Source organism: Variovorax sp. GW821-FHT10C12, assembly GCF_059415405.1.
On record NZ_JBWKNE010000005.1, the window covers coordinates 166,269 to 371,604 of the forward strand.

Here is a 205,336-nt window from a genome sequence, read left to right on the forward strand (position 1 = left end):
GCTGCCGGTGCGCAGGTTCTTCATCGTTCCCATTCGGTCCGTCTTTCTTTCGATCTCTCTTTTTTCCCGGTGCCCGTTCCATGCCATTCGATACCCTGGGCCTGACCCCCGCGCTCGCGCAAGCGGCCGCCGCGAGCGGCTTTGCCGCGCCGACCGCCATCCAGGCGGCGGCCATCCCTGCCATTTTGCAGGGCCGCGACCTGCGGGGCTCGGCACAGACCGGCTCCGGCAAGACGGCCGCATTTTCCCTGCCGCTGCTGCAGCGCCTGGCCGCCGAACCCGCCTCGTCGGCGTCGCGCCGGCTGCGCGCGCTGGTGCTCGTGCCCACGCGCGAACTCGCGGCCCAGGTCGGCGAGACGCTGGAAGACTTCGCACGGCACCTGCCGGAGCGCCTGAAGATCGTCGTCGCGGTCGGCGGCGTCTCGATCAACCCGCAGATGATGCGGCTGCGCGGCGGCGCCGACATCGTGGTCGCCACGCCCGGCCGGCTGCTCGACCTGGTCGAACACAACGCGCTCGCGCTCGACGCCGTGTCGACGCTCGTGCTCGACGAGGCCGACCGCCTGTTCGACCTGGGCTTTGCCGAGGAGCTGCAGCGCATCCTGGCGCTGCTGCCGGCGCGGCGCCAGAACCTGCTCTTTTCGGCCACCTTCCCGATCGCCATCCAGGCACTGGCCGACGACATGCTGCACGACCCGGCGCTGGTCGACGTGCAGGGCGAGCCCGGCACCCGGCCCGACATCGTGCAGCGCGCCATCGAGGTCGATGCCGCCCGCCGCACCCAGCTGCTGCGCCAGCTGCTGAAGGACAACGAAGGCACCTGGGACCGCGTGCTGGTGTTCGTTGCCACGCAGCACGCCGCGCAGACCGTGGCCGAGAAGCTGTACCGCAACGGCATCTACGCCGTGCCCTTCCACGGCGACATCGCGCAGGGCACGCGCCGCGACATCCTGGCGCAGTTCAAGCAGAGCCGCTGGGACGTGGTGATCGCCACCGACCTGGCGGCGCGTGGCCTCGACATCGCGCAGCTGCCCGTGGTCATCAACTACGACCTGCCGCGTTCGCCGACCGACTACATCCACCGCATCGGCCGCACCGGCCGCGCGGGCGCGAGCGGGCTGGCGATCAGCTTCGTGAGCCCCACCACCGAGGCGCACTTCCGCCTGATCGAGAAGCGCCAGGGCCAGCGCGTGCCGCGCGAGCGCATCGCGGGCTTCGAGCCGACCGAGACGGCACCGGTGGTGGTCGACACCTCGGGCAACGGCGGCATCAAGGGCGCGCGGCCGAGCAAGAAGGACAAGCTGCGCGCGGCGGCGGCGCTGGCCGCACAGACGGGCGGTGGGGAAGACGCGGACTGACGCGCGTCAGGCGTCAGCCGGCATGAAGGGATGCCGGCGGGTGCTTCGAACGGTTTTCCGCTTTCGTGCGTTGCGCGCTACGCGTGCTGCTTGCCGAGAAAGCTCGTGATCAGGTCCACCGGCAGCGGAAACACGATGGTCGTGTTCTTGTCCGCACCGATCACCGTGAGCGTTTCCAGGTAGCGCAACTGGATGGCCTGCGGCTCCTGTGCCAGCACGCGCGCGGCCTGGAACAGCTTCTCGGATGCCTGCAGCTCGCCTTCGGCATGGATCACCTTGGCGCGGCGTTCGCGTTCCGCCTCGGCCTGCCGTGCGATGGCACGAATCATGGATTCGGTGAGGTCGATCTGCTTGATCTCGACGTTCGACACCTTGATGCCCCATGACGCCGTCTGAACGTCCAGCGACTCGCGCACATCCAGGTTGAGCTTCTCGCGCTCGGCCAGCATGTCGTCCAGCTGGTGCTTGCCGAGCACCGAGCGCAGCGTGGTCTGGGCCAGCTGGCTGGTCGCGTTGAAGAAGTCCTTGACCTCGATGATGGCCTTGGCCGCATCGACGATGCGGAAGTAGACGACCGCGCTGACCTTCACCGACACGTTGTCGCGCGAGATCACATCCTGCGTCGGCACTTCGAGCACCACGGTGCGCAGGTCGACGCGCACCACCTGCTGGATGGCCGGGATCACGAACACCAGTCCGGGCCCTGCCACCTTCGAGAAGCGCCCCAGGGTGAACACGATGCCGCGCTCGTACTCCCGGAAAATCCATATCGCCGAAAAGAGCAGCGCCGCCAGCAGGACCAGAACGACGGCGCCGATGCCGTAAGTGAAAGAGAGCATGGTGATCTCCCGCGACTCAGCAAAGGTGCTGAACGGTTGGACACCTGCCGCGCAGCGGCGTTCCGGCCGGGCCGGAATAAAGCTCGGTGCCGCCGCTACACCCACCCCAGCTGCCGCGCCGCCAGCTCCTTCATGATCTCCTCGGCGCCACCACCGATCATCATCACCTTGACCTCGCGGTAGACGCGCTCGCTCACGGTGCCGCGCATGAAGCCCATGCCGCCGAGGATCTGCACCGCCTGGTCGGCGCAGAACTGCATGGTCTGCGTGGCGTGGTTCTTGAGCAGGCAGACCTGCGCCACCCACTCCGGCGCGTTGATGCGGCCCGCGGCCTCGTGCGCGTCGCCCTCGGCGGACACGGCCTCGAGCCAGGCCTCGGTCGAGGCGATGCGCATCTGCATGTCGACCAGCTTGTGGCGCACCGCCTGGTGTTCGATGAGCGCGGCGCCGAAGGTCTTGCGCTCGCGCGACCAGGCCAGCGCTTCGTCGAGGCAGGCCTGCGCGAAGCCCAGCGCACCGGCCGCGAGCCCCACGCGCTCGCCGTTGAAGTTGCCCATGACCATGCGGAACCCGCCGCCTTCTTCGCCGAGCAGGTAGCGCGCGGGCACGCGCACGTCCGCATCGCCCCGCCCTGTCCGGTGGGGAGCGATATGTATCATCCCTCGCAATCAAAAGAGGAGCGAGGATGAGGAATGTCGTGAGCAACGGCGCGGCGAATGTTCGTCGCGTGCGGGGATGGCTTGGCCGCGGATTGGTTTCGAGCGCAGCCGCATTGGTCTTGATCGGCTGCGGTGGCGGTGGAGGCGGCGGGGGCGGCTCGGCGCTGCCTCCGCTCGTCATCGGGGGCGGCAATCCACCCGCCGCGACTTCATATGTGATCGGTGGCGAGGTGGCTGGCCTTTCGGGCGCAGTCGTCCTGCAGAACAACGGGTCCGATGATCTGAACCTGAGCGCCAGCGGCCCCTTCAAATTCGCGAAGCAAGTCCCCGCAGGAAATCCCTATGCAGTGACCGTGGCGCGTCAGCCCGCCGGTCAGACCTGCGCGGTCAATGGCGGCGTCGGCTCTGCTGCGGGACCTGTCGACAGCGTGCGTGTCGTGTGTTCCCACCAGACATTCGAACTCGGCGGCACGGTCTCGGGGCTGACGGGCACGTTGGTACTGCAGAACAATGACGGGGACGACCTGAGCCTGAGCGGAAGCGGGAGTTTCCGGTTTGCGTCCGTTCTTCCGCTGGGCAGTGCCTATCGTGTGACGGTGCGCACACAACCGGCATCGCAGACCTGCACGGTCGCGCAGGGAGAAGGGCGTGTGGAGGGCGCCGTCGGCAGCGTTGCCGTGACCTGCGTGAATGTCGGTCCCCCACCTGTGCCTTCGGTGCCCACGGGCCTGAGCGTCGGCTACGACATCAAGACCTACAAGTTCGCCTGGAACGCCAGTGCAGGGGCCACGCACTACCGGTTGTTCGAGGCGTCCCTGGGCCTGTTCATCACGCCGAAGGTCGACAACATCGGCTCGACGAGCTACGAGTACCAGGACGCACTTCTGTTGTCGAGAGCGGACGTGGTCTTTCCCCCCGTGTTTGGGGTGGCCGCATGCAACGCCTCGGGCTGCAGCGCGGTGTCTTCGCCGCTGCAAGTTGATCTAAGCAAGGCCATCGGCTATTTCAAGGCGCCGGTGTCCAAAATCGGAAGTTCCTTTGGGAACCGGGTCGCGCTCTCCGGAGACGGCAAGGTCATGGCCGCGGCGACGGCCAGGACGGGCGAAGTGCATGTGTTTTCGCGTGCCGGCACCAACAAATGGCGAATGCAAGCGACGCTGACGGCTGCAAATGCCGACATCGACGACGAGTTCGGCGCCTCCTTGAAGCTGTCCAGGGACGGCTCGGTCCTGATTGTTGGCGCACCGAGCGAGGCCAGCGTTTCCGGCGACCCTTCCGACAACAGCCTGGTGGGTGTGGGCGCCGCGTATGTCTTCGAGCGCTCGGGCGACAACTGGACGCAGCAGGCCTACCTGAAGGGGTCAGCGCACCGCGGGAACTTCGGCAGGGATGTGTCCATTTCCGATGATGGGCGCACGGTGGCGGTGGGAGCCCCTCACGACGTGAGTGATGTGAACCACGGATATGCCTATGTCTTCCAGCGCAACGGCGGAGCATGGGCGTTGGAGGCCAGGGTGCAGGCGCACAACCGTGATCTGGGCGACCAGTTTGGCGGCGCGGTGGCCTTGTCCGGAGACGGCAAGGTGCTGGCCGTGGGTGCGATCGGCGAGTCGAGCGGAGCCGTCGGCAATGGTGCAGACAATTCGGCCCTGTTGGCTGGCGCGGTCTATGTGTACGGGGCGTCGAGCGGGACGTGGACGCAATCGGCGTACCTCAAGGCGGGGACACCGCAAGCTTTCGCTTTCTTCGGCAACGCGGTTGCGCTGAACGCCAACGGCAGCCGCTTGGCCGTGGGCTCTACGGGCGAAACGAATGCGGGCAAGAACGTGGGGGGATTCGATCCCTCTTCGCCTGTCGTGCAGTCTGCCGGGGCCGTGTTTACGTTCACCCGCAACGCCGATGCGTGGCCACTCGAAAGCTACGTCAAGGCCTCCAACACACATGCATCAGCCGTTTTCGGTTCGTCCGTGGCCTTGTCGGCGGACGGCTCATTGCTGGCCGTAGGGTCTTCGGGCGACAGCGCGGATTCTTCCGGCATCAATGGCAATCCCACGCCTGGAAACACCTTCCTTTCCGGTGCTGTCCATCTGTACGACAACCGGCACGGCAGCTTCATGCATCAAGCGTTCATCAAGGCACCGAACGTCGAGATGGCGGACATGTTTGGACTCTCCGTGGCCATGTCTGGCGATGGGTCCCTGCTGGCCGTGGGCGCCCCTCGTGAAGATGGTGGAACCACAGGCATCAATGGCAATCAGGCAGACAACAGCGGCCCGGAGTCCGGCGCGGTCTACCTGTACTGAGGCTTGTTGATCGGCGGTTGCGGGTGGGTGGAGGGGAGCCCTGGGCTCCCCGACATCCGATCGGCTACACCCACCCCATCTGCCGTGCCGCCAGCTCCTTCATGATCTCCTCGGCCCCGCCGCCGATCATCATCACCTTGACCTCGCGGTAGACGCGCTCGCTCACGGTGCCGCGCATGAAGCCCATGCCGCCGAGGATCTGCACCGCCTGGTCGGCGCAGAACTGCATGGTCTGCGTGGCGTGGTTCTTGAGCAGGCAGACCTGCGCCACCCACTCGGGCGCGTTGATGCGGCCCGCCGCCTCGTGCGCGTCGCCCTCGGCGGACACGGCCTCGAGCCAGGCCTCGGTCGAGGCGATGCGCATCTGCATGTCGACCAGCTTGTGGCGCACGGCCTGGTGTTCGATGAGCGCGGCGCCGAAGGTCTTGCGTTCGCGCGACCAGGCCAGCGCTTCGTCCAGGCAGGCCTGCGCGAAGCCCAGCGCGCCGGCCGCGAGCCCCACGCGCTCGCCGTTGAAGTTGCCCATGACCATGCGGAACCCGCCGCCTTCTTCGCCGAGAAGGTAGCGCGCGGGCACGCGCACGTTGTCGAAGTGCAGCGTCGCGGTGTCGGAGCACAGCCAGCCCATCTTCGCGAGCCGCGTGCGCGAAAGGCCGGGCGCGTCGCCCGGCACCAGCAGCATCGAGAGCCCGCCCGCGCCGCGGCCTTCGCCGGTGCGCACGGCCACGGTGATCCAGTCGGCGCGCATGCCCGAGGTGATGAAGGTCTTCTCGCCGTTGAGCACGTAGTGGTCGCCATCGCGCTTCGCCGTCGTGCGCACCGCGGCCACGTCGGAGCCGCCGCCGGGTTCGGTGATCGCGAGCGCGGCGATCTTTTCACCGCGCAGCACCGCGGGCACGACCTCGCGGCGCACATCGTCGCTCGCGTGCAGCACCACGGGCGGCAGGCCGATGTTGTGCGAGAACAGGCTCGCGAGCACGCCGCCGCTCTGGCCGTGGCGCGCGAGCGCGACCCACGCGGGCAGCTTCAGCGCATACGAGGCGGGCGTGCCGCCGAGTGCTTCCGGGTAGCCCAGGCCCAGCAGGCCCAGCTCGGCCGCGCGGGCGTACAGCGCGCGCGGGAACTCGCCGGCCTCGTCCCAGGCCTGCACGTTCGGTGCGATCTCGGCCTGGGCGAAGCGGCGCACCGTGTCGGCGAGCGCCGCACGGTCGGCCTGCAGTTCCGCGTCCATGGCGTGCCCGCTCAGCCGCGCGGCGGGCGCTTGGCGATGCCCATGGTCTTGGCGAGGATGCCGAGCATCACTTCGTCGGCGCCGCCGCCGATGGAGCCCAGGCGGCCGTCGCGGTACAGGCGCGCCACGCGGTTCTCCAGCGTGAAGCCCATGCCGCCCCAGAACTGCAGGCAGGTGTCGGCCACCTGGCGCGTGAGGCGGCCGGTCTTGAGCTTGGCCATCGACGCGAGCTCGAGCACGTCCTCGCCCTTCACGTGCAGGTCGCAGGCGCGGTAGGTGAGGGCGCGCAGCGCCTCCACCTCGGTCTTCAGCTCGGCCAGCTTGAACTGCACCCACTGCTGGTCGGCCAGCGTGGCGCCGAACATCTGGCGCTGCTGTGCCCATTCGATGGTCTGCGTGATGCAGTCGTCCATCGGCGCGAGCGAGCTGGCCGCGCACCACAGGCGCTCTTCCTGGAACTGCTGCATCTGGTAGACGAAGCCCTGGCCCTCTTCGCCGATGCGGTAGCGCTGCGGCACGCGCACGTTGTCGAAGTAGATGAGGCCGGTGTCGCTCGAGTCCATGCCGATCTTGCGGATCTTCTTCGCCTTCTCGATGCCGGGCAGGTTCATCGGCACCATCACGAGCGACTTGTTGCGGTGCACCGGGCCTTCGCTGGTGTTGACCAGCATGCACATCCAGTCGGCCTGCAGGCTGTTGGTGATCCACATCTTCTGGCCGGTGATGAGGTAGTCGTCGCCGTCCTTCTTCGCGTAGGTCTTCAGGCCCGCCACGTCGCTGCCCGCGCCGGGCTCGCTCACGCCGATGCAGCCGACCGTGTCGCCGGCGATGGCGGGCACCAGGAACTCGCGGCGCAGTTCGTCGCTGCCGAAGCGCGCGAGCGCGGGCGTGCACATGTCGGTCTGCACGCCAATGGCCATCGGCACGCCGCCGCAGCTGATGTGGCCCAGGCCCTCGGCGAAGGCCATCGCGAACGAGTAGTCGAGCCCGGCGCCGCCGAAGGCCTCGGGCTTGTTCAGGCCCAGCAGGCCGAGGTTGCCGAGCTTCTTGAAGACCTCGTGCGCGGGAAAGATCTCGGCCTCTTCCCATTCGTCGACGCGGGGGTTGATCTCCTCGTCGATGAACCGGCGCAGGGTGTTCTGCATCTCGAGGTGTTCATGGGTGTACTGCATCACTGGTCTCCGTTCGTTCGCTCGTTACTTGTCCTGGAACACGCGCGGTGTCTGCGCGAGGTGAAAGCCGTCGTAGGGCCGCACTGCGGGGCGCTGCTGCGCCTGCGCGTCGGGCAGCGCCATCGGCCAGCCCATGCGCGCCTGCGGGCGCGCGCCGTCCACGCGCAGCACGGTGCCGCTGATGAAGGCGGCGGCCGGGCCCAGCAGGAAGGCGATGGCGGCGGAGGTCTCGGCCTCGTTGCCGAAGCGGCCCGCGGGCACGGTCTTGCGCATGGCGCGCAGCATGTCGCCGGCCTCGGGCGGGTAGTGGTCCATGCCGCTGGAGGCGATGTAGCCCGGCGCCACGGCGTTCACGCGCACGCCGCTCACGGCCCATTCGGCGGCGGCGGTCTCGGTGAAGCTCACCATGCCGGCGCGCGCGGCGCCGCTGTGGCCCATGTTCGGCATCGACCCCCAGATGTCGGCCACGATGTTGACGATGGCGCCGCCGTTCGCCTGCATGCTCTGCAGGTAGCACTCGCGCGCCACCAGGAAGCCGCCCGTGAGGTTGGTGTGGATCACCGCCTCCCAGCCCTTGGCCGAGATGGCGGCCAGCGGCGTGATGTACTGGCCGCCCGCGTTGTTCACCAGCCCGTCGATGCGCCCGTGCGCCGCGACGATGGCCTTCACCGCTTCGCGCACGGCGTCTTCCTGGCGGATGTCGAAGGCCTGCGTTCTGGCGTTGCCGCCGGCGGCTTCAATTTCGGCGCGCACTGCGTCGAGCTTCTCGGGCTTGCGCCCGACCAGCACGACGTGGGCGCCGAGCGAGGCCAACTCGTGCGCGGTGCAGCGGCCGATGCCCGAGCCGCCGCCGGTGACGACGATGCATTGCCCGGCGAACAGGCCGGGCGCGAAGACGGAGCGGTAGTGGGATGCGTTCATTCGACAGGTTCTCGAAAAAGGGGAGGGGCCTTCAGACCTCGGCGATCTCGGCCACGATGTGGCGCGCGGCCACCTGCGTGCCCACGGCCACATGCAGCGCCGCGACGCGGCCCGCGCGCGGTGCGCAGTGCACGTGTTCCATCTTCATGGCTTCGAGCGTGACCAGCGGCTGGCCTGCGGAGACGGTGTCGCCCTCGGCGGCCAGCAGTGCGACCACGCGGCCGTTCATCGACGCGCGCAGCAGGCCGTCGCCGCCGCCCGCGTCGGCGCGCGGAACGGCCACGTGCGTGAGGTCGTCGAGCTGGAAGGCGCGGCCGTCGAAATGGAAGTCCACGCGTTCGGAACGCCGCACGACCCGCGCCTGCGCGGCCACGCCGTCGCAGGCGAAGCGCAGCAGGCCGTCGTCCGACAGCGCCAGCAAGGCGAGCGACACGGGCGCGGCGTCGTCCAGCACGACCTCGAAGTGCGCCGCGCCGCGCGGCGTCACGCGCGCCGTGTGCACGGCGCCGTCGAGCGCGAAGCGCAAGGCGTTGGGCAGCGTGTGCGCCAGCGGCGAGGGCCAGCCGCGTGCGCCGGTCTGCAGCAGCAGGGCCGCGAGCAGGGCGGCACGCGTGTCGCTCGCGGTGTCGGCGGCCAGCAGCGCGTCGAGGTGGTCGCCGATGAAGGCGGTGGTCGCACCGCCGCCCGCGAACACCGGGTGCGCGAGCGCGCGCTGCAGCAATGCCTGGTTGGTCGGCAGGCCCAGTGCGACCGTGTCGCGCAGGCCCGCCAGCAGCCGCTGCCGCGCTTCGTCGCGCGTGCGACCCGAGGCGATGAGCTTGGCGATCATCGAGTCGTAGAAGGGCGGCACTTCGGCGCCGTCGCGCAACGCGTGTTCGGTGCGCAGAGCCGGTGACGTGCGCCATGCGCTCAGCGTGCCGCTTTGCGGCAGGAAGCCCTGCTGCGGGTCTTCGGCGCACAGCCGCACCTCGATCGCATGGCCGGTGATGCGCACGTCCTCCTGCGTGAGCGGCAGCGGCTCGCCGGCGGCCACGCGCAGCTGCAGCTCGACGAGGTCCAGCCCCGTCACCGCTTCGGTCACGGGATGCTCCACCTGCAGCCGCGTGTTCATTTCCATGAACCAGTACTGGCCCTGCGCGTCGAGCAGAAACTCGAGCGTGCCCGCGCCTTCGTAGGCGATGGCCTTGGCGGCGGCCACGGCGGTGGCGCCCATGCGTGCGCGCAGTGCGGCATCGACGGCCGGCGAGGGCGCTTCCTCGATCACCTTCTGGTGGCGCCGCTGCACCGAGCAGTCGCGCTCGCCGAGGTGGATCGCGTGGCCGTGGCGGTCGGCAAACACCTGGATCTCGATGTGGCGCGGTGCGACGATGGCGCGCTCCAGGATCACGGTGGCGTCGCCGAAGGCATGCAGCGCCTCGGACTGCGCGCTCTGCAGTTGCTCGGCGAAGGCGCCGGCCGAGGCCACGAGCCGCATGCCGCGCCCGCCGCCGCCGGCCGTGGCCTTGATCATCACGGGCCAGCCGATGCGCTCGGCTTCGGCTGCCAGCGTATCGGTGCGCTGGTCTTCGCCCTGGTAGCCGGGAATGCACGGCACGCCGGCCGCCTGCATGAGCCGCTTGGCGCCGGCCTTGTCGCCCATCGCGACGATGGCCTCGGGCGATGGCCCGATGAAGACCAGCCCCGCGTCGCGGCAGGCCTGCGCGAAGGCCGCGTTCTCGGCGAGGAAGCCGTAGCCCGGGTGCACCGCGTCGGCGCCGCTGGCGCGGGCCGCGGCAACGATCGATTCGATGTTCAGGTAGCTCTGCGCGGGCAGCGGCTCGCCGATGCACACGGCCTCGTCGGCCTGGCGCACGTGTTCGGCGTCTGCATCGGCGCGCGAGTACACGGCGACCGTGCGGTAGCCCATGGCGCGCGCGGTGCGCATCACGCGCACGGCGATCTCGCCGCGGTTGGCGATCAGGATCTTGTGAAAGGTGCTCATGGCCGTGCCACCGAAAACTGCATGGGTTGCGGGGCGCGAGCCTCGGCGTCGCGGCAGATCGACAGCGCCTCGGCCAGCACGGCGCGCGTGTCGCGCGGGTCGATCACGCCGTCGTCCAGCAGCAGCGCGCTGGTGGTGAAGACGCTCATCTGGCGCTCGAAGCGCTCGACGATCTGGCGTTGCATGGCGTCGATCTTGTCGCGGTCGACGGCGCCCTTGCGGGCCATGCCGGCCTCCATCACGATGGCCATGGTCTGGGCGGCCTGCTCGCCGCCCATCACGGCGGTGCGCGCGTTGGGCCAGCTGAAGCAGAAGCGCGGCGCGAAGCCGCGCCCGCACATGCCGTAGTTGCCCGCGCCGTACGAGGCGCCGCAGTGCAGCGTGATCTGCGGCACGTTGGCGCTGGTCACGGCCTGGATCATCTTGGCGCCGTGCTTGATGATGCCGGCCTCCTCGTGCGCGCGACCCACCATGTAGCCCGTGATGTTCTGCAGGTAGACGATGGGCGTGCGCGACTGGCAGCAGGCCTGGATGAAGTGCGTGGCCTTGGTGGCGCCGTCGGAATCGATGGGGCCGTTGTTGGTGATGATGCCCACCGCGTGGCCCTCAAGGCGGATGTGGCCGCAGACCGTGGCGCTGCCGTAGTGCTCGCTGAAGGCCAGGAACTCCGAGCCGTCGGCGATGCGCGCGATGACCTCGCGCATGTCCACCGGTCGGCGGCCGTCGGCGGGCATGAGGCCCATCAGCTCCTCGGCGTCGTGGCGCGGCGGTGCGAAGGTGCGCGGCGCCTCGTCGCGCGCCCAGTCGATGCCGCCGAGGATGGCGCGCGCGATGCGCAGCGCGTCGCGGTCGTCCTCGGCCAGGTAGTCGCCCAGGCCCGAGATGTGGGTGTGCATGACGGCGCCGCCCAGTTCTTCCTCGGTGGCGATCTCGCCGGTGGCGGCCTTCAGCAGCGGCGGCCCGGCCAGGAAGGCCCGCGTGCGGTCGCGCACCATCACGATGTAGTCCGACAGGCCCGTCTGGTAGGCGCCGCCCGCGGTCGACGAACCGTGCGTCACCGTCACCACCGGCAGGCCCGCGGCCGAGAGGCGCGCGAGGTTGCGGAAGATGTTGCCGCCGCGCACGAAGTCCTGCACGCGGTACTGCATGAGGTTGGCGCCCGCGCTTTCCACCAGCTGGATGAAGGGCAGCTTGTTCTCCAGCGCGATCTCGTGCAGCCGCAGCTGTTTGTCCAGACCCATGGGCTGCAGCGCGCCGGCGTCGATGCCGGAGTCGGAGGCGCTGATCATGCAGCGCACGCCCGCCACGCGCCCGATGCCGGCGATCAGGCCGCCGCCGGGCACGCTCTTGGCGAGGTCGGGGTTGTCCTGGCCCAGGCCCGCCAGCGTGGCCAGCGGCAGGAAGGGCGCGCCGGTGTCGAGCAGCAGGGCGAGGCGTTCGCGCGGCAGCAGCTGGCCGCGCTTGGCGAAGCGCTCGGCCGAGGCGCTGGAGGCGGCCACGGCGCGGGCTTCGTGCGACCGGACCTGGTCCAGCAGCGAGAGCATGCTGGCGCGGTTGGCCTGGTAGGTGTCTGCGGCCGTCTGCAGCCGGGATTCGAGAAAGGGCATGGGGGTCTGTGCGAAGCGCAACGTGTCGTTCGCACAGACTGTAGGAGGCGGGCCCCCGGCCCGCTTGCGCCAACTAGCTGGGGCGTACGCGCTGCTGTGCAGCCGGGGCCGCATCGAGGCTGCTGCCCGTGACCACCCAGTAGATGAAGATCAGCACCGCGCCGGCCGTGCCGAACACCGTGAGGCCCATGTAGCTGCCGCCCAGGGAGAGCGCGTCGATCGGGGCGGCCGCCGTGCAGATCATGCTGGCCGCGTTCATGCCCACGTAGTGCATGGTGCACACCGCCACGCCCATCACGGCGGCGGCGGCCACCTGGTGGGTCAGCTTGCGCAGGTTGAAGGCCAGCCACAGCGCCGCCGCGGCGGCCGTGATGGCGATGACCACCGACAGCGCGACCATGCTGGCGTCGAAGCTCATCGTGGCCCGCATGTTCATCGCGAACATGCCCATGTAGTGCATCACGCACACGCCCAGGCCCGCCAGCAGGCTGCCGGCCAGCCAGCCGGAGCGGCTGAATTTCTTTCGCCCGCCCGCCAGGTACAGCGCAATGCCCGAGATCAGGATGGCCGCCACCAGCGAGACGATGGTCAGCGGCATGTTGTACGAAATGCCGAAGGGCAGCCGGTAGGCCAGCATGCCGATGAAGTGCATCGACCAGATGCCGATGCCGCCCAGCGCCACCGCGGCGCAGGCCACGATGGCCAGGTTGGGCTTGCCGTCGGCACCGACCATGCGCCCGGCACAGATCAGGGCCACCAGCGAGCCGAAGAAGGAAATGACGAACGACAGTGCAACCAGCCCCAGGGAGTATTCGGGCGATAGCACCTGGCCTACGACGAGCGGAGTCATGCGATGTCCCTTCGGAAAGAGCGCTTCGCAGACCTCCGACTGCCCTATGCGATCGGCACGCTGCGAAGCGTCCCGGCCAGTTTGTAATATGTGTTTATAAAAGTAAACAGGAATTTGTACTAATTGTTACCCTGCATAACAGGGCGAATTCGATAGATCGAATTGTTCTTGTCGGCCGACACGTAGACCGTGCCGTCGCGCCCCACGGCCACACCCGTCACCACGTAGGGCGGCGGCAGGCCGGGCCCGGGCGCCAGGCCGATGGGCAGGTTCTCGGCGACGGTGCGGCGGGTGCCGGTGGCCGGATCGATCTCGACCAGCCGGCGCGCCGCGCTCTCGGCCACGATGAAGCTGCCCCACGGCGTCTGGGCCAGGCCCTCGGGCAGCGCCAGCCCGTCGGCCACGGTGCGCAGCGGCGCGCTGGCGTCCAGCGGAATGCGCAGCAGCTTGCCGGCCGCCTCGGTCACGTAGAGTGCGCCGTCCTGGCCGACCACCAGTTGCACCGGGCCGTTCAGGCCGCTAGCCAGCACTGACTTCTCTGCAAACTTCGGCCCACTGGCGCGGGTGATGCTGCCGGTGGCGAGTTCGGCGTAGATCACGCTGCCGTCGGGCATGGGCAGCGCGTCGAACGGGGCCTTCAGGCCGTGGATCGTTTCGACGGTCTTCAGGGTCTGGCGGTCGACCAGTTGCACCGAGCCCGTGAACCACGAGGTCAGCGCGAACAGCTGGGGCGACAGCCCGACCGCGAAGGGGTAGTCGAGATCGGGGTCGCGCTGCATGCGGAACACGTCGCGCACCTCGCCGGTGCGCACGTCGACCTGCCGGAAGCCGAAGACGTCGGCCACCCACAGGTCGTTGCCGTCGATCTTCAGGCCCGCCGGAACCGCCACCTTGCCGCTGGTGAGCGTGCGCAGTTCGCCGGTGGCGGGGTTGAAGGCCTGCACCTCGTTGTTGGCCATGTTCGAGACGTAGATCGTCCCGTCCGGCGCGATGGCCAGGTTGTCGAGCGACGGGCGCAGTTGCTTGGCGACGGTCTTGCGGCCCGAGGCGAGGTCCACCTTCACCAGCTCGCCGCTGCGTGCATCGACGACCCACAGGTTGCCTTTGCCGTCGAGGTTGGCGGCGGCCGGGATCTTGAAGCCGTCGGCGATCACGGTGAGATTGCCGTTCGCCGGGTCGATCTTCACGACCTGGCCCTTGAACCACAGCGGGCCGTAGAGCAGCCCGTCGGGCCCGACCTCGAAGCCGTTGAAGCCGCCCATGTCCTTCTTGATGAGCCGGGGCGGCTGCTTGCCTTCGCGGTCGATCTCCCACAGCGCATCGCCCAGGAACACCTGCGAGGCGTAGAGCTTGCCGTTCTTGCGATCGAAATCGAGCGAGTTCAGGCCGGGCAGGTCCTTGGCGAGCACGCGCAGCGGCGCGCTGTCGTTCTCGCGGTAGCGCAGCATGCCCATGAGGTAGTTGGTCCAGGCCAGCTCGCCCTTCGGGCCGACCGCGATGTCGTCGGCCTGGCCTTCGGGTGCGTCGATCAGCACCTTGGCGGCGCCGGTCTGGCGGTCGACTTCCCACAGCGTGTTGCCGAGCACGGAGCCCGCCAGCAGCCGCCCCTTCGCATCGATGGCCAGGCCGTGCACGCCCGCGAAGGACGACGGGGCCACGAGCACCTCGGGCGCGGCCCACGCGGCGGGGCGCTTGGGCGGTGGCGACAGCGAGCTGCAGGCGGCGAGCAGGGCGAGGGCGGCGGTCAGCGCGGCAGCGCGGATCGAGCGACGGGGCATGGCGATCTCCTCTGGGTTGGCTTTGTGGATGCGGCAGTGCGCCCGCAGTCTAGGAGCCGGAGGAGGCCGCGCAGTCGCTCGGGAGACTGGATGCGGACTTTCGTCCGCTGCGGATAACCCGCAGCACCCGGTGATTGTTCAGCCGCGCAGCAGCTGCGTCGCCGTGTGGATCAGCAGCCCCACGAGCCCGCCCACCAGCGTGCCGTTGATGCGGATGAACTGCAGGTCGCGCCCGATGTGGCGCTCGAGCTCATCGGTCATCTCGTGCGCGTTCCACTCGCCCACGCGCTCCTCGATGTAGCGGCGGATGTCCTCGCGGTAGCGCTCGATGGCCGCCGGCGCGGCGGCTTCGAGCTGCTCGTTGATCCAGGCGCGGATCGCCGCGTCGTTCTGCAGCCGCTGGCCCAGCGCGCCGGCCATGGTGGCGATGCGCTGGCGGATGGTCGAGTCGGAGCGCCCCAGGTCGTCGTGCAGCCAGCCCAGCAGCTCGCCCCACAGGCCGTGCAGGTAGTCGCCCAGCGCCGGGTGCGCGATGAGCTCGGCGCGGATCTGCTCGCCGCGCTGCTGGAACTCGGGGTCCAGCTTCAGGCGCACCACGAAGTCGTCCACGAAATGGTCGAAGCGCTTGCGCATCGGGTGGTCGGGCTCCGCGGCCAGCTCGGCCAGCGTGCGCGCGATGGCGGCCACGATCTTGCGCGTGGCGAGCTTGGCCGCCACCTGGTCCAGGCCCACGTAGCGCAGCGTCTTGATCTCGCGCGCGATGGCTTCGGTGATGTGCGCCTGCACCTCGTCGCCGTCGAGCAGCTCGGCCACCTGCTGCAGCACATCGTCGAGCAGCGCCTGGTGGCGCCCGCCGGCCGTGAGCGCGTCCAGCGCCTGGCCGGTGAGGCGCGAGAGGTCGATCTTGGCCAGGCCGGCCGCGGCGGTGCGGCCCATGAAGTCGCGCACCCGTTCGTCGTCGAAGGCGGCCAGCCCGTAGCGCGTGGCGGCCACGCCCCATTCGCCGAGCCGCTCGCCGCTGGCGGGCCGGGCCAGCCACTCGGCGATGCGCCCCGCCGCATCGAACTGGCGCAGCTTGGCCAGCACCTGGGCGGTGCTCAGGAAGTTGTCGCAGATGAAGCCCGCGAGCTTGGCGCCGATGCGGTCCTTGTTGCTCGGGATGATCGCCGTGTGCGGGATCGGCAGGCCCAGCGGGTGGCGGAACAGCGCCACCACCGCGAACCAGTCGGCAATGGCGCCGACCATCGCGGCCTCGGCGAAGGCCGCCACGTAGCCCCAGGCCGGGTGCTGGCCGTGCAGCGCGCTGGCCAGCGCATACAACGCCGCCGCCGCGCACAGCAGGCCGAGCGCGACGCGTTTCATGCGTTGCAGTGCGCCGCTGCCGTGGTCTTCAGCCAATGGTGTGCGAGGTCGCGAGGCGCTCCATGAACAGCTCGCAGCGCGCGAGCTGCTCAAGGCTCACGAACTCGTCGGGCTGGTGCGCCTGCTCGATGCTGCCGGGGCCGCACACCACGGTGGGGATGCCGGCGTTCTTGAACAGGCCCGCTTCGGTGCCGAAGGCCACCAGCGTGGTGCGGTCTTCGCTGGCCAGGCGCTGCGCGAGCAGCGTGACCGGGTCGCCGGCCGCGCCCAGGAAGCTCGGGATTTCGCAGATCGTTTCAAACTTGAAGCCCGCGTCGGGCGCCACCTTCTTCATGGCGGGCTCGATGCTCGCGGCGTACGCCAGCACGTCGGACTGCATGCGCTTGGCGTCGGCCGTGGGCAGGTCGCGGAATTCGTAGCGGAACTCGGCGTCGCGCGGCACCACGTTGTCGGCGATGCCGCCGTGGAACTGGCCCACGCTGGCGGTGCTGAAGGGCACGTCGAAGCCGTCGTAGCGCGGCTCGCTGCGCTCGAAATCCTCGGCCATGTCGCGCACCTTGCCGATCACGCGCGCGGCCATCTCGATGGCGTTGACCGACTTCGGCGTGAGCGACGAGTGCGCCTCCTTGCCGCGCACGCAGCACTTGTAGCGGTACACGCCCTTGTGGGCGATGGCCGGCACCATGCTGGTGGGCTCGCCCACGATGCAGGCCAGCGGCTTGATGCCGGCGTCGCGCATGTCGGCAATGAGTTCGCGCACGCCGAAGCAGCCGATTTCTTCTTCATACGTGAAGGCGAAGTGCACGGCGGAGGGCGCGTCGCCCTCGAGGAAGCGCTGGGCATTGGCCAGCGCGATCGCGATGTAGCTCTTCATGTCGGCCGAGCCGCGGCCGTACAGGCGCTCGTTCTGAACCACGGCCGACAGCGGGTCGACGCTCCAGGCCTGGCCGTCCCAGGGCACCGTGTCGGTGTGGCCCGAGAGGATCACGCCGGCCGGCTTGCCCTCGCCCAGCGTGGCGAACAGGTTCGCCTTGGTGCGCTCGGCGTTGTAGGTGATGCGGCTCTTCACGCCCAGGGCCGCGAGGTGCGCCTGGGCGAAGTCGATCAGCTCGAGGTTGCTGTTTGCGCTCACCGTGTTCATGCGAACCAAGGTTTGCGCCATCAAGAGGCTCTGGGGAGAAAGCGTGTGCTGCATGCAACAGATTGTCCGGGAAGTTGAACGCCCGCGCAGATGGGTATCGGCGTTGTCACGCGCAGCGGGTAGCCTGCCTCCTCTTTTTTCTTTGTTTGGATGGAGAAGACAACATGCGCATGTCCCTGCAGATCACCCTGACCGCCGCGGCCGCCCTGAGCCTAGCCGCCTGTGGCACCACCGGCCCGGCGGCGAACAAGCTGCTCACGCTGGACGGCAACCCGCCGCTGGTCATCGCCCACCGCGGCGCCTCGGGCTACCTGCCGGAACAGACGCTGGAGGCCTATGCCCGCGCCATCGAGCTGGGCGCCGACGTCATCGAGATGGACCTGGTCTCCACCAAGGACGGCGTGCTCATCGCCCGCCACGACCCCAACCTGGCCATCAGCACCGACGTGGCCAAACACCCCCGCTTCGCCTCGCGCAAGAAGACCATCCAGGTCGACGGCGAGACCCAGACCGGCTGGTTCAGCAACGACTTCACGCTGGCCGAGATCAAGACCCTGGGCGGCATCTCGACCGACGCCGAGCGCCCGCAGGAATTCAACGGCAAGTTCAAGGTCGTGACCTTCCAGGAGATCATCGATTTCGCCAAGGCCAAGACGAAGGAAACCGGCCGCACCATCGCGATCTACCCGGAGACCAAGAACCCGACCTACTTCCGCGACCTGGGCATGCCCATGGAAGACAAGGTCATCGCCGCCATCAACGCCGCCGGCTGGAACAGCAAGACCGCGCCCATCTACGTGCAGTCGTTCGAGCCCGGCAGCCTCAAGTACATGAAGAGCAAGGGCCTGAACACCAAGCTCATCCAGCTGATCGACGGCGACGGCATCGACATGAAGACCGGCGCCATGACCTACGCCGTGCCGGTCGACCGCCCCTACGAGTGGACCAAGGCCGGCGACAAGCGCAACTTCGACGTCATGGTCTCGCCCGCCGGGCTGGCCGAGATCAAGACCTATGCCGACGGCATCGGCCCCTGGAAGCGCTACATCGTGAGCGTCAAGGGCACCGTGGGCGCCGACGGCAAGGTGGTGGACGTCAACAAGGACGGCAAGATCAACGACGCCGACGCCACCTCGATGGCCCCCACCACGCTGATCGCCGACGCCCACAAGGCGGGCCTGTTCGTGCACCCCTTCACGTTCCGTAACGAGTCGCGCCGGCTCGCGTCCGACTACAACAAGGACGGCAAGAACGAATACGCGGTCTATTACAAACTCGGCGTCGATGGCGTGTTCACCGACTTCACCGACACCGCGCTGGCCGCGCGCGCCGAGTACCTGAAGAGCATCGGCCGCTGAGGGTTTGCCCGGCACGGTCTTTGCGGCGCCCAGCGCAAAGCCTAGACTGTGTCTTATGAAACTCATCGACTCGCTCGTCACGCAGGCGGCCGGCATCGCGGCCGTCCGGCGTGACCTTCATGCCCACCCTGAACTCTGTTTCGAAGAAGTCCGCACCGCCGACGTGGTGGCAGGCAAGCTCACCGAATGGGGCATCCCCATCCACCGCGGCCTGGGCACCACCGGCGTGGTCGGCATCGTCAAGAACGGCACCAGCACCCGCGCCGTCGGCCTGCGCGCCGACATGGACGCGCTGCCCGTCACCGAGCTCAACACCTTCGCCCACGCCAGCCAGCACCACGGCAAGATGCACGCCTGCGGCCACGACGGCCACACGGCGATGCTGCTCGCGGCGGCCCAGCACCTGGCCAAGCACCGCAATTTCGACGGCACCGTCTACCTGATCTTCCAGCCGGCCGAAGAGGGCGGCGGCGGTGCGCGCGAGATGATCAAGGAAGGGCTGTTCGAGCAGTTCCCCATGGACGCCGTCTTCGGCATGCACAACTGGCCCGGCATGAAGGCCGGCCAGTTTGCCGTGAGCCCCGGCCCGGTGATGGCCTCGGGCAACAAGTTCCATGTGAACGTGGTCGGCAAGGGCGGCCACGCCGCGCTGCCGCAGACCGGCATCGACCCGGTGCCGATCGCCTGCGAGATCGTGCAGGCCTTCCAGACCATCCTCACGCGCAAGATGAAGCCGACCGACTCGGCGGTGATCTCGGTCACCACCATCCACGCCGGCGAAACCAACAACGTGATCCCCGACAACTGCGAGCTGTCGGGCACCGTGCGCACCTTCTCGCTCGAGGTGCTCGACATGATCGAGGCCAAGATGAAGCAGATCAGCGAGCACATCTGCGCCGCGCACGACGCCACCTGCGAGTTCCGCTTCGAGCGCTACTACCCGCCGACCATCAACACCGAAGCCGAGGCCGACTTCGCGCGCCGCGTGATGGGCGGGATCGTCGGCCCCGAGAACGTGCTCAAGCAGGAGGCCGCCATGACCTCGGAAGACTTCGCCTTCATGCTGCAGGCCAAGCCCGGCGCTTACGCCTTCATCGGCAACGGCGACGGCGCGCACCGCGACGTGCACCACGGCGAAGGCCCGTGCACGCTGCACAACGCCAGCTACGACTTCAACGACGACCTCATTCCGCTGGGCGCGACCTGCTGGGTGCAGATCGCCGAGCAGTTCCTCCAGCCCGGCGGCACCGCCCCATGATCGGCATCGGCGAGGCCTTTTCGTCGCGCTACGCCCAGGCGCGCCAGAAGTTCCTGCAGGGCTGCGTCAGCGCCGGCCTCACGGTCGAGCCGCATGCGCACCCGCTCAAGGGCCGCGACGGCGAAGAGCTGTCGATGGACGTGGCGCTCGACGGCGACGCCAACGCCGAGCGCCTGCTCGTCGTCACCAGTGCCTGCCACGGCGTCGAAGGCCACTGCGGCAGCGGCGTGCAGGTGTTCGCGCTGCACGACGCCGAGTGGCGCGAGAAGGCCAGGGCGCAGGGCGTGGCGGTGCTGTACGTGCATGCGCTGAACCCGCACGGCTTTTCGTACGGCCGCCGCGTGACGCACGAGAACGTCGACCTGAACCGCAACTTCCTCGACTTCTCGAAGCCCGTGCCGGTGAACGAGCCTTACGCCAAGCTGCACCCGCTGCTGCTGCCCGACACCTGGCCGCCGACGCCGGACAACCAGGCCGCGATCGAGAAGTGGATCGAGAAGCACGGTGCCACCGCCTACCAGGCGGCGGTGACGAGCGGCCAGTACCAGTTCGACGACGGCCTCTTCTTCGGCGGCAAGGCGCCGACGTGGAGCAACAAGACCATCCGCAGCGTGCTGCGCCGCCATGCAGGCCACGCGAAGCGCCTCGCCTGGATCGACCTGCACACGGGGCTCGGCCCCAACGGCCTGGGCGAGCGCATCTTTGCCTGCCGCGACGACAAGGTCGCCTACGCCCGCGCCAACGCCTGGTGGGGCACGCCGGCGGCACCCGTCACCTCGATCTACGACGGCTCCTCGACTTCGGCGCTGCTGCGCGGCCTGATGTGGGACGCCGTGTACGAAGAGTGCCCGCAGGCCGAGTACACCGGCATCGCTCTCGAATACGGCACGCTGCCGATGCTCGAGGTGACCGGCGCCCTGCGCGCCGACCACTGGCTGCACAAGCACCCGGACGCACCGGCCGATCTGGCCGATGGCATTCGCGCGCGCATGGTGGAGGCGTTCTACACGGACAGCGACGCCTGGCGCGGCCAGATCGTGAGCCAGGCGCGGCAGGCGATGTTCCAGGCGGTGGACGGCCTTTCGGCCTGACCGCACCCCGAGAAACTAGGTCCGCACTCGCCCGTCCGCCGTCAGCATCGACAGCTCGACAAACTTCGAAGCCACATGGCTCTTCGAAGAGAACGACACCTCGAAGCCGCCGAACTGCTGCCGCTCGATGCTTTCCAGCCCCGCGATCAGCCCGTCGCGCGTGCCCTTGCCGCCCGGTGCGCGGCGCAGCCCCTCGGTCAGCACCTTGGCGGCCAGGTAGCCTTCCATGCTCGAGAAATTGGCGCTCGCGCCGCCGCCCGCCTTGCGCACCGCTTCGGTGAACTCGCGCGCCAGCGCATTCGCCTGGTTGTAGGGCGAGGGCACCACCTGCGTGACCATCACGCCCGCCGCTTCCTTGCCCAGCTCGTCCGCCAGCGCCTGCGTGCCCACGAACGAGAGGTTGAAGAACACGCCGCCGTAGCCCGCCTTGCGCATCTCGCGGATGAACGCCGCGCAGGCCTTGTAGGCACCGACCTGCACCACCGCCGCCGGCTGGCTCGCCATGATCGTCTTCACCGCGGCGGCCACGTCGGCCGAGTTGCGCTCCACCGTGGCCAGCGCCACGGGCTTGAGTTCCTGCTGGGCCAATGCCAGCGTCACGCCGTCCAGGCCGGCCTTGCCGTAGGCGTCGTTCTGGTAGAAGACCGCGATCTTCTTCATGCCCAGGTGGGTGAGCTGTTTCACCATCAATGCCGTCTCGTCGTTGTACGAAGCGCGCAGATGGAACACGTTGCGGTGAAAAGGCTCGCGCAGCGACATCGCGCCCGTGAACGGTGCGATGAACGGCACCTTGTCCTTCACCGCCAGCGGCAGCGCGGCCAGGCTGGTCGGCGTGCCGATGTAGCCGAACAGCGCGAACACGTCCTCGCCGATCAGCTTCTGCGTGTTGGCCGCGCAGCGGTCGGGCTCGTAGCCGTCGTCCAGGTTCTTGATGACCACGTCGCGCTGGCCCGGCTGGGCGTTGTACTGGTCCAGGAACAGCTTGGCGCCCTGGTGGAACTGGATGCCCAGCTGCGCGGCCGGCCCCGTGAACGGCGCCGACTGGCCCAGCACCAGCGGCGTGTCGCCCTGCGCCCGGGCGATGCCGAAGCCGCCCAGCGTGGCGGCGGCCGCCGTGGCGATCGAAAAATGCCTGCGATTCAATTGCATCGTCATGGTGAAATCCTCCCTCTGCCCTGTGTGTTGATACTCAAATTAGACTTGTCCGATGGCCCACGCAACGGATTCCCTCCTCGACACGCCCGACGCCACCGCACCCTCCACGGTGCTGGGCGCCTGCCCGCACGATTGCCCCGACACCTGTGCGCTCGTCACCACCGTCAAGGACGGCGTGGCGGTGAAGCTGCAAGGCAACCCCGCCCACTCGCACACCGGCGGCGTGCTGTGCACCAAGGTGTCCCGGTACATCGAACGCAATGACCATGCCGAGCGGCTCGTGCAGCCCCTGAAACGCGTCGGTCCCAAGGGCAGCGGCCGCTTCGAGCCCGTCTCGTGGGAGACGGCATTGGACGATATCGCCGCGCATCTTCGGGGTTTGCAGGCCGAACCGGAAGCAATTCTCCCCTACAGCTATGCGGGCACCATGGGCCTGGTGCAGGGCGAATCGATGGACCGGCGCTTCTTCCACAAGCTGGGCGCCTCGCTGCTGGACCGCACCATCTGCTCGATGGCGGGCGGCGAGGCCATGGTCTACACGCTGGGCGCCAAGGTCGGCATGCGCATCGAGTTCTTCGCGCAGGCCAAGCTCATCCTCATCTGGGGCAGCAACTCCATCGCCAGCAACCTGCATTTCTGGCGCCACGCCCAGGCCGCCAAGCGCGCCGGCGCACGGCTGGTGTGCATCGACCCGCGCAAGACCGAAACCGCCGACAAGTGCGACGAGCACATCGCGCTGCTGCCCGGCACCGACGCCGCCCTGGCCTTGGCGCTCATGCACGAACTCATCGTGCACGACTGGCTCGACCACGACTACATCGCCAACCACACGCTGGGCTGGGAGCAGCTGCGCGAGCGCGCGCTGCAATGGCCGCCGTCGCGCGCGGCCGAGGTCTGCGGCATTCCCGAGGCACAGATCGTGGCGCTGGCCCAGGCCTACGGCACGACCAAGCCGGCCGCGATCCGCCTGAACTACGGCATGCAGCGCGTGCGTGGCGGCGGCAACGCGGCACGCGCCATTGCCTGCCTGCCGGCGCTGGTCGGCGCCTGGCGCGACCGCGCGGGCGGCCTGCTGCTCAGCAGCTCGGGCCACTACCCGGTCGACCGCGCCGCGCTGCAGCGCCCCGACCTGCTGGCCGGGCGCAAGCCGCGCACCATCAACATGAGCACCATCGGCGATGCGCTGCTCGACACCGCCAGGCCCGTAAAGGCCGTGGTGGTCTACAACAGCAACCCGGTGGCGGTGGCGCCCGAGTCGGCCAAGGTGGTGGCGGGCTTTGCGCGCGAAGACCTCTTCACCGTGGTGCTCGAGCAGTTCCGCACCGACACCGCCGACTACGCCGACTACCTGCTGCCCGCCACCACGCAGCTCGAGCACTGGGACATCCACTGCAGCTACGGCCACACCGACGTGCTGCTGAACCGCCCGGCCGTGGCGCCGCGCGGCGAGGCCCGCAGCAACGCCTGGGTGTTCCGCGAACTGGCGCGCCGCCTGGGCTTCGACGAGCCCTGCTTTTCGGAGAGCGACGAGTCGCTGTGCCGCACCGCCTTCGCCGAAAAGGCGATCGACTTCGAGCAGCTGCGCGCGCAAGGCTTCACCAGCCTGAAGCTGGCCGAGGCGCCGTTCGCCGAAGGCACGTTCCCCACGCCCTCGGGCCGCTGCGAGTTCTTCAGCGAGCGCCTGCAGGCCATGGGCATGGACGGCCTGCCCGACCACGTGCCCAACTGGGAGCCGGCCGGCAGCTCGACCGAATTCCCGCTGGCCATGATCTCGCCGCCGGCGCGCAACTTCCTCAATTCGACCTTCGTCAACGTGACCAGCCTGCGCGCCATCGAGGTCGAGCCGCTGCTCGAGATCCACGCCGACGACGCCGCCGCGCGCGGCATCGAGGACGGCGCCACGGTGCGCGTGTTCAACCAGCGCGGCGAGCACCGCTGCCGCGCCGAGGTGTCGCGCCGCGCGCGCCAGGGCGTGGTGCACGGCATGGGCATCTGGTGGCGCAAGCTCGGCATGGACGGCACCAACGTCAACGAGCTGACCAGCCAGCGCCTGACCGACATTGGCCGCGGCCCGACCTTCTACGACTGCCTGGTGCAGGTCGAAAAGGCGTGATGCGACGGCTGCGCGCGCCCGCGCTGGCACTGGCCGGTGCGCTTTTTCTGACGGGCTGCGCCGACCTTGGCTACTACTGGCAATCGGCCAACGGCCACCTCGACATCCTGCGCGCGGCCAAGCCCGTGCCCGAATGGCTGGCCGACCCGGCCGTGGGCGCGCCGCTCAAGGCCAAGCTCGAGCTTGCCCAGCGCATCCGCCGTTTCGCGTCGAGCGAACTCGGCCTGCCCGACAACGCCAGCTACACCTCGTATGCCGACCTGCACCGCCCCGCCGCCGTGTGGAACGTGGTGGCCGCGCCGCCGTACTCGCTCACGCTCAAGAGCTGGTGCTTCCCGGTCGCGGGCTGCGTGGGGTATCGCGGTTACTACGACGAGGCCGCCGCGAAAACCGAGGCCGAAGCGCAGAAGACCCACGGCCTCGAAGTGGCCGTGTACCCCGTGCCCGCGTACTCCACGCTGGGCTGGATGAACTGGGCCGGCGGCGATCCGCTGTTGTCCACCTTCATCGGCTACCCCGAGGGCGAGCTGGCGCGCCTCGTGTTCCACGAGCTGGCGCACCAGGTGCTCTATGTGCCGGGCGACACGGTGTTCAACGAGTCGTACGCCACGGCCGTGGAGCGCATCGGCGGCGCGATGTGGCTGCAGCGTGAAGCCGGCGAGGCGGCGCGCGCCGAGTACGCGCAGTTCAATGCACAGCGGCAGGACTTCCGTGCGCTGGCGCTCAACACGCGCCGCGCGCTCACGCAGGTGTACGAGTCGCCCGAAGCCAAGGCGAAGGACTGGACGAAGGTCGAGGCGCAGAAGCAGGCCGCCATGGCCGACTTTCGCGAGCGCTATGCCGCGCTGAAGGCGGCGTGGACCGGCCCGCGCCAGAACGCCTACGACGGCTGGGTGGCGCGCGCCAACAACGCGGCCTTCGGTGCGCAGGGCGCGTACGACGACCTCGTGCCGGGCTTCGAGGCCCTGTTCGAACGCGAGGGCCGCGACTGGCCGCGCTTTTACACTGCGGTGCGGCGCATCGCCGCGCTGGCTACGACGGAGGAGCGCCGCAGCGCCCTGCAGGCCGCCACGGGTATCCTGCACACCCATGCGCGCCACGGCCGCACACACGACAACAACGGAGACGACGGTGCCTGACATCCAAATCGAACGCAACCACACGCTGGGCATTGCCGGCGCCCGCGAAGTCGCGCGCCAATGGGTGCATCAGGTCGAGCAGGACTACGGTCTGGAATGCACCTACACCGAGGGCACCGACTGCGACCGGGCCCAGTTCAGCCGCGCGGGCATCGACGGCACGGTGGAGGTCACGGCCGACACCTTCCGGCTCGAGGCGACGCTGGGTTTCCTGTTCAGCAGCTTCAGCGACCAGATCGAGCAGAAGATCTCGCGCAACCTCGACGCGCTGCTCGACGCGCCGCAGGGCGGCACCCGCTTCGCCTGAGGCGGAGGTTTTTCTTCAGGCGATGGTGTAGCCGCCATCGACCGGCAGCGCCACGCCGCTGACCATCGCCGCGCCGTCGGACAGCAGGAACAGGATCGGCGCGACCACTTCCTCGACCTGCGCGAAACGTCCCAACGGAATGCTCTTGAGCGCTGCCGCGCTTTTGGCCGGATCGGACCACGCCTGCTCGGCCATCGGCGTGAGCGTGACGGTCGGGTTCACGCTGTTCACGCGGATGCCGTGCGGCCCGAATTCGAGGCACAGCGCGCGCGTAATGGCGTCCATGGCCGCCTTTGAGGCGCTGTAGCAAAGGTGGGCGTCGAGCGCGACCAGCGAGGCCTGGCTCGACACGTTGACGATGCTGCCGCGCACGCCGGCCGCGATCATGGCCCGGCCGCAGCGCACGGCCACGAGCGCGGCGGCGCGCGCGTTGACGGCCATCACGGCGTCGAAGCTCCCGGCCTGCAGGTCGATGGCGCGCTCGATGCGGGTGGTGCCGGCGCAGTTCACCACGAGGTCGAAGGCGGGCAAGGGGGCGAGCGCCTTTTCCAGTGCGGCGACGTCGGCCACGTCGAGTGCCAAGGGCAGGCAGCCGGACTCGGTCTGCAGTGCTTCCAGCGCGTCGGCGTTGCGGCCCACGGCGGTGACTTGTGCGCCTGAGTGGGCGAGCTGCGCTGCGACTGCACGGCCGATGCCGCTGCTGGCGCCGGTCACGAGGGCGCGCTTGCCTGAGAAGTCGAAAGTGGGTGTCATGTTGGTCGCTCTATTGGGTGTTGTGGGTTCAGGGCGTGTGCACAGGACACCGGGTACTCCCCTCCGCGAATGTCCCCCGCTTCGCTCCTCCTTTATTTCGCTGCGGGGAGCACCCAGTGCCCTGCGCACAAGGGCACGCTCTGCGTTTGCGGCCGATCAACGACCGCACTGAATAACGATCACGCTGGCGGGGTGCCTTGCGCAGCGAAATCAAGGAGGAGGGGCGAAGCCCCGGGGGACATTCGCGGAGCAAGGTGCCCCGTCGGCGTGATCGTGCCCCGGACAGATGCGTCATCCCAACCGATGCATCGCATCACGCAGCGCCGGGTACAGCGACGTGTAAATCTCGAAGCGCTCGCTGTACACCGCCTGCGCCGCAGGCTCGGGCCGCGCGCGTTCCACCAGCGTGACCCAGCCGCGTTCGGCGGTGGCCGCGTCGACCAGCCCGGCACCGAGCGCCGCAAGCATCGCCGCGCCGAGGGCGGCTTCGACCTCCTCCTCGATCGTGAACACGCGGTAGCCCGTGACGTCCGCCACGATCTGCATCCACAGGTCGGAATGCGCGGCGCCGCCGACCACGATCAGGCGGTCGTCCAGCGGCTGGCCGCTGCGCCGGCCGGCCTCGATGTTGTGCTGCAGCGCGAAGCTCACGCCTTCGAGCACGGCGCGGTACAGGTGCGCGCGGCTGTGCGCGAGCGAGAGGCCGAGGAAAGCGCCCTTGGCCTGCGCGTCCCAGATCGGGCTGCGCTCGCCCATCAGGTAGGGCAGGAAGACGAGGCCGTCGGCGCCGGGCGGCACGTCGACCGCGCGGCGTTCGATGAGGGCGTGCGCGTCTTCACCGGTGCGCGCGGCCTCGGCCACCTCGGCCTGGCAGAAGGCCTCGAGGAACCAGGTGACGGCCGCGCCGGCCGTGATCGCGCCGCCGAACACGTAGCTGCGGTCCGCGCCGCGGTAGACGTGCGGCATGGTGATGAGCTGGTGGCGCGCATCCACCGTCGGGCTCACGAAGCCCCAGCACATGCTGGTGCCGATCATCGCGACATGGTCGCCGCTGCCGGTGACGCCCGCGCAGAAGGTGGCCACCGCCGCATCGACGCCGCCGGCCATCAGCGGCATGCCTTCGCGCAGGCCCAGCTGCGCGGCCCACTCGGCGCTCAGGTGGCCCACCACCTCGCTCGATTCGACGAGCCGCGGCGGCATCATGCGCGCCGGGATGCCGAGCATGTCGAGCGCCTGCGCCGACCAGCGCCGCCGCGCCGCGTCGTACACGCCGCCGATGTTGCCGGCCGAGCTGTGGTCGACCGCGAGCTGGCCCGTCAGCCGCCAGTTGATATAGCTGTTGGGCGGCAGGAAGTGGTGCGTCTTCGCCCACACCTCGGGCCGGTGCTCGCGCAGCCACAGCATCTTGGTGAAGCCGTAGTAGCTGTCGACGCCGTTGCCGGTGATGGCCTGCAGCCGCGCCACGTCGACCGTCGCGTTCACCGCATCGACCTCGGCGGTGGCGCGGCGGTCCATCCAGATCAGGCACGGGTGCAGCGGGCGCATGGCCTCGTCGACCGGGATGCCCGCGCCGCCGTAGAGGCTGCTCACGCACAGCGCGGCGATGTCTGTCGCGGCGATGCCGCCTTGCGCCACGCAGGCGCGCACGCTCTCGCACACGGCATCGAACCAGACCTCGCAGTCCTGCTGCGCCCACAGCGGCTTCGGCGTCTCGGGCTGGTAGGCCACGCTGGCCTGCGCGTGCACCTTGCCGTCGATGCCGGCCAGCAGGCACTTGGTGCTCTGCGTGCCGATGTCGACGCCGACGACGTACTTCATGACACTGCGCGGGGCTGCGGCTTGAGCAGCACCTTGATCGAGTCGAGCGAGTTGGCCAGCGCGAAGGCGTGCTCCCATTCGGTCAGCGGAAAGTCGTGCGTCACGATGCCCTTCGAGGTGACGAGCCCGCGCGCCAGCAGGTCGATGGCGACCGGGTAGCAATACGGGCCCAGGTGTGCGCCGCGCACGTCGAGTTCCTTGCGGTCGCCGATGATCGACCAGTCGGCGCTGGTCTCCGAGCCGAACACGCTGAACTCGACGAAGCGGCCGAGCTTGCGGATCATGTCCAGGCCCTGCGTCACGCCGATGGGCGCGCCGGTGGTCTCGATGTACACGTCGCAGCCGTAGCCTTCGGTGAGGCCCTTGACGATGGCGTCGGCGTTCTCGGTCTTCGGGTTGATGACCACGTCGGCGCCGTACTGCTTCGCGAGTGCCAGGCGCTCGGGCACGAGGTCGATCACGATGAGCTTCTTCGGTGTCTTGAGTGCTGCCACCTGCGTCATCATCAGGCCGAGCGGGCCGGCGCCGGCGATCACCACCACGTCGTCGAGCTGGAGTTCGCCGCGGTTCACCGTGTGGATCGCGCAGGCCAGCGGCTCGATGATGGCCGCGTCTTCCAGCGAGATGCCGTCGGGGATCTTGTGCACGCGCGAGGTCGGCGGCAGGCGCATGTAGTCGGCCATGCCGCCGTCGGCCACGACGCGCTGGAAGCCGAAGATGTGGTGCACCTCGCACATCCAGTATTTGCCCGAGGTGCAGAAACGGCATTTGCCACAAGGCACGATCTGCTCGGCGATCACGCGGTCGCCTTTCTCCACGCCGAAGTGCTCCGCCGCGCCTTCGCCCAGCGCCTCGACGTAGCCGAAGAACTCATGGCCGGGAATGACCGGCGCCTTGACCCACGAAGGCTGGCCGTCGCCGCCCCAGAACATCTTCGCGCCCGAGTGGCACTTGCAGTCGGAGGCACAGATGCCGCAGGCCGCGATGGAAATGAGCAGTTCGTTCGGGCCGATGACGGGCATCGCGACGGTTTCGAGGCGGTAGTCCTTGGGGCCGTGGCACACGACGGCCTGCATGGCGGCGAGTTCGCCGATGGCGCCCGTGGCGCCGGGCTGGAGCTTTTGATACGACATGGATTCCTTGAGTCGAGGGAGGTACGAAGAAGCGGAGAAGAGGTCAGCGGCGGGCTTCGCGGCTGATGAAGATCGCAAGGAGGACGATGCCGCCTTTGATGATCAGTTGCAGGTACGGCGACACGCCGATCATGTTGAGACCGTTGTTGAGCACCGCCAGCAGCAGCGCGCCGACCAGCGTGCCCACGATGGCGCCGCGGCCGCCCGCGATGGACGTGCCGCCCATCACCACCGCCGCGATGGCGTCGAGCTCGAAGCCCACGCCCACGCCGGGCTGGCCGCTGGTGACGCGCGCGGCCTGCACGATGCCCGCGATGGCGGCCGTGAGGCCGCTGAGCACATACACCAGCAGCTTGTAGCGCGACACGCGCACGCCCGACAGCCGCGTGGCTTCCTCGTTGCCGCCGATGGCGTACACATAGCGGCCGAAGGGCGCCATGTTGAGCAGCACGTAGGCCACGAGGTAGGTGGCCAGCATGACGAGGATCGGCACCTTCAGGCCCGCGAGCGTGCCGCTGCCCAGGAAGGCGAACGATTCGGGCAGCCCGTCGATCGGGTAGCCGCCGGTGTAGATCAGGGCGATGCCGCGCGCGATGCCCATGGTGGCCAGCGTCACGATGATCGGCGGCATGCGCAGGTAGGCCACGCAGTAGCCGTTGAACAGGCCGATCACCGCGCCCACGCCGAGCCCGAGCGGCACGGCGAGCACGGGTGGCAGGCCAAAGTGCACCATCAGCCCCGAGGCCAGCGTGCCCGACAGCGCCACCACCGCGCCCACCGACAAGTCGATGCCGCCGGTGAGGATCGCGGCCGTCATGCCCACCGCGATGATCGCGTTGATGGACGACTGCAGCGCGATGTTCTGCAGGTTGCTCACCGAGAGGAAGTTGTCGGTCGCCACGATCATGAAGACCGAGATGGCAATAAGGCCGACCAGCGGCAGGAAGGCCGTGGAGCGGCGCAGCTGCGTGAAGAACCCGCCCGCGGGCACGGGCGGCGTGGGATGGGTGGCGGTGGCAGTCATGAGGGGCTCCCGGAGGAAGAGGGAAGGGAGGGAGAGGACGAGGTCGCGTGGCGCATGATTTCGCCCGCGTTGATGGCGTCGCCCGTGAGCGTGGCCACGATGGCGCCGCCCGAGAACACCGCGACGCGGTCGCACAGGCCGACGATCTCGGGCAGCTCGCTGGAGATCATCAGGATCGACTTGCCCTGGCGCGTGAGTTCGCGCATCAGCTGGTAGATCTCGGCCTTGGCGCCCACGTCGATGCCGCGCGTGGGCTCGTCGAAGATCAGCACGTCACAGTCGTGGCCGAGCCAGCGCGCGATCACCACCTTCTGCTGGTTGCCGCCCGACAGCGTGGCCACGCGGGTGTCGATGCCCGGCGCCTTCACGCCCACGCGGCGCGAGAGTTCATCGGCTGCGCGCTTCTCCGAGGCCGTGTCGACCACGCCCGCGCGGCGGTGCCGCCCGAGGTTGTTCAACGAGATGTTGAAGCGGATCGTGAAGTCGGTGATCAGCCCTTCGACCTTGCGGCTTTCGGGCAGCAGGCCGATGCCGTGCGCGAGCGCCTGCGTCGGGTCGTCCAGGCGCACGGGCTGGCCGTTGCGCAGCACCGTCTTGCGGTGCGTGCGGTCGGCGCCCATCATGCCCAGCGCGAGTTCGGTGCGGCCCGAGCCCACCAGCCCCGCGAAGCCGAGGATCTCGCCCGCGTGCAGGTCGAAGCGGTTGACTGGGCCGTCCTTCACGAGCTGGATCTCGGGCACCTCGAGCACCTTGCGGCTGTTCGGTGCGGGCTGCGGCTTGGGCGGAAAGCTCTGTTCGATGCGCCGGCCCACCATCATCTCGACCAGCGCGTCCACGGTCGTGGCGGCCACCTCGACGTGTCCGGCGTTGGCACCGTCGCGCAGCACGCTGATGCGGTCGCACACCTCGAAGATTTCATCGAGGTGGTGCGAGATGAAGATCATCGCCACGCCCTTGGCACGCAGCGCGCGCATCACCTTGAACAGGTGCTCCGCCTCGTTGGGCGTGAGCGTGGCGGTGGGTTCGTCGAGCACCAGCAGCCGCGCCTTCAGCGACAGCGCCTTGCCGATCTCGACGAACTGCTGCTGCGCCACCGAGAGCTGGCAGATCGGCACGCCGAGGTCGATCTGCACGCCCAGCTCGTCGAACACCGCGCGGGCCTCGCGCTGCATGGCGGCCTGGTCCATGAGGCCGAAGCGGTTCGTGAGGTAGCGGCCCAGGAAGATGTTCTCCACCGCGTTCAGGTACGGCACCAGGCTGAACTCCTGGAAGATGATGCCGATGCCCGCCGCGATGGCGTCGCCGTAGCCGGCGAAGTGGCATTCGGTGCCGTCGACGACGATGCGGCCCTCGTCGGCCCGGTGGATGCCGCCGAGGATCTTCATCAGCGTCGATTTGCCCGCGCCGTTTTCGCCGAGCAGCGCGTGCACCTCGCCCTGGCGCACCGAGAGGTCGATGCTCGACAGGGCCTTCACGCCCGGGAAGCGCTTGGACACGCCTTCCAGCCGAAGCATCTCCCGGGGTGGTTCGTACGTGAGCGTCACGGGCGGTGCCTGTGGTGGCTTACCAGCTGAAGGTCTTGGCGCCTTCGGCGTCGATGAGCTTCACGTCGACCGGCACGGCCGCGGGCACATTGGCGCCCCACTTCTTCGCGAGTGCGATGCCGATGGCCAGGCGGATCTGGTCGCGCGGGTACTGCGCGGTGGTGGCGATGAACTTCGAGCCCGCCTTCTGCATCGCCTTGATGGCTTCGGGCGCGCCGTCCACGCTGGTGAGCTTCACGTCCTTGCCGCTGGCCTCGATGGCGGCGAGCGCGCCCATCGAGCCGCCGTCGTTCACGCTGAACACGCCCTTGAGGTTCTTGTTGGCCTGCAGGATGTTCTCGGTCACGGTGAGCGCGGTGGCGCGCTCCTGCTTGCCGTTCTGCGTGCTCACGACCTTGATACCGGGGTACTTGGCCAGCGCTTCGCGGCAGCCCTTCACGCGCTCCAGGATCGGTACGACCGGGATGCCGTCGAGGATGGCCACGTCGCCCTTCTCGCCGATGTTCTTCGCCAGGTACTCGCAGGCCAGGCGGCCCGCGTCGAGGTTCTTGGAGCCTACGAACGAATCGACAGGGCCCTGCGCGTTGGCGTCGACCGCCACCACGATCACGCCGGCCTTCTTGGCCGAGCGCACCGCCGACTGCACGCCGGCCGAGTCGGTCGGGTTCAGCAGCAGGATGTCGATCTTCTTCTGGACCATGTCTTCCACGTCGCCGATCTGCTTGGCCACGTCGTGGCGCGCATCGGTGGTGACCACGGTGGCGCCGATGCTGGCGGCGGCTTCTTCCAGTGCCTGCTTCATCGTCACGAAGTAGGGGTTGTTCAGCTCCTGGAAGGTCATGCCGATGCGCAGCGGCTGCTTGGGTGCCTGTGCCAGTGCGGCGGTGGTGCCGCAGGCCAGGGCGGCGACGAGGGCGGTGGCTTTGAGAAGGCTCTTCATTGGGTTGTCTCCTTGAGGTTGGTTGTGTGACGGTCTGCAAAAAACGCGGGCAAAGGGGCGCCCTGCGCGGCGCGCAAGGCGCCGCGCCAGGAACGACGCGGGGAACACGGGGGGCGCGCTACGGCGGGCTGTTGGCGGCGCGCGATGCAGCGAGCTGCATGCGATGGAAGTGGCGGAACTTGGTCGGCGGCATGCGCTTGTGCAGCAGGAACTGCCGGTTGAAGTTCGACACGTTGTTGAAGCCGACGTCCATGCAGACGTCGAGCACGGGCTTGTCGCTGTTGGCGAGCAGCTCGCAGGCGCGGCCGATGCGCAGCCGGTTCACGTAGCGCACGAACGACTGCCCCGTGTGCTTGCGGAACGAGCGCGAGAACGCGCTCGGGCTCTGGCCCACCAGCTCGGCCAGCATCGGCTCGCGCAACTCGTCGCCCAGGTTGGCGGCAATGTGCGCCAGCACGTTGTTGATCGCGTGCGACATGAAGGCCTTGGGGTCGGGCGTGAACGCGGGGCTGGCCAGCCGCTGGCGGTCGTCGCTGGCCACCAGCAGCTCGAACAGCGACAGCAGCAGCACCACGCGGCGCAGCCCGCGCGCCTCGAGCAGCGCTTCCATGATCGGCTTGGCCGCGGCGGCGGTGGCGGCCGAGAAGAGCAGGCCGGAGGCCGACTCGGCCAGCAGCGGCTCGATGCGGCGGAACTCGGGGAAGGTGGCCGCCATGTTGCGCACCAGCGCGGCCGGAAACTGGATCACGATGCCGCGGCGCTCGACGCTCTGGCCGGCGGGCACGTCGCTGATCCAGTTGTGCGGCAGGTCGGGGCCCATGAACACGAGGTTGCCCGGCTCGAAGTGGCCGACGTGGTCGCCCACGAAGTACACGCCCTGGGTCTCGACGATCAGCTGGATCTCGTACTCCGGGTGGAAGTGCCAGCGCACCGTGCGATACGGATAGCCGTGCGCCCAGGCGGTGAACGATTCGTCACCTTGGACTTCGACGATTTCCAGATCGGGTTGCATGGCCGGCGGTCTTTCCTCTGTGGTGGTGGCCCCGGGGTGGGGTGAGGCGGACTGTACGAATCGCTCCGGATGCCAACAACCAGCGTTGGCGCTCGCAACTGATACTTTTTTGAGTCGCGGTCCTGCCTGGTAGTGAAGGGCGCGACGACGCGCTGCGCTGCAGCAAACCCCTTTCTCCTCGGGGCGTGGCGCGTGCGGGAGTGCAATTGCTGCAGTGCAAAAGAGCCGCGTCGCGCCGTGTCAAGATTTCATAGGTGTTTTCCCGGCCTGACCCGGTACTCCGGGCGGCACGGCACACTCGGAAACCATGACGCAAAGCTCTCTTTCCCCTCCGGCCGCGGGTCCGCTGGCCGGCCTCAAGGTCGTCGAACTCGGGCAACTGATCGCCGGCCCCTTCGCGGCGCGCACGCTGGCCGACTTCGGCGCCGACGTGGTCAAGATCGAGCCGCCCGGCGCGGGCGACCCGCTGCGCACCTGGCGGCTGCTGAAGGACGGCACCTCCGTCTGGTGGCAGGTGCAGTCGCGCAACAAGCGCTCGTTGGCGCTGGACCTGCGCCAGCCCGAGGCGCAGGCCATCGTGCGCCAGCTCGCGGCCGAGGCCGACGTGCTGGTCGAGAACTTCCGCCCCGGCGCGATGGAAGGCTGGGGCCTCGGGCCCGACGAGTTGCTGGCCGCCAACCCCGCGCTCGTGATGCTGCGCATCAGCGGCTACGGCCAGACCGGCCCCTACCGCGACCGCCCCGGCTTCGGCGTGGTGGCCGAAGCCATGGGCGGGCTGCGCCACCTCACGGGCGAGCCGGGCCGCGTGCCGGTGCGCGTGGGCGTGTCGATCGGCGACACGCTGGCCTCGCTGCACGGCGTGATCGGCGTGCTGATGGCCATGCAGCACCGCCACGCCACCGTGAGCGCCGAATTCCCGAAGGGCCGGGGCCAGGTGGTCGACGTCGCGCTGTACGAGGCGGTCTTCAACTGCATGGAAAGCCTGCTGCCCGAGTACGCCGAATTCGGCGCGGTGCGCGAGGCCGCCGGCAGCGCGCTGCCGGGCATTGCGCCCACCAACGCGTATCGCTGCGCGGACGGCGGCTACGCCATCGTCGCCGGCAACGGCGACAGCATCTTCAAGCGGCTCATGGCCTGCATCGGCCGGCCGGACCTCGCGGCCGACCCGGCGCTGGCCGGCAACACGGGGCGCGTGGCGCAGGTCGGGATGCTCGACGCCGCCATCGGCGACTGGGCCGCGCAGCGCACGGTGACCGAGGTGCTGGCCGCGCTCGATGCGGCGCATGTGCCGGCCGGGCGCATCTACACCATCGCCGACATCGCGGCCGACCCGCACTACGCCGCGCGCGGCATGCTGCAGGAGGTGAAGATGCCCGACGGCAGCGCGCTCGCGGTGCCCGGCTTCGTGCCCAAGCTGTCGCTCACGCCGGCCGGCCACCGGCGCAATGCGCCGGCGCTGGGGGCGGACACGCAGGCGGTGCTGGAGGAGATCGGGTTGAGTGCCGAGCAGATCGCCGCGCTGCAGGAGCGCGGGATCGTCGGTTGATCGGTCAGCCGCGGAGGGATTCGATCAGGTCGATGTATTTTTGCTTCGCCTCGTCGGCCGTGGCGCCCTTCTGGGCGGTCCACGCGTCCCACTTGGCGCGCGCGACGATGTCGCTGAAGCTGGGCTTCTTGGCGCTGTTGTCGCCTTCGGTCGCCTGCTTGAACAGGGCGTAGATCTTCAGCAGGGTCGGGTTGTCGGGGCGCTCGGCCAGCAGCTTGGAGTTGGCCTGGGCGGCTTCGAATTGGGCGTTGAGGTCGGACATGGCGGTCGGGAAGAAGGTCGGAAACCGCGCATCATAAATGGATTGGTACCAAGTGGTACCAATCGCAAGCGTTCCGGCCTTTCAGTCCGTCAGGCCTGCGCGCGCCAGCTCCACATCCAGCCGCTCCCGCGCATCCGCCGGCGTCAGCGCCGCCGCCTTCTCGTACAGCCCGTTCGCCTCGCCGAGGCGCGACTCGCCGTGCAGCATCAGCAGCGCACGCGCGTACTCCATCATCCCGGCCGCCGACTGCGGGTGCAGCGCCAGCCCGCGCTCGAACAGTTCGATCGAAGTCTCGGCGCGCACGCCGTACGTCATGCGCCCGACCAGCGCGCCGACCTTGTCGATCACCTCGGCGTGGAAGGCGGCCAGCGCGAGGTGCGCGTCGCCGTGCTCCGGCTGCAGTTCGATCACGTGCTCCAGCGCGCCCTTGAGCTTGGTGCCCAGGCCCTGCGCCAGGGCGCGCGCCACGCTGATGCCCTGGCTGTAGCGGCCCAGGGCGTAGGCCTGCCAGTACAGCGCCTGGCAGTTGTCGGGTTCGGCCGCGACTTGCGCGCCGGCGCGTTCGATCACCTGGCGGAACAGCGAAAGCCGCACGGCCTCGCGCGGCTCCAGGTAGTTGGCGTAGATCGCGGTCGCCTGGTTGGCGAGCGCCAGGCCGTCGGGGCCGTGGCGCAGGCCGAGGGTGGCGGCGCGTTCGAACTCGCCGCTGTGGTACAGCGCCCAGCCTTCGGCCAGCGGCGCGTCGGCTGAAGGCGGCGGCAGCGCGTGGCCGGCGTGCAGGCGCGGCCAGTGCGTAAGCAGGCTGCGCGCGTCGTAGCGGGGCACGTCGGGGTAGGGAAGGGGCGTCCAGGGTTCGGTGCCGGCGGTGGCCGTGGCCGCGGCAGGGCCGGCGGACAGCAGCGAGAGCGGTTTGAAATCGGAGTGGGGCATGGATGTTCTAGGCCGCCATATCGACCGTCGGTGGCACGGGGCTGGGGTTGCTGGCGGCGCTTTCGCCGTTGTAGGCATTGCTCAGCGCCAGCAGGTGGCGGCGCTGGTCGCGTGCGAGGTAGGGCGCGAGCAGGTGCAGCGTGTGGTGGCCGCCGCGCATCAGCGCGCCCTGCGCATGCGCGGGCTCCAGCGCCTGGCGCGGGTTGCGCACGTATTCGTAGCTGAGCCAGTAGGTCAGCACGACGACCATGCTCTGGGCCAGCGTGTCGACCTCGTGCGCGTCGATGTCCAAGTGGCCGGCACGGCTCAGGCCGGCGATCAGCTGGCGGATGGCGCGTGCCTTGTTCTTGAGCACGAGCTGGAACTGGGTCTCCAGGTGCCGGTTCTTGCTCAGCAGGTCGTTGAGGTCGCGGTACAGGAAGCGGTAGCGCCAGATCAGCTCGAACAGGCTGTGCATGAAGAACCAGGCGTCCTCCACGTCGTGCACGCCCTCGCTGGCGTGCAGCAGCTCGTTGAGCTCGGCTTCGTAGCCTTCGTAGAGCTTGTTGATCAGCTCTTCCTTGGCGGGGTAGTGGTAGTAGAGATTGCCGGGGCTGATGTTCAGTTCGCCGGCCACCAGCGTGGTCGACACGTTCGGTTCCCCGAAGCGGTTGAACAAGTCCAATGCAGCTTCGAGGATGCGTTGCGCAGTGCGGCGTGGCGCCTTCTTTGCCATGTCGGTGCCCCCGTGGTTTCTCTTGGTCTTGGGGGCACTCTAGCGCATGTGCGCTGCACCATGAACGGTGCGGGACATGTTTTGCGGCGCTGATTTTTTGTGCAGTGCCGCAATTACAGAACGATGTCAGCCGGCCTTGGTGCGGCGCAGGGTCTTCTTGGCGGCGGGGGCCGGCGCGGCCTTGCGCGAGGCGCGCACGGGCGAGGTCTTGGCATCGCGCTGCCTGAGCTGGGCTTCGAGCGCCTCGACGCGCGCCTGCAGCGCGGCCACGTCGGCGGCCGAGGGCACGCCGAGCTTTTCGAGTGCGCGCGCCACGCGGTCTTCGAAGATGTTCTCGAGCTTGCCCCATTGGCCGGCGGCCTTGGTGCCGAACTCGCTGGCGAAGCCAGCCATGCGCTGCTGCGCCTGGGCCAGCGTTTCTTCAGCGGCCTGCTGGGTCTTCTTCTGCATGCCGGCGCCGTCCTTGACCAGCGCCTCGAAGGCCTTGCTGCCTTCCTGCTGCATCTTGGCGAAGGCGCCGAGACCGGCCAGCCAGATCTGCTGGGCCGAGTCCTTGATGCGGTCGGTCTTGTCGTTGCTGTCGTCGTCTCGGGAGGTGGCCATGCGGTGTGTTCCTTGGGATGCAATCACACGACTCTAGCCGTCCGGGCGCGCCGTGGTTAGGGCGCGCCGCCTATCCCCGCCCCGGGATCAGGGCGTGCCGCCGGCGGCGCGGCTGGCGTCCAGGTGCGCCTTGGCGCGCTCGGCCAGCGCCATTTCGCCGGGCGTGCCGGGCACGAAGGCTTCCACCGGTAGTGGCCGGCCGTGCGAGTCGACCGAGACGAACACGATCAGGCATTCGGTGGTCTTTTCCATCACGCCGCCCTTCATGTCGCCGCTGCGCACCTCGACCGAGATGTTCATGCTGGTCTTGCCGGTGTAGGCCAGGCGGGCCTCGACCTCGACCAGGTCGCCGATCATGATCGGCCGGTGAAAGCGGATGCTGCCGATGAAGGCGGTGACGCAGTAGCGCTTGGCCCAGCTGGTGGCGCAGGCGTAGCCGGCCTCGTCGATCCACTTCATGACCGTGCCGCCGTGGACCTTGCCGCCGAAGTTGACGGTGCTGGGTTCGGCCAGGAATCGGAGGGTGATGGAAGACATGGGGGCGCCTTTTTTCTGTGGGCTGTGGGTGGGGAGCCGCGATTATGCGAGCGCCCGGGCGCCCTTTGGCGTCTGCCCGGCGCCGTTCAGCTGCCGCTGAACAGCTGCGCCAGCGTGCGGCGCAGCCAGGCGTTGCCCGGGTCGGCATGAAAGCGCTCGTGCCAGTGCTGCTTGACCGCATAGGCCGGCAGCGTGAAGGGCGGCGCCAGCACCTTCACCGGCTCCTGCGTGGCCAGCACGTTGCCCAGGATGCGCGGCACCACCACGATCAGTTCGGTGTGGGCCACGATGCGCGCCACGCTCAGGAAGCTCGACAGCCGCACCACCACGTTGCGCCTGAGGCCCAGGCGCGCGATGGTGGTATCGACGATGGCGTGCCCCGTGCCCGAGCTGGACACCACCGCGTGCGCCTCTTCCTCGAAGCGCTTGCGCGTGAGCTTGGCGCCGATGCGCGGATGGTTCTGCGCCGCCAGGCAGACGAAGTTCTGCATGAACAGCACCTGCTGGTAGAAGCCCGCGTCCAGCTGCGGCATGAAGCCCACGGCCAGGTCGACGTCGCCGTCCTGCAGGCGGCGGCCGCTGTGGGTGGAGATGATCTCGGTCTCGATGTGCACGCCCGGCGCCGCATGCCGCAGGTGGTCGAGCAGGCCGGGCAGCAGCACCACCTCGCTGATGTCGGTCATGCAGATGCGAAAGCGCCGCTGCGCGCGCGCCGGCTCGAAGCTGCTGCGGTTGCCCTGCGCCTGCGCCAGCTGCGCCAGCGCCTCGCGCAGGTTCGGGTAGATGCGCTCGGCGTGCGGCGTGGGCTGCATGCCCTGCGCGGTGCGGGTGAACAGGCGGTCGTCGAAGTGCGCGCGCAGCTTGTTCAGTGCCGTGCTGGCCGCCGCCTGCGCCATGCCCAGGCGCTCGGCCGCCTTGGTGACGTTGCCGGTCTTGTAGACCTCGTCGAACACGGCGAGCCATTCGAGATCGAGCTTGGACATGGGGTGAGGCGGGACGGAGCCCTGAAGGCGAAAGACACCATTATCGAAATTTCGAATTCCGTGTATTAGCACGCGGTCTTGAGGAAATAGTGGTGCGGGTCAACAATGCCGCCAACGGAGACACCGACCCCATGAACCCCGCTTCTTCCCATGCCGCCGGCGCACCGGCCAATGCCGCCGAGCGCCGCGACTACTACGCCCGCATCCGCCCGCTGAACCTCTCGCCGCTGTGGGAGTCGCTGCACGTGCTCGTGCCGCGCGAGCCCAAGAGCCCGTGCGTGCCCGCGCTGTGGCGTTACGACGAGATCCGTCCGCTGCTCATGGAGTCGGCCGACCTCATCACCGCCGAAGAGGCCGTGCGCCGCGTGCTGGTGCTCGAGAACCCCGCGCTGCCCGGCAACGCATCGATCACGCAGTCGATCTACGCCGGCCTGCAGCTCATCATGCCGGGCGAGGTGGCACCGTCGCACCGCCATGTGCAGTCGGCGCTGCGCTTCATCGTGGACGGCAAGGGCGCCTACACCACCGTGGGCGGCGAGCGCACGACGATGCACCCCGGCGACTTCATCATCACGCCCTCGTGGGCCTGGCACGACCACGGCAACGAAGGCATCGAAGGCGTGACCGAGCCGGTGGTGTGGCTCGACGGCCTCGACATTCCGATGCTGCGTTTCTTCGACGCCGGCTTCGCCGAGAACGACGACGCCAAGGTGCAGCACGTGGCGCGCCCCGAAGGCCACAGCCTGGCGCGCTTCGGCCACAACATGGTGCCGGTGCGGCACGACCACACCTCGGCCACCTCGCCGATCTTCAACTACCCCTACCTGCGCAGCCGCGAGGCGCTGGCCCAGTTGCAGAAGCAGGAGGCGCCCGACGCCTGGCTCGGCCACAAGCTGCGCTACATCAACCCGCTGACGGGCGGCTCGCCGATGCCGACCATCTCGACCCAGCTGCAACTGCTGCCCAAGGGCTTCGCGGGCCAGGCGCACCGCGCCACCGACGGCACCGTCTACAGCGTGGTCGAAGGCCACGGCACGGCCGAGATCGCCGGCCAGCGCTTCGACTTCGGCCCGCGCGACACCTTCGTCGTGCCCTCGTGGGCGCCGCTGCGCCTGTCGTCGCCGAACGAAGACACCGTGCTCTTCAGTTTTTCCGACCGCCCCGTGCAGCAGGCCATGGGCATCCTGCGCGAAGCCTTTCTCGAAGACGCCTGAAAGCGCGGCGACCTTCTTTCCTTCTTTTTTCTTGTTTGTCTGATGTGCCGTCCCACGCGGCAGGAGCTTCCATGTCCTTCGTCTTCACACCCCCTTCCATCGTCGGCCTTCCCATCGTCGGCTCCGACCGGCAGTTCCCCGTGCGCCGCGTCTACTGCGTGGGCCGCAACTACGCTGCGCATGCGCGCGAGATGGGCTTCGACCCCGACCGCGAACCGCCGTTCTTCTTCTGCAAGCCCAACGACGACGCCTCGGTCGTGCCCGTGGCCGAAGGCGCCACCGCAGCCATTCCCTACCCGCCGCTCACGAGCAACTACCACTACGAAGCCGAGCTGGTGGTCGCCATCGGCAAGGGCGGCAAGGACATCCCGGTCGACCAGGCCGCCAGCCACATCCACAGCTACGCCGTGGGCCTGGACATGACGCGCCGCGACCTGCAGATGAAGATGCGCGAAGCCGGCCGCCCCTGGGAGATCGGCAAGGCCTTCGACTTCTCGGCCCCCATCGCGCCGCTGCGCACGCTGGCCGACGTGGGCGAGATCAACGCCGGCGCCATCACGCTCGAAGTGGACGGCCAGGTGCGCCAGAACAGCGACATCACGCACCTGATCTGGTCGGTGAACGAAGTCATCGCCAACCTCTCGACGCTGTTCGCGCTGCAGCCCGGCGACCTGATCTTCACGGGCACGCCCGAAGGCGTGGGCGCGGTGAAGCCGGGCCAGACGATCAAGGTCAGCATCGAGCGTCTGCCGTCCCTGACTGTTCGCATCGACTGAGCGCCCCGGCCCGCGCATGACCCTCTCGAAGCATCCTCCCACCGTGCTGCTCGTCGGCGGCGGCATCGGCGGCATGGCCGTCGCGCTCGCGCTCGCGCGCCTGGGCGTGGCCATCGACCTGCTCGAACAGAGCGCCGTCATCGGCGAGATCGGCGCCGGCCTGCAGCTCGGCCCCAACGCCTTCGCGGCGCTCGACGCGCTGGGCGTGGGCGAGGCCGTGCGCCGCAGTTCGGTGTTCACCGACCGGCTCGTGATGATGGACGCGGTCGACTGCAGCGAAGTGGCTTCGGTGCCCGTCGGCGAGGCCTTCCGCGCACGATTCGGCAATCCGTACGCCGTGAGCCACCGCGCCGACCTGCACGGCGCGATCCACGAGGCCGTGAAGCAGCATCCGCTGATCCGCTTCCACACTTCGGCGCAGGTCGAGGCCATCGACATCGGCGCGCACGGCGTCACGGCCGTCACGCGCGACGGCCGCCGTTTCCAGGCCGACGCCATCGTCGGCTGCGACGGCGTGAAGTCGGTGGTGCGCGCCAAGCTCATCGGCGACGCGCCGCGCGTGTCGGGCCACGTGGTCTACCGCGCTGTCGTGCCCGCGGCCGACATGCCCGCCGACCTGCAATGGAACGCGCCCGTGGTCTGGGCCGGCCCGAACTGCCACCTCGTGCACTACCCGCTGCGCCACGGCGAGCAGTACAACCTGGTCGTCACCTTCCACAGCCGCGACGCCGAAGAATGGGGCGTCACCGACGGCAGCAAAGAAGAGGTGCTGTCGTATTTCGAGGGCGTGCATGCGCGCCCGCGCCAGCTGCTCGACCGCCCGACTTCATGGCGCCGCTGGAGCACCGCCGACCGCGACCCCGTCGAGCGCTGGAGCGACGGACCGGCCACGCTGCTGGGCGACGCGGCGCATCCCATGATGCAGTACCTCGCGCAGGGCGCCTGCATGGCACTCGAAGACGCCGTGACGCTCGGCGAGGCCGTGAAGGCCTGCGACTTCGACATGGCCGCCGCCTTCCAGCGCTACGAACAGGCCCGCATCGCACGCTGCGCGCGCGTCGTGCTGTCGGTGCGCGAGATGGGGCGCCTGTACCACGCCCAGGGCGTGGAGCGCCTCGTGCGCAACAGCCTGTGGACCGGGCGCACGCCCGAACGCTTCTACGATGCGGTCGAATGGCTCTATGCCTGGCGACCCGAGCACTGCCTGGGCGAGGCGCCCGCGCCACGCTGACACGGTTTTTCTGCGATACCCCCACCCACGAGGCCGAAGGCCCAGGAGACAACCCATGAACTTTCCGCGCGCATTGCTGACGACCGCCGTCCTGGCCCTGACCGCCGCCTCCGGCGCCTGGGCGCAGGGCAGCGACTACCCGAGCAAGCCGGTGACGCTGATCACCCCGTTCGCGGCCGGCAGCGGCCCCGACGCGGTGCTGCGGCTCGTGTCCGACAAGCTCTCGCGGCTGTGGAACCAGCGCGTGCTGGTCGACAACCGGCCCGGTGGCGGCGGCTTCATCGCCATCGACCAGGCGCGCCGCGCCGCGCCCGACGGCTACACGCTGCTGCAACTCGACAGCGAGCACATCGCCGCGCTGCCGCACCTGTACAAGTCGCGCAACTTCGTGACCTTGCAGCACTTCGACCCGGTGGCCTCGCTGTTCCGCACGCCCTTCTTCGTGGCCGTGGCCACCGAGTCGAAGTGGAAGACCATGGCCGACCTCATCGCCGCCGCCAAGGCCAACCCCGAAGGCATCGTCTACGGCTCGTGGGGCGTCGGCAGCCCGGGCCACCTGGGCGCGCAGCAGCTCGAGGCGCTCACGGGCATCCGCATGCGGCACGCGCCGTACCGCGAGGTGTCGCAGCTGTATTCCAACGTGGGCACCGGCGAGGTGCCATGGGCCTTCGCGAGCATCCCGTCGAGCCAGGGCATCTACAAGGCCGGCAAGCTGCGCTACATCGCCGTGGCCGCGCCCAAGCGCATCCCGCAGATGCCCGACGTGCCCACCATGGCCGAGGCCGGCGGCCCGGCTTCGCTGGAAGTCAACTCCTTCGTGTCGCTGCTGGCGCCCAAGGGCGTGTCGGCGGCCGTGAAGGCCAAGATCAACGCCGACGTGGCCAAGGTCATCGCCGATCCGGACATCCGCGCCCGCTTCGACACTTTCGCCTTCGAGCCGCTGGCCTGGTCGCCCGAGGAGATCGAGCGCAATGCCGAGGCCAAGTCGAAGGTGTACGGGGAGCTGGTGCGCCGGGGCAACATCAGCCTCGACTAGGGAGAGGCCGCACGTGCGTTCAGGAGGGCGCCTTGGGTTGCGCAGCAGTGAGGGAAACCAGGTCGCACCACGGATTCCCGCGCTTCGAGACGACCAGGTCATAGGTCGCAGATGGGTCGGTGGTTGGAAGTGTCACGGCACTTCCCGGTGCGACCTCGAAGTGCGCAATCTCCTTGCCCATCAAACCGAGCCGGACATCGACGCCGTCAGACCCCGGGCATGCGGGCGCAACTGTCAGGCGAATCTCGTTCGCAACGCCGGAGAAAGTCGCACGCGTGGGCGTCGTTTCTCCCGGGTGCACGGTGATCGAGCCATCTCGGGCGTACTCGAATTTCCCCCATTGGTCGCCCGTCTCGGCCGTAGATGTCATCGCGAGTTTGAACATCGTGGTTCCATAGATCTCGCGCCAATCGGGGTAGCGCTTGTAGAAGTCTGCGAGGAGCGCGTCGACCTCGGCCGGCGTGAACGCCCGCGTTTTTGCATAGATGAAAGCCTTCACGCTGTCGGTGATCGCATAGCTCTCGCCCACGCGCTCGTAGGCAGCCCCAATGCCTTGACCCGTCAGGATGGCCTTGGCAGGAATCGTGATGACCGTTTGTGTGCCTTCAGGCAGGTGGGTGAGGATGGGATCGGTCACGACCGCGTACCGCGCCATGAAAGGCGCGACGCTCAGACCCTGGATGAGATCGACGTGGGATGTGTCCACGTCCTTGCCGGCAAGCGATTCACGCGAAACGCTGAGCAGCACGTCGCGGTTGAGGATCTTGTGGGAGGCGAACGCGGTGAAAGTTTCACCGGGCTTCAGCAATGCATTGAGGTGATCTGCGAGGCGCGCATAGGCTTTCTCATCCCCGATTTGATTGTTGTAGGTTGTTTGCGGGAAAACGGTACCTGCCAATCGAGCACCGACGTCGCTGCGATAGAAAGACGTGATGAGGGCGAGCGTCGCGACCAGCGCTACACCTGTTGCAGTCCAAGGGATGGCTCTGGGACCGAGTGGCAGGATCTGCCGCAGCCCGATGCAAATCAGGAGGTAGATCCAGAAGGCAAGCGGAAGGTAGTGCTGCGCGCCGAACCCCTGAGTACGTGTGAACAGGGCGAACAGCAGAACGATGTTGGCATTGATGAACAGTGCATCTGTGCGCTGCGATGCCGTTTTGAAAAGGAACATCTGCCCGGCCAGCGCCAGCCCCAGATAGAGCCCGCCGAAGTTGTTCCAGAGGTCCAGGAAATGCTCGAGCGGCGGTCTTTGGTACGCGACATAGATCGAGGCGTAGCTCGTGTTCAAGATGCTTTGAACGAGCCCGCCTTGCGCAATCAGACAGAACGTCAGCGACGTCACGCCTGCCATCGCGAAGTTAAGGGCCGTTCTGACGAATGCCTGGCTCCAGGGTGTGCGGTTTTCGAGGCGGGCCAACACCATGCAGTAGATCGGCGCGGAAAGCACGAAGGCCACGATCGCGAAGGCGTACCAGCGCCGGATCAGGAACGGCATCCAGATCAAGAGCCCGAGAAGTATCGCCATGCCCGGCCGGATCCGCTTGCCGAAGCCGGCCGTTCTGACCGTGATGAACGCAAGAATCAGAGGGATGAGCCCGGCGATGTCGATCCAGCCCATCAGTGTGGGCGCCCAGAAAGGGACGTAGCAGGCGGCCACGACGGCCGCCATCAGAAAGACCAGGGTCGGTTTTTCCTTCTCACGCACGACAAGGCTGGCCGCCTTGGCCGAAAGCAAGACCACCGGAACGAGGTAGGTGATCGTCGCACCCCAGATGTATCCGAATCGCTCGTAGCCAAAAACCAGACTGAACGGAAGCAGCAAGGCGGCAGGGAGCGAGTTGTAGTCGCTGCCCCAGATTTCACCGCGCAACATGCGGGCCCAATCCCCGATGTTCTGCTTGAACTGAATCGACGATTTCCAGTAAGCGATCCAATAGTTCCGGAAATCGTTCACGTACAGATGGTGCTCACCCTTCAGATAGAAGGCGACGTGCAGTGTGGCCAGGATCGCGAAAGCAAGCGCAAACAGGGCGATCAAATAGCGGTTGACTTTTATTTCTGATGACATCGACAACATATCTCTAGGGGGTTCGCGATCGCAGGTCGGAGTCGCGCAAATGATCGACTCAATATATCAGCGCGTGCACGCGTGTCGCGGCTTCCGATGTCTGTTGCAGCGACATCCACTCCGGCCCGCGGCACACGTGCCTTGCCTGCGACGCGATGCGCCAGTTAAGCTGCCTGTCTTTGCATTTTTGTTTACCTTTTAACTGTCTTTTTCCATGCAAGCCACCAAGAGAGCCCTCCTGATCGCCTGCGGCCTGGCCGCCACCGCGGCGCTGCCGCTGACCGCCAGCGCCGACACCCCCGCGTGGCCGACCAAGCCGATCCGCCTGCTGGTGGGTTTCCCGGGCGGCTCCACGCCCGACATCGCGGCGCGCACCATCGCCGAGCCGCTGTCCCGTGCGCTGGGCCAGCCGGTCGTGGTGGACAACAAGGCCGGCGCCTCGGGCAACATCGCGGCCGACCAGGTGGCCAAGGCCACCGACGACCACACGCTGGGCATCGTCATCAACGGCAACCTCACGTCGTCGAAGATGCTGTACCCCAAGCTGCCGTACGACCCGGCGAAGGACTTCACCTACCTCTCGCTGATCGCCACCGCGCCGCTGGTGCTCGTGGCGCAGAACAGCCTGCCCTCGGGCACCGCCTTCTTCGACGCCGCGCGCCAGGCCGGCGACAAGTGGAACTACGGTTCGGTGGGCGTGGGCTCGGTCGGCCACCTGGGCATGGAACTGCTCAAGAGCCGCGTGGCCGGCTTCAAGCCCGAGCACGTGCCCTACCAGGGCAACCCGCAGGTCGTCACCGGCATGCTGGGCGACCAGGTGCAGATGGGCCTGATCCCGCCGGGCGTGGCCATGCCGCAGATCCGCGCCGGCAAGCTCAAGGCCGTGGGCCTCACGGGCGGGCGCAGCGCGCTGGTGCCCGAGATCGCCCCGCTGGCCGACGCCGGCGTGAAAGACTTCAACCTTGAGGTGTGGGTGGCGCTGCTCGGCCCGGCCAGCCTGTCGAAGCCCGCGCAGGCGCGCATCAGCCGCGAGATCGAAATCGTCATGAAAGACCCCGACGTGCGCCGCAAGCTCTTCGAGCAAGGCTGGCAGGCCGTGGGCACCTCGCCGGACGGCATGCGCACGCGCGTGAAGGAAGAGGCGGCGATCATGAGCAAGATCATTTCCACGCGCGGGATCAAACTGCAGTGATGACGGCGACGACGCAGCAACAAAACACCCTGACCGAACCGGCGCGCGCGCTGCCGGTGTTCGGCGACTTCGACGTGGTCGTGGTCGGCGGCGGCCCCGCCGGCATTGCCGCCGCCGTGAGCGCCGCGCGCCACGGTGCGCGCACGCTGCTGGTGGAGCGCTACGGTTTTCTCGGCGGCATGGGCACCGCGGGCGGCGTGACCAACTTCGCCGGCCTGTACGGCAAGCGCCGCGGCGAGATGACGCAGCTGGTGCGCGGCGTGGTCGACGACCTCATCGAGCGCATCGCCGGCTTCAATGGCATGAACGCGCCGCAGAACGGCATGGGCGGGCGCATCTGCGTGCGTTCGTACGACACCTCGGCCTACAAGCTGGCCGCCGACCAGCTGCTCGAAGCGGCCGGCGTGCAGATACTGTTCCACGCGTATGCCGCGGCGGTGCTGCACGACGGCGCACGCATTGCCGCGCTGGTGGTCGAAACGAAATCGGGCCGCCAGGCGATCCGCGCCAATGCCTTCATCGACGCCAGCGGCGACGCCGACGTGGCCGCCTTCGCGGGCGTGCCCTTCGAAGTGGGCGACGGCCACGGCAGCGGGCTGTTCCCGACCACCATGTTCCGCATCGGCCAGGTCGACGCGCCGGCCGCGCTGGAAGCGGTGGGCGAGTTCTCGGCCATCAACGGCTTCATGGCGCGCGCCGAGCAGCAGCACCCGGGCAAGTACAGCTTTCCGCGCGAAGGCGCGATCCTGCGCCCCAACAAGGACCCGCGCGAGTGGCGCGCCAACGTCACGCAGATCCGCAACGCCGAAGGCCGCGCGATGAACGGCGTCGATGCGCGCGAGCTCAGCGACGGCGAGCTCGAAGGCCGGCGCCAGATCGCGGCGTACTTCAAGTTCCTGCAGGCCGAGGTGCCGGGCTTCGCGCCGTCGGCCATCGTGGAGATCGCGCCGCAGGTCGGCATCCGCGAGACGCGGCGCATCCAGGGCCTGTATGCGCTGGGCCGCGAGGACATCCTCGGCTCGGCCACCTTCGACGACACCATCGGCCTGAATGCCTGGCCGATGGAAATGCACGCCGACGGCCGCATCGAGTGGGCCTTCCCGCGCGACGAAGCCAACGCCTACAACCACCTGCCGTGGCGCATGCTGGTGCCGCAGACGCTCGACAACCTGCTGGTGGCCGGGCGCTGCGCCTCGATGACGCACGAGGGCCAGTCGGCCGCGCGCGCCAGCGGTGGCTGCTTCGTGATGGGGCAGGCGGCGGGCACGGCGGCGGCCTCGCTGGGCAGCGGGCGCTTCGCGGCGATCGACGTGGCGGCGCTGCAGAAAAAGCTGCTGGCCGACGGCGTCGACCTGGACCGTTGAGCGCGGCGCTAGAGTCCGGGGCTGGATGAACTCGAACCCCGGACACACCGTGCCTCTTTCTTCTTCGCTCTCGACCCCCGCGCGTCGGCTCTTCCTGGCGCTGGCTTGCGCCGCCTTCGGCCTGCTGCAGGTGGGCTGCGCCAGCACCCCCGAGGGCGACCCCGTCCACGGCAAGGACCGCGTGCTGAGCTTCGTGGCGGCCAAGGACGGCCGCAAGGTCGCCATCGTTGGCGAGAACTACCACTACGTGTTCGACGGCGACCCGTCCGTGGCCGCGCTGCTGCGCTGGGAAGGCCGCACCAAGGTCACGCCCGCGCTCATCGGCGAACTGAAGGTGGCGCGCAACCAGAGCTTCGAAGGCCAGTACGTGCTGCTAGCCCTGGACGCCGACCTCACGCCCGAGGACCGCAGCTTTCTCATCCAGACCGGCTTCGCGAAGGCCGACGTGAAGTACGGCGACCGCACCGGGCCGATGCTGCGCTACTTCGGCACGGTCTACGGCACGCGCTACGCGGCGGTGGCGCTGAAGTCGGCCGACAAGATCGACTTTTCCCGCCGCCAGTACCTTCCGTACGTCGAGCAGGAAACGCTGAGCGGCCCGTTCACCAAGGCGGCGCCCTCGCCGCTGGCGTACGCCGCCGACGGTTCGACGCTGCTGGGCGGCGTGCCGGTGCGCGTCGTGGACGGCGGCACCGACTACGGCTGCAGCCTGCGCCTGATGCTGGACATCTGCTTCTTCAAGTAGGCCCGCCGGGGGCCGCTGACCGGGCCGCGACAGCGGGCGGGCCCGGCCTTTGCTATCGTCGTGGATTGCTTTTCTGCGCTGAATCCCTTCCCCCGATGACCCCCGAACCCGCTCTTGCCGCCCGCCTCGTTGCCGACCTCGTCGCCCTCATGCAGCTCGAACCGCTGGGCGGCGACCGCTTCCTGGCCCAGAGCGAGGACATCGGCACGCCCGCCGTCTTCGGCGGCCAGGTGCTCGGCCAGTCGCTCAGGGCCGCCAGCCTCACGGTGGGCGCCGAGCGCCCGGTGCATTCGATGCACGCCTACTTCCTGCTGCCCGGCGAGCACGCGCCCATCGAGTACAGCGTCGACCGCGTGCGCGACGGCCGCAGCTTCACCACGCGCCACGTCGTGGCGCGCCAGCAGGACCGCATCATTTTTGAAATGTCCGCCTCGTTCCAGACCGTGGACGAGGGGGTCGAGCACCAGTTCCCCATGCCCGCGGTCGAAGGCCCCGAGGGCCTGACCAGCGAACTCGACCAGCGCATCGCGCTCGGCGACCGCCTGCCCGAACCCTGGCGCTCCAAGGCCATCCAGCCGCACGGCATCGAGTACCGGCGCGTCGACCCCGAAGACCTGCTGCGGCCCGAGGTGCGCCCGACCGAGAACCAGAGCGCCATCTGGATGCGCGCCATCGCGCCGCTGCCCGACGACCCGACGGTGCACCGCGCGCTGCTGGCCTACGCCTCCGACCACGGCCTGCTGCGCGCCGCGATGCTGCCGCACGGCCTGAGCTTCATGAGCGGCCAGGTGCGCCCCGCGAGCCTGGACCATGCGATGTGGTTCCACCGCGATTTCCGTTTCGACGACTGGCTGCTCTACGTGGTCGACTCGCCCAGCGCGGGCGGCGCACGCGGCCTGTGCCGCGGCAGCCTCTACACGCGCGATGGCCGCCTCGTGGCCTCGGCGGCGCAAGAGGGCATGCTGCGCATCCGCAAGCCGGGATCGCCGCGCACGCCGATCACGGGCTGAACGGCCTGCCTCTTTTTCAACACCTACTCGCTCACTCCGGCCATGAAGATCTTCTTCTCTCCCGCGTCTCCTTTCGTGCGCAAGTGCATGGTCGTGGCCCACGAGCTGGGCGTGGCCGACCGCATCGAGAAGCTGCCCAGCGCGGCCGGCCCGGTGAAGCGCGACGCCCGCATCCTGCCGACCAACCCGCTGGGCCAGGTGCCGACCTTTCTCACCGACGATGGCCAGGCGCTGTTCGACAGCCGTGTGATCTGCGAGTACCTCGACACCATGCATGCCGGCGGCCTGTTCCCGGCCAGCGGGCCCGCGCGCTGGGCGCGCCTGACGGAGCTGTCATTGGCTGACGGCATGACCGGCGCCGCGCTGCTCGCGCGCTACGAGACCATGCTGCGCCCCGAGGCGCTGCGCTGGAGCGACTGGACCGACGGCCAGCTCGACAAGGTGCGCACTGGCCTCGAATGGCTGGAAGCGGCGGCGCCATCGTTCGGCGATCGCGTCGACATCGGCACCATCGCCTTCGGCTGCGCGCTGGGCTACATGGACTTCCGCTTTCCCTCGGTGGACTGGCGCGCCCAGGCGCCGAACAGCGCGAAGTGGTTCGCCGCGTTCAACCACCGGCCGTCGATGCAGGCCACGTTGCCGACGGCCTGAGCTGTTGTTCAGGGCGACGCTCCCGCCGACGCGGTACCTTGCTCCGCGAATGTCCTCCGGCCTGCGGCCTCCCCCTTGATTTCGCTGCGCAAGGCACCGCATCGACGTGAGCGTCATCAGTGCGGTCGTTGATCGGCCAGCACCACGACAGCGCTCAGCGGGCGCAGGACACTGGGTGCTTCCCGCAGCGAAATCAAGGAGGAGGGCGAAGCCCGGGGGACATTCGCGGAGGGAAGTACCCGGTGGCCTGTGCACGCGCCCTGAACGCAACCCCCACAAAGCACGCGCCCCCACCCATGGCGCCCTCGCCACAATGCGGGTTTCGATTGAACGAACCCAAGGAGCCCGCATGCCTTCAGACACCCCCCAAAAAGTAGCCATCGTCACCGCCGGCGGCAGCGGCATGGGCGCCGCCGCGGCGCGCAAGCTCGCGGACGACGGCTTTCGCGTGGCCATCCTGTCCTCGTCGGGCAAGGGCGAGGCACTGGCGCAGGAACTCGGCGGCCTCGGCGTCACCGGCTCCAACCAGTCGAACGACGATATCCAGCGCCTCGTGGACAAGGTCATGGCCGAATGGGGCCGCATCGACGTGCTCGTGAACAGCGCCGGCCACGGCCCGCGCGCCCCCATCCTGGAGATCAGCGACGACGACTGGCACCGCGGCATGGACGTCTACTTCCTGAGCGCCGTGCGCCCCGCGCGCCTCGTGGCGCCGCACATGGTGAAGCAGGGCGGCGGCGCGATCATCAACATCTCGACCTTCGCCGCCTTCGAGCCCGACCCGGTGTTCCCGACCTCGGGCGTGTTCCGCGCCGGCCTTGCGGCCTTCACCAAGCTCTTCGCCGACCAGTACGCGAAGCACAACGTGCGCATGAACAACGTGCTGCCCGGCTTCATCGACAGCCTGCCCGAAAAAGAAGTGTTCCGCGAACGCATCCCGATGGGCCGCTACGGCCGCAGCGCCGAGATCGCCGCCACCATCGGCTTCCTGGCCTCCGAGGGCGCGGGCTACATCACGGGGCAGAACCTGCGCGTGGACGGCGGCATCACGCGCTCGGTCTGAACCCGGCAAAGGCGCCCATGACCGTCCCCGCCCCGGTGCACGAGCACATGGACCGCACCATCGCGTCCTACGAAGCGTCCGCGCGCGACTACAACGCGATCGTGGCGGGCCACCGGCCGCCCGAGATCGAGGAGGCGGTGCGCCGCATGATGCAGCGCGTGCCCGCCGGCGGCACCGTGCTCGAGATCGGCTCCGGGTCGGGGCAGGACGCCGATCTCGTCGAATCGCTGGGCGGGGTCGTGAGGCGCACCGATGCGGTCCAGGCGTTTCTCGACCTGCAGGCCGAGCGCGGCAAGAAGGGCGAACTGCTCAATGTCGTCACGGATGCGCTGGGCGGTCCCTACGACGCGGTCCTTGCGATGTGCGTGCTGATCCATGTCGATCGCGCGCAGATCGCGCCGGTGCTGCACAAGGTGTTCGACGCCCTCGCGCCCGGTGGGGTTTTTCTCGCGGCCATGCGCATCGGCGAAGGCGAGACCCTCGGCGACTACCAGACCGTGTACTGGCCGAAAGACGCGTTCGCCGACGCGCTGGCGGCGGCGGGCCTTGACCTGCAATGGGACAGCCAGTGGATCGGCCGCGACGACGTGACGTGGGCCAACTTCCTGGCGTGCCGTCCGCGCTAGCGGACGAACGAGCGAAGACTCACACGCCCAGGTAGCGCGTCCACAGCGACCGGTCGGCGTCGAGCGCGGCCGAGTCGCCCTGCCACACCACGCGCCCGCGTTCGAGGATCACGTGGCGGTCGGCCAGCGGCAGCAGGCGCTGCACGTACTTGTCGACCACCAGGATCGCTTCGCCTTCGGACTTCAGCGTGGCGATGCAGTGCCAGATCTCCTCGCGGATCACCGGCGCCAGGCCTTCGGTGGCTTCGTCCAGGATCAGCAGGCGCGGGTGCGTCGACAGCGCGCGCGCAATGGCCAGCATCTGCTGCTCGCCACCCGAGAGCTGGTTGCCCGCGTTGGCCTTGCGCTCCGACAGGCGCGGAAAGAGTTTGTACAGCGCCTCCACGGTCCAGCGCGGCGCGCTGCCGGGCCGGGGCCGTGCGAAGGCGCGCAGGTGCTCGTCCACGCTCAGGTTGGGGAACACGTGGCGCCCCTCGGGCACGATGGCCATGCCGCGCCGTGCGATGGCGTCGGGCCGGTGGCCGCCGATGGCCGCGCCGCAGAACTGCACGCCGCCGCGCATCGGCGCGATCGTGCCGGTCAGCACCTTCAGCAGCGTGCTCTTGCCCATGCCGTTGCGGCCCAGCAGCGCCATCACTTCGCCCGCGCCGACGCGCACGTCGATGCCGAACAGCACCTGGCTGGCGCCGTAGCCGGCTTCGATGGCGGTGGCCTCGAGCAGGGTGGATGTCGTGGTCGTCGTGCTCATGCGTGTCCTTCCGCTTCGGTGCCGAGGTACACGGCCTGTACGTCCGGGTGGCCCCGCACTTCGTCGGCCGTGCCGCTCATCAGCACCTTGCCCTGCACCAGCACCGTGAGCCGGTTGGCGAGGCGGAACACGGCGTCCATGTCGTGCTCGATGAGCAGGATGGCCATCGATTCGCGCAGCGATTCGATCAGATCGACCATGCGCGCCGACTCGTCGGGGCCCATGCCGGCCATCGGCTCGTCGAGCAGCAGCAGCTTGGGTTCGGCGGCCAGCGCCAGCGCCACGTCGAGCGCGCGCTGTGCGCCGTGCGGCAGCGTGCCCGCGATGCGGTGGCGCTCGCTGCCCAGGCCCACGCGGTCGGCCAGTGCGTGGGCGCGCTCGACCAGATCGCGTTCGTTCGCGCGCGGCGCGAGAAAACGCAGGCTGCTGCCCGCATGGGCCTGCGCCGCGAGCATCAGGTTGTCGTGCACCGTTTCCTTGGCGAACACGCGCGTCACCTGGAAGCAGCGCGACATGCCGGCGGCCACGCGCTGGTGGTCCTTGTAGGCTGTGATGTCCTGCCCGTCGAGCATCAGCCGGCCCGCGTCGGCCTCCAGCAGGCCGGTGATGAGGTTCACCAGCGTGGTCTTGCCCGCGCCGTTGGGACCGATGAGCGCATGCACTTCGCCGCGCTCCACCGTGAGGCTCACATGGTCGGTCGCCAGCAGGCCGCCGAAACGCTTGACCAATCCTTCGATTCTGAACAGGCTCATGGCTTGGCGCTCCCTGCGGCGCCTTGCGGCGTGACGGCGGCAGCAGCAGCGGCCGTGCGGCGTTTCGTGGACAGTGCGGCCAGGCCGCGCGGGGCCCAGAGGGCGACGGCGATCAGCAGCAGGCCCAGCGGCATGTGCCAATGCTCGGTGTGCTGCTTGAGAACTTCCTCGAGCACCAGCCAGACCACGGCGCCCACCGGCCCGCCCCAGCTGCGGCCGAGGCCGCCGATGACGACCATCACCACCAGCGTGGCCGACTGCGTCCAGTGCATGGTCGCGGGGCTCACGAAGCCGTTGCCGCCGGCCAGCAGCGCGCCGGCCAGCCCGGCGATCGCGCCGGCGATGGCAAAGGCGACGAGCTGCAGCCGGAACACCGGGTAGCCCAGCGCGCGCATGCGCGTCTCGTTGTCGCGGATGCCCATCAGCGCATGGCCGAAGCGCGCCTGCGTGGCGCGGTGCAGCCACCACAGCGCGAGCGCCACCACCACGAGCACCACCCAATAGAAGGTCGACTCGTTGCCCAGGTCCAGGCCCGGCAGCAGCGTGGGGCGCGACATCAGCGTGTAGCCGTCGTCGCCGCCGTACTTGCGCAGCGACACGACGACGAAATACAGCATCTGCGCGAAGGCCAGCGTGGTCATGATGAAGTACACGCCGCGCGTGCGCAGCGCCACCGTGCCGATCAGCGCGGCGACAAGGCCGGCCACCAGCGCGGCCAGCGGCCACAGGATCCAGGCCGACATCACGCCGGCGTCGCTGAGCGCCACCACCGTGTAGGCGCCCATGCCGATGAAGCCCGCGTGCCCGAGCGCCACCATGCCGCCGAAGCCGAGGATGAAGTTCAGGCTCGCGGCGGCCAGCGCGACGATGAGCACGCGCCGCGCGAAGCCGATGTAGAAGTCGAGCCCGAACAGCGGCGCGACCAGCGGAAAGGCCGCGAGCGCCACGAGGAGCAGCCCGAGGCCGAAGGTGCGTGACGAGGGTTTCATGCGCGGGCGGAGAAGAGGCCGGAAGGCCGGAAGATCAGGACGACGACCATGAGCGCGTACATCGCGACCTCGGCGAACAGCGGTCCCAGGTCGGCTGCCGTGGCGGGCGGCAGCGTGGCGCGCAGCAGCATCGGCACGAAGGCGCGGCCGATGGTGTCGACCACGCCGACCAGCAGCGCGGCCACGAAGGCACCGCGCACCGAGCCGATGCCGCCGATCACCAGCACCACCAGCGCCGGGATCAGGATGGCCTCGCCCATGCCCACCTGCACCGCGACGATCGGGCCCATGAGCGCGCCGGCCAGTGCGGCCAGTGCCGCGCCGAGCAGGAACACGCCGTTGAAGATGCGGCCCACGCGCACGCCCATCAGCTCGGCCATCGGCCGGTCGGACGCGCCTGCGCGCACCCGCATGCCGATGCGCGTGTGGTTCACGAGCACGTACAGCGCCAGCGCCATCAGCACGCCGCCCGCGAGGATCACGAGGCGGTACGAGGGATAGGGCAGGCCGTCCATCAGCTCGACCGGGCCCGAGAGCGCGGCCGGCGTGGGCGCCATCACGGGCGAGGGGCCCCAGATCATCTTGACGATGTCGTCGGCCACCAGGATCACACCGAAGGTGGCGAGCACCTGCGCCAGGTGGTCGCGCTTGTAGAGGCGACGCATCAGCAGCACCTCGATCAGCAGTGCCACCACCACGGTGACGAGCACCGCGACCACGATGGCGGCGGCGAACGAGCCGGTGCGCGTGTGCGCCTCGGCCGCCACGTAGGCGCCGGCCATGAACAGCGAGCCGTGCGCCAGGTTCAGCACGTCCATGATGCCGAACACCAGCGTGAGGCCCGCCGCCAGAAGAAAGAGCATCAGGCCGTAGCCGATGCCGTTGAGCAATTGCTCGAGGACGAGGATGGTGCTCATATCAAGTCAGACCAGTCGAACAAGGGCGCCGTCCGGAACCGCCGAGAGGACGTAGGTAAAGCCCTGCCATCCTGCTCTCTTGGCAGAGCTAGAGAGCGGCGTACGTGCGGCGAAAAGAGCAGGACTTTGAAAGTCGGATGGCAGGTAATAGATGGCGAATTCCGTCTGTGCCTTAAGAACGAGAAAGAGAGGGAAATAAATCCCTGCATCCATCCGTTCTCTTTGCGGTCCCCATGCCGCGCCGAGAATTTGCTTGGGCATGGGGGCCAGTTTGCGTACCGACATCGACTTCACTTGCGCAAGGTAGCCGCAGAAATCGCATATGAGGTCCGCACATTTGAAGTTCGTAGGTAGACGCTTGAGCGTCTTGGATCTTTTACAGCTTGGGCACGCGCACTTCTTGGAAACCTCTGTCTCCCCCCACGCACCCAGCTCCTGCTTTGCTGTCGCCACGAGTTGTTCTGGAGGCGTGGCTTACTTCATCGAACACTTGGCGGCATAACTGTCGCCGTAGTTCGTGAGAACCGTGTTGATCAGCTTGTTCGTCACCTTGCCTTGCGCGTCCTTGCCGATCACGCGCAGGTAGAAGTTCTCGATGGGGAAGTGGTTGTTCGCGTACTTGAAGGTGCCGCGCGTCGAGGCGTAGTTGGCCTTCTTCAGGGCAGCGACCACGGCCTCGCGGTTCTGCGCGTTGCCGCCCGATTGCTTCACGGCGGCGTCCATCGCGAGGATCGCGTCATAGGCCTGCGCGGCGTACACCGACGGGTAGCGGCCGTTGTATTCCTTGCGGAAGGCGGCCACGAAGGCCTTGTTGGCGGCGTTGTCCAGGTCGTGCGCCCAGTGCGAGGTGTTGAACAGGCCGAGCATGGGCTCGCCCACGGCGCCGATCACGTCCTCGTCGGCCGAGAAGCCGCTGGTGACCAGCGTGATGTCCTTGGACAGGCCCGCGCCCACGAACTGCTTGATGAAGTTGATGCCCATCGCGCCGGGCAGGAAGAAGTAGATCGAGTCAGGCTTGGCCGCGCGCAGCTGCGCGAGTTCGGCGGCGTAGTCGATCTGGCCCAGCTTGGTGTACAGCTCGTCGGCCACCTGGCCCTTGAACTGGCGCTTGAAGCCGCCCAGGGCATCCTTGCCGGCCGGGTAGTTGGGGGCGATCAGCACGATCTTCTTGAACGCGCGGTCTTGCGCGAACTTGCCGGCGGCCTCGTGGAACTGGTCGTTCTGGTAGGCGGTGCCGAAGAAGTAGGGGCTGCACTGCGCGCCGGCGAACTGGCTCGGGCCGGCGTTGGCCGACAGGTAGGGCACCTTGGCGTTGAACAGCGTCGGGCCCACGGCCAGCGCCACGTTGGAGCCGATGGGGCCGCTGAAGATGTCGATCTTGTCGCGCTGGATCATGCGGTCGACCAGCTGCTTGGCCTGGTCGGGGCTGCCGGCCATGTCGGCCTGCACAAACTCCACGTCCTGCCCGCCGAGCTTGCCGTTCAGCTGTTTGATGCCCAGCGCGAAGCCGTCACGCGCCTCGGCACCCAGGGCCGCGAAAGGCCCCGAGATGTCAAGGGCCAAACCCACCTTGACCGGCGCGGCGATGGCCGACACCGAGGCCCCGAGGGCGGCGCCGCACAGCAGCAGCGAGATCAGGGTGCGCGGCAGCGCGGGCGATTTCAGGAACGTGGGGCGCATCGGGTTCTCCGGCTAGGGAAGGGTTGAGACAACTGAACTGTTGATAGTTAAATACTTTAGCCGTAAACAATTCGGTGTCAACGGTACTAGCACGAATGGTGCCAGTGAACCGTGTCGCTTCCGTCGCGTCGGTCTCTTCCAGGAACACCGCGGAACCGGCTTTGCCGGGCCGCTGGTGTTGCCCCCTGCAAGGGGGTTGGCGTAGCGACACGAAGTGCGCGAAGACTGGGGGTTAGCCAAAAGGACTTGCGGTGGCGAACCAGAGGCCGATGCCGGTCGCGATGATGAAGGCCCCATCGGTCACGCCCGCGACCAGGAAGAACTTGGTCTGCAGCGTGTCGACCAGCTCGGGCTGGCGCGTCGTGCCTTCGAGAAACTTCTGGCCCACCAGCGCGATGCCGATGCACGAACCCAGTGCGGCAATGCCGATCAGCAGGGCAACGGCGAGCGGGAGGATGTTGAAGCCGGTCATGGTTTTTTCTCCTGGTTGATGAATCGATGGACCCACTGTTCCAGAACGGGTGCATCGAATCCATGACGCGGGAGGTCATGTGCCAGACGAAAAAAAGGCCGGCCGTCGAAACGGCCGGCCTGGGCTCAGGCGCAAAGCGAAGGGCTTACGGCAGCTGTGTCCAGTTCTGGTTGTTGCCGCCGTTGCAGGTCCAGGTGATCAGCGCCGTGTCCTGCGTGGTCGAGCCGTTCGGCACGTCCAGGCACGAGCCCGAGGCGCGGTTGCGCACCGTGCCGCCCACCAGGCTCCACTGCGCCGTGTTGCCCGACGAGCAGGCCACCTGCACGACGGCCGCGTTCGTGGTCGCCGTGCCGTTCTGCGCCAGGCACAGGCCGCTGTGCTCGGCGATGAACTGCACGTAGCCGCCGGTGACGGGCGTCATCGTGAACTTCTCGTTGCCTGCGTTGCCGCACGGCCATTGCACCGCCGTCGCGCCGCTGGTGGTCGAGGCGCCCTTGATGTTCACGCACATCGTCGGGTTGAGGTCGGAGCGCAGCCGCGTGACCACCGCCGGGGCGGTGTCCTGCGAGCGCACGTACTCGCGCAGCGCCACCACGTCGTTCGCCGGCAGGCTGGAGGCGTTGCCGTGGCCGCCCGCGAGCAGGTCCTGCAGCGTGGCCGCCTGGCCGTTGTGGAAGAACGCGGTGGTGTTCCAGGTGCCCGACAGGGTCGGCGTGTCGAAGCCCACGCCCGCCAGCGGCTGGTTGCTGCCCTTGCCCGACGAGGCCTGGATGGTGCCCACGTCGTGTCGCAGGCCGTCGCGGAAGGTGGCACCCGTGTGGCAGGTGGCGCACTGGGCCGTGTTGAACACGGTCTGTCCGCGCACCGCGTCCACGCTCAGGCTGCCGTCCGCGGCGCGCGCCGGGCTGCGCATGTACTTGTTGAGCGAGCCCAGGTACACGGCCAGGTCGTCCAGCTGCGCGTTCTTGCCGGCCTTGGGCGCACCCAGCGGGGCCTGCGTGGCGGCCCAGTCGGCGTTGCTCAGGAAGCCGGTGCCGCCGAACTCGTTGCGGATGTCGTTCTCGAAGTCCTGCACCTCGTCGAAGTTGGCCGTCCAGTGCAGCTTGCCGTGGCTGGTGCCGCGCCGCCCCTGCAGGCTGATGGTGCGGCGCAGGCCTTCGCCGCGCTGGGTGAAGTCCCACACCATGCCGTCGTCGCCGCCGTCCGCGTGGCAGCTGGCACAAGACATGTAGTTGTCCTTGCTCATGCGCCGGTCGGCCGCGTTGTAGAACACCTGCTTGCCGCGCAGCGCCGCGGCGGCCATCGGCTCCTGCGCCACGGTGGCCACGTTCTGCAGGAAGATCGCCGTGCTGGTCTCGGCCGACAGCACCTGCGCCACGTCGTGCACCGACACCGAGCGCGCCAGGAAGTTGTTCACGAACAACCGCTTGCGCGCCGCATCGAGGTACAGGCCGTGCGGGGCGCTGCTGGCGTTGATCTCGCCGCGAATCGCGCGGGTGTAGCTGTCGACGATGGCGACGCGGTTGCCTTCCATCTGCGCCACGAACAGGTAGTCGCCGGCGGGCGAATACAGCGCGGCGCGCGCGGGGGCGCGGTCGTCGAAGTCGATCTGCTCGGAGAACACCTCGGCGGCGCTTTGCAGGTTCACCTGCGACAGGATCGAGCGCACCGTCTGGTCGTGCGGCAGGTCCTTGCCGTCGCGGAAGCGGCCGCGCACGATGTTGTCCTTCTTCGAAGGCAGCACGGCACGCGAGCCGTCGGGCGAGATCACCACCTGGCTCAGGTAGTTGGCCACGCCGCGCGCGCGGCTCTCGGTGTCGACGGTCGTGGTGTCCACCGGCAGCGCGATGGTCTGCAGCGCGGTCAGCGATTGCAGGTTCACCTTGTGCAGCTGGCCACCCGTCATCTTCGACTTGAAGCGCGTGACGTAGGCCACCTGCGAGTCGGCGCTCACGGCGATGCCGCGCACGCCGCCCTCGAGCGCCAGCGCGCCGGTGGTGGCGCCGTTGCTGGGGTCGAAGCTCATGAGCACCGACTTGCTTTCGAGCGTGAGCAGGCCCTTGGCGCCGTTGGGCGTGAAGGCCACGCCGTACGGACCGCTGCCGTAGGCCAGCGGCACCGACACCGACTGCGAGCCGTCGGCGGCATTGAGCGCCACCAGCTTGTCCTCGCCCTGCACCGCGACCCAGATGCGGCCGTCGGGGCCCACGGCCAGCGTCTTGGCCTCGTCGCCGACGCGCACTTCCCACAGCTTGGCCAGGGTCTGCGCGTCGATGGCGGCCACCGTGCCGCTGTCGGGGTTCACCGAGTACACCCGGCTGGCGTCGCCCGCGATGTTGGTCGTGTGCGTGGGCGCGGTCGCGGTGACCGGCGCGATCACGGTCACGTTGTAGGTGTAGTAGGTCTCGCGGCCGCTGCTGTCCTTCACCGTCAGGGTCACCGTGTAGTGGCCGGGCGTGGTGTAGGTGTAGCTGGCGTTGGGCTGGTTCGAGAATGCCGTCTGCGTGCCGTTGCCGAAGTTCCAGCGGAACTGCACGCCGCTGGCGCCGAGCGTCGCGGGGTTGAAGCTCAGCTGGCCGTTGACCAGCTTGGGCCCGCCGCCCAGGCCCGGGTCGCCGATGATGGCCTGGCCGCGCAGCGTGTCCACCTCGGCCTGGCCGAGCACGCGGCCGTACACGCGCACCTCGGCCAGCGTGCCCTTGAAGAGCGCGGTGTTGCCCTGGATCTGGCCCATGACCTGGAACTTGGTCGACAGGCCCTTGGTGCCGGTCGGGCCGGTCGAGGTGGTCTTCACGCCGTCGACGTACACCGCCTGCGCGCCCGAGGCCGCGTCGCGCGTGAGCACGACGTGGTGCCAGTTGCCGTCGTTCACGGCCGCGGTGGAGGTGGTGCCGCCGTCGTTGCCCACCGAGAGCTTGATGCGCCCGCCGGTGTCCAGCCAGCCCCAGAACACGTCGTCGGTGCCGCCCGACTGGTCGCGACCGAAGATGCCGGGCGCGGTCCACGAGTTGGCAGCGCCGGCCTGCGTGGTCTTCATGTAGAAGCTCAGCGAGGCGGTTCCACCCAGCGCGCTGGCCACGGTGTCGTTCTTCAGCGGCACGCCGGCGGTGCGGTTCGCGAAGTTCAGGCCGATGCTCTCGAACGCATCGCCGGTGGCGGGCGTGCCGTTGTTGGCGCCGATCTGGTCGCCCAGGTTGCCCGTCAGCGGCCAGTGGTGCATCAGGTTGATGTCGCTGGCGTTGCCGGTGTTGAAGGTGGAGCGGTAGTCGGCGCCGATGGCGTTGCCCGCATAGTCCTTCACGCCGTTGGCCGGCAGGAACACCTCATAGCTGGTGCCCGGCAGCAGCGGCTGCGCGGGATGGAAGTTGACGATGCCCAGCTGCACGCTGTAGGTGCCCGCCAGCGTGTTGCCGCCCACCGGGCGCACGATGAAGGTGTTGCTGTTCACGCTCTCGGGCAGGATGTTGTCGGTCATGCCCAGGCCGATGCGCGAGCTGAGGGCCTGCTGCTTCGCACCGTTCACGGGCGAGACCTGCTTCACTTCGGGCTTGGTGGTGTCGGGATCGACCGAGTGCACGACGAAGCCGCTGCCCGAGCCGTGGTCGTTGCCCACGAAGACGAGGTTGCCGAACATCGCGACCTGGCCGTTGTCCGAATGCGAGAAGTTCGGGTCATCCTCGCGCAGGATGCTGCCGCGGCCCACCTCCACGTGGTTCAGCGGGTTGCTCACGTCCACCTTGTGGATGCGCGTCTGCGCGCCCTGGATGACGTAGTTGTCCTGCGTGGCGCAGTACAGCTGCTCGTCAATGACGAGCCGGTTGTCCTCGGCCACGAAGCGCGAGCGGTCGCTCAGGTCGTAGCTGTACATCTTGGCGCCGCTGCCGCGCGCCGACGCGTGCACGTTGCGGCCGTCGAAGCAGGTCGCGTAGTAGAACGGCGTGGCGCCGGCGATCGAATCGAGCACCTTGGGGTTGAGCGGGTCGGAGATGTCCAGGCTCGCGAAACCGCCGTTGCTTTCCATCGCGGTCAGCACCATGTGGTTGCCCATGGTGAAGATCGGGCCGATGCGGAAACCGCCCAGCTCGCCCGTGGGCACCGGGTTGGGCTTGCCGGCGCCGCGGTTGGCGACGACCGCGTTCGCGGGGTCCGTCGCGTCGACGATGAAGATACCGCGGCCGGCCGAGGCCACGTACAGGTAGGGGGCCTGCCACCACAGCTGCCAGGCCACGTTCTCGTAGTCGCCGCCGCTCACGCCGGGCAGCGCCAGCTTCTTCACCTGCTTGATGTCGTTGATGTCGGTGAAGTCCCAGAACTCCACGCCGTTGATGCTGGGCAGCACCACGTAGGTCTTGCCGCCGATCTTCGCGGTGCCGAAGGAGTGCGTCTCGCGGAATTCCTTGGTGCGGCCGCCGGTGGCGTCATCGGGCTCGTAGATCTTCTTGACGAGCTTGATCTGGCGCGGGTTCGACACGTCGTACAGCAGGAAGCCGCCCGGGCCGAGGCCGCTGTCCGGCGCGAAGGAGGTGAGGAAGTAGCCGTTGACCATGATGCCGGCGTTCATGCCGTAGTCCTTGCGGCCCGGGTACGTGGCGGGCACCTCACGCGACTCGTAGGCACTGCTGTGCGCCGGGTCGAGAGGGTGCGCGGCGCTGGTGATCATCGACACCGGCTTGAACAGTTCCGCCGAGGTGTAGGTGAGGTTGCCCAGGCCCGGCCCCTGCAGCGGGAGCGGGTCGGCCACGACAGCGGCAGCCGCCGTGGCCATCTTGTTGAGGGTCGTCATCGGACTGACCCCGGTGATTGCCGCATGCGTCAGCAATGTGACGCACGGCACCAGGAACGCCATCAGGAAATACCGGATCTTCATCGTCGCCTCCAGGTTGTTTGAAGTTCGCAGGGAACCCTCTTGTCCTTGGTTCTCTCGAGTCACTCGGTCGCTTGCAGGGAAAGCGCACGCGCAGGCGCGCCCCCGGCGGGCAACGCATGCGTTGTCCGCCGTCCACTTCTTCTTCTGTCTTGCTCTCCCGCTGGTTGGCGCCGGCGCCTTCCGCGTGGAAGGCACCGGCGCCTGGGCGCTGTTACTTCACGCCGCCCGATTCGTAGATAGCCCAGGCCGCCTCGGCGCTGGCACCGTCGTGGATCATGGCCATCAGTGCGCTCACCACCGCCGAGGGGTTGGCGTGCTGGTAGACGTTGCGGCCGTACACCATGCCGACGGCGCCCTGGTCCAGGAGCACGCGCGAGCGCGCGAACACCTGCTGCAGGTCTTCGCGCCCGCCGCCGCGCACGAGCACGGGGCAGCGCGCGGCCTGCACCACGCGGTGGAAGTCGGTGGCGTCGGTGGTGGGGTCGGCCTTGACGATGTCGGCGCCCATCTCGCGCGCCAGGCGCGTGAGCGTGACGATCTTTTCGGCGTCGCCGTCCACCATGTAGCGGCTGGTGGCGGTGGGCGCCTGCATCACGAGCGGCTCGATCATCAGCGGCATGCCGTAGCGGTCGCAGTCGGCGCGCACGCGGGCGATGTTCTGCACGCACTGGCGGAACAGGTCGGGCTCGTCGGGCAGCATGAACAGGTTGACGACCACGCAGGCCGCGTCCCGCTGCACGGCGGGCAGCACCGGGTCGTCCTGGTTCTGCAGCACGGCCCACATCACGCGGTGGTGCACGGCGTTGTAGGGGTTGCCCATGTCCAGGCGCATCACCAGCGCGGGGCGGTCGCGCCCGGGCCGGTCCTGCAGCAGGTCGGACTGCCCGTAGTTCAGCTGGATCGCGTCGGGCTTCGCAGCCACGAGCTTGTCGATCACGCCGGGCATGTCCTCCAGGCCGTCCAGGAAGGTGGGTTCGTTGCACACGCCGTGGTCCAGGGCGATGTCCAGGCAGCGGCCGTTGTGCAGCAGGCGGTTGAGCCGCGCGGTCTTGTCTTTCGACATGAAGGAAGAACTCCGTGTTGAGGAAAAAAGAAAGGGCGCGCGCTCAGGCGAGCGCGTCCAGGTGGCGCTTGGCTGCGGCGTCGATGAGCTGCAGGGCTTCGCTGTCGAGCACGACCGCACCGGCGCCGGCGTTCTCGATGGCCTGCTGGCGCACGCGCGCACCGCACAGCGCCACCGAGACGGTGCCGCGGGCCACGGTCCACGCAATCATCATCTGGCCGAAGGAGCAGCCCAGGTGCGTGCGCAGCGGCTCCAGCGTGTCGAAGAAGGCCTTGAGCTTGGCGCGGTTGGCTTCGCTGAAACGTGGGTTCGTGGCGCGCTGGTCGTCGCCCTTGAACTCGCGCGCGGGGTCGATGGGCCCGGCCAGCAGGCCCAGCGCCAGCGACGAGTAACCCAGCACCGCCACGTTGTGCTCGGCGCACAGCGGCGCCAGCGTGGTCTCGATGCCGCGGTCGATCAGGCTGTAGAGCTCCTGCGCTGCATCGACCGGGCCGTGTTTCAGGTACTCCGAAAGAATCTCGGGCGTCGCGTTGCTCACGCCGATGGCGCGGATCTTTCCCTGCTTCTTGAGCGCCAGCAGCGCGTCCATGGTCTCGGCCACGGGCGTCGTGTGGTCCTGCCAGTGCGTGATGTACAGGTCGATGTAGTCGGTCTGCAGGCGCTTCAGGCTCTCTTCGCATTCGTGGAAGATCGAGTCGCGCCCGAGGTAGCGGTACACCGGGTGGCCGTCTTCCTCGAAGAAGTGCGTGCCCTGCTGCGTGTGCCACACCAGGCCGCACTTGGTGGCGATCACGGCCTCGTGGCGGCGGCCCTTGAGCGCGGTGCCGACGATGCTCTCGGAGCGGCCCAGGCCGTAGGCCGGTGCGGTGTCGATCAGGGTCACGCCCGCATCGAGCGAGGCCTGGATGGCAATCACGGCGGCCGCGTTGTCGCCGCCGCCCCACATCCATCCGCCCATGGCCCAGGTGCCCAGGCCGATGGCCGAGCATTCGATGCCCGAGGGGCCGAGGGTGGTCTTCTTCATTGGGGTTGCGCTGCTCATCGCTTGGTCTTTCTCGTGTTCAGGATGTGGTCGATGGTCACGGCCGCGAGCAGGATCAGGCCCTTGATCACGTCCTGCCAGTAAGGCGACACGTCGAGCAGGATCAGCGAGCTGGTCACCACCGACAGCAGCGCCAGGCCGAGCACGGCGCCGAGCACGGTGCCCGAGCCGCCCTTGAGGCTGGCGCCACCGATCACGGCCGCGGCAATCACGTTGAGTTCCATGCCCATGCCGAAGGTCGGCGTGGCGGCGCCGAAGCGCGCCGTGTAGATCACGCCGGCCAGGCCCGCCGAGGCGGAGCACAGCACCGTGACCCAGAACTTCACACGGCCCACGCGGATGCCGGCGTACAGCGCGGCCTTCTCGTTGCTGCCGGTGTAGAACACGCGGCGCAGCAGGGTGGAGCGGCGCAGCACGAAGTCGCTCACGATCACGATGGCCAGGAAGATCAGGATCACGGCCGGCACGCCGAACAGCGTGCCCTGGCCGATGAACTTGAACTCGGCCGGCAGCGAGAACAGCGACTGCGGCGTGCCCTGCGTGAGCGCCAGGCACAGCCCACGCACGATCACCATGAAGGCCAGCGAGGCGATGAAGTGGTTCAGCCCGATGCGCGTGACGCAGCCGCCGATCATGGCGCCGATGAGGCCGCTCGCGCCAATGGCCACCAGGCTTGCGAGCCACGGGTCCATGCCCATGAGAAAGAGCTTGCCGGTCACCACCATCGCGAAGCACACCACCGAGCCCACCGACAGGTCGATGCCGCCGACGATGAGCAGGATGGTCATGCCCACCACCACGATGCCCTCGATGGAGAAGGACAGCAGCATCGCGCGCACGTTGTCCCAGGTGAGGAAGTAGGGCGATGCGAAGCTCATCGCAACGCACAGCGCCACGATGATCAGCACCAGCCCGGCTTCGCGCATGCTCGTGAGCTTGTTGGCCTGCTTCACGGGGTCTCCTGTTCGGCGGGGTTGCAGGGAGCCGGCTGTGGCCGTGGCCGCAGCGCCTGCATCGATTCTGGTCGGAAAGTTCATGCCATTGCCTCTTCGGGTTCGCAAAGTCCGGAGGCCAGCCGCAGCAGGGCTTCCTCCGTCATCTCGTCATGGGCCAGTTCGCCCGCCAATCGCCCTTCGCGGATCACCAGTGCGCGGTCGCACAGGCCGATGATCTCGGGCAGTTCGGAAGAGATCACCACCACGCCCACGCCCTGGTCGGCTAGGTCGCGCAGGATGTGGTGGATCTCGGATTTCGCGCCCACGTCCACGCCGCGCGTGGGCTCGTCCATCAGCAGCACCGCGGGCTGCGTGGCCAGCAGCTTGGCGATCGCCACCTTCTGCTGGTTGCCGCCCGACAGGCTCGACACCTCGATCGCCACGCCGTCCGACTTCAGGTTGAGCTTGGCGCCCAGCTGCACCGCGAGCCGGTGCTCGGTGGCGCGCTGCAGCAGGCCCAGGGCCGAACTCACGCGGCGCAGCGCCATCGACGAGATGTTCTGCGCGATCGGCAGGTCGAGGAACACGCCGGCCGCCTTGCGGTCTTCGCTCAGGTAGGCGATGCCTTCGCGCAGCGCGTCGCTGTACTTGCGGATGGCCAGCGTCTTGCCGTTCAGGCGCACGGCGCCGCGCCGCGCGGGGCGCAGGCCGCACACGGTCTCGGCCAGCTCGCTGCGCCCGGCGCCCATCAGGCCGGCAATGCCGAGGATCTCGCCACGCTTCAGCGTGAAGGAGATGCCGTGCACGCGCTCGTCGTCGGCGATGCCGTCGACTTCGAGCACGGGGCCGGCGTTCGCATCGGCGGCAGCGCCGGCTTGCTTGGGCGGGTAGTAGTTGCCCAGGTCGCGCCCGACCATGCGGCGCACCAGCTCGTCGGGCGTCATGCCTTCGAGCGGGCCGCTGTGCACGTTGCGCCCGTCGCGCAGCACGGTGGCGCGGTCGCAGTGCGTGAAGATCTCGGCCATGCGATGGCTGATGTAGATGATGCCGATGCCCTGCGCCTTGAGGTCGTGCAGCACCCGGAAGAGCGCGGCCGATTCGTTGTCGGTGAGGGCGGCGGTGGGCTCGTCGAGGATGAGCACCTTGCAGTCCAGCGTGAGCGCCTTGGCGATCTCCACCAGCTGCTGGCTCGAAATGCTCAGGTCGCGCACCAGCGCGGCCGGGTCGATGTCCTGGCCCAGGCGCGCCAGCACTGTCGCGGCGCGCGTGTTCAGCGCGGAGAAGTTCATCCACGCCTGTTTGCCGGCGTTGATTTCCGGCATGAAGATGTTCTCGGCCACGGTGGCATCGGCGCACAGGGCGATTTCCTGGTGCACCAGGCCGATGCCCAGGCGCATGGCGTGGGCGGGACCGTCGATGACGACCTTCTGGCCGCACAGCACGATCTCGCCTTCGTCGGGCTGGTGGATGCCGTCGATGATGTTCATCAGCGTCGACTTCCCCGCGCCGTTCTCGCCGCACAGGGCGTGGATCTCGCCGGCCTGCAGCGAGAAGTCCACGCCCGAGAGCGCGCGCGAAGCGCCGAAGCGCTTCGCGATGCCGCGCAGTTCAAGCAATGCGGCAGGGGTGCTCACTCGCCGATTCCCTTGGTGCCACGGCGGGCGAGGTACTTGTCCCAGTAGAAGTCGTCGGCGTTGGCCTTGCTGACCACGGCCAGGCCGTTGTCCAGGAAGGGCACGGCCATCGGGTTGGTGCCGTTGCGCTTGGCGTCGTTCATCGGGTCGATGAGGCCCGGGTTCTTGGCCAGGAACAGCATCATCATGCCCATGTAGCCCTGCATGCCCTGGTTCGGGTTGATGGCACCGAACACGTCGCCCGACTTGATCATGTCCAGGATCTTGGCGTTGACGTCGCAGCACATCACCTTGATGTTCTTCTTGGTCTCGACCTTGGCCTGCGCCGCGCCGAGCGCCGAGTTGGCCTCGGGCATGAAGAGGGCACCCAGGTTCGGGTTGGCCTGCGCCAGGCTCAGCACGGCCTGGTAGGCCTTGTTCGGGTCCTGGTTGCTGGCGGCGCGGCCGACCAGCTTCATGCCCGGGTGCTTGGCCTTCATGCGGTTGACGAAGGCGGCGATGCGGCGGTCGTGGTTGTCCTGGCCCGGGTTCTCGAGCACGGCGTACTCGCCCTTGCCGTTCAGCGATGCGGCGATGGCGTCGGCGGCCTGGTTGCCTTCGCGGTCGTTGTCGGAGGTGATGAACGAGGTGCGCTTGGAGTTGGGCGAGTCGGCCGCGAAGGTCACGACCGGGATGCCCATCGCGGCGGCGCGGTTGATGGGTTCGATGAACGGGTCGGGGTTCATCGGGTGCAGCAGGATGCCGGCGGGCTTGCGCGCCAGTTCCTGTTCGAACGATGCGAGCTGCTTGTTCACGTCGTACTCCGGCGTGCCGGTGTAGCGGGTGCGAACGCCCAGCGTGCGGCCGAGCTGCTTCATCATTTCGTAGACCGGGAACCAGTACTCGACGCCCGAGACCATCACGTTCATCACGTAGACGTCGCTGGCATTGCCGCGCAGGCCGGCACCCGCCGCGGGGGCTGCGGCTTGCTGTTGCGCGAACGCGCTCGCACCGGCCAGGCCGATACCGGCGGCGGCTGCGGACTTCAGGAAATTACGCCTCATTCTTTGTCTCCTCACGTTGACTGGCAGAGCTTTCGGCCCACCGTTGGGTGGCGGACCTGTGGACCGTGGTGTCACGACAGTTGTTATGACAGGCTAGAATGTAATGGCGGGCCGTTTCACCCGATAACTAGGGGAAACGCTACTGGTGACAGTCTTTTTTTCCGCCGAAGCTGTTATGACATGAAGACCAAAATACTGATCGGCATCGACATGGGGTCGAGCAGCCTGAAGGCGCTGGCCCTGGACGCGGGGAGCGGGCGCAGCCTGGCCGTGTCGCGCCTGCCCCTGCGGCATGCGCGGCTGCCCGGCGGCGGATGCGAGGTGGGCGCGGCGGCGATCCGCGCGGGGCTGACCCACGTGCTCGGCGACGTGGCCCGCCAGCTCGGCCCGCGTGCGGCGGACGTGTGCGCCATCGGCTGCACCGGCCACGGCGCGGGCCTGTACGCCCTCGATGCACAACACGAACTCGTCGGCGGCCGCGCCGTCGCCTCCACCGACCAGCGCGCCGATGCGCGCGCGCTCGCACTCTCGGCACGCCACGGCGACCGGCTGTTCGCCGACGTGGGCTGCCGCCCCTGGCCCGGCCAGCCCACGGTGATCGCGGCCGAGCTGCTCGGCGCCGACGCCGTGCAGCGCGGCGAGTTGCATCGCCTGCTGTTCGCCAAGGACTACCTCGGCTTTTTGCTGACCGGCGAGATCGCCACCGACGCGAGCGATGCCAGCACCGCCGGCCTGCTCTCTCTGGCCACCGGCGACTGGTCGAGCCTCGCCTTCGAGCTCGCGGGCATCGACGGCCTCGGGCCGCGCGCCTTCGGTCCGCTGGTGCCCAGCGGCCAGACCATGGGCCGGCTGCGCGCGGCCGAGGCGGCGCTGTGCGGCCTGCCCGCCGGCATTCCGGTGGCGATGGGCGCGATCGACCTGCTCGCTTCGATGACCGCCATCGGCGCCGAAGACCGCGGCCGCGCCGTGTCGGTGCTGGGCACGTGGTGCGTCAACGCCGTCATCGGCCCGGTGATCGCGCCGCAGCCCGAGGTCGCTGCGCTCGTCAACTTCGGCCGCACGCGCGAGCGCCTGTACATGGAGAACAGCCCCTCGTCGATGGCCAACATCGCGTGGCTGGCCGGCGCGCTCGGGCTGCCCGATGCGCGCGCCGTGGTCGACCTGGCCATGGGCGTGCCGCTGGGCGCGAACGGGCTGCGCTTTCTGCCCTTCATCAACGGCGGGGGCGGCATCACGGCCGGCTTCGTCGGGCTCAAGAGCCACCACACGCCGGCCGACATGGCGCGCGCCGTGGTCGATGCCGTGGCCGCGCTGCATGCGCGCCACACCGCGCGCCTGGCGTCGCAGGGTCTGCCGGTGTCGGCCTCCAGCGTGCTGGGCGGCGGCGCCAGCGATGCGCGCCTCGTGCGCCTGCTCGCGGCGCTGCTGGGCCACCCGGTCGAGCGCTGCGCCGATGACGAAACCGGCGCGCGCGGCGCCGCCCTCTATGCCGCGATGTCGCAGGACCTCGACGACGCGGGGCCTGCCAGCCCGCTGCGCGCGCCCTGCGAACTCATCGAACCCGACGCGCGCGACGCGCGGGCCCATGCCGATTTCAACGCCGAATTCAACGAACTGATCGATCGCATGTCTCCTGTCTTCAACCATCTTTCGGGCGGTGCGTCATGAGCGCGTGGCAACTGCCTTTTGTCCGTCCGGCTTCGCTGGAGGGCCGCCACTTTTCCACAGTGATCGTCGGCGCCGGCATCAACGGCGTGGGCGTGTTCCGCGACCTGTCGCTGCAGCGCGTCGATTGCCTCATCGTCGACAAGGGCGACTTCGGCGCCGGTGCCAGCAGCGCGCCCTCGCGCATGATCCACGGCGGCCTGCGCTACCTGGAAAACGGCAGCTTCTCGCTGGTGGCCGAGGCCACGCGCGAGCGCAACCTGCTGCTGCGCAACGCGCCGCACCTGGTGCAGCCGCTGAAGACGGTGGTGCCGCTGTCGAGCTTCTTCGGCGGCCTGATGAGCAGCGCGCTCAAGTTCTTCGGACGCACGCCGCCGCAGCGCACGCGCGGCCTGCTGGCCGTGGCCGCGGGCCTGCGCCTGTACGACCTGCTGGGCCGCCGCCAGCGCGTGATGCCGGGCCACCGCATCAGCCGCGTGCCCACCAACGACCGCCGCCTGTTCCGCGCCGCCATCCGCTGGACCGCCACCTTCTTCGACGCCTGGATCAGCCATCCCGAGTGGCTGATCCTCGAGCTCATCGGCGACGCCTGCCGCGACCAGCCGCGCTCGGCCGCCGCCAACTACTGCCGCGTGACGGGCTGCGCGGGCAACATCCTCACGCTGCGCGACGAGATCACCGGCGCGCTGGTGCGCGTCACGGCCGACACCGTGGTGAACGCCACCGGCGCCTGGCTCGACCGCAGCGCGGCCGTGCTCGGCGGTGCCGGCCCGCGCGTGATGGGCACCAAGGGCTCGCACCTCGTGCTCGACCACCCGGCGCTGCGCGACGCGCTCGAAGGCCGCATGGCCTACTTCGAGGCGGTGGACGGGCGCGTGTGCATCGTCTATCCGTTTCTCGACCGCGTGCTGGTGGGCTCCACCGACATCCCGGTGGAAGACCCCGACCAGATCGTCACCGAGCCGGCCGAGATCGACTACCTGATCGACGTGCTGCGCGAGGTGTTCCCCAACATGGCCTTCGACCGCCAGCATGTGATCTACACCTACGTCGGCGTGCGCCCGCTCGCGCGCTCCGATGCCGACAAGCCGGGCCAGATCTCGCGCGACCACTCGGTGGTGGTCGACCCGCCGAGCGCCACGCGCGACGTGCCCATCGTCGGCCTCGTGGGCGGCAAGTGGACCACCTTCCGCGCCCTGGCCGAAGAAGCCACCGACCACGTGCTGCGCCACCTGGGCCGCTCGCGCACCGCCTCGACCGAGTCGCTGCCCATCGGCGGCGGCGCCGAGCTGCCGGCCGACGCGGCCGCCACCGAGCGCTTCATCGACAAGATGACGGCCGGCTCGGGCCTGGGCCGCGCACGCGCGCTGGGCCTGCTGCGCCGCTACGGCTCGAAGGCGCTGCCGCTGGCGCAGCGCCTCGCGGCCTCGGGCGACACGCCGCTGCGCCACGCGCCCGAGTACTCGGCGGCCGAACTCTCGTACCTGTGCATGGAGACCGGCGTCGTGCACCTGGACGACCTTGTGATCCGCCGCACGCTGCTGGCGATCCGCGGGCTGGTCACCGACGACGCGCTGGCCGAGATCGCCGGCGTGGCCGCCGAAGCCCTCGGCTGGGACGCGGCCCGCGCGCACCAGGAACTCAGCGCCTGCGCCGCCGCACTGCGCGAACGGCATGGCGTGCGCCTGCAGCCGGTGGCGGCCCACGAGCCGGCGCCTTCCGCTTTCGATGCATCATTGATGGCCAGCCCCGTCCTCGGCCCGACCTAACGTGACCCTTTCCACCGCCCCCGACACCGTGTCGACGACCTCCCTCGACCGCAACTCCGAATCGCCGCTGTGGGCGCAGTTCCGCGACGCCATCCGGCTGCAGATCCTGCAGGGCGTGCTGCCCATCGGCGCCAAGCTGCCGTCCGAGGCCGAGCTGGGCGAGCAGTTCGGCATCTCGCGCATCGTGGTGCGCGAGGCGCTGGCCGACCTAGTGCGCAACAACCTCATCTACAAGATCAAGGGCCGCGGCGCCTTCGTGTCGGCGCGCGAGCGCGACGAAGATTTCGTCTCCACGGTGCTGGGCTTTTCCGACGAGATGGAACGCAAGGGCCGCTCGGTGCGCACGCAGATCCTCGTGCAGGAACTGCGCGCCGCCACCGCGCAGGAAGCCGCCGCGCTCGGCCTCACCGAAGACGCGCAGGTGGTCGGCCTCAAGCGCCTGCGCAGCGTCGACGGCGAACTGCGCCTGCTGGTCGAGACGGCGGTGCCGGCCGACCTGGCGCCGGGCCTGCACCGCACGCGGCTGGACGACCGCTCGCTGTACGACGTGCTGCGCCGCCAGTACGGCGTGCGGCTGGTGCGCGCCGAACGCTGGATCGATGCCGTGCTGCCCGACGCGGAAACCTGCCGCCTGCTCGACCTGCCGCAGCCCGAGCCGCTGCTGCGCATCGAATCGATCGCCTACGGCGCCAACGGCCGGCCGCTGGAGCACTACCGCGCGCTGCACCGCTGCAAGACCAGCCGCCTGCACGTGCAGACGACGACCTGAGCTCAGGCCTTCGCGGTGCTGCTGCTGCTGCGTGAAGGCAGCAGCACCGAGGCGATGGCGACCATCATCAGCGCCACCGCCACCCAGTCCTGCCAGTGCACGACCTCGCCGAGCCACACGGCGCCGCTGAACACGCCGAGCACGGGAATGAACATCACGCTCAGGGTCGAGGCCACCGGCGGCAGGCCGCGCGCCAGGTAGAACCAGGCCGCGTGCGCGAAGCCGAAGATCAGCACCGCGTTGTAGGCGATCGATCCCCAGGTCACGGCGCCCGGCGAGCGCCACTGGTCGCGCTCGAACAGCAATGAGAGCACCGTCATCACCACGGCCGTCATGGCCGTCATCCAGAACGAGAGCGTGAGCGTGGGCAGCCCGATGCGCGTGTGGCGCAGCAGCTGCGTGCCCAGCGCCCAGGTGGCGGCGGCCACCAGCGCCAGTGCCACGTAGCCGGGGCGGCCCGCGAAGTCGGTGAGCTCGTGCCACAGCAGCAGCCCGACACCGATGGCGCAGGCGCCCACGCCGGTCCACGCGCGGCGCGTGAGCACGGCCGAGAACAGCAGCGCGCCGATGACGGCCGAGAACACCGGCATCGTGTAGCCCAGGATCGCGGCGCGCCCACCCGACAGCGCCTTCACCGCCAGGATGATGCAGGCGTGCCAGACGAACATGTTGGTCGCGCCCAGCCACACCAGCTCGGGCCACGCGCTGCGCGGCACGCGGAACGGCACCTTCATCACCACCAGCGCGATCGCCAGCACGGGCACGCCCAGCCAGATCGAGATCGCGCGGAAGGCCAGCGGCGGGTAGTCGGCCACGCCGAGCTTCATCACCGGCCAGTTGAAGCCCCACGCGAGGGTGAGGAGGACGAGAAGAACGAACTGGCGTGGGGTGAAGGAAGGCATGGGCCGCGATTGTGGCGCGGCCCGCGCATTCGTGCTGGCGGTGCGGCTACAGCAGGCGCTTGAGGTAGCGCCCCGTGTGGCTCGCCTCGTTCGCCGCGATGTCTTCCGGCGTGCCTTCGCCCACCACCGTGCCGCCGCCGGCACCGCCCTCGGGGCCCATGTCGATGAGCCAGTCGGCGGTCTTGATGACGTCCAGGTTGTGCTCGATGACGACGATGGTGTTGCCCGCGTCGCGCAGCTGGTGCAGCACCTTCAGCAGCAGCTCGATGTCCGCGAAGTGCAGGCCGGTGGTCGGCTCGTCGAGGATGTACAGCGTGCGGCCGGTGTCGCGCTTGCTCAACTCGAGCGCGAGCTTCACGCGCTGCGCCTCGCCGCCCGACAGCGTGGTGGCCGACTGGCCGAGCTTGATGTAGGAGAGGCCCACGTCCAGCAGCGTGCGCAGCTTGCGCTCGATGGTCGGCACGGCCTTGAGGAACTCGTGCGCCACCTCAACCGTCATCTCGAGGATCTGGGCGATGTTCCGGCCCTTGTACTGGACCTCGAGCGTCTCGCGGTTGTAGCGCTGGCCGTGGCAGACCTCGCAGGGTACGTACACGTCGGGCAGGAAGTGCATCTCGACCTTCACCACGCCGTCGCCCTGGCAGGCCTCGCAGCGGCCACCGGCCACGTTGAAGCTGAAGCGGCCCGGGCCGTAGCCGCGCTCGCGCGCGGTGTTGGTCTCGGCCATCAGCTCGCGGATGGGCGTGAACAGGCCGGTGTAGGTGGCCGGGTTGCTGCGCGGCGTGCGGCCGATGGGCGACTGGTCGACGTTGATGACCTTGTCGAAGTACTCGATGCCTTCCACCGATTCGTGCGCGGCCGGCTCTTCGTGCGCGCGGTACAGCGTGCGCGCCACGGCGGTGTAGAGCGTGTCGTTCACCAGCGTCGACTTGCCCGAGCCCGAGACGCCGGTCACGCAGGTCAGCAGGCCGACCGGGAAGGCGACGCTCACGTTCTTCAGGTTGTTGCCGGTGGCGCCGACGACGCGAATTTCCTGCAGGTCGGTCTGCGAAGCCAGGTGCGCCGCCTCGCGCGCGGCGCGGCGCTCGGCCGCGGGGCTCTGCGGAAAGCGCGAGGGCTTCTTGCCTTCGTTGAAGGCCGGCTTCTTCACGGCCGGCAGCCAGGCGGTGCGGTGCTTGGGCACCTCGATCTTCTTCACGCCCGAGAGGTACTGGCCGGTGAGCGACTCGGGGTTGGCCGACACCTGGGCGTAGGTGCCCTGCGCCATCACGCGCCCGCCGTGCACGCCGGCGCCGGGGCCCATGTCGATGACGTGGTCGGCGGCGTGGATCATGTCCTCGTCGTGCTCGACCACGATCACGCTGTTGCCGATGTCGCGCAGGTGTTTGAGCGTGCCGATGAGGCGGTCGTTGTCGCGCTGGTGCAGGCCGATGCTGGGCTCGTCGAGCACGTACATCACGCCCGTGAGGCCCGAGCCGATCTGCGACGCGAGGCGGATGCGCTGCGCCTCGCCGCCCGAGAGCGTCTCGGCGCTGCGGTCCAGGCTCAGGTAGTTCAGGCCCACGTCGTTGAGGAATTTCAGGCGCAGGCCGATCTCGCGCACCACCTTGTCGGCGATGTCGGCCTTGGCGCCGCGCAGCTTGAGCGTGCTGAACCAGGCGTAGGCGTCGCGCAGCGTGAGGTGGCTGAGTTCGAAGATGGCCATGCGCGGCGGCTCGCCGCCGTTTGCGCCCACATGCCCGGCGTCGTCCACCAGGAACACGTTGCGCGCCTCGCGCCGCAGCCGCGAGCCGCCGCAGTCGGGGCAGGGCTGCTGGTTGCGAAAGCGCGCGAGGTCTTCGCGCACCATCACCGAGTCGGTCTCGCGGTAGCGCCGCGTCATGTTCGGGATGATCCCCTCGAAGGGGTGCTTCTTCGTGAGCTTCTTGCCCGCGAAATTGCCCGATTCCATGGTGTAGTTGAACTTGATCTCTTCAGCGGCCGAGCCATGCAGCAGCACCTGCTGCACCGAAGCCGGCAGCGACTCGAAGGGCGCGTCGACGTCGAACTTGTAGTGCTTGGCCACGCTCTCGACCATGCTGAAGTAGTAGCCGTTGCGGCGGTCCCAGCCCTTGATGGCGCCGCTGGCGATCGACAGCGACGGAAACGCCACCACGCGCACCGGGTCGAACACCTCGCGGTGGCCCAGGCCGTCGCAGCTCGGGCAGGCGCCCACGGGCGAGTTGAACGAGAACAGACGCGGTTCGAGCTCCGACAGCGAGTAGTGGCAGATCGGGCAGGCGAACTTGGCGTTGAACAGGTGCTCCTTGTCGGGCGCCCCCGCAGCGCCATCGGCGCTGCTTTCCGGCTTTGCACCCAGCTCCAGCGCAATGGCGCGGCCCTCGGCCAGGCGCAGCGCGGCCTCGAAGCTCTCGGCCAGGCGCTGCTGCATGTCGGGGCGCGCGCGCAGGCGGTCGATGACCACGTCGATGTCGTGCTTCTCGGTCTTCTTGAGCTTGGGCAGGTCGTTGTATTCGTAGGTCTGCCCGTCGACGCGAAAGCGCACGTAGCCGGCGGCCTGCATCTCGGTGAAGAGCTCGAGGAACTCGCCTTTCTTCTCGCGCGCCACCGGCGCCAGGATCATCAGGCGGGGCTCGTCGGGCAGCGCCAGCGTGGCGTCGACCATCTGCGACACCGTCTGCGCCTGCAGCGGCAGGTGATGGTCGGGGCAGAAGGGCGTGCCGGCGCGGGCGTACAGGAGGCGCAGGTAGTCGTGGATCTCGGTCACCGTGCCCACGGTCGAGCGCGGGTTGTGGCTGGTGGCCTTCTGCTCGATGCTGATCGCGGGCGACAGGCCCTCGATCACGTCGACGTCGGGCTTGTCCATGAGCTGCAGGAACTGCCGCGCATAGGCCGAGAGGCTTTCCACGTAGCGCCGCTGCCCCTCGGCATACAGCGTATCGAACGCCAGGCTCGACTTGCCCGAGCCCGACAGGCCGGTGATCACCACCAGCTTGTTGCGCGGGATGTCGAGATCGACGTTCTTCAGGTTGTGGGTGCGCGCGCCGCGGATGCTGATGCGCTGCTGGGCGAGCAGGGCGCCAAGGTAGGCGTCACGCTCCGGGGTGTCTTCAGTGGTGGGTGAATTCAAGGGGTGCGGTCGTCCGAGGGCAACCGGACATGATAGAGGGGCCGGCCCCGCCTGTCATGACCAGGGGATGGACGGCGGCGGGCGGGCCCGCCCAGGCCGGCCGACGCCGGGCCGATTTCGGCTCAGGCAGAATGGAGGGTTCCTCTCAACCTCCTCCTTCATCTACTTATCAGGGGCAGTGCATATGGCATCGGTCAATAAAGTCATCGTCGTCGGCAACCTGGGGCGCGACCCCGAAATGCGGACTTTCCCGAGCGGCGATCAGGTCGCAAACGTCACCGTGGCCACCACCGATCGCTGGAAAGACAAGCAAAGCGGTGAGATGCGCGAAGCCACCGAATGGCACCGCATCGTGTTCAACGGCCGCCTGGCCGAAATCGCCGGCCAGTACCTGCGCAAGGGCTCGCAGGTGTACGTTGAAGGTTCGCTGCGCACGCGCAAGTGGACCGACAAGGACGGCATCGAAAAGTACACCACCGAAATCCGCGCCGACCAGATGCAGATGCTGGGCAGCCGCCAGGGCCAGGGCGGCCCGTCGGGCGGTCCGGAAGACGACGGCGGCTACTCGCAAGGCGGGGGCGGCGGCGGTGGTTATTCGCAAGGTGGCGGTGGTGGCGGCGGTGGCGGTTACGCCCCGCGTGCGCCCGCAGCCGCACCGCGTGCCCCGGCACCGGCGCCGCGCCAGGCGCCGGCCAAGTCGTCGTCGGGCTTCGACGACATGGACGACGACATTCCGTTCTGAAACCGGCTCCTCGAGCTTTTCAATGAAGGCCTGCCTTTTCGAAGGCAGGCCTTTTTTTTGCCCTTTTTATTTCGAATTCTCTCCATGGGCGGTAGCGCCCGGGAAAGTGCTGTTTTGCCAAGGAAATGCAGCCTCTTTGTTCGTCTGGCCGTTGAGCGCAGCGGAAGCGTTTGACGTGAGCCCCTTTTCGACGGCAATGACTGTGTTCAGAGGGGCAATTCCCGGCGGCAATCAACCCATTGGCGCCGGCCGTTCTGCCAAATAGCGCCGTTCAGCAGCGCATCGCTGCCGGCCGATTCGCCGCGATTGGTCCGCTTCGGCGCACGGAATTGGTCCTTGTCCCGCACCGTGCGGCGTCGGAGCATGCAGGCCATAGAACACCGAGACAAGCACGACATGCAGAGCGCCGCCTCCCATTGCCCGCCATCGACCGTCGCACGCGCCGAAGTCCAGGCCCTGCGGTCCTCGAAGATCCGCGAGGTCGCCAATGCGGGCATGGACCGCAAGGACATCCTGCCTTTCTGGTTCGGCGAGCCCGACGAGGAGACACCGGACGAGATCTGCGGCGCTGCGATCGCCGCCCTCGAGAACAGGCGCACCTTCTACGTCCAGACGCTGGGCGAGCCCGCGTTGCGCGAGGAGATCGCCCGCTACCTGTCGCGCTGGCATGGCCCGATCGGCATCGAACGGGTGGCGGTGACGAGTTCGGGCACGCACGCGCTGATGCTGGCCCTGCAGGCGCTGCTGAACCCAGACGACCGCGTCGTGGCCGTGACGCCGCTGTGGCCCAACCTGGTCGAGATGCCCAAGGTGCTGGGCGCGCACGTCGAGACCGTCGCATTGCAGTTCACCGCGGCCGGTTGGGTGCTCGACGAGCAGCGCCTTCTGGAAGCGCTTCGGCCGGGCACCCGCGCGCTGCTGCTGAACGCGCCCAACAACCCGACGGGCTGGACGCTCTCGCGCGAGTCGCAGGAGACCATCCTCGCGCACTGCCGGCGCCTGGGCATCTGGATCGTCAGCGACGATGTCTACCAGCGCATCAGCTTCGATGTGCCGTGCGCGCCGTCCTTCCTGGACATCGCGACGCCCGAGGACCGGGTCATCAGCTGCAATTCCTTCTCCAAGGCCTGGCGCATGACTGGATGGCGCCTGGGCTGGATCGTGGTGCCGCCGGCGATGCTGGGCGACATCGGCAAGCTGATCGAGTACAGCAGCACCTGCGCGCCGCCCTTCGTCCAGGCGGCGGGGGTGGTCGCCCTGTCGCGCGGGGAAGATGCCATTGCCCGCACCGTCGAGCGGCTGCGCCAGGGCAGGGACCACCTGGCGGCGCGCCTGGGGAGCGTGCCGGGGGTCGAGCTCGCCGCGCCCGCGCGGGGCGCGATGTACACCTTCTTCCGTGTCGAAGGCGTGACGGACAGCCTCGCGTTCTGCAAGCAGCTCGTGGCCGAGGCCGGGCTGGGGCTGGCGCCCGGCGTGGCCTTCGGCCCCGAGGGCGAAGGCTACCTGCGCTGGTGCTACGCGAGCGGCACGCCGCGCCTGGACGACGGCGTTCGCCGCCTGGCCGCCTACCTGGAACACCACCCAACCACACGATGAGGATGCGATGAACACCCAAGACATTGCGGGCGCCCTTTGGCAAGCCATGGAGGACGGACGCCACATGCCGTCGGAATGGGCCGGGAAGTTCTCCCTGCAGCAGGGCTACGAAGTGCAGCTGGCCTTGTTGCACAAGCGCCTGGCCGGGGGCGAGCGGCAGACGGGCTGGAAGGTCGGCCTCACCGCCGAGGCCATGCGCGTGCAGCAGCAGGTGCACGAGCCCTGCTTCGGCTATCTGCTGGAAAGCGGCCGGCATGCGAGCGGCCAGGCCTATCGCTTTTCCGAGCTGATCGCGCCGGGCTTCGAGAACGAGCTGTGCCTGACCATCGGCAAGACGCTGCGCGGACCCGGCGTGAGCCTGGAGGAGGTCGCTGCCGCCGTGACGCATGCGGCACCGGCCCTGGAGATCGTGGAGGTCCGCGGTCCGTTCGCCGGCAACCTGGCGCTGGCCATGGCGGACAACGCGCAGCAAAAGGCCTATGTGACGGGGGCGGCCGTGCCGCTGACGGCCGACAACCGCGACCTGGCCGGCGCCAACGTGACGGTGCAGGTCGACGGCGCCGTCAGCGAGACGGCCTCCGGCTCGGCGGTCATGCAGGGCGGCGGGCTGCTCTCGGTGCTGTGGCTGGCGAACAAGCTGGCCGAATTCGGCCTGGCCCTCGAGGCCGGGATGCAGGTGATGTCCGGCTCCTTCACACGGCAGTACCGCGCCTCGCAGGCCATGCGGGTGCAATCCTCGTTCGACCGCTTCGGCACGGTCGCCGCGAACTTCATCTGAGGCAAGAGGTCGCCATGGATCTGGGAATCAAGGGCAAGACGGCGCTGGTGTGCGCCGCGAGCAAGGGGCTGGGCCGGGCGTGCGCGTTCGCGCTGGCGGAAGACGGCGCATCGCTCACCATCGTGGCGCGCGGCGCACAGGCGCTCGAGGCCACCGCCGACGAAATTCGCGAGGCCACCGGCGTGCACGTACGAACGGTGGCCGCCGACGTCACCACGGTGCAGGGGCGGGCGCTCGTCCTCGAGGCCTGCCCCGCGCCGGACATCCTGGTGACCAATGCCGCAGGCCCCAAGCCGGGCGACTTCCGCCAATGGACGTGCGACGACTGGATGGTGGCGCTCAACGCCAACATGCTGACGCCCATCGAGCTGATCAAGGCGACGGTGGACGGCATGATGGATCGCGGCTTCGGCCGCATCGTCAACATCACCTCGTCCTCGGTGAAGGCGCCCATCGACATCCTGGGCCTGTCCAACGGCGCGCGCAGCGGGCTCACCGGCTTCGTGGCGGGCCTGGCGCGGCGCACGGCGCATCGCAACGTCACCATCAACAACCTGCTGCCCGGCTCGTTCGCCACCGACCGCCTGCGTGCCACGGTGGAGGCTGCCGCGGCCGGGTCGGGGCGCTCGTTCGAGGCGGAGCAGACCGAATGGCAGGGCCGCAGCCCGGCCGCGCGCTTCGGCGATCCGATGGAGTTCGGCCGTGCCTGCGCCTTCCTGTGCAGCGCCCATGCCGGCTACATCAACGCACAGAATCTGCTGCTCGACGGCGGGGCCTATCCCGGGACCTTCTAGGCGAAGCGCCAGCACCGTTCAAAAGGAACTCACTTGAGCGACCCCCAACGACAACAAGGCAGGCAGATCGTGTCTGCCACCGGCATCGAGAAACGCTTCGGCGCGCTGGACGTGCTGCGCGGCATCGACCTGTGCGCCCACGAGCACGACGTGGTCACGCTGATCGGCGCCAGCGGCTCGGGCAAGAGCACCTTCCTGCGCTGCCTCAACCTGCTCGAGGTGCCCGACGCCGGCACCGTCGCCATCGATGGCGAGGAGATCCGCATGCGCCGGTCGCCGGCAGGGCAGTCGAGCCCCGCCAGCAAGAGCCAGGTGAACCGGTTGCGCGCGGGCATCGGCATGGTGTTCCAGAACTTCAACCTGTGGAGCCACATGACCGTGCTGGAGAACGTGGCCATGCCGCCCATGAAGGTGCTGGGGCTGTCGCGCCGCGAAGCGACGGAACGGGCCGAAGCGCTGCTGGCGAAGGTCGGGCTCGGCGATCGGCTGCGGCACTATCCGGCCCACATCTCGGGCGGCCAGCAGCAGCGTTGCGCGATCGCCCGCGCGCTGGCCATGGAGCCCAAGCTGCTGCTGTTCGACGAGCCCACGTCGGCGCTCGACCCCGAGCTCGTGGGCGAGGTGTTGAAGGTGATTCGCCTGCTCGCCGAGGAGGGGCGCACCATGGTGATGGTCACCCACGAGATGGCGTTCGCACGCGAGGTTTCGACCGAGGTCGCCTTCCTGCACAAGGGAAAGATCGAGGAACGCGGGGCGCCTGCCGACGTGTTCGGCAACCCGCGCAGCGAGCGCTGCCGCAAGTTCCTCGACAGCGTTCTGTAGCCACGACATCACGAACCAAGAACTGGAGACGAAATGAAGAAATGGTTGTTCGCAGGCCTGCTGGCCGTGTGCTCCGTCGCCGCCATGGGCCGCGAGATCAAGGCCGGGGTGCAGTGCACCTATCCGCCCTTCAACTACCGCGATGCGTCGGGCGAGCTGAAGGGTTTCGAGATCGACATCGCCCGCGAGATCGGGCGGCGGATGAACGCCAACGTGCAGTTCGTCTGCCTGGGGTTCGACGGGCTGATTCCCGCGCTGCTTTCCAGGAAGATCGACGTCGTCACGTCGAGCCTGTCGATCACCGAGGCGCGCAAGAAGAGCATCGACTTTTCCGTTCCCTACCGGGCCTCCACGGCGCGCTTCGTGGGCCGCAAGAACGGGGGGCTGCTCCCGATGAAGCCCGACAACACGCCCAACGCAGGCGCGCTCAAGGGCAAGGTGGTGGGCGTGCAGCGGGCCACCACGAACGACAGCTACCTTGCGGGCGAGTTCTCCGGCGTCGAGATCACGCGCTACGACTCGGCCGAGAACATGCTGCTGGACCTCGTGGCCGGCCGCATCGACCTCATGCTCGTGAGTCCCATGAAGGTTCGCACCGACTTCCTGGAGAAGCCGGAAGGGCGCAACTACGAGTTCGTCAGCCCCGAGATCGAGGCGCCCAAGTACCTGGGCGAAGGCGTGGCTGTCGGCTTGCCCAAGGGAGCCACGGCGCTGCGCGACGAGATCAACGCGGCGCTCAAGGGCATGTTTGCCGACGGGACCTTCAAGGCGATCAACCAGAAGTACTGGAGCTTCAGTGTGCTGCCCACGGTCTGGCACTGACGCCGTCGCGCCACCGAATCCGCCCACTGATTGCTGACGACACCATGGACATGTTCAACGGCTGGGGGCCGACCATCGCGCAGGGCGCCTGGACCACCGTGGAGGTGGCGCTGGTGTCGTCGGTGTTCGGCATCGCGCTGGGGCTGCTGGGCGCGGCGGCCTGCCTGTCCCGCTTCAGGGCGGTGCGCTGGCTGGCCGAGGCCTACATCACGGCGATACGGGGCATCCCGCAACTGCTGCTGATCCTGATGGTGTACTTCGGCAGCACGGTGGTCTTGAGCCGGCTGCTCGCGCTGGTCAGGCCCGACGCGGGCATGGTCGAGATTCCGCCGTATCCGGCGGGTGTCTTTGCACTGGCACTGATCTTCGGCGGCTACGCCTCGGAGGTGTTCCGCGGCGCGCTCACGGCCATTCCCCGCGGGCAGGTGGAGGCCGGCATGGCCGTGGGCATGGGCACCCTGCAGATCTTCTTCGTGATCCAGTGCCCGCAGATGCTGCGGCTGGCGCTGCCGGGCCTGGGCAACATCTGGATCTCGACACTCAAGGACACCTCGCTGATCTCCATCGTGGGGCTGAGCGAGCTGATGAAGGCCTCCGAACTGGCCACCAGCGACACGCGCCGCGCCCTGTTCTTCTACCTCAGTGCCGGCGCCATCTATCTCATGCTGACCGTGCTGAGTTCGCTCGTGCTGCATCAGCTCGAACGCCGCGGTGCCCGTGGCGAAAGGACGGCCTGACCATGGATGTCGAACTCATTGTCGAGAGCCTTCCGGTGCTCTGGCAGGGCGCGCTGCTCACGCTGGAACTCTTCGCGATCACGATGGTGCTCGCGACGCTGCTGGCCGTGCCGCTGGCCATCGTGCGCGTCCAGAAGGCCTGGTGGCTGCGCTGGCCCGTCGAGGTGTTCTCGCAGGTCTTCCGGGGAACGCCGCTGCTGGTGCAGATCTTCATCGTGTACTACGGCATTGCCCAGATCGATGCGGTGCGCGACAGCTGGGCCTGGCCCTACCTGCGCAAGCCGTACTGGTGCGCCGTCATCACCTTCGTGCTGAACACGACGGCCTACGCCGTGCACATCTTCCGCGGGGCGATCCAGGCGGTGCCGCACGGGGAGGTCGAGGCCGGCCAGGCCTTCGGACTGTCCTTCGGCGCGCTGTACCGCCACGTCATCCTGCCGCGGGCGATGCTGCTGGCGCTGCCGGCCTACGGCAACGAGGTGATCAAGACGATCAAGCGCACCTCGCTGGCCAGCGCCATCACGCTCTCGGAGCTGACGGGCGTGGCCAACACCCTGGTGGCGCGCACCTTCGCACCCTACGAGATCTTCATTGCGGCCGGGTTGATCTACCTTGCCTTCGCGTTCGCCGCCAACCACCTGGTGCGGCGGCTGGAGCACCGCATGTCTCGCCATCTTCGCCACTTGCCGGCGCAGCACGGCACCGGGCCCATGCCCACTTGATCCAGGAGACCGCGTGTCCACTTCTTCCGTTCCAGAGTCGGCGATGGCCGAATTCCTCGCCTTCGCCCATGGGCTGGCCGACGCCAGCGGCGCCATCCTGCGCGAGAACCTGTACAGCCGCAGGGGCTTCGAGTCCAAGGAGGACGACAGCCCCGTCACCGTCGTGGACAAGCATGTCGAGCAGACGCTGCGCACGCTGATCCGCCACCGCTATCCCTCGCACGGCATCCTCGGCGAGGAGTTCGAGGGGCAGGACCTCGATGCCGAGTACGTCTGGGTGCTCGACCCGATCGACGGCACCAAGGCCTTCATCACGGGCATTCCCATCTACGGGACGCTGATTTCGCTGGCGCGCCACGGCACGCCGATCATCGGCGTGATCGACCACCCCATCACCAACGACCGATGGGCCGGGGCGCAGGGCCAGCCGTCCACCTTCAATGGCCAGCGCATCCGCAGCCGCGAGTGCCCGTCGCTGGCCGACGCGCTGGTGTCGTGCAGCAACCCGGAGCCCTTCGGGCCGCGCGAGCGCGAGGCGTTCGAGACGCTGCGCAGCGCCGCCAAATGGTGCGTGTACGGATCGAGCTGCTATGCGTACGGCTGCATCGCCAACGGAACGATCGACATCGGCATCGACTGCGGCCGCCATCGCGAGGTCGACTACTGCGCGCTGGTGCCGGTGATCGAGGGCGCCGGCGGCGTCATCACCGATTGGGAGGGGCGCCCGCTCACGATCTACTCCGGCAATCGGCTGGTCGCATCGGGCAACCCCTGCCGCCACGAGGAGGTCCTGCGCATGCTTGCGGGCGCCTAGCGCGGGCGACCGGGCCGTATATTCGAAGGCCGCCGCAGCCTGTCCGGCACGGGCGGCATGGAGATCTCGTATGCCGCGGCACTTCAACTACCCGACCTGGAGTTCGCTCTCGCTGGACCGCAGCGGCTCCGATCCGCTGCACGTGCAGGTGTTCGAGCAGATCCGCCAGGCCATCGTGCAGGGGCGGATCTCCAAGAACGCGCGGCTGCCGCCCACCCGCCAGCTGGCCGCGGAACTCGGCGTGTCGCGCAACACCGTGGTCCTGGTCTACGAACGGCTGCTGGCCGAGGGCTATGTCAGCGGCCGCGTCGGGGCGGGCACCTACATTGCCGCCGTGCTGCCCGAGGAGTGCAGCGCGCCGGCCGGGGCACCGTCGAACGCCCCTGTCGCCGCACCGGCGCCCCGGCACATCTCGCGGCGCGCGCAGGCAATGTCCGAACTGGCGCTGCCGCCCGAGCGCAATGCCACGTTCGACCTCAGCCCGACCGTGCCCGCGCTCGACCAGCTGCCCTTCGAGCAGTTCGCCAAGGTCTCGTCGCAGTACTGGCGCTCGGCACCGGCCGCGGAGCTGGGCTACGGCTCGCCGATGGGGCTGCCCGAACTGCGCCAGCAGATCGCGGACTATGTGGGTGAGGCACACGGCATTTCCTGCCTGCCGGACCAGGTGCTCGTGGTCGACGGCACGACGCAGGGCTTCGTGCTGGCAGGCCAGGTGCTGACCGACCACGGCGATCGCATCATCGTGGAAGACCCGGGCTACATCACCCGGCTTGCCGCCTTGATGGGCTTCGGCGCGGACCTGGTGCCCGTGCCCATCGACCTGCAGGGCCTGGACAGCAGCCGGTTCGACAGCCATGCGCCCGACGCGCGGCTGATCGTGGCGTCACCCACCAACCAGTTCCCCTTCGGCAGCACGATGCCCTTGGAGCGGCGCCTCTCGCTCCTGCAGTGGGCGCACGAGCGCAATGCCTGGGTGATCGAGTACGACTTCAACAACGCCTTCCATTTCCGGGGCAGGCCGCTGCCTCCGCTGGCGGCGCTGGACCACGGGGGGCGGGTCATCTACATCGGGAACTTCAACCGTTCCATCTCGCCCGCGCTCAACCTGGCCTACCTGGTGGTCCCGCCCGACCTGGCGGACGCCTTTGCCTGCGCCACGCAGATCTTCTCGTTCAAGGCCTCCATGCCGACCCAGGGCGTGGTGGCCGACTTCATGGCGAGCGGGCAGCTGGCGGCCCACATCCGGCGCATGGGCGTGCGCTATCGCGAACGCGCGCAGCTCATGGAGCACTGCTTCAGGACGCTGGTGGGGCGCGATTTCGAGCTGTCGACCACCGGCTCGGGGCTGCACCTGTCGGCCATCTCGCGCACGCCGATCGACGATGCAGCGGTTTCCCAGGCGCTGCTGGCGCACCGCATCGATGTGCCCGCGATCTCCGCCTACTGCCTGAGCGAGCAGGTCCGCACGGGCTTCGTCTTCGGCTTCGGCAACACGCCCGCCGAGCGGATCGCCCCGGCGTTGGCGCTCTTTGGCAGTGCGGTCGCGAACGCCTGAGCATCGCCTCTGCCCTTCAATTGTTTCGAATCCGTGAACACCGTGGTTCGTTTTGCTACGGGTTTTTACCTAGATCGAGGCGCACAATTCATCTCACGGACCAGCCCTCAAAGCTGATCTGGGTGAACAGGGCCCCGAGCGAGGTGGCCGCCCTCCGAAAAAGAACAGAGGGGCGGTGACCCACCCAAGACCGGTTCGACATCCGAAGCAAGAACTTGAACTGAATTGAAGAAGGAAGAAATCCAAATGACCGCCTCGAAGATCCTCTCCGCCGTTGCTGTTGCCCTGATGGCCGTTGCCGGCGCCGCCCATGCCGAAAGCTATGAAGGCGTGCATCAACTGACCTCGGCCGCCAGCCGCGCCGACGTCGCCGCCCAAGCCGTCGTGGCCGCGCACAGCGCCAACCCCTACGCCACCGGCGCCAACGCAGGCCCCGCGCAAGTGATCGTCTCGACCGCCAGCCGCGCCGCCGTGCGTGCCGACGCTGTCGCCGCCGCACACAGCGCCGACCCGTACGCCGAAGGCGCTTCGTCGGGCGTGGCCCCGATCGTCGCCAGCACCGTCGACCGCGCTGCGGTTCGCGCCGCCGCCCGCGCTGCCGCCCACGGCGACGCACTGCCGCTGTAAGCAACAGCCAGAACGCTTCGCCGACGGGATCGGCGAAGGTTCCAGGTCTTCATGAAAGCCGGCCCTGCCAACGCAGGGTCGGCTTTTTTCATGGGCTATGACCGTGAATTCTTGGCCGAAAGTCACATTGCCTTGGCCTTGCGCATCCCTCATGATTTGGGCGCGGGAGGGATGGCCGCCAGAGCGCATGCTTTCGCATTAACGCATCGCCGTGGTGCGGACACGCGAGAATCGAGCGTCGTTCCGACCGCGAAAAAATGAAAGCACATCCGTCGCCGACCAAGCGACGACCCACTACGCATGGCCCTCACTCTCGACCCCGAAGACACGCGCGGACGCATCCACGACCTGGTGTGGAGCGGCTTCCATGCCGATGCCGACATCGGCTGGATGATCACCGACGAGTACCTCGATCCGGATGAGCTCACGCCCGAGGACCGCGCCTGGATCAAGGCCGAAACCACGCGGGCCTGCGCCGCCAAGCGCGCCGCCGAGGCGCAGTGGCCCGCGCAGACCGAGTACGACCGGCTCGAGGCCGTGTTCGCGCAGCTGCGCAGCGAGAAGATCATTGCCTTGCATCGCGCGGGCAACACGCTGTCCGACGGGCACGACGACGTGCGCGAGCAGTGGCGCGCGGCGGGCAGGCTCGAGTCGGGCATCCGTGGCTGCTGCTTCTATCACGCACAGGACCTGGACGGCGCCGTGCGCAACGGCCGCCTGTTCCTCGCCTTCAGCGGCGGCATGATCCCCGAGATCGCGCAGCGCGAAGCCAACACCGTCGTGGTCGGCCGCCGCATCGTCGAGCTGCTACGCGACGCCGGCTTCGGCGCGCAATGGAGCGGCAGCATCAACGAGCGCATCGAAGCCGACCTCGGCCAATGGCGCAAGCGAGGCCCCGCCGCGTGAGTGCGCAGGCCTGGCAGCCGCCGCGCCGCATCGACGCGATCGACTTCTGGCTGCGCTCGCGGCTGCTCGCCACGGCCCACGCCCTGCGCGAAACCCTGCGGCCCTCGGCCCGGCGCTGGCCCACAGGCCAACACGCACTGGCCGATGCGCCGGTGCTCGCGCAGTACCGAACCCCCTTGTGGTCCGACGGCCGGGCCGACGAATTCCCGCTGGTCGCCGGCAAGGTGCACAACCTGCGCGTGGCGCGGCCGGCCTTCGACGCCATCGAGGTGCCGGCCGGCGAAGTGCTGAGCTTCTGGCGCCAGCTGGGGCGACCGGGCGCCGGGCGCGGCTTCGTGGTCGGGCGCGAGGTGCGCGGCGGTTGCGTGGTGCCGACGCTGGCCGGCGGGCTGTGCCAGCTGTCGAACGCACTGGCCACGGTGGCCGTGCGCGCGGGCCTCGAGCTGGTCGAGCGCCACGGCCACACGGCGCGCATCGAGCAGGCCGATGCGCCGGACAGCGATGCCGTCGATGCGACGGTGTTCTGGAACTACGTCGACGTCAAGCTGCGCGCCCGGCACGCCTGGCGGCTCGAAGTGGCACTGGCCGATACGGAGCTCGTAGTGCGCATCCGTGCGCGCACGCCGCGGGCGCTGCCGGCCGAGCCCGTCACGCTGCGGCGCACGAACGACGACACGCCCACCGCGCTGCCGTTGGCGCGCGGCTGCCTGAGCTGCGACCAGACGGCGTGCTTTCGCCACCGTCCGCCGGTCGATGTCGGCGCCGAAGGGCGCACCGCCGTGCTCGTCGATGGCTGGACGCCGGAGTTCGCACGCCACCTGCGCGAGGCGCATCCGCAGGCGCAGCGCATGCAGCCCGTGCCGCTGCGGCTCGCGTTCTGGCGCGTGCCTGCTGCGGGCTGGCATCGCGAGCCCGCGACGAACGAACCGGTGACCACCGCATGGGCCGCGAGCCTGCGCCGCGCCGTCTGGCAGCGGCTCTGGGCACGGCAGGCGGGTCGGCGCCAGGCCAGCCTGATCGAAGGCCAGCGCTGGCTCGCGCAGGCCTTCGCCGCGCGGCTGGCGCCTGCGCACACGCACCTGGTGGTCGAGCAGTCGCTGCTGCCGCACCTGCAGCGCCTCGGCGTGCTCGACGGGCGCCGCATCACCGTGCTGGCCAGCGCACTGCCGATGGCCGACATTGAAAAGCAGCTCGATGCCGCGTCGCAGCGCTGGCCCGGCGACGCCACCTTGCGCGACTTCCGCGCAGATGCATCGCTGGTGCGCGACGAGGCGCTGGCGCTCGCGCGCGCGGCGGTCGTCGTCACGCCGCATGCCGGGGTGGCGCAGGCCATGACGCAGTACGCGCCGCAGGCCACGCTGCAGCGGCTCGACTGGGCGCTGCCGCAGGTGAAGGCCACGCACAGCAAGCGCGAAGAACCGCCGCTCGTCGTGTTCGCCGCCAGCGCGTTGGCGCGCAAGGGCGCGCGTGAACTCGCCGCCGCGCTGCAAGGCTGGCCGTGCCGCCTGCGCGTACTCGGCGCGCCCTCGGACGATGCGCGGCTCTGGCAGGGCATCGAACCCCCTCAACACATGAACTGGCAAGGCAACTGGCTGGCCGGTGCGAGCGTCGTCGTGCTGCCCGCGCACGTCGAGCACGCCCCGCGCGCATTGCTGCGCGCCGTGGCGGCCGGCGTGCCCGTGGTGGCATCGACGGCCTGCGGCCTGGCCGGGGTGCCGGGCGTGCACGAGGTCGCACCCGGCGACATCGACGCACTGCGCACCGCATTGCAGCAGGCCGCCCGCCTGACCTGAACGGAGAACAACCCCCGTGGCATCGATCGAACAGGCCCGCGCGGCCCTGGCTTCCCATGGCGCGCTGGCGCCGCAATCCGCCGCCGAGCACTGGCACGGCGAGCTGGCCTTGCCCGCCGCCCTCGCCACCTTCTACGAACAGGTCGGCCCGCTCGGCGAGTGGGTCAACGAGCGCGTGGGCTACGCCGGCCTCACGGTGCCGACCACCGGCAACCCGTTCAGCATTCCCGCGCTCTCGCGCCTGTGGCAGCTGCAGGCGGGCTACCGCTGGCACGGCATCACCGGCGAGCGCATTGCCGACTGGCCCGAGCATTGGCTGGTGGTGGCCGACCAGGGCGCCGATCCGTTCATCTTCGACCTGCGCACCGGCGCGATCCAGTTCGCGATGCACGGCACGGGCGCCTGGGAGGAAGACGAACCGCTCTTCGCCGACATCTTCGAGATGGCCGCCTGCCTGGGCACCATCGGCCAAGTGTGGGACGAAGCGGGCGACACCATCTTCACCGACGAGGACGACTGCGAGGTCGACCCGGTGCACCGCGCGCGCCTGGTCGAGCGCCTCGTGCCGCTGCTGGGCAGTGCGGCGGCGGCCGAAAACGTCGTCGACGTGTTCGGCTGGTAAGACAAAAAAGAAGACACATGAGCATCGACCTGCAGACCCTCAAATGCGGCGAGTGCGGCAGCAGCGCGCTGCGCCGCACCGGCCTGAACGAATACACCTGCGCGCACTGCGGCTCGATGTCGCTGGTGGAAGACGACGTGTCCGACCGCCTCGAGCGCGTGCTGCAGCAGGTCAAGCACCACGCCGGCCAGCAGATCGCGGCCGAACAGGCGCTGCGCCAGAAGCAGATGGTGCGCACGGTCGGCTTCGTCGTGATCGGCTTTCTCGGCGTGGCGGTGGCCGTCCAGGTCGCGATGCTGCTGTTCGGTTCGGGCCAACGCAGCGAGGCGCCTTCGGTGGCGCGCGCGATGGTCGAGCGCACCATCGCGACCGACGGCCTGAAGCTCTCCGAGCCGCGCCAGGTGCTGGTCGGCGAGCGGCCGAAGCTGCTGGTGCTGGCGCGCAACGAGACCGGCCGGCCGCTCGAACGCCCCAGCCTGAAGGTGGTGTTCCACGACGGCGACACGCGGTTGAACGAGCGCAGCGAATCCCTGCCGATCGACGTGCTGATGCCCGGCGAGTCCGCGCCCGTGCTGGTCGACCTGCCCTCGGGCCCGAACGTCACGCGGCAGGACGTGGCGGTCGAGAAGCTGTCCGAACCCCGCAGCGCCGCCGAGGGTCCGCGCCTGGCGTTCTCGCGCGTGCGGCTGGTGCAACAGGGCGAGCGCGTGCGCCTGGTCGGGCGCCTCGTGCATGCGGGCGTGCCTGGTGCGCCGGCGTTCGGCAGCATCGAGGCGCTGGTCACGCTGTACGACGACGCGGGCCAGGTGATCGGCGTCGGGCGCGGCCATGCGCCGGGGTCCGAGCTGGCGCCCGGCGCACGCACGGCGATCGATGTCGACCTCAGCCGCTTCGGCCGCGGCGCCGCCATCGCGGCGTGGGACTACCGCATCGGCTACCGCACGGTCACGCCCTCGGGCGCGCGCACCACGGTGCTGAGCGCCGACCGCGTGATCCGCACGGCCGGCGCGCCCGAGGCCTTCCACCCCGACCTGCGGCTGGGCACCGAAGACCTGCTGGCCGACGACAGCGAGCGCTTCGACCCGCGGCAGCTCGAACTGCTGCCGCTGGTGGCGGGGCGCAGCACGATCCAGCGGCCGCTGTTCATGACCGAGCTGGTGAACCGCAGCACCGACGCCATCGCCATCGCGCCCGGCGCCGTGATCTCGCGCTTCGGCGGCAGCACGGCCGACGGCACCACGCGCCTCGACGCGCTGGCCTACCTGTACCCCGGGGAGCGCTTTCCGGTCCTGCTGGAGCCCAAGGCCGTGGACCGCATCACGCAGACCCGCGTCGAGTGGAAGCCGATGCGCCGCGCCGCATTGCCCGGCCCGCGCAAGCCGCTGGAGGTGCAGGTGACGGGCACCCAGGCCGGCACCGGCAGCGTGCTGCTCAACTTCAGCCAGCGCTTCACCTACAAGAGCGTGGAGGTCACGGGCACGGTCAAGAACCCCGGCACGGCCATCGCGGCCAAGGTGCGCCTGTGGGTCAGCCTGCGCGACCGCAACGACCAGTTGACCGGCTTCAAGCTGATCGAGAACCTGCCGGCCATCGCGCCGGGCGAGAGCGTGCCCTTCCAGGTCCATGTGACGCAGCACGGGCGCGATTTCGCGAGCGTCGCGACGCTATACCAAACCGAATAGCCCCGCGCGTGACGGCATCGGGCGGTTCGCGCCATGATCGCGCCATGATTCCGCTTTCGATCCTCGACCTTTCCCCGATCACCGAAGGCAGCGATGCCGCGCAGTCGTTCCGCAACTCGCTGTCGCTGGCGCAGCACGGCGAGAAGCTGGGCTACACGCGCTACTGGCTGGCCGAGCACCACGGCATGCCGGGCATCGCGAGCGCGGCCACGGCCGTGCTGCTGTCGCACGTGGGCGCGGGCACCTCCACCATCCGCATCGGCGCCGGCGGCGTGATGCTGCCCAACCACTCGCCGCTGGTGATCGCCGAGCAGTTCGGCACGCTGGAGTCGCTGTACCCGGGACGCGTCGACCTCGGCCTGGGCCGCGCGCCCGGCTCCGACCAGCGCACCGCGCGCGCCCTGCGGCGCAACCTGGAGTCGGACGCCGACCAGTTCCCGCAGGACGTGATGGAGCTCATGGACTTCATGTCGAAGAACCCGCAGCAGGCCGTGCGCGCCGTGCCCGGCGCGGGGCTCGAGGTGCCGGTGTGGATCCTGGGCTCGAGCACCTTCGGCGCGCAGCTGGCGGCGCACCTGGGCCTGCCGTATGCCTTTGCCTCGCACTTCGCGCCGCAGCAGATCATGCAGGCCATCCAGATCTACCGCGAGACCTTCAAGCCCTCGGCGCAGCTGAGCAAGCCCTACGTGATGCTGGGCTTCAACGTGTTCGCGGCCGACACCGACGCCGAGGCCGAGTTCCGCGCCACCTCGTGGCAGCAGGCCTTCGTGAACCTGCGCAGCGGCCGCCCGGGGCGCCTGCCGCCGCCGGTGGAGAACTACCGCCAGAAGGTCGGGCCGGCCGAGAACGCGCTGCTCGACTCGGTGCTGTCGTGCTCGGCGGTGGGCTCGGTCGAGACCGTGAAGCAGGGCGTGGAAGCGTTCGTGGCGCGCACCGGCGCCGACGAACTCATGATCACCTCGCAGGTGTTCGACCACCAGGCCCGGCTGCGCTCGTACGAGCTGCTCGCCGAGGCCTTTGGCCAGAAGAAGCCGTAAAGGTCAGGCCCGCTTGCGGGCTTCCTCGTCCACGAGGTCTTTCTTCGAGAGCTTGCCCACGGCGGTCTTGGGCAGCTCGGCGCGAATCTCGAGCGCGCCGATCATCTCGTGCTTGCCCAGGCGGTTCTTCAGGAAGGCCTTGAGCGCGTCGAGCGTGAGGTCGTCCACGCCGTCCTTCAGTTTCACGAAGGCCTTCGGCGACTGGCCGCGGTACGCGTCGGGCACGCCGATCACGCAGACCTCGGCCACCGACGGGTGCTCGTACACTGCCTCCTCGAGCACGCGCGGGTACACGTTGTAGCCGCCGCACAGCAGCATGTCCTTGGTGCGGTCGACGATGTACAGGTAGCCGTCGGCGTCCATCTTCGCGACGTCGCCGCTGCGGAAGTAGCCGTCGGCGGTCATCGACTCGGCGGTGGCCTTCGGGTTGTTCCAGTAGCCCTTCATGACGTTCGGTCCCTGCACGCACAGCTCGCCGGGCTCGCCGAACGCGGTCACGTCCTGGGTCGGGTCGTCCAGGCTCACGAGCTTGATGCGCACGCGCGGCAGCGGCATGCCGCACGAGCCGGCCTTGCGCACGCCGCGCGCGGGCGTGAAGGTGCCCACGGGCGAGGTTTCGGTCATGCCCCAGCCTTCGTTGAGGTGGCAGCCGGTGAGTTCGAAGAAGCGTTGCTCCACCTCCACCGGCAGCGGCGCGCCGCCGGAGCCGCAGAACTTCAGCGAGCGCAGGTCCATCTCCTTGGCCTTGGGGTGCGAAAGGATGGCGGTGTACATCGTCGGCACGCCGGGGAACACGCTGATCCGGCTGGCCGCGAGTTCATTCATCACTGCATCGACATCGAAGCGCGTGTGCAGCACCAGCGCCGCGCCCAGGCGCACGCCCAGCAGCATCGCGGCGCTGAGCGCGAAGATGTGGAACAGCGGCAGCACGACCAGGAAGCGTTCCTTGCCTTCGTCGAGGATCGGCGGCTCGCCGCGCGTCGATTCGTAGTACTGCGCCGAGGCCGACGTGAGGTTGGCGTGCGTGAGCATCGCGCCCTTGGGCAGGCCGGTGGTGCCGCCGGTGTACTGCAACACGACGATCTCTTCGGCCAGGTCGCCCAGCGGGTAGGTCTGGTGCGTGCCTTCGCTCTTGAGCAGGTCGGTGAAGCGCACGTGCCGGTCGTCGGTGGGCACCGGTGCGATCTGGCCGGCACCCTGCAGCTGCGCCTGCACCTTGTCGCCCGCCGCGCCGTAGTCGCCGAGGCTGCCGACCACCAGCGTCTTCAGGCGCGAGCTGTCGAGCAGGCGCGCCATCAGCGGGTAGAGGTTCACGAGGTCGAGCGTGACGAGGATGTCGGTGCGGCTGTCCTCGATCTTGTGGGCCAGCACGCGCTCGGCGTCCAGCGGCGAGTAGTTCACCACCGTGCCGCCGGCCTTGAGCACGGCGAAGAAGGCGATCGGGTAGTGCGGCGTGTTCGGCAGGTACAGGCCGACATGCACGCCCGGCTTCACGCCCAGGTCCTGCAGGCCCTTGGCGGCGCGGTCGACCGCCGCGCCGAGCTGGGCGTAGGTGAGGGCCTGGCCCATGAACTCCACGGCCGAGTGCCCGGGCCAGCGTGCGACCGCTTCGTCGAGCATCTGCTGCACCGGCTTGACGGGCAGGTCGGCGTCCCAGCGCATCCCGGGCGGGTAGTTGCGCGTCCAGGGGGTGGGGTCGCCAGAGAGGGAAGGGGTCGCCATGCGTGTGTCTCCGCTGTGTTTCGGGGCACTGTAGCGCCGGCCTTTCGCATCGTGGAGTGGCGGCTGACAAGCCGGCGACACGGGTTTTCCCGATTTCCCACACGCCGGATGCCCCTGTCGCCGGACTGGGACAATGGCGGGCTTATGGCAAAACAACGGATCGTGGTCGGGCTGAGCGGCGGGGTGGACTCCGCGGTCACCGCGCACCTGCTCAAGCAGCAGGGGCACGAGGTGGTCGGCATCTTCATGAAGAACTGGGAAGACGACGACGACAGCGAGTACTGCTCGTCGAACATCGACTTCGTGGACGCCGCCAGCGTGGCCGACGTGCTGGGCATCGAGATCGAGCACGTCAACTTCGCCGCCGACTACAAGGACCGCGTGTTCGCCGAGTTCCTGCGCGAATACAAGGCCGGCCGCACGCCCAATCCCGACGTGCTGTGCAACGCCGAGATCAAGTTCAAGGCCTTTCTCGACCACGCCATGCGGCTGGGCGCCGAGAAGATCGCCACCGGCCACTACGCGCGCGTGCGCCTGAACGAGGCCACGGGCCGGCACGAGCTGCTCAAGGGGCTCGACAACTCGAAGGACCAGAGCTACTTCCTGCACCGCCTGAACCAGGCGCAGCTGTCGAAGACGCTGTTCCCGGTCGGCGAGCTGCACAAGACCGAGGTGCGCCGCATCGCGGAAGAAATCGGCCTGCCCAACGCGAAGAAGAAGGACTCGACCGGCATCTGCTTCATCGGCGAGCGGCCGTTCCGCGACTTCCTGAACCGCTACATCTCCAAGGAGCCGGGCCCGATCAAGGACGACCGCGGCCGCAAGCTCGGCGAGCACCAGGGCCTGAGCTTCTACACGCTGGGCCAGCGCCAGGGGCTGGGCATCGGTGGCGTGAAGGAAAAGGGCGCGCAGCGCGGCGCGGGCGACCATTCGCCCTGGTTCGTCGCGCGCAAGGACGTCGAGAAGAACACGCTGTGGGTGGTGCAGGGGCACGACCATCCGTGGCTGCTGTCGTCCGAACTGAAGGCGGACGACGCGAGCTGGGTCGCCGGCGAGGCGCCCACCGCGGGCGCCTACGGTTCGAAGGCCCGCTACCGGCAGGCCGATGCGGCCTGCGAACTGGCCGAGGGCCCCAACGGCGCGTTCAGCCTGCGCTTCGGTGCGCCGCAATGGGCGGTCACGCCGGGGCAGTCGGCCGTGCTGTACGACGGCGAGCGCTGCCTCGGGGGCGGCGTCATCGTCTGAGCAGGCCTCAGCGGGGCTGCCGCACGCTGTCTTCGGTGTGGATCAGCGCGAGCGGGTGGCGCTTGCCGGCGAGGTAGTCCTCGATGCAGCGCAGCAGCAGCGGGCTGCGGTGGCGCGCGACGCTGGCGCGGATCTCGTCCACGGTCATCCACAGCGTGCGCACGATGCCTTCGTCGAGCGCACGACCTTCCTCGCGCGCGCCCAGTTCGCCGGTGAAGGCAAAGCGCATGTAGGTCACGTCGGGCTGCTCGGCCGAGCGCGCCATGTACACGCCGAGCAGCGCGGTCGGCGTGAAGGCGTGGGCTGTTTCCTCGAGCGTTTCGCGGATGCAGCCGTCCTCGGGCGACTCGCCGGGGTCGAGGTGGCCGGCGGGGTTGTTGAGCTTCAGGCCGTCGTCGGTCTGCTCTTCGACGAGCAGGAAGCGGCCGTCTTGCTCGATCACCGCGGCCACGGTGACATTGGGTTTCCAGCGTGTGGGCATCGTGGGCGCGAGTCTATCGGCTAACAGCCGATCGTTGCACGACAGGCGCCGCGGCCAGGGCGCTTCAGCGCAGCGGCGTGACTGCCCGCGTGTCCACTTCGATGGTTTCCAGCCGGTAGCCGAGGCCGTAGACCGCCAGCAGCAGGAAACCGTTCGACGGGCGCAGCTCGAGCTTGGTGCGCAGGCGCGACACGTGGGTGTCGAGCGAGCGCGACAGCGCCTCGACCCCCAGCCCCCAGACCGCCTCGTGCAGGTGCTCGCGCGAGAGCAGGCGCCCCAGGTTCTGGAACAGGAAGAGCGCGAGTTCGTATTCGCGGTTCTTCAGCTCGACCAGCTTGCCGTGGACCCGGATGGTGCGCGAGGGCGGAAAGAAGTGGTACGGGCCGAACACCAGCTCGGGCTCGTGCCGCGCGGGGTAGGAGCGACGCAGCAGGGCGTTGATGCGGGCCTCGAACTCGATCGGACGCAGCGGCTTGGCCATGAAGTCGTCGGCGCCGACGTTGAGGCCTTCGACCATGTCGCTGTCGTCGTGGTGTTCGGTCACGAACAGGATCGGCATGCGGCTCTTGTAGTCCTGGCGGATCGTGCGGACCACGTCGGGGCCCTTCATGTCTGGCAGGCGCCAGTCGAGGACCAACAGGTCGAAGGTCTCTCGGCGCATGGCATGGAGCAGCGCCTTGCCGCCGCCGTAGGTATGGCACTCGTGGCCGAGGCTCGCCATGGTTTGGTGGATCAACTGAAGTTGGTCCGGCTCAGTGTCGAGTACTGCGATTCGCATTCCATTCCCTTGTTCCGCCCTGTGCGGACCTCTATGTGTCCGCAATATGAATCGAAGTGTATCTATCTGCGTCAGGGATTTTTGATGCGAATTGCCATTAATTCACTTAAATTGATTTGATCCATGTGATTCAATCGCTAATTGATGGCAATTGAACTCAATTGATTGCATTCCGATCCTGCGGCTCGTTCGGGTGGCATGAGGGTTTCAACCCATGGCGTCCGCGCGCCCTGGGGAATCGCATCGACGTGCAATTTGCTATCAATTGAATAGCGAGGGAATCAATGTGGATGGGCGCTGGAAGGCAATGTACGCGCAGCATCTTGGCGACAGTGAACGCTTGTAATCTTGCTGTAAGCTCTGCCCGCAATCCGTGCTGCCCCTTCCCCCTGAGGAGAACTCTATGTTGATAGGCGTGCCTGCCGAGACAGCGGCTGGCGAAACCCGAGTGGCCGTTACACCCGAAACGGTGAAGAAACTGGTGGCCTCCGGGCATACCGTGCGTGTGCAGGCCGGTGCCGGCATTGCAGCCAGCGTCACCGACGCGGCGTACCAGACGGCAGGCGCCGAGATCACCGATGCGGCCGGGGCGCTCTCCGCCGACATGGTGCTCAAGGTGCGCACGCCCAGCGACGCCGAGGCGGCGCAGTTGAAGGCCGGCGCGGTCGTCATCGGCATGCTCAATCCTTTCGACGCGGCCGGCCTGCAGCGCCTGGCCGCCGCGGGCGTCACGGGCTTCGCGCTCGAAGCCGCGCCGCGCACGACGCGCGCCCAGAGCATGGACGTGCTCAGCTCGCAGGCCAACATCGCCGGCTACAAGGCCGTGATGATCGCGGCCGACAAGTACCAGCGCTTCTTTCCCATGCTCATGACTGCCGCGGGCACCGTGAAGGCCGCGCGTGTCGTCATCCTGGGCGTCGGCGTGGCCGGCCTGCAGGCCATCGCCACGGCCAAGCGCCTGGGCGCCGTGATCGAGGCCTCGGACGTGCGTCCGAGCGTCAAGGAACAGATCGAATCGCTGGGCGGCAAGTTCATCGAGGTGTCCTACGACACCGATGAAGAGAAAGAGGCCGCGGTCGGTGTCGGCGGCTACGCCAAGCCGATGCCCCCGAGCTGGCTCGCGCGCCAGCAGATCGAGGTCGCCAAGCGCGTGGCGCTGGCCGACGTGGTCATCAGCACCGCGCTCATTCCGGGCCGCGCCGCGCCCACCCTCATCACCGAGGACATGGTCAAGTCGATGAAGCCGGGCTCGGTCATCGTCGACATCGCGGCCGGCAAGGGCGCCGACGGCATCGGCGGCAACTGCCCGCTGTCGGAGGCCGACAAGACCGTGGTCAAGCATGGCGTGACCATCGTCGGCGAAACCAACCTCGCGGCGCTGGTGGCGGCCGACGCGTCGGCGCTGTATGCGCGCAACGTGCTCGACTTCCTCAAGCTCGTCGTCACGAAGGAAGGCGCACTGAAGATCGACCTCGAGGACGACATCGTCGCCGCCTGCCGCGTCACGCAAGACGGCCAGGTCACGCGCAAGTAAGAAGAGCAGGCTGCCTTCCATGAACCGCACCATGCTCCGCGCGAAGCTGCATCGCGCCACCGTGACCGAAGCCGACCTGCACTACGAAGGCTCGTGCGGCATCGACGAAGACCTGCTCGACGCGGCCGACATGCGCGAGTACGAAAAGATCGAGCTGTACAACGTCAACAACGGCGAGCGCTTCTCGACCTACATCATCAAGGCGGCGCGCGGTTCGGGCGCCATCTCGCTCAACGGCGCGGCGGCGCGCAAGGCGCATGTGGGCGACCTGCTCATCATCTGCACCTACGCCCCCATGACCGAGGCCGAAGCCGCCGACTACAAGCCGAAGGTGGTGCTGCTTGGCGATGCCAACCGCATCAAGGAAGTCAAGAAGCTCTGACAGGGCACGAAAGACCGAACGAGGAGAACACAACACCATGGAAATCGTTTCGCACACCGTCATCAACCTGACCATCTTCGTGCTGGCCATCTACGTCGGCTACCACGTGGTCTGGACCGTCACGCCCGCGCTGCACACGCCGCTCATGGCCGTGACCAATGCCATCTCGGCCATCGTGATCGTGGGCGCCATGCTGGCCGCCGCGCTCACCACCACCCCGCTGGGCAAGACCATGGGCGTGCTCGCCGTGGCGCTGGCCGCGGTGAACGTCTTCGGCGGCTTCCTGGTCACGCGCCGGATGCTCGAGATGTTCAAGAAGAAGGACAAGAAGGCCGCCCCCAAGGCTGCAGAGGGAGCCGCCAAGTGAGCATGAACCTCGTCACGCTGCTGTACCTCGTTGCCAGCGTCTGCTTCATCCAGGCCCTGAAGGGCCTGTCCCATCCCACCACCTCGATCCGCGGCAACATCTTCGGCATGACCGGCATGGCGATCGCCGTGCTGACCACCATCGCGCTGGTGCATGCGCAGGCGCGCGCCCTCAACGTCGACTTCACCACCGGCATCGCCTGGGTGCTGGCCGCCGTCGTGGTCGGTGGCGGCCTGGGCGCCTTCATGGCCAACAAGGTCGAGATGACCAAGATGCCCGAGCTGGTCGCCTTCATGCACAGCATGATCGGCCTGGCCGCGGTGTTCATCGGCGTGGCCGCGGTGGCCGAGCCCTGGGCCTTCGGCATCACGGCCGCGCCCGTGGCGGCGGTCGTCGGTGCGCGCACGCCCGACGGCGCGGTCCTCTTCGAGGGCTTCGTGCGTTACGCCATTCCTTATGGCAACCGGCTCGAGCTGTTCCTGGGTGCGGCCATCGGCGCCATCACCTTCAGCGGCTCGGTCATCGCCTTCGGCAAGCTCTCGGGCAAGTACAAGTTCCGCCTGTTCCAGGGCGCACCGGTGCAGTTCTCGGGCCAGCACATGCTGAACCTGGTGCTGGGCCTGGCGACCATCGCCCTGGGCCTGGTGTTCGTGGCCACCGAAAGCTGGCCGGCGTTCTTCGCGATGCTGGCGCTGGCCTTCGTGATGGGCGTGCTCATCATCATCCCGATCGGCGGCGCCGACATGCCGGTGGTGGTGTCGATGCTCAACAGCTACTCGGGCTGGGCGGCGGCCGGCATCGGCTTCAGCCTGAACAACGCGATGCTGATCGTGGCCGGTTCGCTGGTGGGCTCTTCGGGCGCGATCCTGAGCTACATCATGTGCAAGGCCATGAACCGCTCGTTCTTCAACGTGATCCTGGGCGGCTTCGGCGGCGAGGCGGCTGCGGCCACCGACGGCGCGAAGGAACAGCGCCCCGTGAAGAGCGGCAGCGCCGACGACGCGGCCTACATGCTGTCCAACGCCGAGACGGTGATCATCGTGCCGGGCTACGGCCTGGCGGTGGCGCGCGCCCAGCACGCCGTGAACGAACTGGCCGAGAAGCTCACGCACAAGGGCGTCAAGGTGAAGTACGCCATTCACCCCGTGGCCGGCCGCATGCCGGGCCACATGAACGTGCTGCTGGCCGAGGCCGAGGTGCCGTACGACCAGGTGTTCGAGATGGAAGACATCAACGGCGAGTTCGCGCAGGCCGACGTGGCGATCATCCTGGGTGCCAACGACGTGGTGAACCCGGCCGCGCTCACCAAGGGCACGCCGATCTACGGCATGCCGATCCTGGAAGCCTACAAGGCCAAGACCGTCATCGTGAACAAGCGCTCCATGGCGGCCGGCTATGCGGGCCTGGACAACGAGCTCTTCTACATGGACAAGACCATGATGGTCTTTGGCGATGCGAAAAAAGTAGTGGAAGATATGGGCAAGGCCATCGAATAGGCCGAAGGTCCGTGCCCGCGATGCGGGCCTGATCGTCGCGGCGCCTCACGTGCGCCGTTTTCGTTTTAAAAACTCATCCGACTCCGAGGAGACACATCCATGACCGAACGCCCCTGGCTCAGCAGCTACCCGCAAGGCGTGCCCGCCGACATCGACGCTTCGCAGTACCCGTCGCTGGTGGCGCTCATGGAGGAGAGCTTCACCAAGTACGCCGACCGCACGGCCTACAGCTTCATGGGCAAGGACGTGAGCTACGGCGAGACCGACAAGCTCAGCAAGGCCTTCGCGTCCTACCTGCAGGGCCTGGGCCTCGTGAAGGGCGACCGCGTCGCCGCGATGATGCCCAACTGCCCGCAGTACCCGATCGCGGTGGCGGCCATCCTGCGCGCCGGCCTGATCCTAGTGAACGTGAACCCGCTGTACACGCCGCGCGAACTCGAGCACCAGCTCAAGGACTCGGGCGCCAAGGCGATCATCATCATGGAGAACTTCGGCACCACGCTGCAGCAGTGCATCGCGGCCACGCCGATCAAGCACATCGTTCTGGCCTCCATGGGCGACCGGCTCGGCTTCCTGAAGGGCGCGCTCGTCAACTACGTGGTGCGCAACGTCAAGAAGCTGGTGCCGCACTTCAGCCTGCCGGGCGCCGTGCGCTTCAACGACGCGCTCGACAAGGGCGCGAGCGGCAAGCTCAAGCCCGTGGCCACCGGTCCCGACGACGTGGCCGTGCTGCAGTACACCGGCGGCACCACCGGCGTGTCCAAGGGCGCGGTGCTGCTGCATCGCAACGTGATCGCCAACGTGCTGCAGTCCGAAGCCTGGAACGAGCCCGTCATGGCCAAGGTGCCGGCCAACGAGCAGCCCACCAGCGTGTGCGCGCTGCCGCTGTATCACATCTTCGCGTTCACGGTCGGCATGATGCTGAGCATGCGCACGGGCGGCAAGCTGATCCTGATCCCGAACCCGCGCGACATCCCCGGCGTGCTCAAGGAGCTGTCGAAGCACACCATCCACAGCTTCCCGGCCGTCAACACGCTGTTCAACGGGCTGGCGAACCACCCCGACTTCAACACCGTCAACTGGAAGAACCTGAAGGTCTCGGTCGGCGGCGGCATGGCGGTGCAGGCCGCGGTGGCCAAGCTCTGGCTCGAGAAAACCGGCTGCCCCATCTGCGAGGGCTACGGCCTCTCGGAAACCTCGCCCTCGACCACCTGCAACCCGACCAACAGCACGGCCTACACCGGCACCATCGGCCTGCCGCTGCCGAGCACCTGGCTCAAGCTGCTCGACGACGACGGCAACGAAGTGCCCACCGGCGAGCGCGGCGAGATCGCCATCAAGGGCCCGCAGGTCATGGCCGGCTACTGGCAGCGCCCCGACGAGACCGCCAAGGTCATGACGCCCGACGGCTACTTCAAGAGCGGCGACATCGGCGTGGTCGACGAGCGCGGCTACTTCAAGGTGGTCGACCGCAAGAAGGACATGATCCTGGTGTCGGGCTTCAACGTGTACCCGAACGAGATCGAAGACGTGGTGGCAATGCTGCCCGGCGTGCTCGAATGCGCCGCGGTGGGCGTGCCCGACGAGAAGACCGGCGAGGCCGTGAAGCTCGTCATCGTCAAGAAGGACCCGGCACTCACCGAAGCGCAGGTGCGCGAGTACTGCCGCGCCAACCTCACGGGCTACAAGCAGCCGCGCGTGATCGAGTTCCGCACCGACATGCCCAAGACCCCGGTGGGCAAGATCCTGCGGCGCGAACTGCGGGATAGCAAGAAGTAGTAAGGGTTCCGCCCGGGTGGGGCCGGGGCATCGATCTTGCATATTCGCGGGTCGATGCTCAGATTCATTTCAGTCCGCCTAGGCTTGCTCGTGCCGACCTTCATCGGCATGACGCTGCTGGCCTTCTTTCTCATCCGGCTGGTGCCGGGTGACCCCATCGAGACGATGGCCGGCGAGCGCGGGATCGACCCCGCGCGCCACGCCGAGCTGCGCACCGCCATGGGCCTGGACAAGCCCCTGCTCGTGCAATACGGCATCTACATCGGCCGCGTCCTGCACGGCGACCTGGGCAAGTCGCTCATCACGCAGGACACGGTGATGAGCGAGTTCCTCGCGCTCTTTCCGGCCACTGTCGAACTCGGCGTGTGCGCGATTCTTTTCGCGCTGCTGCTCGGGCTGCCGGCCGGAATTCTCGCGGCGGTGCGGCGCAACTCCATCTTCGACCACGGCGTGATGGCCACGTCGCTCACCGGCTACTCCATGCCGATCTTCTGGTGGGGCCTGCTGCTGATCCTGTTCTTCTCGGTGCAGCTGGGCTGGACGCCGGTGTCGGGCCGCATCTCGGTGCAGTACTTCGTCGAGCCGCAGACCGGCTTCCTGTTGATCGACGCGCTGCGCGCCGGCGAGACCGAGGCCTTCTGGTCGGCGCTGCACCACCTCATTCTTCCGGCCATCGTGCTGGGCACCGTGCCGCTGGCCGTCATCGCGCGCATGACGCGCTCGGCGATGCTCGAGGTGCTGGGCGAGGACTACATCCGCACCGCGCGCGCCAAGGGCCTGTCGCGTTTTCGCGTGGTGGGCCTGCATGCGCTGCGCAACGCGCTGATCCCGGTCGTCACGGTGATCGGCCTGCAGGTCGGCGTGCTCTTCACCGGTGCGATCCTCACCGAGACCATCTTCTCCTGGCCCGGTGTCGGCAAGTGGCTCATCGAGGCCATCGGCCGGCGCGACTACCCCGTGCTGCAGGGCGGCATGCTGCTGCTCGGCGGCATCGTGATGCTGGTGAACCTGCTGGTCGACGTGGCGTACGGCGTCATCAACCCGCGCATCCGGCGCTGACCCCATGGCAACGACACACACCGTGCCCGCAGGCGCCAAGGCCTCGACCCCACCCGGTCCCTGGCGCGAGTTCTGGACCGCCTTCTCGGCCAACCGCGGCGCCGTCATCGGCCTCGTCACCATCGTGGTGCTGCTGCTCGTCGCGCTGTTCGCGCCGTGGATCGCACCGCACGCGCCGAACGAAACCAACAGCGCCGCGTTCCTGAAGCCACCGGCCTGGCAGGAAGGTGGTTCGTTCAGCTACCTGCTCGGCACCGACGCCATCGGGCGCGACATCCTGTCGCGCCTCATGCACGGCGCGCGGCTGTCGCTGTCGATCGGCGTCGCGGTGGTGGCGCTGTCGGTGGTGGTGGGCGTGGTGCTCGGGCTGATTGCGGGTTTTTTCCGCGGCGCGCTCGAGATCGCGATCATGCGGCTGATGGACATCGTGCTCACGCTGCCGAGCCTGCTGCTCGCCATCGTGATCGTCGCCATCCTCGGGCCGGGGCTGGTCAATGCGATGCTCGCGGTGGCCATCGTGGTGCTGCCGCACTACGTGCGCATCACGCGCGCCGCCGTCATCGCCGAGGTCTCTCGCGACTACGTGACCGCCGCGCGCGTGAGCGGCGCCGGCACCTTGCGCCTCATGTTCCGCGAGGTGCTGCCCAACTGCGCGGCGCCGCTGATCGTGCAGGCCTCGCTGGGCATCTCGACCGCCATCCTCGACGCCGCCGCGCTCGGTTTCCTGGGCCTGGGCGCGCAGCCGCCGTCGCCCGAGTGGGGAACGATGCTGGCCGATGCGCGCGAGTTCGTGCTGCGCGCGTGGTGGGTCGTCACCTTCCCGGGCCTTGCGATCCTTGCGGCCGTGCTGGCTTTCAACCTGCTGGGCGACGGGCTGCGCGATGCGCTCGACCCGAAGCTCAAGCGCTGACGCAAAGGAAAGAACAGATGCCTTTGCTCGATATCAAGGACTTGCACGTCGAATTCCCTACACAGGGCGGCGTGCTGCATGCGGTTGACGGCGTGAGCCTCACGCTCGAAGAGGGCGAGGTGCTCGGCATCGTCGGCGAGTCGGGCTCGGGCAAGAGCGTCACGATGATGGCGCTCATGGGCCTCGTCGGCTTTCCGGGCCGCGTGCGCGCGGACCACATGCGCTTTGCAGGCAAGGACTTGCTCGGCATCTCCGACAAGGCCCGCCGCGCGCTCGTCGGCAAGGAGGTCGCGATGATCTTCCAGGAGCCGACCACCAGCCTCAACCCCTGTTTCACCATCGGCTTCCAGCTGATGGAAACGCTGCGCCTGCACCTGAAGCTCGACAAGCGCGAAGCGAAGAAGCGCGCCACCGAGCTGCTCGAGCAGGTCGGCATCCCCGCCGCGTCGTCGCGCCTGGGCAGCTACCCGCACCAGCTCTCGGGCGGCATGAACCAGCGCGTGATGATCGCGATGGCCATCGCCTGCAACCCGCGCCTGTTGATCGCCGACGAGCCGACCACCGCGCTCGACGTGACCATCCAGGCGCAGATCCTCGACCTGCTGCGCGACCTGCAGAAGGAGCGCGGCATGGCGCTCGTGCTCATCACGCACAACATGGGCGTGGTCAGCGAGATGGCGCAGCGCATCGCCGTGATGTACGCGGGGCAGGTGATGGAGCACCAGCGCGTCGACCGCCTCTTTGCGTCACCGCAGCATCCCTACACCGAGGCCTTGCTCGCGGCGCTGCCCGAGCGCGCCGCGCCCGAGGGGCGGCTCGCCACCATCAGCGGCGTGGTGCCCGGCGTGCACGACCGGCCCGCGGGCTGCCTGTTCGCGCCGCGCTGCGGCTACGTCACCGAGCGCGCCTGCCAGGTGCGCCCGGCGCTGCGTGCGTGGCAGGGCGCCGAGGTGCGTTGCCACTTTCCGCTCGGCGAGCCGGGGCGCGCAGACGCCATTGCGCAAGACCCACCGCGCGCTGCCATCGCGGAGGTGCTGCCATGAGCGACGCATCGCCACCGGAGATCGTCGCCGAGGCGCGCAACCTGCAGCGCACCTACGCGGTGCGGCGCGGGCTGTTCCGCGCACCGGCGCAGCTGCGCGCCGTGGGCGACATCTCGTTCCGCCTCGAACGCGGCCGCACGCTGGCGGTGGTGGGCGAATCGGGCTGCGGCAAGTCGACGCTCGCGCGCATGGTCGCGCTGATCGAGAAGCCCACCGCCGGGCAGCTGACGCTGATCGGCGCCGATGCCGTGAGCCCGCCGCATGAACGCAAGCGCGAGCTGCGCCAGGCGGTGCAGCTGGTGTTCCAGAACCCGTACGGCTCGCTCAACCCGCGCAAGAAGATCTCGGCGGTGCTCGAAGACCCGCTGGCCATCAACACCACGCTGAGCAAGCCGGAGCGCGCAGAGAAAGCACGCGAGATGCTGGCCCGCGTCGGCCTGCGCCCCGAGTACGCCAACCGCTACCCGCACATGTTCTCCGGCGGCCAGCGCCAGCGCATCGCCATCGCGCGCGCGCTCATGCTGTCGCCGCGCCTGCTGGTGGCCGACGAGCCGGTGTCGGCGCTCGACGTGTCGATCCAGGCGCAGGTGCTGAACCTGCTGGCCGATCTGCAGGCCGAGCTGGGGCTGGCCTACCTCTTCATCTCGCACGACCTGGGCGTGGTGCGCCACATCGCGCACGACGTGCTCGTGATGTACCTGGGCCATGCGGTGGAGCAGGGCCCCAAGTCGCGCATCTTCGCGCGGCCGCTGCATCCGTACACGCAGGCGCTGCTGGCTTCGACGCCGGGCCTGAGCAGCCAGCGCATCGTGCTCAAGGGCGAGCTGCCGTCGCCGCTGGACCCGCCTTCGGGCTGCGTCTTCAGCACGCGCTGCCCGCACGTGCAGCCGCGCTGCCGCCAGGAGCGCCCCGCGCTGCGCGCGCTCGACGAGCGGCTGGTGGCCTGCCACTACGCCGAGCAGTTTCTCGATGGCGCGCCGGCCGTGCGCGCCGATGGTCCCGTGCTCGCCGCTTCCTGAAGAAGAGTGGAGTGGCGATTTTTTCAACCCTGTCTCGAGGAGTCCCCATGAAGACCCAGCCCTCCGTTTCGCGCCGCTCACAAAAGCTGGCGCTTCTGGCACCGGCAGCGCTCACGGCCCTTACCCTGGCCTGCGGCGCCGTGTCAGCCAAGACGTTGGTGTACTGCTCCGAAGGAAGCCCGGAAAACTTCTATCCGGGCATGAACACCACCGGCACGTCGTTCGACGTGACCACGCAGGTCTACAACACCATCGTCGAGTTCGAGCGCGGCGGCACCAAGGTCATGCCGGGCCTCGCTGAAAAATGGGACATCTCGGCCGACGGCACCGTGTACACCTTCCACCTGCGCAAGGGCGTGAAGTGGCACACCACGAGCAAGAGCTTCAAGCCCACGCGCGACTTCAACGCCGACGACTTCATCTTCATGCTCGAGCGCCAGTGGAAGGACAGCGACCCCTTCTTCAAGGTCACGAGCCAGAACCACTCCTACTTCAACGACATGGGCATGCCCAAGCTCTTGAAGTCGGTGGACCGCATCGACGACCACACGGTGAAGATCACGCTCAACCAGGCCGAGGCGCCGTTCCTGGCCAACCTGGCGATGCAGTACGCCGGCATCCAGTCGAAGGAATACGCCATCGCGATGCTGAAGGCCAGCACGCCCGAAAAGGTCGACCAGGACCCGGTCGGCACCGGCCCGTTCTACCTCGTGCAGTACCAGAAGGACGCGATCATCCGCTTCAAGGCCTTCCCGCAGTACTGGGGCGGCAAGGCCAAGATCGACGACCTCGTGTTCGCGATCACGCCCGATGCGTCGGTGCGCTGGGCCAAGCTGCAAAAGGGCGAGTGCCACGTCATGCCGTACCCGAACCCGGCCGACCTCGATGCGATCCGCAAGGACCCGAATGTGCAGGTGCTGGAGCAGCCGGGCCTGAACGTGGGCTACCTCTCGTACAACACGACCAAGAAGCCCTTCGACGACGTGCGCGTGCGCAAGGCCATCAACATGGCGATCAACAAGAAGGCCATCATCGACGGCGTGTACCTCACGACCGGCGTGGCCGCGAAGAACCCGATCCCGCCGACGCTGTGGTCCTACAACGATGCCGTGAAGGACGACCCGTACGACCCCGAGGCCGCCAAGAAGCTGCTGGCGCAGGCCGGCTTCCCCGACGGCTTCAGCACCGACCTGTGGGCCATGCCGGTGCAGCGCCCGTACAACCCGAACGCCAAGCGCATCGCCGAACTGATGCAGGCCGACCTGGCCAAGATCAACGTCAAGGCCGAGATCAAGAGCTTCGAGTGGGGCGAGTACCGCAAGCGCCTGCAGGCCGGCGAGCACCAGATGGGCATGCTGGGCTGGACCGGCGACAACGGCGACCCGGACAATTTCATGTACACCCTGCTGGGCTGCGCCTCGGCCAAGTCGGCCAGCGGCAGCAACATCTCGAAGTTCTGCTACCAGCCGTACGAAGACCTCGTGGTGAAGGCCAAGAGCGCGACCAAGCAGTCGGAGCGCGATGCGCTCTACAAGAAGGCGCAGGTCATCTTCAAGGAGCAGGCGCCGTGGTTCACCATCGCGCATGCGGTGCAGCTGAAGCCGGTGCGCAAGGAAGTGGTCGACTTCAAATTGAGTCCGTTCGGCCGCCACACCTTCTACGGCGTGGATATCAAGTAAGCCGTGGCCGCAGCGCCCATCGCCATCGTCGCGGCCATGCACGAGGAGCTCAGTGCGCTCCTCGCGCGCATGCCCGACGAGCAGCGCGTGCGCGTGGCCGGCCGCGACTTCTGGGTCGGCCACCTGCAAGGCCAGCCCGTGGTCGCGGTGCTGTCGCGCATCGGCAAGGTCGCGGCGGCGGTCACGGCCACGGTGCTGCTCGAACGCTTCGGCGTGCGGGCGATCGTGTTCACGGGCGTGGCGGGCGGGCTGGCGTCGGGCGTGAACGTCGGCGACGTGGTCGTGGCGACCGAGCTGCTGCAGCACGACATGGACGCCTCGCCGATCTTTCCGAAATACGAGGTGCCGCTGATGGGACGTTCGCGCTTCGCGGCCGATGCGGCCATCGGCGATGCGCTGGCGGCGGTGGCCGAAAGCACGTTGCGTGATCCGGTGAGCCTGGTGGGGCAGAAGGCGGTCGATGAGTTCCATCTGCGGTCGCCGAAGGTGCATCGCGGCCTGCTGATCAGCGGCGACCGTTTCGTGTCGACCACCGCGGAGTGTGGCGCCCTGCAGCGCTCGCTGCCCGATGCGCTCGCGGTCGAGATGGAAGGCGCGGCGATGGCGCAGGCCTGCCACGACTACGGCGTTCCCTTCGCGGCGCTGCGGACCATCTCGGACCGCGCCGACGATGCCGCGCACGGCGACTTCACGCGCTTCGTGGCCGAGGTGGCGAGCCGCTACAGCCTCGCGCTCGTCGACGCCTGGCTCGCCGCCCTGCCGCGCGACGCGGCCTGAAGAACCCGCCTACGGCGCGAGCCGGCGCAGCTGCGGCAGGTCGCGCAGCAGCGGCGGGATCGACAGCGCCAGCAGCAGCGCGGCCAGCGGCACGACGCAGATGAAGCCCACGTGCTTGAAGCCCAGCGCGCCCACGGTGCCGCCGAGCACGAACATGGCGACCAGCCCGCCGCAGCGGCGCAGCCGGCTGCGGTCGTGGCGCACCGGCAGCGGCGTGGACGGCGCGCGCCGGTTCCAGTAGAGCATCTTGCCCAGCTCGATCCCCACGTCGGTGATGTTGCCGGTCATGTGGGTGGTGCGCGTGCTGCCGCCCGAGGTCTTCGACGCCACGGCGTTCTGCAGGCCCATGATGAACGAGAGCAGCAGCACCGTGAGCGGCACCGCGAACGGCGTGGCCCAGGTCAGCGTGATGGCGCCGGCGAGCCCGAACGGGAACATCAGCGCGGCCTCCAGCAGCAGCGGCAGCGCATACACGCCATGCAGCCGGTGCTGCCGCGCCCAGTTCACCAGCACCGCGCAGACGGCGGCGCCGCTCACGAACGCCAGGATCGCGCCCAGCGCGTTCAGCAGCAGCGTGAGGTTGCCCAGCACCATGCCGTCCGCCAGCTGCGAGGCGAAGCCGGTCATGTGCGAGGTGTACATGTGCAGCACGAGGAAGCCGCCCGCATTGATGGCGCCGGCGTTGAAGGCCAGCAGCAGCCCGAGCGCGGTGTTCGTCGACGGCGCGCGGTGGCGGTTGGTGAGGAAACGAAGTCTGCGCACGGGGCTCTCCAGGGGCAGCTGCCTGCCGACAGCCACTCTAGCACCCAGTGTGAAGAACTACTTGAGCCAGCCGCGCCGGCGGAAGTACCACATCGGCACCAGCGCGCTCGCGGCCATCAGCGCGATGGCGTAGGGGTAGCCCATGGCCCAGTCGAGCTCGGGCATGAATTTGAAGTTCATGCCGTAGATGCTCGCGATCAGCGTGGGCGGCAGCAACGCGACGCTGGCCACCGAGAAGATCTTGATGGTCTTGTTCTGGTTGATGTTGATGAAACCGACGGTCGCATCCATCAGGAAGTTGATCTTGTCGAAGAGGAAGGCCGTGTGGTTGTCCAGCGACTCGATGTCGCGCAGGATCTGCCGCGCCTCTTCGAACTGCTCGGCGTTGAGCATCTTGCTGCGCATCATGAAGCTCACGGCGCGGCGCGTGTCCATCACGTTGCGGCGGATGCGGCCGTTCAAGTCTTCCTGCCGCGCGATGGCGCCGAGCACCTCGCCGGCCAGCTCGTCGCTGACGTTGCCCGACAGCACCTTCTTGCCCGCCACCTCGAGCTCGTCGTAGATGTTCTCCAGCGTGTCGGCCGAGTATTCGGCGTCGGCGTCGAAGAGCTTGAGCATCACTTCTTTTGCGTCTTCGATCAGCCCCGGCGCGCGGCGTGCGCGCATGCGCAGCAGGCGGAACACGGGCACATCTTCGTCGTGGATCGAGAACAGCACGCCACGGCTGCGCAGGTCGGTGTTGTGCTGGTTCAGGATGAAGGCGACGCGCACCGTGCGCGGGTCTTCGTCGTCGTCGATCAGAAAGTCGGAGCGGATGTGCAGTTCGCCGTTGTCTTCCTCGTAGAAGCGGGCGGATTCCTCGATGTCCTCGTCCATCGCGTCTTCGGGAATCGAGAGGCCGTAGTACTGCTTGATCCAGCGCTTTTCCTCGAGCGTGGGCGACTCGAGGTCGACCCAGATCGGCTGGAACTTGGAGAGCTCTTCGAGCGACTCGATCTCTTCCTGGACGAGGCGGCCGTTGGCGAGCGTAAAGATGTTGAGCATGGGCTCACTCCCGGGGATGACTGAACGATGGGCGAGGGAGGGGCGCTTTCAATTCCCGCAGACCCGGCGTCAGTACATCATGCGCGGCGTCGGATGGGAGTTGAAAGCTGCCGAGACGGGGCGGTTTCCATGGGGAGTCTCCGGTTGCAGCGAGGCGCGATTATGTCACCGGCCACAGGGCGGCAAGGCACGCGAACTGGACGGACATACAGTAAAGTCGTGCCCATGCAGACCCCTGCGTCCCCCGTTCTTTCCACCCCCCCGAAGACGCAAGCCGAGCGCCTGGCCGCGGCGCTCGCCGCGCTCAACGACGACCAGCGCGCGGCGGTCGAGCATGGCGTGGGCGCGGCGGTCGGCGCTGACCACCGGCCGCTGCTCGTGATCGCCGGTGCCGGCTCGGGCAAGACCAGCACGCTGGCGCACCGCGTGGCGCACCTGATCGCGGACGGGGTCGATCCGCAGCGCCTGCTGCTGCTCACCTTCTCGCGCCGCGCCGCGCAGGAAATGGAGCGCCGCGCGGGCCAGGTGCTGGCGCGCGTGCTGGGGCTGAAGTCGGAGCGCCCGCCCGCGCTGCCCTGGGCCGGCACCTTCCACGGCATCGGCGCGCGGCTGCTGCGCGAGTACGCCGCGCAGATCGGGCTGGACGAGAACTTCACCATCCACGACCGCGGCGACGCCGAAGACCTCATGGGGTTGGTGCGGCACGAGCTGGGCCTGTCGTCCACGGTCAACCGCTTTCCGCGCAAGGGCACCTGCCTGTCGATCTACTCGCGCTGCGTGAACACGCGCGCGCCGCTGGCCGCCGTGCTGAAAGACAGCTTTCCCTGGTGCGCCGAGTGGGAGGCGCAGCTCAAGACGCTCTTCGGCGCCTACGTCGAGGCCAAGCAGCAGCAGAACGTGCTCGACTACGACGACCTCTTGCTCTACTGGGCCGAGATGGTCGCCGAGCCCACGCTGGCCGCGCACGTCGGCGCGCGCTTCGACCACGTGCTGGTCGACGAGTACCAGGACACCAACCTGCTGCAGGCCGAGATCCTGCGCGCGATGAAGCCCGACGGGCGTGGCGTGACGGTGGTGGGCGACGACGCGCAGTCGATCTACTCGTTCCGCGGCGCCACGGTGCGCAACATCCTCGACTTTCCGTCGCAGTTCTCGCAAGAGGCACGCATCGTCACGCTGGAGCGCAACTACCGCTCGACGCAGCCGATCCTCGACGCGTCGAACCGCGTCATCGCGCAGGCCGCCGAGCGGCATGCCAAGACGCTGTGGACCGACAAGCCCTCGGCCGGCAAGCCGGTGCTGGTGCTCGTGCCCGACGAGGCCGGGCAGGCGCGCTGGGTGGCTGACAAGATCCTCGCGCACCGCGAGGGCGGGCTGGCGCTGAAGTCGCAGGCGGTGCTGTTTCGCACCTCGTCGCACAGCGCGGCGCTCGAGTTGGAGCTGGCGCGGCGCAACATCCCGTTCGTGAAGTTCGGCGGGCTCAAGTTCCTCGAGGCCTCGCACGTGAAGGACCTGCTCGCCGTGCTGCGTTTCGCGCAGAACCCGCGCGGGCGCATGGCGGGCTTCCGGGTCACGCAGCTCATTCCCGGCGTGGGCCCGGCCACCGGCACGCGCCTGCTCGACGCGATGGACCAGGCGGCCGACCCGGCCGCGGCCGTGCGGGACTTCGTGCCGCCCTCCGCAGCGCGCGAACAGTGGGCCGACTTCGCCCAGGCCTACGCTGCCTTGCGCGAACCGTCCCTGAAATGGCCGGCCGACGTGGAGGTGGCGATGCAGTGGTACCAGCCCCACCTGGAGCGGCTGTACGAAGACACCTCGGGCGTGCGCCGTGCCGACGTCGAACAGCTGGCGCGGCTGGCGGCCGGCTATGGCTCGCGCGAGCGCTTTCTCACCGAGCTCACGCTCGATCCGCCCGAGGCCACCAGCGACCGGCCCGGCCCGCCCTCGCTCGACGAGGACTACCTGATCCTGTCGACCATCCATTCGGCCAAGGGGCAGGAGTGGAATTCGGTGCACGTCATCAACGTGGTCGACGGCTGCATGCCGGCCGATGTGGCGCAGGGTGCGCACGAGCTGGAAGAAGAGCGGCGCCTGCTCTATGTGGCGATGACGCGGGCCCGCGACCACCTGCATCTGGTGATGCCGCAGCGCTTCCACATCACGCAGCAGGCGGCGCGTGGCGACCGGCACCTGTACGCCAACCGCACCCGCTTCATCACGGAGTCCGACCTGGCGGGCTTCGAGCTGCAGACCTGGCCGCCGCCACCGGTGCTGCCGCCCGCCGTGCCGCCGCCGGCCGCGGTGATCGACCTGCGCAACCGCATGCGCGCCGCCTGGCGCTGAACGGGCCGGCCCTTCGGGCGGGAGGGTCACTGCGCGCGGCGCGTGGAAACACTTGCTTCCAATGTGCCGCAAGGGCATGCCACTGCACGGGGGCAGCTATGGAATCAATAGCGGATTAGGGCATGCAATACACCGGCCCGTCACTCGGGCAAGCCCCGGTATTGCAATACCGTGACAGCTTGGGCATAGTGAATCCGACCGCCCCCTTTCTCACCTCTCTCTTCCTCTTCTCCCGTTCTCCCCCAAACCTGTTTCGCCGGCCACGCTTCATCCCGGAGCGCGGTCATTTCCCCAACCGTCAATTCTCAGGAGGTCATTCATGAATTTGACGATCAGCGGTCATCACCTCGACGTCACACCTGCCTTGCGCACCTACGTCACGAGCAAGCTGGACCGGATCACGCGACATTTCGACCAGGTGGTCGATGTCAAGGTGATCCTCACGGTGGAAAAGCAGAAGGAAAAGGAACGCCGCCAAAGGGCGGAGTGCAACATTCACGTCAAGGGCAATGACATGTTCGCGGAATCGAGCCACGCTGATCTGTACGCCGCGGTTGATGAGCTGGTCGACAAGCTCGACCGCCAGGTGGTCCGCCACAAGGATCGCCTGCAAGACCACCATCACGTGGCGCCCAAGCGCGTGATGTAAACGCCGGGCCCCGCGCCCCGCATCCCAGGCCGCCTTCGGGCGGCCTTTTGTTTGTCCGACCACATTGGTGGGGCTTTGCAAGGCCCCCAGAGGAAGCGACGCCTCTCGGCAACACATGTAGACGAAAGTAATTAGAGGGACTGGGGGTTTTTACCGATGAGGTGCATAATCGCCCCCGCTCTGACCCCACCATGAATCGCCTCGCGTCCATCCTGCCGCCCGCTCAAGTGCTCGTGAGCGTTGACGCCACCAGCAAGAAACGTGCTTTCGAAGAAGCGGGTCTTCTGTTCGAAAGCCTTCACGGCCTGGGACGTGCCCTCATCACCGACAGCCTGTTCGCGCGCGAGCGCCTCGGTTCCACCGGTCTGGGCCATGGCGTCGCCATTCCCCATGGCCGCATCAAGGGCCTCAAGGCGCCGATGGCCGCGGTGTTCCAGCTGGCGAACCCCATCGGCTTCGACGCTCCCGACGAGCAGCCCGTGGCGCTGCTGATCTTCCTGCTGGTGCCCGAAGCGGCCACGCAGAAGCACCTCGAAATCCTGTCTGAAATTGCCGAGCTGCTGAGCGACGCCGGCCTGCGCGAGCAGATCAAGTCCAGCACCGATGCCGCCGCACTGCACGGCCTCATCGCCGGCTGGCAATCGACCCAGGTCGCCTGAGCGCACGCGCCGGGCGGGCCGCTGCTGATAAGCTGCGGCGACGCTTTTCTCTCCCTCCATCCTGACCAGAATGCCGGCGTCCCGCGCCGGCCGCCGCACGCATGAAGCCGACCGTCATCAGCGCCGATGCCATGTTCGAGGAGTTCCGCGGGTCGCTCCGCTGGGAATGGCTCGCGGGGCTCGGCGCCTCGGAGCGCCAGTTCGACCCCGACGTCATCAGCCGCGCACAGTCGGCCGCCGACCTGGTCGGCTACCTGAATTACATCCACCCGTACCGCGTGCAGATCCTCGGCGCGCGCGAGGTGGCCTACCTCACGCGCGGCAGCAAGGAAGACTGTGTGCGCCGCATCGGGCGCATCGTCACGCTGGAGCCACCGATGCTGGTGCTGGCCGACGGCCAGGCCGCGCCCGACGAACTGCTGTCGATCTGCGAGCGCGCCCAGCTGCCGCTGTTTGCCACGCGCGAATCGTCGGCCTTCGTGATCGACCTGCTGCGCGCCTACCTGTCCAAGCACTTCGCCGAGCGCACCTCGATGCACGGCGTGTTCATGGACATCCTGGGCATGGGCGTGATGATCACGGGCGAGTCGGGCCTGGGCAAGAGCGAACTGGGCCTGGAGCTGATCTCGCGCGGCAACGGCCTGGTGGCCGACGACGCGGTCGACCTGTACCGCATCAACCAGAACACCATCGAGGGCCGCTGCCCCGACCTGCTGCTGAACCTGCTGGAGGTGCGCGGCATCGGCCTGCTGGACATCCGCGCGATCTTCGGCGAGACGGCCGTGCGCCGGAAGATGCGGCTGAAGCTCATCGTGCACCTCGTGCGGCGCGACAGCTTCGAGCGCGACTACGAGCGCATGCCCTCGGCGCCGCTCACGCAGGACGTGCTGGGCATCCCCGTGCGCAAGGTCATCATCCAGGTGGTGGCGGGGCGCAACATCGCCGTGCTGGTGGAAGCCGCGGTGCGCAATTCGATCCTGCAGCTGCGCGGCATCGACACCTATGCCGATTTCGTGGCGCGCCACCACAAGGCGATGGAGAGCGGGCGCGATCCGGACTGAGCAAAGAAAAAAGCCCTTCAAAGTGAAGGGCCGCTTTCTGCTTCAGCAGGTCTTCAGCGTCAGCGCTTCTTGACGCAATCGCCGCACAGGCCGTACAGCGACATGGCGTGGTCCTGCAGGATCCAGCCCTTGTCCTTGGCGATCATCTGCTGGCGCCGCTCGATCTCGGCGTCGTAGAACTCCTCGACCTTGCCGCACGAGGTGCAGATCAGGTGGTCGTGGTGCGTGCCTTCGTTCAGCTCGTAGACCGCCTTGCCGCTTTCGAAGTGGCTGCGCTCCAGGATGCCGGCCTGCTCGAACTGCGTGAGCACGCGGTACACGGTGGCCAGGCCGATGTCGGAGTGTTCGTTGAGCAGCACGCGGAAGACGTCTTCCGCGGTCATGTGCCGCTGGCTGCCGGTCTGGAAGATCTCGAGGATCTTCAGCCGCGGCAAGGTGGCCTTGAGGCCGGTGTTCTTGAGTTCGTCGATGTTGGCCATGATGGTTCCTGCGCCCTGGGCTGAGGCCGGGCCTTCAGGCTCGGCCGCTACAATGTTCGATCATATCGCTACCCCCTCTTCTCCCATGCCTGCCATCCTCCAACGCCGGCCCTGGTTGCTGGTTGCTGCCATTGCGGCGACGCTCGCCCTCGGTGCCTGCAGCGGTTTCAGCGAACGCACGCGTGGCGCGCTGTCTGCCGTCACCCCCTACAAAGTCGAAGTGGTGCAGGGCAATTTCGTGTCGAAGGAACAGGTCGCGGCACTCAAGCCCGGCATGTCGCGCCAACAGGTGCGCGAGATCCTCGGCACCTCGCTGCTGAACGACGTCTTCCACGCCAACCGCTGGGACTACGTCTTCACGATCCGCCGCCAGGGCGTCGATCCGCAGGAGCGCCGCCTGACCGTGTTCTTCAACGGCGAACTCATGGACCGCTTCGAGGGCGACGAAATGCCCAGCGAAGAAGAATTCGTCGCCACGCTCGACACCCGCCGCAAGAGCGGCAAGGTGCCGCAGCTCGAGGCCACCGAAGACGAGCTCAAGAAATTCGCGCCCAAGGCCGACAAGAAAGCCGACACCACCGGCACCCCGGCGGCCCCCATGCCCGCGCTGCCGGCCGCCTACCCCCCGCTCGAAGCCGCGCGCTGAGCGTGCGCGGCAGGGCTCCGGCGGCGGCCACCCCTCCTGCGGGCGGTGCCCGCCGGGCCGGTGGGGTGGCTTTCGTCGGTGTCCATGGCTCCCGTAGGGACTTTTCAACGACCGAATCCCCGTGACTGAACCGACCACCACCCCCACCTCCGATTCTTCTTCCTCCGCTCCCGCACTGCGCCGGGTGGCGATCGCCGGCGCCTCGGGCCGCATGGGCCACATGCTCATCGAAGCCGTGCGTAACGCGCCCGACTGCCGCCTGGCCGGCGCGCTCGACATCGCGGGCAGCGCCGCCCTCGGCGCCGATGCCGCGGCCTTCCTGGGCTTCACCAGCGGCGTGCCCATCGTGGCCGACCTGCGTACCGGCCTGCAGGACGCCCAGGTGATGATCGACTTCACCCGCCCCGAAGGCACGATGGCGCACCTGGCCGTGTGCCGCGAGCTGGGCGTGCAGGCCGTGATCGGCACCACCGGCTTCAGCGATGCGCAGAAGGCCGAGATCGCCGAGATCGCGAAAGACGTCGCCATCATGATGGCGCCCAACATGAGCGTGGGCGTCAACGTCACGCTCAAGCTGCTCGACATGGCCGCCCGCGCGATGGCCACCGGCTACGACATCGAGATCGTCGAGGCCCACCACCGCTTCAAGGTCGACGCACCATCGGGCACCGCGCTCAAGATGGGCGAAGTGATCGCCGACGCGCTGGGCCGCGACCTCAAGGACTGCGCCGTCTACGGCCGCGAAGGCATCACGGGCGAGCGCGACCCGTCGACCATCGGCTTCGCCACCATCCGCGGCGGCGACATCGTGGGCGACCACACCGTGCTGTTCGCGGGCATCGGCGAGCGCATCGAAATCTCCCACAAGTCGTCCAGCCGCGTGACCTACGCGCAGGGCGCGCTGCGTGCGGTGCGCTTCCTGAGCGGCCAGCGCAGCGGCCTGTTCGACATGTTCGACGTACTCGGCCTGAGATGAAGCTCACCCCCAGTCTTCGCGCACTTCGTGTCGCTACGCCAACCCCCTTTCAGGGGGCAACACCAGCGGCCCGGCAAAGCCGGTTCCGCGGTGTTTCGCGAAAAAACCGTGACTGGGGGACCCTGTGAGTGTTCTTGAACTGCTGACCCACGGTGACGGCGTCAGCCGTTCGGTGGCCGCGCTGCTGCTCGCGATGTCGATCGCCAGCTGGGTCGTGATCCTCTGGAAAGCCTGGCTGCTGCGCGGCGGCACGCGCGACGTGCTGCGAAGCATCGCGGCGTTCTGGCAGTCGGCCACCCTGGTCGAGGCCGAGCAGAAGCTGCAAGCCTTCGACCGCGCCGAACTCGTGCGCCCCGCCGTGGCCGCGCTGTGCCAGGCCGCCACCGAAGCCCCCGGCGGCACGCTGGGCGCCACGGTCGACCGCAACCAGCGCCTCACGCGCGTGCTGCGCGGTGCGCTGCACGGCGCGCTGCGGCGCCTGCAGGCCGGGCAGATCCTGCTGGCCACCGTGGGCGCCACCGCGCCCTTCGTCGGCCTGCTCGGCACTGTCTGGGGCATCTACGGCGCCCTCGCGGGCATCGCGGGCCAGACCGGCGGCTTCACCATCGACAAGGTGGCCGGGCCGGTCGGCGAGGCGCTCGTCATGACGGCCTTCGGCCTCGCGGTCGCCATTCCGGCCGTGCTGGCCTACAACGTGTTCGGCCGTGTGGTGGGTCGCGTCGAGGCCGAGCTCGAAGGCTTCGCGCACGACCTGCTCGGCAGCTTCGGCGAAGCGCCGGCACCCGCCGCACCGCCGCCCGCGCGGCCGATGCCTGTTTAAGGCGCCACGCACACCATGGCCTTCGGACGCACCTCACTGGGCAGCAGCGCCGCAGGCGGCGGGCGGGCCATGGGCGCGGGCGGGCAGCGTCCGCTGTCCGACATCAACGTCACGCCGCTGGTCGACGTGATGCTGGTGCTGCTGGTGATCTTCATCATCACCGCGCCGCTGATGGCCAGCTCGATCAAGCTCGACCTGCCGCAGACCGACGCGGGTCAGCCCAACGACACGCCGAAGTTCGTGAGCCTGTCGGTCGATGCCTCGGGCAAGGTCTTCCTGAACGACAAGCCCGTGACCGATGAAGAGCTGACCGCCCAGCTCGAAAAGGCCGCCGCCGACAGCAAGGACACCGAGGTGCAGTTGCGCGCCGACCAGACCGTGCCCTACGGCAAGGTGGTGGCGCTGATGGGCATCGCGAACAAGGCCGGGCTGAGCCGCATCGGCTTTGTCACCGAGGCCGAGGCGGCCCCCGCCAAACCGCGCTGACCTTGCGGGCCCGGCCCGCTCGCCTCAGCTGAGCACCACGGGCTTCGTGTGCCAGATCTCGTGGGCGTATTCGGCAATCGTCCGGTCCGACGAGAACGCCCCCATCCCCGCCACGTTGAGGATCGCCATGCGCGTCCATGCCTCCGCGTCGCGGTACAGCGCATCGACCTCGGCCTGCTTCGCGACATAGCTCGCGTAGTCGGCCAGCAGCAGGTAGTGGTCGCCCCAGTTCACGAGCGCGTCGTAGATGCCCTGGTAGCGCGCCGGCTCGCCCGGCGAGAACGCGCCATCGCGAATCGCGTCGAGCACGCGCTTGAGTTCGGCGTTCTCCTCGTAGATCTCGCGCGGCTGGTAGCCGCGGGCACGGATGTCGGCCACCTCGGGCGTGGTGTGGCCGAAGATGAAGATGTTCTCGGGGCCGACGTTCTCGCGCATCTCGACATTGGCGCCGTCGAGCGTCCCGATGGTGAGCGCGCCGTTGAGCGCGAACTTCATGTTGCCAGTGCCTGAAGCTTCCGTGCCCGCGGTGGAAATCTGCTCCGACAGGTCGGCCGCCGGCATGATGATCTCGGCCAGGCTCACGCTGTAGTTCGGCAGGAACACCACCTTCAGCAGCTTGCCCACGCGCGCGTCGGCATTCACGGTGGCCGCCACGTCGTTGATGAGCCGGATCACCTGCTTGGCCATCGCATAGGCCGAGGCCGCCTTGCCCGCGAACACGACCACGCGCGGCACGATGTCGAGCTGCGCGCCGCTGGCCTGCGCATCGAGGATGCGGTGGTACCGCGCGACGACGTGCAGCACGTTGAGCAGCTGCCGCTTGTACTCGTGGATGCGCTTGACCTGCACGTCGAACATCGCGTCGGTGTCCAGGTCGAGCTTCAGGTGCTCGCCGACCCAGTTGGCCAGCCGCAGCTTGTTCTCGCGCTTGGCATGGCGAAAGGCGCGCACGAAGGCGGGCTGCGCGACCATCGGGCGCAATGCTTCGAGCTGCGACAGGTCGCGCCGCCAGCCCTTGCCGATGCGCTGGTCGAGCAGCGCGGCCAGCGGCGGGTTGGCCTGTGCGAGCCAGCGGCGCGGCGTGACGCCGTTGGTCTTGTTGTTGAAGCGTTCGGGAAAGATCTTCGCGAAGTCGGCAAAGATCGACTGCTTCATCAGCTCCGAGTGCAGCCCCGACACGCCGTTCACCGAATGGCTCGCGAGCACCGCCACGTAGGCCATGCGCACGCGGCGTTCGCCGGTCTCGTCGATCAGCGAGAGGCGGCGCACCAGCTCGACGTCCTGGCCGTGCGTCTGCGTCACGGCGGCCAGGAACTTCGCGTTGATGTCGTACAGGATCTGCAGGTGGCGCGGCAGGATGCGCCCCAGCATCTCGACCGGCCAGGTTTCCAGGGCCTCGTGCATCAGCGTGTGGTTGGTGTAGCTGAACACCTTCTGCGTGTGGCCCCAGGCCACGTCCCACGCCAGGCCGTGCTCGTCGAGCAGCAGGCGCATGAGCTCGGGCACGGCCAGCACCGGGTGCGTGTCGTTCAGGTGGATGCTGACCTTGTCGGACAGTTGGTCGAAGCTCGTGTGGTTGCGCAGGTAGCGGCGCAGCAGGTCCTGCATGCTGGCGCTGCAGAAGAAGTATTCCTGGTGCAGCCGCAGCTCGCGGCCCGAGGGCGTGGAGTCGTCGGGGTAGAGCACGCGCGAGACGTTCTCGGAGTGGTTCTTGCTCTCCACCGCCGCCATGTAGTTGCCGCGGTTGAAGGCCGACAGGTCGATCTCCTCGGTGGCGCGCGCCGACCACAGCCGCAAGGTGTTGGTGGCCTGCGTGCCGTAGCCGGGAATGATGGTGTCGTAGGCCACGGCGAGCACGTCGTGCGTGTCGACCCAGTCGGCCGCGCCGTAGGGCGCGTTCTTGCCTTCGCGCTTTTGCACATGGCCGCCGAAGCGCACGCGGTAGTTCACCTCGGGCCGCTGGAACTCCCACGGGTTGCCGCGCGTGAGCCAGTAGTCGGGCGTTTCGACCTGCTGGCCGTCGACGATGCGCTGGCGGAACATGCCGTACTCGTAGCGGATGCCGTAGCCCATGCCGGGCACGCCGAGCGTGGCCATCGAATCGAGAAAGCAGGCCGCGAGCCGCCCCAGGCCACCGTTGCCGAGCGCCGCATCGGGCTCGCGCTCGGCCAGCGCCGCCATGTCGACGCCGAAGTCGGCCAGCGCCTCGCGCACGGTGCCGTACAGGTCGACGGCGAGCAGCGCGTTGGTGAAGGTGCGCCCGATGAGGAACTCCATCGAGAGGTAATACACGCGCTTGAGGTCCTGCGCGTAGTTGGCGCGCGTGGTCGTCATCCAGCGCTCGACGAGCTGGTCGCGCACGGCCAGCGCGGTGGCGTGCAGCCAGTCGTCGGGGCTGGCGGCCACGGGGTCCTTGCCGACGGCGTAGATCAGCTTGTTGGCCACCGCGCGCTTGAAGGCGGCAACGTCGCGGTCGGGGTGGTCGTAGGCGAAGTCCTTGATCGTCATGGGGGCGTTCCCGGAGTGGGTGGTGGGGTGTGGGGCGGGGGCTTCAGGCCAGCGCCCGTTGGTACACATCGATGTACTGCGCGGCCGCCGTGCCCCAGTCGGCCGGGCGCCGCATGGCATTGCCGCGCACGCGGCGCCAGTCGGCGGCGCGCTCGTACAGCGCGAAGGCGCGGCGCAGGGCGCGGTCGTAGTCGGCGTCCTCGAAGCGGTCGAACACGAAGCCGGTGGCGGCGCCGCTGGCCATGTCTTCCAGCGTGCAGTCGACGACGGTGTCGGCCAGCCCGCCGACGCGGCGCACCAGCGGCAGGCTGCCGTACTTCAGGCCGTACATCTGCGTGAGGCCGCAGGGCTCGAACAGCGAGGGCACGATCGTCACGTCGCCCGCGCCGAAGAGCTGGTGCGCCAGTGTCTCGTCGTAGCCGATGGTGACGCTCACCGAGGCGGGCGCCGCCGCCGCGCGCTGGCGGAAGGCTTCTTCGAGCCAGCCTTCGCCGCTGCCCAACAGCGCCAGCTGGCCGCCCTGCGCCAGCAGCGTGTCGAGGCCGCCGAGCACGAGGTGCAAACCCTTCTGCTCGGTGAGCCGGCTCACCACGATGAACAGCGGCGCGTCGGGGCGCTCGGCCAGCCCCAGCTGGCGCTGCAGCACCGACTTGCAACGCGCCTTGCCGGCCATGTGGCGGCCCTCGGGCGCCTGGTAGCCCTGCGCCAGCGCGGCGTCGGTGGATGGGTTCCAGACCTGGTCGTCGACCGCGTTGAGGATGCCGCTGAGCACGTTGCTGCGCTGGCGCAGCAGGCCGTCGAGGCCGCAGCCCTGCTCGGGTGTCTGGATCTCGAGCGCGTAGGTGGGGCTCACGGTGGTGAGCTGGTCGGCGAAGTACAGGCCGCCCTTCATGAAGGAGATCTGGCCGTGGTACTCCAGCCCGTTCATGTGGAAGGCCGGCGCCGGCAGGCCGAGTTCGGCGAAGTGCCAGGGCGCGAACACGCCCTGGTAGGCCAGGTTGTGCACCGTGAACACGCTGCCCGTGCGCGGGCCGCCCGCGCGCCGCGCGAAGGCCAGGTAGGCGGGCGCGAGCGCCGCGTGCCAGTCGTGCGCGTGCACGATGTCGGGCCGCCAGCCGGGGTCGAGCCCCTGCGCGAGCTGTGCCGCCGCCCAACCCAGCAGCGCGAAGCGCCGGTGGTTGTCGCCGTAAGGCTGGCGCGTGGTGTCTTCGTACGGATTGCCGGGCCGGTCGTAGAGCGCGGGCGCGTCGATCACGTAGGTGGCAATCGGCGGTGCGCCCGCAATGGCGACGTGCCCGGCGCGCAGGCCGAAGCGCTCGCCCCAAGGCGCGGCGAACTCGGCCACCGGCACCAGGTCGCGCACGCCGGCCACGATGGCGGGAAAGCCCGGCAGCAGCGCGCGCGCCTCCTGCCCCGCGGCCATGAGCGCCAGGGGCAGGGCGCCGGCGATGTCCGCCAGGCCGCCGGTCTTCAGGAGGGGAAACAGCTCGGCGCTGACCTGGAGGATGCGCATGGTGTGGATCAGGAAGCGGCCATGGGAACAGGGTCGGGCGCCAGCCGGCGCAGCATTTCGCGCGTGACCAGCACCACGCCCGTTTCCGTGCGCTCGAAGCGCGCGGCATCGGCCTCGGCGTCTTCGCCGATGACCGTGTCGTCGGGGATCACGCAGCCGCGGTCGATCACCACGCGGTTCAGCCGGCAGCCGCGGCCCACTTCGACGTCGGGCAGCAGCACGGCCTCGTTGATCTCGCAGAAGGAGTGGATGCGCACGCCCGAGAACAGCACCGCGCTGCTGATCTTCGAGCCCGAAACGATGCAGCCGCCCGAGACGATGGTGTTGACCGTCATGCCGTGCTTGCCCTCGCGGTCGAGCACGAACTTGGCCGGCGGCAGCTGCCGCTGGTAGGTCCAGATGGGCCAGTCCGTGTCATAGATGTCGAGCTCCGGGGTGATCGAGGCCAGGTCGAGGTTGGCTGCCCAGAATGCATCAATCGTGCCCACGTCGCGCCAGTAGGCCTTGGCGTCGGGCCCGCGCGAGGCGCGCGTGACGCACGACATGCTGAACGGGTGCGCCAGCGCGCGGCCCTCGGCCACGGCGCGCGGGATGATGTCCTTGCCGAAGTCGTGGCTCGAATCGGGGTTGGCGTTGTCTTCCTCGAGCAGCCGGTACAGGTAGGCCGAGTCGAAGATGTAGATGCCCATGCTGGCCAGCGCCAGGTCGGGGTGGCCGGGCATGGCGGGCGGATCGGCGGGCTTTTCGAGGAAGCTGGTGATCTGACGGCCGTCGTCCACTGCCATCACGCCGAAGGCCGTGGCCTCGTGGCGCGGCACCTCGATGCAGCCGACCGTGCAGCCCAGGCCGCGCTCGGCGTGGTCCTTGAGCATGATGGAGTAGTCCATCTTGTAGATGTGGTCGCCGGCCAGCACCACCACGTAGTCGTGCGGCGTGGAGCGGGTGCTGATGATGTCCAGGTTCTGGAACACCGCGTCGGCCGTGCCGCGGTACCAGTGCTCGTCGCCCATGCGCTGCTGCGCGGGCAGCACGTCGACCATCTCGTTGAGCTCGGCGCGCAGGAAGCTCCAGCCGCGCTGCAGGTGGCGCATGAGCGAGTGCGACTTGTACTGCGTGACCACCGCCATGCGCCGGATGCCGGAGTTCAGGCAGTTGGACAGCGCGAAGTCGATGATGCGGAACTTGCCGCCGAAGTACACGGCCGGCTTGGCGCGCCGGTCGGTGAGCTGCTTGAGGCGGGAGCCTCGGCCGCCGGCCAGCACCAGCGCGATGGTGCGGCGGACCAGTTGATGGGCCTGCAGGGGCGCCTGCGGGGCTTGTGCGCCCTGGGTGTTGAGCTTGTCCATCTGTGTCTCCGTTCGTTCGTTCGCTTGTTGAGTTCGTCGTCAGAGTGTCCGCACCGAGTCTGGCACTGCGCCGTGGGCTTGGCTCCTACGTTCTTGCAAGCCAGAGGCTCGAATCCGGCACCTGCGCCGTGCGGCCCAGCGGGCGGGGCGCGGTGCGCAGGTCGTCGGGGTCTTCGGCATCGGTGGCCAGGCAGCAGCGCCAGTCGCCATTCGGCAACGTGAAGCTGACGGGGCCCGGGCCCGCATTCACCAGCACCAGCCAGGCGTCCTCGGCATGCCCGAACAGGATCGCAAGTGCCGTGCCTGCGTGCCAGTCGGCCGGTGCCATCGGCTGGCCGTCGGGGCGCAGCCAGCGCAGGCCCGGGGGGGCGTCGACCGGCGGTTCGGCCGGCCACCAATGCGCGCTGCGCAGCGCCGGCGCCTCGCGCCGCAGGGCGGTGAGCCGCGCGACGAAGGTTGTCAGGCGCGCGCGTTCGCTGGTCGGGTCGGACAGCCCGATCCAGCCGAGCCAGGTGGTCTCGTTGTCCTGGCAGTAGGCGTTGTTGTTGCCGCCCTGGCTGTGGCCGAGCTCGTCGCCGGCCAGCAGCATCGGCGTGCCCTGGGACAGCAGCAGCGTGGCGAGCAGCGTGCGTCGCAGGCGCGCGCGCATTGCGCGCACGGCGGGGTCGTCGCTCGGGCCTTCGACGCCGCAGTTGGTGCTCAGGTTGTGGGCGTGGCCGTCGCGGTTGTCTTCGCCGTTGGCGAGGTTGTGGCGCGACTCGTAGCTCACGAGGTCGCGCAGCGTGAAGCCGTCGTGCGCGGTGATGAAGTTGACGCTCGCGGTCGGTGCGCGGCCATCGTGCGCGAAGCTCGCGCTGGAGGCCGTGAAGCGGTGCGCGAAGTCGCCCAGGCCGGCGGCGCCCTCGCGCCCCTGGCGCAGCCAGAAGCCGCGTTGCGTGTCGCGGAAGCGGTCGTTCCATTCGAGCCAGCCGGGCGGAAACTCGCCGAGCCGGTAGCCGCCGGGGCCGAGGTCCCAGGGCTCGGCGATGCGCAGCGTGCGCGACAGCACCGGGTCTTGCGCGATGGCCGCGAAGAAGGGCGTGCGCGCATCGAAGCCGCGTTGCGCGTCACGGCCCAGCACCGGGGCGAGGTCGAAGCGGAAGCCGTCGACGCCCATCTCGCAGGCCCAGAAGCGCAGGCTGTCCATAACGAGCTGCAGCACGCGTGGCTCGCCGAGGTTCAGGCAGTTGCCCGTGCCGGCCCAGTTCTCGTTCAGGGCGCGGTCGTCGGGGCGCAGGTGGTAGTACAGGGCGTTGTCGATGCCGCGCAGCGAGAGCGTGGGGCCGAGCTCGTCGCTTTCGGCGCTGTGGTTGTAGACCACGTCGATCACCAGCTCCATGCCGCGCGCATGCACCGCATCGGCCATGGCGCGGAACTCGCTGGCAGGCGTGGTGCCGGGGCGGCCGCTCCAGAAGCGCGCCTCGGGGGCGAACCAGCCGATGGTGTTGTAGCCCCAGTGGTTGGTCAGGCCCTTGGCGAGCAGGCGCTGTTCGTCGGCGCGGTGCTGCACGGGCATGAGGCTGAGGGTGGTGATGCCCAGGCGTTGCAGGTGGTCTAGCACTGCGGGTTCTGCCAGGCCTGCGTAGGTGCCTCTTAGCGGGTCGGGCACGCCGGGGTGCTGGTGGGTGAGGCTGCGGATGTGGAGTTCGTAGAGGACGCGGTCGGTGGGGGAGATGTGGGCGCGGCCTGTTGTTTGGGGTGCGTTGCTGGGTGCTGTGACGCGGGCTTTGAGTGCGATCGAGCCGTTATCTCTGTGGTCGCGTTGGGTTGGGTCTGTGGGGGTGTGGCCCAGGAAGAGGTCGCTGCCGTTGTAGTGGCCGATGATTTCTCGGGCGTAAGGGTCGAGGAGGAGCTTGGCGGGGTTGAAGCGTTTCCCCTCATGGGGTGCCCACGGGCCGTGGACTCGGTAGCCGTAGATCAGGCCGGCTCTTGCGTTGGGAAGCAGGCCGTGCCAGATGCCGTCGGTGCATTCTGGAAGCGGTAGGCGCTGTTGTTCGTTCTGGCCTGTGCTGTCGAAGAGGCAGAGTTCTACTTTGCTTGCTGTTGGCGCTGCGATGGCGAAGTTGACGCCTTGCTGTGACGGGGTTGCGCCTAAGGGGAGGGGGGTGCCTGGGCTCAGCATGTTGCTTGTGCTCCTGGGCGTTTGCTTCCCGAGGCCGGGCCGAGACCCGGCCCCGGAACACAGCCCAGCCCAGAGCGAGTCAATTCAACACCCACATCAAAGTAGCGAGTGGAGGCACGCTGATCACGATCGAATCGGCCTTCCCATGCCAAGGCACCGAAGCACTCTCGACAACCCCGTTCCCCACGCCACTCCCACCGTAAACCACCCCATCGGTATTGATGACCTCCCGGTAAGAACCAGCCACAGGCACCCCCAACCGATAGCCATGCCGAGGCACAGGCGTGAAGTTGCAAACCACCACAACAACCCCCCCATCCCGAGCCCGCCGAACAAACGCAAACACCGACTGCGCCACATCGTCATGCACCAACCACTCGAACCCGGACCCCTCATGGTCCAGCTCATGCAAAGCAGGAAAGTGCCGATACACGTTGTTCAGATCGCGCACCAACCGCCGCACCCCCTGATGCCCTGCATGCTCGAGCAAATGCCAGTCCAACCCGCGATCCGCATTCCACTCCGCGTATTGCGCAAACTCCCCCCCCATGAACAGCAGCTTCTTCCCCGGATAAGCCCAGAGGTACCCATACAGGTTGCGCAACCCCGCGAACTTCTGCCATTCATCGCCAGGCATGCGCCCGATCATCGACCCCTTGCCGTGCACCACTTCGTCATGCGACAGCGGCAACACGAAGTTCTCGCTGTGCGCGTACATCAGCCCGAAGGTGATCTGCTGGTGATGGTGCTTGCGATAGACCGGATCGGTCCCGGCATACGACAGCGTGTCGTTCATCCACCCCATGTTCCACTTGTAGTGAAACCCCAGCCCGCCGTCTTCCGGCGGTCGCGTCACGCCGGGAAAGCTCGTCGACTCTTCCGCGATGGTCACAGTCCCCGGACGCTCCACGCCCACCACGCGGTTCATGCGGCGAAGGAAATCGATGGCCTCCAGGTTCTCGCGCCCGCCCTGCGCATTCGGCACCCACTCGCCGGCCTTGCGGCTGTAGTCGCGGTACAGCATCGAGGCCACCGCATCCACGCGCAGGCCGTCCACGCCGTAGCGCTCCAGCCAGTACAGCGCATTGCCCACGAGGTAGTTGCGCACCTCCGTGCGGGCGTAGTTGAAGATCAGCGTCTGCCAGTCGTTGTGGAAGCCCTCGCGCGGATCGGCGTACTCGTACAGCGCGGTGCCGTCGAAGTTGCCCAGGCCGTGCGCGTCGGTCGGAAAGTGCGCGGGCACCCAGTCGAGGATCACGCCCAGCCCCGCGGCATGCGCGGCTTCGACCAAATGACGGAAGTCGCCGGGCGTGCCGAAGCGCGAGGTCGGCGCATACAGGCCGATGGGCTGGTAGCCCCACGAGCCGTCGAAGGGGTGCTCGGTGATGGGCAGCAGCTCGATGTGCGTGAAACCCATGTCGCGCACATAGGGCACGAGCGTGTCGGCCAGCTCGCGGTAGTCCAGCCATTCCTGGCCGTGGTGCTTGCGGCGCCACGAGCCCAGGTGCACTTCGTAGACGCTGATCGGCGCCCCATGTGCGTTGGCCTCGGCGCGCCCGGCGGGCATCGGCACGGGCGCGGGCAGCGGCGCCACGACACAGGCGGTGCCGGGGCGCAGCTGCGACGAGAACGCGAAGGGGTCGGCCTTGCGCAGCACCTCGCCGCGCGCTGACAGAATCTCGAACTCGTAGCTGTCGCCGGTCGCCACGTGCGGCGCGAAGATCTCCCACACGCCGCACTCGCGGCGCAGCCGCATCATGTGGCGCCGGCCGTCCCAGTTGTTGAAGTCACCGACCACCGACACGCGCCGCGCATTCGGCGCCCACACGGCAAAGGCCACGCCCTTCACGCCGTCGATCTCGCGCAGGTGCGCGCCCAGCCGCTCCCACGGCCGCAGGTGCGTGCCCTCGGCCAGCAGCCAGACGTCGGTCTCGCCGAGCACGAACGGAAAGCGGTACGGGTCTTCGAGTCGCGAGGCGTGCCCGGTCTCCCAGTCGACCTGGAACGAGTAGCCCATGCGCGCCTCGGCCGCGGGCACGAGGCCGCTGAACAGGTCGGAGCCCTCGTGCCGCGCAAGGATCGACAGCGGCCAGCCGGTGCGCGAATGCACCACGGCCACCTGCCGCGCGCCGGGCATCAGCGCACGCACCTCGAGGCCGTCGGCGGTCTCGTGGGGGCCGAGCACGGCGAACGGGTCGCCGTGCTCGGCGCGCATCAGTGCGTGGATGTCGGCGGCTTGGAGGAAGGGAGAAGGCGGCATGGGGTTCAGCGTCCTCCTGCTTCGGCGGGTGTGCCGAAGAACACGCCATAAGGCGCCAGTGTCAGCAGGGGCTTTGGATCGGCGGTGACGGTCGCGGTCGGTGCGAGCGGGTGGCCGGCCAGCGGCACCAGCGGCGCGGGCAAGGGAACCACGACAGGCTCGATGCCTGTATTGAAGACCGCATGCAGCACCGCCTCCCCGTCGCTTCGCACGATGTGCAGCAGCGGCGCGGGCGCATCGACGAACGCCAGCGCGCCCGTGCGCAGCAGCGGCTGGGTGCGCCGCCAGTGCAGCAGCGCGCGGCTGAAGGCGAGCATCGAGTCGGGGTCGGCCTCCTGCTGGTCGACGGCCAGCGGCAGGTGCGCGCCGTCCACCGGCAACCAGGGCGTGCCGGTGCTGAAGCCGGCGTTGGGCGCATCGGCGGTCCAGGGCATCGGCGTGCGGCAGCCGTCGCGGCCCTTGAACTCGGGCCAGAAGGCACGGCCGTAGGGGTCTTGCAGCAATTCGAAGGGCACGTCGGCCTCGGGCAGGCCGAGCTCTTCGCCTTGGTAGAGGCTGACGCTGCCGCGCAGCGCGAGCAGCAGCGCCAGCCAGAGCCGGTCGCGGCGGGTGTCGGGCGCCTGGCCATCGCTCCAGCGCGTGGCGACGCGCGGCACGTCGTGGTTCGACACCGCCCAGCAGCCCCAGCCGCCCGTCACGGCCAGTGCGGTGTCGAGCGATTCGACCTGGTGGCGCAGGTGCTTGGGGCTGTGGTCGGCGGTGAGCAGGCTGAAGCTGTAGGCCAGGTGCAGGCGCTTGCCAAGTTCGGTGTACTGCGCCATGACCGGCGGCGCGTTCTCGTCGCCGACCTCGCCCAGCGCGACCGCGCCGTAGCCGTCGAGCAGCCGGCGCAGGCGCTCGAGGAACACGAGGTTCTCGGGCTGGCTCTTGTCGTACAGGTGGACCTGCATCGCATACGGGTTGTCGGCGCGCACGGTGCTGACCTCGTCCATCGATTCGACCGTGGCGGGCGGGTTGTCGCGCAGCAGCGCGTCGTGGAACTGGTGGTTGCAGGCGTCGAAGCGGAAGCCGTCCACGCCGCGTTCGCACCAGAAGCGCACCTCGCCGAGCAGCGCATCCTGGACCTCGGCGCAATGGAAGTTGAGGTCGGGCTGCTCGGCCAGAAAGCTGTGCAGGTAGTACTGCCGCCGGCGCGAGTCCCACTGCCAGGCCGAGCCGCCGAAGACCGAGAGCCAGTTGGTGGGCGGCGTGCCGTCGGGCTTCGGGTCGGCCCAGACGTACCAGTCGGCCTTCGGGTTGTCGCGCGAGCTGCGGCTTTCGGCGAACCAGGCGTGCTGGTCGGAGGTGTGCGAGAGCACCTGGTCGATGATGAGCTTCAGGCCCAGCGCGTGCATGCGCGCGCGCATGGCGTCGAAGTCGGCCAGCGTGCCGAACAGCGGATCGACCGCGCGGTAGTCGGCCACGTCGTAGCCGAAGTCCTTCATGGGGGAGCGGAAGAAGGGCGAGACCCAGACCGCGTCGACGCCCAGGCGGGCGACGTGGTCGAGCTTCGACGTGATGCCGGGCAGGTCGCCGACGCCGTCGCCGTTGCTGTCCATGAAGCTGCGCGGGTAGATCTGGTAGATCACCGCGCCCCGCCACCATTCGCCGTTGCTGCCGCTCATGCCTGCCCCTGTGGTCGAAATTCATTGTGGCATGCGAAATCCGGGCCAGCGGTACGCTGTTGCAGGCGGGCGCCGCGCGGAAGTGGGTAAATTCAGCAGGGCGGGGCGCTGCCGCCCCGACCCCCGACCGATGACCACCGACGACACCGCTTTCTCCCCCTCCGCCCCACCCATCGGCCTCGCCGCGCTCGAACGCCGGCTCGCCCAGGACCTCGACTACCTCGGATGGCCCGCCCGCGCCTGGGTGCCGCCGCGCCAGATCGACGGCGAACCCGTGCTCGACGTGGCCATCATCGGTGGCGGCCAGGCCGGGCTGGCCGCGGCGGGCGCGCTGGCGCAGCAGGGCATCCGCGCCGTGGTCTTCGACCGCGCGCCGGCCGGGCGCGAAGGCCCCTGGGCCACCACGGCGCGCATGGAAACCCTGCGCTCGCCCAAGGAGCTCACGGGCCCGGCGCTGGGGCTGCCTTCGCTGACCTTCCGCGCCTGGTTCGAGGCCCAGTTCGGCACCGAGGCCTGGGCCGCGATGGACAAGATCCCGCGCCTGCAGTGGATGGACTACCTGGTCTGGTACCGCCGCGTGATGGGCGTGGATGTGCGCAACGACACCGCTGTTACGGGGCTGCAACCGTTGCCCGACGCCAGCGCCGTGCGCCTGGACCTGCGCACGCCCGAGGGCGAGCGCCGCGTGCTGGCGCGCCGCGTCGTGCTGGCCACCGGCCGCGACGGCCTGGGCGGCCCGGCCGTGCCGGCGTTCGTGGACGGCCTGCCGCGCGCAAAGTGGGCGCATTCCTCGGACGAGATGGACTACGGGCGCCTGAAGGGCCTGCGCGTGGGCGTGGTCGGCGCGGGCTCCTCGGCCATGGACAGCGCCGCCACCGCGCTCGAGGCCGGCGCACACAGCGTCGAGCTGCTGATCCGCCGGCCCGACCTGCCGCGCGTCAACAAGGGCAAGGGCGCCGGCGTGCCGGGGCTCACGCAGGGGCACTACGACCTGCCCGACGAACTGAAATGGCGCATCCGTCACTACATCAACGTGCTGAACGTGCCGCCGCCGCACGGCAGCACGCTGCGGGTGTCGCGGCACGCCAATGCCTTCTTCAACTTCGGCTGCCCCATCCTGTCGGTGGCGCCGCGGGGCGAGGCGCTGTGGGTGGCCACGCCCAAGGGCGACTTCGAGTTCGACTTCTTGATTGTGTCGACCGGTTTCCAGGTCGACTGGGCCGCCCGCCCCGAATTCGCGGGCATTGCCGCGCACATTCGCACCTGGAAAGACCGTTTCACGCCCGCGCCCGGCGACGAAGACCGCGAGCTGACCGATTCGCCCGACCTCGGGCCGGCCTTCGAATTCCAGGAAAACGCACCCGGCGCCTGCCCGGGGCTGGAGCGCATCCACTGCTTCTGCTACCCGGCGGCGCTGTCGCACGGCACGGTGTCGGGCGACATTCCGGCCATCAGCGACGGCGCGCGGCGCCTGGCGGCGGGGCTGGCCAGCCTGTTCTACCGGGAAGACGCGGCCCACCACTGGGCGAATCTGGAGGCCTACAGCGAGCCGGAACTGTTCGGCGACGAGTGGACGCCCGCCCCGCCGCCGCAGGAAAGGGCCTGATTCCGGCATGGAGCCCGGGGGACGATCACGCACGGCGCGATAATCCGCCTTCCCGGCCGCCGTCGAGCCGGGCCCTGCCGAGATGTCATGAACCCCAGCTACAAACCCAGCGACGTCGAGTCCGCTGCCCAGGCGCAATGGCGCGCCGCCGATGTCTACCGTGTCACCGAGGACGCGAGCCGCAAGAAGTACTACGCCTGCTCGATGCTGCCGTACCCGAGCGGCAAGCTGCACATGGGCCACGTGCGCAACTACACGATCAACGACATGCTCACGCGCTACCTGCGCATGAGCGGCTACAACGTGCTGATGCCCATGGGCTGGGACGCCTTCGGCCTGCCGGCCGAGAACGCGGCGCTGAAGAATGGCGTGCCACCGGCCAAGTGGACCTACGAGAACATCGCCTACATGAAGGGCCAGCTCCAGGCCATGGGCCTGGCCATCGACTGGAGCCGCGAGATCGCCACCTGCGATCCGAGCTACTACAAGTGGAACCAGTGGCTGTTCCTGAAGATGCTCGAAAAGGGCATTGCCTACCGCAAGACCCAGGTCGTCAACTGGGACCCGGTCGACCAGACCGTGCTGGCCAATGAACAGGTGATCGACGGCAAGGGCTGGCGCACCGGCGCCACGGTCGAGCGCCGCGAGATCCCCGGCTACTACCTGAAGATCAGCGATTACGCCGAAGAACTGCTCGAGCACACGCAACACAAGCTGCCGGGCTGGCCCGAGCGCGTCAAGCTGATGCAGGAAAACTGGATCGGCAAGAGCGAGGGCCTGCGCTTCGCCTTCACCCATGACATCCGGGACGCGAGCGGCAAGCTCATCCAGGACGGCCGCATGTACGTGTTCACCACGCGTGCCGACACCATCATGGGCGTCACCTTCTGCGCCGTCGCGCCCGAGCACCCGCTCGCCGCGCACGCCGCCACGCTCGACCCCAAGGTCGCGGCCTTCATCGAAGAGTGCAAGGGTGGCGGCACGACCGAGGCCGAGCTGGCCACGCAAGAAAAGAAGGGCGTGCCCACGGGCCTGACCGTGAAGCACCCGATCACCGACGAGCAGGTGCCGGTGTGGGTGGGCAACTACGTGCTCATCGGCTACGGCGATGGCGCCGTGATGGGCGTGCCCGCGCACGACGAGCGCGACTTCGCCTTCGCCAACAAGTACGGCATCGAGATCATCCAGGTCGTGCTGGTCGACGACGAACCGCACTTCGACTATCACAAGTGGCAGGACTGGTACGGCGACAAGCAGCGCGGCGTGACCATCAACTCCGACAACTTCAGCGGCATGACCTACAAGGAGGCCGTGGCCGCCGTGGCGCATGCGCTGGGCCAGAAGGACCTGGGCGAGCTGCAGACCACCTGGCGCCTGCGCGACTGGGGCGTGAGCCGCCAGCGCTACTGGGGCACGCCGATCCCGATCATCCATTGCGAAGAACATGGCGCGGTGCCGGTCCCCGAGAAGGACCTGCCCGTGGTGCTGCCGACCGACTGCGTGCCCGACGGCTCGGGCAACCCGCTGGCCAAGCACGAAGGCTTCCATGCCGGCGTGGTGTGCCCGGTGTGCGGCAAGGCCGCGCGGCGCGAGACCGACACGATGGACACCTTCGTCGATTCGTCGTGGTACTTCATGCGCTACTGCGACCCGACCAACGACAAGGCCATGGTCGCCGAGGGCGCCGACTACTGGATGCCGATGGACCAGTACATCGGCGGCATCGAGCACGCGATCCTGCACTTGCTGTACGCGCGCTTCTGGACCAAGGTCATGCGCGACCTCGGCCTGGTGAAGGCCGACGAGCCCTTCGCCAAGCTGCTCACGCAGGGCATGGTGCTCAACCACATCTTCTACAAGCGCAACGAGAAGGGCGGCAAGGACTACTTCCCGCCCCTCGAAGTCACGGCGGTGCTCGACGCGCAGGGCCGCATCACCGGCGGCACGCTGGCCGACGGCACGAAGGTCGAGTACGGCGGCGTGGGCAAGATGGGCAAGAGCGAACGCAACGGCGTCGACCCGCAGGACCTGATCGAGAAGTACGGCGCCGACACCGCGCGCCTGTACACCATGTTCACCGCGCCGCCCGAAGCCACGCTCGAGTGGAACGACGCGGCTGTCGAGGGCAGCTACCGCTTCCTGCGCCGCGTGTGGAACTACGGCGTGGCCCAGGCCGACGTGGCACCCGTGGCGCTCGCCGGCCAGAGCTTCGGCAAGCCCGCCCAGGCGCTGCGCCGCGAGGTGCACACCGTGCTGCGCCAGATCGACTACGACTACCAGCGCATGCAATACAACACGGTGGTGTCGGGTGCGATGAAGCTGCTCAACGCGCTCGAAGGCTTCAAGTCCGACGGCAGCGCGGGCGACGCGGCCGCCGCGCGCGAGGGCTTCGGCATCCTGCTGCGCTGCCTGTACCCGGCCACGCCGCACATCGCGCACCAGCTGTGGCAGCAGCTCGGCTACGACAAGGCCTCGGGCGACCTGCTCGACGCGCCCTGGCCCGTGGTCGACGTGGCCGCGCTGGCGCAGGACGAGGTCGAGCTCATGCTGCAGGTCAACGGCAAGCTGCGCGGCAAGCTGCTGGTGCCCGCCGGTGCTTCGAAGGACGAGATCGAGCGGCTGGCGCTCGCCTGCGACGACTTCGTCAACTTCGCCGAAGGCGCGCCGCCCAAGCGCGTGATCGTGGTGCCCGGGCGCCTGGTCAACGTGGTCATCTGAACCCGACACTGCAGAACGACGGAAACGACAGACGCATGAACATTCGCAATGCCTCGCAGCCGCGCCGCGGCTTTCTCCTGGGCCTCGGCGTGGCAGGCGCTTCGCTGGCCCTGTCCGGCTGCGGCTTCGCGCTGCGCAAGGCGCCGACCTTCGCGTTCAAGACGCTGTCGCTCGAAGGCAATACGGCGCTCATCAACCAGCTGCGGCGCGAGCTGCGCGCGGCTGGCAACGTGACGCTGGTGCCCAAGGAAGAGGCCAGCACCGCCGACGCCGTGCTGGTCGTGCTGAGCGAGGACCGCGACCGCTTCGTGATCTCGACCAACTCCGCCGGCCTGGTGCGCGAGGTGCAGTTGCGCCTGCGCGCCCGCTTCAGCTTGCGCACGCCGGGCGGCAAGGAGTTGCTGGCGGCGTCCGAGGTCTCGCAGACGCGCGACCTGAGCTTCAACGAAACCAATGCGCTGGCCAAGGAGAGCGAGGCCGACCTGCTGTACCGCGACATGCAGGCCGACATCGCGCAGCAGCTGATGCGCCGGCTGGCGGCGGTGCAGTCCCTGTAAGCGTCGCTTCCGTTCTTTTTTCAATGCAACTTGCCAGTGCCCAGCTCGGCGCCCACCTGCAAAAGGGCCTGAAGCCGCTTTACACGATCCACGGCGACGAGCCGCTGCTCGCGCAGGAGGCGGCCGACGCCATCCGCGCCGCCGCGCGCGCCCAGGGCCACACCGAGCGCAGTTCGTACACCGTGGCCGGCGCGCACTTCGACTGGAGCGCGGTGCTGGCGGCCGGGGGCTCGCTCTCGCTGTTCGCCGACAAGCAGATCGTCGAGATCCGCATTCCCTCGGGCAAGCCCGGCAAGGACGGCAGCGTCGCGCTGCAGCAGCTGGCCGAGGGCGCGCCCGGCAACGACAGCACGCTCACGCTGGTGATGCTGCCGCGCCTGGACAAGGCCACACGCACCGGTGCGTGGTTCTCGGCGCTGGAGAACAACGGCGTGAGCATCCAGGTCGACCCGATCGAGCGCGCCGCGCTGCCGCAGTGGATCGCCCAGCGCCTGGGGCTGCAGGGCCAGCGCGTGATGCCCGGCGACGAAGGCCAGCGCACGCTGCAGTTCTTTGCCGACCGCGTCGAAGGCAACCTGCTTGCGGCGCATCAGGAAATCCAGAAGCTCGCGCTGCTGCACCCGGCGGGCGAGCTGAGCTGGGAGCAGGTCGAGGGCGCCGTCAACAACGTGGCGCGCTACGACGTGTTCAAGCTCTCCGAGGCCGTGCTGGCCGGCAACCCGCAGCGCGTGGCGCGCATGCTCGACGGCCTGCAGGCCGAGGGCGAGGCCGAGGTGCTGGTGCACTACACGATCGCCGAGGACATCCGTGCCCTCAAGCGCGTGAAGGACGCCATGGCCGCGGGCCGCCCGCTGCCGATGGCGCTGCGCGAGAACCGCATCTGGGGCCCGCGCGAGCGCGCCTTCGAGCGCGTGCTGCCGCGCCTGGACGACCGCATGCTGACCCGGCTGCTGCGCGCAGCCCACCTGGTCGACGGCATCTGCAAGGGCCTGAAGCAGCCCGACTGGCCCGCCAGCGGCTGGCAGGCGCTGCAGCGGCTGGCGCTGATGCTGTGCCGCGCCTGCAGCACGGCCGCGGCGCCGCGCCGGGCCTGACGCTCCCGCCGTCGATCGCCATCAAAAGGCCCGTGTCAGCCGGGCCGAAGGTCCGCGTGGGAAAATGCCGCGCATGAACGCGTTCAACGTCAGCGAGCACATGCAGACCCTCGGTCTGCAAGCCAAAGCCGCTGCATTCCTCATGGCCCGTGCGGATGCAGCTACCAAAAACAGAGCACTGAAGGCGCTGGCCCGGCGCCTGCGCGAAGCCGGCCCCGCGCTGGCCGTTGCCAACCAAAAGGACCTGGAGCGCGCCACGGCCGCCGGCCTGTCGGCCCCGATGGTCGACCGGCTCAAGCTCACGCCCAAGGTCCTGGAGACCGTGGCCGAGGGCTGCGAGCAGCTCGCCGGCATGGCCGACGTGATCGGCGAGATCATCGGCATGAAGCAGCAGCCCAGCGGCATCCGCGTGGGCCAGATGCGCGTGCCGATCGGCGTCTTCGGCATGATCTACGAGAGCCGCCCCAACGTGACCATCGAGGCCGCGAGCCTGGCGATCAAGAGCGGCAACGCGGCCATCCTGCGCGGCGGCTCGGAAGCCATCGACTCGAACAAGGCGTTGGCGCTGCTGGTGTCCGAGGCGCTGGCCGAAGCCGGCCTGCCGGTCGATGCGGTGCAGCTGGTGCAGACCACCGACCGCGAGGCCGTGGGCCAGCTCATCGCCATGCCCGAATTCGTCGACGTGATCATTCCGCGCGGCGGCAAGGGCCTGATCGAGCGCATCAGCCGCGACGCCAAGGTGCCCGTCATCAAGCACCTGGACGGCAACTGCCACGTTTACGTGGACGACACGGCCGAGTTCGACATGGCGCTGCGCATCGTCGACAACGCCAAGACCCAGAAGTACAGCCCCTGCAACGCCGCCGAAGGCCTGCTGGTGGCGGCCTCGGTGGCCGACCACTTCCTGCCCGAGATCGCCGCCATCTTCGCCGCCAAGGGCGTCGAGATGCGCTGTGACCCGGCCGCCGCCGCGATCCTGCGCGCCAGCGAAGCGCACCATCCGCAGGCGAAGGTGATCGATGCGGTCGAGTCCGACTGGTCCGAGGAGTACTTGGCCGCCGTCATCAGCATCAAGGTGGTGGCGGGGCTGGACGAGGCCATTGCGCACATCAACCGCTACTCGAGCCACCACACCGACGCCATCGTCACGCGCGACCACATCAACGCCCAGCGCTTCCTGCGCGAGGTCGATTCGGCCAGCGTGATGGTGAATGCGAGCACGCGCTTCGCGGACGGATTCGAGTACGGGCTGGGCGCCGAAATCGGCATCAGCACCGACAAGTTCCACGCGCGCGGCCCGGTCGGCATCGAAGGCCTGACCTCGCTCAAGTACGTGGTGCTGGGGCAGGGCGAAGTCCGCGGTTAGTCGGGGTCCGAAAGGCCGGGGCCATCGGGCCGGCGGCGCGGCGAGGCCCGTGCCGCGGTGTTCTTGCAACGTGTGTTGTGGATTGGGGTGCTTTGTTCTCTTTGGCTGCTTGTCATCGGGCGCGCCATCCCCAAATCCTACAATTCCACTCCACCTTTAAGCACAAAACCAACAAGGCCGCTGCATGGTTCCGCATCTCGTCACTGCCCTGACCGGCCCGATCAACGAACTGGAGCAGCGGGTGCTCGACTCGATGCCCGCCATCGAGCGCTGGTTCCGTCTCGAGTGGATGGAGCACACGCCGCCGTTCTACAGCGCCGTCGACATCCGTAACGCGGGCTTCAAGCTCGCCCCGGTCGACACCAACCTGTTCCCGGGCGGCTGGAACAACCTCACCAAGGAAATGCTGCCGCTGGCGGTGCAGGCCGCCCAGGCGGCCATCGAGAAGATCTGTCCGGAGGCGCGCAACCTGCTCGTCATTCCTGAAAATCACTCGAAAAACACCTTTTATCTCGCCAACGTCGCGCAACTCGTGCGCATCTTCCACATGGCGGGCCTGAATGTGCGCATCGGATCGATCGATCCAGCCATCAAGTCGCCCAAGAAGATCGAGTTGCCCAACGGCGAGACCGTGACGCTCGAACCGGTGGTGCGCTCCAAGCGCCGCCTGGGCCTGAAGAACTTCGATCCCTGCACAATTTTGCTCAACAACGAGCTTTCTGCAGGAACGCCCGGCATCCTCGAAGACCTGCATGAGCAATATCTGCTGCCGCCGCTGCACGCGGGCTGGTCGGTGCGCCGCAAGAGCAACCACCTGCACAGCTACGAAGAGCTGTGCAAGCGCTTCGGCAAGCTGCTGGGCATCGACCCCTGGCTGATCAACCCGATCTACGCGCGCGCCGAAGGCGTCGACGTCGCCGAGGGCCGCGGCATCGACGTGCTCACCAGCCATGTCGACGCGGTGCTCACCAAGGTGCGCCGCAAGTACAAGGAATACGGCATCAACGAGAAGCCCTTCGTGGTCGTCAAGGGCGGCCACAGCGGCAGCGGCAGCCCCGGCGTCGTGACCGTGCGTGACGCCAAGGAGGTCGAGGCGCTGATCGGCAAGTCGCGCACCGCCACCTCGTCGCCCGCCAAGACCAGCGCCGGGCGCGACCTGCGCGAGCCCACCGAGCTGATCGTGCAGGAAGGCGTGCTCACCAACGAGCGCGTGCACAACGGCGTGGCCGAGCCGGTGGTCTACATGATGGACCGCTACGTGGTGGGCGGCTTCTACCGCGTGCATGCCGAGCGCGCCGCCGACGAGAACCTCAAGCAGCCGGGCGCCAGCTACGTGCCGCTGGCCTTCTCGGAAAGCGCGCAGCTGCCGCAGCCGGGCGCCAAGCCCGGCGCCAGCGCCCCCAACCGTTTTTACATGTATGGCGTGGTGGGCCGCCTGGCCATGGTCGCGGCCAGTTACGAGATGGAAGCGACCGACCCGGACGCCGAAATCTACGAATGAGCGGCGGGGGCGGGTTGCGGCGTCGGCGGGCAACGGCAAAATAGCGGCCCCACAGCAACGGAACCAAAAGGGCGGAGGGATGCGCGGCGCGGCCGCGGCACCCCGGCGTGACTGACGCGTCGATCATTGCGAGCCAACCTTTTCCCATCGACCTCGTGTCAGCCCCCAAAAATATCTCTGCCGGCCTCATCGTCGGCGCCATCGGCGTCGTCTACGGCGACATCGGCACCAGCGTTCTCTATGCGGTCAAGGAAGTCTTCGGTCACGGCCATGTGCCGTTCACCGTGGAGAACGTCTACGGCATCCTGTCGATGTTCTTCTGGACCCTCACGGTCATCGTGTCGATCAAGTACGTCGTGCTCGTGCTGCGCGCCGACAACGAAGGCGAGGGCGGCCTGGTCGCGATGCTCGCGCTGGCCTCCCAGGCCGTGGCCGACAAGCCGAGGCTGCGCCAGCTGCTCTTGATCGTCGGCATCTTCGGCACCTCGCTCTTCTATGGCGACGGTGTCATCACCCCGGCCATCTCGGTGCTCTCGGCAGTCGAGGGCCTGGAGGTGGTGTCGCCGCACTTCAAGCACTACGTGATCCCGATCACGCTGGTCGTGCTGTTCTGCCTGTTCGCGGTGCAAAAGCGCGGCACCGCGGGCATCGGCAAGTTCTTCGGCCCCGTCACGCTGGCCTGGTTCGCGGCCATCGCCGTGCTGGGCGTGTGGCAGATCGGGCACCACCCCGAGATCATCAAGGCGCTGAACCCCTGGTATGCGCTGAAGTTCATCTGGGACAACCCGGGCACCAGCTTCATCCTGCTGGGCGCCATGGTGCTGTGCGTGACCGGCGCCGAGGCGCTGTACGCCGACCTGGGCCACTTCGGCAAGAAGCCGATCCGCATCGCGTGGTTCTCGGTCGTCATGCCGGCGCTCACGCTCAACTACCTCGGACAGGGCGCGCTGCTGCTGGAGAACCCCGAGGCCGTGAAGAACCCGTTCTTCATGATGGCGCCTGAATGGGCCCTCATTCCGCTGGTGCTGCTGGCCACGCTCTCGACGGTGATCGCCTCGCAGGCGCTCATCACCGGCGCCTTCAGCGTCACGCGCCAGGTGATCCAGCTGGGCTACCTGCCGCGCCTGAACATCGAGCACACCAGCGTGCGCACAGCGGGGCAGATCTACATTCCGCTGGTCAACTGGGGCCTGTTCGTCGCCATCGTGATGGCGGTCGTGATGTTCCGCACCTCGAGCAGCCTGGCCGCGGCCTACGGCATTGCCGTGACCACCGACATGCTGATCACCACGATCCTGACCTTCTTCGTGATCCGCTACGCGTGGAAGCTGCCGCTGGCGCTGTGCATCGCCTCGACCGCGATCTTCTTCGTGGTCGACTTCCTGTTCTTCGCCTCGAACCTGCTCAAGCTGTTCGAAGGCGGCTGGTTCCCGCTGCTGATCGGCGGCGCCGTGTTCACGCTGATGGTCACCTGGAAGGAAGGCCGTCGCCTCATGGGCGAAGCGCAGCACGCCGACGCGATCGACCTGAAGTCCTTCCTCGGCTCGGTGTTCATGAGCCCGCCCGCGCGCGTCGACGGCACGGCCGTGTTCCTCACGGCCGAGCCGGGCGTGGTGCCCAACGCGCTGCTGCACAACCTCAAGCACAACAAGGTGCTGCACGAGCAGAACATGTTCGTCACCGTGCGCAACCACGAGGTGCCCTGGATTCCGATGGACAAGCGCATCGAGATCGAGGCGCTGGGCAACCACTGCTGGCAGATCATCGTGCACTACGGCTTCAAGAACGACATCGACCTGCCCCGCGCGCTCGACAACGCGCGCATGCGCGGCTGCCAGCTCGAGCCGATGACGACCAGCTACTTCCTCTCGCGCGACGTGGTGATCCCCACCTTGGGCAGCGGCATGGCGCCGTGGCGCGAGAAGCTGTTCGCGCAGATGCACCACAACGCGAGCGGCGCGGCGGCCTTCCTGGGCCTGCCCAACAACGCCGTGGTCGAGCTGGGTTCGAAGATCGAGATCTGAGGCCCGCGGCGCCACGCCGCGCGCCCCGGCAGAATCGCGGCATGCGATTCTTCAAGGACCTGAGCCTTTCGGCCTTCACCGCGGGCTTCGTCGCCGTGCTCGTGGGTTTCACGAGTTCGGTGGCCATCGTGTTCCAGGCTGCCCAGGCCTTCGGGGCCACGCCTGAAATGGCGGCCTCGTGGATGTGGGCGCTGGGCATCGGCATGGGGCTCGCTTCGGCGCTGCCCTCGCTGTGGTGGCGCAAGCCCGTCATGATCGCCTGGAGCACCCCCGGTGCGGCCGTGCTGGCCGTGGCCGGCGCGGGCTACGGCATGGGCGAGGCGGTGGGCGCCTTCATCGTCTGCGCGGTGCTGATCGTGCTCGCGGGCGCCACCGGCTGGTTCGAGCGTGTGATGAACAAGATCCCGATGGCCATCGCCTCGGCGCTGCTGGCCGGCGTGCTCGCGCGCTTCGGCATCTCGGCCTTCACGGCAGCGCAGACCGCGCTGCCGCTGGTGCTGCTGATGCTCGCCACCTACCTCGTGGGCAAGCGCCTGCTGCCGCGCTACGCGGTGCCGCTCACGCTGCTGGTGGCCATCGCCTTCACGGCCGCGCGCGGCGAGCTGGCATGGTCCTCCGTGCACTTCTCGCTCACCTGGCCGGTGTTCACGGCGCCGGTGTTCACCTGGCAGGCCATCGTGAGCCTGGCGCTGCCGCTGTTCGTCGTGACCATGGCCTCGCAGAACCTGCCCGGCGTGGCGGCGATCCGCGCCAGCGGCTACAGCGACCTGCCGGTCAGCAAGCTCATCACCATCAGCGGCCTCGCGACGCTGGTGCTCGCGCCCTTCGGCGCCTTCGCGCTCAACCTGAGCGCCATCACGGCCGCCATGTGCATGGGCCGCGAGGCGCACGAAGACCCGGCGCGGCGCTACACGGCGGCCGTGAGCTGCGGCGCCATCTACGTGGTGATCGGCCTGTTCGGCGCGGCCGTCACGGGCCTGCTCACGGCCTTCCCGAAAGAGCTGGTCGCGGCCATCGCCGGGCTGGCGCTGCTGGGCACCATCGGCGGCGGGCTGGCGGCGGCGGTGCGCGACGAGGCGCACCGCGAGGCCGCGCTCATCACCTTCCTGGTCACGCTCTCGGGCGTGACGCTGGCCGGCATCGGCTCCGCCTTCTGGGGCGTGGTGGCCGGCGCGGTGGCGCTGGCGGTGCAGCAGGTCGGCCGCGCACGGGTGCAGGTGCCCGTTGAAAAAGCCCCCGCCGGCAAGGACATCGCCGCTTCCGGCAACATGCCGCCGGAAACCCCCTCCACAGCCGCCGCTCCCGGCGCCGGAAAGAACGCCTGATGAAAAACATCCTCTTCGTCGCCGACCCGCTCGATCACTTCAAGATCTACAAGGACACCACCTTCTCGATGATGCGCGAGGCCCAGCGCCGCGGCCACCGCATCGCGGCCTGCCTGCCGCAGGACATCCAGTGGACCTCCGGCGGGCGCGTCTCGGCGGTGGTGCAGCAGATCACGCTGACGGGTGACCCGAAGGACTGGTACCACGTCGACATCATCGAATCGAAGGCGCTGAAGGACTTCGACGCCGTGCTGATGCGCAAGGACCCGCCCTTCGATGCCGAGTACATCTATTCCACGCACCTGCTGCAGCAGGCCGAGCGCGAGGGCGCGAAGGTGGTCAACTCGCCGCGCGCGCTGCGCGACCACCCCGAGAAGCTCGCGATCATGGAGTTTCCGCAGTTCGTCACGCCCACGCTGGTCACGCGCAGCGCGCAGGCCGTGCGCGACTTCCATGCCGAGCACGGCGACATCATCCTCAAGCCGCTCGACGGCATGGGCGGCATGGGCATCTTCCGCGTCAAGCAGGACGCGCTGAACCTCGGCTCCATCGTCGAGACGCTCAACAAGGACGGCGCCGAAACCATCATGGTGCAGCGCTTCGTGCCCGAGGTGACGCAGGGCGACAAGCGCATCCTGATCATCGCGGGCGAGCCGGCGCCCTTCGTGCTGGCGCGCATTCCGCAGGGCACGGAGGTGCGCGGCAACCTCGCGGCCGGCGGCAAGGGCGTGGCCCAGCCGCTCACGGCGCGCAACCGCGAGATCGCCGAAGCCATCGGCAAGGTGCTCGCGCCGCGCGGGCTGCTCCTGATCGGGCTCGACGTGATCGGCGACTCGGTCACCGAGATCAACGTGACCAGCCCGACCTGCTTTCAGGAGATCACCGAGCAGACCGGCTTCGACGTGCCGAAGATGTTCATCGATGCGCTCGAGGCGCACCTGGCCTCGGCCTGATCAGAAGTCGACCGACGCCGACAGCGTGAAGGTGCGCGGCGCGCCGAGCACCAGGTAGCCGTTGTTCGGGTAGCCGCCCACCGAAGCCCAGTAGTTGCGGTTGGTCAGGTTGTCGATGCGCGCGCGCAGCGTCACCAGCTTGCCGGCCACTTCGGTGAGGTAGCGCGCGCCGACATCGAAGCGCGTCCAGCCGGGCACGCGCAGCGTGTTGGCGGCGTCGGCGTAGCTCGGGCCCGTGGCCACCACGCGGCCGTCCAGCGACAGGCCGCGCACGCCCGGCACGTCCCATTCCACGCCCAGGGTGCCCTGCGTCTTCGCGATGCCGATGACGCGGCGGCCGTCGGTCGTGGCGTCGCCCGTGGCGCGCTGCTTGGCGTCCAGGAAGGTGATGCCGCCCATCAGGCGCACGCCCTTGGCCGCTTCGCCGAAGGCGGTCAGCTCCAGGCCCTGGTGGCGGTCGCGGCCTTCGGCCACGTAGTAGCCCGCGCTGTTGACGAGGGCGCGCGGCTTGTCGGTGGTGAAGAAGGCCAGGCCGCCGCCGATGCGGCCGCCGTCGAACTTGATGCCGATCTCTTTCTGCTTGGACACATAGGGCGACAGCTGCGCGCCCGCGTTGCGCACGGCGCCGGCGGTCGACACCGTGGGCGCGGTGTCGCCCTTGCTCAGGCCCTCGATGTAGTTCGCGTACAGCGACACCTGCGGCTGCAGCTTGAACACGAAGCCAGCCATCGGGCTGGTGCGGCTCTTCTCGTACGCGGTGGGCTTGCCGGTGTCGTAGGCGAAGTCGGTGCTTTCCAGCTTCTGGCGCCGCACGCCGAGCGTGAGCTGCGCGCGGTCGTCCAGGAAGGACAGCGTGTCGCCGATCGCTAGGCTGCTCAGGCGCGTCTGCGTCAGCAGCGCGGGGTTGTCCATGTCGTTGCCACGGAACGCGCTCGCCGTGTAGGCCGGGATCGGGTAGCCGATGGGCGCATACAGGTTGGTCTTCAGGGGGTTGAAGAAGTCCCACTTGTAGGCGTTCTTCTCCTTGAGCTGGTAGTACGAATACGAGGCCACCACCGTGTGATTTACCGGGCCGGTCGCGAACTTGCCGCGCACGCCGGCTTCGGCCGTGCGGGTGCTGTCCTGGCGCTGGTTCTCGAAGCGCGACATGTTGCCCAGGCCGAGGTTGTTCGTGAGCGTGAGGCCGGCCAGCGCATTGCCTTCGTGGCTCTTGCGCGCGCCGCCGGCGATCCAGGCCGTGACGTTGTCGGTGAGGTCGTACTCGCCGCGCAGCGAGCCGAAGGTGTCGCGCTCGTTGGAGTAGGTCCAGGGCTGCGCGTAGTTGAGCTGGTTGTCGGGTGCCGACGGCACGCGCGTCACGCCGGCGCCGAGCGTCACGTTCGGGCGCGTGCGCGTGAGCCGGTGTTCCTGGTGGCCGAGGTCCGCCGAGATGCGCGCGTTGCGGCTGCGCCAGTCGAAGCCGACCGAGGCCACGTCGAGCTTGACCTGCTCGGCGTTCACGCCGGTGCCGCCGTCGCGGTGGGCCGCGTTCAGGCGCACGCCCAGGCTCTGGTCGGGCCCGAAGCGGCGCGCGATGTCGGTCGACACGTAGCTCTGCGAGCCGCTGGCCGTGCCGAGCGTGACCTGCGTGAGCGGGTCGTTCGGCGCGCGCTTGGGCAGCAGGTTGATGTTGCCGCCGATGCCGCCGCCCGTGGGCGTGGCGCCGTTCAGGAAGGCGCTCGCGCCGCGCAGCACCTCGACGCGCTCGAACAGCTCCGACGAGATGTACTGGCGCGGCAGCAGGCCGTACAGGCCGTTGTAGGCGATGTCGTCCGAATTCACCACGAAGCCGCGAATGAAGTACGACTCCTGGAAGTTGCCGAAGCCGCGCGCCACGCGCACCGAGGGGTCGTTCTGCAGCACGTCGGCCACGCTCTTGGCCTGCTGGTTCTGGATCAGCTCGTGCGTGTAGCTGGTGCTGGAGAAGGGCGAATCCATCATGTCCTGGTTGCCCAGGATGCCCACGCGCCCGCCGCGCGCCACCTGTCCGCCCGCGAAGGGCTTGGTCAGGCCTTCGGCCGAGGCGTCGGCGCTGGCTTCGACGGTGACGGTGCTCAGCGTGCCGCTGGCGGGGGCCGCCGGCTCGGCGGGTGGCGTCTGCGCCAGGGCCGTCAGGGCGTGAAGGGCCAGCAGCGAGGCGGCCACGGTCGGGCGGAGAAAGAAACGAGGAGCGGGCATGAAAGATCGGCCGAATGCAAATGAGAACAGTTATTGTTCATTGTTTGCACTCACTCATCGATACTTTCTTGCGCTGTTGCAAAAAAGTGTCAGCCAAAAGGCTGAATGTCAGGCCTCAGCGTGGCATCCGTTGGCCGTCCACGAACACATGCAACTCGCCCGAGGTGAAGGGCGTCCAGGTCTCGTTGGTGGTGAGCGGCGCCGTCACCACCACGGCCACGCGGTCGGTGGGCGTGGTGTGCTGGGCGAAGTCGATGGCCAGGTCTTCGTCCGACAGCTGCGCCGTCACGAAGGGGTGGCGGCGCTCCACGTACCAGAGGTGGGTGGAGGCATGCGCCCACAGCGCCTGCCCGTTGGACAGCATGAAGTTGAAGGTGCCGTGCGCCGCCAGCTGCGGCGCCAGTTCGCGCAGCGTGAGCGTGAGCTCCTCGACGCTGGGCACGCCCGCGTGCGACTTGGCCAGCTCCTGCATGATCCAGCAGAAGGCGTGCTCGCTGTCGGTGTTGCCCACCGGGTGGAAGTTGCCGTGCAGGCGCGGGCGGAAGTCCTTCAGGTCGCCGTTGTGGGCGAACACCCAGTAGCGGCCCCACAGCTCGCGCACGAAGGGGTGGCAGTTCTGCAGGTTGACCTCGCCCTGCGTTGCCTTGCGGATGTGCGCGATGACGTTGCGGCTTTGAATGGGGTAGCGCCGGATGAGCTCCGCCACCGGCGACTCGCAGGCCGGCTGGTGGTCGACGAAGTGGCGCAGCCCGCGGTCCTCGAAGAACGCGATGCCCCAGCCGTCGGCATGGTGGTCGGTGCGGCCACCGCGCTGCGCGAACCCCGTGAAGCTGAAGGTCACGTCGGTCGGCGTGTTGCAGTTCATCCCTAGCAATTGGCACATGGCTGTGATTAGACCGCGATTCAGGGTTTGGAGGAGGCGGCGGGCAGCCGCAGCCACCCGAGCACGCGTTCGGTGCCCAGGTGCGTGCGTCCGTCAGCGAGCGCCAGCGGCAGGCGCTCGCGCGAGCTGCCGAAGGGCCCGGGGTTCTGCTGCACGATCTCGACCGCGTCGGCGTCCACGCGCGACACGATCGCCACATGGCCGTAGGGATTGAAGAGCCACGGCGCGAACACCACGATGTCGCCCACCGCCGGCGCACTCGCGCCGCCGTTGCGGTGCTGCACCAGGTTGCGCGCCGAGTTCAGCGCACCGTCCGCTACAGCCGCGTCGAAGAAGGCCTTGGCATGGCCGCGCGCCTCGGGCATGCGGTGCTGGTGCCGCTCGTAGTAGTAGCGCTTGACGAACTCCACGCACTGCCAGCGCAGGCCGATGTTGTAGCCGTCGGGCGCCACGCTGCGCCCGTCGACGTGGTTGATGGCGCCGTTGTAGTACACCGGCACGCCCTCGAACTGGTCGATCACCTCGCCGGGTGCATGCGTCGGGTTGACGTTGAAGCGGCTCGCGGCCCACAGGCCGAGCAGGGCGACGAGGACGAGGGCAGAGAGAACGACGGCGGTGCGGCGGGAGATGAAACGGGGCATGGACTCTGAAGCAGGACGCGCGGCCACGGGCCGGCAGCGACGAGCTTAGTCCATGCGAACGTCTTAGAGCCCGTGCAACGCCACCATCTCGCCAATCAATTCACGCTGGAACGCATCGAAGCGCGCCGACGGTTGCTGCAGCCCGAAGAAGTCGCTGAACGGGTCTTCCACCTCGGTGCGGTGGCCCGACAGCTCTTCCACCACCGCCAGCCCGCAGAAGGGCACGCAGGCTTCCGAGTAGCCGCCTTCGTGCACCACCACCACGCGCCCGTCGCAATGCTTCGCGGCCAGCGCGTTGACCTGCCGCATCATCTGGCGGAACGACTCGGGGTGCAGCTGCATGCGCGCCAGCGGATCGACGCCGTTGGCGTCCAGCCCGCTCGCCACCACGATCAGCTCGGGCCGGTAGCGGTCGATCACCGGCGTCACGATGCGCTCGAAGGCGTGCATGTAGGCCGCGTGCCCGCCGCCGGGCTGCAGCGGGATGTTGACGTTGAAGCCCAGTCCCGCGCCCGTGCCCCGGTCTTCGGCGCCGCTGTAGCCGGGCGGGAAGCAGTTCTCCTGGTGCAGCGACAGCGTGAGCACGTCGGGGCGGTCGTAGAAGATCTCCTGCGTGCCGTTGCCGTGGTGCACGTCCCAGTCGATCACGGCCACGCGGCCCAGGCCGTGGCGTGCCTTCATGGTCTCGATGGCCACCGCGATGTTGTTGAACAGGCAGAAACCCATGCTGTGCTCGCGCAGGCAGTGGTGGCCCGGCGGGCGCGTGAGTGCGAAGGCGTTGCGGTGGCGACCCTCCAGCACGCTGTCCATCGCGGCAATGGCCAGGCCGGTGGAGAGCTTCGCGATCTCGTAGCTGCCCGGCCCGAAGGGCGCGACCTCGCCCAGGTCGCCGCCGCCGGCGTCGCTGGCGGCCTTGAACTTCTGCAGATAGCCTGCGGGGTGCACGCGCTGCAGGTCTTCTTCGCTGGCCATCGGCGCGCTCAGCACGTCGAGCTGCGCGCTCAGGCCCGACACATCCATCAGCGACTTGATGCGGCGCTTGGAGTCGGGCGACTCGGCCATGCCGCTGCCGGCCATGGGCTGCACCCAGCCGCCTACCGGCAGGAACAGGGCATGCAGCCCGCCGGGCACATGCCAGAAGGTGCGTTCGTCGTGAAAGAAGGCGGTGGTCTTCATGCGGTGCGTCCTTGCGTGGAGGGAGGAAGGGGAGAAGAAGAAAGAGCTGTCTCGTCGCGCGGCGGCGGATGGCGCTGCACGCTCAGGCCGAGCCAGCCCCAGCGTTCGCGCGCCAGCCCCCACAGGCCGCGCGGTGCCAGCAGCATGACCGCAATCGCGATGCAGCCCATCGCGATCAGGTACCAGCCGCCCGACATCGCGAACCAGGTGTTGAACAGCTCGCGCAGCCCGAAGTAGATGACGGTGCCGATCAGCGGCCCCTCGATGGTGCCGATGCCGCCGATGATCACGATGAACATCGCCGTCACCACCCAGTTGATGTCGAAGGCCGAGTCGGGCGAGACGAACATCGTGCCCATGAAGTGCGCCCCGCCGGCCAGCCCGAAGCCCAGTCCCGACAGCACGAACGCGATGAAGCGGTTGCGCCACACGTTCACGCCGATGCTGGTGGCGGCCAGTTCGTTGTCGCGCACCGCCATCAGGCCCAGGCCGAAGGGCGAGCGCATCAGCAGGTACACGCCGGCCACTGCGGCCAGGCCGATGGCGCCCGAGATCCAGAACGCGTTCTGCTGGAAGGTCTCGGCTTCCACCAAGCGCACCGCCTGCAGCGGCACGCCCGACTCGCCGCCGAACAGCGGGAACTTGGCGACCAGGAGCCGCACGATCTCGGCCAGCACCCACATGCCGATCGAGAAGTAGGCATCGCGCAGGCGGAACATCAGCGGTGCCACCACGGCGGCCAGCAGCGCGCCGCCCAGGCCCGCCACCGGCACCATCCAGTAGGGTGAGATGCCCAGCCGGTCGGAGGCCACGAACAGCAGGTAGGCGCCGATGCCGGCAAAGGCCTGGTGGCCCATCGACACCAGCCCGGTGTAGCCGGCCAGCAGGTTCCACATCTGGGCCATGGCCAGCGTGATCAGCACCTCGCTGAGCAGGCGCAGCAGGCCGCCGTCGGCCACGGTGGGAGCGAAGGCGATGGCGACGGCCGCGGCGGTGAAGCCGATCCAGGGGGCGAGGGACGGGGGACGCATCGAAGTCATCTCAGGTACGTGCGCCAGCGATGCCGTTGGGGCGCACCATCAGGACCGCGAAGAACAGCAGGTGGGCGTACAGCGCGCCCGCGTTGGAATCGAGCCGCTGGCCCACGAGCTGCGCCACGCCCAGCGCGATGCCGCCGACCAGCGCCCAGCGGAACGAGCCCAGGCCGCCGATGATCACGACCTCGAACGCGCCCAGCAGCCGCTCCACGCCCGAGAACGGCGTGAACGAGGTGCGCAGCGCCAGCAGCAGCCCCGCCACCGACGCGAAGGCCAGCGACAGCCCCATCACCACCGCATACACATGGCGCGGGCGCACGCCCATCGTGCGCACGATCTCGCGGTGGTCCGAAGTGGCGCGCACCACGAGGCCGAAGCGCGAGTGCTGCAGCAGCCACTGCAGCGCGCCGAAGGCCAGCACCGCGAGCACCAGCACCAGCACCGGGTACCAGCCGATGCGCAGCCCGCCGATCTCGAAGCCGGCCGTGGCCAGCGCGCCGCCGTCGAGCGCGCGCGGGTCGGCGCCGAACAGCTCGACCATCAGGTTGCGCAGCACCACCGCGATGCCGAAGGTGACCAGCACCGGCGTGAGCGGATCGTCGGTGGCCACCGCGCGGTTCAGCAGCAGCCGCTGCAGCAGGTAGCCCATGCCGAAAGCCGCCAGCGCCACCGGCGCGATGAAGAAGAGCGGCGACACGCCGGGGAACTGCGTGGCCAAAAAGACCGCGAAGTACGCCGCGAGCACCACGAACTCGCCGTGCGCGAGGTTGACCATGCGCATCACGCCGAAGACCAGCGCCAGCCCGAGGCCGAAGAGCGCGTAGAGGCCGCCGAGCAGCACGCCGTTGATGAGGGTTTCGAGCCAGGCCATGGTGGGGAGGTGTTCAGTGTCCGAAGTAGGCGTTGGCGATTTGCGCCGCGCTGAAGTCGCTCGCGCGGCCCGCCAGCGTGACGCGGCCCTTGAGCAGGCAGTACACGCGCTGCGCGATGCGGCAGGCGCGCGTCACGTCCTGCTCCACCACCAAAAGCGCCGTGCCCTGCGCGCGGATGTCGCCGAAGGCGCGGTAGATCTGTTCGATGACCACGGGCGCCAGGCCCAGTGAGATTTCGTCGCACAGCATCAGGCGCGGGTTGGCCATGAGCGCGCGGCCGATGCTCACCATCTGCTGCTGGCCGCCCGACAGCTGCGTGGCCGGCCGGTGGCGAAACTCTTGCAGGATCGGGAACAGCGCGTACACCGTGGGCAGCGTCCAGTGGCCGGTTCGGCCGCACAGCGCGCCCATGCGCAGGTTCTCTTCGACTGTGAGCGAGGGGAACAGCATCCGCCCCTCGGGCACCAGCGCGATGCCGCGGCGCGCGATGCGCTCGGCCGGCTCGGCCTCGATGGCCTGGCCGTCGAAGCGGATGGCGCCCCGGCTGCGCGAGCCCAGCCCGGCAATGGCGCGGATCAGCGTCGACTTGCCCGCGCCGTTGGCGCCGATGAGCGCGGTGGCTTCGCCTTCCGCCACGTCGAGCGACAGGTCGAACAGCGCCTGCAGGTCGCCGTAGTGGCTGCACAGGTCGCGCACTTCAAGCAGCGGCATGGGTGTGCTCCTCTTGCGCGTCTTCGTCGCCCACGCCCATGTAGACCTCGCGCACCTCGCGGCTGGCCATGGCGGCGGCGGGTGTGTCTTCCAGCAGCTTGCGGCCGAAGTTCAGCACCATGATGCGGTCGGCCACGGCCATCAGCGCCTGCGCGATGTGCTCGATCCAGATCATCGCCACGTCCTGCTTCAGCTCGAGCACCAGCGCCACCAGCACCTGCACCTCGGCCTCGGTGAGGCCGCCGGCGATCTCGTCGAGCAGCAGCAGGTGCGGCCGCGCCGCCAGGCCCTTGGCCAGCTCGAGCCGCTTGCGGTCCAGCAGCGGCAGGCGCCCGGCCGGCACGTCGGCGCGGTCGGCCAGCCCGGTGCGTTCCAGCACGGCCCAGGCCTGGCGCGCGGCCTGCGCGCGCGGCAGCCGCGCGGCGAAAGTGGCGGCGGCCAGTGCGTTCTCGTAGGCGCTCAGGTGCGCGAAGGGCTGCGGGATCTGGAAGGCGCGCGCCACGCCCAGCCGCGCCCGCGCATCGGCGCGCAGCCCGACCAGCTCGCGGCCTTCGAGGCGGATGCTGCCCGCGTCGGGCACGGCCACGCCGGTGATCAGGTTGAACAGCGAGCTCTTGCCCGCGCCGTTCGGCCCGACCACGCCCAGGCACTCGCCGCGCGCGAGCGAGAGCGCCACCTGGTCGGCCACGACGATCTCGCCGTAGCGCTTGCACAGGCCGTCGATGACGAGGCAATCGCTCATGCAGCCTTGAGCTGCGACAGCAGCTTGAGCTCGTCTTCCACCGGAATCTGCTTGGCGGTGCTGTTGTGCGTGATGACCAGTTCGTACGGGAACTTGCTGCCCGCCTTGGTCTTGCGCCACTGGCCCGCCACCATCGGCGTGACGGCCACGCTCTTGATCGGGCTGCCCTTGAAGTCGATGCGTCCCACCACCGAATCGAGCTGCAGGTTGGCTAGCGCGTCGCGCACGGCCTTCTTGTCCTTCGGGTTGGTGGCGTTCTTCAGCGCGGCAATGCCGACCTCGAACAGCGCATGGCCGTAGCCGATGGGCTGCGTCCACTGCTTGCCGGTGGTGGCCTCCCAGTCGGCCGCCAGCGCCTTGGCGCTCTGGCCCGTGAGCGAGGACTTGAACGGGAAGTTCGGCGTCCACCAGACCTCGGTCGACATGCCGTTGCCCGCCGCGCCCAGCGACTCCACCGCGCTCGGGAACAGGAACGACGCGGCCATCGTCACCACCTCGGGCCGGTAGCCCGCCTGCTGCGCCTGCTTCCAGAAGGTGGCGAAGTGGTTGGCGTAGGCAAAGCCCGAGACGATGTTCGCGCGCGCCGCCTTGAAGCTGGAGACCTGGTTGCTGAAGTCGTCGGTCGCGATCTTGAAGAAGCCGCCGTTGGTTTCCTTGTAGCCGCGCTGTTTCGCGCCGCCCGGGATGCCCGTGGCCGGATCGGCGAAGGCGTGGCCCGGGCCGTTGTCGATGTACAGCGTGCCCAGCGTGCGCTCCACCTTCAGCGGCTCCCACATGCCGAAGAAGTTCTTCAGCACGTCGTCGGCGCCCCAGAAGAAATGGAACGAGAACGGAAAACCTTTTTGCGGCGTGGAGCCGCGCCCGAAGGTGATGGCCTGCCACGGCCCCATGGTCGAGACCATCGGCACGCCGTTGACGTCGCACAGCTGGCCGGCGGCCAGTGCGGCGTCGCTGTCCTGCACCAGCAGCAGGTCGACCTTCTCGCGCAGCAGCAGCTCGCTGGACATGGTGGCGCCGCGGTTGGCGTCGGACTGCGTGTCGCGCACCACGATCTCCACCTTGTAGGTCGTGCCGCCGATGGTCAGGCCGTCCTTCAGCGCGGCGCGCACGCGCTCCAGGCTCCACGGGTCGGCCTCGCCGAAGTTGGCGCGAACGCCCGACAGCGTGGTGAGGTAGCCGATCTTGATGGTCTTCGATTGCGCATGCGCCAGCGCAGGCACGCCGGCCAGCGCGGCCGCGCCGCCGCCGATGACGAGTTGGCGGCGCGTGAGGGCGCCGGAGGCTGCGGGGAAAAGGTCGGCGGACATGGAGGTTCTCCTTGGCGGATGAAGGATGGACAGGTCCGCATCCTCTCTCTGTGCGCCGCCGCGGCGTTATCGAAAACTGGCAAAACGCGGGCCCGTGCCCGCGGATGTCATTCGGGCCGCAGGTTGACCGACTTGGCGATGGCGCGGTAGCGCTCCATGTCGGCCTGGTAGCCGCGGCGCAGCTCGGCCAGCGTCTGTTCGGGCGCCACCTTGCTGCCGCCGAGTTCCAGCGCGCGGCGCAGCTCGGGCTTGAGCATCATCTGGTTGAAGGCCGTGTGCAGCCGCTGCTGCGCGTCCTCGGGCACGCGGTGCGACACCTGGATGCCCGCCCACAGGCTGTAGACGAAGTCGTCCAGGCCCTTGCTGTTGCGGATCAGCGGAATGGCGGTGAAGCGCTCGTGCGGCGCCGAGGCCGCGATGCCCAGCGCCTTGACCTTGCCGGCGTCCAGCAGGTCGGGCACGTTGCCGGCCAGCGGCGCAAACACCAGGTCGATCTGCCCGCCCAGCAGGTCGTTCACCAGCGGCGCGAAGCCCTTGTAGGGCACGTGCAGCATCTTGGTGCCCGTCTGCTGCATGAAGCGCTCGCCCAGCAGGTGGTAGAGCGAGCCGGGGCCGATGCTGCCGTAGCTCAGCTCTTTCGTGTCGGGGCGGCGCAGCAGTGCGATGAGTTCGTCGACGCTGCCCACGCCCAGGTCCTTGCGCGCCAGCAGCACCATCGAGGTGACGGCCATCACGCCGATGGGCCGGAAGTCTTCGGCCTTGTAGCGCGCGCTGCTGAGCGTGAGCGGCGTGAGCATCAGCTCCATCGGCGAACCCACGAGCAGGGCCGAGCCGTCGGCCGGCGCGTTGGCCGCCTTCATCACGCCGAGCGAGCCGCTGGCGCCGGGCACGTTGTCGACGATGGCCGGCTGGCCCAGCAGCCGCGACAGCTCGGGCGCGGCCAGGCGCGCGTTGATGTCGGAGCCGCCGCCCGCCGGGTAGGGCACGATCAGGTTCAGGGTCTTGCCGCCCAGGCCCTGCGCCAGGGCGGGCAGGGCGATGGGGGACAGGCCGGCGGCCAGGCCGGCAGCAATCAGCGAACGTCTGCGCATGGGTTCTCTCCTCGGGTTGTGTGAGATGTGTCGGAGTACGGGAAACAGGGGGCTTGCTACTGCAGCAGCAGCGGCGGCTGCACGCTCGCGAAGGGCACGGCCTGGTGCCAGCCGTGCGCCATGCGCAGCACGTCGAGGTCGGCGCCGGGGCGGCCGATGAGCTGCAGGCCCATCGGCAGGCCGCGCGTGCCCTCGGCTTGCGAGAAGCCGGCCGGGATCGCCATCGCGGGCAGGCCGGCGAGCGAGGGGCCGATGGTCACTTCCATCCAGCGGTGGTAGGTGTCCATGGCGCGACCGCCGACCTCGCGCGGCCAGTGCACATCGGCCGGCAGCGGGAACACCTGCGCGGCCGGCAGCACCAGGAAGTCGAAGCGTTCGAAGAGCTTCAGCAGCGCGGCATGCCACTGCGTGCGCGTGACGGCCGCCTCATGCAGCGCGGCGGCGCTCAGGCGTTCGCCCTGCTCGATCTCCCAGCAGGCCTCGGGCTTGAGCTGCGCGCGCGTGGCCGGGTCGGCATGCAGCCCGCGCAGCGCACCGGCCACGATGAAGCCGCGCAGACGCAGCCAGGCGGTCCACAGCGCGTTGAAATCGAAAGCGGGCACGGCGGGCGCAACGCTGCAGCCCAGTGTGTCGAAATGCCGCAGCGCCGATTCGCACAGCGCCATCACGCCCGGGTCCATCGGCAGGTGGCCACCGAGGTCGCCGAGCCACGCGATGCGCTGGCCGCGCAGTTCCGCATCGAGCGGTTGCGCGAAGGCCTCGCCGTCACCGGCCAGGCTCAGCGGCGAGCGCGCGTCGTAGCCGGCCTGCACCGACAGCAGCCAGGCCACGTCCTCGGGCGTGCGGCCCATCGGTCCTTCGCAGCCCAGCTGCTGGAAGAACAGCTCCGGCCCCGGCCCGGTGGGCACGCGGCCCAGCGACGGGCGCAGGCCGTAGACGTGGTTCCAGGCCGCAGGGTTGCGCAACGAACCCATCATGTCGCTGCCGTCGGCCACCGGCAGCATGTGCAGCGCGAGCGCCACGGCGGCGCCGCCGCTGCTGCCGCCGGCCGCGTGGTCGAGGTTCCATGCGTTGCGCGTGGTGCCGAACACCGTGTTGTAGGTGTGCGAGCCCAGGCCGAACTCGGGCGTGTTGCTGCGCCCCACGAAGAGCGCGCCGGCGCGGCGCAGGCGCTCGACCATGATCGCGTCGTGCGGTGTGACCTGCTTCGCGAACACCGGGCTGCCCATGGTGGTCGGCAGGCCGGCGGTGGCGACGAAATCCTTCGGCGCCATCGGGAAGCCGTGCAGCCGGCCCACCGCGTCGCCGCGCGCCAACTGTGCATCGCAGGCATCGGCCTGGCGCAGCATCTCCTCGGGCGCTTGCAGCGACACGAGCGCGTTGACCTGCGGGTTGAGGCGCTCGATGCGCGCGAGGCAGGTCTGCATCAGTTCGCGGCACGAGAGCTTGCGGCGTTGCAGGGCGGCGGCGAGCGAACGGGCGCTGGGAAGGGGTGGCAGCGTGGCGGACATATGGCGGTCAACGATAGCGACCGCCTCCGCAAGCAGGTATCAAAAAACGGCAAAACTGGCGCCCCGAAAACCGAGGGATTCCCCTCGGCCCGTGCACCGGATCAGTGCCTCGTGAGCGCCGCGCCGCGCAGCGTCTGCGAGGGCAGCTCGCCGAACTGGCGCCGGTAGTCCGTCGCGAACTGGCTCAGGTGCCAGAAGCCCCAGTGCGCCGCGATGTCCTGCACCGAGCGCGACTCGGGCCGCTTGAGTGCGCGGCGCACGCCGTTGAGGCGCAGCGCCCGCAGGTAGCGCGCGGGGCTCAGGCCCAGCGTTTCCTGGAAGCAGTAGTTCAGCTTGCGCTGGCTCGCGCCGATGCGGCTGCACACCTGCAGCATCGACAGCGGCTCGTCGGGCCGCGACATCATCAGCTCGCAGGCGCGGCGCACCACGCGGCGGTGCGCCTCGGTGGAGCGCAGCTCGCGCAGGTCGACGTCTTCGGGCAGCGCGTTGAGCCAGGCCAGCAGCACGTCGTCGCGCAGCTGCACCGTGGCGACGGGGTCGTCGAGCAGGCCGGGCATCGCGTCGAGTGCGCTGAAGGCGCCGCGCAAGGTGCCGCGCAGCGACTGCATGGTGGGGTCGTCGAAGTGCAGCACCACGCGCCGTTCGAGCCAGGCCGGCGGCGCGCGGTCGTTCAGGCGCTCGGTGAGCGACTGCAGCAGCGCGTTGTCGACCACGATGCCCGTCAGCTCGAAGCCCGGCGGGCTGCACAGGTCGAGCTCGTCGCAGCGCCCGACCATCACCGACTCGGTGTCCAGCCGCTGGCCCGAGAAGCGCGCCTCGCCGTCCTGCCGGCAGGTGAGGGCGAAGCCGCAGCAGTCGGGGTTCATCTCGCCGTGCTGGCGCAGCGCGCGGTTGGTGGTCTCGCGCACCAGCCGCAGGCCGGGCAGCTGCACGTGGTCGAGAAAGCCGGCGAAGCTGCCGCCCGAGAGCATGTCGCACGCCAGGTGCCAGCCGTTCTGGCCGCTGGCGTAGGCGTCGATGTCGTGCGTGGACAGGGTCCAGCGCGTCGCGACGGTGGGGGCGGGGGCAGGAAGAACGGAGGCGGTCTGGCTGGTCATGGCGGTCCGGCGAAGCGGTGGCAGGGGTGCGAAGACCCGTGCCGGAAGCAATCTCCAGACCAGATTGTTTCGTTGACAACGATCTTAAAGTGACAGGGCAAACCCCTAAGCCACCCGAGCGTGGCCTATTCGAGCTCGCCGCTGGGCTCGAAGCCGGTGGTGCTGTCGAACAGCTTCTGCACGATGGTCTGCAGCACCTGGCGCTCGTCCGCCGTGAGCTGAGAAAACAGGCGCTGCGCCGTGTCGTGCGCCAGCGGCACCATGTCGCGGTACAGCGCCAGGCCTTCTTCCTCGAGCGACACGATGACCTTGCGGCGGTCGTCGGCCGAGGGGTGCATGTTGGCCAGCCCCAGGTCCACCAGCCGGTGCTGCGCGCGGCTCACGCGGGCCTTGTCCATGCTCGTCTTCTGTGCGATTTCGAGCGCCGACAGCGCACCGTACTTGCCCAGCACCACGACGATGCGCCACTCCGGAATCTGCAGCGAGAAGCGGCTGGCGATCGACTGGCCCACCGTCTGGCTCACGCGGTTGGCGACCACCGAGAGCTGGAAGGGCAGGAAGGTCTCGAGGTCGAAGGCCGGGGCGCTCGCGGCATTGCTGCGTGCCTTGGGAAGGGCCTTGGCGCTCGGTCGGGAAGGGGTGCGTGAACGGGGCACGGTGAGGTCGTGGCGTGGAGGCGTCGTGAAAGAAGATCGGCGCGGACAGTATAGGAAGGCCTTTGCGCATCACGCACGAGGCTGCGCGAGGTTTGCCAGTTTTCGATAACACGGCAAGGGGCTCGCTCCCTATCGTGCAGGGCATGGACTACCCCGAACTCGCACTGCACATCGCCGGCCAATGGCGCACGCAGACCGCCGGCGGCCGCCGCGCGGTCGTCAATCCCGCCACCGAAGCCACCATCGCGCAGCTGCCGCTGGCCGGCCGCGACGAACTCGCCGAAGCGGCCGCGTCCGCGCGCCGCGGCTTCGTGCAGTGGCGCGGCAAGAGCGCACTCGAACGCTGCAACATCCTGCGCACCGCCGCGCAGAACATCCGCGAACAGGCGAAGACGATTGCGCACGTGCTCACCCTCGAGCAAGGCAAGCCACTGGCCGAATCGCTGCGCGAGGTCACGCTGTCGGCCGACATCATCGACTTCCAGGCCGAAGAGGCCAAGCGCCTGTACGGGCGCCTCGTGCCGCCGCGCGTCGAGGGCATCCTCTCGCAGTCGGTGATGCGCCAGCCCGTGGGGCCGGTGGCGGCCTTCACGCCGTGGAACTTTCCGGCCAACCTGCCGGCGCGCAAGCTCGCGAGCGCACTGGCCGCGGGCTGCAGCGTGGTCATCAAGCCGGCGGAAGAAACGCCGGGCACCTGCATGCTGCTGGTGCGCGCCTTTCTCGACGCGGGCGTGCCGCCCGACGCGCTCAACATGGTGTGCGGCGACCCGGCCGAGGTGTCGTCGTTTCTCATCGACCATCCGGCGATCGCCAAGGTGTCGTTCACCGGCTCGGTGGCCGTGGGCAAGCTGCTGGGCGAGCAGGCGGCGCGGCATGTGAAGCGCTTCACCGGCGAACTCGGCGGCCACGCGCCGGTGATCGTCTGCGACGACGCCGACTTTCCCTTTGCGCTCAAGCAGTCGCTGGCCGCCAAGTTCCGCAACGCGGGCCAGGTGTGTGCGTCGCCGATCCGCTTCTACGTGCCGCGCGCGCGCTTCGGCGAATGGAGCGAGGCCTTCGTGCAGGCCGCGCGCGCGCTGCGCCTGGGCGACGGCACCGACCCGGCCACGCAGATGGGCCCGCTCGCGCATGCGCGCCGCATCGAGGACATGCAGCGCTTCGTCAACGACGCCGTGGAACGCGGCGCGCAACTGCTGTGCGGCGGCCACCGCGTGCAGCGCCCCGGCTTCTTCTTCGAGCCCACCGTGATCGCGAACGCACCGGCCGACAGCCGCGTGATGCGCCAGGAGCCCTTCGGCCCCATCGCCGTGCTGCAGCCGTACGACACGCTGGACGAAGCCATCGCCCAGGCCAATGCCTTGCCCTACGGCCTGGGCGCCTACGCCTTCACGCGCGACCTGCACACCGCGCACCGCCTGGGCGACGCGCTCGAGGCAGGCATGGTCGGCATCAACCACTTCGGCGTCTCGCAGCCCGAGATGCCCTTCGGCGGCTGGAAGGAAAGCGGCATCGGCCAGGAGATGGGCGCCGAGGGCCTGCTGCACTACACCGAGGTCAAGACCCTCACCGTCGGCGTGCCGTCCTGAGCACGCGCATCGAACACTTCCGGAGACCTGCATGACAACGAAAGAAGCCGCCGCTGTGGCGGCGCTCAAGCAAGACAACGCCCAGTACCTGTGGCACCCCATGGCGCATCCGCAGGCCATGCTCAAGAGCAAGCCCGACATCATTGCGCGCGGCCAGGGCTGCTGGATCTGGGACGTGGACGGCCACAAGATGCTCGACGGCGTCGGCGGCCTGTGGGCCGCGAACCTGGGCCACAGCAACCAACCGGTGCGCGACGCCATCGTTGCGCAGCTCGACGAGCTGCCCTTCTACAACGTGTTCCGCGGCACCACGCACCCGCGCGCCATCGAGCTGTCGGCGCGCCTGGTCAAGACCATGGAACCCGACGGCGTGGCCGCCGTGTTCTTCAGCAACGGCGGCTCCGACGCGGTCGAGGGCGCGCTCAAGCTCGCGCGCCAGTACTGGAAGCTCAAGGGCCAGGCCGACCGCTTCAAGTTCATCGCGCTGCGCCAGGGCTACCACGGCGTGCACTTCGGCGGCATGAGCGTGAACGGCAACCTGAACTTCCGCCGTGCCTACGAGCCGCTGCTGCCCGGGTGCTTTCACGTCGACACGCCGTGGCTGTACCGCAACCCCTACACGCAAGACCCGGAAGAACTCGGCGAGATCTGCGCCATGCAGCTGGAGCGCGAGATCCAGTTCCAGGGCCCCGACACTGTGGCCGCCTTCATCGCCGAGCCGATCCAGGGCGCGGGCGGCGTGATCGTGCCGCCGCCCAACTACTGGCCGCGCGTGCGCGAGATTTGCGACAAGTACGGCGTGCTGCTCATCGCCGACGAGGTCGTCACCGGCTTCGGCCGCGGCGGTGCGATGTTCGGCACGCGGCTGTGGAACGTGAAGGCCGACCTGTGGTGCCTGGCCAAGGGCATCTCGTCGGGCTACGTGCCACTGGGCGCCACCGCCATCGGCAGCAAGGTGGCCGAGGTCTTCCTCAACGACCCCACGGGCCAGGCCGCGGTGGGCCACGGCTACACCTACAGCGCGCACCCGGTGGCCGCAGCTGCGGCACTCGCCACGCTGGACCAGATCGAGGCGCTCGACGTGCCCGGCAACGCGGCGCGCGTGGGCGCGCATTTCCAGGCGCGCGTGCGGCCCTTCGTCGACAAGTTCAGCTTCGTCGGCGACGTGCGCGGCATGGGCCTCATGCTGGGCATCGAGATGGTGGCCGACAAGGCCACGCGCACCACGCTGCCGCGCGGCAACCCGATCGCCGCGAAGGTGGCGCAGGCGGCCTACCAGCGCGGGCTGATGGTGCGCATCTCGGGGCCGAACCTCATCCTCTCGCCGCCGCTGGTCATCACGCGCGAGGAGGTCGACTTCATGGTCGATGCGCTCGAAGGTGCGTTCGCCGACGTGGAAGCGACGCTGTGAGTGCATCGCCCACGATCCTGCTGATCGGCACCGCCGACACCAAGAGCGCCGAGCTGCTGTTCATGCGCGAATGCATCGAGGCCGGCGGCGGCCGTGTCGTCGTGATGGACGTGGGCGTGCTCGACGGCGCGCCCTTCACGCCCGACATTCCCAACACCGAGGTGGCCGCCGCCGCGGGCAAGACGGTCGCCGAAGTGGCGGCCAGCGGCGACGAGAACAGCGCCATGACATTGATGGCGCGCGGCGCCGCGAAGCTCGCCGCGCGCTGGCAGGCCGAGGGCCGCATCGACGGCCTGCTCGCGCTGGGCGGCACCATGGGCACCGACCTCGCGCTCGACGTGGCGCAGGCGCTGCCGCTGGGCGTGCCGAAGGTGCTGGTGTCGACCATCGCCTACTCGCACCTGCTGCCGCCCGAGCGCATTCCGCCCGACCTCATCATGGTGCTGTGGGCCGGCGGGCTCTACGGCCTCAACAGCCTGTGCCGCTCGGCCCTGAGCCAGGCCGCGGGCGCGGTGCTCGGCGCCTGCCGCCAGGCCTGCGTGCCGGCCTTCCAGAAGCCGTTGGTGGGCATGACCTCGCTGGGCTCCAGCGCGCTCACCTACATGAAGACGCTCAAGCCCGCGCTCGAGGCGCGTGGTTACGAGGTCGCCGTGTTCCACACCACGGGCATGGGCGGGCGCGCCTTCGAGGCGCTGGCCGCCGAGGGCCGCTTCTGCGCGGTGATGGACTTCAGCCTGCAGGAGCTGGCCAACCAGCTCGGCGGCTCGTGCGTGACGGCCGGGCCTGATCGCCTGCTCGGCGCGGGCCGCGCGGGCACGCCGCAGATCGTCGCGCCCGGCGCCATCGACATGCTCGACTACCCGGCCTGGCAGTCCACGCCCGAAGGCCTGGAAGGCCGGCCCACGCACATCCACAACCGGCTGCTGGCCTCGGCGCTCAGCGCGCCCGCGTTCCGCCGTGGCGTGGCCGCCGAGATCGCGCGCCGCCTTGCGCGCGCCGAGGGGGCCACCTGCCTGCTGATGCCGCTGCAGGGCATCGAAGGCTGGGACCGCCCGGGCGAGCCGCTGCACGACCCCGAAGGCCTCGCGGCCTTCACCGAGGCGCTGCGCGGCAGCGTCGATCCTGCGCGGCTCGTCGAGCTCGACGCACACATCAACGACAGCGCCTTCTGCGACGCCGCACTGCAGGTGTTCGACGCCTGGGTGGCCGACGGCACCGTGCCTGCAGGGAGCCGCGCATGAGCCCCGGTACGCAAGCCCTCGTGCTCGACTTCGGCGGCGTCATCAGCCGCACGCTCTTCGAGACCCACGCACTGACCGAAGAGGCGCTGTCGCTGCCGCGCGGCGCGCTCACCTGGCGCGGCCCCTTCGACCTCGCGAGCGATCCGCTGTGGCGCGACATGCAGGCCGACAAGCTCTCGGAGCGCGACTACTGGATGGCGCGCACCCGCGAAGTGGGCGCGCTGGTCGGCGAACGCTGGGACCGCATGGAGACCTTCGTGCAGCGCGCGCGCGGCGCCGACCCCGAGGCCGCGATCCGCCCCGAGGCCCTCGCGGCCATCGAGGCGGCGCGGCGCGCCGGTTGCCGGCTCGCGATTTTGTCGAACGAGCTCGACCTGTTCTACGGCGCAGGCTTTCGCCAGCGCCTGCCCTTCATGAGCGCCTTCGACGTGGTGGTGGACGCCACGCACACCGGCATCCTCAAGCCCGATGCGCGCGCCTACCAGCAGTGCCTGGACCAGCTCGGCCTGCCCGCCGACGCCTGCGTGTTCGTCGACGACCAGCTGCGCAACATCGCCGGCGCACAGCGCGTGGGCCTGCGCACCGTGCACTTCGACGTGATGCATCCGGGTGCGAGCTACGCGCAGGCGCTCTCGATGCTGGGCGTTTCTCCTTCTTCTTCCCTTTGACCGAGTTTGCGATGACCCCGACCTTCGAACCCACCGTGCCGCGCGAGCGCGTGCAGGCCCTGATGCAGGCCGAACAGGCGCGCTATGCGCGCACCCACGCGCGCAGCGGCGAACGCTTTGCGCAAGGCCAACAGGCCTGGCTCTACGGCGCGCCCTCGCACTGGATGCGCCGCTGGATCGGCGGCTGGCCGCTGTACGTGCAGGACGCGCAGCTGCCCTACGGCGCGCGCTTTGTCGACGTGGACGGCAACGGCTATGCCGACTTCTGCCTGGGCGACACCGGCGGCATGTGCGGCCACGGCCACCCGGCGGTGGTCGAGGCGCTCACGCGGCAGGCGCGCGTGGGCAGCTCGCTGATGCTGCCGACCGACGATGCGGCCTGGGTCGGTGAAGAGCTGTCGCGCCGCTTCGGCCTGCCGTACTGGAACCTCACGACCTCGGCCTCGGACGCCAACCGCGCCTGCATCCGCCTGGCGCGCATGGTCACGGGCCGGCCGCGCGTGCTGGTGTTCTCGGGCTGCTACCACGGCTCGGTGGAAGAGGCGCACGTGGAGCTGCGCGACGGCGCCGTCGCGATGCGCAACGACATCCACCCCAACGGCTTTCCGCACGACCAGCTGTCGGCCGTGGTCGAGTTCAACGACGTGCCCGCGCTGGAGCGCGCGCTGCGCGCCGGCGACGTGGCCTGCGTGCTGGCCGAGCCGGCCATGACCAACTACGGAATGATCGCGCCCGCGCCCGGCTTTCACGACGCGCTGCGCCGCCTCACGCGCGAGACCGGCACGCTGCTGGTCATCGACGAGACGCACACCATTTCCAGCGGGCCCGGCGGCTACACGCGCGAGCACGGGCTCGAGCCCGACATGTTCGTGATCGGCAAAGCGATTGCCGGCGGCATTCCCGCCGCGGCCTTCGGCCTCAGTGCCGAGACCGCCGAGCGCGTCTGGCAGGTGCTGCCCAAGCTGCACCCCACGAAGCGCCAGTCGGCGCACGCCGGCTTCGGCGGCACGCTGGCGGGCAACGCGCTCACGGTGGCCGTGATGCGCGCGGTGCTCTCGCAGGTGCTCACGCCCGAGGCCTTCGATCGCATGCTGGTGCTTGCGCAGCGCCTGGCCGAAGGCGTCAACGCCAGCATCGCCGCGGCGGGATTGCCGTGGCACGCGACGCAGGTCGGCGCGCGCGTGGAGACGCTCTTTTGCGCCGACGCGCCGCACAACGCGAGCGACGTGCGCCGCACGCGCGACGGCGAACTCGAAGCGCTGCTGCACCTGTACATGATGAACCGCGGCGTGCTCATCACGCCCTTCCACAACATGATGCTGTGCTGCCCCGGCACCACCGAGCGCGAGGTGGACGAGCACAACGCGGCCTTCGCCGAGTTCGTGCGGGAGTGCAAGGGATGAGCACGCCCGATCTCTTCGGCCTGCAGGGCAAGGTCGCGCTGATCACCGGCGGCGGGCGCGGCATCGGCGCGGCCATCGCGCAGGTGTTCGCCGAAGCCGGTGCCTCGGTGCTCATCGCCAACCGCACCGGCAGCGCGGGCGAGGCCGTGGCGGCAGAGCTGCGTGCGCGCGGCCTCGTCGCGCAGGCGATGGCCTGCGACATCGGCCGGCGCGACGAAGCCGAGCGTGCGGTGGCCGAGGCGGTGCGCGTGTTCGGCGCGCTCGACATCGTGGTCCACAACGCGGCCGTGAACCCCTGGGCCGCCATCGACGTCATGACCGACGAACAGCTCGAGCACACGCTGGCCGTCAACCTCAAGGCCTGCTTCTGGCTCACGCAGGCCGCTGCGCCGCACCTGCGCGCGCGCGGCGGCGGGCGGCTGCTCGTCACCTCGTCGGTGACCGGGCCGCGCGTGGCCATGCCGGGCAGCGCGCACTACGCGGCCAGCAAGGCCGGCGTGAACGGTTTCATCCGCACCGCGGCGCTGGAGTACGCGCGCGAGGGCATCACCGTGAACGGCGTGGAGCCGGGCTACATCGCCAAGCAGGGCGGCTCGTTGCTGTCCGACCCGGCGAAGGCCGCGCGCATCGCGCGCCACATCCCGGCCGGCGAACTGGGGCGGCCCGAGGACATTGCCTACGCGATGCGCTTCCTGGCGAGTCCGGCGGCGCGCTACATCACGGGGCAGACGATCGTGGTCGATGGCGGTTCGACGCTGCCTGAAAGCCCGTTCTTCGCGGAGCAGCCCACATGAGCGCGCGCCTGCACGGCAAGGCCTGCCTCGTCGTCGGTGCAGCGACCGGCATCGGCGCCGCCGTGGCCGCGCGCTTCGCGGCCGAGGGCGCACGCGTCGCCGTGGCCGGCTGGCCGCGCCCGCAGCCGGTGGGCGAGGGCCCGGCCTTCGATTGCGACGTGACCGACGACGCGGCCGTGCGCGCCACCGTGGCCGCGGTGCAGGCCGCGTTCGGGCGCATCGACGTGCTCGTGAACTGCGCCGGCATCGTCCGCAATGACGACGCGGCCGACATCGACGACGGCGACTGGCAGCGGCTGCACGAGGTCAACCTTGGCGGCACCATGCGCTGCCAGCGCGCCGTGCTGCCCGGCATGGTCGCGCAGGGCGGTGGCGCCATCGTCAACATCGCCTCGGTCGCGGCCTTCAACGCCGGCGCGGGCATGGCCAGCTATGCGTCCAGCAAGGCCGGCGTGGTCGCGCTCACGCGCTCGGCCGCGCAGGCCTACGGGCCGAAGGGCGTGCGCGTGAACGCGTTGTGCCCCGGCTGGGTCGACACGCCCATGAGCCGCCAGGAGATGCGCGACCTGGCCGCCGAACGCGGCATCGACGAAGACGCCGCGCGCATGCAGACCGTAGCGCGCATCGCGCTGGGCCGCATGGCCACGCCCGAAGAGATGGCCGCCGCCTGCCTGTTCCTGGCCAGCGACGAAGCCTCGTTCGTGACCGGCGCGGCGCTGGTGGCCGATGGCGGGGCGCGGGTGCCGGCGGCCGCACGCGCTGTGTAAGCGCCGAGAGACGCCACGCCCGAGCGGGCGTATGCTTGCGCGCCGCGGAGGGTTTTCAAAGATGCTTCCCATCGTCGTTGCGCTCATGGCGACCGTCATCCTGCTGGTCTGGATGGGGTTCTTCATGATGGGCTCGCTGCCCTTGCTCGTGCTCTCGCACGACACCCCGCTGGATTCGCGCTTCATCCGCGGCCTGTTCAACGTGTACTACGTGGCCGTGGTGTTCACCGCGAGCGCGGCGGCGCTCAGCTACGCGTGGTGCGGCAAGCCTTTCTTCGCGGTCGGCATGGCCCTCATCGCCGGCCTGGCGTTCGCGCTGCGCCGCTGGCTCATCATTCCGCGCATGGACCTGCTGCGCCACACGATCCCGGCGACGGTCACGTCGATCGTGCAGTTCCGCAAGCTCCACATCGCGGGCATGGTGCTCAACGTGATGCAGCTGGGCACGGTGGCCTGGGCGCTCACGCAGCTGGGGCTGTGAGCGACGCCGGCCTCTCTGTCCCTAACGCAGGAACCGCCCTTCCTTCGTCACCCGCACCATCTCGATGAAGCGTGAGCCCGTGTTGCTCGCACCCGTGAAGTCGATCTCCATGTTGCCGATGCGCAGCTTCATCGCCTTCAGCGTGGCGTGCAGCTTGGCGCGCGTGAGGTCGCGGCCGGTGCGGCGCAGGGCCTCGATCATCACGAGCGCGTTCACATAGCCTTCGTAGCTGAGGTAGCCGATGTCGACCTTGGCGCGCTCGGCCAGCTGGCGGAACTCGCGCGCGGTGGCGTCGACCTCGCTCCAAGGGTAGGGCACGATCTGCGAGATGGCCAGGCCGCTGGTCTTGTCGCCGACGAGCTTGGCCGTGACGTCGCCTGGCACGATCGACATGCCGTAGAACATCTGGCGACCGCCCGCGGTCCAGGCGCTCTTCATGACCTCGCCGCCGATGCCGCCGCCCAAATACATGAGCACGGCCTGCGCCTGGCTGTCGGCCAGCGCCTTGCCCGCGGCCTCGTTGGTCGTGCCGTCGCCTTTGACGGGCACCGCGGCCACGGGTTTGAGCTTGAGCGTGTCGAGCGCCGCCTCGACCAGCCGCGCCACTTCGGCACCGCCGGGGTTGTCCAGGTAGGCGACGGCGATGCGCGAGACGCCGATGGTGCTCAGGTGCTGCACCAGCGCCTGCGCCTCGCGCGCGAAGGTGGCGCGCACGAAGTAGCCCGCGCCCGCGACCTTCTCGCGCGCCGAATCGGACACCGCATAACCGCCCACCATCGGCGCGCCGCTCTGGCCCAGCACCTTGGCCGCGGCGGCCGTGGTGCCCGAGCCCACGCAGCCGAAGAAGGCGAAGGCGCGGTGTTCGGCGAGCAGCTTCTCGTAGTTGGCAACCGCCTTCTCGGGCTTGAGCTCGTCGTCGAGCGAGACCAGCCTGAGCTTGCGGCCCGCGAGCCCGCCCTGCGCATTGACCGCGTCGAAGGCCAGCCCGGCGCCGGCCATCACGACCTTGATCGGCACGCCCAGCGGCCCGCTCAGGATGCCGGTGTGGCCGAGCACGATCTCGCCGTCGCTGACGCCGTTCTCGGCGGCCAGGGCGGTGGAAGGCAAGGAAAGGAGAGGGCCGAGTCCGGCCGTCGCCGCGGCCGAGGCGGCGAGAAAACGTCTGCGATGCATGGAACCGATTCCGCTTTTAGATACAACTGATAACAATTGAAAGCGAAAGCGAGTCCCCGCGCCGCCGGGGTTTACCCCCTGTGTTGCGCCGTGTCCTCGCCGGGCGGCTCGCGCAGCTGCCAGGCCGCGCAGACGGCCAGTGCGCACAGGCCGGCCAGCATGAGGAACACCTCGTCGAAGGCGGCCAGCCGCGCCGGCGTGCTCACCGGGTTGGCGAGCGAATCGCCGTGCGCCGCCAGGCGCCATTCGAGAATGATGGCGCACAGGCTCACGCCCACGGCGCCGCCGAGCATGCGCACGAAGCTGATCGCGCTCGCGCCCTGCGGGATGAGCGGCTTGGCCAGCGGGCGCATCGACCCGAGGTTGAGCGAAGGCAGGATGAAGCCCAGCCCGATGCGCCCGACGATCGCGAACACCACCAGCAGCCACAGCGGGCTGTCCAGCCGCAGCACGGCCATGAGCGCGAACGACACCGCCAGCAGCGCCAGGCCGATGCTCACCAGGAGCCAGGTCGGCTGCTTGTCGGCCAGCCGGCCCACGCCCGCGATGGTGAAGGCCAGCACGATGCCGGCCGGCAGCAGGGTGGTGCCCACGTGCGAGGCCGACAGGTGCAGCCCCACCTGCATGTACACCGGCAGCAGGTAGGTCGAGCCGAACAGCGCGGTGCCATAGATGAAGGCGACCAGGCTGCCCATGGCGAACTGGCGGTAGCGAAAGAGCGCGAGGTTCATGAGCGGCGCGCCGCCCGAGGCCATGAGCCGGCGCTGCCACCACACGAAGGCGGCGAAAGCGACGAGCGCGCCGGCCAGCAGCAATGCGGCCTGCAGCGGCGAATCGCCGCGCAGCTCGACCAGCCCGTTCAGCAGGCACAGCGTGCCCACGGTGCCCAGCGCCAGGCCGCGCGCATCGAGCCCGCTGCCGCGCGTCGCGGCCACGCCGCCGGGCGCGGTCTTGGGCACGAACCTGTAGGCCAGCCAGATCGAGGCCAGGCAGAAGGGCACCACCATGAAGAAGATCGAGCGCCAGCCGAACAGGTCGACCAGCACGCCGCCGATGCTCGGCCCGATGGCCGGCGCCAGCACCACGCCCATGCCGAAGATGCCGCTGGCGCGCCCCTGCTCGTGCGGCTCGAAGGCGCGCAGGATGATGATGGCCGGAATGGGCTGCACCACGCCCGCCGCCAGCCCCTCGGCCACGCGCGCCAGCAGCACCAGCGGATAGTGGTTGGCCACGCCGCCCACGATGCCGCCGGCCAGCAGCAGGAGCATGGTGCCGACGTAGGTGCGCCGGTAGCCGTAGCGCGACAGCAGCCAGGGCGTGGTGAGCATCGACACCGTCATGGCCACCATGAAGCCCGAGCTGACCCACTGCGCGCGCTCCTGGCCCAGCGCGAAGTGGTGGCTCATGTCGGGGATCGCCACGTTGACGATGGTCGAGGACATGATGGACGCCATCGTCCCCACCATGACCGACAGCAGCAGGTACCAGCGGTAGCGCTCGCCGTAGCGGGCGCGCAGGGCGCCCATGGAGGGCGGCGTGTCAGGGGTTTGGGGGGAGGTCATGGGGCGGCGCAGGGGCGGTCGCGGGTCCGTCGTCCTACAAGCATATCGGTGTTTGCGCGGTCGACCGCGCGCGGGCCGGTCGCACAATGCGGCGGCTGTCCCCTGTGCGTCAAGTCTCCAAAGAACAAGCCATGCCTCCATCGACCCCCGACTCCGTCCACGACCCGGTCGTGCCCGATGCTGCCCCCACGCTCGCGGCCGAACTCGCCGCGCCCACCGTCAGCCGCGCCTACCGCTGCCAGTGCGGGCGCCCCGTGTTCCTGCGCAACAGCGAGTGCCTGGCCTGCCACACGCCGCTGGGCTACGTGATCGACCGGCTCGGCGTGGTGCCGCTGGCGCCGGCCGAAGGCGAGGGCGCGCTGCCCGACACCTTCACCGTCTTCGGTGACCCGCACGGCGCCACCTACCGCCGCTGCGCCAACCTCATGACGCCGGCCGCCTGCAACTGGATGGTGGCGCAGCCGCGCGAGGGCGAAACCATTCCCGCCGACACGCAGGGACTGGCGCCCGGCTACTGCCTGGCCTGCAGCGTCACGCGCACCATCCCCGACCTGTCGGTGGAAGCCAACGGCGAGCTCTGGCGCAAGCTCGAGATGCCCAAGCGCCGCCTGATCTCGCAGCTGCTCGCGCTCGGCCTGCCGGTGGTGAGCCGCCATGCCGATCCGGTGCACGGGCTGGCCTTCGATTTCCTCAGCAACATGCCGGGCGCCCCGCACGTGATGACGGGCCACGAGCACGGCCTGATCACGCTCAACGCCGAGGAGGCCGAAGACGCCGTGCGCGAGCGCATCCGCGCCGAGATGCACGAGCCCTACCGCACGCTGCTGGGCCACTTTCGCCACGAGATCGGCCACTACTACTGGGACCTGCTGGTGCTGCCCACGCGCTGGATCGACGACTACCGCGCGCTTTTTGGCGACGAGCGCGCCGACTACGGCGCCGCGCTGCAGCAGCACTACGAACAGGGCCCGCCGCCCGACTGGGCGCAGCGCTTCGTCAGCAGCTACGCGAGCATGCACCCGTGGGAAGACTGGGCCGAGACCTGGGCCCACTACCTGCACATGGCGGACACCGCCGACACGGCGATGAGCTTCGGCATCGACGCGAGCAACGTGGAGCTGCAGAGCGATTTGTTCACCGCCGCCGACCTGTGGCAGCCCGAGCATCCCGACGCTGCGAAATTCCTGGACTTCATCAACGGCTGGGTGCTGCTGACCAGCATGCTCAACGAGCTGTCGCGCAGCATGGGCCAGCCCGACTACTACCCCTTCGTGCTGCCGCGCGCGGCGGTGGGCAAGCTGCAGTTCATCCACGGCGTGGTCACCGCGCAGCGCAGCGGCACGGCGCCGACGATGGTGACGGCGGGGGATGTGGCGGAGGCTGCGACGGAAGCCGCTGAGCCTGCACAGGGGCAGTCTCAATCGCAGTCGCAGGGCGACGTCGCTCAGTCCTGAGGCGGCGGCAGGCCTGCGGCGCAGCGCGCGCAGATGCAGGCCTGGCCGCGCAGTGCCGGCGGCAGCGTGTCGAGCGGGGCCAGCGAAAAATCGGCGGCCATGCACCAGCAGGGCGGCTGCGCCTGCCCGGTCTCGCGCTCGACCTCCATCGCGCAGCGGTTCGCCTCGCCGCACAGCGGACAGCGCGCAGTGTCGATGACCACCGTCATGCGAGCGCGAAGGCCGGCAGCTTCTTCGGCACCGCCACGTTGCGCAGCGTCGCGTACACCGGCAGGCCGTCGCGGTAGGCAGGGTAGTCCTCGCCCGCGATCAGCGGCAGCAGGTAGCGGCGGCACTTCTCGGTGATGCCGTAGCCGTCGTCCGAGATGAAATCGCGCGGCATCGGCTTCTCGACATTGGCCACCGCGTCGAGCGGCGCCGCGCCCAGCGTGTAGGCATAGGGCACGTCGCTCGTGCGCTCGATGGTCGGCATCACCGCGTTGCGGCCTTCGAGCGCCAGTTCGACCGCGCGCTGGCCCAGCTCGTAGGCCTGCTTCACGTCGGTGGCCGAGGCGATGTGCCGCGCCGCGCGCTGCAGGTAGTCGGCCACCGCCCAGTGGAACTTGTGGCCCAGCGCCTCTTTCACCATCTGCGCCACCACCGGCGCCGCGCCGCCCAGCTGCGCATGGCCGAAGGCATCGCGCGCGCCCTGCTCGGCCAGGAAGGTGCCGTCGGGGTGGTGGCAGCCTTCGGACACCACCACCGAGCAGTAGCCGTGCTGCTGCACCATGGCATCGACGCGCGCCAGGAAGCGGGCCGCATCGAACTCGATCTCGGGGAACAGCACCACCACCGGAATGCCATGGTCGGCCACCAGCCCGCCGGCCGCGGCGATCCAGCCCGCGTGGCGGCCCATCACCTCGAGCACGAACACCTTGGTGGAGGTGGCGGCCATCGAGCGCACGTCGAACGAGGCCTCCAGCGTGGACACTGCCACGTACTTCGCCACCGAGCCGAAGCCCGGGCAGCAGTCGGTCAGCGGCAGGTCGTTGTCGATGGTCTTGGGCACATGGATGGCCTGCAGCGGGTAGCCCATCGACTGCGACAGCTGGCTCACCTTGAAGCAGGTGTCGGCCGAGTCGCCGCCGCCGTTGTAGAAGAAGTAGCCGATGCCGTGCGCCTTGAACACCTCGATCAGGCGCTCGTACTCGCGGCGGTTCTTCTCGAGCGATTTGAGCTTGTAGCGGCACGAGCCGAACGCGCCCGAGGGCGTGCTGCGCAGCGCCGCGATGGCCTCGGCCGGCTCGGCGCTGGTGTCGATCAGGTCCTCGGTGAGCGCGCCGAGGATGCCGTTGCGACCGGCATAGAGCGTGCCGATGCGGTCCGGGTGCTGGCGCGCCGTCTCGATCACGCCGCAGGCCGAGGCGTTGATGACCGAGGTGACGCCACCCGACTGGGCGTAGAAGGCGTTGAGGATGGGCATGCGCGGCATTCTCCCGCAGCCCTTTCCATGGCGCCAGTGGTGCCAAATGCGGGGCGCTTCAGCGCCCGCCGAGGCCCATCGATCGCGTGATCACCTCTTTCATGATCTCGTTGGTGCCGCCGTAGATGCGCTGCACGCGCGCGTCGGCGTACGCGCGGGTGATCGGGTACTCCCACATGAAGCCGTAGCCGCCGTGCAGCTGCACGCACTCGTCCATCACCTTGCACTGCAGGTCGCTGGTCCAGTACTTGGCCATGCTCGCGGTGGCGGTGTCGAGCTTCTCGGCCATGAGCAGCTCGATGCACTTGTCGACGAACACCTGCGCCACCTGCACCTCGGTCTGCAGCTCGGCCAATGTGTAGCGCGTGTTCTGGTAGTTGCCCACGGGCTGGCCGAACACCTTGCGCTCCTTCACGTAGGCCACGGTGTGATCGATGGCGGCCTGCGACGCGGCCACCGCGCTGATCGCGATCTGCAGCCGCTCCCAGGGCAGCTGCTCCATCAGGCAGACGAAGCCGCGATTGACCTCGCCCAGCAGCGCGTCGGCGGGCAGGCGCACGTCGTTGAAGAACAGCTCGGACGTGTCCTGTGCCTTCAGGCCCAGCTTCTTCAGGCGCTTGCCTTTTTCGAAGCCCGGCATGCCGCGCTCGACGAGGAACAGGCTCGTGCCCTTCGCGCCCGCGGCCGGGTCGGTCTTGGCGACTACGATCACCAGGTCGGCGTGCCAGCCGTTGGTGATGAAGGTCTTGCTGCCGTTGAGCAGGTAGCTGCCGTCAGCCTGGCGGATGGCGCTGGTCTTCACGGCCTGCAGGTCGCTGCCCGCGCCGGGCTCGCTCATGGCGATGGCGCCGACCATCTCGCCGCTGGCGAGCTTGGGCAGGTAGTGCTGCTTCTGCGCCTCGGTGCCGTAGCGCAGGATGTACGGCGCCACGATCTCGTTGTGCAGGCCGAAGCCGATGCCTGTGAAGCCGCGCGCCCACAGCTCCTCGAACTGGATCACCGAATAGAGCAGGTCGGCCCCCGCGCCGCCGTAGGTGTCGGGCAGCGCCATGCACAGGAAGCCGTTCTCGCCGGCCTTGGACCAGACGGCGCGGTCCACATAGCCCTGCTCTTCCCAGGCGTCGTGGAAGGGCGCGATCTCCTTGTCCATGAAGCGGCGGAAGCTGTCGCGGAAGGCCTCGTGGTCGGCGGTGAAGAGGGTGCGTTCGATGGTCATGGGGACGTCAGCGGGTTTCGAAGACAGGAGGACGCTTCTGCAGGAAGGCGCTCACGCCTTCACGGAAGCTGGGGCGGTCGATGAGCGCGCGCTGGCGCTCGCTCTCGTAGTGCAGCTGTTCCTTCAGCGTGTGGTGCTCCGAGGCGTCGAAGGCCTCGCGGGCTTCGAGCACCGCGTGCGCCGGCAGGCGGGCCAGGCGCTGCGCGATGGCGCGGGCCTCGTCCATCAGTTGCTCGTCGTCGGCGCAGGCCCAGATCAGGCCCCACTGCACGGCGCGCCCGGCGCTCAGGCGTTCGTCCAGCAGCGCCATGCCCATGGCGCGCGCCCGGCCGGCGCGGCGCGGAATGGCCCAGGTGCAGCCCAGGTCGGGCACGATGCCGAGCTTGGGCAGGAAGGGCAGGTAGAAGTAGGCGCTGCGCGCGGCGATGGTCACGTCGGCCGCGAGCGCCAGGCCCACGCCCGCACCGGCCGCCGGGCCGTTGACGGCGGCCACCACCGGCACCGGCAGCGTGCGCAACGTCTCGATGAGCGGGTTGCTGAGCTTCTGCATCCACTCGGCGGTCTGGTCGCCGAGCGTCTGACCGGGCTCGCCGGGCGGCGCCATCGCGCTCAGGTCGGCGCCCACGCAGAAAGCCTTGCCGGCGCCGGTGAGGATCACGGCGCGCACCGTGCGGTCGTCGCGGATGCGCTCGAGCGCATCGCGCAGTTCGACCTGCAGGTCTTTCGCGATCGGGTTCAGCTTGTGGGGCAGGTTCAGCGTGAGCGTGGCGATGCCGTCGGCCTGCTCGCACAGGATGCAGGGTTGGGGTTGTTGCGGCGCGGTCATGCGAGCGCTGCGCCAGAAGTGGTGGTCATGGGCGTGTCCCTTTCAAGGCCAAGAAGGAAAACGGACGCCCAAAGCAAAAAGCCGCCTGTCGTCACGGCGGCGCGCGGTGCTGCTCCCTGCGGGGGCGGTCCATGGCATCGAGGTTCGATGCCACGGCGCCCGCGGTCAAGCCGGGGACAACCCGTGCAGCGCCAGTCGCCAAGGCGACCGCACGCGAGCCTGTGCACGCGAGGCCGGGTTCGGCAGCGCGGCGGGTTGCGCGTCCGACACCGAGATGCACGACGACTCCAGCGCCGACACCAGCACGCGCCGGTGCTCGGTGCTCTCGAAGCGCTCGCCCGGCCCGAGCACGATGTCGCGCGGGTCGCGGTCGAGCGTGATCCACACGGCGCCGCTGCGGCATTCGATGCCCACGCCCGCGCCGTCGGGCACGGCGAAGACGGCGCGGCTGGGCAGGCTCACGTGGAAGCGCGAGGTCGACGAAGAGAAAAAGGTGGAAGGGGACCGGTCGGTGGTGCTCATGGGAACCTCCATTGCATTCGTGATACGAATGAATATAGTGAGCCGAACCCTCTCTTACACGCGGTCATTCGGAACTCGTTGCATGCCTACAGAGAATGCGAAAACCCCTGCCGGCGAGCTCCCGCCGCTCGAGCTGCTGCGCAGCTTCGAGGCCGCCGCGCGCCGGCTCAGCTTCACGCTGGCGGCGGGCGAGCTGCACCTCACGCAGTCGGCCGTGAGCCGGCAGATCCAGCAGCTCGAAGCCAGCCTGGGCGTGCTGCTGTTCGAGCGCCGCCACCGCGCGCTCGCGCTCACCGAGGCCGGCGGCGTGCTGCAGCGCGCCGTCACCGACAGCCTGGAGCGCCTGCGCGACGCCACCGCGCGCGTGCGCGCCAGCGCCGCGCCGCGGCAGGTGTCGATCACCACCACGCCGGGCTTCGCGTCGCTGTGGCTCATTCCGAAACTGGCGCGCTTCACCGGCACGCATCCGCAGGTCGACGTGCGCGTGTCGGCCACGCTCGACGTGCTCGACCTGGACGTGAGCCGGCTCGACCTCGCGGTGCGCTTCGTGCCCATCGGCCGCGGCGTGGGCCCGGCGCTGTTCGAGGAATCGGTGATCCCGCTGTGCGCGCCGCAGGTGGCCGCGTCGCTGCGCGAGCTGTCCGATTTTTCCAAGCTCACGCTGCTGACCATCGAGTACCCGGACCACAGTGAAGCCCCGACCACCGACTGGGAGCCGTGGCTCAAGGTGATGGGGCTGGAAGACCTGCGCATGAAGAGCACGCTGCGCTTCTCGCAGTACGCCGATGCGGTGGCCGCCGCGGTGGCGGGGCAGGGCGTGGTGATCGGGCGCCTGCCGCTGCTGCGCGAACTGGTGCGCGACGGCCGGCTCGTGGCGCCGCTCGGCCAGGGCGCGGCATCGCACCGCGGCTACTTCATCGAGACGTCGCGGCGCGCCGCGGGCAACCGCGACGCGCAGGACTTCGCGCAATGGCTGCGCGACGAGGCGGAGGCCGCGCAGCGGGCCTGACTCAACCTGGCAGCAGCACCTTGTTGACGACGTGGATCACGCCGTTCGACTGGTAGACATTGGCGATCGTCACCGCCGCCGTGCCGCCCTTGGCGTCGGTCACCCACACCGTGCCGCCGCTCATCGTCGCCGTGAGCGTGCCGCCGCTGGCGGTCTTGAGCATCGCCTTGCCGCCGCCTGCGTTGATCGCGCTCATCAGCGCCGCGCTGTCCATGCGACCGGGCACCACGTGGTAGGTCAGCACCTTGGTGAGCGTGGCCTTGTTCTCGGGCTTGAGCAGCGTGTCGACCGTGCCGGCCGGCAGCGCCGCGAACGAGGCGTTGGTGGGCGCGAACACCGTGAACGGGCCCGGGCTCTTGAGCGTGGCCACGAGGTCGGCCGCCTTCACCGCGGCGACCAGCGTCGTGTGGTCCTTCGAATTCACCGCGTTGTCGACGATGTCCTTCGTCGGGTACATCGGCGCGCCGCCGACCATGGGCGTGGCGGCACTGTTGCTGGCGTTGCTCATGCCACTGCCGGCGCACGCGCCGAGCAGGACCGACACGCCGAGGGCGATCACGAGTTTTTTCATGGATGTCTCCTGGAAGGAAAGGCTCTGTGGAAACCGCCAACAGCTCGGGGGCGCGATGCGCTTGAGATGCCATACGGCGCGATGCGCGAAGCGGATTCAACGCGCGTGTTCGTGTCAGCTTTGCGCCACAGCACTGCGCGCCCCGCTTGCGCGCGGCGCGAGCCCTCGCCAGAATCCGCCCTTCCTTTTTCAGCGACAGTTTTTTCCGACACCACGCACGGCGACGATCAACCTCCCGGGCGAGAACACCATTCAATGAACCGTTCACTGAACACCTGACGCACACCGACCGCCCCGGCCGGATGTGCTCCTTCGCATCCGCCGCGGCCGTATCGACAAGGGCCCCGCGCGCAATTGCATTCGCCGGGGCCTTTTTGTTTTTTCGGAGTGTGTGCACATGAGTGCTCAACGAAAGGCCCGTGACGACGACAAGCGTCTGGGCCGGTTCTACTTTGCGGTGCCCGCGTCGGCGCCGCGCAATCCCGTGGTGGCCGCGATGGCGCGCCGCGAATCCAGCCAGGGCGCGGGCCGCCACCTGCGCACCCACCGCGCCGAGCGGCGCGCGCAGAAGGTGGCGCTGCAGAAAGCCGCGCGCGATTTCGGGCGGAGGGCCGACGATGCGTGACGACATGGACAAGGTGATCGTCGAGCGTCCGCGCGGCGGCTGGCGCGTACAGGGCGATGGCCGCCCGTGGCGCAACAGCCCCGAGCGCGGTTCGCACCTGGGCATGAAGCGCGGCCTGCAGCATCCGAAGTGGCTGAGCGAAAACCTCCAGCCGCTCAAGCGCTGGTTGCACAAGCAGGTGCACCGGCCGTGGGACAAGGTGTACGCCGAGCTGTGCGCGGGCATCGATCGCCGCAGCACGGTGCAGGCGCACATCTTCCTGCACGTCGACGACTTCGTGGCGCGCGACGCGGTGCTGTGCGACGGCGAGGTGCGGGTGCGGCCTCACCGCTGGGGAACTCGCGACGGCGTGCCGCTGCACGAAGCGCCGGGCGTCGAGCTGTTCGTGCACCCGGTCACCGGCATCCTGCTGCCGAACCGGCGCCTGCGCGAGGCGCGCGCGGCGCGCCGTGTGGACCGGGCCGCGCGGCGCGGCGAAACGCCGCATGCGGTCTACCACGTGATCGACGAAAGCACGCAGTGGCACTGCGTCGACGGCTGCTGGTTCGAGGTCGTGCTCGCGAAGTTTCCCGAGCGCACAAGCGCGATGCAGCCAGAGCCCAAGTGCTACGACGTGCTGCGCCGCTGCATGGTCACGCGCTGCGGTGCGGCGCGACGTTCAGCGCCGGGCCTGCCCACGCACTTCGACATGTACGGGCGTCATGACGTGTATGCCGTCGCCAAGCGCCAGCTGAGCCGGCGCGAGGTGCGGGCGCGGTTGGGGGGTGCGGCGTGAGCACCGCAGCACGGCTGTTCGCGCGATGATCGGGCGGACTGACATCACCTGCCCCTGAAGGAGCGCGCCATGACCCTCGCAGCATCATCGAACTGGTTCGTCTGGGCGATCCTGTCGGCCGTCTTCGCCGCGATGACGGCCGCCCTCGCCAAGCTGGGCCTGGCCGGCGTCGATGCCGACATGGCGACGCTGGTGCGCACCGTGGTGATCCTCGTCGTGCTCGCGGCCTTCGTGAAGGCCACGGGCAAGTGGAGCAACCCCTTCGAACTGTCGCCGCGCACCTGGGCCTTTCTCGTGCTGTCGGGGCTGGCGACCGGCGCGTCGTGGGTCTGCTACTTCCGCGCGCTCAAGATGGGCAATGCCTCGCAGGTCGCGCCGGTCGACAAGCTCAGCGTGGTGCTCGTGGTGCTGTTCGCCGTGATGTTCCTCGGCGAGCGCCCGTCCGTGCGCGAGTGGGGCGGCGTGGCGATGATCGCGGGCGGGGTGTTGATGCTGGCGATCAAGCGCTAGGAGGCGGTGCCGTCGGGCGCACCAATGCCTTGGCTCTCGGCAACACCCAGAACGCCAGCGTCCCCGCCGCCAGCATCCCGCTCACCGTGAGAAACACCGCGCGGAACGGCTCGCTGCCCTGGGCCACGGCCCAGGAGGCGGCGACGCCGGTGGTCCATTGCATCAGCGAGACGCCCAGGAACATCGCCATGTTGAGCAGGGCCATCGCGCGGCCCGTCACGGCCGCCGGGTAAGCGTTCTTGGTATACGCGTACAGCAGCACGCTGTAGCCCGACAGCATGCCGTAGACGATCGGCAGGCCGATGTCGATGGCGCGCGATTGCGTGAGGGCCATGGTGGCGAACATCGCTGCGCCGGCGAAGGCGCAGCGCATCATCCAGCGCGTGCGGCGCGCGCCGCCGGGGTCGAGGCGACCGAACAGCATGGGGCTGGCCATGCCGGCGACGGTCATCACCAGTGCCACGTTGCCGCTGGCCACGAGCGAGAGGCCGTGGCGGTCGTGCAGCACGGGGCCGAGCCACAGGCCGCGCAGCGTGATGAAAGCGGCATACGACACGCAGGCGAAGCACAGCAGCCCGAGCGTGTGCGGCATGGCGAACAGCGGCAGCAGGTCGCGCACGGCCTGGCGCAGCGACTGGCGCTCGGGCGCGGGCTCGTCCGATGTGATCGTTGTTGTCGTCGTGCGCGCGGGCTCGTGCACGCGCCAGAAGATGACGATCCACGAGAGCACGGCGAAGGCGGTCAGCGCGGCATAGCCGGCGCGCCACGAGGCGGCCTCGATCAGCAGCGCCAGCGGCGTGCCGGTGAACAGGATGCCCATGCCCGCGAGGCTCATCACCAGCCCCGACATGGCGGTGAAGCGCGCGGCGTCGAAGTGCCGCGCGATGAACACGGTGCAGGCCAGGAAGGCCGGCGCGCAGCCCACGCCGATCAGCGCCTGCCCCAGCAGCAGCGCGCCGAAGCCCGGCGCCACGGTGCACAGCGCGGCGCCCGCGATGGCCAGCGGAAAGGCGGTGAGCACGGTGCGGCGCACGCCGAAGTGGTCGATCGACACGCCCATCGCGAGCTGCATGATGCCGAAGGTGAAATGGAAGGTGCCGGCCCAGGTGCCCAGCGCCTGCGGCGTGAGGCCGAAGTGCTGCGTGAGCGGCGTGGCCATCATGGCGCCGACGGTGCGAAAGGCCTGGCTCAGCGCGAAGGCGGTGGCCAGTGCGACCAGCATGGCCGCGGCCGAGGTCGACCCGCGGGTCGGGGGCGGCGAAGCCGCGTGCTTGTTCATCGAAAGAGACGGAGACCGGAGAGAGAAGAGGGCGGCGTCGATGCTACCGGCATGTCGCGCCCCATGCAGAACGGCGCCCGAGGGCGCCGTTCGTTGCGTGTCTCCGAGGCGTCAGCGCCGGCGGAGGCCGGCACTGCGCAAGGCGCGCGTCAGGCCGCGGCCTTGACCTTCAGGCGCCAGGCGTGCAGCAGCGGCTCGGTGTAGCCGCTGGGCTGCTCGATGCCCTTGAACACCAGGTCTTGCGCGGCCTTGTAGGCGGGGGAGGTGTCGAAGTGGCCGGCCATCGGCTGGTACAGCGCGTCGCCGGCGTTCTGCTCGTCGACCACCTTGGCCATGCGCTGGAAGGCCTCGTCGACCTGCGCCTTGGTGACCACGCCGTGCAGCAGCCAGTTGGCGATGTGCTGGCTGGAGATGCGCAGCGTGGCGCGGTCTTCCATGAGGCCGACGTTGTGGATGTCGGGCACCTTCGAGCAGCCCACGCCCTGGTCGACCCAGCGCACCACGTAGCCCAGGATGCCCTGCACGTTGTTGTCGATTTCCTGCTGCTTCTCGGCGTCGGTCCACTTGGCCTGCGCAGCGATCGGCACCTGCAGCAGCGCGTTCAGGATGTTCTCGCGCTCGCCGTCGGCGTCGATCTTCTCGAGCTCTTGCTGCACCGCGGTCACGCTGACCTGGTGGTAGTGCAGCGCGTGCAGCGTGGCGGCGGTGGGCGAGGGCACCCAGGCGGTGTTGGCGCCGGCCTTGGGGTGGGCGATCTTCTGCTCGAGCATGGCGGCCATCAGGTCGGGCATGGCCCACATGCCCTTGCCGATCTGCGCCTTGCCGCGCAGGCCGCAGTTCAGGCCGACGAGCACGTTGTTCTTCTCGTAGGCGCCGATCCAGGCGCTGGACTTCATGTCGCCCTTGCGGATCATCGGGCCGCCCTGCATGGCGGTGTGCATCTCGTCGCCGGTGCGGTCCAGGAAGCCGGTGTTGATGAAGGCCACGCGCGCGGCGGCTTCGGCGATGCAGGCCTGCAGGTTCACGCTGGTGCGGCGCTCCTCGTCCATGATGCCGAGCTTGACGGTGTTGGCGGGCAGGCCGAGCAGCTGCTCGACGCGGCCGAACAGCTCGCTGGCGAAGGCGACTTCGGCCGGGCCGTGCATCTTGGGCTTGACGATGTAGATGCTGCCGGTGCGCGAGTTGCCCTTGCGCTTGACGTCGATCATCGCGATGGTGGTGGTGACCACGGCGTCCAGGATGCCTTCGGGGATTTCCTTGCCGCCTTCGTACAGGATGGCCGGGTTGGTCATCAGGTGGCCCACGTTGCGCAGGAACATGAGCGAGCGGCCGTGCAGCTTCAGCGGCTGGCCGTTGGCGCCGGTGTACTCGCGGTCGGCATTCAGGCCGCGCGTGAAGGTCTTGCCGCCCTTGGCGACTTCTTCGGTGAGCGTGCCCTGCACGATGCCCAGCCAGTTGGCGTACGCGACGACCTTGTCGGCCGCGTCGACCACGGCCACCGAGTCTTCCAGGTCGAGGATGGTCGAGAGCGCGGCTTCGAGCACCAGGTCGCTCACGCCGGCCGCATCGCTCTTGCCGATGGCGGTGCTGCGGTCGATGCGGATGTCCAGGTGGATGCCGTTGTGCTTGAGCAGCACCGACGACGGCGCGGCGGCGTCGCCCTGGTAGCCGACGAACTGCGACGCATCGGCCAGGCCGGTGGTGCTGCCCTGCAGCGCGACGACCAGCTGGCCGTCCTTCACGCTGTAGCCGGTGGCGTTCTTGTGCGAGCCGTTGGCCAGCGGGGCGGCCTGGTCGAGCACGTTGCGCGCGAACTCGATGACCTTGGCGCCGCGCACGGGGTTGTAGCCCTTGCCCTTTTCGGCACCGCCGGTTTCGGGAATGGCGTCGGTGCCGTACAGCGCGTCGTACAGCGAACCCCAGCGCGCGTTGGCGGCGTTCAGGGCGTAGCGCGCGTTCAGGATCGGCACCACCAGCTGCGGGCCGGCCTGCAGCGCGAGTTCGGAATCGACGTTGGCCGTGGTGGCCTTCACGCCCTTGGGCTGCGGCAGCAGGTAGCCGATCTTTTCCAGGAAGGCGCGGTAGGCCGGCATGTCGGCGATCGGGCCGGGGTTCTTCTTGTGCCAGGCGTCGAGCTCGCTCTGCAGGCGGTCGCGCTCGGCGAGCAGGGCGACGTTCTTGGGCGCCAGGTCATGGACGATGGCGTCGAAGCCTTTCCAGAACACGTCGCTGGCCACGCCGCTGGCGGGCAGGACCTTCTCTTCGACGAAGCGGTGCAGTTCGGTCGCGACCTGGAGTCGGTGGGCGGTGGTGCGGTCGGTCATGTGTTTCTCCTTGGGGAACGCAATGCAAAAAACAGGAAATCGGGGGGCGGCGCAGCAGTGGGGCGCACTTGCCCCAGGTGAAGCCATGGGAGAACTGTATTCGATACTTTGCGGGCCAGTAAGAGCCGAAAGTGAGATTTATCTGTGACAAAAATGAAGGTAATCGACCAGAACCCAAGCCCAGCTTCAAAGGGTAGGCCCTGAGGCCGGGGCGGTGGCAGCTGTATATATTTAACTTCTTAAATAATCAGCTCCCGCCGCAATGATCCTCCTGGCTTCCAACGAAAACCCGCTCGGCATGCCCGAGTCGGCCCGCCGCGCCGCCGCCGCCGCCCTCGAAGGTGCGGGCAACTACCCCGACAGCAACGGCACCGCGCTCAAGCAGGCGCTGGCCGCGCGGCTCGACGTGCCGCCCGAGTGGCTCACGCTGGGCAGCGGGTCGAGCGAAATCCTCGAACTGGCGGCGCAGGTCAGCCTCAAGCCGGGCGAGAACGTCGTCTATTCGCAGTACGGCTTCATCGTCTATGCGGCGGCCACGGCGCACGCCCACGCGCGCGCCACCGTCGTGCCCTCGCGCGACTTCGGCCATGACCTGGACGCGATGCGCGCCGCCATCGGCGACGACACCCAACTGGTCTTCGTGGCCAACCCGAACAACCCGACCGGCACCTTCATCGATGCTGCGCCGCTGCTCGAGTTTCTGCAATCGGTGCCCGCGCACGTGACGGTGCTGCTCGACGAGGCCTACACCGAGTACCTGTCGCCCGCGCAGCGCTACGACAGCATCGAATGGGTGCGCCGCCTGCCCAACCTGATCGTGGCGCGCACCTTCTCCAAGGCCTTCGGCCTGGCGGGGCTGCGCATCGGCTACGGCGTGTCGCAGCCGGCGCTCACGGCGCGCATGAACGCGCACCGTCCGCGCTTCAACGTGACGACGCCGGCCCAGGCCGCGGCCGTGGCGGCGCTGGGCGACGCCGACTTCCTGGCGCGCACCTACGAACTCAACACCGCCGGACGCGAGCAGCTCGTCGCGGGCTTCGCCGCGCTGGGCCTGCCGCATGTGCCGTCGTTGGGCAACTTCGTGATGGTGCAGGTCGGCGATGCGCCGGCCGTGCACGCGCGCCTGCTGGCTGCCGGCATCGAGGTCTCGCTGCTCGGCCCGTATGGACTGCCGCAATGGCTGCGCGTGAGCGTCGGCCTGCCGGCACAGAACGAGGCGCTGCTCGCCGCGCTGCGCTGAAGACCCCACGCACACCGAAGAACAACCACCCCGAGGAGACCGCCCCATGCAACGCCGCCAGTTCGCAGCGCAGGCCGCTGCCGTCATCACCGCCACGGCCTTCGCGCCGATGGCGTTCGCGCAGGAGCGCACGGTGCGCATCCTGATCGGCTTTCCGCCGGGCGGGTCGGCCGACGTGGTCGCGCGGATCCTGGCCGACAAGATGCGCGTGTCGCTCGGACAGAACGTCATCGTCGACAACAAGCCCGGCGCGGCCGGCCGGCTGGCGCTGGCCGAGCTCAAGCGCTCGCCGCCGGACGGCAGCGTGCTCATCTTCTCGCCCAGCGGCGCGATGGTGATCCACCCGTGGCTGTATTCGAACCTCGGCTACGACACGGTGAAGGACTTCACGCCGATCGCGCTCGGCAGCACCTTCGACTTCGCGGTGACGGCCGGGCCGGGCGCGCCGGCGGGCGACCTGAAGGCGGTGCTGGCCTGGATGAAGGCCAACCCGGGCAAGGCCAACTACGCGACCTCGGGCGCCGGCACGGTGCCGCACTTCGCGGGCCAGCTGCTGGCACAGGCCTCGGGCGTGCCGATGACGCACGTCGCCTACCGCGGCGGCGCGCCGGCCGCGCAGGACCTCATCGGCGGACAGGTGCCGCTGATGGTGGACACCGCCTCGGAAACCATCGAGCACCACCGCGCGGGCAAGGTCCGCATCCTCGCGGTGACGGGCGAAAAGCGCAGCCGCGCGCTGCCCGATGTGCCGACGCTGAAGGAAGCGGGCATCAACGTGACGGCCGATGCCTTCTTCGGGCTGTACGGCCCGCCGGGCATGTCGCCCGAGCTGGTCGCGCGCATCGACAAGGCCGTGGCCGACGCGCTGCGCCTGCCCGATGTGCAGGAAAAGATCTACGCGCTGGGCCTCGTGCCGGCGCATGCGGGGCCGGCGGAGCTGGCGAGCATCCAGGCGACGCACCTGAAGCGGTGGGAACTGCCCATCAAGAACTCGGGCTTCAAGGCTGAATCCTGAAGTTCAGACCTGCCCGCTGAGCGCCTTCGCCGCCGCGCGCACGGGCTCGATGTAGGCCGCGTCATAGCGGTGTGTCGGCATCGTCAGCGTGACCGCCGCGGCCAGGCCGCCATCCGCATGGAACACCGGCGCCGAGATGCCCGCCAGCTCGGCCGTGCGGTCGCCCACCAGCGCGCAATAGCCTTGCGCGCGGATCGCGTCGTACAGCTTGCGCTCCTTCGCGCCACGCGGCCGTTCGGCCTCGGGCCCGAAGGCGATCAGCACGCGCGCGCCCGCGCCCCGGTCATTGGGCAGCAGGTCGCCCGCGCGCACGTGGTCGCGCACCACGTGCGAGGAATCGACGCGGAACTGGCACAGCCGCACCCAGCTCTCGCCCTGGTCCTGCCGCACGTGGTACGCCGCGCTCTCGCCGGTGGCGGCGGCGAGCGTGCGCAGCACCGGCAGCACGAGGCGGTCGAGCGACTGCGACGCCGCGTACAGCCCGTGCAGCCGCGCGATCTCCAGCCCCAGCGCATAGCGCCCGTCGTCCTGCCGGCGGATGAGCCGCGCATGTTCGAGCGAGGCCAGCAGCCGCAGCACCGTGCTCTTGTACAGCTGCGTGCGCTCGGCGAACTGCGCGAGCGACAGCGCCTCGTCGCCGGGCCGGAAGGCCGACAGCAGGCTCAGCGCGCGGTCGACCGCGGCGGCGCCGCCGGGGGCGGCGTTGAGGTCGGACACCGATTCGGTCTGGGCTTTGCGGGGCATGGCGTGGCTTGACAGTCGGCGGGCTTGCCGATTTAATTCTGTTTAACAGAATATAGTTCTGCAAGATAGAACAGTCAAGAAAGCACCCGATGACCTCCCCCGACGTTCTCATCAGCGAGGTCGGTCCGCGCGACGGCCTGCAGTCCGTGAAGGCCACCATGCCCACGGCCGACAAGCTGCGCTGGATCGACGCGCTGCATGCCGCCGGCCTGCGCGAGATCGAGGTCGCCTCGTTCGTGCCCGCGAAGCTGCTGCCGCAGATGGCCGACGCCGCCGAGGTGGTGCGCCACGCCGTCACGCTGCCCGGCCTCGTGGTGATGGCGCTGGTGCCCAACCGCAAGGGCGCGCAGGCCGCGCTCGAGGCGGGCGTGCACAAGCTCACGATGCCGGTGTCGGCCAGCGTCGCGCATTCGCTGGCCAACGTGCGCAAGACGCCGACCGAGATGGTCGAGGAGGTGCGCGCCATCGCCGAACTGCGCGGCGCCCTCTCGCCGCAGGTGAAGCTCGAAGCGGGCATCTCCACCGCCTTCGGCTGCACGCTGCAGGGGCTGGTGCCGGAAGACGACGTGATCCGCCTGGCGGTGCAGTGCGTCGAGGCCGGTGCGCAGGAAGTCGGCCTGTCGGACACCGTGGGTTATGCCAACCCCGCGCAGGTGCGCCGCCTCTTCAAGCGGCTGCGCGCCGAACTCGGCGTGCACGCGGGCGCGGCCCACATGCACAACACGCGCGGCCTGGGCATCGCGAACTGCCTGGCCGCGTGGGACGAGGGCGTGCACACCTTCGACGCCTCGCTCGGCGGCCTCGGCGGCTGTCCGTATGCGCCGGGCGCGTCGGGCAATGCGGTCACCGAAGACCTCGTCTTCATGTTCGAGGCCATGGGCGTGCGCACCGGCATCGATCTCGACACACTCATCGCGGCGCGTGCGCCGCTCAAGGCCGGCCTGCCCGGCGAGCCGGTCTACGGCATGACGCCCGAAGCCGGCCTGCCCAAGGGCTTTGTCCAGGAAACCCTCTCTCATGTCTGAAGCCAATCCCTTGCCCTACGCGGGCGTGCGCGTCGTCGAGTTCACCCACATGGTCATGGGCCCGACCTGCGGCCTGCTGCTGGCCGACCTGGGCGCCGAGGTCATCAAGGTCGAGCCCATCGAGGGCGACAACACGCGCCGCCTGCTGGGCTCGGGCGCGGGCTTCTTCCCGACCTTCAACCGCAACAAGAAGAGCATCGCGCTCGACCTGAAGAAGCCCGAGGGCGTGGAGGCCGCGCTGCGCCTCATCGCCACCGCCGACATCGTGAGCGAGAACTTCAAGCCCGGTACGATGAAGAAGCTGGGGCTCGATTACGACACGCTCAGCAAGCTCAACCCGCGCCTCATCTACGTGAGCCACAAGGGCTTTCTGCCCGGCCCGTACGACCACCGCACGGCGCTGGACGAGGTGGTGCAGATGATGGGCGGCCTGGCCTACATGACCGGCCGCGCGGGCGACCCGCTGCGCGCGGGCACCAGCGTGAACGACATCATGGGCGGCATGTTCGGCGCCATCGGCGCCATGGCCGCGCTGCGCCAGCGCGATCTCACGGGCAAGGGCTGCGAGGTGCAGTCGGCGCTGTTCGAGAACAACGTGTTTCTCGTCGCGCAGCACATGATGCAGTTCGCCGCCACCGGCAAGGCCGCCGACCCGATGCCCAGCCGCATCTCGGCCTGGGCCGTGTACGACGTGTTCACCGTGAAGGACGGCGAGCAGATCTTTCTTGCGGCCGTGAGCGACAAGCAGTGGGCCATCTTCTGCAAGGCCTTCGGCCTCGAGGAGATGCTGGCCGACCCGCGCCTGAAGACCAACAACGACCGCGTGCGCGCACGCGAGTGGATGATGCCGATCCTGCGCTCGCACCTCGCCAACCACAGCGCGGCCGAACTCAGCGCGGTGTTCGAGCAGAACGAGCTGCCCTTCGCGCCCATCACCAAGCCGCAGGAGCTGTTCGACGACCCGCACCTCAACGCCACCGGCGGCCTCGCGCCCGTGCGCATGAACGACGGCCACATGGCCAAGGTGCCGCTCGCGCCGTTCACACTCGGCGGCGAGCGCCCCGGCATCCGCCTGCAGCCGCCGCACATCGGCGAGCACAGCGCGGCGCTGCTGAAGGAAGTGGGCTACAGCGACGGCGACATCGCCGCGCTGCGGGCGCAAGGTGTCACGGCCGGCGACTGATCTTCGGTGGCGGGCGATATAGTTCCCGCGCCATGGACCGCCTCAAGCAGCTCGAATCCTTTGTCTCGGTCGCGACCCGCGGCAGTCTCACCGCGGCGGCCAAGGCGGAAGGCGTGGCGCCCGCGATCATGGGCCGTCGCATCGACGCGCTCGAAGAGCGCCTGGGCGTCAAGCTGCTGGTGCGCACCACGCGCCGCATCGCGCTCACGCACGAAGGCAGCGCCTTTCTCGAAGACTGCCAGCGCCTCCTGACCGAGTTCGCGAACGCCGAGGCCAGCGTGAGCGCCGGCGGCGTGAAGGCCAGCGGCCACCTGCGCGTGACCGCGCCGGCCGGCTTCGGCCGCCGCCACGTCGCGCCGCTGGTGCCGCGCTTTCATGCGCTGCATCCCGAGGTGACGATTTCGCTGAACCTCAGCGACCGCGTGGTCGACGTCACGGGCGAGAGCTTCGACTGCGCCGTGCGCGTGGGCGACCTGCCCGACTCGTCGCTGGTGAGCGTGCGCCTGGCCGACAACCGCCGCCGCTGCGTCGCGACGCCCGAGTTCCTGCGCCGCCACGGCGCGCCCAGGCACCCCGGCGAGCTGTCGCGCTTCGCCTGCCTCACGCTGTCGAGCGACGCCTCGCAGACGCGCGGCTGGGCCTTTCGCATTACCAGCGAGGAGGGCGTGCAGGAGCTCATCCACCTGCGCCCCAGCGGCCCGCTCGATTGTTCCGACGGCCAGGTGCTGCACGACTGGTGCCTCGCGGGCCACGGCATCGCCTGGCGCAGCACCTGGGAGGTCGAGGCCGAGATCGACGCCGGCCTGCTCGTGCCCCTGCTCGACGACTTCGCCGCACCGCCCAACGGCATCTATGCGGTGTTCACAGGCACCAAGCACCTGCCGCTGCGCGTGCGACTGTGGCTTGATTTCCTCAAAGCGCAGTACGGGCAGCCGGAATTCTGGGGCGGGCGGTCCTGAAAGCGTGACCGGGCGGCACAATGCTTTTTGCATTTGCTTGCAACCCCGATGAAGAAAGTTTCCGATGACCCTCGAAGCCATCCTCGCCTACCTGCATCTGTTGGCCATCCTCACGATGGTCGTGTTCATCTCCAGTGAAGCCGCGCTGTGCCGCGTGCAGTGGCTCAATGCCGCCGTGGTCGAGCGGCTGGCCAAGGTCGACATGGTCTACGGCATCGCCGCCATCGCGGTGCTGGCCACCGGCATCGCACGCACCTGGTGGGGCGTGAAGGGCACGGCCTGGTACTGGACCAACCCGCTGCTGCACGTGAAGCTCACGCTGTTCATCATCGTGGGCGTGCTGTCGATCTTCCCGACGCTGACCTACTTCCGCTGGCGCAAGACGCTGCGCGCCACGGGCAAGCTGCCGGCGGAGGCCGACATCCTGAAGACGCGCAAGCTGGTGATGATCCAGGCGCACCTGATCGCGCTGATCCCGCTGGTGGCGGTGTTCCTGGCGCGCGGCTTCGGCAAGTAATCAATAAAGACAAAAAGAAAAGGCCCGCGTGAGCGGGCCCTTTGACTTCGGGGGGTAACAAATGTCAGCGCCGCAGAGCGGCGCCGCGCCGGATCAGGCCTTGGCCGCGTCGGCTTCGCACTTCTTCATGAAGCTGTTCTTGGCGGCACCGGCCAGGGCCTTGCCGTTCTTGTCGAGGGCCTTGGCGGCGCAGGCGGGTCCGGCGGCGGCCTTGTTGCACTTCTTCATGAAGCTGTTCTTGGCGGCGCCGGCCAGCGGCTTGCCGTTCTTGTCGATGGCCTTGGCATCGCAGCTGGCGCCACCGGCGGGTGCGGCCGCGGCGGCAGGGGCTGCCGCAGGTGCGGCGGCGGCGGCGGGGGCCACGACCGGGGCGGGTGCCTTGTCCTGCGCGTAGGCGCTGAACGACAGGCAGGCGCCGAGCGCGACGGTGGAGGCGACCAGGGAAAGGAGCTTCTTCATGGTGGATATGTCCTTGCAAGGTTGGGTTGTGACAGACGCCCCGCCTCGGGGCCGACCATCCTAACGGGCGACATCGCCCATCGGATGACGATCGTTAACTGGGTCCGGGTTTGCCCCCGGTAAAATTCACAGATGCTATTGGTCAAACAGGAGCTGCTCGCGGCGCTCGCGAACACGCTCGAAACCCTCTCTCCCGGCGCCGGCGCCAAAGCCGCGTTCGAGTCGCCCAAGGTGGCAGCGCACGGCGATTTCGCCAGCACCGCCGCCATGCAGCTCGCCAAGCCGCTGGGGCGCAAGCCCCGCGAACTGGCCGAGGAACTGAGCGCTGCGCTGCTCGCCACCCCCGCTTTCGGCCAATGGGTCGAGGCCATCGAGATCGCCGGCCCCGGCTTCCTCAACATCCGCCTGAAGGCCGCCGCCAAGCAGCAGATCGTGCGCGAGGTGCTGGCCGCCGGCGAAACCTTCGGCCAGCAGCCCGCCACGGGCGAGAAGGTGCTGGTCGAGTTCGTCTCGGCCAACCCGACCGGTCCGCTGCACGTCGGCCACGGCCGCCAGGCCGCGCTGGGCGACGCCATCTGCAACCTGCAGGCCTCGCAGGGCCAGAGCGTGTGGCGCGAGTTCTATTACAACGACGCCGGCGTGCAGATCCAGACGCTGGCCAACAGCACGCAGCTGCGTGCCAAGGGCTTCAAGCCCGGCGACGCCGAGTGGCCCAGCGGCGAAAAGGCCCCGGCCTACAACGGCGACTACATTGCCGACATCGCCGAGGACTTCAAGGCGAAGAAGACCGTCAAGTCGGACGACCGCGAGTACACCGCCAGCGGCGACATCGACGACCTGGACAGCATCCGCGAATTCGCCGTGGCCTACCTGCGCCGCGAGCAGGACCTGGACCTGCAGGCCTTCCGCGTGCGCTTCGACAACTACTACCTCGAGTCCAGCCTCTACACCAGCGGCCGCGTCGAAGCGGCCGTGGCCAAGCTCGTGGCCGCCGGCAAGACCTACGAGCAGGACGGCGCGCTGTGGCTGAAGTCGACCGACTACGGCGACGACAAAGACCGCGTGATGAAGAAGCAGGACGGCACGTACACCTACTTCGTGCCCGATGTGGCGTACCACATCGCCAAGTGGGAGCGCGGCTTCCACAAGGTCGTGAACATCCAGGGCACCGACCACCACGGCACCATCGCGCGTGTGCGCGCCGGCCTGCAGGCCGCGGGCGAAGGCATTCCCGAGGGCTACCCCGACTACGTGCTGCACACCATGGTGCGCGTCATGAAGGGCGGCGAAGAGGTCAAGATCAGCAAGCGCGCCGGCAGCTACGTCACGCTGCGCGACCTGATCGAGTGGACCAGCACCGATGCCGTGCGCTTCTTCCTGCTCAGCCGCAAGCCCGACACCGAGTACACCTTCGACGTCGACCTGGCGGTGACCAAGAACAACGACAACCCCGTGTACTACGTGCAGTACGCCCACGCGCGCATCTGCTCGGTGCTCGCGGCCTGGGGCGGCGACGTGGCCGCGCTCAAGGCGGTCGACTTGTCGCCGCTGGACAGCCCGGCGGCCCAGGCGCTGATGCTGCTGCTGGCCAAGTACCCGGCCATGCTGACGGCGGCGGCGAAGGATTTCGCCCCGCACGACGTGACTTTCTACCTGCGCGAACTCGCAGCCAGCTACCACAGCTACTACGATGCCGAGCGCATCCTAGTGGACGACGAGCCGGTCAAGCTGGCGCGTCTCGCACTCGTCGCAGCGGCCGCGCAGGTGCTGCACAATGGCCTCGCGATCCTCGGCGTCAGTGCGCCGAACAAGATGTGAATCACCCTCTGAACATGAAGAAGACAAGCAGACAACGCGGCAACATCGTCATCGGGCTGATCATCGGCCTGGTGCTCGGTCTGGGCGTCGCCCTGGGCATCGCGGTCTACGTCACCAAGGTGCCGATCCCGTTCGTCAACAAGACGCAACGCGGCGGTGCCGAGCAGGACGAAGCCGAAGCCCGCAAGAACCGCGACTGGGACCCGAACGCACCGTTGGCCGGCAAGGCCGGCGCGCCCAAGCCGGCGGCCACGCCACCGGCCGCCACGGCCACCGGTCCGGTGAACCCGATCACCGGCGCCCCCGTCACCGCGGCCCCCGGCACGCCGCCCGTCGCCACCGCGCCGGTCACCGCCCCGGCCCCCGTGGTGGTGGCGCCCAAGCCGGCGCGCCCCGCGCCGGTGCCGGCCGAAGCCAACGCCCTGCCGCCGTCGAACGATCCGCTGGGCGACCTCGCCCGGGCCCGCGCAGGCGGCAGCAGCACGACCACCGCGTCCGCTGCGCCGAGCCACACGGCCGCCGCACCGTCGCCGTCGGGTGCCGACCCCTTCATGTACTTCGTGCAGGCCGGCGCCTTCCGCACCACCGACGACGCCGAGGCGCAACGCGCCAAGCTGTCGCTGATGGGCGTCGAGGCCAAGGTCACCGAACGCGAGCAGGCCGGTCGCACGGTCTACCGCGTGCGCGCGGGCCCGTTCAACAAGAAGGACGACGCCGATCGGCTCAAGGAACGGCTCGACGGCGGCGGTCTCGAATCGGCGTTGGTGCGCGTGCAGCGCTGACCGACGCCTTTCTTGAACAGCCTTTAAGCTCTCGCCCGCGCGGCATCTGCCGCACTCGTTTGTCAATTCCAGCGCCTCGGTCGCGCCGCCCACGGGGAACTCCCGGCGGCGCGCCGGCTCTGTACTGCGGTACCCACAGGAGAACCTTTTCCATGAAACGTCGTGACTTTTCGCTGGCCGCCACTTCGATCGGGCTGCTTTCGCTGGCTGCCGTTCCGGCACACGCCCAGCGCGCCCCCAAGGCCGGCTCCGATTTCCTCGTGCTCGACAAGCGCGTGCCCGTCGATGCATCCGCCGGCAAGGTCGAGGTGGTCGAGTTCTTCTCGTACAACTGCCCGCATTGCAACGACTTCGAGCCCTCGCTCGAAGCCTGGGTCAAGGCAGCCCCGAAGGAAGTGGCGTTCCGCCGCATCCCGGTGCCTTTCGTGGGCAACGACGTCGAAGCCAAGCAGCGCCTGTACTTCACGCTCGAAGCCATGGGCAAGCTGGAGGAATACCACCCGAAGGTGTTCGCCGCGATCCACGCGCAGCGTCAGAACCTGAACGGCGAAGCCAACATCCAGGCCTGGGCCGAGCGTGCCGGCCTCGACGGCGCCAAGTTCAAGGAAACATTTGCGTCCTTCGGCGTGGCCAGCAAGGCCCGTCGCGCGTCGCAGCAGACCGAGGCCTACAAGGTCGCCGGCGTGCCGGCCCTGGCCGTGGCAGGCCGCTGGTATGTCGACGGCGAAACCGCCGGCAGCATGGCCAAGGTGCTGCAGGTCGCGACCTTCCTCATCGGCGAAGCCAAGAAGGGCTGACCGCCCCGACGACCTGTCGACCTGGTTTTTGGGTCGAATGCAAGGCCCGCTTCGGCGGGCTTTTTCATTGGTGGCGGTGGGCAATTGCCATCCCACGCATACAATGTTTCAGAGCAAGTTTCGTGCCTTTATGACATTGCCCTCCATCCCCACATTCCCCACCCTTCGTCGCCTCGGCCGCCTGGCCTTCGGCGCGCTGTTGCTGGCCGGAGCCGCCTCCGGCGCCCTGGCTGAAACCGCCGACCGCACCAAGCCGATGAACATCGAGTCCGACTCGATGCGCTACGACGACCTGAAACAGACCAGCGTGTTCACCGGCAACGTGCTGGTCACGAAGGGCACGATCATCATCCGCGGTGCGCGGCTGGACGTGCGCCAGGACGCCGAGGGCTACCAGTACGGCGTGGTCACGGCGGCGCCCGGCAAGCTGGCCTATTACAAGCAGAAGCGCAACGCCGGCGACGAGTGGATCGAGGGCGAGTCGGAAGTCATCGAGTACGACAGCCGCGCCGACAACGTCAAGTTCATCCGCCGCGCCGTCATGCGCCGCCTGATCGGCGCCACGGCCAACGACGAGAGCAGCGGCGCGCTGATCGTCTACGACCAGAGCAACGACACCTACACCGTCAACGGTTCCCTCGTGCCGCCGAACGCCGGCGTCTCGGCGGGTGGCGGCGGCCGCGTGAAGGCCATCCTCACGCCGAAGGCCACGCCGGCCCCGGCGGCGCCCGGCTCCGCGCCGGCAGCCGGCGGCAAGAAGCCCGCGGCCCCGGCGCCCACCCCCGCGCCCGGCGCCGGGCTGCGCTCGAGCACCACACTGGGCGGCACCGAAGGGGAAGGGCGCAAGTGATCGAAACCGCAGGAATCCCGCCCGCCGACGGCGTCCCGGGCAGCCGCCTCGTGGCGCGCGGCCTCAAGAAGAGCTACGGCAGCCGCACGGTCGTCAAAGACGTGTCGCTTGATGTGCAGAAGGGCGAAGTCGTCGGACTGCTCGGCCCCAACGGCGCGGGCAAGACCACCTCGTTCTACATGATCGTCGGGCTGGTGCGCGCCGACGCTGGCGAGATCACCATCGACGGCGAGCCCATCGCCCACATGCCGATCCACCGCCGCGCGCGCATGGGCCTGAGCTACCTGCCGCAGGAAGCCTCGATCTTCCGCAAGCTCACGGTCGAGGAAAACGTGCGTGCCGTGCTCGAGCTGCAACGCGAGCCCGACGCCAACGGCCGCCTGGTGGCGCTGTCCAAGCAGCACATCGACGAGCGCCTGACCGACCTGCTGGCCGACCTGCGCGTCGACCACCTGCGCGATTCGCCTGCGCTCGCCCTGTCGGGCGGCGAGCGCCGCCGCGTTGAAATCGCGCGCGCGCTGGCCACCCAGCCGCGCTTCATCCTGCTGGACGAGCCCTTCGCCGGCATCGACCCGATCGCGGTGATCGAGATTCAGCGGATCATCAGTTTCCTGAAGGAACGTGGCATCGGCGTGCTCATCACCGACCACAACGTGCGTGAAACGCTGGGCATCTGCGATCACGCGTTCATCATCAGCGACGGGCACGTGCTGGCACAAGGCACACCCTCGGAGATCGTCGACAACGCCGAGGTACGCAGGGTGTACCTGGGCGAGCACTTCCGCATGTAAGGGAGGGTCGGGTCTCCATGAAGCAAGGGCTGTCCCTTCGCGTCTCGCAGCATCTGGCCTTGACGCCGCAGCTGCAGCAGTCCATTCGCCTGCTCCAACTCTCCACGCTCGAACTGAGCCAGGAGGTGGAGCAGATGCTGGACGAGAACCCGTTCCTCGAACGCACCGCGGAAGAAGCGGCGCGCGAGGAGTTCGGGCTCGATGCTGTCGACACGCCCGTGCCGCGCGACGATGGGGGTGAAACCGGCGAGGGCGACTTCGCCCCGGCGCCGACCAGCAGCGCGACGACCACCACCAGCGAAGCCACGTCCACGCCCGACTCCGACGGCCCCGCCGCCGAGATCACCGAGCGCGAGCCCGACTGGGAAGGCGACGGCACCGTCGAGATGGCGCCCGACGACAGCGAGTGGGGCAGCGATGCGCCTGCGCGCCAGAACAACCTGGGCGACGACGAGCGTGCCGACGCCACCGAACTCGCGCGCAGCCAGGAGTCGCTGCAGTCCTTCCTGCACCGCCAGGCGCTGAGCCTGCGGCTCAATGAAAACGACTGCGCCGCGCTGCGCTTCCTGATCGAATCGCTCAACGACGACGGCTACCTCGAAGACTCGCTGCCCGCGCTGGCCTCGGGCCTGGCGGGCGACGACAACGACCAGTTCGACGACCTCGTGCACCACTTCCAGGTGGCGCTGGGCCTGCTGCAGAGCCTGGAGCCGGTCGGCGTCGGTGCGCGCGACCTCGGCGAATGCCTGAGCATCCAGCTGAAGGCGCTCGCCAGCGAAGACGAGACCGAGGCCGAAGCGCTCATCCGCAAGACCGCCATCGCGATCTGCAAGCAGCCGATGGAGCTGCTCGCGCGGCGCGACTTCAAGCGCCTGGCCACGCTCACGCGCACCAACGAAGAGCTGGTGCGCTCGGCGCTGCAGATCATTGCGCGCCTGGAGCCCAAGCCGGGCCGCCGTTTTGTCGACGTCGAACGCAACATCATCATTCCCGACGTGATCGTCACCAAGACGGGCCGCGGCACCAACATCAAGTTCCGCGTCATGCTGAACCCCGAGGTCATGCCGCGCCTGCGCGTGCACGACATCTACGCCGGTGCGCTCAAGTCGCACAAGGGCGAGGGCAGCCAGGCTCTGTCGCAGCGGCTGCAGGAGGCGCGCTGGTTCATCAAGAACATCCAGCAGCGCTTCGACACCATCCTGCGCGTGAGCAACGCCATCGTCGAGCGGCAGAAGAGCTATTTCGTGCACGGCGAACTCGCGATGCGCCCGCTGGTGCTGCGCGAGATCGCCGACGAGCTGGGCCTGCACGAATCGACCATCTCGCGCGTGACCACCGCCAAGTACATGTCGACGCCCTTCGGCACGGTCGAGCTCAAGTACTTCTTCGGCTCGGCGCTGGGCACCGAGACCGGCGGCAACGCGTCGAGCACGGCGGTGCGCGCGCTGATCAAGCAGTTCGTGAGTTCCGAGAGCATCAAGAAGCCGCTGTCCGACAGCCAGATCTCCGAGATGCTGAAAGAGCAGGGCATCGAGTGCGCGCGCCGCACCGTCGCCAAGTACCGCGAGGCCCTGCGCATCGCGCCCGCCAACCTGCGCAAGGCACTCTAGAAAACCGACGATGACGAGCCGCCTGCTGTCGCGCTGTGGGCATTGGGTGGTCGTCATTGCGGCGGCGCTGCTGTTCGCCGGCTGCGCCACGCTGCCCGACGAGGCACCGCGCCCGCCCACCAAGACCATCGCCGTCTCGGCCGACACCGCGCTCGGCAAGATCGCGCTGGCCTCGCAGCCCGACCCCGACCTCAGCGGCTTTCGCCTGATGCCCGGCGGCGACTTCGCCTTCGACACGCGGCTGCAGCTGGCGCGCCGCGCGCAGCGCACGCTCGACGTGCAGTACTACCAGATCGAGAACGACGAGACCGGCCGCTACCTGCTGCGCACCCTGCGCGATGCGGCCCAGCGCGGCGTGCGCGTGCGTCTGTTGATGGACGACCTGTACACCTCGGGCGAAGACGAGCTGCTGCTCGGGCTGGCCGCCACGCCGAACGTCGAGCTGCGTCTGTTCAACCCGTTCCCGGCCGGGCGCGGCAGCCTGCTCAAGCGCTTCACCGCGTCGCTGTTCGACTTCAGCCGCGTCAACCGCCGCATGCACAACAAGCTCTTCATCGCCGACGGCGCGATGGCGGTGGCGGGCGGGCGCAACATCGGCAACCAGTACTTCCGCCGCACCACCGGCCCGAACTTCATCGACCTCGACACCTTCGTCACGGGTGCGCTGATCCCGCGCCTGGGCGTGCTGTTCGACCAGTACTGGAACAGCCCGCACGTGCGCCCGATCGGCGCGGTCGTGCACACCGACCTGCCGCGCGAAGAACTGCAGCGCCGCTTCGACGCCGCCACCGGCCCCGACACCACGCCGCCGCCGCCCAGGCCCGCGCCCAACGACCTGCTGGGCTACAGCCCGGTGGCCGACGACCTCGACGCCGGCAAGCTGGGCCTGATCTGGACCACAGCCGAGGCCTATGCCGATTCGCCCGACCGCGTGATCGGCAAGACCGCGTCGTATGGCGGCGTGCCGCTGCTCGACGTGGACAGCGTGCGCTACAACGTGGTCGAGCAGATGCGCCGCGCGCGCAGCGAGGTGACGCTGGTCTCGCCCTACCTGATCCCGGGCGCGTCGGGGCTGGAGGTGATGCGCGAGATCCGCGGGCGCAACGTGAAGATCAGCGTGGTCACCAACTCGCTCGCCGCCACCGACGAACCGCTGGTCCACACCGCCTACCGCCGCTACCGCGCCGACATGCTCGCGTTGGGCGCCGAGCTGCACGAGCTGAGTTCCGCGCGCACGCGGCGCAGCGTGCGCCTCGGCCTGTTCGGCACGTCGGTGGGCCGGCTGCACGCCAAGTCGGCGGTGATCGACCAGCGCATCCTGTTCGTCGGCTCGATGAATTTCGATCCGCGCTCCGAGATTCACAACACCGAGATCGGCCTGTTCATCCGCAGCCCCGAGATGGCGCAGCAGACCCTGAAGCTGCTCGATGTGCTCAAGCAGCAGGGCGCCTACCGGCTGCGCTTTGCCGAAGGCGCCGATGCGGGCGCCACCGGCTCGCGGCGCATCGAGTGGGTCAGCGAGGAAGGCGGCAAGACCACCGTGCTGCACGAAGAGCCCGACTCGGGCTTCTGGGACCGCACCATGCTCGAGTTGCTGTCGCCGCTCACGCCCGAGAGCCTGCTCTAGGGCCTCAGGTGCCGCGCACGGCCGACCACACGAGCCGCAGGCCCAGCAGTCCCATCACGCCGCCGGCCGCGCGGTCGATCCAGGTCTTGTAGCGCAGGTAGGCCGCGCGCGGCGCGGCCGAGGACAGTGCCAGCGCGACGATCGCGTACCAGCCCGTCTCGATGCAGAAGATCACGGCCGGCACGGCGAGCGCCAGCACCAGCGGCACCTCGCGCGGCAGGAAGGCCGCGAAGATGCTCGCGTACACCACCGCCGTCTTCGGGTTGCTGATCTGCGTGGCCAGGCCGAGCAGGAAGGTGCGTCCGCTGCGGCCTTGCTGGCGCGGCGAGGCGTCCGTGTCGGGTGTGATCGCGAGCGGCTGACGCGCGCCGCGCCAGATGCGAAAGCCCAGGTAGATCAGGTAGGCGCCGCCGAAGGCCTTGATCGCGAGGTACAGCCCCGGCACCGCGAGGAACGCCGCCTGCAGCCCGGCCAGCGCCGCGATGGAGAACGCCAGCCCGCCGGCGCCCATGCCCAGGGCGGCAGCCAGCCCGTCGCTGCGCGAGGCCACGGCGGTGCGCGCCACCATCACGAAGCTCGGGCCCGGGCTCATCGCGCCGACGGCCATGGCGCCGGCGATGCCGAGCAGGGAAAGGGTGGTGTCCATCATCGCGTGGTTCCTTGCGTCGTCGTCATTGCTGCACGTTCACGGCTTCGACCTGCACCAGCAGCTTCACCTTGTTCTCGAAGCCGAAGTTCAGGCCCCAGGTGATGCCCCAGTCGCTGCGCTGCACGGTGGCCTCGAAGTCGCCGCCGCAGACCTGGCGGTTGATGAGCGGGTTCAGGTAGCAGTTGAAGCGCACGGCCTTCAGCGTCACCGGCTTGGTCTGGCCCATGAGCGTGAGCGTGCCGGGCACGTCGGTCACCTTGTCGCCGCTGAAGTCGATGCGCTCGGCCACGAAGCGGCCGGTGGGGAATTCGGCCACGTTGAAGAAGTCCTTGCTCTGCACGTGGCGGTTGAGCAGGTCGACGCCGGTGTTGATGGAGCTGATGTCCATCGTGATGTCGACCTTGCCGCTGGCGCCGGTGCCGTCGATCTGCACCGAGCCGTCCTTGGTGCTGAAGCGGCCGCGGTTGGTGGTGGTGCCGTAGTGGCCCATCTCGTACATCACGAAGGTGTGGGTCGGGTCGATCACGTAGCTCGCATTTTTGGCCGGCCCGCCCGCGGGCTTGGCGGCCAGCGGCGGCGCGGTGTATTCCTGGGCCGTGGCGGCCAGGGGCAGGGCCGCGCCCGCGCAAAGGGCCGCGGCGAAGAAGAGCTTGTTCATGGCAAAGGAAGAAGGATGCATGGGAAATGAAATCGTCGTCACAGCGGCCCGAGGCCCGCGAGCGTCAGCTTGAAGCGCACCTGCACCTCGTTGCCGACCACCGAGGTGTCGGTCCATTCGCCGTCGCCCACCTTGTAGTCGAGCCGCTGGATCGTGAGCGTGCCCGTGGCGACCGAATACGCGCCGCCCGACGACACGATGCTCACGGGCACCGTCACGACCTTGCTGACGCCCTTGATGGTGAGCTTGCCGGCCATCTCGAAGCGGCCCTCGCCCAGCGCCTTGATGGCGCTCGAACGGAAGCTGGCCTGCGGGAAATGCGCGGTGTCGAACCAGGTCGGCTTGGGCAGCTCGGCATCGCTCATGGGCACGCCGAAGCCGGCGCTGGCGGTGTCGATCTGCAGCACGACCGAGCCGCCCTCGGGCTTCTTCGGGTCGAAGGCGACCTGCGCGTCGAAGCGCTTGAAGCTGCCTTCCACCGGCACGCCCATCTGCTTGCTGACGAAGGCGATCTGGCTCTTCTCGGGAACCAGTTTGGCGGTGGTGGCCGGCAGGGGCTCGGCCGCGGCGTGCAGCGCGAGGCCGAAGAGGGCGGCGGCGCCCCATAAAAGACGGGTCGTCATCCGGCGGATTCCTTGCGTGGCGCGGGCCACATGCGTTGCAACAGACCGTCGTGGTCGATCCAGTGGTGCTTGAGCGCCGCCGCCACGTGCAGCAGCGTGACGCCGGCCAGCAGGAAGGCGCTGCGTTGGTGCAGCGGCTTGAGCACGGCCTCGGCGAAGTCCTTGTCGACCGTCACCAGGTCGGGCAGCGGCAGCAGGCCGAACCACACGACCGGCACGCCCATGCCCGAGCTGTAGGCCCAGCCGAACAGCGGGACTGCGAAGAACAGCAGGTACATCAACGCATGGCTGATGCGGTGCGCGGCCCGCTGCCAGGCCGGCATGGCCGCCAGCACCCGCGCCGACAGCGGCGGCGGGCGGTGCGTGAGGCGCCACAGCAGCCGCAGCGCCGACAGCAGGAGGATGGTGATGCCGGCCCACTTGTGCCAGCTGTAGAGCTTCAGGCGCTGGGGCGAGAAGGGCAGGCCCGTCATGTAGAGCCCGACGCCGAGCGAGCCGACGATCATCGCCGCGAGCAGCCAGTGCAGGGCCATCGCGACCCGCCCGTAGCGGGGCTCGCGCAGGGCGGCGGCGCCAACGGCAGGAGCGGGAAGGGGTTCGACGGGCATCGGGGCAGGGGCGGCGGCGGCCTGTGCGCGGAGCATAGCTCGGAAGCGATGACACCGCAGCGGGGCCGGCCCGCGCCGCGCTACGTCGACGACGGCGGTTGCGGCGCGTGCTGCTGCGCCCGCAGCAGCACGCGCCGCAGCGCGTCCGGCTGCACCGGCTTGCGCAGCGCGTGCCAGCCGCGCGCGGCGGCCAGCTGCTGCGTGGCCTCGGTGATGTCGGCCGAGATCAGCGCGATCGTCAGCGCGGGCTTGCGCTGCGCCAGCCGCTCGGCCAGCGCGATGCCGTTGAACGCGCCGGGCAGGCGGATGTCGCACAGCGCCGCGTCGAGCGCGTCCAGGTCGGCCAGCGCGAGCGCCTCGGCGGCGCTGGCGTAGATGCGCGGCGCCACGTGCCAGTGCCGCAGCAGCGCCGAGAGGCTGTCGGCCACCACGATGTTGTCTTCGACCACCAGCACGGCGAGGCCGGGGCGCAGCACGGCGTTGGCGTCGGGCTCGTCCAGCGCCACGGAGGGCGCGGGCGCAGGCACGGCCGCCGCGCCGGGGCGGGCCGCCGGCAGCTCGAAGCTGAAGACCGAGCCCTTGCCCGGCGCCGAACGCAGCGCGACCTCGATGCCCAGCTGCCCCGCCAGCCGCCGCACGATCGCCAGCCCCAGGCCGTGGCCGTGCTGCAGGTTGCGCTCCACGTTGCCGACCTGCTCGAAGTCGTCGAACACGCGCGTCTGCGATTCGGCCGCGATGCCGATGCCGCTGTCGCGCACCTCGACGCGCCACGCGCGCCCGGTGTCGGTGCCGGGCCGGCGGCGCGCCCGCACGGCCAGCAGCACGCGCCCGCGCGGCGTGAACTTGAGGGCGTTGTCCAGCAGGTTGGAGAGCACGCGGCGCAGCGCCACCGCGTCGGTCCAGGCCACCGCATCGGCCGGGCAGCGCACCGCGACGCGGCCTTCGCCGGCCTGGCGCGCCAGCTCGTTCAGCAGCGGCGCCAGCGCCACCGCCGCCGGGCGCAGCGGATCGACCGCGGCCTCGATGCGGCCGATCTCGAGCAGCTGGTTGGTCAGGCCCTCGAGCGCCTGCTGCGCGCGCGAGAGCGAGGCCACCGTGTGCTGCACGGCCGCGCTGTCGGTGCCGTGCTGCAGCTGCTGGCGCAGCACCTCGGCCTGCAGCCCGATGGCCATCACCGGCTGGCGCAGGTCGTGGTTGGCCGCCGAGAAGAAACGCAGCCGCTCGGCCTGGGCCTGCTCGGAGGCGCGCAGGCCGGCCAGCGCCTGCTCGCGCAGCGTGCGCTCGTTCAGGCGCAGGCCGATGTTCTCCTCGAGCTGGCGCGAATGGTCGGCCACCAGCTTCCACATCATCGCGGTCAGGCCGATGCCGATCACCGCGACGGCCATCATCACTGGCGCCCCGAGCCACAGGCCCGTGACGATCACAGGCGCCAGCAGCAGCGTGATCGCCAGCTGCGTGGCCGGCGTGTAGAACGACACCGAGAACGCCGACGACAGCGTCATGCCCATGAGGATGAGGCCCAGCAGCAGTTGCAGGTCGGGCCGCTCGGGGTTGAACAGCAGCACGCCCGCCAGGCCGTGCGCCAGCTCCCAGATGGCCGTGCGCAGCGTGTGCTGGCGCTGCGCGGCGCGCAGGGTGGCGGGCGTGAAGGGCTCGGGCAGGCGCTGCGCAAAGAAGCCGCGCATCACCGTGACGCCGGTGACCAGCGCCAGCCACACCAGCGCGCGCACCGGCGAGAACTGCCAGGCGAAGAGCGCCGCCACGCCGCAGTTGAGCAGGTACTGCACCAGCAGCACCGGCCCGAGCGGGCGGATCGACAACCGCAGCACTTCGCACTGGATCGCGAAGCGGTGGTCGCTGTCGCGGGCGTCTGCCGGGGGGGCCGCGGAGGCGGGGGTGGGCGTCATGGGCAAATCGACTATATAGAGAAGGCCCCAGCCCCGGCGACAATGGGGGCCCTTAGCGGGCTTCCCGATGGCCGACTTTCCGTGAACGATCTCTCATTTTTCCTGCCTTGCGCCGCCGGCGTCGAGGAATTCCTTGCCCAGGAGGTGCATGCCCTGACCGGCCGTGCCGGGCAGGACCTGCTCACCCTGCGCGGCGGCGTGCGCGTGCGCGCCGACTGGCGCGACGGCCTCAAGCTCAACCTGCACAGCCGGCTCGCGCAGCGCGTGCTGGTCGAACTGGCCCATGGGCCTTACCGCAACGAGAACGACCTGTACGCCATCGCCAACGGCGTGGCCTGGGAGATCTGGTTCACGCCCAAGCAGACCTTCAAGATCGAGACCACGGCCCAGCACAGCCCGCTGCAGAGCCTGAACTTCGCCACCCTGCGCATCAAGGACGCCGTGGCCGACCGCTTCCGCGCCAAGGCGAACGGCGTGCGCCCGAGCATCGAGACCCAGTGGCCCGACTGCCGCATCTTTGCGCACCTGACCACCGACAGCTGCACGCTGTACATCGACACCTCGGGCGAGCCGCTGTTCAAGCGCGGCTGGCGCCAGGACAAGGGCGACGCCCCGCTGAAGGAAACCCTGGCCGCCGCCATGCTGGCCGCCAGCGGCTGGTGGAACCCCGAGACCGGCGAGGTCGCCAAGGCCCCGCTGTACGACCCCTGCTGCGGCAGCGGCACCATCGCCATCGAGGCCGCGCAGATCGCCAGCGGCATCGCGGCGGGCTCGCTGCGGCGCTTCGGCTTCGAGAAGCTGCTGCCGTTCCAGGCGCACGTCTGGGCGGCCATCAAGAATGAAGCCGCCAGCGCGCAGCATGCGAGCGCCATCGCCGTCTTCGGCTCCGATGTGTCGCACCGCATGGTCGACTTTGCCGAGCGCAACGCCGAACGCGCGGGCGTGGCGGGCGCCATCGAGTTCCGCGGCGGCGACGCCTTGCAGCGCATGCCGCCGGCCGAGGGCGGCGTGATCATGCTCAACCCGCCGTACGGCGAGCGCATCGAGGTCGGCGGCGTGGCCCGCTTCGGCGCCCGCGAGGCCGCCCAGACCCCGGGTGACGGCGAAGGCGGCGACGGCGGCGACTTCTTTCCGCAGCTCGCCACCCACTGGAAGAAAAACTACGCGGGCTGGACCGCCTGGGTGCTCACGCCCGACCTGAAGCTGCCCAAGCAGATGCGCCTGAAGGAGTCGCGCCGCGTGCCGATGTGGAACGGCCCCATCGAATGCCGGCTGTTCCGCTTCGACATGGTCCGGGGCTCGAACCGGGCCGCACCGCCAGACGCCGCCACCTGAATCAGCTCTGCAGCTTCAGGCCCGCGATCCCCAGGAAGATCAGCGCGATGCACACCAGCCGCAGCGGCGCCGCGCTTTCTTGGAAAAAGAAGATGCCGATCAGCGTGACGCCGATGGCGCCGATGCCGGTCCAGATCGCGTAGGCCGTCCCGACCGGCAGCGTCTTCATCGCGGCGGTGAGCAGCACGATGCTCGCCAGCGCGGCGCCCAGCCCCAGCGCGCCGGCGCCGGGGCGCTCCCAGCCCGCCGCGGCCTTCAGCGCGAGGGCCATCACGATCTCCACCAGTCCGGCGGCAAGCAGAAGAAACCAGGCCATGGCGTTCGCTCCCTTCACAGCAGCTTGATGATGGCCACGCCGAGCAGCAGCACGGCCACGCCCGCCATGCGCAGGCCCGACACCGGGCGCTGCGGCAGCCGGAACCAGCCGTAGCGGTCGACGAACACCGACGCCACCTGCTGCCCCGCCACCGTCAGCCCGACCGCGGCCGCGGCGCCGATGGCCGGGATCGCCGTGAACACCGTCGTCACATAGGCCGCCCCCGCAAAGCCGCCGAGCCAGCCCCACCACGGCATGCCGCGCAGCGCGGTGCCTTGCGGTGCCGTGGCCGCGGGCGCACGCCGGAACAGCGTGACCAGCAGCAGCGCCAGGGCCATCGCCAGCGTCGCCACGAAGAAGCTCACCGCGCCCACCGCGAAGGGCGCGCCCAGGTCCTGCCGCAGCAGGCCGTTGACCACGCCCTGCACCGGCAGCACCGCGCCGGCCAGCAGCGCGAGCACGATCCAGCCGGCCTTGCCCGCCAGCGCCTGGCGCAGGCTGCCGGCCTGCCCGGCGACGATGGCCCCGGCCCCGAGCAGCACCGCCAGCGTGCCGCCGGCCATGGCCGGCGTCAGCGTCTTCGGTGCCACGCCGAGCAGGCCGAAGGTGTCGAGCGCGAACGAGGCCAGCATCTGCCCCGCGATGAACAGGCCGACCGCCACCACCGCGCCCAGGCGTGGGAACAGCAGGATGGTCGAGACCACGTAGAAGGCGCTGGCCGTGCCACCGATCACATGCCACCACGGCACGCCCGGCAGGCCGGCCAGCGCCGTCAGCGTGCCCGTGGCGAGCGCCACCGCCAGCAGGGCCAGCGTGCCGACCGACAGCTGCAAGGTCGTGGCGGTGAACGGGCTGCCCGTGGCCTTGGAGAGCTGGGCGTTGGCGCCGGCCTGCACCGCGAGCAGGCCCCCGGCGACGAGCGAGGCGGGAATGAAAAACGCGTCCATGGTGGTTCGACCTCCGTGTGGTGTGGATGCGGGGCGGGCGAATCGCGGCCCCTTGCGGACGACTGTAGGATCGGCAGGTTTGCAAAGCCATTCGAAAAAATCGCATCCGGGGTATGCATAAATGCAGGACACAGACTGGGACGACTTTCGCGTGTTCCTGGCCGTGGGCCAGGCCGGCTCGCTCTCCGGTGCCGCGCGCCAGCTGGGCGTGAACCACTCCACCGTGCTGCGGCGCCTGGGCGCGCTCGAGGCGCGCATGGCGGTGCGCCTGTTCGACCGCCTGCCTGCCGGCTACGCGATGACGCTGGCCGGCGAGGCGCTGCGCGAGCGCCTGCAGGGCGTGGGCGAGCAGATCGACGCCGCGCAGCGCCACCTCATGGGGCTCGACCTGCGGCTGACCGGCGTCATCCGCATCACCAGCACCGACACCTTCATGGCCGGGCTGCTCGGGCCGATCCTGGCGGACTTCCGGGCGCTGCACCCGGGCATCGAGCTGCAGGTGGTGATGAACAACCTCTTCCTGAGCCTCACCAAGCGCGAGGCCGACGTGGCGATCCGCCCGACCAACGCGCCGCCGGACCACCTGGTCGGGCGCCGGGCCGGGCGCCTGCAGACGGCGGTGTACGCGTCGAAGGCCTACCTCGCGAAGCACCCGGCGACGACCCCGCTGGCGGAGCACGACTGGGTCGCGCCCGACGAAGGCCTGTCGCACCTGTTGCAGGCCAAGTGGTTGCGCGAACAGGTGCCGCCGGCGCGGATCGCGGCGCGCGTCGACAGCCTCGTCGGCATGACGCAGCTCGTGAAGCGCGGCCTGGGCCTGGGCATGCTCCTGTGCATGCTGGCCGATGCCGAGGAAGAGCTGGTGCAGGTCGAGCCGCCGAGGGAGGCGCTCGACACGCAGGTCTGGGTGCTGACGCATCCCGACCTGAAGGAGGTCGCGCGGATCAAGGCCTTCACCGACTTCGCCTACACGCGGCTCGTCGCCGACGCGAAGGTGCTGGCGATGCCCTCAGGGCGGCCGGCGGCCCGCTAGAAGCCCGGGCGCCGCATGGTGCAACATCGGCGATAGACAGATTTCACGCGACCCATGACCTTGCCTGCCTCCGACCTCGTCGTCATCGACACCAACATTGCGCTCGACCTGCTGGTCTTCGAAGACCCGGCCTGGGCGCCGCTGGTCGACGACCTCGCGCGCGGCGCGCTGCGCTGGCTGGCCACGCCCGCGATGCGCAGCGAACTGGAACGCGTGCTGAGCTACCCGCTGATCGCCCGGCGCATGGCGCAGCGGGAGCTGACGATTCCCGTGGTGCTTGCGGATTTCGATGCGCGCGTGCAGCTGGTGACCGAGGTGCCGGCGCGCGCGCCCTGCGTGTGCAGCGACCCGGACGACCAGGTGTTCATCGACCTGTCCGTGGCGCACGGGGCGCAGCTGTTCAGCAAGGACAAGGCGGTGCTGTCGATGAAGAAGCGACTGGCGCTGCGCGGGGTGGCGGTGCGCTCGGCGCTGGTGGGATAGGCATGACACCTCCTCGCACGACGAGGGAGGTGTTTGACCATTGTTATCAGTGTGATCGCGAGGCGGCTCGCAAACTGCGCGACCTGTTTTCCTCCCAAGGAAGTCGTCGATGCCGCGCACGCTGTCCGTTTCTTCTGCTGCGA

The 205,336-nt window shown here is 68.9% G+C and carries 181 protein-coding genes and 2 pseudogenes (1 of these 183 running past the window's edge); 97 read left to right on the plus strand and 86 right to left on the minus strand.

Annotation, left to right across the window (positions count from 1 at the left end; translation table 11 throughout):
• A protein-coding gene (locus AC07OH_RS22135) for a translation initiation factor Sui1 (RefSeq protein WP_489060184.1) crosses the window boundary here: on the minus strand, positions 1-24 show its start. The gene continues 348 nt to the left of window position 1, outside the view; only the first 24 of its 372 coding nucleotides appear in the window; the start codon lies at positions 22-24; its stop codon lies off the left edge, out of view.
• Between the two features lie 56 nt (positions 25-80).
• Between AC07OH_RS22135 and AC07OH_RS22140 the strand changes: the two genes are divergently transcribed.
• On the plus strand, positions 81-1,358 hold the full coding sequence (locus AC07OH_RS22140) for a DEAD/DEAH box helicase (RefSeq protein WP_495302128.1): 1,278 nt from the start codon (positions 81-83) through the stop codon (positions 1,356-1,358).
• 77 nt (positions 1,359-1,435) lie between these two features.
• Here the strand turns inward: AC07OH_RS22140 and AC07OH_RS22145 are convergent, their stop codons facing one another.
• Positions 1,436-2,197, minus strand: coding sequence for a slipin family protein (locus AC07OH_RS22145; RefSeq protein ID WP_489060181.1), 762 nt, complete (start codon positions 2,195-2,197; stop codon positions 1,436-1,438).
• A 95-nt stretch (positions 2,198-2,292) separates the two neighbouring features.
• Positions 2,293-2,811, minus strand: a pseudogene (locus AC07OH_RS22150) (acyl-CoA dehydrogenase family protein); the annotation flags it as partial.
• Positions 2,812-2,882: 71 nt separating this feature from the next.
• Here AC07OH_RS22150 and AC07OH_RS22155 point away from each other — a divergent pair.
• Positions 2,883-5,159, plus strand: coding sequence for a hypothetical protein (locus AC07OH_RS22155; protein ID WP_495302129.1), 2,277 nt, complete (start codon positions 2,883-2,885; stop codon positions 5,157-5,159).
• A 64-nt stretch (positions 5,160-5,223) separates the two neighbouring features.
• Here AC07OH_RS22155 and AC07OH_RS22160 read toward each other — a convergent pair whose 3' ends face one another.
• The 9 genes from AC07OH_RS22160 to argE form a co-directional block, all read right to left on the minus strand.
• Complete coding sequence (locus AC07OH_RS22160; protein ID WP_495302130.1) at positions 5,224-6,390, minus strand: acyl-CoA dehydrogenase family protein; 1,167 nt, start codon at positions 6,388-6,390, stop codon at positions 5,224-5,226.
• 11 nt (positions 6,391-6,401) lie between these two features.
• Complete coding sequence (locus tag AC07OH_RS22165) at positions 6,402-7,562, minus strand: acyl-CoA dehydrogenase family protein (RefSeq protein ID WP_495302131.1); 1,161 nt, start codon at positions 7,560-7,562, stop codon at positions 6,402-6,404.
• 24 nt (positions 7,563-7,586) lie between these two features.
• Entirely contained in the window at positions 7,587-8,483 is an 897-nt protein-coding gene (locus AC07OH_RS22170; RefSeq protein ID WP_495302132.1) for an SDR family oxidoreductase, read from the minus strand.
• 31 nt (positions 8,484-8,514) lie between these two features.
• Positions 8,515-10,464: an acetyl/propionyl/methylcrotonyl-CoA carboxylase subunit alpha gene (locus AC07OH_RS22175; protein WP_495302133.1), complete on the minus strand. Its 1,950-nt coding sequence runs from the start codon at positions 10,462-10,464 to the stop codon at positions 8,515-8,517.
• On the minus strand, positions 10,461-12,071 hold the full coding sequence (locus AC07OH_RS22180; RefSeq protein ID WP_495302134.1) for an acyl-CoA carboxylase subunit beta: 1,611 nt from the start codon (positions 12,069-12,071) through the stop codon (positions 10,461-10,463). Before AC07OH_RS22180 ends, AC07OH_RS22175 begins: the two co-directional genes overlap by 4 nt.
• 73 nt (positions 12,072-12,144) lie before the next feature.
• Positions 12,145-12,921 carry an MHYT domain-containing protein gene (locus tag AC07OH_RS22185; RefSeq protein ID WP_495302135.1) on the minus strand — a complete coding sequence of 259 codons (777 nt, stop codon included), beginning with the start codon at positions 12,919-12,921 and terminating at the stop codon, positions 12,145-12,147.
• Positions 12,922-13,040: 119 nt separating this feature from the next.
• Positions 13,041-14,699 carry a Vgb family protein gene (locus AC07OH_RS22190; RefSeq protein ID WP_495302136.1) on the minus strand — a complete coding sequence of 553 codons (1,659 nt, stop codon included), beginning with the start codon at positions 14,697-14,699 and terminating at the stop codon, positions 13,041-13,043.
• A 138-nt stretch (positions 14,700-14,837) separates the two neighbouring features.
• Positions 14,838-16,061, minus strand: coding sequence for a DUF445 domain-containing protein (locus tag AC07OH_RS22195; RefSeq protein WP_495302137.1), 1,224 nt, complete (start codon positions 16,059-16,061; stop codon positions 14,838-14,840).
• 28 nt (positions 16,062-16,089) lie between these two features.
• Positions 16,090-17,256: an acetylornithine deacetylase gene (gene argE / locus AC07OH_RS22200; RefSeq protein ID WP_495302138.1), complete on the minus strand. Its 1,167-nt coding sequence runs from the start codon at positions 17,254-17,256 to the stop codon at positions 16,090-16,092.
• Positions 17,257-17,366: 110 nt separating this feature from the next.
• Between argE and AC07OH_RS22205 the strand changes: the two genes are divergently transcribed.
• The 3 genes from AC07OH_RS22205 to AC07OH_RS22215 are packed head-to-tail and all read left to right on the plus strand — an operon-like array spanning position 17,367 to position 20,909.
• The gene (locus AC07OH_RS22205; RefSeq protein ID WP_495302139.1) at positions 17,367-18,560 is read left to right on the plus strand and encodes a glycerophosphodiester phosphodiesterase; all 1,194 of its coding nucleotides are present in this window, start codon (positions 17,367-17,369) and stop codon (positions 18,558-18,560) included.
• Positions 18,561-18,615: 55 nt separating this feature from the next.
• Entirely contained in the window at positions 18,616-19,818 is a 1,203-nt protein-coding gene (locus tag AC07OH_RS22210; protein WP_495302140.1) for a M20 aminoacylase family protein, read from the plus strand.
• Positions 19,815-20,909, plus strand: coding sequence for a M14 family metallopeptidase (locus tag AC07OH_RS22215; RefSeq protein ID WP_495302141.1), 1,095 nt, complete (start codon positions 19,815-19,817; stop codon positions 20,907-20,909). Before AC07OH_RS22210 ends, AC07OH_RS22215 begins: the two co-directional genes overlap by 4 nt.
• 15 nt (positions 20,910-20,924) lie before the next feature.
• Here AC07OH_RS22215 and AC07OH_RS22220 read toward each other — a convergent pair whose 3' ends face one another.
• Complete coding sequence (locus tag AC07OH_RS22220; protein ID WP_082818036.1) at positions 20,925-22,058, minus strand: ABC transporter substrate-binding protein; 1,134 nt, start codon at positions 22,056-22,058, stop codon at positions 20,925-20,927.
• A gap of 58 nt (positions 22,059-22,116) precedes the next feature.
• Here AC07OH_RS22220 and AC07OH_RS22225 point away from each other — a divergent pair, with 58 nt between their 5' ends.
• From AC07OH_RS22225 to AC07OH_RS22235, 3 genes are read left to right on the plus strand one after another with little or no spacing between them, the layout of a single operon-like run.
• Positions 22,117-24,177 carry a molybdopterin-containing oxidoreductase family protein gene (locus AC07OH_RS22225; RefSeq protein ID WP_495302142.1) on the plus strand — a complete coding sequence of 687 codons (2,061 nt, stop codon included), beginning with the start codon at positions 22,117-22,119 and terminating at the stop codon, positions 24,175-24,177.
• Entirely contained in the window at positions 24,177-25,316 is a 1,140-nt protein-coding gene (locus AC07OH_RS22230; protein WP_495302143.1) for an aminopeptidase, read from the plus strand. The genes AC07OH_RS22225 and AC07OH_RS22230 overlap by 1 nt, the downstream gene beginning before the upstream one ends.
• Positions 25,309-25,623 (plus strand): polyhydroxyalkanoic acid system family protein, encoded by a 315-nt coding sequence (locus tag AC07OH_RS22235; protein WP_062476134.1) that lies wholly within the window; start codon positions 25,309-25,311, stop codon positions 25,621-25,623. Before AC07OH_RS22230 ends, AC07OH_RS22235 begins: the two co-directional genes overlap by 8 nt.
• Positions 25,624-25,638: 15 nt before the next feature.
• Here AC07OH_RS22235 and AC07OH_RS22240 read toward each other — a convergent pair whose 3' ends face one another.
• The 7 genes from AC07OH_RS22240 to AC07OH_RS22270 form a co-directional block, all read right to left on the minus strand.
• Positions 25,639-26,376 (minus strand): SDR family oxidoreductase, encoded by a 738-nt coding sequence (locus AC07OH_RS22240; RefSeq protein ID WP_495302144.1) that lies wholly within the window; start codon positions 26,374-26,376, stop codon positions 25,639-25,641.
• Between the two features lie 291 nt (positions 26,377-26,667).
• Positions 26,668-28,194 carry an FGGY-family carbohydrate kinase gene (locus tag AC07OH_RS22245; protein WP_495302145.1) on the minus strand — a complete coding sequence of 509 codons (1,527 nt, stop codon included), beginning with the start codon at positions 28,192-28,194 and terminating at the stop codon, positions 26,668-26,670.
• Complete coding sequence (locus tag AC07OH_RS22250; RefSeq protein ID WP_495302146.1) at positions 28,191-29,327, minus strand: alcohol dehydrogenase catalytic domain-containing protein; 1,137 nt, start codon at positions 29,325-29,327, stop codon at positions 28,191-28,193. Before AC07OH_RS22250 ends, AC07OH_RS22245 begins: the two co-directional genes overlap by 4 nt.
• Before the next feature lie 43 nt (positions 29,328-29,370).
• Complete coding sequence (locus tag AC07OH_RS22255; protein ID WP_495302147.1) at positions 29,371-30,351, minus strand: ABC transporter permease; 981 nt, start codon at positions 30,349-30,351, stop codon at positions 29,371-29,373.
• Positions 30,348-31,865, minus strand: coding sequence for a sugar ABC transporter ATP-binding protein (locus AC07OH_RS22260; protein WP_495302252.1), 1,518 nt, complete (start codon positions 31,863-31,865; stop codon positions 30,348-30,350). The genes AC07OH_RS22255 and AC07OH_RS22260 overlap by 4 nt, the downstream gene beginning before the upstream one ends.
• A gap of 49 nt (positions 31,866-31,914) precedes the next feature.
• Positions 31,915-32,835 carry an ABC transporter substrate-binding protein gene (locus tag AC07OH_RS22265; protein ID WP_495302148.1) on the minus strand — a complete coding sequence of 307 codons (921 nt, stop codon included), beginning with the start codon at positions 32,833-32,835 and terminating at the stop codon, positions 31,915-31,917.
• Positions 32,836-32,953: 118 nt separating this feature from the next.
• Complete coding sequence (locus AC07OH_RS22270; RefSeq protein ID WP_062476111.1) at positions 32,954-33,847, minus strand: helix-turn-helix domain-containing protein; 894 nt, start codon at positions 33,845-33,847, stop codon at positions 32,954-32,956.
• A 307-nt stretch (positions 33,848-34,154) separates the two neighbouring features.
• On the opposite strand from AC07OH_RS22270, the gene AC07OH_RS22275 reads away from it, so the two are divergent.
• Positions 34,155-35,393 (plus strand): CaiB/BaiF CoA transferase family protein, encoded by a 1,239-nt coding sequence (locus tag AC07OH_RS22275; RefSeq protein ID WP_492682543.1) that lies wholly within the window; start codon positions 34,155-34,157, stop codon positions 35,391-35,393.
• A gap of 4 nt (positions 35,394-35,397) precedes the next feature.
• Here AC07OH_RS22275 and AC07OH_RS22280 read toward each other — a convergent pair whose 3' ends face one another.
• The 6 genes from AC07OH_RS22280 to AC07OH_RS22305 form a co-directional block, all read right to left on the minus strand.
• A complete protein-coding gene (locus tag AC07OH_RS22280) occupies positions 35,398-35,655 on the minus strand; it encodes an acyl-CoA-binding protein (RefSeq protein ID WP_495302149.1) in 258 nt (85 codons plus the stop codon).
• Between the two features lie 81 nt (positions 35,656-35,736).
• The gene (locus tag AC07OH_RS22285) at positions 35,737-36,585 is read right to left on the minus strand and encodes a hypothetical protein (protein ID WP_495302150.1); all 849 of its coding nucleotides are present in this window, start codon (positions 36,583-36,585) and stop codon (positions 35,737-35,739) included.
• A 7-nt stretch (positions 36,586-36,592) separates the two neighbouring features.
• On the minus strand, positions 36,593-37,300 hold the full coding sequence (locus tag AC07OH_RS22290; protein ID WP_070063441.1) for a TetR/AcrR family transcriptional regulator: 708 nt from the start codon (positions 37,298-37,300) through the stop codon (positions 36,593-36,595).
• 126 nt (positions 37,301-37,426) lie between these two features.
• Positions 37,427-37,903: a phasin family protein gene (locus tag AC07OH_RS22295; RefSeq protein ID WP_495302151.1), complete on the minus strand. Its 477-nt coding sequence runs from the start codon at positions 37,901-37,903 to the stop codon at positions 37,427-37,429.
• Positions 37,904-37,990: 87 nt separating this feature from the next.
• Positions 37,991-38,440 (minus strand): acyl-CoA thioesterase, encoded by a 450-nt coding sequence (locus AC07OH_RS22300; RefSeq protein WP_062476095.1) that lies wholly within the window; start codon positions 38,438-38,440, stop codon positions 37,991-37,993.
• An 86-nt stretch (positions 38,441-38,526) separates the two neighbouring features.
• Positions 38,527-39,423, minus strand: a complete 897-nt coding sequence (locus tag AC07OH_RS22305; RefSeq protein ID WP_495302152.1) for a LysR family transcriptional regulator — start codon at positions 39,421-39,423, stop codon at positions 38,527-38,529.
• Positions 39,424-39,554: 131 nt separating this feature from the next.
• On the opposite strand from AC07OH_RS22305, the gene gtdA reads away from it, so the two are divergent.
• From gtdA to AC07OH_RS22325, 4 genes are all read left to right on the plus strand, one after another.
• Positions 39,555-40,637 carry a gentisate 1,2-dioxygenase gene (gene gtdA, locus AC07OH_RS22310; RefSeq protein ID WP_487848803.1) on the plus strand — a complete coding sequence of 361 codons (1,083 nt, stop codon included), beginning with the start codon at positions 39,555-39,557 and terminating at the stop codon, positions 40,635-40,637.
• 71 nt (positions 40,638-40,708) lie between these two features.
• On the plus strand, positions 40,709-41,413 hold the full coding sequence (locus AC07OH_RS22315) for a fumarylacetoacetate hydrolase family protein (protein WP_495302153.1): 705 nt from the start codon (positions 40,709-40,711) through the stop codon (positions 41,411-41,413).
• 16 nt (positions 41,414-41,429) lie between these two features.
• Positions 41,430-42,644 carry a 3-hydroxybenzoate 6-monooxygenase gene (locus AC07OH_RS22320; protein WP_495302154.1) on the plus strand — a complete coding sequence of 405 codons (1,215 nt, stop codon included), beginning with the start codon at positions 41,430-41,432 and terminating at the stop codon, positions 42,642-42,644.
• Between the two features lie 55 nt (positions 42,645-42,699).
• Positions 42,700-43,680: a Bug family tripartite tricarboxylate transporter substrate binding protein gene (locus AC07OH_RS22325; protein ID WP_495302155.1), complete on the plus strand. Its 981-nt coding sequence runs from the start codon at positions 42,700-42,702 to the stop codon at positions 43,678-43,680.
• A gap of 19 nt (positions 43,681-43,699) precedes the next feature.
• On the opposite strand, the gene AC07OH_RS22330 is transcribed toward AC07OH_RS22325, so the two are convergent.
• Entirely contained in the window at positions 43,700-45,757 is a 2,058-nt protein-coding gene (locus tag AC07OH_RS22330) for a hypothetical protein (RefSeq protein ID WP_495302156.1), read from the minus strand.
• Positions 45,758-45,962: 205 nt separating this feature from the next.
• Here AC07OH_RS22330 and AC07OH_RS22335 point away from each other — a divergent pair, with 205 nt between their 5' ends.
• The 7 genes from AC07OH_RS22335 (at position 45,963) to AC07OH_RS22365 (ending at position 52,399) form a co-directional block, all read left to right on the plus strand.
• A complete protein-coding gene (locus AC07OH_RS22335) occupies positions 45,963-46,940 on the plus strand; it encodes a Bug family tripartite tricarboxylate transporter substrate binding protein (protein ID WP_495302157.1) in 978 nt (325 codons plus the stop codon).
• Complete coding sequence (locus AC07OH_RS22340; protein WP_495302158.1) at positions 46,940-48,304, plus strand: FAD-dependent oxidoreductase; 1,365 nt, start codon at positions 46,940-46,942, stop codon at positions 48,302-48,304. Before AC07OH_RS22335 ends, AC07OH_RS22340 begins: the two co-directional genes overlap by 1 nt.
• 49 nt (positions 48,305-48,353) lie before the next feature.
• Complete coding sequence (locus AC07OH_RS22345; RefSeq protein ID WP_495302159.1) at positions 48,354-49,049, plus strand: hypothetical protein; 696 nt, start codon at positions 48,354-48,356, stop codon at positions 49,047-49,049.
• Between the two features lie 95 nt (positions 49,050-49,144).
• Positions 49,145-50,059, plus strand: a complete 915-nt coding sequence (locus AC07OH_RS22350; protein WP_495302160.1) for an acyl-CoA thioesterase — start codon at positions 49,145-49,147, stop codon at positions 50,057-50,059.
• Positions 50,060-50,101: 42 nt separating this feature from the next.
• Entirely contained in the window at positions 50,102-50,710 is a 609-nt protein-coding gene (locus tag AC07OH_RS22355; RefSeq protein ID WP_489060129.1) for a glutathione S-transferase, read from the plus strand.
• Between the two features lie 349 nt (positions 50,711-51,059).
• Positions 51,060-51,773: an SDR family oxidoreductase gene (locus AC07OH_RS22360; protein WP_495302161.1), complete on the plus strand. Its 714-nt coding sequence runs from the start codon at positions 51,060-51,062 to the stop codon at positions 51,771-51,773.
• 17 nt (positions 51,774-51,790) lie between these two features.
• Positions 51,791-52,399, plus strand: a complete 609-nt coding sequence (locus AC07OH_RS22365) for a class I SAM-dependent methyltransferase (RefSeq protein WP_495302162.1) — start codon at positions 51,791-51,793, stop codon at positions 52,397-52,399.
• Positions 52,400-52,418: 19 nt separating this feature from the next.
• Here AC07OH_RS22365 and AC07OH_RS22370 read toward each other — a convergent pair whose 3' ends face one another.
• The 13 genes from AC07OH_RS22370 to AC07OH_RS22430 form a co-directional block, all read right to left on the minus strand.
• Entirely contained in the window at positions 52,419-53,147 is a 729-nt protein-coding gene (locus tag AC07OH_RS22370) for an ABC transporter ATP-binding protein (RefSeq protein WP_062476058.1), read from the minus strand.
• Entirely contained in the window at positions 53,144-53,899 is a 756-nt protein-coding gene (locus tag AC07OH_RS22375; RefSeq protein WP_495302163.1) for an ABC transporter ATP-binding protein, read from the minus strand. Before AC07OH_RS22375 ends, AC07OH_RS22370 begins: the two co-directional genes overlap by 4 nt.
• On the minus strand, positions 53,896-54,888 hold the full coding sequence (locus AC07OH_RS22380; RefSeq protein WP_495302164.1) for a branched-chain amino acid ABC transporter permease: 993 nt from the start codon (positions 54,886-54,888) through the stop codon (positions 53,896-53,898). The genes AC07OH_RS22375 and AC07OH_RS22380 overlap by 4 nt, the downstream gene beginning before the upstream one ends.
• Positions 54,885-55,805 carry a branched-chain amino acid ABC transporter permease gene (locus AC07OH_RS22385; protein ID WP_495302165.1) on the minus strand — a complete coding sequence of 307 codons (921 nt, stop codon included), beginning with the start codon at positions 55,803-55,805 and terminating at the stop codon, positions 54,885-54,887. The genes AC07OH_RS22380 and AC07OH_RS22385 overlap by 4 nt, the downstream gene beginning before the upstream one ends.
• A gap of 6 nt (positions 55,806-55,811) precedes the next feature.
• Positions 55,812-56,258: a DpnI domain-containing protein gene (locus AC07OH_RS22390; protein WP_495302166.1), complete on the minus strand. Its 447-nt coding sequence runs from the start codon at positions 56,256-56,258 to the stop codon at positions 55,812-55,814.
• Between the two features lie 21 nt (positions 56,259-56,279).
• The gene (locus AC07OH_RS22395; RefSeq protein WP_495302167.1) at positions 56,280-57,485 is read right to left on the minus strand and encodes an ABC transporter substrate-binding protein; all 1,206 of its coding nucleotides are present in this window, start codon (positions 57,483-57,485) and stop codon (positions 56,280-56,282) included.
• A 232-nt stretch (positions 57,486-57,717) separates the two neighbouring features.
• The gene (atpE, locus tag AC07OH_RS22400) at positions 57,718-57,957 is read right to left on the minus strand and encodes a F0F1 ATP synthase subunit C (protein ID WP_062476044.1); all 240 of its coding nucleotides are present in this window, start codon (positions 57,955-57,957) and stop codon (positions 57,718-57,720) included.
• A 145-nt stretch (positions 57,958-58,102) separates the two neighbouring features.
• A complete protein-coding gene (locus tag AC07OH_RS22405) occupies positions 58,103-62,824 on the minus strand; it encodes an Ig-like domain-containing protein (protein WP_495302168.1) in 4,722 nt (1,573 codons plus the stop codon).
• Between the two features lie 211 nt (positions 62,825-63,035).
• Positions 63,036-63,887 carry a class I fructose-bisphosphate aldolase gene (locus tag AC07OH_RS22410; RefSeq protein ID WP_095950695.1) on the minus strand — a complete coding sequence of 284 codons (852 nt, stop codon included), beginning with the start codon at positions 63,885-63,887 and terminating at the stop codon, positions 63,036-63,038.
• Positions 63,888-63,930: 43 nt separating this feature from the next.
• Positions 63,931-64,911 (minus strand): aldo/keto reductase, encoded by a 981-nt coding sequence (locus AC07OH_RS22415; RefSeq protein WP_307696892.1) that lies wholly within the window; start codon positions 64,909-64,911, stop codon positions 63,931-63,933.
• A gap of 14 nt (positions 64,912-64,925) precedes the next feature.
• A complete protein-coding gene (locus AC07OH_RS22420) occupies positions 64,926-65,966 on the minus strand; it encodes an ABC transporter permease (protein ID WP_070063424.1) in 1,041 nt (346 codons plus the stop codon).
• A complete protein-coding gene (locus AC07OH_RS22425; protein WP_495302169.1) occupies positions 65,963-67,498 on the minus strand; it encodes a sugar ABC transporter ATP-binding protein in 1,536 nt (511 codons plus the stop codon). The genes AC07OH_RS22420 and AC07OH_RS22425 overlap by 4 nt, the downstream gene beginning before the upstream one ends.
• The gene (locus tag AC07OH_RS22430; protein WP_495302170.1) at positions 67,495-68,541 is read right to left on the minus strand and encodes a substrate-binding domain-containing protein; all 1,047 of its coding nucleotides are present in this window, start codon (positions 68,539-68,541) and stop codon (positions 67,495-67,497) included. Before AC07OH_RS22430 ends, AC07OH_RS22425 begins: the two co-directional genes overlap by 4 nt.
• 180 nt (positions 68,542-68,721) lie before the next feature.
• Here AC07OH_RS22430 and AC07OH_RS22435 point away from each other — a divergent pair, with 180 nt between their 5' ends.
• The 3 genes from AC07OH_RS22435 to AC07OH_RS22445 are packed head-to-tail and all read left to right on the plus strand — an operon-like array spanning position 68,722 to position 72,744.
• Positions 68,722-70,209 carry an FGGY family carbohydrate kinase gene (locus AC07OH_RS22435; protein ID WP_495302171.1) on the plus strand — a complete coding sequence of 496 codons (1,488 nt, stop codon included), beginning with the start codon at positions 68,722-68,724 and terminating at the stop codon, positions 70,207-70,209.
• Positions 70,206-71,975: a glycerol-3-phosphate dehydrogenase/oxidase gene (locus tag AC07OH_RS22440; protein WP_495302172.1), complete on the plus strand. Its 1,770-nt coding sequence runs from the start codon at positions 70,206-70,208 to the stop codon at positions 71,973-71,975. Before AC07OH_RS22435 ends, AC07OH_RS22440 begins: the two co-directional genes overlap by 4 nt.
• A gap of 1 nt (position 71,976) precedes the next feature.
• Positions 71,977-72,744 (plus strand): GntR family transcriptional regulator, encoded by a 768-nt coding sequence (locus AC07OH_RS22445; protein ID WP_172438465.1) that lies wholly within the window; start codon positions 71,977-71,979, stop codon positions 72,742-72,744.
• Between the two features lie 2 nt (positions 72,745-72,746).
• Here AC07OH_RS22445 and AC07OH_RS22450 read toward each other — a convergent pair whose 3' ends face one another.
• Both AC07OH_RS22450 and uvrA read right to left on the minus strand, forming a co-directional pair.
• On the minus strand, positions 72,747-73,646 hold the full coding sequence (locus AC07OH_RS22450) for a DMT family transporter (protein WP_495302173.1): 900 nt from the start codon (positions 73,644-73,646) through the stop codon (positions 72,747-72,749).
• A gap of 46 nt (positions 73,647-73,692) precedes the next feature.
• Positions 73,693-76,776, minus strand: coding sequence for an excinuclease ABC subunit UvrA (uvrA, locus tag AC07OH_RS22455; RefSeq protein ID WP_495302174.1), 3,084 nt, complete (start codon positions 76,774-76,776; stop codon positions 73,693-73,695).
• A gap of 184 nt (positions 76,777-76,960) precedes the next feature.
• Here uvrA and ssb point away from each other — a divergent pair, with 184 nt between their 5' ends.
• From ssb to AC07OH_RS22535, 16 genes are all read left to right on the plus strand, one after another.
• A complete protein-coding gene (gene ssb, locus AC07OH_RS22460; protein ID WP_062480453.1) occupies positions 76,961-77,518 on the plus strand; it encodes a single-stranded DNA-binding protein in 558 nt (185 codons plus the stop codon).
• A gap of 396 nt (positions 77,519-77,914) precedes the next feature.
• Complete coding sequence (locus AC07OH_RS22465) at positions 77,915-79,114, plus strand: pyridoxal phosphate-dependent aminotransferase (RefSeq protein ID WP_495302175.1); 1,200 nt, start codon at positions 77,915-77,917, stop codon at positions 79,112-79,114.
• A gap of 7 nt (positions 79,115-79,121) precedes the next feature.
• Complete coding sequence (locus tag AC07OH_RS22470) at positions 79,122-79,892, plus strand: 2-keto-4-pentenoate hydratase (RefSeq protein WP_495302176.1); 771 nt, start codon at positions 79,122-79,124, stop codon at positions 79,890-79,892.
• A 14-nt stretch (positions 79,893-79,906) separates the two neighbouring features.
• Entirely contained in the window at positions 79,907-80,686 is a 780-nt protein-coding gene (locus tag AC07OH_RS22475) for an SDR family oxidoreductase (RefSeq protein ID WP_390347162.1), read from the plus strand.
• 33 nt (positions 80,687-80,719) lie between these two features.
• Entirely contained in the window at positions 80,720-81,508 is a 789-nt protein-coding gene (locus tag AC07OH_RS22480; RefSeq protein WP_495302177.1) for an ABC transporter ATP-binding protein, read from the plus strand.
• Positions 81,509-81,541: 33 nt separating this feature from the next.
• Positions 81,542-82,330 (plus strand): transporter substrate-binding domain-containing protein, encoded by a 789-nt coding sequence (locus tag AC07OH_RS22485; RefSeq protein WP_495302178.1) that lies wholly within the window; start codon positions 81,542-81,544, stop codon positions 82,328-82,330.
• A 44-nt stretch (positions 82,331-82,374) separates the two neighbouring features.
• Positions 82,375-83,067 (plus strand): ABC transporter permease, encoded by a 693-nt coding sequence (locus AC07OH_RS22490; protein ID WP_495302179.1) that lies wholly within the window; start codon positions 82,375-82,377, stop codon positions 83,065-83,067.
• Between the two features lie 2 nt (positions 83,068-83,069).
• Complete coding sequence (locus tag AC07OH_RS22495; protein WP_062480468.1) at positions 83,070-83,789, plus strand: ABC transporter permease; 720 nt, start codon at positions 83,070-83,072, stop codon at positions 83,787-83,789.
• Between the two features lie 13 nt (positions 83,790-83,802).
• Positions 83,803-84,603 carry an inositol monophosphatase family protein gene (locus AC07OH_RS22500; protein WP_495302180.1) on the plus strand — a complete coding sequence of 267 codons (801 nt, stop codon included), beginning with the start codon at positions 83,803-83,805 and terminating at the stop codon, positions 84,601-84,603.
• 70 nt (positions 84,604-84,673) lie between these two features.
• Complete coding sequence (gene pdxR / locus AC07OH_RS22505) at positions 84,674-86,158, plus strand: MocR-like pyridoxine biosynthesis transcription factor PdxR (RefSeq protein WP_495302181.1); 1,485 nt, start codon at positions 84,674-84,676, stop codon at positions 86,156-86,158.
• A 246-nt stretch (positions 86,159-86,404) separates the two neighbouring features.
• The gene (locus tag AC07OH_RS22510; RefSeq protein WP_062480474.1) at positions 86,405-86,785 is read left to right on the plus strand and encodes a hypothetical protein; all 381 of its coding nucleotides are present in this window, start codon (positions 86,405-86,407) and stop codon (positions 86,783-86,785) included.
• 300 nt (positions 86,786-87,085) lie between these two features.
• Positions 87,086-87,691, plus strand: coding sequence for a DUF6891 domain-containing protein (locus AC07OH_RS22515; RefSeq protein WP_390347156.1), 606 nt, complete (start codon positions 87,086-87,088; stop codon positions 87,689-87,691).
• On the plus strand, positions 87,688-89,484 hold the full coding sequence (locus tag AC07OH_RS22520) for a VanW family protein (protein ID WP_495302182.1): 1,797 nt from the start codon (positions 87,688-87,690) through the stop codon (positions 89,482-89,484). The genes AC07OH_RS22515 and AC07OH_RS22520 overlap by 4 nt, the downstream gene beginning before the upstream one ends.
• 16 nt (positions 89,485-89,500) lie before the next feature.
• Positions 89,501-90,106, plus strand: a complete 606-nt coding sequence (locus tag AC07OH_RS22525; protein ID WP_495302183.1) for a hypothetical protein — start codon at positions 89,501-89,503, stop codon at positions 90,104-90,106.
• A 17-nt stretch (positions 90,107-90,123) separates the two neighbouring features.
• Positions 90,124-91,788 (plus strand): FxLYD domain-containing protein, encoded by a 1,665-nt coding sequence (locus AC07OH_RS22530; RefSeq protein ID WP_495302184.1) that lies wholly within the window; start codon positions 90,124-90,126, stop codon positions 91,786-91,788.
• Positions 91,789-91,832: 44 nt separating this feature from the next.
• Positions 91,833-92,825 carry an LLM class flavin-dependent oxidoreductase gene (locus tag AC07OH_RS22535; RefSeq protein ID WP_447740419.1) on the plus strand — a complete coding sequence of 331 codons (993 nt, stop codon included), beginning with the start codon at positions 91,833-91,835 and terminating at the stop codon, positions 92,823-92,825.
• A gap of 3 nt (positions 92,826-92,828) precedes the next feature.
• Here AC07OH_RS22535 and AC07OH_RS22540 read toward each other — a convergent pair whose 3' ends face one another.
• Complete coding sequence (locus tag AC07OH_RS22540; RefSeq protein WP_495302185.1) at positions 92,829-94,547, minus strand: long-chain-fatty-acid--CoA ligase; 1,719 nt, start codon at positions 94,545-94,547, stop codon at positions 92,829-92,831.
• Positions 94,548-94,691: 144 nt separating this feature from the next.
• Here AC07OH_RS22540 and mnmA point away from each other — a divergent pair, with 144 nt between their 5' ends.
• Positions 94,692-95,792: a tRNA 2-thiouridine(34) synthase MnmA gene (gene mnmA, locus AC07OH_RS22545; protein WP_495302186.1), complete on the plus strand. Its 1,101-nt coding sequence runs from the start codon at positions 94,692-94,694 to the stop codon at positions 95,790-95,792.
• A gap of 7 nt (positions 95,793-95,799) precedes the next feature.
• On the opposite strand, the gene AC07OH_RS22550 is transcribed toward mnmA, so the two are convergent.
• Entirely contained in the window at positions 95,800-96,273 is a 474-nt protein-coding gene (locus AC07OH_RS22550) for an NUDIX hydrolase (RefSeq protein WP_307696908.1), read from the minus strand.
• A gap of 64 nt (positions 96,274-96,337) precedes the next feature.
• Entirely contained in the window at positions 96,338-97,051 is a 714-nt protein-coding gene (locus tag AC07OH_RS22555; protein ID WP_489060077.1) for a response regulator transcription factor, read from the minus strand.
• Positions 97,052-97,454: 403 nt separating this feature from the next.
• On the opposite strand from AC07OH_RS22555, the gene AC07OH_RS22560 reads away from it, so the two are divergent.
• From AC07OH_RS22560 to AC07OH_RS22610, 11 genes are all read left to right on the plus strand, one after another.
• On the plus strand, positions 97,455-98,585 hold the full coding sequence (locus AC07OH_RS22560) for a Re/Si-specific NAD(P)(+) transhydrogenase subunit alpha (RefSeq protein ID WP_495302187.1): 1,131 nt from the start codon (positions 97,455-97,457) through the stop codon (positions 98,583-98,585).
• Positions 98,586-98,604: 19 nt separating this feature from the next.
• On the plus strand, positions 98,605-98,967 hold the full coding sequence (gene panD, locus AC07OH_RS22565) for an aspartate 1-decarboxylase (RefSeq protein ID WP_489060073.1): 363 nt from the start codon (positions 98,605-98,607) through the stop codon (positions 98,965-98,967).
• Between the two features lie 37 nt (positions 98,968-99,004).
• Positions 99,005-99,334 (plus strand): NAD(P) transhydrogenase subunit alpha part 2, encoded by a 330-nt coding sequence (locus tag AC07OH_RS22570; protein ID WP_062481510.1) that lies wholly within the window; start codon positions 99,005-99,007, stop codon positions 99,332-99,334.
• Entirely contained in the window at positions 99,331-100,830 is a 1,500-nt protein-coding gene (locus tag AC07OH_RS22575) for an NAD(P)(+) transhydrogenase (Re/Si-specific) subunit beta (RefSeq protein WP_495302188.1), read from the plus strand. The genes AC07OH_RS22570 and AC07OH_RS22575 overlap by 4 nt, the downstream gene beginning before the upstream one ends.
• Before the next feature lie 99 nt (positions 100,831-100,929).
• Positions 100,930-102,609 (plus strand): long-chain-fatty-acid--CoA ligase, encoded by a 1,680-nt coding sequence (locus AC07OH_RS22580; RefSeq protein ID WP_495302189.1) that lies wholly within the window; start codon positions 100,930-100,932, stop codon positions 102,607-102,609.
• 54 nt (positions 102,610-102,663) lie between these two features.
• Positions 102,664-103,668, plus strand: coding sequence for an ABC transporter permease subunit (locus AC07OH_RS22585; RefSeq protein ID WP_495302190.1), 1,005 nt, complete (start codon positions 102,664-102,666; stop codon positions 103,666-103,668).
• 4 nt (positions 103,669-103,672) lie between these two features.
• Positions 103,673-104,578 (plus strand): ABC transporter permease subunit, encoded by a 906-nt coding sequence (locus tag AC07OH_RS22590; RefSeq protein ID WP_495302191.1) that lies wholly within the window; start codon positions 103,673-103,675, stop codon positions 104,576-104,578.
• A 17-nt stretch (positions 104,579-104,595) separates the two neighbouring features.
• Positions 104,596-105,621, plus strand: a complete 1,026-nt coding sequence (locus AC07OH_RS22595; protein ID WP_489060065.1) for an ABC transporter ATP-binding protein — start codon at positions 104,596-104,598, stop codon at positions 105,619-105,621.
• Positions 105,618-106,640, plus strand: a complete 1,023-nt coding sequence (locus tag AC07OH_RS22600; protein ID WP_495302192.1) for a peptide ABC transporter ATP-binding protein — start codon at positions 105,618-105,620, stop codon at positions 106,638-106,640. Before AC07OH_RS22595 ends, AC07OH_RS22600 begins: the two co-directional genes overlap by 4 nt.
• 47 nt (positions 106,641-106,687) lie before the next feature.
• Positions 106,688-108,319, plus strand: coding sequence for an ABC transporter substrate-binding protein (locus AC07OH_RS22605; RefSeq protein WP_495302193.1), 1,632 nt, complete (start codon positions 106,688-106,690; stop codon positions 108,317-108,319).
• A gap of 36 nt (positions 108,320-108,355) precedes the next feature.
• Positions 108,356-109,096: a 5'-methylthioadenosine/adenosylhomocysteine nucleosidase gene (locus AC07OH_RS22610; protein ID WP_495302253.1), complete on the plus strand. Its 741-nt coding sequence runs from the start codon at positions 108,356-108,358 to the stop codon at positions 109,094-109,096.
• A 9-nt stretch (positions 109,097-109,105) separates the two neighbouring features.
• On the opposite strand, the gene AC07OH_RS22615 is transcribed toward AC07OH_RS22610, so the two are convergent.
• Together AC07OH_RS22615 and corA are read right to left on the minus strand one after the other, a co-directional pair.
• Positions 109,106-109,858 (minus strand): YoaK family protein, encoded by a 753-nt coding sequence (locus AC07OH_RS22615; RefSeq protein WP_495302194.1) that lies wholly within the window; start codon positions 109,856-109,858, stop codon positions 109,106-109,108.
• Between the two features lie 57 nt (positions 109,859-109,915).
• A complete protein-coding gene (gene corA, locus AC07OH_RS22620; protein WP_056584267.1) occupies positions 109,916-110,902 on the minus strand; it encodes a magnesium/cobalt transporter CorA in 987 nt (328 codons plus the stop codon).
• A 225-nt stretch (positions 110,903-111,127) separates the two neighbouring features.
• Between corA and AC07OH_RS22625 the strand changes: the two genes are divergently transcribed.
• The 4 genes from AC07OH_RS22625 (at position 111,128) to hprK (ending at position 115,614) form a co-directional block, all read left to right on the plus strand.
• The gene (locus AC07OH_RS22625) at positions 111,128-113,245 is read left to right on the plus strand and encodes an ATP-dependent helicase (protein ID WP_495302195.1); all 2,118 of its coding nucleotides are present in this window, start codon (positions 111,128-111,130) and stop codon (positions 113,243-113,245) included.
• Positions 113,246-113,564: 319 nt separating this feature from the next.
• Positions 113,565-113,894, plus strand: a complete 330-nt coding sequence (gene hpf, locus AC07OH_RS22630; RefSeq protein WP_013538898.1) for a ribosome hibernation-promoting factor, HPF/YfiA family — start codon at positions 113,565-113,567, stop codon at positions 113,892-113,894.
• Positions 113,895-114,085: 191 nt separating this feature from the next.
• Positions 114,086-114,553 (plus strand): PTS sugar transporter subunit IIA, encoded by a 468-nt coding sequence (locus AC07OH_RS22635; RefSeq protein WP_042581318.1) that lies wholly within the window; start codon positions 114,086-114,088, stop codon positions 114,551-114,553.
• 101 nt (positions 114,554-114,654) lie between these two features.
• Positions 114,655-115,614, plus strand: a complete 960-nt coding sequence (hprK, locus tag AC07OH_RS22640) for an HPr(Ser) kinase/phosphatase (protein ID WP_062481041.1) — start codon at positions 114,655-114,657, stop codon at positions 115,612-115,614.
• A gap of 59 nt (positions 115,615-115,673) precedes the next feature.
• Here the strand turns inward: hprK and fur are convergent, their stop codons facing one another.
• The gene (fur, locus tag AC07OH_RS22645) at positions 115,674-116,093 is read right to left on the minus strand and encodes a ferric iron uptake transcriptional regulator (protein ID WP_056584276.1); all 420 of its coding nucleotides are present in this window, start codon (positions 116,091-116,093) and stop codon (positions 115,674-115,676) included.
• A gap of 85 nt (positions 116,094-116,178) precedes the next feature.
• Here fur and AC07OH_RS22650 point away from each other — a divergent pair, with 85 nt between their 5' ends.
• The 4 genes from AC07OH_RS22650 (at position 116,179) to AC07OH_RS22665 (ending at position 119,021) form a co-directional block, all read left to right on the plus strand.
• On the plus strand, positions 116,179-116,739 hold the full coding sequence (locus AC07OH_RS22650) for an outer membrane protein assembly factor BamE (RefSeq protein ID WP_354345456.1): 561 nt from the start codon (positions 116,179-116,181) through the stop codon (positions 116,737-116,739).
• A gap of 175 nt (positions 116,740-116,914) precedes the next feature.
• Positions 116,915-117,715, plus strand: a complete 801-nt coding sequence (dapB, locus tag AC07OH_RS22655; RefSeq protein WP_493195589.1) for a 4-hydroxy-tetrahydrodipicolinate reductase — start codon at positions 116,915-116,917, stop codon at positions 117,713-117,715.
• A gap of 124 nt (positions 117,716-117,839) precedes the next feature.
• Positions 117,840-118,535: a MotA/TolQ/ExbB proton channel family protein gene (locus tag AC07OH_RS22660; RefSeq protein WP_495302196.1), complete on the plus strand. Its 696-nt coding sequence runs from the start codon at positions 117,840-117,842 to the stop codon at positions 118,533-118,535.
• Between the two features lie 15 nt (positions 118,536-118,550).
• Positions 118,551-119,021 carry an ExbD/TolR family protein gene (locus AC07OH_RS22665; RefSeq protein WP_099794719.1) on the plus strand — a complete coding sequence of 157 codons (471 nt, stop codon included), beginning with the start codon at positions 118,551-118,553 and terminating at the stop codon, positions 119,019-119,021.
• A 24-nt stretch (positions 119,022-119,045) separates the two neighbouring features.
• Here the strand turns inward: AC07OH_RS22665 and AC07OH_RS22670 are convergent, their stop codons facing one another.
• From AC07OH_RS22670 to AC07OH_RS22695, 6 genes are all read right to left on the minus strand, one after another.
• Positions 119,046-121,529, minus strand: coding sequence for a glycogen/starch/alpha-glucan phosphorylase (locus AC07OH_RS22670; protein WP_495302197.1), 2,484 nt, complete (start codon positions 121,527-121,529; stop codon positions 119,046-119,048).
• 43 nt (positions 121,530-121,572) lie between these two features.
• Positions 121,573-123,042 (minus strand): glycogen synthase GlgA, encoded by a 1,470-nt coding sequence (glgA, locus tag AC07OH_RS22675; protein ID WP_495302198.1) that lies wholly within the window; start codon positions 123,040-123,042, stop codon positions 121,573-121,575.
• Between the two features lie 8 nt (positions 123,043-123,050).
• Positions 123,051-124,388: a glucose-1-phosphate adenylyltransferase gene (gene glgC, locus AC07OH_RS22680; protein ID WP_495302199.1), complete on the minus strand. Its 1,338-nt coding sequence runs from the start codon at positions 124,386-124,388 to the stop codon at positions 123,051-123,053.
• An 85-nt stretch (positions 124,389-124,473) separates the two neighbouring features.
• A complete protein-coding gene (glgX, locus tag AC07OH_RS22685) occupies positions 124,474-126,549 on the minus strand; it encodes a glycogen debranching protein GlgX (RefSeq protein WP_495302200.1) in 2,076 nt (691 codons plus the stop codon).
• Between the two features lie 79 nt (positions 126,550-126,628).
• Positions 126,629-128,809: a 1,4-alpha-glucan branching protein GlgB gene (gene glgB, locus AC07OH_RS22690; RefSeq protein WP_495302201.1), complete on the minus strand. Its 2,181-nt coding sequence runs from the start codon at positions 128,807-128,809 to the stop codon at positions 126,629-126,631.
• Between the two features lie 5 nt (positions 128,810-128,814).
• Positions 128,815-130,473 carry an alpha-amylase family glycosyl hydrolase gene (locus AC07OH_RS22695; RefSeq protein WP_495302202.1) on the minus strand — a complete coding sequence of 553 codons (1,659 nt, stop codon included), beginning with the start codon at positions 130,471-130,473 and terminating at the stop codon, positions 128,815-128,817.
• A gap of 130 nt (positions 130,474-130,603) precedes the next feature.
• On the opposite strand from AC07OH_RS22695, the gene AC07OH_RS22700 reads away from it, so the two are divergent.
• The 9 genes from AC07OH_RS22700 to gshB all read left to right on the plus strand — a co-directional run bounded on the left by AC07OH_RS22700 (position 130,604) and on the right by gshB (position 143,617).
• Positions 130,604-132,079, plus strand: coding sequence for an FAD-dependent oxidoreductase (locus AC07OH_RS22700; protein ID WP_495302203.1), 1,476 nt, complete (start codon positions 130,604-130,606; stop codon positions 132,077-132,079).
• Positions 132,080-132,166: 87 nt separating this feature from the next.
• Complete coding sequence (gene leuS / locus AC07OH_RS22705; protein ID WP_495302204.1) at positions 132,167-134,797, plus strand: leucine--tRNA ligase; 2,631 nt, start codon at positions 132,167-132,169, stop codon at positions 134,795-134,797.
• Between the two features lie 35 nt (positions 134,798-134,832).
• Positions 134,833-135,354, plus strand: coding sequence for an LPS-assembly lipoprotein LptE (locus AC07OH_RS22710; protein WP_495302205.1), 522 nt, complete (start codon positions 134,833-134,835; stop codon positions 135,352-135,354).
• A 23-nt stretch (positions 135,355-135,377) separates the two neighbouring features.
• The gene (gene holA / locus AC07OH_RS22715; RefSeq protein WP_495302206.1) at positions 135,378-136,448 is read left to right on the plus strand and encodes a DNA polymerase III subunit delta; all 1,071 of its coding nucleotides are present in this window, start codon (positions 135,378-135,380) and stop codon (positions 136,446-136,448) included.
• A 73-nt stretch (positions 136,449-136,521) separates the two neighbouring features.
• Positions 136,522-137,814 (plus strand): glutamate-5-semialdehyde dehydrogenase, encoded by a 1,293-nt coding sequence (locus tag AC07OH_RS22720; protein ID WP_307636103.1) that lies wholly within the window; start codon positions 136,522-136,524, stop codon positions 137,812-137,814.
• Between the two features lie 184 nt (positions 137,815-137,998).
• The gene (gshA, locus tag AC07OH_RS22725) at positions 137,999-139,315 is read left to right on the plus strand and encodes a glutamate--cysteine ligase (protein WP_062477724.1); all 1,317 of its coding nucleotides are present in this window, start codon (positions 137,999-138,001) and stop codon (positions 139,313-139,315) included.
• Positions 139,316-139,470: 155 nt separating this feature from the next.
• Complete coding sequence (locus AC07OH_RS22730; RefSeq protein ID WP_489060034.1) at positions 139,471-141,339, plus strand: potassium transporter Kup; 1,869 nt, start codon at positions 139,471-139,473, stop codon at positions 141,337-141,339.
• 41 nt (positions 141,340-141,380) lie between these two features.
• Positions 141,381-142,664 carry a benzoate/H(+) symporter BenE family transporter gene (locus AC07OH_RS22735; RefSeq protein ID WP_495302207.1) on the plus strand — a complete coding sequence of 428 codons (1,284 nt, stop codon included), beginning with the start codon at positions 141,381-141,383 and terminating at the stop codon, positions 142,662-142,664.
• Complete coding sequence (gene gshB / locus AC07OH_RS22740) at positions 142,664-143,617, plus strand: glutathione synthase (protein ID WP_495302208.1); 954 nt, start codon at positions 142,664-142,666, stop codon at positions 143,615-143,617. The genes AC07OH_RS22735 and gshB overlap by 1 nt, the downstream gene beginning before the upstream one ends.
• Here gshB and AC07OH_RS22745 read toward each other — a convergent pair whose 3' ends face one another.
• The 13 genes from AC07OH_RS22745 to AC07OH_RS22805 form a co-directional block, all read right to left on the minus strand.
• Positions 143,618-145,834 (minus strand): TonB-dependent receptor, encoded by a 2,217-nt coding sequence (locus AC07OH_RS22745; RefSeq protein ID WP_495302209.1) that lies wholly within the window; start codon positions 145,832-145,834, stop codon positions 143,618-143,620.
• A gap of 115 nt (positions 145,835-145,949) precedes the next feature.
• Positions 145,950-146,717: a class II glutamine amidotransferase gene (locus AC07OH_RS22750; protein WP_492683477.1), complete on the minus strand. Its 768-nt coding sequence runs from the start codon at positions 146,715-146,717 to the stop codon at positions 145,950-145,952.
• A gap of 20 nt (positions 146,718-146,737) precedes the next feature.
• Positions 146,738-147,358 carry a CHAP domain-containing protein gene (locus tag AC07OH_RS22755; RefSeq protein WP_495302210.1) on the minus strand — a complete coding sequence of 207 codons (621 nt, stop codon included), beginning with the start codon at positions 147,356-147,358 and terminating at the stop codon, positions 146,738-146,740.
• A 63-nt stretch (positions 147,359-147,421) separates the two neighbouring features.
• The gene (locus tag AC07OH_RS22760; RefSeq protein WP_495302211.1) at positions 147,422-148,534 is read right to left on the minus strand and encodes a class II histone deacetylase; all 1,113 of its coding nucleotides are present in this window, start codon (positions 148,532-148,534) and stop codon (positions 147,422-147,424) included.
• Positions 148,531-149,565: a branched-chain amino acid ABC transporter permease gene (locus AC07OH_RS22765; protein WP_495302212.1), complete on the minus strand. Its 1,035-nt coding sequence runs from the start codon at positions 149,563-149,565 to the stop codon at positions 148,531-148,533. The genes AC07OH_RS22760 and AC07OH_RS22765 overlap by 4 nt, the downstream gene beginning before the upstream one ends.
• A 10-nt stretch (positions 149,566-149,575) precedes the next feature.
• Positions 149,576-150,442, minus strand: coding sequence for a branched-chain amino acid ABC transporter permease (locus tag AC07OH_RS22770; RefSeq protein WP_062477701.1), 867 nt, complete (start codon positions 150,440-150,442; stop codon positions 149,576-149,578).
• A gap of 13 nt (positions 150,443-150,455) precedes the next feature.
• Positions 150,456-151,154 carry an ABC transporter ATP-binding protein gene (locus AC07OH_RS22775; RefSeq protein ID WP_495302213.1) on the minus strand — a complete coding sequence of 233 codons (699 nt, stop codon included), beginning with the start codon at positions 151,152-151,154 and terminating at the stop codon, positions 150,456-150,458.
• The gene (locus AC07OH_RS22780; protein WP_495273101.1) at positions 151,141-151,896 is read right to left on the minus strand and encodes an ABC transporter ATP-binding protein; all 756 of its coding nucleotides are present in this window, start codon (positions 151,894-151,896) and stop codon (positions 151,141-151,143) included. The genes AC07OH_RS22775 and AC07OH_RS22780 overlap by 14 nt, the downstream gene beginning before the upstream one ends.
• Positions 151,893-153,203 (minus strand): ABC transporter substrate-binding protein, encoded by a 1,311-nt coding sequence (locus AC07OH_RS22785; RefSeq protein ID WP_307636095.1) that lies wholly within the window; start codon positions 153,201-153,203, stop codon positions 151,893-151,895. Before AC07OH_RS22785 ends, AC07OH_RS22780 begins: the two co-directional genes overlap by 4 nt.
• A gap of 107 nt (positions 153,204-153,310) precedes the next feature.
• A complete protein-coding gene (locus AC07OH_RS22790; RefSeq protein WP_495302214.1) occupies positions 153,311-154,294 on the minus strand; it encodes a Bug family tripartite tricarboxylate transporter substrate binding protein in 984 nt (327 codons plus the stop codon).
• Between the two features lie 56 nt (positions 154,295-154,350).
• A complete protein-coding gene (locus AC07OH_RS22795) occupies positions 154,351-155,805 on the minus strand; it encodes an amidase (protein ID WP_495302215.1) in 1,455 nt (484 codons plus the stop codon).
• Between the two features lie 101 nt (positions 155,806-155,906).
• On the minus strand, positions 155,907-156,902 hold the full coding sequence (locus tag AC07OH_RS22800; protein WP_159273608.1) for a helix-turn-helix domain-containing protein: 996 nt from the start codon (positions 156,900-156,902) through the stop codon (positions 155,907-155,909).
• A gap of 125 nt (positions 156,903-157,027) precedes the next feature.
• Entirely contained in the window at positions 157,028-157,558 is a 531-nt protein-coding gene (locus AC07OH_RS22805) for a MarR family winged helix-turn-helix transcriptional regulator (RefSeq protein ID WP_495273105.1), read from the minus strand.
• A 143-nt stretch (positions 157,559-157,701) separates the two neighbouring features.
• Between AC07OH_RS22805 and AC07OH_RS22810 the strand changes: the two genes are divergently transcribed.
• The 8 genes from AC07OH_RS22810 (at position 157,702) to AC07OH_RS22845 (ending at position 165,909) form a co-directional block, all read left to right on the plus strand.
• Positions 157,702-159,144 carry an NAD-dependent succinate-semialdehyde dehydrogenase gene (locus AC07OH_RS22810; protein WP_495302216.1) on the plus strand — a complete coding sequence of 481 codons (1,443 nt, stop codon included), beginning with the start codon at positions 157,702-157,704 and terminating at the stop codon, positions 159,142-159,144.
• Positions 159,145-159,175: 31 nt separating this feature from the next.
• Positions 159,176-160,555: an aminotransferase class III-fold pyridoxal phosphate-dependent enzyme gene (locus tag AC07OH_RS22815; protein WP_495302217.1), complete on the plus strand. Its 1,380-nt coding sequence runs from the start codon at positions 159,176-159,178 to the stop codon at positions 160,553-160,555.
• Positions 160,552-161,796 carry a Tm-1-like ATP-binding domain-containing protein gene (locus tag AC07OH_RS22820; RefSeq protein ID WP_495302218.1) on the plus strand — a complete coding sequence of 415 codons (1,245 nt, stop codon included), beginning with the start codon at positions 160,552-160,554 and terminating at the stop codon, positions 161,794-161,796. Before AC07OH_RS22815 ends, AC07OH_RS22820 begins: the two co-directional genes overlap by 4 nt.
• Positions 161,793-162,464, plus strand: a complete 672-nt coding sequence (locus AC07OH_RS22825; RefSeq protein WP_493195425.1) for an HAD-IA family hydrolase — start codon at positions 161,793-161,795, stop codon at positions 162,462-162,464. Before AC07OH_RS22820 ends, AC07OH_RS22825 begins: the two co-directional genes overlap by 4 nt.
• Before the next feature lie 11 nt (positions 162,465-162,475).
• Positions 162,476-163,867, plus strand: a complete 1,392-nt coding sequence (locus AC07OH_RS22830) for a transaminase (protein WP_495302219.1) — start codon at positions 162,476-162,478, stop codon at positions 163,865-163,867.
• Positions 163,864-164,661 (plus strand): SDR family oxidoreductase, encoded by a 798-nt coding sequence (locus AC07OH_RS22835; protein WP_495302220.1) that lies wholly within the window; start codon positions 163,864-163,866, stop codon positions 164,659-164,661. The genes AC07OH_RS22830 and AC07OH_RS22835 overlap by 4 nt, the downstream gene beginning before the upstream one ends.
• Entirely contained in the window at positions 164,658-165,428 is a 771-nt protein-coding gene (locus AC07OH_RS22840; protein ID WP_495302221.1) for an SDR family NAD(P)-dependent oxidoreductase, read from the plus strand. The genes AC07OH_RS22835 and AC07OH_RS22840 overlap by 4 nt, the downstream gene beginning before the upstream one ends.
• 61 nt (positions 165,429-165,489) lie before the next feature.
• Positions 165,490-165,909 carry a hypothetical protein gene (locus AC07OH_RS22845; RefSeq protein ID WP_492683466.1) on the plus strand — a complete coding sequence of 140 codons (420 nt, stop codon included), beginning with the start codon at positions 165,490-165,492 and terminating at the stop codon, positions 165,907-165,909.
• Positions 165,910-165,930: 21 nt separating this feature from the next.
• Here the strand turns inward: AC07OH_RS22845 and AC07OH_RS22850 are convergent, their stop codons facing one another.
• Positions 165,931-167,016, minus strand: a complete 1,086-nt coding sequence (locus AC07OH_RS22850) for an ABC transporter substrate-binding protein (RefSeq protein WP_495302222.1) — start codon at positions 167,014-167,016, stop codon at positions 165,931-165,933.
• A gap of 137 nt (positions 167,017-167,153) precedes the next feature.
• A complete protein-coding gene (locus tag AC07OH_RS22855) occupies positions 167,154-168,644 on the minus strand; it encodes a DHA2 family efflux MFS transporter permease subunit (RefSeq protein WP_495302223.1) in 1,491 nt (496 codons plus the stop codon).
• 131 nt (positions 168,645-168,775) lie between these two features.
• Here AC07OH_RS22855 and AC07OH_RS22860 point away from each other — a divergent pair, with 131 nt between their 5' ends.
• Positions 168,776-170,098 carry a zinc-binding metallopeptidase family protein gene (locus AC07OH_RS22860; RefSeq protein ID WP_495302224.1) on the plus strand — a complete coding sequence of 441 codons (1,323 nt, stop codon included), beginning with the start codon at positions 168,776-168,778 and terminating at the stop codon, positions 170,096-170,098.
• Here AC07OH_RS22860 and AC07OH_RS22865 read toward each other — a convergent pair.
• From AC07OH_RS22865 to AC07OH_RS22885, 5 genes are all read right to left on the minus strand, one after another.
• Complete coding sequence (locus tag AC07OH_RS22865; RefSeq protein ID WP_062479760.1) at positions 170,089-170,307, minus strand: cysteine-rich CWC family protein; 219 nt, start codon at positions 170,305-170,307, stop codon at positions 170,089-170,091. The two genes, AC07OH_RS22860 and AC07OH_RS22865, sit on opposite strands and share 10 nt — an antisense overlap.
• Positions 170,304-171,560, minus strand: a complete 1,257-nt coding sequence (locus AC07OH_RS22870; RefSeq protein WP_495302225.1) for a 6-phosphofructokinase — start codon at positions 171,558-171,560, stop codon at positions 170,304-170,306. Before AC07OH_RS22870 ends, AC07OH_RS22865 begins: the two co-directional genes overlap by 4 nt.
• A 58-nt stretch (positions 171,561-171,618) precedes the next feature.
• The gene (locus AC07OH_RS22875; RefSeq protein ID WP_495302226.1) at positions 171,619-172,776 is read right to left on the minus strand and encodes an acyl-CoA dehydrogenase family protein; all 1,158 of its coding nucleotides are present in this window, start codon (positions 172,774-172,776) and stop codon (positions 171,619-171,621) included.
• Positions 172,777-172,783: 7 nt separating this feature from the next.
• Positions 172,784-173,602, minus strand: coding sequence for an enoyl-CoA hydratase-related protein (locus AC07OH_RS22880; protein ID WP_495302227.1), 819 nt, complete (start codon positions 173,600-173,602; stop codon positions 172,784-172,786).
• Positions 173,603-173,767: 165 nt separating this feature from the next.
• The gene (locus tag AC07OH_RS22885; RefSeq protein WP_495302228.1) at positions 173,768-174,124 is read right to left on the minus strand and encodes a DUF2917 domain-containing protein; all 357 of its coding nucleotides are present in this window, start codon (positions 174,122-174,124) and stop codon (positions 173,768-173,770) included.
• Positions 174,125-174,206: 82 nt separating this feature from the next.
• Between AC07OH_RS22885 and AC07OH_RS22890 the strand changes: the two genes are divergently transcribed.
• Positions 174,207-175,133, plus strand: coding sequence for a LysR substrate-binding domain-containing protein (locus AC07OH_RS22890; RefSeq protein WP_495302229.1), 927 nt, complete (start codon positions 174,207-174,209; stop codon positions 175,131-175,133).
• Position 175,134: 1 nt separating this feature from the next.
• Here the strand turns inward: AC07OH_RS22890 and AC07OH_RS22895 are convergent, their stop codons facing one another.
• A complete protein-coding gene (locus tag AC07OH_RS22895) occupies positions 175,135-175,704 on the minus strand; it encodes a fasciclin domain-containing protein (protein WP_447771830.1) in 570 nt (189 codons plus the stop codon).
• 397 nt (positions 175,705-176,101) lie between these two features.
• On the opposite strand from AC07OH_RS22895, the gene AC07OH_RS22900 reads away from it, so the two are divergent.
• The 3 genes from AC07OH_RS22900 (at position 176,102) to AC07OH_RS22910 (ending at position 177,614) form a co-directional block, all read left to right on the plus strand.
• A complete protein-coding gene (locus AC07OH_RS22900; protein ID WP_062479749.1) occupies positions 176,102-176,329 on the plus strand; it encodes a hypothetical protein in 228 nt (75 codons plus the stop codon).
• A complete protein-coding gene (locus AC07OH_RS22905) occupies positions 176,322-177,104 on the plus strand; it encodes a hypothetical protein (RefSeq protein ID WP_495302230.1) in 783 nt (260 codons plus the stop codon). Before AC07OH_RS22900 ends, AC07OH_RS22905 begins: the two co-directional genes overlap by 8 nt.
• A 69-nt stretch (positions 177,105-177,173) precedes the next feature.
• Positions 177,174-177,614 (plus strand): EamA family transporter, encoded by a 441-nt coding sequence (locus tag AC07OH_RS22910; RefSeq protein ID WP_495302231.1) that lies wholly within the window; start codon positions 177,174-177,176, stop codon positions 177,612-177,614.
• Here the strand turns inward: AC07OH_RS22910 and AC07OH_RS22915 are convergent.
• The gene (locus AC07OH_RS22915) at positions 177,604-178,893 is read right to left on the minus strand and encodes an MFS transporter (protein WP_495302232.1); all 1,290 of its coding nucleotides are present in this window, start codon (positions 178,891-178,893) and stop codon (positions 177,604-177,606) included. The genes AC07OH_RS22910 and AC07OH_RS22915 overlap by 11 nt on opposite strands.
• Positions 178,894-179,042: 149 nt before the next feature.
• Positions 179,043-181,217: a malate synthase G gene (locus AC07OH_RS22920; RefSeq protein ID WP_307636070.1), complete on the minus strand. Its 2,175-nt coding sequence runs from the start codon at positions 181,215-181,217 to the stop codon at positions 179,043-179,045.
• Between the two features lie 256 nt (positions 181,218-181,473).
• On the opposite strand from AC07OH_RS22920, the pseudogene hisC reads away from it, so the two are divergent.
• Both hisC and AC07OH_RS22930 read left to right on the plus strand, forming a co-directional pair.
• Positions 181,474-182,457, plus strand: a pseudogene (hisC, locus tag AC07OH_RS22925) (histidinol-phosphate transaminase); the annotation flags it as partial.
• 46 nt (positions 182,458-182,503) lie between these two features.
• Positions 182,504-183,472 (plus strand): Bug family tripartite tricarboxylate transporter substrate binding protein, encoded by a 969-nt coding sequence (locus AC07OH_RS22930; protein ID WP_495302233.1) that lies wholly within the window; start codon positions 182,504-182,506, stop codon positions 183,470-183,472.
• Between the two features lie 3 nt (positions 183,473-183,475).
• Here AC07OH_RS22930 and AC07OH_RS22935 read toward each other — a convergent pair whose 3' ends face one another.
• Entirely contained in the window at positions 183,476-184,216 is a 741-nt protein-coding gene (locus AC07OH_RS22935; protein ID WP_369644948.1) for an IclR family transcriptional regulator, read from the minus strand.
• An 89-nt stretch (positions 184,217-184,305) separates the two neighbouring features.
• On the opposite strand from AC07OH_RS22935, the gene AC07OH_RS22940 reads away from it, so the two are divergent.
• From AC07OH_RS22940 to AC07OH_RS22955, 4 genes are all read left to right on the plus strand, one after another.
• Positions 184,306-185,241 (plus strand): hydroxymethylglutaryl-CoA lyase, encoded by a 936-nt coding sequence (locus tag AC07OH_RS22940; protein ID WP_495302234.1) that lies wholly within the window; start codon positions 184,306-184,308, stop codon positions 185,239-185,241.
• Complete coding sequence (locus AC07OH_RS22945) at positions 185,234-186,424, plus strand: CaiB/BaiF CoA transferase family protein (protein WP_495302235.1); 1,191 nt, start codon at positions 185,234-185,236, stop codon at positions 186,422-186,424. Before AC07OH_RS22940 ends, AC07OH_RS22945 begins: the two co-directional genes overlap by 8 nt.
• Before the next feature lie 32 nt (positions 186,425-186,456).
• A complete protein-coding gene (locus AC07OH_RS22950; protein ID WP_489059970.1) occupies positions 186,457-187,383 on the plus strand; it encodes a LysR family transcriptional regulator in 927 nt (308 codons plus the stop codon).
• Positions 187,384-187,447: 64 nt separating this feature from the next.
• On the plus strand, positions 187,448-187,900 hold the full coding sequence (locus tag AC07OH_RS22955) for a DUF2214 family protein (RefSeq protein WP_056584391.1): 453 nt from the start codon (positions 187,448-187,450) through the stop codon (positions 187,898-187,900).
• A gap of 93 nt (positions 187,901-187,993) precedes the next feature.
• On the opposite strand, the gene AC07OH_RS22960 is transcribed toward AC07OH_RS22955, so the two are convergent.
• Positions 187,994-188,359, minus strand: coding sequence for a hypothetical protein (locus AC07OH_RS22960; RefSeq protein WP_139702177.1), 366 nt, complete (start codon positions 188,357-188,359; stop codon positions 187,994-187,996).
• A 132-nt stretch (positions 188,360-188,491) separates the two neighbouring features.
• On the opposite strand from AC07OH_RS22960, the gene argS reads away from it, so the two are divergent.
• The 7 genes from argS to AC07OH_RS22995 all read left to right on the plus strand — a co-directional run bounded on the left by argS (position 188,492) and on the right by AC07OH_RS22995 (position 196,634).
• Positions 188,492-190,177 (plus strand): arginine--tRNA ligase, encoded by a 1,686-nt coding sequence (argS, locus tag AC07OH_RS22965; protein WP_495302236.1) that lies wholly within the window; start codon positions 188,492-188,494, stop codon positions 190,175-190,177.
• A gap of 14 nt (positions 190,178-190,191) precedes the next feature.
• Positions 190,192-190,959 (plus strand): SPOR domain-containing protein, encoded by a 768-nt coding sequence (locus tag AC07OH_RS22970; RefSeq protein ID WP_495302237.1) that lies wholly within the window; start codon positions 190,192-190,194, stop codon positions 190,957-190,959.
• A 152-nt stretch (positions 190,960-191,111) separates the two neighbouring features.
• Positions 191,112-191,756 carry a thiol:disulfide interchange protein DsbA/DsbL gene (locus AC07OH_RS22975; protein ID WP_492683450.1) on the plus strand — a complete coding sequence of 215 codons (645 nt, stop codon included), beginning with the start codon at positions 191,112-191,114 and terminating at the stop codon, positions 191,754-191,756.
• 130 nt (positions 191,757-191,886) lie between these two features.
• Complete coding sequence (gene lptA, locus AC07OH_RS22980) at positions 191,887-192,606, plus strand: lipopolysaccharide transport periplasmic protein LptA (protein WP_495302238.1); 720 nt, start codon at positions 191,887-191,889, stop codon at positions 192,604-192,606.
• Entirely contained in the window at positions 192,603-193,397 is a 795-nt protein-coding gene (gene lptB / locus AC07OH_RS22985) for an LPS export ABC transporter ATP-binding protein (protein ID WP_495302239.1), read from the plus strand. The genes lptA and lptB overlap by 4 nt, the downstream gene beginning before the upstream one ends.
• 17 nt (positions 193,398-193,414) lie before the next feature.
• Positions 193,415-195,007 carry an RNA polymerase factor sigma-54 gene (rpoN, locus tag AC07OH_RS22990; protein ID WP_495302240.1) on the plus strand — a complete coding sequence of 531 codons (1,593 nt, stop codon included), beginning with the start codon at positions 193,415-193,417 and terminating at the stop codon, positions 195,005-195,007.
• A 10-nt stretch (positions 195,008-195,017) separates the two neighbouring features.
• Positions 195,018-196,634: a phospholipase D family protein gene (locus AC07OH_RS22995; protein WP_495302241.1), complete on the plus strand. Its 1,617-nt coding sequence runs from the start codon at positions 195,018-195,020 to the stop codon at positions 196,632-196,634.
• 4 nt (positions 196,635-196,638) lie between these two features.
• Here the strand turns inward: AC07OH_RS22995 and AC07OH_RS23000 are convergent, their stop codons facing one another.
• The 5 genes from AC07OH_RS23000 to AC07OH_RS23020 form a co-directional block, all read right to left on the minus strand.
• Complete coding sequence (locus tag AC07OH_RS23000; RefSeq protein WP_495302242.1) at positions 196,639-197,283, minus strand: LysE family translocator; 645 nt, start codon at positions 197,281-197,283, stop codon at positions 196,639-196,641.
• A 22-nt stretch (positions 197,284-197,305) separates the two neighbouring features.
• Positions 197,306-197,941, minus strand: coding sequence for a YceI family protein (locus tag AC07OH_RS23005; protein WP_489060380.1), 636 nt, complete (start codon positions 197,939-197,941; stop codon positions 197,306-197,308).
• A gap of 38 nt (positions 197,942-197,979) precedes the next feature.
• Positions 197,980-198,564 carry a YceI family protein gene (locus AC07OH_RS23010; protein ID WP_495302243.1) on the minus strand — a complete coding sequence of 195 codons (585 nt, stop codon included), beginning with the start codon at positions 198,562-198,564 and terminating at the stop codon, positions 197,980-197,982.
• Positions 198,561-199,172 carry a cytochrome b gene (locus tag AC07OH_RS23015; protein ID WP_495302244.1) on the minus strand — a complete coding sequence of 204 codons (612 nt, stop codon included), beginning with the start codon at positions 199,170-199,172 and terminating at the stop codon, positions 198,561-198,563. The genes AC07OH_RS23010 and AC07OH_RS23015 overlap by 4 nt, the downstream gene beginning before the upstream one ends.
• 80 nt (positions 199,173-199,252) lie before the next feature.
• Positions 199,253-201,079 carry a sensor histidine kinase gene (locus AC07OH_RS23020; RefSeq protein WP_495302245.1) on the minus strand — a complete coding sequence of 609 codons (1,827 nt, stop codon included), beginning with the start codon at positions 201,077-201,079 and terminating at the stop codon, positions 199,253-199,255.
• 81 nt (positions 201,080-201,160) lie between these two features.
• Here AC07OH_RS23020 and AC07OH_RS23025 point away from each other — a divergent pair, with 81 nt between their 5' ends.
• Complete coding sequence (locus tag AC07OH_RS23025) at positions 201,161-202,414, plus strand: THUMP domain-containing class I SAM-dependent RNA methyltransferase (protein WP_495302246.1); 1,254 nt, start codon at positions 201,161-201,163, stop codon at positions 202,412-202,414.
• A gap of 1 nt (position 202,415) precedes the next feature.
• On the opposite strand, the gene AC07OH_RS23030 is transcribed toward AC07OH_RS23025, so the two are convergent.
• Positions 202,416-202,730: a DMT family transporter gene (locus AC07OH_RS23030; protein ID WP_062480310.1), complete on the minus strand. Its 315-nt coding sequence runs from the start codon at positions 202,728-202,730 to the stop codon at positions 202,416-202,418.
• A 14-nt stretch (positions 202,731-202,744) separates the two neighbouring features.
• Entirely contained in the window at positions 202,745-203,677 is a 933-nt protein-coding gene (locus AC07OH_RS23035; RefSeq protein ID WP_495302247.1) for a DMT family transporter, read from the minus strand.
• Between the two features lie 121 nt (positions 203,678-203,798).
• On the opposite strand from AC07OH_RS23035, the gene AC07OH_RS23040 reads away from it, so the two are divergent.
• Positions 203,799-204,710 carry a LysR family transcriptional regulator gene (locus tag AC07OH_RS23040; protein WP_495302248.1) on the plus strand — a complete coding sequence of 304 codons (912 nt, stop codon included), beginning with the start codon at positions 203,799-203,801 and terminating at the stop codon, positions 204,708-204,710.
• A 54-nt stretch (positions 204,711-204,764) separates the two neighbouring features.
• Positions 204,765-205,193 (plus strand): PIN domain-containing protein, encoded by a 429-nt coding sequence (locus AC07OH_RS23045; protein WP_495302249.1) that lies wholly within the window; start codon positions 204,765-204,767, stop codon positions 205,191-205,193.
• The last annotated feature ends 143 nt before the right edge of the window (positions 205,194-205,336 follow it).

Excerpts from the sequence above, each read along its gene's own strand:
- AC07OH_RS22140 (WP_495302128.1), top strand. The coding sequence starts at position 81 with ATGCCATTCGATACCCTGGGCCTGACCCCCGCGCTCGCGCAAGCGGCC.
- AC07OH_RS22145 (WP_489060181.1), bottom strand. The coding sequence starts at position 2,197 with ATGCTCTCTTTCACTTACGGCATCGGCGCCGTCGTTCTGGTCCTGCTG.
- AC07OH_RS22155 (WP_495302129.1), top strand. The coding sequence starts at position 2,883 with ATGAGGAATGTCGTGAGCAACGGCGCGGCGAATGTTCGTCGCGTGCGG.
- AC07OH_RS22160 (WP_495302130.1), bottom strand. The coding sequence starts at position 6,390 with ATGGACGCGGAACTGCAGGCCGACCGTGCGGCGCTCGCCGACACGGTG.
- AC07OH_RS22165 (WP_495302131.1), bottom strand. The coding sequence starts at position 7,562 with ATGCAGTACACCCATGAACACCTCGAGATGCAGAACACCCTGCGCCGG.
- AC07OH_RS22170 (WP_495302132.1), bottom strand. The coding sequence starts at position 8,483 with ATGAACGCATCCCACTACCGCTCCGTCTTCGCGCCCGGCCTGTTCGCC.
- AC07OH_RS22175 (WP_495302133.1), bottom strand. The coding sequence starts at position 10,464 with ATGAGCACCTTTCACAAGATCCTGATCGCCAACCGCGGCGAGATCGCC.
- AC07OH_RS22180 (WP_495302134.1), bottom strand. The coding sequence starts at position 12,071 with ATGCCCTTTCTCGAATCCCGGCTGCAGACGGCCGCAGACACCTACCAG.
- AC07OH_RS22185 (WP_495302135.1), bottom strand. The coding sequence starts at position 12,921 with ATGACTCCGCTCGTCGTAGGCCAGGTGCTATCGCCCGAATACTCCCTG.
- AC07OH_RS22190 (WP_495302136.1), bottom strand. The coding sequence starts at position 14,699 with ATGCCCCGTCGCTCGATCCGCGCTGCCGCGCTGACCGCCGCCCTCGCC.
- AC07OH_RS22195 (WP_495302137.1), bottom strand. The coding sequence starts at position 16,061 with ATGAAACGCGTCGCGCTCGGCCTGCTGTGCGCGGCGGCGGCGTTGTAT.
- argE (WP_495302138.1), bottom strand. The coding sequence starts at position 17,256 with ATGCAGCACACGCTTTCTCCCCAGAGCCTCTTGATGGCGCAAACCTTG.
- AC07OH_RS22205 (WP_495302139.1), top strand. The coding sequence starts at position 17,367 with ATGCGCATGTCCCTGCAGATCACCCTGACCGCCGCGGCCGCCCTGAGC.
- AC07OH_RS22210 (WP_495302140.1), top strand. The coding sequence starts at position 18,616 with ATGAAACTCATCGACTCGCTCGTCACGCAGGCGGCCGGCATCGCGGCC.
- AC07OH_RS22215 (WP_495302141.1), top strand. The coding sequence starts at position 19,815 with ATGATCGGCATCGGCGAGGCCTTTTCGTCGCGCTACGCCCAGGCGCGC.
- AC07OH_RS22220 (WP_082818036.1), bottom strand. The coding sequence starts at position 22,058 with ATGCAATTGAATCGCAGGCATTTTTCGATCGCCACGGCGGCCGCCGCC.
- AC07OH_RS22225 (WP_495302142.1), top strand. The coding sequence starts at position 22,117 with ATGGCCCACGCAACGGATTCCCTCCTCGACACGCCCGACGCCACCGCA.
- AC07OH_RS22230 (WP_495302143.1), top strand. The coding sequence starts at position 24,177 with ATGCGACGGCTGCGCGCGCCCGCGCTGGCACTGGCCGGTGCGCTTTTT.
- AC07OH_RS22240 (WP_495302144.1), bottom strand. The coding sequence starts at position 26,376 with ATGACACCCACTTTCGACTTCTCAGGCAAGCGCGCCCTCGTGACCGGC.
- AC07OH_RS22245 (WP_495302145.1), bottom strand. The coding sequence starts at position 28,194 with ATGAAGTACGTCGTCGGCGTCGACATCGGCACGCAGAGCACCAAGTGC.
- AC07OH_RS22250 (WP_495302146.1), bottom strand. The coding sequence starts at position 29,327 with ATGTCGTATCAAAAGCTCCAGCCCGGCGCCACGGGCGCCATCGGCGAA.
- AC07OH_RS22255 (WP_495302147.1), bottom strand. The coding sequence starts at position 30,351 with ATGACTGCCACCGCCACCCATCCCACGCCGCCCGTGCCCGCGGGCGGG.
- AC07OH_RS22260 (WP_495302252.1), bottom strand. The coding sequence starts at position 31,865 with ATGCTTCGGCTGGAAGGCGTGTCCAAGCGCTTCCCGGGCGTGAAGGCC.
- AC07OH_RS22265 (WP_495302148.1), bottom strand. The coding sequence starts at position 32,835 with ATGAAGAGCCTTCTCAAAGCCACCGCCCTCGTCGCCGCCCTGGCCTGC.
- AC07OH_RS22270 (WP_062476111.1), bottom strand. The coding sequence starts at position 33,847 with ATGCAACCCGATCTGGAAATCGTCGAAGTCCAAGGTGACGAATCGTTC.
- AC07OH_RS22275 (WP_492682543.1), top strand. The coding sequence starts at position 34,155 with ATGACGCAAAGCTCTCTTTCCCCTCCGGCCGCGGGTCCGCTGGCCGGC.
- AC07OH_RS22280 (WP_495302149.1), bottom strand. The coding sequence starts at position 35,655 with ATGTCCGACCTCAACGCCCAATTCGAAGCCGCCCAGGCCAACTCCAAG.
- AC07OH_RS22285 (WP_495302150.1), bottom strand. The coding sequence starts at position 36,585 with ATGCCCCACTCCGATTTCAAACCGCTCTCGCTGCTGTCCGCCGGCCCT.
- AC07OH_RS22290 (WP_070063441.1), bottom strand. The coding sequence starts at position 37,300 with ATGGCAAAGAAGGCGCCACGCCGCACTGCGCAACGCATCCTCGAAGCT.
- AC07OH_RS22295 (WP_495302151.1), bottom strand. The coding sequence starts at position 37,903 with ATGGCCACCTCCCGAGACGACGACAGCAACGACAAGACCGACCGCATC.
- AC07OH_RS22300 (WP_062476095.1), bottom strand. The coding sequence starts at position 38,440 with ATGTCTTCCATCACCCTCCGATTCCTGGCCGAACCCAGCACCGTCAAC.
- AC07OH_RS22305 (WP_495302152.1), bottom strand. The coding sequence starts at position 39,423 with ATGTCCAAGCTCGATCTCGAATGGCTCGCCGTGTTCGACGAGGTCTAC.
- gtdA (WP_487848803.1), top strand. The coding sequence starts at position 39,555 with ATGAACCCCGCTTCTTCCCATGCCGCCGGCGCACCGGCCAATGCCGCC.
- AC07OH_RS22315 (WP_495302153.1), top strand. The coding sequence starts at position 40,709 with ATGTCCTTCGTCTTCACACCCCCTTCCATCGTCGGCCTTCCCATCGTC.
- AC07OH_RS22320 (WP_495302154.1), top strand. The coding sequence starts at position 41,430 with ATGACCCTCTCGAAGCATCCTCCCACCGTGCTGCTCGTCGGCGGCGGC.
- AC07OH_RS22325 (WP_495302155.1), top strand. The coding sequence starts at position 42,700 with ATGAACTTTCCGCGCGCATTGCTGACGACCGCCGTCCTGGCCCTGACC.
- AC07OH_RS22330 (WP_495302156.1), bottom strand. The coding sequence starts at position 45,757 with ATGTTGTCGATGTCATCAGAAATAAAAGTCAACCGCTATTTGATCGCC.
- AC07OH_RS22335 (WP_495302157.1), top strand. The coding sequence starts at position 45,963 with ATGCAAGCCACCAAGAGAGCCCTCCTGATCGCCTGCGGCCTGGCCGCC.
- AC07OH_RS22340 (WP_495302158.1), top strand. The coding sequence starts at position 46,940 with ATGACGGCGACGACGCAGCAACAAAACACCCTGACCGAACCGGCGCGC.
- AC07OH_RS22350 (WP_495302160.1), top strand. The coding sequence starts at position 49,145 with ATGACCCCCGAACCCGCTCTTGCCGCCCGCCTCGTTGCCGACCTCGTC.
- AC07OH_RS22355 (WP_489060129.1), top strand. The coding sequence starts at position 50,102 with ATGAAGATCTTCTTCTCTCCCGCGTCTCCTTTCGTGCGCAAGTGCATG.
- AC07OH_RS22360 (WP_495302161.1), top strand. The coding sequence starts at position 51,060 with ATGCCTTCAGACACCCCCCAAAAAGTAGCCATCGTCACCGCCGGCGGC.
- AC07OH_RS22365 (WP_495302162.1), top strand. The coding sequence starts at position 51,791 with ATGACCGTCCCCGCCCCGGTGCACGAGCACATGGACCGCACCATCGCG.
- AC07OH_RS22370 (WP_062476058.1), bottom strand. The coding sequence starts at position 53,147 with ATGAGCACGACGACCACGACATCCACCCTGCTCGAGGCCACCGCCATC.
- AC07OH_RS22375 (WP_495302163.1), bottom strand. The coding sequence starts at position 53,899 with ATGAGCCTGTTCAGAATCGAAGGATTGGTCAAGCGTTTCGGCGGCCTG.
- AC07OH_RS22380 (WP_495302164.1), bottom strand. The coding sequence starts at position 54,888 with ATGAAACCCTCGTCACGCACCTTCGGCCTCGGGCTGCTCCTCGTGGCG.
- AC07OH_RS22385 (WP_495302165.1), bottom strand. The coding sequence starts at position 55,805 with ATGAGCACCATCCTCGTCCTCGAGCAATTGCTCAACGGCATCGGCTAC.
- AC07OH_RS22395 (WP_495302167.1), bottom strand. The coding sequence starts at position 57,485 with ATGCGCCCCACGTTCCTGAAATCGCCCGCGCTGCCGCGCACCCTGATC.
- atpE (WP_062476044.1), bottom strand. The coding sequence starts at position 57,957 with ATGACCGGCTTCAACATCCTCCCGCTCGCCGTTGCCCTGCTGATCGGC.
- AC07OH_RS22405 (WP_495302168.1), bottom strand. The coding sequence starts at position 62,824 with ATGAAGATCCGGTATTTCCTGATGGCGTTCCTGGTGCCGTGCGTCACA.
- AC07OH_RS22410 (WP_095950695.1), bottom strand. The coding sequence starts at position 63,887 with ATGTCGAAAGACAAGACCGCGCGGCTCAACCGCCTGCTGCACAACGGC.
- AC07OH_RS22415 (WP_307696892.1), bottom strand. The coding sequence starts at position 64,911 with ATGAAGAAGACCACCCTCGGCCCCTCGGGCATCGAATGCTCGGCCATC.
- AC07OH_RS22420 (WP_070063424.1), bottom strand. The coding sequence starts at position 65,966 with ATGAACTTTCCGACCAGAATCGATGCAGGCGCTGCGGCCACGGCCACA.
- AC07OH_RS22430 (WP_495302170.1), bottom strand. The coding sequence starts at position 68,541 with ATGAGGCGTAATTTCCTGAAGTCCGCAGCCGCCGCCGGTATCGGCCTG.
- AC07OH_RS22435 (WP_495302171.1), top strand. The coding sequence starts at position 68,722 with ATGAAGACCAAAATACTGATCGGCATCGACATGGGGTCGAGCAGCCTG.
- AC07OH_RS22440 (WP_495302172.1), top strand. The coding sequence starts at position 70,206 with ATGAGCGCGTGGCAACTGCCTTTTGTCCGTCCGGCTTCGCTGGAGGGC.
- AC07OH_RS22450 (WP_495302173.1), bottom strand. The coding sequence starts at position 73,646 with ATGCCTTCCTTCACCCCACGCCAGTTCGTTCTTCTCGTCCTCCTCACC.
- ssb (WP_062480453.1), top strand. The coding sequence starts at position 76,961 with ATGGCATCGGTCAATAAAGTCATCGTCGTCGGCAACCTGGGGCGCGAC.
- AC07OH_RS22465 (WP_495302175.1), top strand. The coding sequence starts at position 77,915 with ATGCAGAGCGCCGCCTCCCATTGCCCGCCATCGACCGTCGCACGCGCC.
- AC07OH_RS22470 (WP_495302176.1), top strand. The coding sequence starts at position 79,122 with ATGAACACCCAAGACATTGCGGGCGCCCTTTGGCAAGCCATGGAGGAC.
- AC07OH_RS22475 (WP_390347162.1), top strand. The coding sequence starts at position 79,907 with ATGGATCTGGGAATCAAGGGCAAGACGGCGCTGGTGTGCGCCGCGAGC.
- AC07OH_RS22485 (WP_495302178.1), top strand. The coding sequence starts at position 81,542 with ATGAAGAAATGGTTGTTCGCAGGCCTGCTGGCCGTGTGCTCCGTCGCC.
- AC07OH_RS22490 (WP_495302179.1), top strand. The coding sequence starts at position 82,375 with ATGGACATGTTCAACGGCTGGGGGCCGACCATCGCGCAGGGCGCCTGG.
- AC07OH_RS22495 (WP_062480468.1), top strand. The coding sequence starts at position 83,070 with ATGGATGTCGAACTCATTGTCGAGAGCCTTCCGGTGCTCTGGCAGGGC.
- pdxR (WP_495302181.1), top strand. The coding sequence starts at position 84,674 with ATGCCGCGGCACTTCAACTACCCGACCTGGAGTTCGCTCTCGCTGGAC.
- AC07OH_RS22510 (WP_062480474.1), top strand. The coding sequence starts at position 86,405 with ATGACCGCCTCGAAGATCCTCTCCGCCGTTGCTGTTGCCCTGATGGCC.
- AC07OH_RS22515 (WP_390347156.1), top strand. The coding sequence starts at position 87,086 with ATGGCCCTCACTCTCGACCCCGAAGACACGCGCGGACGCATCCACGAC.
- AC07OH_RS22530 (WP_495302184.1), top strand. The coding sequence starts at position 90,124 with ATGAGCATCGACCTGCAGACCCTCAAATGCGGCGAGTGCGGCAGCAGC.
- AC07OH_RS22535 (WP_447740419.1), top strand. The coding sequence starts at position 91,833 with ATGATTCCGCTTTCGATCCTCGACCTTTCCCCGATCACCGAAGGCAGC.
- AC07OH_RS22540 (WP_495302185.1), bottom strand. The coding sequence starts at position 94,547 with ATGGCGACCCCTTCCCTCTCTGGCGACCCCACCCCCTGGACGCGCAAC.
- mnmA (WP_495302186.1), top strand. The coding sequence starts at position 94,692 with ATGGCAAAACAACGGATCGTGGTCGGGCTGAGCGGCGGGGTGGACTCC.
- AC07OH_RS22550 (WP_307696908.1), bottom strand. The coding sequence starts at position 96,273 with ATGCCCACACGCTGGAAACCCAATGTCACCGTGGCCGCGGTGATCGAG.
- AC07OH_RS22555 (WP_489060077.1), bottom strand. The coding sequence starts at position 97,051 with ATGCGAATCGCAGTACTCGACACTGAGCCGGACCAACTTCAGTTGATC.
- AC07OH_RS22560 (WP_495302187.1), top strand. The coding sequence starts at position 97,455 with ATGTTGATAGGCGTGCCTGCCGAGACAGCGGCTGGCGAAACCCGAGTG.
- panD (WP_489060073.1), top strand. The coding sequence starts at position 98,605 with ATGAACCGCACCATGCTCCGCGCGAAGCTGCATCGCGCCACCGTGACC.
- AC07OH_RS22570 (WP_062481510.1), top strand. The coding sequence starts at position 99,005 with ATGGAAATCGTTTCGCACACCGTCATCAACCTGACCATCTTCGTGCTG.
- AC07OH_RS22580 (WP_495302189.1), top strand. The coding sequence starts at position 100,930 with ATGACCGAACGCCCCTGGCTCAGCAGCTACCCGCAAGGCGTGCCCGCC.
- AC07OH_RS22585 (WP_495302190.1), top strand. The coding sequence starts at position 102,664 with ATGCTCAGATTCATTTCAGTCCGCCTAGGCTTGCTCGTGCCGACCTTC.
- AC07OH_RS22590 (WP_495302191.1), top strand. The coding sequence starts at position 103,673 with ATGGCAACGACACACACCGTGCCCGCAGGCGCCAAGGCCTCGACCCCA.
- AC07OH_RS22595 (WP_489060065.1), top strand. The coding sequence starts at position 104,596 with ATGCCTTTGCTCGATATCAAGGACTTGCACGTCGAATTCCCTACACAG.
- AC07OH_RS22600 (WP_495302192.1), top strand. The coding sequence starts at position 105,618 with ATGAGCGACGCATCGCCACCGGAGATCGTCGCCGAGGCGCGCAACCTG.
- AC07OH_RS22605 (WP_495302193.1), top strand. The coding sequence starts at position 106,688 with ATGAAGACCCAGCCCTCCGTTTCGCGCCGCTCACAAAAGCTGGCGCTT.
- AC07OH_RS22610 (WP_495302253.1), top strand. The coding sequence starts at position 108,356 with ATGCACGAGGAGCTCAGTGCGCTCCTCGCGCGCATGCCCGACGAGCAG.
- corA (WP_056584267.1), bottom strand. The coding sequence starts at position 110,902 with ATGCTCAACATCTTTACGCTCGCCAACGGCCGCCTCGTCCAGGAAGAG.
- AC07OH_RS22625 (WP_495302195.1), top strand. The coding sequence starts at position 111,128 with ATGCAGACCCCTGCGTCCCCCGTTCTTTCCACCCCCCCGAAGACGCAA.
- hpf (WP_013538898.1), top strand. The coding sequence starts at position 113,565 with ATGAATTTGACGATCAGCGGTCATCACCTCGACGTCACACCTGCCTTG.
- AC07OH_RS22635 (WP_042581318.1), top strand. The coding sequence starts at position 114,086 with ATGAATCGCCTCGCGTCCATCCTGCCGCCCGCTCAAGTGCTCGTGAGC.
- hprK (WP_062481041.1), top strand. The coding sequence starts at position 114,655 with ATGAAGCCGACCGTCATCAGCGCCGATGCCATGTTCGAGGAGTTCCGC.
- fur (WP_056584276.1), bottom strand. The coding sequence starts at position 116,093 with ATGGCCAACATCGACGAACTCAAGAACACCGGCCTCAAGGCCACCTTG.
- AC07OH_RS22650 (WP_354345456.1), top strand. The coding sequence starts at position 116,179 with ATGCCTGCCATCCTCCAACGCCGGCCCTGGTTGCTGGTTGCTGCCATT.
- AC07OH_RS22665 (WP_099794719.1), top strand. The coding sequence starts at position 118,551 with ATGGCCTTCGGACGCACCTCACTGGGCAGCAGCGCCGCAGGCGGCGGG.
- AC07OH_RS22670 (WP_495302197.1), bottom strand. The coding sequence starts at position 121,529 with ATGACGATCAAGGACTTCGCCTACGACCACCCCGACCGCGACGTTGCC.
- glgA (WP_495302198.1), bottom strand. The coding sequence starts at position 123,042 with ATGCGCATCCTCCAGGTCAGCGCCGAGCTGTTTCCCCTCCTGAAGACC.
- glgC (WP_495302199.1), bottom strand. The coding sequence starts at position 124,388 with ATGGACAAGCTCAACACCCAGGGCGCACAAGCCCCGCAGGCGCCCCTG.
- glgX (WP_495302200.1), bottom strand. The coding sequence starts at position 126,549 with ATGCTGAGCCCAGGCACCCCCCTCCCCTTAGGCGCAACCCCGTCACAG.
- glgB (WP_495302201.1), bottom strand. The coding sequence starts at position 128,809 with ATGCCGCCTTCTCCCTTCCTCCAAGCCGCCGACATCCACGCACTGATG.
- AC07OH_RS22695 (WP_495302202.1), bottom strand. The coding sequence starts at position 130,473 with ATGAGCGGCAGCAACGGCGAATGGTGGCGGGGCGCGGTGATCTACCAG.
- AC07OH_RS22700 (WP_495302203.1), top strand. The coding sequence starts at position 130,604 with ATGACCACCGACGACACCGCTTTCTCCCCCTCCGCCCCACCCATCGGC.
- leuS (WP_495302204.1), top strand. The coding sequence starts at position 132,167 with ATGAACCCCAGCTACAAACCCAGCGACGTCGAGTCCGCTGCCCAGGCG.
- AC07OH_RS22710 (WP_495302205.1), top strand. The coding sequence starts at position 134,833 with ATGAACATTCGCAATGCCTCGCAGCCGCGCCGCGGCTTTCTCCTGGGC.
- holA (WP_495302206.1), top strand. The coding sequence starts at position 135,378 with ATGCAACTTGCCAGTGCCCAGCTCGGCGCCCACCTGCAAAAGGGCCTG.
- AC07OH_RS22720 (WP_307636103.1), top strand. The coding sequence starts at position 136,522 with ATGAACGCGTTCAACGTCAGCGAGCACATGCAGACCCTCGGTCTGCAA.
- gshA (WP_062477724.1), top strand. The coding sequence starts at position 137,999 with ATGGTTCCGCATCTCGTCACTGCCCTGACCGGCCCGATCAACGAACTG.
- AC07OH_RS22735 (WP_495302207.1), top strand. The coding sequence starts at position 141,381 with ATGCGATTCTTCAAGGACCTGAGCCTTTCGGCCTTCACCGCGGGCTTC.
- gshB (WP_495302208.1), top strand. The coding sequence starts at position 142,664 with ATGAAAAACATCCTCTTCGTCGCCGACCCGCTCGATCACTTCAAGATC.
- AC07OH_RS22745 (WP_495302209.1), bottom strand. The coding sequence starts at position 145,834 with ATGCCCGCTCCTCGTTTCTTTCTCCGCCCGACCGTGGCCGCCTCGCTG.
- AC07OH_RS22750 (WP_492683477.1), bottom strand. The coding sequence starts at position 146,717 with ATGTGCCAATTGCTAGGGATGAACTGCAACACGCCGACCGACGTGACC.
- AC07OH_RS22755 (WP_495302210.1), bottom strand. The coding sequence starts at position 147,358 with ATGCCCCGTTTCATCTCCCGCCGCACCGCCGTCGTTCTCTCTGCCCTC.
- AC07OH_RS22760 (WP_495302211.1), bottom strand. The coding sequence starts at position 148,534 with ATGAAGACCACCGCCTTCTTTCACGACGAACGCACCTTCTGGCATGTG.
- AC07OH_RS22765 (WP_495302212.1), bottom strand. The coding sequence starts at position 149,565 with ATGCGTCCCCCGTCCCTCGCCCCCTGGATCGGCTTCACCGCCGCGGCC.
- AC07OH_RS22770 (WP_062477701.1), bottom strand. The coding sequence starts at position 150,442 with ATGGCCTGGCTCGAAACCCTCATCAACGGCGTGCTGCTCGGCGGCCTC.
- AC07OH_RS22775 (WP_495302213.1), bottom strand. The coding sequence starts at position 151,154 with ATGCCGCTGCTTGAAGTGCGCGACCTGTGCAGCCACTACGGCGACCTG.
- AC07OH_RS22780 (WP_495273101.1), bottom strand. The coding sequence starts at position 151,896 with ATGAGCGATTGCCTCGTCATCGACGGCCTGTGCAAGCGCTACGGCGAG.
- AC07OH_RS22785 (WP_307636095.1), bottom strand. The coding sequence starts at position 153,203 with ATGTCCGCCGACCTTTTCCCCGCAGCCTCCGGCGCCCTCACGCGCCGC.
- AC07OH_RS22790 (WP_495302214.1), bottom strand. The coding sequence starts at position 154,294 with ATGCGCAGACGTTCGCTGATTGCTGCCGGCCTGGCCGCCGGCCTGTCC.
- AC07OH_RS22795 (WP_495302215.1), bottom strand. The coding sequence starts at position 155,805 with ATGTCCGCCACGCTGCCACCCCTTCCCAGCGCCCGTTCGCTCGCCGCC.
- AC07OH_RS22800 (WP_159273608.1), bottom strand. The coding sequence starts at position 156,902 with ATGACCAGCCAGACCGCCTCCGTTCTTCCTGCCCCCGCCCCCACCGTC.
- AC07OH_RS22810 (WP_495302216.1), top strand. The coding sequence starts at position 157,702 with ATGGACTACCCCGAACTCGCACTGCACATCGCCGGCCAATGGCGCACG.
- AC07OH_RS22815 (WP_495302217.1), top strand. The coding sequence starts at position 159,176 with ATGACAACGAAAGAAGCCGCCGCTGTGGCGGCGCTCAAGCAAGACAAC.
- AC07OH_RS22825 (WP_493195425.1), top strand. The coding sequence starts at position 161,793 with ATGAGCCCCGGTACGCAAGCCCTCGTGCTCGACTTCGGCGGCGTCATC.
- AC07OH_RS22830 (WP_495302219.1), top strand. The coding sequence starts at position 162,476 with ATGACCCCGACCTTCGAACCCACCGTGCCGCGCGAGCGCGTGCAGGCC.
- AC07OH_RS22835 (WP_495302220.1), top strand. The coding sequence starts at position 163,864 with ATGAGCACGCCCGATCTCTTCGGCCTGCAGGGCAAGGTCGCGCTGATC.
- AC07OH_RS22840 (WP_495302221.1), top strand. The coding sequence starts at position 164,658 with ATGAGCGCGCGCCTGCACGGCAAGGCCTGCCTCGTCGTCGGTGCAGCG.
- AC07OH_RS22845 (WP_492683466.1), top strand. The coding sequence starts at position 165,490 with ATGCTTCCCATCGTCGTTGCGCTCATGGCGACCGTCATCCTGCTGGTC.
- AC07OH_RS22855 (WP_495302223.1), bottom strand. The coding sequence starts at position 168,644 with ATGACCTCCCCCCAAACCCCTGACACGCCGCCCTCCATGGGCGCCCTG.
- AC07OH_RS22860 (WP_495302224.1), top strand. The coding sequence starts at position 168,776 with ATGCCTCCATCGACCCCCGACTCCGTCCACGACCCGGTCGTGCCCGAT.
- AC07OH_RS22865 (WP_062479760.1), bottom strand. The coding sequence starts at position 170,307 with ATGACGGTGGTCATCGACACTGCGCGCTGTCCGCTGTGCGGCGAGGCG.
- AC07OH_RS22870 (WP_495302225.1), bottom strand. The coding sequence starts at position 171,560 with ATGCCCATCCTCAACGCCTTCTACGCCCAGTCGGGTGGCGTCACCTCG.
- AC07OH_RS22875 (WP_495302226.1), bottom strand. The coding sequence starts at position 172,776 with ATGACCATCGAACGCACCCTCTTCACCGCCGACCACGAGGCCTTCCGC.
- AC07OH_RS22880 (WP_495302227.1), bottom strand. The coding sequence starts at position 173,602 with ATGACCGCGCCGCAACAACCCCAACCCTGCATCCTGTGCGAGCAGGCC.
- AC07OH_RS22885 (WP_495302228.1), bottom strand. The coding sequence starts at position 174,124 with ATGAGCACCACCGACCGGTCCCCTTCCACCTTTTTCTCTTCGTCGACC.
- AC07OH_RS22890 (WP_495302229.1), top strand. The coding sequence starts at position 174,207 with ATGCCTACAGAGAATGCGAAAACCCCTGCCGGCGAGCTCCCGCCGCTC.
- AC07OH_RS22895 (WP_447771830.1), bottom strand. The coding sequence starts at position 175,704 with ATGAAAAAACTCGTGATCGCCCTCGGCGTGTCGGTCCTGCTCGGCGCG.
- AC07OH_RS22900 (WP_062479749.1), top strand. The coding sequence starts at position 176,102 with ATGAGTGCTCAACGAAAGGCCCGTGACGACGACAAGCGTCTGGGCCGG.
- AC07OH_RS22905 (WP_495302230.1), top strand. The coding sequence starts at position 176,322 with ATGCGTGACGACATGGACAAGGTGATCGTCGAGCGTCCGCGCGGCGGC.
- AC07OH_RS22910 (WP_495302231.1), top strand. The coding sequence starts at position 177,174 with ATGACCCTCGCAGCATCATCGAACTGGTTCGTCTGGGCGATCCTGTCG.
- AC07OH_RS22915 (WP_495302232.1), bottom strand. The coding sequence starts at position 178,893 with ATGAACAAGCACGCGGCTTCGCCGCCCCCGACCCGCGGGTCGACCTCG.
- AC07OH_RS22920 (WP_307636070.1), bottom strand. The coding sequence starts at position 181,217 with ATGACCGACCGCACCACCGCCCACCGACTCCAGGTCGCGACCGAACTG.
- AC07OH_RS22930 (WP_495302233.1), top strand. The coding sequence starts at position 182,504 with ATGCAACGCCGCCAGTTCGCAGCGCAGGCCGCTGCCGTCATCACCGCC.
- AC07OH_RS22935 (WP_369644948.1), bottom strand. The coding sequence starts at position 184,216 with ATGCCCCGCAAAGCCCAGACCGAATCGGTGTCCGACCTCAACGCCGCC.
- AC07OH_RS22940 (WP_495302234.1), top strand. The coding sequence starts at position 184,306 with ATGACCTCCCCCGACGTTCTCATCAGCGAGGTCGGTCCGCGCGACGGC.
- AC07OH_RS22945 (WP_495302235.1), top strand. The coding sequence starts at position 185,234 with ATGTCTGAAGCCAATCCCTTGCCCTACGCGGGCGTGCGCGTCGTCGAG.
- AC07OH_RS22950 (WP_489059970.1), top strand. The coding sequence starts at position 186,457 with ATGGACCGCCTCAAGCAGCTCGAATCCTTTGTCTCGGTCGCGACCCGC.
- AC07OH_RS22955 (WP_056584391.1), top strand. The coding sequence starts at position 187,448 with ATGACCCTCGAAGCCATCCTCGCCTACCTGCATCTGTTGGCCATCCTC.
- AC07OH_RS22960 (WP_139702177.1), bottom strand. The coding sequence starts at position 188,359 with ATGAAGAAGCTCCTTTCCCTGGTCGCCTCCACCGTCGCGCTCGGCGCC.
- argS (WP_495302236.1), top strand. The coding sequence starts at position 188,492 with ATGCTATTGGTCAAACAGGAGCTGCTCGCGGCGCTCGCGAACACGCTC.
- AC07OH_RS22970 (WP_495302237.1), top strand. The coding sequence starts at position 190,192 with ATGAAGAAGACAAGCAGACAACGCGGCAACATCGTCATCGGGCTGATC.
- AC07OH_RS22975 (WP_492683450.1), top strand. The coding sequence starts at position 191,112 with ATGAAACGTCGTGACTTTTCGCTGGCCGCCACTTCGATCGGGCTGCTT.
- lptA (WP_495302238.1), top strand. The coding sequence starts at position 191,887 with ATGACATTGCCCTCCATCCCCACATTCCCCACCCTTCGTCGCCTCGGC.
- rpoN (WP_495302240.1), top strand. The coding sequence starts at position 193,415 with ATGAAGCAAGGGCTGTCCCTTCGCGTCTCGCAGCATCTGGCCTTGACG.
- AC07OH_RS22995 (WP_495302241.1), top strand. The coding sequence starts at position 195,018 with ATGACGAGCCGCCTGCTGTCGCGCTGTGGGCATTGGGTGGTCGTCATT.
- AC07OH_RS23000 (WP_495302242.1), bottom strand. The coding sequence starts at position 197,283 with ATGATGGACACCACCCTTTCCCTGCTCGGCATCGCCGGCGCCATGGCC.
- AC07OH_RS23005 (WP_489060380.1), bottom strand. The coding sequence starts at position 197,941 with ATGAACAAGCTCTTCTTCGCCGCGGCCCTTTGCGCGGGCGCGGCCCTG.
- AC07OH_RS23010 (WP_495302243.1), bottom strand. The coding sequence starts at position 198,564 with ATGACGACCCGTCTTTTATGGGGCGCCGCCGCCCTCTTCGGCCTCGCG.
- AC07OH_RS23015 (WP_495302244.1), bottom strand. The coding sequence starts at position 199,172 with ATGCCCGTCGAACCCCTTCCCGCTCCTGCCGTTGGCGCCGCCGCCCTG.
- AC07OH_RS23020 (WP_495302245.1), bottom strand. The coding sequence starts at position 201,079 with ATGACGCCCACCCCCGCCTCCGCGGCCCCCCCGGCAGACGCCCGCGAC.
- AC07OH_RS23030 (WP_062480310.1), bottom strand. The coding sequence starts at position 202,730 with ATGGCCTGGTTTCTTCTGCTTGCCGCCGGACTGGTGGAGATCGTGATG.
- AC07OH_RS23035 (WP_495302247.1), bottom strand. The coding sequence starts at position 203,677 with ATGGACGCGTTTTTCATTCCCGCCTCGCTCGTCGCCGGGGGCCTGCTC.
- AC07OH_RS23040 (WP_495302248.1), top strand. The coding sequence starts at position 203,799 with ATGCAGGACACAGACTGGGACGACTTTCGCGTGTTCCTGGCCGTGGGC.
- AC07OH_RS23045 (WP_495302249.1), top strand. The coding sequence starts at position 204,765 with ATGACCTTGCCTGCCTCCGACCTCGTCGTCATCGACACCAACATTGCG.